Source organism: Alteromonas portus, assembly GCF_005117025.1.
GTDB classification, from domain to species: domain Bacteria; phylum Pseudomonadota; class Gammaproteobacteria; order Enterobacterales; family Alteromonadaceae; genus Alteromonas; species Alteromonas portus.
Genome location: NZ_SWCO01000009.1, coordinates 115,344 through 298,843 on the forward strand (window position 1 = coordinate 115,344; position 183,500 = coordinate 298,843).

Consider the following 183,500-nt stretch of genomic DNA (forward strand, 5'->3'; position numbering starts at 1 on the left):
GTTCGCCTCTATTCACTGGTGATGCTGGCTCAGGTGAATCTGAGATTAGAAGATGGTTACTTGAAAATGATTATGTTGAAGCAATCCTAGCACTACCAAATGATATGTTCTTCAACACTGGTATCGGTACGTATATCTGGATTCTTTCCAATAAAAAAGCTGAAGAACGCAAAGGTAAAGTACAGTTACTGAATCTTACTGATACTTGGACTCAGATGAGAAAATCAGAGGGTAGTAAACGTAAGTTCATCTCTCGTGAACAGATGGAAGAAATTGTTAGAGAATATGACTTGTTTGAAAATTCATCATCTAAGAACGTTAAAGTATTCAATACCACTGACTTTGCCTATAGAAAAGTAGCTATAAAACGTCCTTTAAGAGCAAAAATCGTTATAACGGAAGAAAAGATACAAACCCTTAAAGATGTTGCAGCGTTCAAAAAACTCAAAGAGCCACAACAAACTACATGGCTAGAGTTGCTTCCAACGCTCATGGGTACACATGACTATGAATATTTCTATGAGTTAGTTAAGCAAAAAAATGGTGAGGAAGGCTTTGGCAAAACAAGCAAAGCCAATGGCAACATGTTTACTGCTCACTTTATGGTACGTGATGAAGATGCAGATCCTGTATTGGACAACAAAGGCAATGTAGTACCAGATACTTCGCTTAACGATTCAGAATCCATTCCATTTGATAAAGACGTTGAAGAATACTTTCAAGAAGAAGTTTTACCTCATGTACATGATGCTTTTATTGACTACTCAGTACGTGATTCAAAGGATGGAGAGGTAGGTATTGTCGGTTATGAAATCAATTTTAACCGTTACTTCTACGAGTACACACCACCAAGACCATTAGCTGATATCGATAATGACCTGAAAGCGTGTGAAGCAAGAATTCAAGCGTTGCTTCAGGAGGTGGCTGAATGATGAAAGCTTATCCTGAATACAAGGATTCTGGTATTGAATGGTTAGGTCAAATTCCTAGAGGCTGGAAAACAAGAAGACTTAAGTATTTATGTAACCTAGAGACTGGAAATAGAGACACACAAGACGCAAACCCTGATGGTGAATACGACTTTTTTGTTCGTGCTCAGAAGGTGGAGAAAATAGATTCATATACACATGAATGCGAGGCAGTCTTGACCGCTGGTGATGGAGTCGGAGTTGGCAAGGTATTTCATTATACGACTGACAAGTTTAGCTTTCATCAACGTGTATATATGATGAACAAATTCAAGGAAGTTGAAGGTAGATACTTTTACTATTATCTATCAACTTTGTTTGCACGAGTGGCTTTAGATGGCGGTGCAAAATCTACAGTAGACTCACTGAGAATGCCTGTATTCAATAATTTTACATTTACCTATCCATCTATAGGAGAGCAACAGTCGATCCTTAAGTTCTTGGATTCAGAAATAAGGAAGATCAACTCACTAGTCCACGAAAAAGAATCCTTCATCAAGCTTCTCCAAGAAAAACGCCAAGCTCTGATATCTCATGCTGTAACCAAAGGTTTAGATGACAATGTGACGATGAAGCCTAGTGGGGTTGATTGGATTGGGGATATTCCTGAGCATTGGGATTGTTCATTTATCAAACGTTTTTGTATGAAAATTACTGATGGTGCTCATATATCTCCAGATACTGAAAATGGAATACATCACTTTATTTCCATTCGTGATATCAAGAATGACAGAATTGACTTTCAAAACTCATTGCTGACATCAGAAGAAAACTATAATTACCTAATAAAAACAGGGTGTAAACCAGAAGACGGAGATGTACTCTTCAGCAAAGATGGAACTATTGGAAAATCAGTAGTTGTGCCTGAAGGAAAAGATTTTGTAGTAGCTTCGTCTCTTATAATTATGAAGGTTGATAAGAAGAGATTGGTTCCTGAATTTCTCGATTTTCTGTGTAAATCAAATCCTGTTCAAGAGCAAGTTAATAACTTTGTCAGAGGCGCAGCGTTAAAAAGGTTGTCTATCACAAATATTCTCAAAATATTTGGCTGCTTTCCACCGTTCGATGAACAGAAAGAAATAGTAAGCACTTTAAAGAATAAGCTATCAAAATTGGATTCTTTGATTAAAGAAACTCGGTCTAGTATTAAACTACTCAAAGAACACCGCACAGCCCTAATCAGCGCAGCAGTAACAGGGAAAATCGATGTCAGGGAGGAAGTATAATGGCAGCACATAATGAAATTCACTTTGAAAGCTATATCGCTGAGAAGCTTGTAAAAGAATCAGGGTGGGTTGAAGGCCATCCTAGTAAGTATGACAAGGAACGTGCTCTATACACCGAAGATGTGATCTCTTGGGTAAAGAAATCCAACCCTGAAGCTTGGGAAAAGCTTAAAAGAAATAACGGTAAAGATACAGAAAGAGTAGTTCTAGACCGCTTAGTAAAAGATCTTGCCCACAAGAACAATGGCACTATGAAGGTGCTCAGAGAAGGGTTCAACGTGGCAGGTGCTGGCGGTAAAATTCTGATGAGTCAAAAAGCTCCTGAAGATGACCGTAATCCTAAAGAATCTGAAAAGTATAGAAATAATATCCTCAGAGTAGTCCGTCAGGTTCAATACAATCCAACCCGAAAGTGGTCAATCGATCTAGTCTTTTTCATAAACGGAATCCCTGTAGCTACCGTTGAAGTTAAGACAGTAAACACCCAAGGCATGGAAGATGCCATCGAGCAATACAAAAAAGATCGCTTACCTACATTCAACGGAAGGCCAGAACCATTACTGACCTTTAAACGTGGTGCAGTAGTTCATTTCGCCCTTACCGAAGACGAAATCCAAATGACCACGAGGTTAAATGAAGAAAATACTTTTTTCTTACCATTTAATAAAGGGAACAATGGTCGTGCTGGAAACGTACCAAGAACAGATGATTACGCCACAGCCTATTTCTGGGAAGAGGTTTGCCAGTTTGACAACTGGTTAAGAATCTTCCACAACTTTGTATATATCGAAAAATCCACCAAAGTCGATAAGTTCGGTATTCCTCAACCTAAAGAAGTTCAAATTTTTCCTAGATATCACCAGCTTGAAGCTGTAAACAAGATGATTGCTGATGCTAAGGAAAATGGTGCAGGTATGCAGTACCTTTGTGAACATTCAGCAGGTTCAGGTAAAACAAGTACCATAGCCTGGACAGCACATGATCTCACAAAACTAAGAGAAGAGAGCGGCAAAGCAATTTTCAACTCAGTGATTATTGTTACTGACAGAACGGTTCTCGATTCTCAGATTCAAGAAGCTGTTCAGCAAATTGACCATCAATTCGGCATGATCGCGGCAATTGATAAAGTTAAATCAAACAAACCAAAGAGTAAGCAACTGGCTGAAGCTCTTGTTAACGGTACACCAATCATCATAGTTACCATTCAAACCTTCCCGTTTGCTATCGAAGCAATAGTGAAAGAGAAGAGTCTTGCTGAACGTAACTTTGCAGTAATTATTGATGAGGCGCACAGTTCTCAAACGGGTAATACTGCCCAAGGACTAAGAGCAGCATTGTCTTTGAAGTCCAAAGAAGATCTTGCAAAAATGACAGTTGAAGAGCTTCTATTAGAGATGCAGAGTTCAAGAGTTCAGCCAAAGAACATAAGTCATTTTGCATTCACAGCTACACCAAAGCATTCAACAATGACGCTGTTTGGTCGTCCTGAAAAAGAAGATGAGCCTATCTCTAAAGACAATAAGCCAAAATCCTTTCACCGATACACACAGAGACAAGCAATTGAAGAGGGCTTCATTCTTGACGTTCTCCAAAATTATACGCCATACACAACAGCCTACCGTCTAGGGAGTATGATTGACCTTAGTGACAAACGTGTAGACAAGAAAATGGCTCGTAGAGCTTTAGGAAGATGGCAATCACTTCACCCAACTAATCCAGCACAGAAAATTGAATTCATAGTCAAACATTTTCAGTCAACGGTTATGGAACTGCTAAACGGTGAAGCAAAAGCAATGGTAGTTACCTCTGGTCGTCCACAGGCTGTTAAATACAAAATGGCGTTTGATGCATATATCAAAAAGCACAATCTTGAAGGTATCAAAGCGTTAGTTGCATTTTCAGGAAAAGTGAAAGGTACTGAATTAGGTGATGATGACGGTACGTATCTCATTGATTACGACAAAGAGTATACCGAATACAACATGAACCCTGATATCGGTAGTAAAGACATTAGAAGTGCTTTCGAAGAGTCCGATTATAAAGTCATGTTGGTCGCTAACAAGTTCCAGACAGGCTTTAATCAGCCTAAGCTAGTGGCGATGTACCTTGATAAGAAGATCAGCGGTGTGGAAGCCGTACAGACGCTCTCAAGGCTAAATAGAACATATCCAGGAAAGGATACTACTTACGTAATCGATTTTGCCAACGAGCCTGAAAACATTTTAGCTGCTTTTAAAATGTATGATGAAGGCGCTGAAATGCAGGATATTCAAGACATTCATGTTGTATACGATATGAAATCTGAGCTTGATGCTGAAAACATCTACCATTCTGAAGACCTAGAAAAATTCAAACAGGCTAATATCGCTTTGTTCCGCAAGGTTCAGAAAGGCGAGCACTTACATAAAAAATTGTATACTGCTACCCAAAGACCAACAGATGTATTCAATTCAAAACTTAAGCAAGTTAAAGAAGCCATAAAGCATTGGGAAGCAGCATACGATAAAGCTCTCAAAGCAGGTGACACTCAGAAACAAGAAGAGACTGATGCCATGCGCTCACAGTATGTGAAAGAGCGTGAAGGCATGATGATGTTCAAATCAAACCTTTCCAAGTTTGTAAGAACATACAACTACATAGCCCAACTTATTGAACTAAGTGATCCTGACTTAGAGAATTTTGCTAATTTTGCAAAGCTATTTGCCAAAAGGTTAGATGGAGTCTCACCTGAGCAAGTTGATCTGACTGGTTTAGTTCTTACTGGTTATAAAATCGACAGGGTTAGAGACCCCAAAGAACCTGAAGAGCCAGATACGCTGAAGCCTATAGACCCTTCAAGACCAAGTGGCCCACCAGATAGAGAAAAAGAATTTCTGGCAGATCTTCTCAAGAGAATGAACGAGCTATGCGGTGACATCTTTAGTGATCAAGATGAGCAGCTACATTATCTCAGGCATATAGCTATGCATGTACTTAAAGACCCAAATGTTAAAGAACAATTGCTTAAGAACAGCAAAGAACAGGCACTCAATGGCGATCTAAGACAAGCGATTACTGTTGCTATTGCTAAGTCCAGAAAAACCTATAATTCGATGTCTAGCCTTTTATTGAAAGACAATCACACAAAAGAAGGCTTTGATAACGTTATGTATGATTATATATGGGCTGCTCTTACAAACGAGGAATCTAGAATCTCTCAAGATCTTTCTCAACATAAATAGTTTTTGTTCCTGTTTTATTAGTGGTTATTACGTCAATAAAACGTGTAACTCTTATAATCTCCTGGGCAAGATAATCTGCGAGTTCTGAGAGTTGATTTTTCTCGCTATTGGCAATATGGAGAAGGTTATGAATCCTGACCATCTCTTCGTAGGTATAGAAGTTTATTTCTTGAGATTCAGAGCTTTCGATTTTCTCCAACAGTGAGTTGAACATTACTTCGTGAAAAGTTCCTTCTGCCTTGAATTTTGCACAAACTAAGCTCGAATAAACTGAGATATGAAAGGGGTCAGAGTTGTCGAAGCCTAGACTTAATTCCGTCTGCATAATATCAAGGTCGTAATCTGCATCTAGCAAGAAGGATAATAAAAAGTCTTGAACTGCCTCTTTGAGTGGAGGTTGGTTGTACCTTTCATCATATTTCTTAACTACATGAATATAATAGTAAATTTTGAATAAGTAAGGTGGCTCAACAACCTTATCAAATTTATTTGTATATTTACCGAGCATAAGCATGAGCGGGTAATTGTTGTTTACATACTCTTGGGCTTCTATTAAGTTATTTGCTGCTTCCTGTATGTTCTTTATGCATTTCTTCTTGCTCTTTACTTCGCTTAATATTGGAAAATCTTTAAACGGATTTAAAGAGAGTAGGGCGTAGTTCTTCTCAAAATATAAATCAACATCAACAGAATCGTTCATAATAGTTCCTTTATCCTCTCATTCAAAAAATAATTGTCTTCGTATTCCATATGCTCTATTGCCATGAGTTCGATTTTTTGAAGAGCTTTCTTAGCAATTTGGCGTTCTAAAAGGCTACAATCTCTCTGCTCAACAAAATCTAAAGTTCTTATCAAAACAATCAGCTTTTGGAGATCGAAGATTTCTTCATCATTACGCCTCAAGTAAAGCCAGAACCGCTCCACAGCATTGATTACCTCTTCATCTCTACAAGAGTCTATTGCTTCTTTTAATAGCTGTTGGAGCGGAACTAACTTTCCCTTCCCCCTCAAGTTGAATCGTAACTTGCACTCAAACGTGTCAATACAAAACGGGCGTTCACTGTACTTTTGAAGATCCATAAGCATCGAGTGCAAAGCAACAGCCAAACCCTCCCCAATTGCGTTATTTGTATAAATACCCTTCATGAATGAGTAAGACATGAGAATGCAGTTTTTTTCAAAAAATGAATGTTTTATTTTATTATTTTCAAACTCTGGAAAGACCAGAAATCTATCGGCTACGTGAGACATGTCGTATTGGTCACAAGCACACGAGACAAGTGAAATTAGTTCCCATGCGTTTTTTAAATCTCGACTCATCTGGTAGTCACTTAACCTGACAATTTCCTGTGCCATTTTGCTCTCCGCTGCAAAGCTTTTGGGGTATATTTATTCGTATTGGTATATGGTGCAACGGGTAATTTTTGAGTTGTTTATTATGATAAAGGCGGAGGGAAAGGGGGGGCAGAAAGTCCCTACTTTAGACTTTTTGGTTCTATTTATAATTATACGAAGGGTAAGAAAGAGTAAATTTTAGTTGTATAAACGGATGCTTTTTATTTTTAACAAATCTATAAGAGCTACTTATAGACAAAGAGCCTACCTAGCTAGTGTCTGCTATTCGCTATTGCGGATGTGGATTTGTAGGTAAAGCTGCCACACGCTACGTGTGTCGTCCTTTACCTCGATATCCCTTATATGTTGGCGCAATATACGAACCTCAAAATCAGTCCATAGCAGCAAGACTTTTGATAATAGCAATTATCATAAGTAACTTTTGTAATTCGAAAATCAACTGATTGTTCTCAGTCCTTTAATTTTGGGATTGGTTTTTCCAGTTGTTGCTTGGTCAACCCATGAGCGGTTGCGTTGTATTGCCACACTATGAACTGCTCTAGTAGTAACTGATTCTGCTTCTTAAGAACCTCATTCTCTTTCGCTAGTCGCTCTATTCTCTGATGAGCAATATTTATACTATTTGGCCTTGCCGTGACTTCGCCCTTTGTTTTCAACCTTTCCTTGGTTTCATTGAAGGTGTTTTGAATCATCGTTTTTCTAGACAGCGCTTGCCTTGTTGTTACTAGCCCAAGCTTTTGCTCACATTCTTTAACAAGCAAGTCCCAGGTCAATTCGTATTGCCAAGAGATTAAAAGGTTTAAGATATTCTCAACATCTTTGTGTTTGAGGTGTTTAGCCAAAAGTTATCTCCCTAGTAACGATTTTAATTTGTTAAGTGCTTCAGAGTTGGCGTTGTCATCGTTGGATTTATCCAGAGATTTTAACTCTGGTTTTTCATTTAAAACCCGCTTCAGGGGAGTAAATTCGTTATCATTCGAAAGCTTAATTATTGCTCCATCTTCTATCTCCTCACTCTCCATCAAACTCACCAACTGCTCCGCTCTCTCTAACCTCTCTGTATGATGTTTTACCCACTTGTCAGCGCCAAAAAATTCTTCTTTAGCAGCGTCCAAAGCTTTCGTTAACTGCTCCTTAGTCCTATCCCTCAAAAATTTTACTCTCTTGAGTTTTTCTTCATCACCTTTCACACATAGATGCTCTGTACAAGACAAACAATCTCGATGCTTTTGGCAAGGCTCCTGAGTGTAATCATGAGTACAAAAACCATACAGAGTTACATGAGCAATTCTCTCTCCAATTTCGTTTAAATCTTTCAGAGTCACAGGTTCGTTTTTAGACGAACGTACAACCAAGTCAGAACTAGAACCAATCCCGACATTCCTCATTTTTTCAACATATTCTGTTGGTGTTACATGGTTGTAAACAGCGTTCTGGGATATGTCTGCCCTGCCTGACCATCTTGCGATCTCAAGCTCTCCCAAAGTTCCCTTTTGAGCCATTGTGTTCAAGTAATGCCTGAACTGATGAGAAGTTACTCTGTACTCCGCACCGAAATATTTCCAGCGATTAAAAATGCTCCTACTGTTTGTTGGTGCAGCGAGGTTGGAGGTCAAAAAATTATTATTGATTACTTCCAATGAATGCATTTGAACACTCATAGTGTCTTGAGTGTTGAGTTGATTAACAAAAAAGCAAAAAAGAGCTTCACTATACTTAGTGATTCTCTTGGCAGAAATATAGGGAAATGTATCAGGCAAGATATGTTCACGAAGTAGCGTGTTGAGCTTTTTTAGAGTGAGGCTAGTAAAATTAGAGTCTGGATTTTCTTTTACACTCCTTTGATATTCGTCCAAAATATCAATAGACCTTTGACGATTGCTTTGACGAGAATAGTTATTAATAGATTGAAGTGTTCTTTTAACCCACGCATTTAGGGTGCTTTTAGCACTGCGGCCTCTTGAGAGACCAAGAGCTAATAATGCATCCGAGAATGTTAAATACTGGTCTTGTCTTTGTGACTTCAAACCATCAACTGGAGGGTATTGATTCGGATTTTCTTCCAAGAACTTCGCTAATTCTCTTGGCTTCTCAGAAATCTTTCTTACCCGATTTATTGCCTCTTCGCATAAATCTGCCATTGTTGCAGGTATTGGTTTGTCATGATGACCGAAACCTTTCTCACCATAGATGTTTAAAAATAGCTCGTCACCTCCAGAGACCTTTTCCTTTCGAACTAAGCAGTTGTGCCTAAGCTCCAGAAGCTCTCCTGTTCTTGATGGAGCCGACATTGCGATAACCACCATCGATGTAACTACAATATCTCTGGGATCTTGTGGATTTGATGAAAATATTTCTGCTAGGGCTTGTAAAGATTCCTCGCTTGGTAATTTGCTTGATGCTTTATTGGCGTTCTCACGATGACCAGTACTGAAATCTTTGTCTCTGGAAATGGGATTTTTCCAAGTTAATGCATGTTTTAACATGCCGTTGTCATTTAGAAACTGACTCAGTTTTTGAATGGCGTTACCGACTCGATATGCTCTACTTGGTGAATAGTTCCCTATCGTCTCACTAGCCGCTTGATCAAGAATATAGCCGTTAATTAACGTTATGCTTGGGGCAACTTTTAGACTCAAAAAGGCCTTATCAAGCATCCTCAGTGCAGCAATTTCAATTACATCTTTTCTGTCATTGATAGTGTGCTCGTATCTAATATACGCCTTAGCAAAGTCACGGATAGCAGATTCAATCCAGTATTCTTCCTTGGCATTCTTTGGATATGCCATCTTTGAGTTCAGACCAGCTTTTAAGAAAGTTACATTTTTCCATTTGCCCCAATCATTTGCCGCCCAATCAAGAGGTTCATTATCCAAGTCAAATGAAGTTAGACTCTTCGCAAACTGAATAAACTTTTCAACTTGCTGTTCTGCATTTAATTCCGCTTTAGGTTTGAAGAAAACGATACTACTCATCGTATTCCTCCGTTGCAGCGTCCTTTATCTCTGCACAACGATCAATCACATTTTGTACAGCAAGGATCGTCCTATCTATTTGACTAGCAATAGTTAAATCACCCGTTATTGCTATTATCTCTTCTCTTTCCCTTAACTTGTCTTCCAAAACCTCATGATGAGGTGCATCCAACCACGGCTCGAATCGGTTGCATGTATAACAAGCGACTGGAGCATAAGCGTTACAAAAGCCTTTCGAACCGCAGTTACCTAGATAATCCTGTCCAGTCTCAGTTCTAATGCGACTTGTCGAATCGTTGCGTCTTGTGGCTTCAGTCTCATCCTTGATGATATGACCAGCAAACGCTTGCGCCAAAGGAGCTAAATATTCGCAGAGTTTTTTGTCGAGTCTTTCTGCAATTTCAGGTGTAGATTCAATATATACACCAGCATTTTGATTATCTTCGTGATCTAATGCCCTAGCTATGGGAGCGACTCCATAGCCCTCCCTTGCCATGTCGCTTCCAACCGTTCTTCTAAACCTTGTCCCTGTAAGGATTAAAGTCCTGCCAGTTCTTTCTGAGATGATATTTAATTGAGCTTGAATGTATTTCAGGTCCTTGTTGAATTGAACATAGTTAGCATGATGAGTTTCACTTATCTCAATCTCAGACTTTGGGGGATTTTTCGAAAATTCGCTGTAATTTGGAAAAAGAGGAAGATCTTTAGCAATGTGGGCAAGACCTATTTCATTAACTACACTCTCATGGTATTTCTCTACCGCCAACATCAAATCATTACTAATCTCAAACTTAGTAAACTGCCCCCTAAATGCACAACCACGCTGTTTACCTCTTGGCATATTCACAAAAGTTCTGCCTTCGGTATAGAAATCACTAAACCGTAATTCAGATATTTGTATCGTGCGAAACCCTCTTTGAACCAGTAGTAATAGATACAAATATTGTCTTAAAGCAATGCGGTCTTCCGAAAGTGCATTATGAGCTTGGTCTAAGATAGCTTTTAATTCTATAGGTGTGAAAGGACCCTGGTCAGGGTCATTGCTCTTAACGGCTCCTCCTTTTTGATTACCTTTAAATTTAATCTTTCTGATAGATTTTATGAAGTCCTCAGTAATCCCGTATATTCCGCTTTGATACCAAAATATTAAAAAACTTCTTATGGTGGAAAGTTGATATTCTCGTTCTTTCCCAAGCACATGCTTGCGAGAATAAAACTGAGATTTATCTAAGATATCGATATCGGGGCTTTCTTTTGCCCACATTGAAATATAAGAGGCAACGTTTGAAACTGTTCGAGATGATCTAGTTCTAGCAAATCCAGCGAGAGCTAACCGAAAATAGGGTTTCAAATCATCACTGAAAGCGTTTACTACTTTTCTCAAGTATAGGTCTTTTCCTTCATAATGCGACAACCGCCAATTGTCCTGTATTGGTACATATGTAAAGCCGTCCACATTACGATATTCCTTATTTAATAACTCTAATAGTTCTGAATCACTGAGCCTTTTTGCGAGCACCGACACTAATCTTCCCCTTCATCTTTTTTCGACATTAACGCTAATTTAATGTCTCTATTTCGTAGTGCTTCATTCGCTTTTTCCCTTGCATATCGTTTATTGTAGTGCTCTTGCGAGTTACCCGTAGAACTCCATCCCATATGGTATGAGCGAATTTGAGCGTCAGTTGCAGCCTTGTCTTCCGCTCCTAAGTGAGAAAATTTTTCATCTATGAGTTTTGAAATTTTGTAGTTCATGTGGTGTCTAAACAGATGGGGGTGCAAACCTGATAAATCTTCTACTTTTCTGTTAAGAGTCCTAAATACAAGATTCAAAGATTGTAACGATAAAGGCTCTCCTTTGTTTCTTTTATGGCTAACGAAAAGAAGTTCATGTCTTTTAGCTCGTTTTGATACTCCCCTATGTTTGGATACATATTCATGCATCAAATCAATTAAGGAGTCGCTTAGAGGAATATTTCTTTCCCTAGTTTTCGTATTTGGTTGAGACAGTCTAGAGTCATCAAGAGCATCGTGCCTTCTTTTTACAGCTAGTTGATTTGATTGAAAATTGATGTCGCTTATTCGTATACCTAACAACTCCCCCCTTCTAATGCCTGTTTCATATAACAGACATACTATTAGTTGATTTCTGACTCTAATCCCTAAGTCAGAAGTCCAAGGATTGTCACTAGAGCTTGGTTCTATAGCGTTGAAAAGAAGCGACAATATTTTATCTGATATCGCTTTCTCTTCTTTTATCTTTTTATATGAATTATCTCTCGGTTGTCTAGTTTTAATGAATGCATCAAGGTCTATTTCGGCTTGTTTTCTCTCTTCTGAACTAGATAAAAAACGGTAGAGAAATTTAAGATAATTCTTAATACTTGCGGCTCTATTTCGGTAAGTTTTCACCGATACGAATTTGTAAGACCTTGGGTGAATGGCAACACCTGAACAAAGGTTAGAAATTGTTGGTTTGTCGTAATTTAGGAAGTCGAGTAACCTTTCTAGCTCCACTTGGTTTAGAAAGTTGCCTTCAGCCAACCTTTGCTCAATTTGAATATCTTGGTTCTTTAACCACTGTATAAAGAGACGGATACACTCTAAGACATTTTTTTTTGTATTGTGAGAAGTATTAAGAAATTCTCTAGATATGTGGAGAGTGGAATAGAAATGTGGAATACCATTCTCTAACAAAACAGGCACTCTTAACCCATTCTGCATTTTGATCATTGTTATTTTACTTAGCACATCATCACCCCACAAAACGTTACACATTTAAATATGTATCACATTATGAAGAGCGGTCAAGTAATCATTACAAGATTTTTTACTCTAGAAAAAACAAAACCCCTTTAAAAAGGGGCTTGCTAACATAAGAGTATTCTTAAACGTTACACTTTATATATTATGACCATTAGAACGGAATATCGTCGTCGAAGTCAAAATCTGGCTCAGCCATTGGCGGGTTCTTTGGCTGACCTTGGTTACCACCTTGAGGCGCTTGATTGTAGCCACCACCTTGGTTTGCGTTGTAGCCGCCCTGCTGACCACCGCCTTGCTGTGGCGCTTGGTTATAGCCGCCCTGCGCAGGAGCTTGATTGTAACCACCTTGGTTGTTTTGAGGACGTTGGTAACCACCGTTACCGCCGCCACCTTCACCACCACGACCGCCAAGCATTTGCATTTGGTCTACGATAATTTCAGTGGTGTATTTATCTTGGCCTTGTTGATCTTGCCACTTACGCGTTTGCAATTTACCTTCAACGTAAATTTGCGAGCCCTTTTTCAGGTACTCTCCGGCAATTTCTGCTAAGCGACGGTACATTGTAAGGCGGTGCCACTCAGTGCGCTCTTGAACCTGACCCTGTTGGTCTTTCCAGCTTTCGCTAGTTGCTAGGCTTAAGTTCGCAACGGCGTTTCCGTTAGGCATGTATCTAACTTCAGGATCATTGCCAAGGTTTCCAACAAGAATAACCTTATTAACGCCTTTCGTTGCCATTGATGTCTCCTGTAACGTTTTTAGTGGCTTGCTGTATAACTCTTATTAGTACGACATCAGCAAGCGCGAAAGTTCATCGAATATTAGCCGATTAGTATACCGTATTTTATGAGGAAAAATTGAAGTTTTTCGCCACATGTTTACGTTACTAACTGCAACACGCTCTAGAACTTAACAAAATTTATTGCCAGCGTCTTCTGAACTTTCGCGTTGTTTTTTGCAAATACAAACAAGGGCGTTGATATTAAAAACGCCCTTTATTATTTACTACCACCACGCAATATAAAACGCAGCGGTAAGGATCACCACAGCAATTGACGCAACGTTAAAACCAGATGTGGTTTTGAACTGGACTTCATTAAGGTCAACCGCATTTTTACTAATCCCCTTCTTCTCTAGCAGAGAAACAACTACAGCCAAAGCAATGCAAAGCAGGAAAACAAGTCCCACACGGTCGATAAACGGCAGTTCTGGCCAAAACAGCCAGAATATTAAGCTTAATAAAAATGAGCCTAGCGCTGCAAGCAGACCACCGTTTGCCGTAGTTTTCTTCCAGAACATTCCCAATACGAACAATGCGCAGATACCTGGCGTAAAGAAACCGGTAAACTCTTGAATGTATTGGAATGCTTGATCGAAATTGCCTAAAAGTGGTTTAGCCACCACCATTGCTATGATAAGCGCTATCAAGCTTACAATTCGTCCTACTTTAACGTAATGTTGCTGCGACTCGTTAGGGCGCTTATCTTTATAAAGATCCATGGTGAAGATAGTAGAAACGCTGTTTGTCATTGATGCAAGTGATGACACAATCGCCGCCACAAGCGCAGCGAAGATAATACCTTTAAGGCCAACCGGCATTAGCGTCATTAGGCTTGGGTATGCTTGGTCCGGCTTAGCTAAGTCAGGCACTATTAGTACTGCTGCAATACCAGGCAACACCACAATAAGCGGCATAAGCAGCTTTAGAAATGCTGCAAACGCGATCCCTTTCTGGGCTTCTTGAACATTTTTTGCCGCCAACGTACGCTGAATAATGTACTGATTAAAGCCCCAATACGACAGGTTCATTATCCACATACCGCCAATCAATACAGAAATGCCCGGCAAATCCATATAGTGCGGGTTGTCTTTTGACAAAATCATGTCAAATTTTTCAGGGAGCTTGTTAGTTAAATCAACAAAACCTTGGATGGCCCCATTACCGTCGCTGATTAAGTTTAACGCGGTATATGACAGGAATAATCCGCCGACGACTAACAGCACCACTTGAATAATATCGGTTAATGCTACTGCTTTCAGGCCGCCATAAAGTGAATAGGTTAACGAGAAAAGGCCTAAGAACATCATGCCGTAAAACATATCTACACCGGCAATAGTATTAATAGCCAAGGCTCCCAACCACAACACTGCAGTAAGGTTAACAAAAACATACACGCCTAACCAAAAGATAGCCATTACCTTACGGACGCGATGGTCGTATCGCTGTTCTAAAAATTGAGGCATGGTGTAGATTTTATGCTTTAGAAAGATAGGTAAGAAGAACTTGCCCACAATAAGCAGTGTAATGGCGGCCATCCATTCATACGACGCTATGGCAAGCCCCAATTGATAACCCGAGCCCGACATACCAATAATTTGTTCAGCTGAGATGTTCGCCGCGATAAGCGATGCGCCAATTGCCCACCATGGCAGGCTTGAACCTGCTAAAAAGTAATCGTTTGTGTCTTTTTGATGGCCCTTCTTTTCGCGCGAAACCCACCACGCAATTCCAATAAGCGCAAAGACGTATACCACGAATAACGTGATATCTATTGATGCTAATTTCATAGTTTTTCCCAAAGTTCTTATTTTGGGTGCGGCGATTATTATGCAGGGTACACAGGTGAAAAATTGTTTTTATTATTCTATTGGTTTTTGCCACACCAGTGTCACGTGATTAAGACGCGTTTTGCAAAACATAATCATTCACTGAGTGGTTTAAAAGCCCACTAATTAACCCATCATGTTTGTGCACGCAGTATTAGTATCACATTTCATTTACTTTTTTTAACTATAAATTTGCACTTTTTGTAAAAAAGCCGCATCAAATAGATGCGGCCCAAGGGACACCAACAATTCTAAAGAATAGGATTGTTTGAAAAAGGGAGAGAGTTGTTTTTAAACATGCTGTTTGTGTATTGCTAGGCGAATGCACCTTGAGTTGCAGTACATACATAGATATCTGCTTGATATCCGGTCTCGTCGAAATATTTGTCAGCCACAACGCGTTTCACAGCATCAACTTTGTCGGTAGGTGCAAGAGCTACTACGCAGCCGCCGAACCCGCCGCCAGTCATACGAACACCACCTGATTTACCTAGCACATCACCTATGATCTCGACCAAATAATCAATTGGGCGTACGGTAATTTCGAAGTCGTCACGCATAGAGATGTGAGACTGCGCCATGGCTTCACTAACCGTTTCAATGTCGCCTGATTTTAGCGCTTGGCTCGCAGTTAAGGTACGTGCGTTCTCAGTAATAATATGTTTCGCACGGCGATAAACCACTTCTGGCATATGCGCTTTAGCGGTTTCTAGCATCTCCATGGTTGCTTCGCGCAACGACGAAACACCCAGTAACGACGCGCCTTGTTCACATTGCTGGCGACGCAAGTTGTATTCACTATCCACCAAACCGCGTTTTACATTCGAGTTAATGATCACGATTTGGTGTGAGTCAGGAAGTGGTGAGTGCTCAATGGCTAACGATTGACAATCTAGCAGCATTGCCATACCTTCATTACCCATGGCAGAAATTAACTGATCCATGATTCCGCAAGAACAGCCTACGAAGGTATTTTCAGCTTTTTGGCCCAACAGCGCAGCCTGTACACCGTCTAATGGCAACTCATATAACGCGCTCAGTGCTTTTAATATAGCCACTTCAAATGATGCCGAACTGCTTAACCCCGCGCCTTGCGGTACATTACCCGTTACCAGTAAATTAGCACCACCAAAATCAGGCATTGCCTCTTTTAGCACTTTCACTACGCCGCGAACATAGTTTGCCCAACCTTGCTCCTCGTCATAGTTAATGTCTGATAATGAAAACTGGTTCTGCTGGTTCTCGTAGTCCATCGCAGTAACTACAATATCGTTATCTTCCCGTTTTGTAGCGGCAACCCAGGTCCCAAAATTGATTGCAGCAGGAAAAACGAACCCTTCATTATAATCGGTGTGTTCACCAATGATGTTCACTCGACCGGGCGCGTGTGCAATCAGAGTAGGCTCATTGCCGTAATGCGCTTCAAATGTAGAAGAAAGTACTTGGTTATCCATTAGCATTCTCACGTTTCTTATAGTGCACCGTAGACAGTGCTTTTAATCTGTCAGCCGCCTGCTCAGGGGTTAAATCTCGTTGTGCTTCTGCCATCATTTCATATCCAACCATAAACTTACGTACGCTTGCTGAGCGCAATAGTGGCGGGAAGAAATGTGCATGCAGTGTCCACTCAGGATGGTCTACATTATCAAATGGTGCACTGTGCCAGCCCATTGAATATGGGAAAGATGTCTCAAATAAATTGTCGTATTTTGCCGTTATCTCACCAATAATTTTGGCAAGTGAAAGCGATTGTGAATCTGACAGCTTATGCAAAGATTGAACGTCAAAACGCGGCAATAACAGCGTTTCAAATGGCCATGCTGCCCAATACGGAACTACCACAACCCAATCTTCGTTTTGGCAGACTACGCGCTCTTGCTTTATCACTTCTTGCTCAGCGTAGTCCAACAACATAGGTGTTTCGTTTTCAGCAAAGTACTGCTTCAGCTGCACTACTTTTCTTGCTGGGTCTGTAGGTATGTGCTGCTGTGCCCATACTTGACCATGCGGGTGCGGATTTGAACACCCCATCATTGAACCTTTGTTTTCAAAAACCTGTACCCAACGATAGCTTTCACCTAGTTCAGCGGTTTGGGCTTTCCACGTATTGACCACATCTAACCGTTCATCATCAGTCAGCTCAGGAAGTGTTTTGCTGTGATCAGGTGAGAAACAAATAACGCGACTGCAGCCTTGTTCGGTTTCAAATTGGAACAGCCCTTTCTTCTCACTGGCCTGCGCAGTGTCTTGTTTAAGCGCGGCGAAATCGTTCTGGAAAACGAACGTGCCTTTATAATCTGGATTAACCTCTCCGTTAACCCGTGTATTCGTTGGACAAAGATAGCAAGTCGGGTCGTAGGAAGGTTTTTGTTCATTGTTCGGCTCTTCAGAAGCCCCCTGCCAAGGACGCTTAGCACGGTGTGGTGATACTAGCACCCACTCTCCCAACAAAGGGTTAAAACGGCGATGTGGATCATTAGTTGGGTCGAACGGAGTTCCCATAATCACTCTCTCTGAATAGACCGGTTACGCTCTAGCATAACACGTTGGTTTAAAACCAAGGGTTAAACGTTTACCCTAGTAATAATATAGCAATAGATACTGTTTATCAATTAACTAACAAAGAAAAATAATTGTTAATTTAATAACAATTATTTTCCTTTTACCGGTTAAGTTCGATCACTCTGCACTGAATTTGTAGCGGATAGTTTCTTTGTACTTTTCGTGTGGTTTGACAAAACAGTTCGGAAATGAAGGTTTATTAGGTGCATCAGGGAAATGCTGAGGCTCTAAACACAAAGCCCCCAACTGGTCATCCTCTGTTAGGCTGCCTGTATAGAACTGCAGGCCTGGAAGACTGGTAAACAACTCCATTGTTACGCCAGTATCAAGGGCTTTTACCACGGCTTGTGGAGTGTTCTCAGATACAGTTTGAAGCACATAGTTGTGGTCAAAGCCTCCCACATTATCAAACAATGGGTGAGAACCCGTTTGCTCAGCTCTTTGCTTTATGGCAGTGAGCGTCGTGAAATCAAAGGGGGTATTGCCGACATCGAGCAAATCACCTGTTGGCAACAAGGTACTATCTGCATCAGTGACTTTTTTAGCATCAATCTGCAATAGTGTGTTACCAACCTTCTCTTCATTGCTTAACGTGAAGTAGGCGTGCTGTGTAAAGCTAAGCGGCGTTTCTTTATCTGTGGTTGCTGTAATAACTAAAGATAGTTCGTTATCTTGGTTTAGCGTATAACAGGCCTCAACAGTGATGTTACCTGGAAAACCACCTTCACCATCATAGCTGGCTAATGAAAAAGTTACGCTGGCGCTATCAGACGATTCTTGTGTTTTCGCTTCCCATACTTTTTTGTGAAAGCCAGCAAGCCCGCCATGTAGATTATGGTCACCACCGTTTTTATCTAGCCTGTACTGCTTATCGTTTAAAGTAAATGTGCCGTGCCCAATTCTGTTCGCGAAGCGCCCTACAATAGCGCCGCGATAACTAGGATCGTCGATGTATCCTTGCAACGTATCGAAGGTTTGCACGCAGCTTATTAACTCGCCTTTAGCATTTGGAAAGTGAATTTCCTTAATAATTCCACCGTAGTTAAGCAGCGTAACTGTCATAGCGTTGTTATTAGTTAACGTAAAAGCATTTACCGCGTTGCCGGCTACTTCACCAAATGTAGACACATTTATTTTCATAACAATTTTTTTACCTTCTCAGGTGCTAAATAATATGATTCAGGCTATCAATCGAGTACGTTCGCAAAGTTTCGGGATAGCGATAGCATTTATAACGCGTAAAAGGTTATACGTTTTCCGCTCTTTTTGACAGGGGTTTAGACTATAACTAGATTTGGTAATACCACTTCATCGTCTTATCTCGTTTATAAGAGTAATTGCATAGCAACAAAGCGTGAGATTTTTACCTTTTTTTGTAAATATAATGTACGCTATGGCAATCAGGCCATATGGCCCTCAATGCATTACAAAACAAAGTTTAAGAGAAAATGGCAACAATAAAAGATATAGCCCAAGCCGCCGGTGTTTCTTTAGCGACTGTATCAAGAGTTATTAATAATGGGCCGAAAGTAGGCAACGATACCCGACAACGCGTTAAAAAAATCATGGAAGAGATGGGATATCGTCCCAACGCGAATGCGCGGGCCCTTGTTACAAAACGCAGCGCCTCGTTGGGCGTAGTTATTGCCGAATTGCATGACCCCTTTTTCGCCATGCTAGCTCATGGCGTCGAGTCGATAACTCGAAAAAATAATGTACAAATTCTACTTAGTGCCGGCTCAATAGAAAAAGAGACCGAACTACGCGCCATTGAAACCCTGCTTGAACATCGTGTTGAAGCCATGGTTGTGCACAGTAAAGCACTTGATGACGAAACCCTAATTGGCTTTGCAAGACAAGTACCGGGCTTTGTTCTAATTAACCGCTACATTCCAGAAATAGCGAACCGCTGTGTATGGCTCGATAACGTGACCGGTGGGCGGCTTATGGCTGAATACGCCATTAATCAAGGCCATGAACATGTGGCGGTGATAAGCAGTCAATATCGCATTGACGATCCTAACCATCGCCTTGAAGGGATTAGAAACGCTATCGATAGCGCAAAGTTAAGCTTACCTGAAAGCATGATTGAATACGCCACACCTGATCAAGAAGGTGGAGAATTGGCGATGCAAAACTTGCTAGCCACCGGCGCTAAGTTCACCGCTGTATTGGCCTATAACGACGCTATGGCGTCTGGCGCGATGACCATGTTGCAGGACCACGGTATCTCTGTTCCTGAACAAGTTTCTGTAATGGGCTACGATGATGTGCTGCTAGCTAAATACTGTCGACCTAAATTAACTACTTTGCGTTATCCTGTTGAAATGATGGCCGCGAAAGCTGCCGAGCTGGCGTTAAAGTACGCGTCTGGGAGTAAACCAGAAGAAGGCTTAACCTTTAAGTATACGCCAACAGTAGTTAAACGAGATTCAGTAGTAAGGGTTTAGCTGTTCGCTTTTCTTTCAGAAATTAATAAACCAAAAAATACCCGCCTATGGCGGGTATTTTATTTAGTCATTACTAGACCGGATTGATGCGCGATTAATCGTAATTCGCTTTATAGTTGAGCAACTGTGTTCTAAAAATTTCATAACGCGAAACTATTGACAAAAATACACGCTTGATCGTTTTGCTTAAGACTTTTATCCCCAATAGAGAAAATTGCCTGATCCTGCACAGCGTTACGATCAAAAACTATCACGATCAACAATAATGGCTCTACAGCGCTTGATTTAACTGATATTTCGTGATCCGACCAGAAAGTCCCCGCAAGATCGTGATCTGTTGCTCTATATTGCTATTAACAGACTTACCAACAAGGTTTTCCACTACTTATCCACAGTGAGTAAGGTTGGCTTATTGAGTGAATCTTGCTAAAAATTGCTTGTACTGCGCTATAGCATAGTCGCTTTTTAGCGTCGCGTTATGAGTAGCGCCTGGAATAACCGAAATATATTTCTCGCTACTTGATGCATCTTCTAGTAACTGCTGACTAATAGGGTAAGGCGTTATCTTGTCTTCCTCACCGACCACAAGCCACAAAGGGCCTTCATAATGGCGAAGAATTGGTGCTATTTGCATACTGTGAACTTCGTCGTGAAGTTTCATGTTGGTGAAAGAATTAGAGAAACCCGGCACCATATTGGCAATTAAATCAGAAATGTTGTTGAAAGCCCCGTCCAGTACCAAAGCGTCTATTTTTCGATTGGCCGCAACATAGCTTGCGAAATAACTGCCTATTCCTCGACCGTGAACAATAGTCGGAATGGAAGCATCAAACGCACTTTCTACATAGTCAAATTGAGTTAACGCGTCTTGCTTAATAGCGTTAATACTTAAATTCTTTGCTTTATCGCTGGCTCCTACTCCCTGATAGTCAAGCCACAGTATATTTACGGGCAACTTACCCAACCTGTGAATTACGCTATTATTTTCGCTTACCGGCATACGGTTGTCTGCGAAGAAAACAATGTTAACAATAGGGTCAGGATATGAAACAGCGACACCTCTTAACGTTAATCCAGTTTCATTTTTCACTTCAACACGGGTGATGCCCGCTGAGGTTTTGTCTTTTTGAATAGCAGCGTGCAGCTTTGTGGTATCTAAGGGCTTCTGCTGAGTGTCTTGATAAAAAAAGGCTGAAGGTGAAACGTTAATTGCGCACCCTATTAATGTAACACTTGCAAATACACTGATTACTGCGTTTTTAAAGGTCATAATTTAAGAACTTTCCGTGTTGTATGGTAATTGCGAAATTTATTTATAGGTTATAAATGCCTGATGGTCGTATTACTGGCCAAATTTCACACGCTACTATGCTAAACAAGCTGTAACAGTTTGCAACAGTTGTTATGTTTCTTCGCGCTATAAACTTTCTTATACTCAAGTCTATATTACTTGCATAATTTACCTGCATAAAACAAACAATAATTTAATGAAAAGTAGAACATTTTCCATGTCTTACGCTACATCACCAGCTCGACTCATTTTTGCCTGCTGTGCCCTACCCTTGCTTATTGCCTGCGAGTCTACGCCACCCGAGCTTGATTCATCGTTAATTCCTGAGTCGCAGAGAAAAGATTATCAGCTAACCATGTCTAAAGCGAAAGCTTGCCCAATTAACTTGGCAGAATTAATCGATATGCGGTCGAGTAAAGACTTGCTCGTTGGAAGCAGTAATGTAACAGAAGACACGCTCTATTCACTGTTACAGCAAAGCTTAGAAGCGATGAATGTCAGCCCAGATATTGAAGCAGCCACAAGCGTTAAAGTAATACTAAACCGCGCGTTTGTAAAAAGCTTAGGAAGCAATATGGTTGCCACCGTGGTGCTTAATGTTTTATACAAACCTGATAATGCCGATGAGTATTCACCCGCCGCCACTTTCAGAGGGCAAAGCGTAAATGTAAATGTCAGTGTCAGTGAAAAAGAGAGCAGTCAGATTGCTATCGATGCCATGAAAACCGCCATTCATGATGCCACCAAACGTATAAAGTCTTCACTATTACCCAACTGCGGAAATACGCTAAGCGAACTAGAGGCGGTATAAGCATTAAAAACTATGATACTGGACGCGATTGAGTGAGCGTAAGCCCTAGGCTCGAACTTTCAATCAGGAGAAGATTCAGTAGATTAGACGCGTATTTTTAACCATAAAGCACGCCATGCCGCCGTCAACCGCCGCTTTTCTACCCATGTCGGTATCTTCAAACACCACACAATGCTGTGGTGCTACCCCCATTAGTTCTGCCGCACGCACAAAGGTTTCAGGGTGAGGTTTACCTTGAGTGACATCATCGGCTGTAACCAGCGCAGATAATTGGGCTAGCAGGCCGTGTTCATTTAACACCATTTGCGCATGCTGCCTATCTGAGCCCGTCCCCACTGCAATGGGCATGCTTCCTTTATAGTGATTAAACACGTTAAGGGTATCTTGAATAAGCCTTGGCACATGGTCTAGCCCTTCAAAGGCCTGTTTTTTATATGAAGCAACCTCTGCTGGATCGTGGCTTTTTCCATACTTTGCATTCATAAGATGTACGGTTTCAAAGGTAGGAACACCACCTAAACTGTATTGATAGTCTCGGTCAAAGGGATAACCAAACGCATCGCACGTAAGCTGCCACGCATCAATATGCGCCCCCATTGAATCGACCAAAGTGCCATCCATATCAAAAATAATGGCTTTGTAGCTGCTTAGGTCAATCATGGTTTTCGCTTCCTTTTCAAAAATGGTGTGGTGCAAACCTTTCATGGTTGCAATGAGATAAGCAACTATGCAGACAATACGTCTCGCGCTTTTACGGCGTCGAAATCACGATCAACTTTTAAGTATACCGCGCTATTTTGACTGTTTAATGTCACTTCCAGTACACCCGGCACCAGCAATAGGTCGGCCTCAATGCTAGAAGCATTTGAACTATCAAACTCTGCGTTCATCATCACGCGCTTTACCCGACTCACTTCTTTAACACCAAGAATAATGAACAGCCAAAGCAGAGTACTAGCAGCGCCGATGCCATAAGCGAGTTCTTGCGACCAAATATCGGTAACTAAGCCTGAAATTACACCACCTAAAAACGCGCCAAAGAACTGAAAGCTAGCGTAAAGACCCATAGCCGTTCCTTTTTGGCCCGCTGGTGCAATACTCGACACCAACGCGGGAAAATTCGCTTCTAAATAGTTAAAGCCAGTAAAGAAAAGAACCACGGCAGCACAAACCCACCACCAGCTATGGTCCTCTAAACTCAGCGCCAAAAACGCACCGCCCATTAATACAACGCCAGTTACAAGGAGCGATTTAGGCGTACGGCCTCTTGCTGCTCCCATCATTATGATTAGACCTACAATTGACGCGCCTAAAACGGGTAAGTAAACCGTCCAATGGCTATCTAACGTCATATCAAAGTTCAGTAGCGTTACGGGCAGTTGAACAAACAACAGCGTTATCATCATGTGTAGAATCATCACACTTATATTTAAACGCCATAACTGAGAAGAAAAGACCAAACGCTTTAGCTGGTCTTTTTGCGGGAGTGTATCACCACTGCTCAGCTGCACGCCGTTTGGCACTACCCATTTAACCAACGGCATGCAAAGAATGGCCAGAATACCAGTAATACCAAACACGCCGGCAAGCCCGTAGCTGTTCGCAATAAGTGGCCCTAAAATAACGGCTAAATAGAATGAAAAGCCAATGGCAATACCTATAATAGCTAACACTTTGGCTCGCTGACTTTCCCGGCTGACATCGGTAGCAAGGGCCATTATCGCACCTGCAATAGCTCCAGCGCCTTGAAGAATACGCCCAACAATCATCATAACCATGCTGTCGGCGTTTGCTGCTACAAAGCTTCCTAATGCAAAAACAGCAAGCCCTAGCAAAATAACGGGTTTACGCCCCCATTTGTCAGACATCATGCCCATAGGAATTTGCAGCGCAGCCTGAGTTAGGCCATATCCACCCACTGCAAGCCCTACCAATAGTGGAGAGTAGTCAGGGTAGTCCATTGCGGCTACAGCCAACACGGGCATAACCATGAACAACCCCATCATGCGTAATACGTAAACGGAGGCGAGTGCAAGCGCGGCGCGTAATTCCAAAGCGTTCAAAGCGTCTGTTTCCCTCAATAAATAAAATCAAAAAAACATAAAAGCGCGCAGAGAACACCTGTTTCTGCTGCATTAAGAATAAGGTCGCGAAGTGTAGCATAAATTGCATTTATGCCCACTTACCTTAAATTCGATTAATACAATTGGCATTTTCTTCCACTCGCGAGGTTGATTTAGCCCATTTACCTTAATAAGAGTTTAAAAATGGGGATAAAATCACCACTTTGCAATGACGTTAAGTGAGAACTAATCGTAAGCTTGAGCGTTAAGGTGATCTGCTTACTCCACTCACAGTATAACTTGAATGTCATATCACTTTACTTGACACCTATGGCATACTGATTCTTTTTCTCTCATTTAGGCTTCAATGGATAAAATCGAAATTCGCGGTGCTCGCACCCACAACTTGAAAAACATCGATTTAACACTGCCACGAGACAAGCTGGTGGTGATAACCGGCCTCTCTGGCTCGGGTAAATCGTCTCTCGCTTTTGACACGCTTTATGCAGAAGGTCAGCGTCGTTACGTTGAATCTTTGTCTGCGTATGCCCGTCAGTTTCTATCTATGATGGAAAAACCTGATGTTGACCATATTGAGGGTTTATCACCAGCAATATCCATTGAACAGAAATCAACATCGCACAACCCCCGTTCAACGGTGGGTACCATTACTGAAATATACGACTACCTGCGTTTGATGTTCGCGCGAGTGGGTACGCCACGCTGTCCAGATCACGATGTGCCGCTAGATGCACAAACGGTCAGTCAAATGGTAGACAAAGTGTTAGCCATGCCCGAGGGCAGTAAGTTAATGCTGCTAGCGCCTATTGTTAAAGAACGTAAAGGCGAGCACGTTAAGACACTGCAGAACCTGTCAGCTCAAGGTTTCATCCGTGCCCGTATTGACGGTGAAGTGTGTGACCTATCTGATCCGCCGCCTCTCGATTTACACAAAAAGCACACCATCGAAGTTGTGGTCGACCGCTTTAAAGTGCGCGACGACATGGCACTGCGTTTAGCTGAATCATTTGAGACGGCGCTGAGCCTAGCTGGCGGTAACGCGGTTGTGGCTGATATGGACGATAAAGACGCAGAAGAAATTGTATTTTCTGCTAACTTCGCATGTCCACACTGTGGTTACAGCATCAGTGAACTTGAACCTCGTCTGTTTTCATTTAATAACCCAGCGGGTGCATGCCCAACTTGTGACGGACTAGGTACAAGACAGTTTTTTGACCCAGCACGCGTGGTCGGCAATACCGAATTAAGTTTGTCTGGCGGCGCTATTCGAGGATGGGACAAGCGCAGCTATTACTACTTCCAAATGCTACAGGCAGTAGCAGACCATTATAAATTTAGCCTTACCGCACCATTTGAAGAGCTCGATAAAAAGCACCAAGACATTGTGCTTTACGGGTCTAAAGGCAAGTCGTTGTCGTTTAAGTACATAAACGAGCGTGGCGACGTAATGGAGCGCAAGCATCCATTTGAAGGCATTATCCCTAATATGGAGCGCCGCTATCGCGAGACCGAGTCGAACTCGGTGCGTGAAGAATTAGCAAAATATTTAAGCCAGCAGCACTGCAGTAGCTGTAACGGCACCCGTCTGCGCGTTGAAGCGCGTAATGTATTTATACAAGACACCAACCTGCCTGCCATTGCTCACATGTCAATTGCCGACGCGTATGGCTTTTTCGAGACACTCAACCTTGAAGGCCAGCGCGCTCAGATAGCTGAAAAGATTTTGAAAGAAATCATGGACCGCTTGCGCTTCTTGGTAAACGTAGGTCTTAACTATCTTTCTATGTCGCGCAGCGCCGATACACTGTCAGGCGGTGAAGCTCAGCGTATTCGACTGGCAAGTCAAATTGGCGCAGGCCTAGTGGGCGTTATGTACGTGCTGGATGAACCCTCTATCGGACTTCACCAACGGGATAACGAGCGCTTACTTGGTACGCTTACGCATTTGCGTGACCTGGGTAACACTGTTCTAGTTGTAGAGCACGACGAGGATGCCATTCGCGAAGCCGATTACATTGTAGATATTGGCCCAGGTGCAGGTGTGCATGGCGGTGAGATTATTGCCGAAGGCTCACTGGAAGACATTAAAAATAGTGAACACTCACTTACTGGAAAGTACTTATCTGGCAGAGAGAAAATAGATATCCCTGCAACACGTACACCGGTGAAAGACGACAAGTGGCTAGAGCTTTTAGGCGCAACCGGTAACAACTTGAAGTCTGTTGATTTACGTATACCTACCGGTGTAATGACCTGTGTAACCGGTGTATCGGGCTCGGGTAAATCAACGCTGATTAATGACACTTTCTACAAAATAGCGCAGCGCGAGCTAAACAAGGCGACTACTTCTGAACCGGCGCCGCATAAGTCGATGACAGGATTAGACCAGCTAGATAAAGTGGTCGACATTGACCAAAGCCCTATCGGCAGAACCCCGCGTTCTAACCCCGCGACTTACGCTGGCATTTTCACACCTATTCGTGAAATGTTCGCCGGCACACAAGAGTCGCGTTCACGGGGTTACAAGCCTGGTCGCTTTAGTTTTAACGTGAAAGGCGGTCGCTGTGAGGCGTGTCAGGGCGACGGTGTAATTAAAGTGGAAATGCACTTTTTACCAGACGTGTATGTGCCTTGTGACGTGTGTCAGGGCAAACGCTATAACCGTGAAACTCTAGAGATAAAGTACAAAGATAAGAACATTCACGAAGTATTAGAAATGACGGTGGAGGATGCCCGTCAGTTCTTCGATGCTATACCTGCAATTTCACGTAAATTGCAGACCCTCATGGACGTGGGCTTGTCTTACATTCGACTGGGTCAAGCAGCCACTACGTTATCGGGTGGTGAAGCACAGCGCGTGAAATTAGCAAAAGAGTTGTCAAAAAGAGACACTGGGCAGACGCTTTATATTTTGGATGAGCCAACCACCGGATTGCACTTCCACGATATTAAACAGCTATTAGCCGTTCTTCACAGACTACGCGATCACGGTAATACCGTTGTGGTTATTGAGCATAACCTAGATGTGATTAAAACCGCAGACTGGATTGTCGACCTTGGACCGGAAGGCGGATCCGGAGGTGGCCAGATTATTGCAGAAGGAACACCTGAGCATGTGGCCCAACAAGAAGTTTCACATACAGGTCGATTCCTGAAACCCATGCTCACACAAGCTTGAGCCAGTAACGAGGTAAATACGTTGGCGTAAAGCGCACTTATTTTCTATTTCGTTGCTGTGTAATTTACACAGCAACTTGTAAGAAGTGCGCGTTGACGTTTATTTACACGTTTTTCCTTGCTGGTCAGATCTTGTATTGGCAAATCATACGTTACGATGATTTTTGTGTATTTTTGCAGTAAGAATTGCTGGAGCGACAACTAATGAACCAAACGCCGCCATTAGCCTTAGTGAAAACATGGTATCACCTACTGTCATCATCAGAAGACAATGATGTGAAAGCACGCGCACAAGAAATGCTGTTAAAAGCCTTCGAGTCGCCTGAGGCCATCGCGATTTATCTAAAAGAACACAATATCCTTAAGCACTGATCAAAAAAGCCTTAGCGTAGTAAAGGCTACTACGCTAAGGCTTAGTGTTATTCATACCGGAAAAAGAATAGAAAAGGTTAAGCGTGCTTAGCCGCTTGAATAGCTAACCCTTCACATACCGAATTAAAAGCATCATTTTCTAAGCGTGGTAAACCAGTAAGCAGGTTTTCATACAGCGCATCCACGACGATTGGCGATAAACTCATACCACCTGTGATCATCACTACTTCTGGCTTTTCACTACTGCTTTCTAAGCATTCCACTACTAGTGTTTTTACTTTATCAAGCCAAGGTTTTAACGCCTTTTTGAGCGAGTCTTGCGAAATCTCTACGTCAAAATCATCTTCGATATAGTGCAGCGGCAAGGTGATATTCTGTTTGCTCGACAGAAGCTCTTTGGCTAGTCGGGCCGAGTTCACCACGCGGGCAGACAACTTGTTCTCTTGAACAATAAGCAAGCGTTCTAGCTGGGCAGGCTCTTTTATTACTGACATGGTTTGCGAAATATCTAACCCGTAATCGTCAGAGAAAAAGCGGGTAAGAGCAGGAATGTTATCAACCGCACACATGTCAGAGAAGTACGTAGGAGGAACAGGAAGCCCGTTAATCATCTTAAGGCCCATTCCCATTTCAGGAGCAATAGCCTTAAGCACCAGGCTTTTATCGCAATCCATGCCGCCTAAACGTCTGCCTGTTACCGACAGAACATCGTCTTTACGGTCAAGCTGATTAGAACGCTCCGGCGAAAGCTTAATACAGCAGATATCCGTGGTGCCTCCACCAATATCTACAATTAACGTGGTGGTATCTCTTGGTAGGGTTTGCTCAATTTTGTACGCCGCTGCGATAGGTTCATCTAGAAAATTAACCCCTGAGAACCCAGCTTTCGTCGCCGCTTCAGTCATAATTTGAATGGCTTGGGCATTCCCCTCTTCACCGCGGGTGCCGTGAAATTTAACAGGGCGGCCAATAACCGCATTATTAACAACCTTGCCTAGCTGCTGCTCTGCGCACTGTTTAAAGTACGCCAGTTGCTTAGCAATAATACCAATGAACGCTTGTTTTTGGTCGCCGTCTAGCGATGCGCCTAGGAAGTTTTTAGGTGAGTAGATAAGTCGGCCTTTATCAGGCATTTTAAGAAAGCGTCTAAACCCTTCTTCACCAAACGCAAACTTACCGTGCTCTACTAAGCGCAGCAAAGGAATTTCGTCTAGCGACATGGCATGCATCAATTGCGCTATAGCTTTGCGCTGTAGCGCAGGCTTGTTGTGCAAATCACCGCGCAGCGAGTCGATACGGTCGCTGTACATCGCCTGTTCTTTTGGATCTTTCGCAGAGTAATAGCCGTCCTTCGCCTTATCTATTTGCTCACTGATAACGCGCTGTAACTGCGCCACTTTCGCTTCAACCATGGCGTCAGGAGGCGGCGGCAGTTCATCTTCAAAATAGATGAACACCGAAGAACGGATTTTATTGCCCTTCTTATCTAGCGGGTCAAGTTTGATGTGCTGATGGGCCGTTCCATCAAAATACACAACCTCAGAATTTGATGTACCGTAGTCAATCCCAATCGCAGTCATAGTATGTTCGCTTAAAAAGTTAGAAGCGGATTGTAATGCAAAAGAACCTAACGGCACACCCCCTGTAAGCTAATCGAAACACAACGATTTGCCTTAAACACAACCGCTTACACAAGGGCTTACTGAAAACCACTGCTCATAATGCTAGAGTAGGAATTAAACTTATAACAATGCCCACAAATAATTATGAGTAACACAGCACCACTTATCACTTCTTTTGACGTACGTTTTTGTGAAACCGATGCTTTACAGCATGTCAGTAACACAGCATTAGTCGCGTGGTTTGAAGCAGCCAGAGAGCCTATTTTCAGAATGTTTACTCCTGAGCTAGACTTACAAAACTGGCCACTCATTTTGGCCAGTTATAAGGTCGACTTTTTAGCTCAAATTTTCTATGGAAAGCCAGTTACAGTTAAAACGTATATTAGTCGATTGGGAAACAGTGCGTTCGACGTGTTTCAAGAGTTATGGCAAGACGATAAGCTATGCTCAACTGGCGTTACCACCATGGTGCATTTCGACTATAAAACACAGCGCTCTGCGCCAATTCCAGATGATGTGAAGTCAGAGCTACAGTCACACTTTAAAGAATTACCAACTAAGTAATAAAGCGCAGTACGAGGTATCCATGAGCGATTTAATTGAAGTTATTGATGATGTGTTACCAACAGAGCTGTGCACGCAACTCATGGAACGCTTTGAAAGCAGCCCTAATTTAAGTCAAGGCCGCACTGGCGGTGGTGTAGATTTAGATAAAAAGCGTAGTATGGATGTGTCGATAAGCCGAAGCCCTGAATTTAAAGACTTATTTCAGCAAGTGATGCAGCACACCGGAAAGCAGCTGGTTGCCTATATTGAAAAATACTATTTTGCGCTTGTTGGGCCCATTGGCTTAACCGTACGCCATCCAAAAACCGGCGAACCGGTAAAAGTAACCGGTGAAAATTTTGATGAAGTGGGCAAGCCAAACTTGGCAAATTTGGTGAATTACCTTTTTCGCGTAGGTGATGTTAATGCACAGCGCTACACCGCGGGTAACGGCGGCTACCCATATTGGCACTCTGAAGTGTATCCGCAGCTTCAACATAACGATGCGCTGCACCGCGTGCTGCTGTTTATGTACTACTTAAACGATGTGGAAGAAGGCGGCGAGACCGAGTTTTATTATCAAAACCGTGCGGTTAAGCCCAAAGCAGGCAGAATGGTGATTGCGCCAGCCTATTTTACTCACACGCATCGCGGCCAAATTCCAAAAAGTAACGACAAGTACATTTTAACGTCGTGGCTTTTGTTTAACCGCGCTGAGCAGATTTATACGCAGGGCTAGCTTAACGATAACTCCGTGATGATGTGCTCTAGCTCGCTGTACTCTTTTTTGGCGATAGGTAAAAAGGGTGCAGGTAAGCTAGGCGTTTCACAATAGCCCAAAATTTCTGCCGCGGCTGCAACCACACGCAAACCGCCGCCATTGCGCGCAAACATGCTCCATATTCCGCTTAACGCTTGTGACTGAGCCTGTGCATCAACAACATTACCAGAGTGAGCGGCGTCGATAATACGCGTTACGGTTCGCGGGAATATTCCCCCTATAACAGAGAGCCAAAGGTCACAACCTTCACTCATTCCTGCTGCGCCGAAACTATCACCACTTACGCCGATAGCAATGTTTGCAGGCATTATCTCTCGCAATGATGATAATCGGCGAGCGCCTTCGCTATTGCTTGCTAAAGTGGGTGAGATACCTTTGCTAGCGCTATTATCCATTGAATTTTTGGCAAATGTGGCAAATGGCGAGCCGGGTATTTTAATCGCTCCGATATTCGGTAATTTTCCTATGCGACGGTATAAATCATCACTGAAGGTAAAATTAGTCACGCGAGGGTTTTCATAAACGCAGATAGGCACAGATACTTCGTGACTCACTGTCTCATAGAGGCCGTACACTTCGTCTTCGTTAAGTACTTGATAAGAAACCGGTGCCAACAACACAGCATTAACCCCTGCTTGCTGCACCGCTTCAACGTTTTTTAACACGTCATAGGTACGAAGGGCCCCGACGCCTGCCATAACAGGAATGCCTTGTGCGTGGTTAACGGCGAGCTTTACTACGTTGTACTTTTCTTCTCGCGTTAGGTAAGGATAAAGCCCGGTAGAGCCAATGGCGCAAATTGAATCTACGTTAGCTGAGGCTAAATTATCAACAAGCCCTTGAAACGCTTTGTAGTCTATCGTCTCTTGTTTAAATGGGGTAATGGGAAACGCTGATAGCCCTGTAAACACCTGATGCCCTTATTTTAAAACGTTTAATGCTTCCTAACGTTAACGCATCACCTATGCGTTGTCTCTATCTAGCTCGTCGTGACACTTGAGATAGTAGAGGTAACCTTCTTTAGCGTGGTTGTACATTCAAGGCTACCGCTAGAACCCCTCAACCGCTTCACCTTTTAAGCGGTAACCTACTGATGCGATATCGCCTTTCCAGCCGTCGGTCGATAGTTCGCCAGTCACCCATATCGCATCGTAAATATTATCAATGCGTACACCTTCTTCAAATTTTACGTAAACAATTTGATTGGACGGCGGCGGTGGTACGTGAATACAGGCTCCAAAATACGGAACAAGTAAGAACTCGGTGGTGAGTTCTGCGGTACCTTCAAGTGGCACAACAAAGCCCGGAATTTTCACTCGTTTACCGTCAAAGGTATCGACGACTGGTGCGTCTGGCTGAAGTTGACTCATTTCACCATTGTGCTGAACCGAGGGTGGTGCGAGTTCGTTAAAGCCTTCAGGTACAAGGTCTTCCCAATACACCTCTACAAGAGCTTTGACAGGCGCCTCATCTGCCAGAGCGTTGAAGGTTACAACCATCATTATTACAGCAAATAATGAAGGCATGGATAATTTATGGTGGATCATACTGCTCTCTATCGTTGAGTATTTTGTTCGCTTTTTTGTATCGGCTTTTGCTTTTCGTTTTCAATCTTCACTTTTTAGCCACATACAAAAAGGGCCGGTATTACACCAGCCCTTTGTATCATCAATTTAAAGCAGCGTGAATTATTCTGCTTCGAAACGCGCGATGCTTGCGGTAATTTCTTCTTTTGCAGCTGCAGCGTCTGCCCAACCGTCAATCTTAACCCACTTGCCTTCTTCAAGATCTTTATAGTGCTCGAAGAAGTGCTCGATTTGCTTAAGAAGAAGAGGAGGTACGTCAGCAATTTCTTTAACGTCACGATAGATAGTAGAAAGCTTGTCTACTGGTACCGCTAGTACTTTTGCATCTTTACCAGACTCGTCAGTCATGTTTAATACGCCAACTGGACGACACTTAATAACAGAACCCGCAAGTAGTGGGAACGGAGTCATTACTAGAACGTCAACTGGGTCGCCGTCTTCAGACAAGGTGTTGTTAACGTAACCGTAGTTAGTTGGGTAGTGCATGCAAGTTGCCATGAAACGGTCAACAAAAAGTGCACCTGTGTCTTTGTCTACTTCGTACTTCACCGGGTCAGCGTGTGCTGGAATTTCGATGATCACATTTACTTCGTCTGGTACATTTTTACCAGCAGAAATAGCACTTAAGCTCATTCTTTGGTCCTTTCAATGATGTATAAGAAATTTGGGGTTAAGTATACGGTGACAGCAGCAAAATAAAAACGCTTTACGACCCTTGTCGTACTAATCTCTTTATTTTTTCACGAAATTTTGCTGCTTTTTAATAAAAAAATGGCCCATCAGGGCCATTTTTTGCTATTCCGCGTTGTCGTTGTAGCTTAAGCACATATCAACTTCATCTTTAGAACCGATAATGCACGGTACACGTTGGTGAATTTCTTCAGGCATCACCTCTAGAATTCGGCCCGTGCCCGTTTCCGCTTTACCACCAGCTTGCTCCATCAAAAACGCCATTGGGTTGGCTTCGTAAAGCAAACGCAATTTACCTGGCTTTGACGGGTCTCTGTTATCGAATGGATACATAAAGATGCCACCGCGACAAAGCAAACGGTGAATATCACCTACCATTGCCGCCACCCATCGCATATTAAAGTCTTTACCACGTGGCCCCTCTTTACCCGCTAAAAGATCAGCCACATACGCCTGCATAGCAGGTTCCCAATGACGCTGGTTCGAAGCATTAATTGAAAACTCAGAAGTTTGCTCAGGCACTTGAATATTCGGGTGAGTTAGCAGGAAACCACCATGGGTTTTATCAAGGGTATAAATGTGCGTACCGCGACCTGTGGTCAGCGCTAACATTGTAGACGGGCCATACAGTACATAACCTGCAGCAACCATCTGCGTACCAGGCTGCAAGAAAGCAGAGGGATCGTCTGGCTTCATCCACTGCGGTGCATGAGTAATTGAAAAAATAGTACCGATTAGGCTGTTAATTTCAGTGTTTGAAGACCCGTCAAGCGGGTCGAAGCTTACTAAGTAGTTACCTTCTGGGTTGCACGGTACTACATCGTCTTCTTCTTCAGACGAGATGGCTTTAACGTAGCCAGATTCCCTTAGCGTGTCTTTTAAAATGTGGTTAGAGATAACGTCGAGCTTTTTCTGTGTTTCGCCCTGTACGTTTTCTGAAAGAGTTGAACCGAGCACGCCAGCAAGTGCGCCTTGACTCACGCGGAAAGAAATTTCTTTACAGCCCGCTAGCAGTGTACGAATGAGTAGTATTAACTCAAGCGGTGCACCGTCTTGTTGCAATTGGGAATTTAAACGTTTCATTGAATGTAAGCCTTTTTTTATGTGTAGGGTGTTGTACTTGCAGTCGCTCAGCTTTCCTTACCGGCGTTTATCTGAAGCACACACAGGTTTTAAGCCTGTGGTTAGATTGTAACCGTGTTCTTTGCTAAGTGGAACACACTTACCAAAAGTCATACACACACCATACCAGTTTGTATACTTTGAATACCTGAATGTTTACGGTGCACAAAGGCTGACAGCAGCACTGCTTTGATAAAAATTGAATTATCTATCGGCCTTATGGTTCTGATACAGTACCCCAATAACATGATAATTCATTGAGAATGCGCTATGCATGTACATATTTTAGGCATTTGTGGAAGTTTTATGGGTGGCATCGCCGCCATTGCTAAATCCCTAGGCCACAAAGTAACAGGGTCTGATAAAAACGTTTATCCCCCTATGAGTACCCAACTGGAGGCATTAGGCATCGAACTGACCGAAGGCTATTGCGAAAGCCAGTTCGATCCAGCACCAGATATGGTAGTTATCGGTAACGCTATGTCGCGCGGCAATCACGCCGTGGAATACGTGCTAAACCGCAATTTACCTTACACCAGCGGCCCGCAATGGCTGCTAGATAACTTACTAAAAGATCGTTGGGTTATTGGACTTTCAGGTACCCACGGTAAAACCACCACCAGCAGCATGGTAGCGTGGATTTTAGAGCACGCTGGGCTTAACCCTGGTTATTTGATTGGCGGCGTTCCAGAGAACTTTGGTGTATCGGCCCGCGTGGGTGAAAGCCCCTTTTTTGTTATTGAAGCTGACGAATACGACAGCGCATTCTTCGATAAACGCTCTAAGTTTGTACACTACCGTCCAAAAACCTTAGTTATAAACAACCTTGAATTCGACCATGCAGATATATTTGCTGATCTTGGTGCTATTCAGACCCAGTTCCACCATTTGGTTCGCATGGTGCCTGAAAACGGGCTTATTCTTACGCCAAACAGTACCCCGGCTATTGAGGATATGCTGAAAAAAGGTTGCTGGTCTTCTCGCCAATCGCTAGGCAAAGAATGGCACGCTGAACTGTTGAAGAAAGATGGCAGTGAATTCAATGTACTCTATAACGGTGTTAACGTGGGAACCGTAACATGGTCCCTTTTGGGTCAACACAATGTAGACAACGCCTTAATGGCTATAGCCGCCGCCCATCATGCAGGCGTTACCTTACCTGATGCCATAGAAGCGTTATCCTTTTTTAAGAATGTTAAGCGTCGCATGGAAGTGAAAGGTGAAGTAAACAACATCACCGTATACGACGACTTTGCACACCACCCTACCGCTATAGCGACTACAATTGATGGACTGCGCAAGAAAGTGGGTAATGCACGTATACTGGCTGTGCTAGAGCCCCGCTCAAACACTATGAAAATGGGCGTACATAAAGACTCGCTGGCAAATTCGTGGCAAAAAGCCGATGAAGTTTATTTGTATGAACCTGAAGGTATGGACTGGTCGTTAGCCGACTCCGTGGCCCATAGCAATGCGCCTACGCACTGCTTCAGAGATGTAGAGAAGATCGTTCAAGGCGTTTGCAACGTAGCACAACCGGGCGATCATATTCTTGTGATGAGTAATGGCGGCTTTGAAGGCATTCATGGCCGTTTACTTGATGCACTAAACACGAAGTCCAAACTATAACAAAACAAAATTTCACATAGTAATACCCGATAGACAAGCCCGCTTTGCTTGTTATCTACAGAGGCTAAACCATGAAACACGACAAGCAAGTCACGCTTGCTATCACAGGTGCATCAGGTGCACCTTACGCACTTACACTATTGAAATCGCTAGTTAACGCCGATTACCAAGTGTATGTATTGATCTCTTCCGCTGCCAAAGTGGTGTTTGCCACAGAAGAGAACGTTAAGATACCGGGGCGCCCCGAAGACGCCGCGGCGTTTTTTACTGAGCACTGCAATGCAAAACCTGACCAAATTAAAGTATTTGGAAAAGAAGAGTGGTTTTCACCGGTAGCTTCAGGCTCAGCCGCCCCCGCTAAAATGGTGGTTTGCCCATGCTCTACAGGTACGCTTTCTGCCATTAGTATTGGCGCAAGCGACAACCTTATTGAGCGCGCCGCCGATGTCGTGTTAAAGGAGCGGGGACAACTTATTTTAGTGCCCCGTGAAATGCCGCTTTCTTCTATACACTTAGAAAATATGCTCAAGCTTTCACAAATGGGTGCTACAATTATGCCCGCTGCGCCAGGTTTTTATCACAATCCAAAGACTATCGATGACTTGGTTGATTTTGTGGTGGCGCGCATACTAGACCACCTAGGTATTGAGCAGTCCCTTGTCGCAAGATGGGGCTATCAGTCTTCCAAACATTCTGAGGATTAACCATGTTCGCGTTTGCAAACAGGATTTGCGCTGTTGCGCTGAGCACACTATTTACATTGTGTATTGCATCACCCGCTTTCGGCTGGGGACAAACAGGCCACAGAGTAACTGGCGCTATTGCACAGCAGTACCTAAGCCCCCTATCGCAGGCTGCACTTATGGACCTGTTGCCTCATGGTTCGTTGGCTGAGGCCTCGACTCATGCTGATGAAATGCGTTCTGACCCTAGCGAATTTTGGCAAAAAACAGCTAGCCCTTGGCACTATGTGTCTGTACCTGAAGGAAAAACCTACGAAGAAGTGGGTGCACCAAAGCAAGGTGATGCAGTTACGGCGTTAAAGCACTTTACTGAAACCTTAAAAAGCGACACTGCCAGCATTGAAGAGAAGCGTCTAGCACTTCAATTTGTCGTGCATATTATTGGCGACCTGCACCAGCCACTGCACGCTGGCAACGGCACTGATCGTGGTGGTAACGATGTAAAGGTACGCTTCTTCTGGCAAGACTCTAACTTGCACCGCGTATGGGATTCGCAAATGCTAGATCAGCGGGACTTGTCATATTCTGAGTGGACTGAATGGCTTACACAAACTATTACTTCAGAAGACATTCGCAGCTGGGCAACCACTGACCCTATGGTGTGGATTGAGGAAAGCACTACTATTCGCGATACCATTTATCCGCAAGACGCTAATAACATGAGCTATGACTACTTATACAATCACCTGCCTACTGCTAAAAAGCGTTTACAGATGGCAGGTATTCGCATCGCCATGTATCTAAACCAAGTGTTTGATGACGCGAACAAGTAGCGTCACACTCGGTATGTAAGCGCTGAACGCACTTAAATAGTTATAAGCGCAAATAGAAATACAAACGGAGGCTCAAAGCCTCCGTTTTTTATTTCTTTGTTTTCAAAGCAGTTAGCGTCTGCTTGCCAATGATTTAATCTAGATCTAGTGGCTCAGGGGAAAGAATCACACCCGTGCTATCCGCATACAGGTGGTCTTCGGGTAAAAACGTAACGCCGCCAAAGTTAACGGGTACGTCTACCTCGCCAATACTTTCGCACTCTGCATTTACAGGAATTGCAGCAACAGCCAGAACGCCAATATCCAATTCAGCAAGACTATCAACTTCACGCACACTGCCGTAAATCACAACGCCTTCCCAGTCGTTATCAATGGCGACTTGCGCAGAGGATGCATCGAACAAAGCACGACGACTTGAACCGCCGCCATCGATTAGCAGCACCTTACCTGCACCAGGCTGTGCAAGGACACGGTCGATAAGACCTCTGTCTTCAAAGCACTTAATTGTGGTGATTTCACCACCGAAAGAATAACGGCCACCAAAGCTTGCGAAAATTGGATCTACTACGTCTACGCTATCAGCAAACAAGTCGCATAATTCAGATGTGTTGTATTCCATTCTATTGCCTTACTAAAATTGAGAAGCGTTGAAGCTCTATGCTCGTTAAACCTAGCATAGCATTAATTGTGGTGATGCAAACGGTTGATTTAGCGCGTTTCATCAAATTTTCACCTTTTGCAAAAAATGCAGAACTATCACCATGACATACCGAACATGAGCACGTATTTTGCTTACACTTTCATTAGTGTGAACACACGATTTACTAACGTGTCTTGAAAAAATTCTAACTGGATATGATTTGCTACAAACTGCGAATTTAAAGCCAGTTTCCCTGTTTGCCCAATAACGGTGCTACGAAAAGCAAAAAGCTAAGTGAGATGTCAAAAAAGTTTCTTTTTTCCGTCACCCACTGGTCACAGACAATCTTTAGCCTGTGCATTAATTAACCGATAGGGGACAAGGCGATGTTGATGAAATCCTTGACCAAATACGACACTGACTTATTTTATCGCCTCTACAAGCTGACGCAAAAAAGAGACTGTAGAAGTATTGTATGGCTTTCAAAAACAGGTGACGGCTACCTATATTTTGTTATCGGCATGCTGCTTTGGGCTTTTGAGCCTGAGCACGGTGAGCTTTTCCTCTATACAGCGCTGATGGCATATGCGCTGGAATTACCCATTTATGTGCTGCTTAAGAAAATGTTCAAGCGCCCTCGCCCTTGCGATTTTCTAATGAATTTAACAGCACATGTCACGCCCTCAGATAAATTCTCACTTCCCTCAGGTCATACTGCCGCTGCGACGTTAATGGCCTGTATAGTAGCGCACTATTATCCGCCGTTTGCACTACTTGCGTATAGTTGGGCTGCACTTATTGGGCTTTCACGCGTACTATTAGGCGTTCATTATCCTTCTGATGTGGTCGCAGGGTCTCTGCTTGGCGTAACAATAGCGACACTAAGTATTTCAATTCTGGGGTAGCATGAAATTATTGTATGGTGTGCAAGGCACCGGAAATGGGCATATTGCACGAGCGCGAATCATGGCTGCTGCGTTGGCCGAGCGAGACGACATAAGCGTAGACTTTGTGTTTACCGGTCGTGCCCCTGAGAAATATTTCGATATGGACGTATTTGGGCAATATCGAACGTACACTGGGTTGAGTTTCATTACAAAAAGCGGGCGCGTGGACAAATGGTCTACGGTAAAAGAAGCCAACATTCGACAGCTAAACAAAGACATCAAAGCATTCGATACCCGTGACTACGATTTGCTGGTTAACGACTTTGAACCTGTGACGGCATGGGCTGCGAAGAAACAAGGTTTACCTTCCATTTCTATTAGCCATCAAGCGGCGTTTACCTATAACGTACCAAAAAGCGGCAATACCATATTCGATAGCTTGCTAATGAAAATGTTTGCGCCTACCGATCTTCAGCTAGGTGTACACTGGTATCATTTCAATCAGCCAATTATTCCACCTTTCGTTGCAGAAAAACCAATTAGGTCTTCGGGTAATGGACACGTGTTGGTTTATTTACCTTTCGAGGATATTGAAGATATTCAACAAATGCTTGAACCGCTTAGTGATCAGGTATTTGAATGCTTTCACCCTAACATCGATGAAGCCAAAGAAGTGGGCCATATCCATTGGCACCCCACGTCAAAGAAGCACTTTCAAAAAGCTCTGCAGCATGCCAGTGGAGTCATTGCTAACGGAGGCTTTGAGTTATCTAGCGAAGCCCTCCAATTAGGAAAAAAGCTGCTCATTAAGCCCTTGCATGGCCAATTTGAGCAGTTATCCAATGTGCTTACTCTTAGTCAATTAGATTTGTGTCAGACGCTATTTCAACTCGACACCGACATTGTCGAAGAGTGGCTTGAAGCACCTGAAAATGAAGCTATCGCCTTCCCAGATAACCCCAATGTTTTAATCGATTGGCTCAAAAATAAAGACTTTTCTGATACGCAGAGCCTGTGTGATGCCCTTTGGAAAAACGTTCAATACGGCGATAAGACACAAGAACGATTATTGGCTCTTGCAATTTAACACCGCAATGCGATGATAGCGGCATTTGTCGTATTCTTTGCGGGATTTTTCGTGCTTAAAAAGTCTGTTGTTTTCTTGCTAACACTCACAGCATTATGTGGCTGTGGTTATAAAGGGGCGCTCTATATCCCCGATGCGCCTGCGCAAAACACGTCTGCTGAACCAGCGTCTTCTGATAGTTCAGAAACCGATGCTTCATCTAGCGCCAACAATACATCCCCCGTTACTACTTCTGGAGAGCTGAACTAGTGGATTATTTCGCCTACAGCCAAGGTCAGCTGCATGCTGAACAAGTGGCTGTTTCTGATATTGCGGCCCAGCACGGAACGCCGGTATATATTTATTCTCGCGCTACGTTAGAGCGCCATTGGCACGCTTTTAATGATGCCATTGGTGAACACCCTCACCTTGTTTGTTACGCCGTAAAAGCGAACTCAAATATTGGGGTTTTAAGTGTTTTGGCTAAGTTGGGCTCAGGTTTTGATATCGTTTCTGCAGGTGAATTGGCACGTGTAATCGAAGCCGGAGGCGACGCTAGCAAAGTGGTATTTTCAGGCGTTGGTAAAAAGCACGATGAAATTCGTTATGCACTAGAACAAGGTATCATGTGCTTTAACGTAGAGTCAGAGCCAGAGCTTCACCGCATTAACCAAGTTGCGGGCGAAATGGGCGTGAAAGCTCCTATTTCACTGCGCATAAACCCGGACGTGGATGCAAAAACGCACCCTTATATCTCCACAGGTTTGAAGGCAAACAAATTCGGTATTGCACGTGAGCGAGCGCTTGCTACCTATGAATTAGCTGCATCCCTGCCCCACTTAAACGTGGTTGGTATGGACTGCCATATCGGCTCTCAGCTAACTGAAATTGGACCCTTTGTAGATGCGCTAGAGCGTCTACTTCTGCTAATTGATGAATTAGCCGAACGCAATATTATCATTGAGCATCTAGATGTGGGCGGTGGTCTTGGCGTTACTTATAATAACGAGCAACCACCTCATCCTAAAGCCTACGCACAAGCCATGGCTGAAAAAATGGTAGGCCGTGAAAACCTGAAGCTTATTCTTGAGCCAGGACGTGCAATTGCAGCCAACGCCGGTATTTTGGTAACCGAGGTTGAATTCATAAAAGAGGGTGAAGAAAAGAGTTTCGCTATCGTTGATGCTGCAATGAACGATTTACTGCGCCCTGCGCTTTACTCAGCATGGCAAAAAATCATCCCTGTAAAAGAAGAAAGCACGGCAACACCACGTATTTACGATGTAGTAGGGCCTGTATGCGAAACCGGTGATTTCATCGGAAAAGATCGCGAATTAGCCATTGAACCTACCGACTTACTTGCAGTTCGCAGCGCCGGTGCCTATGGTTTTGTTATGGCGTCAAACTACAATAGCCGCTGTCGTCCAGCCGAGATTATGGTAGACGGTGATAAAGCAATTGTGGTTCGTGAAAGAGAAAAACAAAAAGATCTCTGGCAAGGTGAGTATAAACTTCCGTAAACTAGAGACAAACTAACAAGATAGATGCGCGTTTAATGCAGGTTCAATTTTCTAAAATGCACGGTTTGGGTAACGATTTCATGGTTATTGATAACGTTACTCAGAACGTCTTTTTCTCTAAAGAAAAAATTCAACAACTCGCTAACCGAAATTTCGGTATTGGCTTCGACCAGCTGTTGATGGTGGAACCGCCTTACGATCCTGAGCAAGATTTCCATTATCGTATTTTCAATGCTGATGGCTCAGAAGTAGAGCAATGCGGTAATGGTGCACGTTGTTTTGCGCGCTTTGTTAAACAAAAAGGTCTCATTAATCGCAACAAAATTGTCGTAAGCACTAAAGCCGGAAAAATGGTGCTGTATCTTGAGAAAGATGGTCAGGTTACTGTGAACATGGGCAAGCCTGAGTTTGAACCTGCGAACATACCGCTTACAGCCAACAAGCAAGAGAACACGTATATTTTGCGTGTGGGCGAACGCACCTTATTTATTGGGTCAGCGTCGATGGGCAACCCCCATTGTGTAATGGAAGTAGACGACGTTGATACCGCAAACGTTGCCGAAATTGGGCCGCTTGTTGAGAAACACGAACGCTTTCCTGAAGGCGTAAACGTTGGCTTTATGCAGATAATTAACGAGTCACACATTAAGCTTCGCGTATTTGAGCGTGGTTCAGGTGAAACCCTAGCCTGCGGTAGCGGTGCGTGTGCAGCGGTTGCAATTGGCCAAATTCAGGGTAAATTAGGAAAAGACGTACGGGTGGACCTACCCGGAGGCAGTTTACGTATACGCTGGCCTGGCCCAGATAACGTGTTAAAAATGACAGGGCCTGCCGAACACGTATATGACGGACATATAAATCTATGAGCGAATTATCAGGGCAGTCTAACGCCACGCAATTAATTGAGCCATTTAACGACACAACGGAATTGTCGAGTGCTGATGTGCGCGCGTTTTTGTTACGAAACCCTGAGTTTTTCGCCGAGCACCCCGACCTGCTTGAAAAGATTAAGCTGCCTCATGAACACAAAGGCAGTGTTTCACTTGTCGAAATTCAAAGTGATCAGCTAAGACAAAAAGTCAGGCAGCTAAATTTCAAGCTAAACCAACTGGTTACCATAGCTAAGCAAAACGAAAAAATATATCGCGTTTATACCGACTTAAACGTGCAGCTACTGCGTTGCGAAAGCGTTGCTGAAGTACAGTTTACGTTAGAAGACGTGCTGCAAGAACGTTTACAATTGTCATCAGCGGTCATTAAAAGCTTTAAGGGCCCCCACGCTATTCCTGAACTACAGCAACGTTTGTTCACAGAAAAGCGTTTTAAAAACACCAACTTTTTCTTTGGTCGCTTATCGCAGCACGAACGCCAACTTCTTTTCGGCGAAAACCCTGCGGAATCGGTCGCGTTAATGCTACTTGGTGACAACCGTGAATTAGGTATTTTGGGCATTAGCAGCAGCGACGCCAGCCACTTTACGCCTGATATGGATACCCTCTTGCTTCAACAGCTTCAGCAAGTGCTAAATATCATCCTGCCTGAAATGATGGGATATTAGGTGCTGTGTCTACGGACGCCTTAATCAGCGAATCCTGCCAACAATGGCTAGACAAGTTTCTCCTTCACTTACAGGTTGAGCGCGGGTTATCTCTTCACACCATTAAAAACTACCAGCGTCAGCTTACTGAAGTGGCAAAGCTACTCGGGCTTTACGAGTGGTCCGGACTTACACCAAGTGATATAAAGCGAGTTATGGCTGATGCGAAAATGTCTGGTCACAGTCCACGCAGCATTGCGCTGAGACTTTCAGCATTAAGAACCTTCTGCCAATACCTTATCGACCATCATCAGCTATTCAGCAACCCCGTAGAAGGCATTCAAGCCCCTAAACAAGGAAAACCATTACCTAAGCAGCTTAGCGTGGATGAGATGCAGCAGCTGCTTAATGCCTCACCTCGAAGCAGTGACGACGATGAAGGCATGCAGTTAAGAGATGTAGCCATGTTTGAGCTGCTTTATGGGTGCGGGCTGCGTTTGAGTGAGCTTACCGGGCTTAATTTAGCCGACTGTTTAAAAGACGGTACGGTAAAGGTCATGGGTAAAGGCAGTAAACAGCGAATACTGCCACTGGGTCGACATGCGCAAAAAGCCCTTAATGCCTGGTTAAAAGTTCGGCCAGCTTACGCTTCCCCGTATGAAAGTGCGGTTTTTGTAAGTAAACGCAAAACCCGAATATCGAACAGGCAAGTCGCGAATCGCTTAGATAAAATGGCGCAAGAGCAGTCTTTATCGCAAAAAGTAAGCCCTCACAAACTGCGCCATTCTTTCGCTACTCACGTATTAGAATCCAGTGGCGACTTACGTGCGGTTCAAGAATTGTTAGGGCACGCTAACTTGTCGACAACACAGGTTTATACCCATCTCGACTTCCAGCACCTCGCCAATGTATACGATGCGGCTCATCCGCGCGCGCGAAAAAAATAACGCTCACTTAAGGTTTTACCATGCAGTTTTTCCGGTCTATCAACAAAGTCGAGGCGATGACTTTCGACCTTGATGACACCCTTTATAATAACGAACCAATCATCCAAAGGGCTGAGCAGGCGCTACAAGCGCATATTGCTAGGCATCATAAAAATGCTGCGGCACTGTCGTCACAAGATTGGCAGGCATTAAAGCGAGCAGCTATTAAAAAGGATTTGCGTTTGGCGTCTGACATGGGGCAGCTTCGCCGTGTAGTGCTTACCGCAGCACTTGCTAACACCACACCTGAAAAATTAACAACAGAGTTGAAACACGATGGTGAACTTAGTGAAGCAGTAGAAGCTTGCTTTAATTGCTTTTACGACGCAAGAAGCGACTTTGAATTAGCTGACGATGTACACGCAGCCCTTAAGGCAGTAAGTAGCCAATTACCGCTTATCGGCATTACTAATGGTAATGTAAACGCAGAAAAAATAGGAATTGATGGTTACTTTGAAACCATTCTTCACGCCAGTACAACACGCCCCATGAAACCAGCCCGCGATATGTTCGATGAAGCGGCTGCACGTTTACAAATTGCGCCGAAGCACATTCTTCACGTAGGTGACAATATTATCAAGGATGTACAAGGCGCGGTTAACGCTGGCTATCAAGCCGCCTGGTTTGCCTGTAACAGACCCATGACACTAGCCAACGAACCTGTAAGCGTGCTTCCCCACGTCGCATTAGACAACCTCAATGAGTTAACCCACTTCCTATGAATAATGGGGTCAGAGTACTTTAATCGCTTAAAAGTGGGGGCAAAATGTGGGGTCAGAGTACTTTAAACTTTTACTAAGTATAAAACGGGAAATGTACTCTGACCCCATTATTAATGTACTCTGACCCCATAATTTAGTTGTCTTCTAGTACGTTTTGGCGCATGGATTCACAGGGGCTTTGACAAACCGGTCTCCCAACTACCTTGGCTGGAACACCCACCACGGTAACGTGGGCTGGTACGCTATTGAGTACAACGCTACCTGCGCCGACTTTCGAGCCCTCGCCGATTTCGATATTTCCTAGGATCTTGGCACCTGCGCCAATTAACACGCCTTGGCGAATTTTGGGGTGACGATCTCCCGACTCATTCCCTGTACCGCCAAGAGTAACGCTTTGTAAAATAGACACGTTGTCTTCGACTACCGCAGTCTCACCCACCACAATACCGGTAGCGTGGTCGAACATAACGCCTTTACCAATTCGCGCTGCTGGGTGGATGTCTACACCAAAGCTCGATGAATTACGGCTTTGCAAAAACAGGGCTAGCTGATGACGACCGTGAAGCCAAAGGTAGTGCGCCATTCGGTGCACCTGCACAGCATGGAAGCCTTTAAAGTGAAGTAAGGGAGTAAGGTAATCATTAACCGCCGCATCTCTTGCATTAATTGCCATAATATCGGCAATGGCTGCCTCACTGATTCCAGGCTCTAGCAGATAAGCTTCATCGAACACCTCGCGAATGGCGAGTGCAGGCATGACGTCGTCTGCCATTTTGTTTGACAAGATAAAGCTTAACGACGATTCGAAATTATGGTGCGCAAGGACACTGGCATGCACATAGCTAGAAAGCAAAGGTTCGTTGTCAGCAACAATTTGCGCTTCTTGTTTTAGCGTCGACCAGAAATCGATGGGCGTAGAAAGTGCGGTCATGAGCATGTCCCGTTTATGTGCTGTTGATGTGCCAATTGGTGTCGTTTAAAAATTAGGGCCGTGTACTTTTGCAGCTTGCTTAAATGGCCGAACTTATCTTTTGTAGTTCATTCTTCACGGAAGAATATAACGCTGGCCTTAATAGCTGTGCAGAAAGTTTACCTGAGTTTGGCGTGATGCAATACCGATGTGATACCAGCCAAGCGCATAATTCGATCAATTTATCGAAATAATTCGTTATAGCTAATAACTGTATCGTTCATTTGCGCTCGCTGTCTCGCTGTAAGCTCGCATTAAGCCCTGCCACATAGGAAAACGAACGGTAAAAGTGCCAGACACTTTCAGTAAAAGTCTCGTTTAGTGTTCACCTACTGAACCTAAACAACTGCCCTTTTGCTCACCAAAAAAGGCGCAAAAACTGGACTGTATAAATTAACAGGCAGATGGCATAATAGCGCGCTGCTGAACGTATAACTTTATAAACTAACAGGTACCACATTATGGATGTATCTCGACTGCTAGACGAGCTAAACGACAAACAGCGTGAAGCAGTAGCAGCCCCATTATCTAACGCCTTGGTATTGGCCGGCGCTGGTAGTGGTAAAACCCGCGTATTAGTGCATCGCATTGCGTGGTTGATGGAAGTCGAAAACATCGCCCCTTTTTCTATTTTGGCAGTGACCTTTACCAATAAAGCAGCCAAAGAAATGCGTGGCCGTATAGAGTCGTTGATGGGTCGCAGCCTGCACAACATGTGGATTGGTACCTTCCACGGGCTTGCGCATCGCTTACTACGCGCTCACCACGCAGAAGCCAACTTGCCTGAGAATTTTCAGATAATTGATTCGGATGATCAGTACCGCCTGATTCGACGCATTCTAAAAGCTATGAACTTGGACGAAAAGCATTGGGCTCCTCGCCAAATCCAATGGTATATAAACGGCAATAAAGACGAAGGCTTACGTCCTCAGCATATTGAAACCCACGGCGACCATATTCAAAAAACCATGCGTGAAGTCTATGCCGCATATCAAGACGCGTGTGACCGTTCAGGCTTGGTAGATTTTGCTGAGTTATTATTGCGCGCCCATGAATTGTGGGCTAAAAACCCGGACGTATTAGCGCACTATCAACGCCGTTTCCGCGCCGTTCTAGTTGATGAATTCCAAGATACCAACAATATCCAATATGCATGGCTTCGTATGCTGTGTAGTGGCGGCAATAACAACATTATGATTGTTGGCGACGATGACCAGTCTATTTATGGCTGGCGTGGTGCAAACGTAGATAATATTCAGCACTTCCTGAAAGACTTTAACGAGCCTACTACTATTCGCCTTGAGCAGAACTACCGTTCTACCGGAAATATTCTTAAAGCGGCGAACACGGTTATCGACAACAACACGGGTCGTCTAGGGAAAGAGCTTTGGACGGAAGACGCACAAGGCGAGCTTATTTCTGTTTATGCAGGCTTCAACGAGCTAGATGAAGCGCGCTTTATTGTTTCTAAAATTAAAGATTGGCTTAATCAAGGCAACGCCCTTAGCGATACCGCCATTCTTTACAGAAACAATGCCCAGTCTCGAGTACTGGAAGAAGCCTTGCTACACGAAGGGTTGGCCTATCGCATATACGGTGGTTTGCGATTCTTCGAACGCCAAGAAATTAAGGATGCGCTTGGCTATATGCGTATGGTGAGCCACCCCCACGACGATGCTGCTTTTGAGCGTGTGGTAAACACCCCCAGCCGAGGCATTGGAGAGAAAACCCTTTCGCAAGTACGTGATGCTGCACGTATGCATAACTGTTCTATGTGGCAGGCATGCCAGCTACTCATTAATGAAGGTGGCTTTAAAGGCCGCGCGCTAAACGCTATGCAAAGCTTTGTTTTGCTTATAACTGAGCTAGAACAAGCCACGCTAGACGAGCCTCTTGATCAACAGGCCGATAAAGCTATTCGCCAGTCTGGTCTGTACGCTATGTACCAGGCGGAGCGCGGAGAAAAAGCCCAAGCACGACTAGAAAACTTAGAAGAGCTAGTTAGTGCATGTAAAACCTTTATCGTGCCTGAAGAAGCCGAAGAAATGTCGCCTTTAGCAGCCTTTCTAGCCCATGCGTCGCTTGAAGCAGGTGAAACTCAGGCGGATAAAGATCAGGACGCAGTGCAAATGATGACTATTCACACCGCTAAAGGCCTTGAGTTTCCATTGGTATTCTTAGCTGGCGTAGAAGAAGGCATGTTCCCTAGCCAAATGACTAACGACGAGCCAGGTCGAATGGAAGAGGAGCGCAGACTTTGCTATGTTGGTATGACTCGCGCTATGCAAAAATTGTATATCACTTACGCAGAAAGTCGTCGATTATATGGCCAAGATAAGTATCATACTGCTTCTCGATTTATTCGCGAAATGCCTGCCGATTGTGTAGAAGAAGTCAGGCTTAAATCGACTATCTCGCGCCCCGTGCATAACCGTTTTAGCCAAGCGACCTCGCACGCCAGTTTTGAAGAAACAGGATTTAGTTTAGGTGAGCGAGTTGTACACCGTAAATTCGGGGAAGGTATTGTTCTGAATTACGAAGGTAGTGGTGAGCATGGTCGAGTTCAAGTAAACTTCGATGAATTCGGCAGTAAATGGCTTGTACTTGCTTACGCAAAGCTGGAGAAAGCGTAACATTATTAAGTGGCAAGGTAGCCCAAACCTAAGTTGGAATGTATGCAGCAACATGTGCTGATCATCGAAAATGGTGAAGGCAACCTTGAACTTATAGCGAAATTAGTACGCCGCTCGGGACTTACACCCGTTGGTGCAACGTCGCTTACAGAAGGTAAGGCACGCTTCGCACAAGAAATGCCTGAAAGCTTTTTGTGTGCCATTGTTGCCTATGCGCTACCTGATGCCCCGAAAGGTGAGGCTATCGACTTTGCTGTCGGCTCGTTTATTCCTACCATCGCAACAACCGAAAATCTGGACAACGATATTCGCGACAAAGTCCTTGAGCGCGATGTTGTCGACTATATTCCTAAAGAAAATTCGCAGAATTACGACTACCTAAACCGCCTTATCAGCCGCCTCGAAAAAAACAAATCAACAGGCGTCGTCGTGGTAAGCACTAATCGTGTTTTACGCTCTAAAACGGTTTCGTTACTTCAGCGCCATAACTTCATTGCATTTGAATGTTTAACCGCTACTGACGCTTTGCAGTGTTTGTCGGAACACAAAAATGTGCGTCTTGTCATTACCGATAACACCCTACCTGACATGACAGGTACCCATTTTGTCGCAAGCCTAAGAAAGGCATTTTCTAAAGAGCAGCTTGCCATAATGGGTATAGCCGGTGGCAAAGGCATGCTAATGTCTGCGCACTTCATAAAAAGTGGCGCAAATGACTTTTTGCGCGTGCCTTACTGTCATGAAGAGTTCTTATGCCGGGTAATGCAAAACGTTGAATATATTGAAAGCGTTGAAGAAATACGCCGCGTGGCCAACACCGACTATTTAACAGGTTTACCGAACAGGCGTCACTTCTTCTACATGGTTACGGTGCAGCATCAGAACCTGTCTGAAGATCATGCTCTTGCCCTTATTGACCTAGACTTTTTCAAGTCAATAAACGATACCCACGGCCATGACGCCGGTGACATTGTTCTAAAAGCCATGGCGGCTCTTATTGAGTTTTATTTCCCTGATGAAATTATTTCTCGCTTTGGTGGTGAAGAATTTTGCATTTATATGCCTTCAATACCGCTTGAAGAGGCCTGCGAACGCCTAGAAGATTTCCGGAAGGTAGTGGAAAATGAAGTTATCCAACTTCCTAAAACCGATATAAAAGTGACTTGTAGTATTGGGGTAAGTGGCGTCCACACTCAGCGCGTAGATAAGCTACTAAGCCTTGCCGACAAGCAGCTTTACGCTGCCAAAAATAGCGGCCGTAACCAAGTGAAGTGCGAACCACCAGGTGTTACTCAGCAAGAGCAAGCGTCACTGCTTTAGCGTCTCACCCAATCAACCGCGCCTTAGCAGTTAAACGCTTAAATCAAAACTTGCCCGCTACGCGTTACTATCACAAAAAGCGCGCAGCTTTCTTAAACTAGCGCTTTAGGCAAACGCTTTGTACACAGCTTGTATCACGTCGCCTCGTGCGCAACAGCCCTTACTCTACCGCAAGCTTTTGCGCTTTACGCTGACTACGGTAATTTACGAGCGAGTCGGCACTGAACAAGATAAGCGCAAACCACACAAAGCCGAAGGTCACCAAACGCGACTCTTCAAGCGGTTCGCCGTACAGGTAAACCGCCAGTATGAACATAAGCGTAGGGCCAATGTACTGAAAGAAGCCCAGCGTTGAATACATTATGCGCCTTGCTGCGGCGGTAAAACAAAGTAGTGGCGCGGTAGTTACAATGCCAGCCGCCAAAATAAGGGTATTTAGCGTGGCATCGTTATTAAATAAGTTGCTGTATTCAGAGCCAAAGAATACCCAATAGATAATAGCTAACGGCGAAAGCATTAAGGTTTCAATGAAAAGGCCGGGTAGCGAGTCTACTGCCACTTGCTTGCGCAATAAGCCGTACACGCTAAAACTTCCCGCAAGCACCAGGGCAATCCACGGCACGTGGCCGTAAGAGAAAATAAGAATAGCCACGCCAATAACCGCAAGACCCACAGCAACACGCTGTAAATTACGTAACCTTTCACCCAAAAACAGTCGCCCTAAGAACACGTTGATAAGAGGGTTGATGTAATAGCCAAGGCTTGCATCAAGAATATGGTCGTTATTAATTGCCCAAATAAACAAGAGCCAGTTCGCCCCGAGCAGCAAACCAGCAACGAATAAAATCTGCATAACTCGCTTGTTGCGAAGGGCGGCGCCCACTTTGGGCCACTGCTTTAGCGCGGCAATAAGCCCAACTAACAGCACCACTGACCATATCACCCTGTGCATAAGGATTTCAGCCGCAGGCAATACCATCAACTGTTTGAAATAAACAGGTGCAACACCCCACATACTGTATGCGGCAATAGCACAAATAACGCCGACTTGAGCGGCACTGGCTTGCTTAGACAAGACTGACTCCAACGAGATTCAGGGGAAGAAGGCGCGTATTGTTTATCAGGTTAAGTGAATACACAACCCTTAACGCTTTCCATTGCGGCAAAGGGCGGGTAACAAGCGGCGTAACCAACGAAAAAAGCCCCACCAAATGTATTTATTCAGTGGGGCCTTGAATGTGTAAAACACGGTTAGGCGGAGCGACGCCTACAGCCTAAACCATCTGTCAGAAGAAACCGTCTTACAGAAGAAAGAGTGTGCCCAACCCCAAGAACGCAACAAAGCCTACAATGTCAGTGACAGTTGTGAGAATTACAGAACCCGATAGTGCAGGGTCTATTTTCAGCTTGTCCAATATTACAGGCACGAATACCCCCGCAAGAGCGGCGGCTACTATGTTGAACAGTATGGCCAAACAGATAACCAACCCTAACATGGCATCGGTAAACCAGAAATAAGCAACTACGCCTATGACCAAGGCCCAAATCACGCCGTTTACACCACCAACTTTAAGCTCTTTCACCATCAGCGCCCGTAAGTTGGCAGGCGTGACCTGCCCCAACGCCAAGCCGCGTACAATCAGGGTTAGCGTTTGACTACCCGCAATGCCTCCCATACTTGCCACTACCGGCATCAGTACCGCAAGGGCAACAACCTGTTGAAGCGTGCCTTCGAACAATCCAATAAACCACGAGGCTAAAAAAGCGGTAAGCAAGTTAATGCCAAGCCAAAGGGCGCGATTTTTCGCACTTTTCGCCACAGGCGAGAACAAATCTTCGTCCTCATCCATACCAGCCGAGGCCATCACTTGGCGTTCGTAAAACTCGTTTACCAACTCGCTTGCCGAGGTCACATCTAATCGGCCGAGAAGCTTGTTGTTTTCGTCAACTACTGGCAACGATGCCAGTCCTGAGCGCTGAACGAGAAGCGACGCATTCATTGTGTCGTCAGCCCCTTGAATAGTCGTCACACTCTCTTCTGACAAATCGAATAGCGACACGTGATCTTGCGCATTGAAGAGGTGGCTAATTTTAACCAGCGCTGAAAATTGACCCGAGCGGTTCACCAAAAAAATGCTGTCGCAGTGCTGAGGTATATCACGTCTTAATAAGCGTAGCCCTTCGCGCACTTTCGCGTTCGACGGTAACACTAACTGCTCGTGGTTAACCCAGTGCCCTATTTGGTTATCGGGAAACTGTGTGGCTTCTCTGAAGTACTTTCGCTCTTTGGAATCAAGTGATTCATAGGCCATATCGACTAGGCGTTTTGGCAATGAATCGAGTAGCTCCAGTAAGTCTTCTGCATCAATATCGGCAAAAATAGACGCCCATTCGTCGTGCGGGGTATTGTCGATAAGAATTTCACGGGGGTCGCTACGCATCTCTACCAATACGTCGAGCTTGCGGTCGCGAGGAATGCCTTCCCACACCGCCAAACGTTTTTCTACGGGCAGCGATTCTAACAACGACGCAATGTACACCTCGTCTTGGCCCGCTAGGGTGGCCAACAAGGTCGCTGGATCATCACCCATACTATCGGTAACAATCTCTTCGATTAAATCTGGTAATGGCTCTGCCATGCTACACCTCCCGTTAATACCGCTTACTTCCCTTACACAAGATGGCAAAAGGTAGTATGGGACGAGCCTGACCTTTTTAAGAGGCCGCTATCCCAGCATATATGTACCTGTGCCAAAGGCAATATGATCGCCTTTTTCGTTGTGCAATTCCATTCTACAAACCACCAGTTTACTGCCCTTTCGAATAATCGTGGCTGTCGCAACAAAGCGTTCGCCTCTTCCCGGCCTTAAGTAGTCAATGCGCATATCGACCGTGCCCATGGTGGGCAACCTAACTTGAAGGTCCGCAAGGTGTTCTTGTGCGGTTTGTTTAATGGTTTCTATAATTGAAACTAAACCACCGATGGTGTCTAGCATAGTCGCTGTTACACCGCCATGTAGGATTTTTTGCATTGGATTGCCGGTTAGCGATGGTTGCCAATTAAGATGCAGGGAGATCTGTGTATCTAGCCCCTCTCCTTCAGTAACAAATTCTAAGCCCAGCAACTGGTTGAAAGGCATAGTATCACGAAAAAGTGCAATGACATGTTTAATCATTACTTGGTGATTTAGCGTTTCACTTCCCTTAGCTTCTCGTTTATTTGTCGTGTTGTTATCCACTCGCTTTCCTTGATGAATTGTCATTTACATTGAGGTTGCTAGCAACATTACTATTTAATCTACGTTTGAAGGAAATTCATCCAACCAATGATGTTGAATCAAATTGATTTATGAGAACGTTTGCCCATTTGGCTAGGGCTTTCGCTGGATTTTAGTCTAGTTTTTTAAATTGCCCCGTGAAGACATCGCCAAAAACGCGTAAAATCCAGCGCCATGACAACTGCAATAGCTCCATCAGAATTAGCGCCAGAAACGCAACGTGTAAAAACACCAGAAACCGTCTTAAAAGATGTGTTTGGTTACGATGCTTTTCGCGACGGTCAAGGCGAAGTCATTCACCAAGTATGTGAAGGTAAAGACGCACTTGTTTTGCTTCCAACAGGTGGTGGCAAGTCGCTGTGCTATCAAATTCCTGCGTTAGTGCGCCAAGGCACCGCTATTGTTGTGTCACCGCTCATTTCCTTAATGCAGGACCAAGTAGAGCAGCTTAAGGCGCTAGGCGTAAAAGCTGCCTATCTTAATTCTACGCTGGAAGCAGACGAACAAGCGCGTATAAATGACGCACTGCAAGCTGGAAAACTCGACTTACTGTATGTGTCGCCAGAGCGTTTAATGCAGTATTATTTTCAGCAGTCTTTGGCCCACGCCGATATTGCCTTATTTGCTATTGATGAAGCGCACTGCGTTTCCCATTGGGGGCACGACTTCAGGCAGGATTATCGCGCTCTGGGGCAAATAAAGTCTCGCTTCCCTTCTATTCCTGTTATTGGATTAACAGCTACTGCAGATTCAGCCACCCAAGCAGACATACTGACGCAGCTAAACCTTAATAACCCACTGGTTTATAAAGGCAGCTTCGACAGACCCAATATTCGCTACCGCGTAATGAGCAAGTACAAAGCGTTTGACCAAGTTGTTGCTTACGTAAAGCAACAGGATGGTAGCGGCATTATTTACTGCAACAGCCGCGCGAAAGTCGACGACCTGCACGCTAAATTATTCAAACAAGGCTTTCGCTGTGCTGCCTATCACGCAGGTATGGATAACGACGAGCGAGAGCTGGTACAGCGCCAGTTCCTTAACGACAAAATTGATATTGTAGTGGCCACCGTCGCCTTTGGCATGGGTATCAACAAATCGAACGTGCGTTATGTGGTTCATCACGATGTTCCACGCAGTGTAGAAAGCTATTACCAGGAAACCGGCCGAGCGGGGCGAGACGGCTTGGAGTCTGAAGCCCTATTGCTGTTTGATGAAAAAGACGCGGCCCGCGTAAAACAGTGGATAGAGCAAGGTGAAATAGCCGAGCGTAATCAAATAGAGTTACAAAAATTCGCGGCTATGGAAGCTTTTTCAGAAGCACAAACCTGCCGTAGACAAGTGCTATTGAACTACTTCTCGCAGTTCAGCGACAGCGCCTGTGGTAACTGCGATATTTGCTTAGACCCACCTAAGATGATCGACGGTTTAGTGATTGCGCAAAAAGTACTGTCGTGTGTACTTAGGCTCTCACAGCAAGCTTCTAGCCAGTACGTCATTGATGTGTTGCGAGGCAAGCAGCTTAGGCGCCTTCAGGAGGCAGGTCACCACCAGCTTTCCACATACGGCATAGGCAAGGATAAATCAGACAGCTACTGGCACAACATTATCAACCAGCTTGTTCATAAAGGGCTTATTCGCGTTGATATTACCGCTCATGCCGCGTTGCGCTTAACCGAGGCCGCAAGACCAGTACTCAAGGGCGAGGTCGCCGTTCAGCTTGCCGTTCCGCGACTTGAATTTAAGCCCGTTAAGAAAAAAGCCAAACAAGCGCCTGCTAACTACGACAGAACCTTGTTCACCCGCCTTAAGCACTTACGCAAAGTGTTGGCCGAAGAAAATGAAGTGCCGCCGTATGTGGTATTTAGTGACGCCACTTTGGTGGATATGGCGTGTAAGCTCCCTACTACGCGCAACACTCTATTAGATGTAAGTGGAGTGGGCCAAACCAAACTCGAACGCTATGGCGATGCCTTTATTCAGCTTATTGATGATTATATAAATCGAGAGCACTAAGAGCTTAAGGGCCAACTAGGGTTTTGTTTCCCAGTCGGCCGCAGGGTTTGTACAAAGTAAAGGTGCACGCCTTGCAGACGGACACACTAGGCGTAAGCGTATTCTCCGCCTTTCTCAAGCGCAGCTTTGTAGGCTTCTCTAGCATGAACCCGCTTAACGTAACCCTGAATAGCTGTAAAGTCTTTCGCACGCCCGCTGGCCACCAGCGACTCTAATGGAAATATCATTTGAACATCTGCGCCACTCGGTGCATCGCCCGCAAACCAGGTATTTTTCGATAAGTAAGATTCCACATAGCGTAAGCTCTGCGCTAAATTAGGGCCATAATAGGCATTTAAAATACCGTCTATCAGTTTGTTGGTAATTGGCTTAATAAAGAAAGGCTTCGAACCTTTCTGACGTGCTTTTTCCAGCACCAAATTTGCCACCAATGGCGGCATTAGCGAGCCTTCAGCAAAATGCAGCCAGAACCAGTACTGTTGAAGCGCCTCTGGATCTTGGGGCACTGAAAATGCATCCGTAGCGTGGTGGCGAACAAGGTATTCCACAATAGCCCCAGACTCCGCAATGGCACCGTGTGGCGTAGTCAGTACCGGAGAACGTCCCAGCGGATGAACAGCACGCAACGAATCCGGCGCTAGGTTCGTCTTGCTGTCTCGTTGATAGAACTCTATTTTGTACTCAACGCCTAGCTCTTCAAGCAGCCACAAAATTCGCTGCGAGCGAGAATTATTTAAATGGTGAAGTGTTAGCATACCCCGTCCTTAATACGCTTAGATTAACGCTATTGTTATTGTGTTGTACTATATACACTTTATAAAGCATGCAGGTTTACAATAACCAGCGATTTGATACTTTCTATGCAGAATTTCACCAAAGAAGACATTCAACAGCACGCCGTGGTTAACGAACAAAGCTTAGAGATTCGCCTAACGTTGCCAACCACACCACTGAAAACGCAACAATGGGCAGATCGATTTTGTGCCATGTTTAATTTCAAACTTTCAGAGACAGATTGGGGCGCCGATCGGTTTCAGGCACTGCTCACTGCAAACAAAGGCGACGCAGATATGCAATGCATGCTATGTATTGAGTGGCTTTGCGAAGCGATATGGCTAGAACCTGTAGGTACACAGCAGTCGACTTCTGCTATTTTTCACTATCTCTTTCAAAAGTAGCGCTACCCTTACCCCTTACGTTGAGTTTGGCTTTTCGATACATCTAGTATTATTCTAAGGAAAACTTCTGAGGGCAGAAGAACTAGGCGAAAATGTTTTGCCTTTAAAATCAATCCCTCTTTTACTATGTGGCTCAAGGAATTAACGAGTGGTAACAGCCCGGCTAATAAAGTACGTATCAGCTCTACTCATCAGTTGGGTATTGCTAAGCGTAAACGTTTCGGCGAGTAGTCAGCTTACCGTTAACGAATCCTTTGAGCGGGAAATTATTAATCACTATGCGCGCTTAACTGTCGCGCCAAGTAGTGCCACCTATTTTGATATTTTAAACGGCAACCTGGCCGCCCAAACAACGCATGCCTCGCAATTAAATGAACGAGTATGGTATTCCACCGAACTTGTTCACACAGGTTATAGCCCTATACCAATGGTGCTTAATATTGACCGGTTGAACGTTGACGATTTACAAATATTTCTTCTTGATAGCAGTGAGCGGATCGTTAAGTCCTATCGCTACCAGGCAGGTAAAGGTGATTATTCGTTAAGGCAGCCCCTTCCCAATATTCGACTTGCTTTTACCCTTCAACCCTACCAAAACGCTCGCTTATTGATCGCTGTAAAAGACGAAGGGCTTAAATACTTCCCTATCACACTGTGGGAGAAAGACTTACTCACGCAGCACGACACCAACATGCTCACAATGCTAGGCGCGGTTACGGGTATCATGGCGTTAATTGCTTTCTATTTCCTATTTTCCTATCTCTATCAGCGTATACCCACGCGTTTTTGGCTTACGATGTCGTCGTTCGTTCTTATCGCATTATTGTTTATAACCGCAGGAGGGATAGCGATTTGGCCAAGCCTGACCAACGCAAGTGAACATTTTTATGCGGTATGTTTTGGCATGCTGCTACTGTGTATTGCAAAAGTCACGCACCATTTATTCGGGCGTATTCCGTTTATTTTGCGTGCTTTAAATTACCTTATTCCGTTTGTAACCATCCTCTATTGTTTTACTGTTAATGCCTATACTACGACTATTACGCTTCTGATATTAACAGCAGGAATGGGGCTATATCACGTATTGCTGGCGTTGGTTTTTAAGGATAAAGGCAGCCGTGCAGTAAGCATTACCTATATTCTTGCCTGGCTTTCTTTTTTCGCTTTTTACGCGCTAGTGACGCAAAACTTATTCAGTGATTTGGTTTACACCGTCGACGTTGCTATAGGTATGCTTTTCTTTCTCACTCTCGGTTTTCTATGTTTTGGTTTTGCCGTCATTACTAAAGAAGAAGTCTTAAATCAGCGCCAGCTTTCAAATCAGGCAGAGACAATTTCAAGCTTGAATCACTTTTATGATTTGTTTAGGCATTCCGCAGAGGGACACTACACATCCACATGGGATGGAAAGCTGATATCGGTGAATCCCGCCATGTGTAAAGTTTTCGGCTACGACAATGAAGAAGAAATGATTAGCGAAGCCGCAAGTACCAAGGTCTTCTACGCCAGTGTTGAAGATAGGCAAATTTTACTTGGCGAAATATCGCAGCAAGGCCACGTTACCGGCAAAGAAATACGAGGCAAGCGCCGCGACGGTAGCGAATTTTGGTTTTCTCTATCGTGTCAAATTCGGGAAAACGATGAAGGCAGCTTTTTGTACGGCTCGATTATAGATATTACCGAAAAAAAGCAATCAGATTTAAGCCTTCAGTATTTAGCGACTCATGATTCACTCACGGGTGTTTATAACCGCCGTCAGTTTGAATTGGTATTTAAAGAAAAAGTACTCGAAGCGAACGACACGCCTATATGTTTGCTGTTTTTAGATCTCGATAGATTTAAAGTGGTTAACGATACCTGCGGCCACAAAGCTGGCGATGTACTTATAAAAGATATTGCTCGTTTAATTGAAAATACATTGCTGCCAGAAGCGCAACTCGCTCGGCTTGGCGGCGATGAGTTTGGCGTCATATATTCAGATATCGATACCGACACGGTGTATTTAAACGCCGTCAAAATCCTCAATGCCGTTCAGGCTTACCGTTTCATGTGGGACAATCGCATATTTAACTTAGGCGTGAGTATTGGGATGGTTGTTTGTGACGACGCCGACGTTAGCTCAGGTCAGTATTTAAGTATGGCAGATGCGGCATGTTATTTTGCCAAAGAGCAAGGGAGAAACCAGGTTCATCGATACAACAAGAATGATGAAAGTATGCAGCGCTATCAGCGCGAGCTTGATTGGGTATCTTCAATAAATAATGCACTAGAAGAAGGACGCTTCGAGCTTTTCTATCAATCGCTGAGGCCTCTGAGTAAAACCGCCGATGGACATTACTACGAAGTGTTACTAAGGCTGCGAGAGAAAGACGGAAAGCTTGTGGAGCCGGCCAATTTCTTACCTACTGCTGAGCGTTTTGAAATGAACGTGAGCGTAGATAAATGGGTAGTAACGAATACCTTCAAATGGCTGTCTGAAAACCCTGAGCACCTTGCCGAATTAAAACGATGCAGCATTAACCTGAACTGCCACTCGCTAGCAGATAGGGATTTTACGTTGTTTATTCTCAATGCGTTTGAAACCTTTAACATTCCATACACCAAAATTTGCTTCGAGGTGATTGAATCGGTAGCCATTATCAAAATGGAAGACACCCTTGCGTTTATGCGAACGTTTAATCGCCTTGGATGTTCTTTTGCGCTTGACGATTTTGGCAGCGGCTTCTCTTCGTACAGCTACCTTAAAAGTTTACCGGTAAGTCAGGTAAAAATTGACGGCATGTTTATTAAAGACATGCTCAACGATAGTGTAGACACGGCAATGGTTGCTTCAATAAACGATGTAGCAAAAGCCATGGGTATGCAAACCGTCGGCGAATTTGTTGAAAATGAAGGTACCATGGCCCAGCTAGGCAAAATGGGCGTAGATTTCGCTCAGGGTTACGGTGTTGCCAAGCCCGCTCCTTTGCGAGAATTTCAGCCCCTATAATAACCATCCCTAATGTGCGTGTTACGAAAAAAGTGATAGCACTAGCGTCAACTCGCGTATAATAAAATGGTAGACTTGCAAAAATAGAAGTCATCCCCACTTATTGCCTACTGTCCAAAGTGTAGAAGTAACATGAGTAGCAAACAGCCTAAATACGAATATGTCAGTACTGCAAAATTACCCACTCGAATGGGTGATTTTAAAATACACGGCTTTGTAGAAGCCAGCGGCCAAGAGCACGTTGCCCTTTCTTATGGAGAATGGAAAGCTGATGATGTAGTGCCTATTCGTATTCATTCAGAATGCTTAACCGGCGATTCTTTATTCAGTACCCGATGCGACTGTGGTTTTCAGTTAGAAAAAGCCATGCAGAACATAGTAGATAATGGACACGGTGTACTGCTTTACTTACGTCAAGAAGGCCGAGGCATTGGTCTTTTAAATAAAATTCGCGCCTACAACCTGCAAGATAGCGGCATGGACACGGTTGAAGCTAACGAACACCTTGGCTTTGACGCGGATTTAAGAAGCTATGACATCTGTAAGCTAATGTTAGATACCCTTGATGTTAAACACGTTGAGCTTATGACAAACAACCCTAAAAAACTGGCGGCGTTAAAGGCGCTAGGCATAGATGTGGTAGCGAGAAAGCCTATTGATCACGGCATAACAAAAGACAATAAACACTACCTTAAAACGAAGACGGAAAAGCTAGGCCACGCTTTCGACCCGCACGTTTTCAAATAGTTAGACACTGCGGCACAGCCGCGTATGCTCTAACGTCTACCCTTTTACAAAAAATGCCCACATTAAACGTGGGCATTTTCTATTCAGCTTAGGTTAATCTTGACTTGACCATAATGTATACAGACTTACCACATTGCGCGCGAAAAGCAGCTGCTTGGCAGCACAGCAATGTAAGGAGAATGTATGAAAAACATAACCTTATCTGTAATTATTGCGTTAGCCAGTGCCTCTGCGCTGCCTGTACTTGCTCAATCGAACAACAGCTTTAGTCAAGTTTCGTCTTCAGCTCAGCAATACTCTGACGCAGACTTAGACAGTGTACTTGCGCCCATTGCACTTTATCCCGATACCCTTCTTACACACATTTTGATTGCTTCTACTTATCCGTTAGATGTGGTTGCGGCCGATCGTTGGCGTCAAAGTAATAAGCATTTAGCACCGCAGCAGGTCGAAAGTGTATTAGAGGGCGTAAGCTGGGACCCTAGCGTAAAAGCGCTTGCTCCTTTCACCGATCTACTTAACACCATGGCCAATGACCTTGAGTGGCTACAGCAGCTTGGCGACAACGTACTTGTTGACCAAAGCCGTGTACTAGAGCGTGTGCAAGTACTAAGGCAGCATGCGCATAACACGGGCAACCTGGTAACCAACGACTATATTGAAGTTGAAACAGAGCGTGAAAACAGTCGAGACATCATTTACATCGAGCCTCGCCAGAGAGAAGTCGTATATGTGCCGTATTACGACCCCCATGTGGTATATGGCAACTGGTGGCATGTGACTTCCCCTGTACGCTGGCGTCACCACGTAAGCTATCATCACTATGGCAACGTTTATTGGTCTCCCAGTGTACGCCTTTCGACTTTCTTCTTTTTCGGTAGCGTACATTGGCACAATCGTCACGTGGTCATTCACCGTGAGCCCGTTCGTCGGTACTACCACGGTAGCCCACGAAAACGGGTGATAAGCCGCGATTATCGCCGCTGGGAGCACAATACTGTGCATCGCCGAGCGCGTTATTCTGAACGCGTTGTTCACAGTGCCCCTTCACGCTATGAGCATGCAAGTGTTACGCGGGCCAAACATTTATCTAATAAGCAAGTTAGAACGGTAAATACGCCAGCGCGTCATAACGATAAACCTTTAACGAGGTCTATCGATAACAAACCGGTAAAACGGACTATCGAGCCTAAACGGGTAACACCACTTAGAGAAAACCGCTTTCAGAAGCAAGATTCTACAAATCGTAAACAGTCAATAGAGCACGCCCTGAAACGCAACCAAGCGGTGGCCAGAAGTGAGAAGCCAAACCGAGACAACACATTAAAAGCGTTAAAGCGAGACAAACCCACTCGCGTTACACCCGCTTCAGAGTCGAAGCGCTACGCGAATAGAGGCGAAACAACGCAACGTTCAATGAAGCAAAGCGTCAATCGCCAGCGTGTTGAAAGAACAAGTCCGCAGCAACGAACGATTGCACGCGAGAGCAGTCAGCCCAAACGTATTGAGCGAGCTAGTAGCAACAGGTCGGTGAAACACTCCAGCCGGGAGAAGTCACAAAGACAAGTATCCCGTGTTGAGCGAAGCGTTTCAAAGGGCAACAGCTATAGACACTAAGCTTTAAGTAAACTCAGAAGGATACTCAACATTCAACAGGCTTGCCGACACTAGGTCGCAAGCCTTTTTTAAATCAGCTATGGTTAGATGACACCCTTATTGTGCGTCTTCGTGAAAGCTCTCTAAAGCTTCTACAAAGCGGATGGGAGACTGGGCATCTAGATTGAAATACAGTGAAGGCTCAATAAGCTCAAGTTCCATTATCGCCCAACTATCGTTTTGCCTTATTAAATCAACTCGCGCATAAAGTGCTTCATATGGCATAGCGTATAATGCTTTTTGGGCGATATTTAATTGTTCTTTATCAACGTTAACGGGGTGTAAGCTGCCGCCGTGCTCTTCCTGAACGCGAAAGTCACCCTTTTGGGGTACCTTTTTGATAGCGTGACTGTACTTACCACCAAAATAAAACAGCGAGTATTCACCTTCTTCAACGACACTGGTTAAAAAAGGCTGCACCATGAAGTCACGTTGATTAAACGTATCACAAAGTGCCCGCCGTTGATTATGCCAATCAGCCACCGAAAGTTTGAAAGTATCATCAGCGTTTGCGCTAAGCGTGGGTTTAATCACGACAGTGTCGCAATTGAAGCGTGAAAAGGCCTCATCAATAACACTGTTATCAAATGCACTACCCCACAACGTAGTAACAATAGGCACACCGTTTCGCTGTAAATCTTTAAGATAATGCTTTACTAAATTCCACTGCATAAGCGGCAGTGGGTTGAGCAAAGTAGTACCCGACGCATCAATCTGTTCTAAGCAAGCCATGAAGGCTTTTGGGTGCTGCTGATAATCCCATGTACTGCGCACTATCACGTAGTCAAACCTATCCCAACTCTCTAATTGGTTATGCCAGGATATGGTCTCTACAGACCAGCCACGCTCATTTAAATAAGGGATCAAAAGCTCGTCATACACAAAAAAATCTTCAAGATTGTTCGTCGATAGGAAAGCAATGGCGGGCATGTGTTATTCCTTTGATTTACATAAGTTTTAATGGATTAAACTTTTTTAATAATAGGAACTTCTATACCAAAGTTAAATGGTGAGAAAACGGTAACTTACGTAGAATAATGAGAAATTAGCACACCCCTAAATTTTAACCTACACTTAAATCCAAACACTTGTCGGAGATTGGCATGCAGTACCCTTGGCTCCTTGAAGGTCATAAAATTTTTCGCGTTGTAATTGTTATCCAACTACTCATTGCGGTTGCTATTGGTCTGTATACAGGTGAGCTTCTTCCTGCATTTATTTTTGGTATTCCCATTGCAGCATTGCCACTGGTACTTAGTTTTCAAAACCCTTACTCGGTAATAAGCCGTCATGCCATGGCCATTGGCGTACAGCTGCTTACTGCACTACATATACATCAGTCATTTGGGTTAATTGAAGTACACTTTGAAATATTCGTACTTCTTGCATTTCTTTCTTATTTCAGAGATTGGAAAGTGGTTGCCACAGGCACTGCGGTTGTTGCCGTTCATCATATTTCGTTCTTCTTTCTACAAGCAGGTGGGGCACCATTAATAATTTTTGAAGAGGGTCATGTAGCCTTCACTATTCTACTTATGCACGCAGCATTTGCATTAACTGAGGGCGGTGTATTGATTTACATGGCCAAGCAGGCCCATCAAGAAGGTGCCGGCGCCGCCGAATTGCGCCTAGCGATCGAAACCATGCAGCGAACAGATGGCAAACTCGATTTGTCCGTTGAGCTAAATCGCGGAAATCAGGTAGTAAGGCCTTTTGCTGAACTTATTGACCAAGTGAAATCGCTCATTGAGCTTGCTTCTAATTTGACTGATGAAGTGGTTAAAGGGGCTTCAAATATGGAATTGGCGGCAAATAACATGTTTGAAATCAGTCGGAACACTGACCAAGAGCTTGCTATGGTATCGGCATCGTCAGAAGAAATCGCACAAACCATGCAGCTTTCAACCGAGCAGACTACTCTTGCTAGCGACAAGGCATCAGCAGCGCAAAGTTCTTCCCAGTCTACCCGCGACTCTATTTCAAATACCAGTCGTACAATAGACTCATTGCGTAATACGCTCAATGCGGCGGCGCAAACTAACTCAGCATTAAACGAGCAGTGCTCACATATATCTGACGCCATGCGCTCTATCACCGCAGTGGCTGAGCAAACTAATTTACTTGCATTAAATGCTGCTATTGAATCGGCACGTGCAGGGGAACACGGCCGTGGCTTCGCCGTGGTTGCCGATGAAGTACGCACGCTTGCCATCCGTTCAAAAGAAAGTGCAGATCAGATTACCAGCATTACTGAACAGCTAGTTGCGCAAACGGCCAGCTCAGTTGAACAAATGCAAACCTGTATCCAATTGGTCGATGAAGCGGTAATTTCAAGCGATAGTGCTACTTCAGCGATGACAGAAATCATGCAGCAAATTCGCGAAGCCAGCGAGAGCATGACCGAAATTGCGACCTCTGCGGTGGAACAAGAAACGGCGTCAGCCTCTATTGCACAAAGTACTGCACGCTTGAGTGAATTTACTTCCGAAGAACTGGCTACCGCTGAATCGCTTGCTGGTGAAGTTGAGGTATTAGCACAAATTTCTCAGCGTATGCGCAGCGCCATTGAACGCTTTAAACTTTAGTGCAGACAATAAAGCACAGTGAAAGGCGATACGCCTTATGCAAAAAAAGACGAGCTGGTTAATACTTATACTATGGGCGGTAGGTTTACTTACCGCCTTACTAGTATACGGCCAGCGTCAACTCACAGACTTTGACCCTAATGGTGAGTTGCTACACCGAAGCACAGCACCAAATTTTGATTCATCCCTTGTTGATGTATTGAAAAGTCAGAACATCAACCCAGGGTCAGTCATTCATGTGGGAACGCAGTCTCGCTGCTATTGCGATACGCTAACTACACCACACCAAACTCAACTGCTTGCGAAACTCGGCGACGACTTTCACCACGTTAAACTAAATGTGGAAGATGTGCCTGAAATTGCCGCTATGCTTGAAGCCGTGCCAGCACTTATCGTTTTAGATAAACAGGATCAGCTTCGCTATTTAGGCCCTTATGCAACTGGCTATGGTTGTTTTACTGGAAAGAACCTTGTGGAGCAGGTAGTAGGCTACACCACACAATCCCGCTATAACGGCGCTGTAATTAATGCCGATGCTTCAGGGTGCTTTTGCTGAATCATTGGTACAAATTATGTAACGCTCTTTGCATATCGCAATATCACTAAAAATAGAGCTTAAAACGCGTATATTTTGCGTACTCTGTGCTCTTTAGTGAAAGCTTTACAAGGAGTCACACAATGCCCAAGCGCGCAATACTTTATCGCATGGTTACCCCAGAGCATATTTGCCCTTTTGGACTCAAGTCAAAAGACTTGCTAGAAAGAAAAGGCTATAAGGTCGACGATCATCATTTATCAAACCGCAGTGAAACCGATGCCTTTAAAGAAAAGCATAATGTTGAGACTACGCCGCAAACGTTTATCGATAATAAACGCATTGGTGGCTATGACGACCTGAGGGATTACTTTAATTTAAAGCAAGAAAGCGAGTTTGGGTCACGCTACACACCTATCATCGTAATTTTTTCTCTAGCCGCCCTCATGGTGTTTGCGCTTATGTTCAAAGGCGGGCTACCAACGGGTATTGAACCTTTTGCAATGAATTTCATTGGTGTCACCATGGTGATCCTCGCCCTACAAAAGCTACAAGACATCGTGGCCTTTTCAAATCAGTTTGTTACCTATGATTTATTGGCAATGAAGCAGGTTAGGTACGCCTATGTGTACCCTTTTGCAGAAGCCTTTGCTGGGCTAGGCATGCTTGCGGGGCTTCCTGCACTGTTGGTTTCGCCCGTTTCCATTTTTATCGGTGCTATAGGTGCAGTTTCCGTTATTAAGGCCGTATATATCGATAAGCGCGAACTTAAATGTGCCTGTGTTGGTGGTAATTCAGATTTACCCCTTGGTTTTATTTCACTTACTGAAAACCTTGCCATGTTAGGTGCGGGCCTTTACATGCTTACAAGATGGCTAGCCTAAATTAAAGGTGACAGAGCCGTGAGGTTGTGCGTTACCCACTCTTAAATTAGATGCATACAGCGTTAATTTAAGTGACTTAGCGCGGAGCCCTATTGAGGGTCTTCAATAGGGTGGCTCATCCCCTTTATATGCGCCACTACACTTCGACCCAATGCACTTAAGTCGTAGCCGCCTTCTAACATACTGACTATACGACCATTGCAGCATGCGTCGGCAACAGCGCGAAGTTGTTGGCTTATCCAAAAATAATCATCTTCTACTAAACGGAGGTGAGCCATAGGGTCTTCTGCATGGGCGTCGAAGCCCGCAGAAATAAAAATAAGCTCAGGTTGAAAGTTGCGTAGTGCAGCAAACCAGTGCTGTATTTTTTCTCGAAATACTTCTCCTGTAGCCCCTGCATCCAGAGGAACAGATAGCACGTTACTTGCCAACACTGGCGAACCGCTATGGGGATAGAAAGGATGCTGAAAACTGCTGCACAACATAATGCGTTGATCACCAGCAACAATTTGCTCGGTCCCATTTCCGTGGTGTACATCAAAATCGATAATGGCAACCCGTTTTAATTCATAGTTTTGCAGCGCGTAGCGGGCAGCTATAACAATGTTATTAAAAATACAGAAGCCCATTGCACTGTCGTAGGTAGCATGATGACCAGGCGGCCTTGTCGCGCAGAACGCTTGCCTGTCGCTACCTTCCATAACCCAATCCACGGCGTTACATCCCGAACCAGCGGACTCCAGTGCTGCATTTAAGCTATGTCGCATTAAGCCAGTATCTTCGTCTAACCACGCCACATTATCTTTACCTTCAGAATAAAGCGTTTTTTCGTGATCACTGAATATTAATTGGGCCGCATGCTCAAACACACTTTTTACATAATATGGGTCGTGCGCTAGCTTGAGGTAGGCCTCGGCGATAGGCGCGGCGTCGGCATGCTCACACACCATATCTAGTCCGGAAGAAAGCAGTTGGTCATCTATAGCGAACAAACGGTCGGGCGATTCGGGGTGGTCTTTGCCTAAATCATGCTTAGTACCGTGCTTGCCGCGAAAAATTTTTATTGTCATGGAAGTGATGCCACGTCTAGAACTAACTCTATGTCACTGGGGTCGCCAGTAAATTTTCGTTTAAATTGGGCTTGTTCGAAAATCGCAATCATCGGGCTATTGTCGCCACGCACATAGGCCATCATCTTGGCAATACCCCGTACTTTTGCAACGTTGATAAGCTCGTTTAACAAGCGACTTGCCATCCCCTTACCTTGTTGAGTTTCTCGCGTGACAAATGCAGCTTCACAAGTGTTGTCATTTGGATTGAAGTAAAACCGCCCTACTGCGTGAATGGTAATGCGTGAGCCTTCTTGCCTCACAATACACAGCGCCGCATCAGAGCTTTGATCTACCGACACCAAGTTACACGATTTCTCACGAGACATTTGCTTCGGGTCGTAGTTGTAACGAAGTCTTAGTGTTTCTTTGGTGTGGGAATAGAAGAATTCCTGCAGTCGTCTTTCATCCGCTGGATTCAGCGGGCGCATGTAAAATGTCTCACCTTGGATATTGAGTTTCTTCAGCTGAATAGCCCCTAACTCAGGAATGTCAGTGGGGTATTTTTCCTGATAATGGGGCACCCAGTAATGCTGCCTTACTTCTTCTAAGAGTGCGGCACGAAACTTAGGGTGGGCCACGCGAATAAGCTCTAGAGCGCGCTCGCGAATACTTTTTCCTTTAAGCGACGCTATGCCATATTCGGTTACCACATACTGTACATTACCCCGCGACGTCACTACCCCTGCGCCTTCGCTTATACGCGGTGTAATGCGGGAGATAGTTTCATTTTTTGCAGTAGAAGGCAGTGCAATAATAGCTTTACCGCCTTTGCTGATAGACGCCCCCGTTACGAAATCAACTTGCCCGCCTATACCACTGTAAAAGTCATAGCCCAAAGAGTCTGCTACCACCTGCCCAGTTAAATCCACTTCAAGCGCACTGTTTATGGCAACCATATTATCGTTTTTGGCGATATTAGTAGGTTTGTTTACATAGCTGCTTGGGTAAAACTCAATGTGAGGATTGCTATCGATTAAATCGTATAGCTTGCGTGTACCAATGGCAAAGCTGGTAACAATTTTACCAGGGTGGAAAGTTTTCTTTTTATTCGTAATAGCGCCAGACTCTAACAGCTCAATAATGCTGTCAGTAAGCATTTCGCTATGAATACCTAAATCTTTGTGATTGCACAGGTATTTGAGGGTAGCACTGGGTATTTTTCCAATACCGAACTGCAACGTAGCGCCATCGTCCACCAGCATAGATACATACTGACCAATTCGCTCTGCCACCGAATCAATGGGCGGCGGCGTAACTTCAACAAGCGGCTCTTCCGCTTCTATGCAGGCCGTAATTTCACTGATATGAATATAGGAATGTCCGGCAGTTCTTGGCACCTGAGGGTTAATTTGAGCAATGACTTTCTTACTTTGCCTAATGGCAGACATGGCAATATCTACCGCAGGGCCAAGCGAACAATAGCCAAACTCATCAGGAGGACTTACGTTAACCAGCGCAGCATCTAGCGCTAGCGTACCATCGCTAAACAAGCTTGAAATTTCAGAGAGGAAGACGGGTGTATAATCTGCACGGCCCTCGTCAACCGCTTTTCGCATGGCTTCGCCACCAATGAAAAACGTGTTGGCCTTAAAGAGGTTCTTATATTCTTCTTTCACCCATCGGGTATCGCCCAAGGCCAGCATATGAACCAATTCAATATCGCTAAACCCTTCGCTATTATCAATAAGGTGCTGCACCAGTGCGTGTGGTACTGCCGCATTTCCTCCAACAAAGACACGACAACCCGACTTTATCAGCGACGACCATTGCGGCGCATGAGGTAAGTTAAATGTCATTTCCTTCTGCCCTGTTTTAAGCAATGCCCCATCATGCCATAAATACTGGCAATTTCATGCATTAACCCACGCGTGACTATAAGCGATTAGTCTTAGCCTTACAGACTAAAATGCAGATACAAAAAAGCCTACATAATCGATAGCGCGCCCATGCGGTTATCAATAAGTAGGCTTATAACAGTGTTTTTAGCTTTTAATGTTTAGACATTACTTTTTTAAAGATTGCCTAACATAGATTTTTAACGAAGCGCGATGGCATAACTTAAAAAGGCTGAAACCCAGCAGTCGTTGCGCTGGCATTTAATGGCCTAATAGCGGAATTTTTCCAACCAATTTCTGAAAAATGGTGAAATAACAGACTTACTGTTCGCAAGGCGATGCCCATCGTTTAGCAGTAACAATTGTGCTTTTTGATGGCGTGCGTACTTAAGGCTGTTTTCAATAGGCACGATGTCATCGTTCCAGCCATGCACTAAGCTAACGTAACCATCATAGGGGAAACGTTGAACTTTATAGTTGGGTAAGTAAAGCGCAGGCGCCATTAAAAACACGCCTCTGGCTGAGATTTGACTAGCGGCGGCCAGTGATACATAACCGCCCATACTAGAACCTACCAACACAACATCGTTGCACTTTTCAGCTATGGTTTCTTTTAATCGCTCTAAGCGAGCTTCGGGACAATCGAGATCTTGATAGTCAATGCTCTCAACACCAAAGCCCATATCGTTTGCTACATTAGAAAGCGTGGTTATTTTACTGCCCCATGGTCCGCTTTCTTTACCGTGAGAAAAAACAACGGTGGTCATTACAATATCCCTATTCAAAAAATTGAAAAGTTTTTACCCACTCTAGCGTACTTGCTTATTGCTTGTCTTCCTTATGAAATAGTTTTTCTACCATAACGTAGAACATAGGTACGAAGAATATTGCTAAGAAAGTCGCAGCAAACATGCCGCCCATTACCGCAATACCAATAGCATTTTGACTTGCTGCACCGGCACCACTGGCTAACGCTAATGGCGTTACACCCAGAATAAACGCCATAGACGTCATCAAGATAGGGCGGAATCGCTGAGAAGCAGCATTAGAAACCGCAGTCATTAGGTCTTCGCCGTTTTCATACTGCTCTTTGGCAAACTCAACAATAAGAATCGCATTTTTCGCCGCCAAACCCACTGTTGTTAGAAATGCGACCTGCAAATACACATCATTTGGCAGGTTAAATATAAAGGCTGCTGTTACCGAGCCTAAAATACCTAATGGCACAACAAGCATTACTGCAAAGGGTACCGACCAGCTTTCGTATAATGCAGCTAAGCACAGGAACACAACCAGTATAGAAATGGCGTACAGCATAGGCGCCTGAGAGCCGGCCTCTTGCTCTTCGTAAGATAAACCTGACCACTCAATGGCAAAGCCAGGGGGCAACTGTTCTACCAGCTTTTGCATTTCGGCCATTGCTTCACCTGACGATACGCCCTCTGCTGCACTACCCTGAATGTTGACCGACGACAGGCCATTAAAACGCTCTAGTTTGGGCGAACCATACACCCATTCTGTTGTTGAGAAGGTGCTGAAAGCTACCATCTCTCCATCGCTGTTGCGCACAAACCATTTATCTAAATCTTCAGGCGTCATACGATGAGGCAGGTCTGCCTGCATGTACACCCGCTTAATGCGCCCTTTATCGATAAAGTCGTTCACATAGCTTGAGCCCCATGCGATTTGCAATGCGCTGTTGATTTCACTTAAGTTCAAACCAAGTGCCGACGCTTTTTCGCTATCAATATTGATTTTAAACTGAGGAACATCGCTTAAACCGTTAGGGCGAACACCTGACAATTTAGGGTTCTGTGCAGCCATACCTAGCAGCTGATTACGCGCATTCATTAGCGCCTCGTGGCCATTACCGCCGCGGTCTACCAGCTGCATATCAAAGCCTGTGGCGTTACCTAACTCCATAATGGGAGGCGGTACTATGGGAAAGGCTGACGCATCTTGAATTTGGCTAAATGCGCCAAATGCTCTGCCCATTACTGCAAAGGCCGAGTTACTTTCATCGCGCACACTCCAATCGTTGAAGTTCAAAAATGCCATACCGGCATTTTGCGCTTGCCCCGCAAAACTGAAGCCCACAACAGCGAACATACCGTTTACTGCTTCTTGTTCTTGCTCAAGAATGTAGTCTTCAACTTGTTTAATGGATTCAAGGGTACGTCCAGCTGTTGCGCCTGGTGGCGTACTTACTAGTACCATCATTCGACCTTGATCTTCATCGGGAAGAAAGGCGCCCGGAAGCTGGCTGAAGATAAACACCATTCCGCCCACCAGTAAGCCGTATACAACAAAGTAACGCTTAAAACGCTTCGCCATGTGGTTGGTGGTTTTCTGATAACGGTCACGACCTTTGTTAAACGTGCGGTTAAACCACCCAAAGAAACCTTTATTTTTATCGTGATCCTCTGAGTGCTGCTTTAATAACGTGGCGCACAAAGAAGGCGAGAGCACGATAGCAACCAGCACAGAGAACGCCATCGCTGAAACAATAGTTACCGAAAACTGACGATAAATAGCGCCCGCGGAACCGCTGAAAAACGCCATAGGAATAAATACAGTTGAAAGCACCGCTGCAATGCCTACAAGGGCACCAGTGATCTGTGACATGGACTTTTTCGTCGCTTCAGCAGGCGGTAAGCCTTCTTCTTCCATAATACGCTCAACGTTTTCTACAACAACGATAGCGTCATCAACAAGAAGACCGATAGCCAGTACCATGGCAAACATGGTCAATACGTTGATACTGAAACCAAAGGCCAATAGCACCGAGAAAGTCCCAAGTAGTACAACAGGTACGGCAATGGTGGGAATAAGCGTTGCGCGCCAGTTTTGAAGAAACAGCAGCATCACTAAGAATACCAATACTACCGCTTCAATAAGCGTATGAACTACCGACTCAATAGAAAGCTCAATAAAGGGCGAACTATCAACGGGATATACTACTTTTACTGTATCAGGCAAATTTGCGCGAAGTTCTTCCACCCGAGCTTTTACTGCCTTGATGGTGTCTAACGCGTTTGCACCAGAAGCAAGACTTATTGCCATTCCCGATGCTGGCCTGCGGTCGTAACGAACAATAACGTCGTAGCTCTGTGCGCCAAGCTCTACCCTTGCAACATCGCGTACGCGAATTTGCGAGCCGTCGGTATTCACACGCAGTACAATATTTTCAAAGTCTTCTACAGTTTGAAGTCGACTTTGCGCCTGAATAGTAGCGTTAATTTGTTGGTTTTCGATAGCAGGCAAACCGCCTAACTGACCCGCTGACACGTCGGTGTTTTGAACCTGTACTGCACCCTGTACGTCGGTAGGCGTTAAGTTGTAGCTGTACAGTTTATCGGGGTCTAGCCAAATACGCATTGAACGCTGCGCACCGAACACCCGTACGTTACCTACGCCATTAACCCTAGAAATGGGGTCGCGAAACTGAGAGACGAGCAGATCACTTAAATCGTACTGCGTCATTGAGTCGTCTTCAGAGTAAAAGCCTACCGCCAATGCAAACGCGCTGTTTGCCTTAGTCACAGTTACCCCTTGTTGCTGCACTTGCGTAGGCAGCAGCGGCAGTGCACCCTGTACCTTATTTTGAGTTTGTACCTGTGCAATATCGGGGTCAGCGCCGGGCTCAAAAGTCAGCGTAATTGACATACTGCTGTTTGAACTACTTGCCGAGAAATAACGAAGATTGTCGATTCCTGTCAAGCTTTGCTCGATAACCTGTGTTACCGAGTTTTCAACGGTTTCTGCAGAGGCACCTGGATACGTTGCAGAGATAGTGACCGAAGGTGGCGCCACCTTGGGATATTGTTCAATGGGGAGTGAGGTAATAGCCAACACACCCGCCATCATTGTGATAATTGCCAGCACCCATGCAAACACGGGCCTGTCTATAAAAAAACGAGCCATATTACTTAAATCCCTTGTTTGCTATCGTGAGCCACGTGATGAAGGTTGCCACTCTGACGGATTCACTTTGGCACCCGGTTTCACCTTCTGATAACCCGTTACAATCACTTTTTCGCCTTCGCTAACACCGCTTTGTACAACGTAGCTGTCGCGGTAAATTTCACCTATTTCCAAGGTTCTACCTTCTACTTCGTTATTCTGATTGACCACATACACTGATAAAGAACCGTCTGGTTGACGTGTTGTGGCACGTTGGGGTACTAGCAGCGCGTTCTCACGCCCGGTTATAACATGGCCTTTTACAAACAAACCTGGGAGCAACACGCCATCGGGGTTTGGCATTTCGGCACGCAAGGTTACCGAGCCAGTAGATTCTGCTACCGTAACTTCTGAAAATTTAACGCTTCCCGTTTGGTCATAGCGTTGTCCAGTTACTTCATCCACGGTGAGTTCAACGTCTAGCGAGCCTTGGGTTTTCATTGACTGTCGCAACGTAAGAATTGATGCGCCAGACTCCTGCATATCGATATAAACAGGATCTAATTGAGTAATAGTTGCTAACTGCTGCGCTTGGTTTGTTGTTACAAGGGTACCTTCAGTAACATATGAACGGCTAATTCGACCGCTAATTGGCGCGTACACTTTGGTGTAGCCCATATTAACCTTAGCAACATCAACCGCCGCCTCAGCAACGCTTATCGCAGCCTGAGCTTGCTCCTTTTGTGCAATAACATCGTCGTATTCCTGTTTGCTCACCGCATTTTGTGCAACAAGGTCATCGTAACGTCGCGCTTTAGCTTCCAGCGTTTTCAAATTTGCTTGAACACTCTTTAGATCAGCTTTGGCACTGTTTAGCTGTGCCATATAGCGCGCTTCATCGATTTGATATAGCTGCTGCCCTTTTTCGACATGGGCGCCTTCTTCAAACAAACGTTCGGTAATCACACCATCTACCTGAGGGCGCACCTGAGATTGGCGCGACGGACTTACGCGCCCTGGCAACACCATTTCATGCACTACAGGTTGTTGTTTCAGTGTAACCACCGATACTGAAGGTGCAGGCATACCTTGCTGAGCACCCTGCTGTGCTTGCTCACCTTCATTCGAACACCCAATAACACCCAAAAGAGTTATTAATGCTGCAGTAACATAAAAAATGCGACTCATAAAATTTCTATTTCCCAATAACTTTCATACAGAACACTACCTTGCTCTATATCGACAAATTAAACGTAAGTTTTGCTTCCGATGCGCCGAGTTATCTCAATCCCTATATCCTGACATGGGGAGATAATCGGAAAAGACGTGGCATAGTTAAGCGATCATTGATACGAATCTACGCTCTTATAGGTCATATTGTGCGCATTTGGCGATAATAATAAAAGCTAATGAAGCTGAAGTTACCGATGTTGTCGGTCAGTTACCGCACCCTATATACATTATGCGAATAATACGAAGGTATAAGGTAAAGCATGTTCTATTTAAACGAATAGTAACGGCTAAGCACTTGGTAAGCATGAATGACCGACTGGGCTTCTTTCTGCGTTCCGCCTTTATCAGGGTGTGCAGATTGCAGAGTACGTTTGTAAACGCGTTTTAGCTGAGCAAGGGTGACCGGCTCATCAAGTGAAAGGCCAAGTATAGTGTGAGCTTTTTCTATATCGTCTAGATCATGACTGCTACTTCCGCCGCTAGACATACGCTGCCAAAATGCGTTTAACAACGTATCGACGGCTTCACGATCCGTTTTTTCAAAATTTGCCCAATCTAGGTAATACTCAGCCAGCGGCTCTGAGTTATTAAGTGCCGTCACATTTTTATTGTTGCTACCTTGCGTTAAACCTCGCTCACTAAAAGGTGTGAACTTTATGCACAGCGCATGAATCTCTAATTCCCCGTCGTTCTGCTTAATCCAATAGCGCTTCAATTGATACAGGGCGTGAAACAGGACAAAGTGCGTTTTAAATAGCATTAGCGAGTCTCGCAGTGCATCTTCATCGAAAAAAGAGTACGGCGCCTTTTTTAGCATTTCAATAAGCTCATACTCAGAAATACCATTGATAAACCGTGCTTTTTGCGTCGACAAAATATCAACAAGAAGTTCAACTTGCAGTGCGTATGTGTGGCTGGCGTCTGCTTGTGTATACAAACCTAGTACCTATAAATTAACGTCGGTAGAAGAAGATAATATACCAGCCCGCATAGATAATTACCCACTCAGCGAGAGTTAAAATGTTCGTAATCGCGGCGTGTTATCGCTGGTTCTGAGTGGGCACTTATCTATGCGGACTGGTATTATCCTTGTACAAATATGTTGCGCAGGGCCTAGTCGAATTTTCTTTGCCAAAAGTAAACCAAATCTTTGCGTTCACTGTTAAAGTAGATTGGACAAATTAAAAGAATAACTTTGGAGTTCCCTTGAAAGCACTCATTGCCCTTACCAGTATTGTTGGTTTTTTAATGGTGGTGTTACCTGGACCGCTATATCAGTACGCAGGTGTTAGTTTAGGCACCGCATTTACCTCACTTCGTTTCGGCGTGTACGTAGGCGGCGCGGCGTTGATACTGATTATTCTACAAGTATTGATTAATCGGAAGAACGTGAGTTGGGGTAGTACATTTATATGTGCTGTTCTCGCGTTAGTAGCCGTTGGCATGCCCGTTAGCATGATGAGTAAAGCGAGCGCCGTTCCTCCCATTCACGACATAACCACAGACGTAACTAATCCACCTGAGTTCGTTGCTATTGCGCCACTTAGAGAAGGCGCGCCAAATACCATTGCTTATGAAGGTGGTGATGTTACCAAGCAGCAGCTTGAGGCCTACCCAGAAATTAAAACTCAGCTACTTCCTCAACCTATAAATGAAGTGTACATGGCTGCTGAAAAAGCTATCGCGGCACTAGGTTGGGAGCGAGCAAGTGAAGGCGCATTGCCCAATACGCTAGAAGCAACCGAAACAACAACTTGGTTTGGCTTCAAAGACGACGTGGTCATTCGATTAACCGCAAAAAGCGATGATACGCTTGTCGATATTCGCAGTAAGTCGCGAGTAGGTAAAAGTGACTTGGGCAAAAATGCTGAACGAATTGAAATTTTCATGGCAGAGCTAAGAAACCAGCTTGGTTATCAATAAGTTCGCCAACAAATAGATTAAAAGCGAAAGCCCGCTAGTGATTAACTAGCGGGCTTTTTAATGCTTTGACTTCGTTAAGGTGTACAGCCGTAATAAAATTTAGCGCCCTCTAAATCAAAGCCTTTCCCTGTTACTAGTGAGCTAATTTAAGAACCACTACGCCTGCCACTATAAGCGCAACGCCAAAGTATCGGGCTAACGACGACGGGTCGCCATAAAACATTACGCCAACTAAAAATGTGCCCGCTGCACCTATACCCGTCCATACGGCATACGCTGTACCGATAGGTATTTGTTTTTGTGCCATCCACAGGCAAAAACCGCTGGCAGCCATAAACCCTATTGCAAGTAGAATTCCTATGACGCGAGTTTCCGCTTCTTGCGACAGTTTAAGTCCCACGGGCCAACCAATCTCTAGTAAGCCCGCAACGATTAAATAAATCCAGCTCACTTGTACATCCTTAAAATTACTTGTTTTGGCTTATCGGTAAAGTATACCTGCAAGGTTTTAAGATGATATTCAATGCGTCTTAGCATGTTGCGATTCAGCGTTTTCTCACTAAAGGCTTGCCAACTGAATACTCACCATTCCTAGTACCGCAGCGTTTAAACGGTTGAACCAGCGCCAAAACTTAGGGCGCTGCATATGATGTGCAAAACGCGCTGTCAGGGTACTTAAACCTATGAACCACACGACAGATGCGCCAATCGCACCACCAACGAACCACCATTTATTTTCCTGCCACTGGCTCGCCAAGTTCCCCATAAGTAACAAAGTATCTAGATAAAAATGAGGGTTTAACCAGGTTACCGCTAGCGCAATAAGCAAAGCCTTTTTGAAAGACAGTTGCTTTTTTGCCATCTCCAGAACAAGCGCGTCGTTAGCTAAAGAAGACTTTATTTTGTTAAACGCTATCCACAACAAAAAGGCTACGCCAGCCCACTTGGTAACGGTTACCAGCATTGGATACTCTTGCAACAACAAGCCGAATCCCATAGCGCCTAAGCTAATAGAAATGGCATCGCTTAAAATAAACAGCAAAACAAATAGAGAGGTCCATTGTCGTTTCATCGACTGCTCGATCAGAAAGCTGTTTTGCGCGCCTACCGCGATGATAAGGGTACCGCCCATCACGAAACCACTAGTTGCTGCCGCCAACATGATAAATGCCTCTTAGAATAAATAATTAAATAAATAGCGTGTGTGCTTTTTGCTTGGTCTTTATAGCTGCCCTTGCCACTTAACATCGGGTATGAGTACCCAAGCAAACATTTGAACTGGCGCTATTTTATACACCTTGCGTTACTTAATTAAATTAATGATACTTGTATTGAATAAGCAAAATTAATAATTTTAACGTTCATTTCACAGGCTTCAAAAATGTTAGATTACGACGCGCTTAGATGCTTTCATGAAGTATTACGCTATGGCGGTTTCGAAAAAGGTGCGCAGGCCTTAAACCTCACCCAATCTGCGGTTTCGCAAAAAATTAAACGCCTTGAACAAAGCGTGGGCGGGCCAGTTATGGTGCGAACAAAGCCACTTCGGGCAACGCCACTGGGAAAAGAGCTGCTGGCACATATACAGAAAGTGAGCGTACTAGAAGAAGCCCTTAACATTAAAAGTGGTTTAGAAGCTTCAGCTGCTCCTATCAGCGTGGCGGTAAACAACGATGTGCTTGCCACTTGGTTTTCGCGAGTTATGGCGGCGTTTAGCGATAAACGGGCTAACCCCGTGCACATCGTCAATGCAGACCAAACACAAACCAGAGACATTCTTCAGCAAGGCCGTGTTATGGCATGTATCAGTCAAACGGGCACACCCGTTACGGGTGGCCAGTCTGTAAGATTAGGCACCATGCGCTATCAGCTTTACGCGTCACCACGCTTTATCGAGCGATATCTTCACAAAGACGTATCGCCTGAAAATGTCATGAAAACACCAGGTCTTTTGTACGATGAGTACGATGTTACGTTACTTACTGACTATCAAAGAGAGTGCCTGCATATGGCCCCTACGTTTGCCACATGTCATTGGTACCCGTCGTCGCACGGCTTTGTGAAAATGGCGTTAGACGGTGTGGTGTGGGCGCTGCTTCCCACGCTACAGGTTGCACAAGAAGTGAAAGAAGGTGAGCTCATTGCGCTATTCCCCGACAAAGAACTAGGCGTCCCTCTTTTTTGGCACTGGACTACGCTAGAATCGGCCGCCCTAGCCGATCTGACCAAAGCCGTAAAACAGGTTGCCAAGGCGCAATTAAAATAACAGCCTATTAAGGGTTAGCAGTGCATTGGGCAGATTTATGTTTCTCTTTCACGCTGTACATCAACTCGTCGGCTTTAGTTAATAAGCTCGATAAGTCTTTACAGCGCTCTTTTGTGATGTAAGCACCTACACTTGCTGTTGCGTTTATAACAACATTCTCCGTTCTTATATCTCGCTCTGCCAAGCTCTCCTCAATACGGGCAGCCAACCGCTCGGCCTGACCTTCACTGTAACAGTGACTTAATACCACAAACTCATCCCCACCTAAGCGACCAACGGCATCTTGTTCTCTACATCGGCTCATTAAAATTTTAGCAATAACTTGCAAAACCTTGTCTCCCGCGTGATGTCCATACTGATCATTAATCTCTTTAAATTTATCAATATCAATGAAAAGTAATGTCAGATAGCCGCCCTCTTTGTTGAAGTTATTCAACAGCGATTGCGCTACCCCCTCCCAGCCACTGCGATTCAATACTTTACATAGCGAGTCAGTCGATGCCCGTTTAAATGCACTTAGCCTGTCATCATCCAGTTTTTTCACTTTTCTCGATGTGGCGATGGCGAAAATAAAGGCCTCGATAGTAATACCCACTATAAGCGCATATCGGTACATGAATGCCGATACGTCTACGAAAACCAAACGAAAAAGCATTGTAAAAACCATAACGGCTATGCCAAGCATGACCAAATTTGCGCAATGTACCTTGCGATACGCGGCATAGACACATGCAGATAAGGTGCACGTCATGGTTATAAGAGTGATCAAGCTCAGCATACTGTTTATTTTCATAGCATCTGAAACTGGAAGGATAAGCTGAACAACTGAAAACGCGAGTGCTGCGCAGGCCATTCCAAGCATAAATTGGCGCTGCCACCCTTTTAGTAGCGCTTTGAAATCAAGTAGCTGGTCTAAAAATTTCACCCCTGCAAAGACAGTTATCCCTGCAAATAATAAATGCAGTTGAAAGTTTGCAAGTAGTGCAACTTGCGGAAAGACTATGTTTAAAAGCCCTTCTTGCAGTAGAAAGAACACACCCGCGCTGAAAACGTAAAAACTGTAAGAATAAAAACCGTAGTTTTGCATGCTGGTTCCCAGCATGCCTACATATAAGGTTAGCGCTAAACAGAAACCAATAAATAAGCTCATAGTAAGCGTGTGAACCGATACATATTTTTGAAAGTCACTGAGCGGCGTTACTTTTAACGTCACGCTACGTTCCACCTGTGCATTAATATCAAGGTATAGTCGGTCATTTGAACTGTCGATCGCATACGCTTCAAACGCGCTAGGTAACCGTTGAACTTTGCGCATTTCACTGTCGTAGAGCTGGTTATAGTTTATATAGTTTCGCGGGAAATAAAGGATGTGTTGCGCATCTATATTGCATCTCAACCTGAGACGCTGATCGCCTGATTGCAGCATCATAGTAGAAGAGTGAGGATCTGCGCTATCTTCTAAGTAACATTTAGCAAGCGAGTGGGCACTTGCTGCACATAAAAAAAGGCCGATAAATAAGCGAATAAAATTACGTGACACACACCATGTCATAGATTTGCTTCCTACTGGTACCGCAGCCAAATCCGTGTAGCAAAAATATCCTTGTACGGCTATTACACTAAGATAAGTATGCTTGGTTATATTAAGGTATGAAAAACCAACACATATTAAGCTTAGTTTATAAATTTTAGTTCGCTAAAAAAAATACCCCTTGTGCACAAAAAATTAACATTAGAAGAATATAGAACGTTCTTTTACAGTCCTCCGAGAGATTTACCTTTAAGAAATTTTGAAGTGAAAACGCCTACTTCACAAATTAGGTTGATAGGTATACTTTTATTTAACGTCGTTCAATGGCAGGTATTGCGAAGTAAGCATCTAAGTCTGTTTCTTTTAATGCATCAAGTTTGCGCTTTCTCTCAGCTCTTTCGTTTATGGTTTCCCCGAACACTTCTATATGCAAATCAGCAATTAGGGCCCTACCTTCTTCTTTGCTGATCAAGCCCATTAATTCGCCGGCGTGCATAAATCCTTGAACCCGATACTTTTCTGCCTCTACCTTTTTGCCTTCCTTGCTCGCGTTATAAAGGCTCACAAGTTGAGTTCTACAAGCGTCAATAAATACATCTTTTTCATTCTTGTTTTGCATTCGCACACCCCTTTTATTAAGCCTTTATACCTTAACGATATTTGATCATTTTAGATACCGTCATCAAAGCTAGCTTAGTGTCGCGTTACCTTGGCCATAACGCACGTCAAAAATAGCTTCAACTAAAGTTCATTGGTGAGAACGCCATATACCACCTACGCTTTATCAAGTGCTGGAAGTTTAACTTTCAGGAAGTCACAGACAAACGTAAGCGAGCATTACTATGCGAGTAAAAATAGCCTTGGGAATGGTCACAGCCATGGCGTTTGCTCCCCTTGTTACAGCTAAGGGGGCGGCAAAAGGAAATGCTCATCATTGGGAAACGTCACCTCATCATTTATCGGCACTAGTAGGTACCACTTACACAAAAGAGTGTGGCAACGCATTCACTTTGGGCATCGATTATGAGTACCGGCTAAGCGATTTCTTAGGTGTGGGATTTGTTGCTGAATATGCCTTTGAAGATCTAGACGCTTACACTTATTTACTCGTCGCCGACCTTCACATTACCAACAATTTTATCGCACAAATTGGCCCTGGCGTTGAATTTCACGGCAGCCATAAAATGGAAGTAGCCCGGTTAGGCTTTTTATATGAGTTCGAAATATCAGGCTTTACCATCTCGCCACAGCTTCATTACGACTATCACCGAAACCACAAAAGTGCGGTTGTTGCTGGATTAGCAATTGGTATGTCGTTTTAAACCACCTGCCCTGCTGCCCAACCGCTGCTCCAAGCCCACTGAAAGTTAAAGCCGCCGAGCCAGCCGGTAACGTCAACCACTTCACCTATGAAGTAAAGGCCTTCGACGTTCTTGGCCATCATGGTTTTTGACGAAAGTTCGTTGGTGTCTACGCCGCCAATGGTGACTTCCGCTGTTCGATAGCCTTCAGTGCCGTTTGGCTTTATTTGCCAATTTTCTAGCGTGTCAGCAATAGCATCGCATTCGCCGTGGGTAAGCTGTTTTACCGGAACATTGCGCCAGTTATGATATTCAATAAAGCTTTGCACCATGCGCTTAGGGAATACTTTATTTAAACACGTAGCAAGTAAGGCATCGGGGGTTTCAGTGCGCGCTGTTTGCAAAAGCGCCGTGGCGTCGTCATTGGGTAGCGTGTTAATGCTTAAGCTGTCACCCGCCTCCCAATAACTTGAAATTTGCAGCATAGCAGGGCCGCTTAACCCACGGTGGGTAAACAACATTGCCTCTTTAAACGTAGTGTCGTTGCAGCTGGCATATACATCAACTGCGATACCGCTAAGCTCTGCCAGTATGTCTTTGTCTTTATCGTGTAAGGTAAAGGGCACGAGTGCGGCGCGTGTGGGTAACACGTTCAGGCCGAATTGCTCTGCAATTTTGTAACCGAATGGCGTCGCCCCCAGCTTTGGCATACTTAAACCACCGGTTGCAATTACTAAAGACTCACAGCTATATTCGCCGTTCGAAGTGGTTAGTAAGTACCCACCTTCAATCTTTTCTACGCTTGTAATTTCACAGCGAGTAGTAATGGTAACGGCTGCTTTTTTACATTCGTTAAGCAATAAATCGACGATATCTTTGGCGCTGTCATCACAAAACAATTGGCCCAAAGTTTTTTCGTGATAGGCAATACCATGCTCGGCAACCAAGCCAATAAAATCCCATTGGGTATAGCGACTTAGTGCCGACTTACAAAAGTGAGGGTTTTGCGATAAGAAATTGGCGGGTTCTGCGTACATATTGGTGAAGTTACAGCGGCCACCGCCTGACATAAGAATCTTGCGGCCTACTTTTTTGGCATGATCGAGCACTTCTACGCTGCGCCCGCGCGCGCCTGCCTGTGCCGCGCAGAACAGCCCTGCTGCACCTGCACCAATTACTAAAACGTCGCGCTTAATCACTTTGTATTCACCTTACATCAAGCCAAAAAACTCACGCTCATTTAAGCGCAGGTTAAGAACCTCGGGATTATACGTAATAAGCCATACCGCACAATGCAAAGCCCGGTATTACTACAAATTTAATCTAGTTCTTTAGTTTAAAATTATGAGTTTTAATACTTTTTAACAATACTAAACAAATTTTAATTCCTCTATAAATACGCCCCAGAATTGAGGTGCAACTCAATTTGAACGAACAAACAAACGAACAAAACATCGCAACTACTTCACAAATTACAGAGGATTGTATCCATGGAAGAGTTCCTAGCGTCACTTGATATTAACCAATATCTGCCAGCTGCCTTGGCGTGGGCCACGAACATATTACTTGCTTTGGCAATTTTAATAATTGGCCTGTGGGTAGCGAGCAAGGTGTATAACGCTATTGTCGCTATTGCTAATAGCCACCCTCAACTAGATGACACCCTTTTTAAATTCTTTGGTAGCGTAGCGCGCTATACCATTCTTGCTTTTGTTGGCATAGCAGTACTTAATCGCTTTGGCGTTCAAACCGCGTCTATTATTGCGCTGTTAGGTGCAGCCGGTCTTGCTATTGGTTTAGCACTTCAAGGCACACTTTCTAACCTGGCTGCGGGTGTAATGCTGCTTATCTTCCGCCCCTATAAAGTTAATGACTTTGTCGATGCCGCGGGCAAGTTCGGTAAAGTAACTGAAATAGACTTGTTCACCACTATTTTGCAAACCTTCGATAATAAGCAAATCATCATTCCAAATAGCCAAATTTGGGGTGAGCAAATTGTTAACCACTCTCACCATGAAATTCGCGGTGTAGATATGACCTTTGGTATTGCCTACAACGAAAACATTGATGCCGCTCGTGCTGTTATCGATAAAGTGTTGGCAGACCACCCGCACGTACTTAAAGATCCAGCGCCATTTGTTGAGGTATCTACCCTTAACGATAGCTCAGTAGACTTTATTGTGCGTCCATTTTGTCATGGTGAGCACTACTTCGACATTCTGTTCTCAGTGCCAGAACAGGTGAAGAAAGCGCTAGATGAAGCGAATATCGAGATTCCATTCCCGCACCGCAAAGTAATTGTGGTAAACGAGAACGCGTAGTCTTATAGCGCGCAGGTAAAAAAATAACGTCCTAGTAAGTAAAAGGGCAGCCGATTGGCTGCCCTTTTTATTTTATATTTTCAGTCAGTTATGAAACGATTTACGCTTTAGTTTTTTCTGGGAAACACGGCCAAGGGGTGCGTAGTAATTAACTGAACAAACGCACGAGTATGTGGCTTAATGGCGTTTTCATGACTTACACGCACTTTTAGTTCATCTCCGCTATCTAGCATAACGGCATAAAGGCGGCTTTCACCCTCATAACGCACCCACTCCACCGTACAGTTTGTTTCACTGTGGGCTGCATCTAAACTTAAATCGTCAGGGCGTACCAACAAATCTACATTACCATTGGCACCTTGAAGCGGCGTGCCTGGTACATTTCCAATTCCAGTAACCACTGTGTTGTCTGTGTTTGCTGCGCTGCTATCGAATGTGGCACTTAAGAAGCTCGCTTCGCCCATAAAACGCGCAACAAAACGGCTTGCTGGCGACGAGTAACAGGCTTCAGGGGTGTCTAATTGCTCAAGCACACCTTTATTTAATATACCCACTCTATCGCCAACGCTTAATGCTTCTTCCTGATCGTGAGTTACCCAAATTGCTGGAACACCTGCCTTTTTAAGCGCATCGCGAATTTCCCAGCGCAAGCTGTCTTTTAACGCTGCATCTAAGTTTGAAAGGGGTTCGTCTAGCAAAACGAAAGAAGGCTCGTGAGCTAGCGTTCGCGCTAGCGCAACGCGCTGCTTCTGACCGCCAGAAAGACGTGCAGGTTTAGCATCGCGGAAGTTATCTAAACCTAAAAGTTTCAGCCAATGATCGGCAAGCTTAGTGTCTTTTAACCGAAAGCATACGTTTTGCTGAACGGTAAGATGGGGAAATAGCGCAAAGTCTTGGAATACCATGCCAACGTTACGCTTTTCAGGCGGCACGTGTTTATTTGCTGTACTTTCCCAATTACCTAGGCTCATTGCGCCTTCTGAAATAGGGATAAGCCCTGCCAATGCTTGCAAAATGGTGGTTTTACCGCAACCGGTTGGCCCTACCAACATGAGAATTTCGTCTTGCCCCAGCTCAAGATTTAACTTGTCGACAACGCGGGTAGACCCATAATTCACTGACAAATTACTTACACTAAGCATTACGAACGATCATCCTCGGTAACAGTAAACTGGGCTTTTCTCTCGCCCGACAGCATGAGAACAAGCCCCACGCCAGACAATAAAACTAGCAGAAGCCCTGGTACGGCAGCGCGGCCAAAATAACCCGCTTCGTACACACGCCACATGTAAGTGGCTAAGGTTTCAAAACCTGTAGGCCCCAACATTAATGTTGCGGGCAGTTCACGCATGGCTTCCAAAAACACTAATGCAGCCCCTGCAATCATACCACGAAGGGTTAAGGGCAGCGTAACCCGTATAAAGGCTTCTCTTGGGCTAGCACCAAGTACACGGGCAGCTTTCACTAACCCTGAATCTATATTCTCAGCGGTACTTCTTACGCTGCCTACTGCAAGAGGAATAAAACGCAGTACATAGGCCATAACCAATAAACTTAAGGTTTGATACAGCGCAGGCAAATATTTAAGACCTACGTAAACCAGTGCCGTTCCCATAACTATGCCTGGTACACCAAAGCCGAAATAGGTAATGCGCTCCATAAATCGCCCAGCTTTGCCGGCAATAGCCGCGTGAGCAACCGGAATGGCAAGCAGCACGGCTACAATAGCAGCGATAAAAGAGGCATGGGCTGAATTCCACGCGTAGCTTAATTCAAAACCGCCAGTTCCTTCCCGTACTAACCACAGCGTGAAGATAGCAAGGGGAAGTACAATAGCCATGAATACAACGGGCAAAGTCGCAAGCAACATTAGGTTGCGCTGCCAGCGTGCAGGAAATAATGATAAATGCTTTCCTGGGCGCTCTTGTGCGCCACCTATACGGCTTTCTATAAACAGAATAAGACCAACAATTACCATAAGCTGCAGGCTTAGCATGGCCGCCTGGCTTAAACCAAAAGCGTTATATTCAACAAAGATAACGCGGGTAAAGGTATCGAAGCCCATTATTGCAGGCGTACCAAAATCAGATAACGCGTAAAGTGCAGCAAGGAGTGCCCCCGCAGCAACGCTATTTACTACGCGCGGTAGCACCACACGCCATAAGCTAGCGCCTAAAGACAGACCTAACGTACGCGCCGCGTTAACCAAGCTTGCATCTAAACTTAACAGGCTTGAACGGGTTGTCATCATTACAAAGGGGTAAGTGTATAGGCTCATAACCAGAGCCGAGCCCCACAAACCGCTAATTGGCGGCGTGCTAATACCTAAAACGTTCTCTATTTCTCCGCCTGTACCAAATGAAAAATACATGGCGAACGCACCAATGTAGCTGGGTAATGCCAGTGGCGCAGCAAGCAAAATAAGCCAGAACCGCTTAAACGGCATTTGCACATAGGCGGTTAAAAAGGCAAGCGGTACACCTATAAGCACCGAGCCAAAGATAGTCAGTACAACAAGGGAAATTGTGTTGCCTAAAACGCGGAGGTTATGGGTATCGAAAAGCTGTGCACTATCTTGAGCTAAAGAAAACAAAACGCCGACGGGCAATAAAGCCATCAGCGCAATAAGTAGTGCCAGTGGATACGACTTTGGCCAGTTTGTCACAGTACGCCAACTTCCCTCATCAGGTTAAGTGTTGGGCGTAAATCAGCCAGTTTACGAAGGTCCATTTCTGGTGGCGAAAGCGTACTTAAATCCGCTAAGCCTTGTGGTGGTTCAACTCCTTGAACCAAAGGTATTTCATATGCTTCGCGAGCAAGATAAGACTGTACTTCGTGCGACAGCAGATATCGAATAAAGTTAACCGGCAAATCACCGTCGCTCAACGCAACAATACCTGATGCGTTCACTAAACAGCCCGCATCGCCTTTGCTGTAAGCAAGGGCCACATTCGCGTTTGGTTTACCCGATTTAAGGCGAAGAGTGTAGTAGTGATTTGCAAAGCCAATATCTACTTCGCCACGTTCAACGCCCATCACTACACCGAGTTCGCCAGCGTACTTTTTCGAGTGCTTATTAATGCCTTTAAGCCACGCTTTGGTCGCTTTATCGCCTTCCAAAATACGCATAGCGGTAACAAAAGACTGGAACGACGAATAAGCCGGCGCCCAGCCAATTTTCAAATCGCTATCAGCTAACGCCATAACGCTTTCTGGAATTTGTTCGGGCTTAACGCGCTCGGTATTGTAAGGCAGTGTACGCACGCGACCTGTTACCGGAGACCAGCTAGGGTACTGAAAATCTTCGCGAAGCTGCGAGCGCAAATCGTCAGGCAACGGCTTTGCAGCACCTGCATCAGTAACCACACCAATAGAGCCCGTATCTACGGCCCAAAACAAATCAGCGCGTTTAACGCCCGCTTTTGTTTCAGCAACAATGGTGTTTGCCAGTGCTGCCGAACCGCCGCGTCGAACCTTCAGGTTCAGTTTGGGGTTGCGCTTTTCAATGGCTTTTAGAACATTCTCGTACAGACCGCCTTCGCCACGCCCTAAATAAAGTGTGAGATCACCTTCTAATTTAGGCAGTGACTCAACCGAAACACTGCCAGTTTGGGTCATAGCGTGAGCAAAACTAAACGGCAAGCCAGTCAATGCACCGGCTGCAGCTAAGCCTTGTAAGAATGTTCTACGTTGCATACCCCTTCCTTAAAATACGTCTTTGCGACTTTGTTCTACTTCAGCTAAAAGTGCGCGAGCGCGGTCAAGTTTAGCCTGCATAGACTCTACCACTTTACGCACAGCATCTACGCCAGTATCTTTCGAAATGGCTTGAGGAAGCGTTACGTTAAAGTCTTTTTCTAGGTCTTCAACCAAGGCTGCGTCTTTCGCAATCAAGTCACCTTCTACACCTTCAAAACGTTGAAGGTAGGTGTCGTGAACTAATGTTGTTGCCACTTCGTGCAGCTGTTCTGCGTACTTGGCAACAACACGATCAAGACGTGTTTTTATATCATCGATAACTTCAGGGCCTGTAGTTGGTTCTTTTTCAGTGGTTTGAACTTTGCCTACCAGACCTTTCTTCTGATATTGAGACGCAAGTTTAACTGCGCCTAGCGCCTGCCACAAGGCATGATTTAGCTTCTCTTGCTCTACGCGCACATCCGAAACTGGCTTACCTTCATCAATAGCTACCTTTACACCATAAATACCTTGCCAAATAGAAGCATAAATAGGCACGTACTGGGTTTCGATCGCTGAGTGGAAGTCTACTTCTTCCCAATACTCAATCAGCGCGTCGGTTTTAAGCGATTTATCTTTTGCTTCATACGCATCAACAACACTGCCAAACTTACTTTCTAACCAATGTACCTCTTCGGTGTATTCTCCAATATGCGCATGTAAGTTGTTTACGTGGTCACCAATTGCACCGTTAGCAAGCGCCTGAGTAGAGAACATTGAGAAAGTAACGGCCGAAGCCATTACTAAAGCACTTATTTTTTTCAGTGTTATTGTCATATTTTTTCCTAAAACGTTTGTCTTTTCGCGCAAATGATACTTATTATCATTAAGCAAGTAAAGGTAACTAAACGAGGCTAGATGCCAAGTACCGCAGTGTCTTTGCCTTTAATTTCTTATGTTTTCCGACACGAAATAATGTGTGTTAGTTCATTAATCCTCGCTGAACACTTTGATATTCAACGCAAATAGCCATCTGCCAGATCATAGTTTGGTTACATTTTAATGAAATTAACGACCAAGTATACGCATATGTAAAGTATACCAATCTGCGATTACCAACATTTTAACTTTCGCTGAGCAGATAACTATCTATGCGAACCGGTATTAATGAATACTCACAAAAAACTAAACGAAAAAAGCCCGCAACCTCTGTTGCGGGCTTTCAGTATTTACAGCGCCTTTCGTGAAATTAAAGGCTATCTAACATGGTTTGCGCATCGCTTACGTCAAAACGACCAGGGTCTTCAACGTTTAGCTTTTTAACTTCGCCATCTTCTACTAGCATAGAATAACGAAGTGAACGTAAACCGCCGAAATTGCCCGTGCTCATGTCTAGGCCAATTTGCTTGGTAAAGAAACCATTACCATCGGCCAGCATAGTGATTTCTTCGGCATTATTCGCTTTGCCCCACGCGTCCATTACAAATGCATCATTAACACTTAAACAAATAATGCTATCAATACCTTTGGCTTTAAGCTTATCAGCAAGCGCTACATAACCTGGCAAGTGCGCTTGAGAACAGGTCGGTGTGAATGCACCGGGTACTGCAAACAATACAACGCGCTTATCTGAAAACAACTCGTTAGTTCCTGGGTTGGTTATCTCGCCATTTACTAAAAGGCTAAAATCTACTTCAGGCAAAGTGCCCCCAACTTGTATCATGCTACTCTCCTAGATTTTTTTGACACAAATACACATCAAATCTGTGCTTTTTGCTTTCAATAGCCATTGATGCTTTTATTCCTGCCAGCACGTCTGCACTGTTTGGGCGTTTCACCACTACCCGGTGCGAGGCTAGCTCTAGTGCTGGCGGTAACAGCGCATCTGCGTCTGGGTCATGACCAAGCAGTTGCTGAAACAGCCGCATTTCCTTTTTCACCAAGGCTGACTTCTTTTTGTGTGGGAACATGGGGTCTAAGTAAATAGCGTTCACATTCTCACCAGTGAAGTATTGCATTACCTCAGCACTATTTCCATGTTGAAGCGACATTTTAGCTGCAAGTTCCGGAAAACTAAGCGCTAATCTGCGAATACCATCTTCAAGTAAGGCGGCAACCACGGGCGAGCGCTCAATCATAGTGACCTTGCAGCCAACGCTTACCAACACAAAGGCATCACGACCTAGCCCAGGCGTTGCATCCACTACGTGCCATGCTTCATTGCCTTTAAGACCAATAGCTTTAACAATGGGCTCTTTGCGCCCACCGCCGTGCTGCTTGCGATACAAACTCGCTGGCGAAGCAAAATCAACCTCTACCGGGTTTACTTTTTTCTCACCTGCGTCGGCAAGCCCTAGCACGCCGTTTTGTACCTGCAAATACAAGCCTTCTCTAGGCTTTTCACTGCTGCTAACAACAGGAAAACCCCACTTTTCGCTGATTGCACTAATTAATGCAGCGTCATCGCTATTGGCGTCATCACAAATGATTAAAGGCACACGATTAAGCATGGCCGTACTGCTCCTTATGCCCTATCCACCTATTAATGATGGCTTGAGCGTGAGAGGGATATTTGTCCCAAAGGGTATAGGCAATTTCCTGAACCTTAGGGATAAGAGCGGCGTCGCGTACTAGGTCTGCTATTTTAAGCTCGGCCATTCCCGTTTGTTTCGTCCCCATAAATTCACCAGGGCCGCGAATTTCCAAATCGCGCTGGGCAATATAAAACCCGTCGTTAGACTCACGCAATACGCCTAGGCGCTGAGTCGCCGTTTTCGATAGCGGGCTCTGGTACATAAGTACACACTGACTTTCTACCGCACCACGCCCTACTCGGCCCCTAAGCTGGTGAAGCTGTGCTAAACCCAGTCGTTCAGGGTTTTCTATGATCATGATACTGGCATTTGGCACATCTACGCCTACCTCAATAACGGTAGTCGCTACTAATAGATCCAATTTACCATCTTTGAAGTCAGCCATAACCTGCGCTTTTTCAGCAGGTTTTAAACGCCCGTGTACCAAGCCAACGTGTAAGTCTGGCAGCGCAGTCCGAAGGGTAACCGCAGCGTCTTCTGCAGCCTGGCACTCCAACACTTCCGACTCATCAATAAGCGTACATACCCAGTAGGCTTGGCGGCCGTTTTCTTTACAAGCCTGACGTACGCGCTCAATTACATCCGCGCGGCGCGTATCTGGTAGCACAACGGTTTGTACTGGCGTTCTGCCCGGTGGCAGTTCATCAATTATCGAGGTGTCTAAATCAGCATAGGCTGTCATGGCTAGCGTTCTTGGAATAGGCGTTGCCGTCATAATTAGCTGATGAGGGTAGCGACCTTGTTGTTCGCCTTTATCGCGTAGGGCCAAACGCTGATGTACACCAAAGCGGTGTTGTTCATCCACAATAACCAGTGCTAGCTGCTGGTAGTTTACGCTTTCCTGGAAGATGGCGTGAGTACCCACCAACATTTGAATATCGCCAGCTTCTAAGCGCGCTAATACTTCATTGCGGGCTTTACCTTTCAGCTTTCCAGCAAGCCAGCCTACCTCAATACCTAGTGGTTCTAACCAGCCACGAAAGTTATTGGCATGCTGTTCTGCCAACAGCTCAGTAGGTGCCATTAACGCTACCTGATGCCCTGCACCAATGGCTGATAGCGCGGCCAGTGCCGCAACTAAGGTTTTGCCCGACCCTACATCGCCTTGTACAAGGCGCATCATAGGTCGCGCGTGTTGCATATCTTTTTGAATATCTTCCACTACCCGAGCCTGCGCACCCGTTGGTGAGAATGGCAGTTGAGCGAGCATTTTATCGATAAGCGGCTGGTTCACCGCAATAGGAATACCGGGCTGGGCGTCAGATAGCTTGCGTACTTTCAACACACTTAGGTGGTGTGACAATAACTCTTCCAAAATTAACCGATACTGAGCAGGGTGCAGCCCCTCTTCCATTTCGTGTACGTCTACATCCGGTGGTGGCCGATGCACCAAATGAAGCGCCTCGTTAAGGCTAATTTGGTCATCGTAAATGCCGTCGGGCAGTAAGTCGGCCAGCGCGCCTTTATCTAGAAGTTTTAAGGCCTGGTCGGTTAAATTACGAAGGGTTAACTGCTTAACACCGTCTGTAGTGGGATAAACTGGCGTTAGTGATTCTTCTGATGGTGGCGCGTCTTCATCCACTAATTTAAATTCGGGGTGCATCATTTCAATGCCCCACTTGCCAGTACGCACTTCTCCAAAACAGCGCACCGTGTTTCCTGGCGTCATAATAGACCGCTGCACGGCACCAAAGTGGAAAAAGCGTAAGGTTATAGTACCCGTTCCATCACTTAGCTTTACCACCAACATGCGTTTTTTGCCGTACTGAATGTCGGCGCTCATAACCTCGCCCTGCACGCTTACATGGGTAAACGGGCGACACTCAGCCACGCTGTAAATACGGGTTCGGTCTTCGTAGCGATGAGGAAGATGAAACAGAATATCTTGAAGGGTAAACAAGCCTATTTTGTTAAGCTTTTCTGCCACCTTTGCGCCTACGCCTTTAAGCGCAGTAATGGGTGTAGTGGCCAGTGCTTGCATTAAGCGATATCCTTCTTTTGGAACATTAACTATTTAACCTTTGAATTGGCACAAGCTGGTGTTATTCAACGTGTTATAGGAAAAGAAGTGTAAAGGATTGTTGAGGGGTTGGCGAGTACGCTTTAGGCCAGTTTTTTACGCTGGCCTATACAAAAGTGACAGTAAAAGCAAAACTCGTACATTAGTTCTTAGTCGGCTTCTAGCGCGTTCGCTTCTGCTTTAGTGATCTGCATTTCTTTCCACCAGCTATCGTCGGCATCCACTTCACCAATGGCGTTAATAGCAGGCAAAGGCAAACCTTTGCGTTGGCAGAGTTTATACAATCGCGGGTAACCATTTTGAAAGGCCAATGCTTGGCACTCTTCTTCTGGTAACTGCTGAGTGTTATACATACCCGCAATAGTGCGTTGGCGCTGGGCTTCATAAAGAACCAGAGCTGCGGCTACCGATACGTTCAGCGACTGCACCATGCCCATCATAGGAATGACAATGTCGTGATCGGCAACGGCTTTCGCTTCATCAGAGGCACCGTATTTCTCTTGACCAAACAAAATAGCCGTAGGCTTGGTGTAGTCAATATCACGAAAATCGACAGCGGTATCAGATAAGTGGGTTACCAGCACCTGCATACCTTGGCCTTTTAATTCAGCCATCGCGTCGTTGATATTATCGTGATTGGTTTGGCGCACCCATTGTTGGCTGCCCATAGCGGTGCCGCGACGAAACTGGTATTTCTTTTCCCACACGGTGTGAACGCGATGAATACCCACTGCATCACAGGTTCTCACTACAGCCGATACGTTATGCGGCTTGTGTACATTTTCAAGGCAAACCGTAAGGTCGGTTTGCCTTCTTTCCAGCACTTGTCTTATGCGCTGGTAACGCTCAGGTGACATGGCTTACTCCGGCAGTTCCATTACACCATCAATTTCAATTTGTGCACCTTTAGGCAATGCAGACACCTGAACGGCTGCGCGTGCTGGGTAAGGCTTGGTGAAGTAACGGCTCATAATTTCATTAACCGTTGCAAAGTGACCTAGGTCGATAAGAAAGATATTCACCTTCACTAAGTCGTTTGTGGTGCCGCCAGCAGCGTCACACACCGCTTTAATGTTCTCAAAGACTTGTACTGCTTGCGCTTCAAAGTCGTCAGAAACCATTTCCATAGTTTCAGCAACAAGAGGAATTTGCCCTGAAAGATAAACGGTAGTGCCAGCTTTAACCGCTTGGCTATAAGTACCAATAGCAGCAGGTGCCTTATCGGTCTGAATAATAGACTTAGACATAGTAGTTCCTAAATAATGTAGTAATTAGTGTCGTGATTGACTATGACGAGACACTTTTTGAACTTCCGGCATGGTGCGTATTTTCTTCATTACGCGGGCCAAGTGCACACGGTTATGCGTGGTAAGTTCAAGGTCAATAAAGTAGATATTACTCTCTTTCTCTTCAGTTTGCAGACCAATGATATTGGAATCGCACCCTGAAATGGTGTTCGTTAATGTTGCCAGTGTGCCCTGATGGTTAAACAATTCTATACGCAGTGACGCTTTAAATTCACCTTGCGGATTGTCGTCCCACTGCATGGGCAGCACGCGCTGAGGTTCTTCTCGCGTAAGCTTGCGAATATTGTTACACCCAATTTGGTGAATAGTCATACCGCGACCAGGGCTCAATACCGCTACAATTTCATCATCTGGAATAGGATGGCAACAACGAGAATAGTGAACAAGCAGGCCTTCTGTGCCGCGAATAGCCACATTACCTTTCTTGTCTGATAAGTCTGTTGTGCTCTCACCCAATAAACGGCGCGCTACAATTGCGCTTAGCTCGTTACCAAGGCCGATATCTACTAGCAAATCGTCAAAATTAGCGTGCTTGGTCTCGGCTACCACACGTTCAATATCTTCGTTTGGAATATCGTCTAGTTTAACGCTGCCTAACGCATGACGAAGCAGACGGTTCCCCATGTTCACCGCTTCTTGAGAATGCTGTTTACGCAGATACTGACGAATACGCGTTCGCGCACGAGCGCTCACCACAAAGTTTAGCCAGTTCGCATTAGGCTTCGCTTTAGGCGAGGTAATAATCTCCACGGTTTGGCCGTTTTCAAGGGGCTTACTTAAGCTGAAGTTTCTGCGCTCAACGCGCACACCTACGCAGGTATTACCTACATCAGAGTGTACCGCATAAGCAAAGTCGACAGCGGTTGCGCCCATAGGCAATTCGATAATACGGCCGTCTGGCGTAAACACGTAAATTTCATCAGGGAAAAGGTCAGTCTTAACCGATTCGATAAATTCAAACGATGAGCTGGCCGACTGTTGCAGTTCCAACAGGCTTTGCATCCACTTGCGCGCACGCAATTGCGCAGTAGTGCCATTGTCACCGGGCTCTTTATAAAGCCAGTGAGCCGCTACCCCTTTATCTGCCATTTGGTCCATTTCCTGGGTACGAATTTGAATTTCAACAGGAATACCATGAGGGCCAATTAATGACGTGTGCAACGACTGATAGCCGTTGGTACGGGGAATAGCGATATAGTCTTTAAAGCGGTTTTCAATAGGCTTGTACAGGCCGTGCATTGCGCCGAGCGCGCGATAGCAGTTGTCCACTGATTTAACAACAATACGAAACGCGTAAATATCCATTACCTCATTGAACATAAGTTCTTTGTTTTTCATTTTGCGGTAAATGGAATACAGGTGCTTTTCGCGGCCTAATACATCAGACTCTATCTCATAGGCATCAAGGCGCGTATTAAGCTCTTCGCGAATGTTTTCAATAATTTCTTTACGATTTCCCCGCGCCTGACGCACGGCAGATTTTAATGCGCGATGACGCATGGGGTACATGGCTTGAAAACCTAAATCTTCAAGCTCATTTTTAATATCATGAATACCCAGACGGTGAGCGATTGGCGCGTAAATCTCTAGCGTTTCTAGCGCAATACGGCGGCGTTTGTCAGGCCTCAATGAACCAAGCGTGCGCATATTGTGAGTGCGGTCAGCAAGTTTTATCAGAATAACCCTGATATCTTGCACCATGGCCATCATCATTTTGCGGAAGTTTTCTGCCTGCGCTTCTTGTTTAGTGCTAAAGGCCAGTTTGTCTAGCTTACTAACACCTTCAACCAGTTCGGCTACGGTTTCACCAAACGCTTCGGCTAAGTCTTCTTTGCTGTAATGAGTATCTTCAATAACGTCGTGAAGAAGTGCAGCCATGATCGTTTCATGGTCAAGGTGCATGTCGGCCAAAATACCGGCTACGGCAACAGGGTGAGTGATGTATGGGTCACCACTTGAGCGCATTTGTCCATCGTGCGCTTCTTGCGCCAGCACAAAAGATTCCTGAACCAGCTGTACGCGATCGGCTGGCAAATACTCTAAAACTTTCTGCTTTAAACCTTCAAACAAATACACAGTGGAGCGTGACCTTTATCTAACGTTACAACCCTAAGAATACGTTTAATTGTGCAATAAGCCAATACACCAAAAGAAAAGCGCCAGTGCTTTTTTCAAAGCACTGGCGCTAAAATATCGATAAAACCGTTAAAAATAGGTCTTATTGGTCAGATAGGATATTGGCTACTGACGCAAATTCAGCGTGTTCTTGCTGTTCTTGAGCTTGAAGCTCTGCCTGTTCAAGCGTTGCAGCAGTTACAAAACCTTCTTCAATTTCACGAAGTGCAGTAACTGTTGGCTTGTCGTTTTGAACGTCAACCATAGGATCTTTGCCTTCAGTGGCAATTTGACGTGCGCGGCGTGCAGCAACAAGCACTAGGTCAAAGCGGTTACCAATTTTATCTACGGCATCTTCTACAGTTACGCGAGCCATGTATTTCTCCGAAAATTAGGTTGAGCAAGTTATACAAAAACGGCCGCGTAGTATACACAGATATGTAGCGCGATCCTAGTATTTTGTTTGAAATTGAAGCAGTCAGATCGTGCACCATTGGTAGTGATCGCACGTTCTTAAATATAAAACACCTATTATTTAGGTAAGCTTACGCGCTACCTAGCAATTCGTCCAATAGCGCTTGATGACGCATTTGCTGTTTTACTGTGCGAAGGCGCTGTGCTGTTACAATGGCTTCTAGGTCGTTCAACGCCGTTGCAAAGTCATCGTTAATTATCACGCTATCAAACTCATTGAAATGAGACATTTCAGCTACGGCTTGTGCCATACGTCCTGCAATGACTTCTTCACTGTCTTGACCACGATTATTAAGCCGCTGTTCAAGTACATCTAGCGACGGTGGAAGAATAAAAATACCGCATGTGTCTGGCATAAGCTTTTTGACTTGGCGCGCGCCTTGCCAATCGATATCTAAAAATACGTCAATACCACGGTGAAGTGTCTGTTCAATGGTGACTCTTGATGTGCCGTAATAATTGCCAAACACTTCCGCGTATTCAAAAAATACGCCCTGTTCGATAAGTGCTTCAAACTGCTCTCGGCTTACAAAATGGTAGTGTACACCGTCTACTTCACCCGGACGCGGTTGACGCGTGGTGTGAGACACAGACACCTGCATAGGCGTGGCTGTATTGCCTTCATACTTTTCCATAAGCGCCTTGATAAGGCTTGATTTTCCTGCCCCTGAAGGAGCAGCAAGTATAAATAAATTGCCGAGTAGTGAAGCCATAGGATATTAAAATTCTATCAAAATGTGGTTATTTCAAGTGGCAATGATAGCATATGAAGCCATTGCGCCGTAACTGCGATTATGAGGTTTATCCATTAATGATATGGCCGTTACCATTGCAGACTGGTGCTAGCAAAAATTAATAACAATAATAATTTTCTAAAAATGGTGGTGGCAGAAAATGTACTCTGACCCCATATTTCTTGGAAAAGACAGAGATTGCCCGTGAGAAAGGATAACCATTGGTAATAAAGCAACAACAAAACTAGGAAATAAAGAATGACTCAGCAACTTCTGCCGTGCGTAGAGATTAACCCATCCACTACGCCTGATGCCTGCGTTATCTGGCTACACGGTTTAGGCGATTCTGGCCACGGTTTTGCGCCTATCGTGCCTGAACTTAAACTTCCCGAATCAATGGCGGTTAAGTTTCTCTTTCCCCATGCGCCAGAGCGCCCCGTTACAATAAACGGTGGAATGCGAATGCGCGCCTGGTACGACATTAAATCACTCGATTTTGAAAGTCGCGCCGATTTACAAGGCGTAAAAGAGTCGGCTGAACAAGTAGAAGCACTTATTGAAGCGCAAATTGAAAGCGGTATACCTAGTGAACGTATAGTGCTTGCAGGTTTTTCTCAAGGTGGCGTTATTGCACTTCACTTAGCGCCTAGAACTACCCGTAAGTTTGCTGGGGTTATCGCTCTTTCAACTTATATGTGTGAGCCATCGTTACTTGCAAGTGAGGCAACAGACACCAACCGTGAAACCCCAATTATGATGGCCCACGGTGAGCAAGACGAGGTAGTACCGGTATTTATGGGTAACGCTGCTTTTAAAACGCTCAACGAAAATGGTTTTAAAGCCACATGGCAAACCTACACCATGCAACATAACGTCTGCATGCAAGAACTAAATGATATCAGTGCTTGGCTTCAAAAGGTTTTAAACTAAGATTTACGATGCATTATCCGGTGTGATAGCTAGCTGTAACAAAGCTAATTATCACACTATCTAATTACCACACTATGTCGAGCACCTTTGTGGTTATTACCGTTATATTCACGGGTTGCGTTCGTACTTGGCATTAAGATGCCAAACAGATCGTTTCAAACATCTCGCTATTCAGCAACGCGGTTTCTGCCCCCATTTTTTGCCTTATAAAGATTATCATCGGCTTGTTTTAAGCTAGCGTGAAGTTTGTCTTCGGTAAGCGCGGTAGCCACGCCAAAGCTGGCGGTTATATTGTGATTGATATCCCCTTCTATAAATGGGCTCTCTTCAACTACTTTTCTCATTTTTTCGGCAAGTTTTACGCCTTGGCTTAACGATGCAAGCGGAAAGAGTACAAGGAACTCCTCTCCTCCGGTGCGCGCAACAATATCAGACGCTCTGACAGCGCTTTTGATAACGCTAGTAAAGTGAATAAGTACCTCATCACCGATATCATGGCCAAAGGTGTCGTTAATTTTCTTGAAGTGGTCTATATCGACAACCACTGCGGTTAGGGGGAAAAAGGCACCTGGGTCTTTCATAGCCCGTTCAAAAAAGACGGTTTCTAAAAAGCGTCTATTTGGCAATTTAGTTAGCGGATCTGTATTCGCCTGCCTCATGCGCTCTAAGTTTTCACGCAGCATTTCTTTTCGGCTTTTGTGCCAAAAATTTTCGCCAATAAAGGCAACGCAAATGAAACAGAATGTGGCAATCAGAAAACGTGAAACATGCTCAGCAGGATATTTAGCCACAATGACGTCTTGGTTATAGAGCATATAAATAGACAGCCCTATGGTGACCGCAACATAGAGCATTGCGGGCTTAAATCGCACCACAATTATTTGAATAAAAAGTAATGGAAAGATGAAGTACAAGCCAGTGTTATTCAGCCCTCCGGTATAAACCAAGGCATTAATAGTAAATAGAACAATGAGGCCGGCGAAGTAATAAAATATATCACTTTTTGGGAAAATAAGTGATAGCGCTACGTTAAGGTAAATAACGCTTGCAGATGTAGTTAATACTCCCACCAACAATGGGTTATTAGTACCCCAGTTGAGCCATGCCATAAACGCGATAATTGTGCCACCAACGTAGGAAATAAAATACAACGTGAGTTTACGTCTTTTTATCTCAGCGTCGTCTTGCTGTGCGTTTCTTAGTAACTGTCCAATTGGTGTGTTGTCCATACTAACAACTCTACTCCCCGAATTCATAAGCAGACATTTTGCCCACTTACAGCATAGACGTATATTTCCCTAATCACCAAGTAAGAAAACTGCGCCTAATTTCAAACATTAATACAGAAAATGCGTATACTACGGGTTATCTCGTATGACGTTGTGTTACATCGTTTAAGTTTCTTTTTTACAGAGTTTGGAATAGCTATGAGTCAACTCAACACTACCCGCACCGTTCGAATTGCTACTAGAAAAAGTGCATTAGCGCTTTGGCAAGCTGAGTATGTGAAGGCAAAATTGTTGGAGCATTATCCGTCGATGACTGTTGAGCTTGTACCTATGAGTACACAGGGCGATAAAATTTTAGATACACCGTTGGCGAAAATAGGTGGAAAAGGGCTTTTTATCAAAGAGCTTGAAATTGCCATGCTAGAGGGTCGTGCTGACATCGCTGTGCACTCTATGAAAGACGTACCGGTAGAATTTCCTGAAGGATTTGGGCTGCACGCTATCTGTGAGCGCGAAAACCCTTTCGACGCATTCGTATCAAACAAACACGATAGTTTAGACGCCCTTCCACAAGGCGCGGTAGTCGGCACCTCTAGCCTTCGTAGACAGTGCCAAATTCGCAAATATCGTCCTGATCTAATTATTAAAGACCTGCGCGGTAACGTAAACACCCGTTTAGCTAAGCTTGATGCGGGTGAGTACGACGCGATTATTCTTGCGTCTGCTGGCCTAATTCGCCTTGAGATGGAATCTCGTATTCGCATGGCGCTACCAGCTGATATCTCGCTACCTGCTGTTGGTCAAGGTGCGGTAGGTATTGAATGCCGCAATGACGATGAAGAGCTAATTGGTTTGCTACAGGCGCTGAATCATACCGACACAAACACCCGTGTTACCGCGGAACGTGCCATGAACGAAAGATTGGAAGGCGGTTGCCAAGTACCTATTGGTAGTTTTGCTACCCTTAATGGCGACGTACTTACGCTAACCGGCATGGTTGGAAAGCCTGATGGTTCTGAACTGTTATTTGCGTCGGCAACAGCGTCACGTGAGAAAGCGACTGATATTGGTATTGAAGTAGCTGAAGCGCTTTTACAGCAAGGTGCAGGAGAAATACTTAAAGCACTTTATAACTAAGTTATATTTCATCATAGTGCGCATTTTTATTAGTCTTAAAATGCGCATAATGGTGCACGCCTAACCTGAAAGGATGAGAGTTAAATACAATGTTTCTGATTACGCGCCCACTGCCTAAATTGAAAACGAGTGCTTTAGCTTTTGAGAAGGCAGGTATTGATGCAGTAGGCGTTGCCACCTCTGACATTATTGACATTTCATCTGAACGAAAAGCAGCAGCAGAATATTTAGCTTCCAATGCGGTAAACGCAATTATTGTTACAAGCGTATACGCTGTTGAACCTGTTATTTCGGGGCTGCGCGAATTAGCAAGCCCCTTACCTTTGATTATTGCCGTTGGCGATGCCACTGCGCGTAAATTACAGGCCAGTCTTGAAGAACTTCCGACAGCGCACGTCATCACTCCAAAGGACCATACGTCCGAAGGTATACTGGCAATGCATCAACTCAATGAGGCAAACTGTCAGCATGTCGTTATTATTAAAGGTGAAGGTGGGCGAGACGCCATAGCAAAAGGATTAGACGAAAAAGGTATTTTAGTAAATAGCTTTTGCGTTTATAAAAGGGAGCAACTTACACGCCCAGTTTACACAAAACGGTGGAAAATGGGCGATGTTAGCGGCATTATCGCTACAAGCGAAGCAATGGCACTGCAATTGATAGAACAATTTGGTAACGCACTATTAGCCTTTAAGTGGTTAACAGTAAGTGACCGAGTCGCCCAAACCCTTAACAGCAAAGGTGTTAAAGAGGTAGCGGTTTGTCAGCGAGCCACAGATCAGGCAATCATCGCCTGGGTAAAGGATAACTGGGAGTATTGAATGGCCAACAATAATGAAAATAGCCCACAAAAAGAGGAACTCGTAAAAGTGGAAGCTGAAAAAGAAGTAATTGAGTCTTCTGCCACGCAGAGCGAGTCGACTGAATCTGGCGCTAAGCAAAAGAAATCATCGGGCAATGGCCTATTGTGGTTCGTTGTAATCATCTTATTCTTGGCCGTGTTAGGTTTGGCTGGCGCGGGTTACTGGTATTATATGCAACAGCAATCAGCTAGCGCAGACTCCGCCAACACACAACAAAGCAACGCCACAAAACTAAACCGTATCGAACAAGAACGTAGTGACATCTTAGCGTCGTTAGAAGAGGTGTCGCGAACGAACCAAGCATTACAAAGTACGGTTACTGATCTTAAAGCACAAAATGAAAAGCTTAGTCTTCAAGCAGAGTCTACGCTTCAACAGCTTAACAATATGGAAGGGCGCCGCCCGGCAGACTGGCTAATTGCTGAAGCTGATTACTTGGTTCGCATGGCGGGCAGAAAGCTTTGGTTAGAAAGCGATGTGCGCACAGCAATTTTGCTGCTAGTTAATGCAGATAAACGTTTAAAATCGTTGGCTGACCCGTCGGTGCTGCCAGTTCGCGCTAGTCTGGCTGAAGATATTCAAACCCTGCAACAGCTAAATCCTGTATCGCAGAGTTCAGTGGCGCTTGCCCTTACCGGCATGATTGCACAAATTGACAAGCTGCCATTAGATACATTTGAAAAGCCAGAAGACGCTAATGCAGAAGACACCACGCTGTCAGAATCAGCCGATGACTGGCAGGAAAACCTAGCGAAAGTATGGCGTTCGTTGGTGAACGACTTTCTTACGGTTAAGACCATTGAAGGCCCAGTTGAGCCAGTGCTTTCACTAGAAGCGCAGTACTTGGCGAAAGAGCAACTTCGTTTACAGCTTATGCATGCACAAACGGCCGCGCTTCAGGGCGATGCCGGTCTTTACAGCCAGTCGCTTCAATATGCACAAACCTTACTTATCGAAAAGTTCGACACGGAAAAGAGCCAAGTAACCGGGTTTGTTGATGCACTTCAAAACCTGATTGCTACCGATGTTTCGCGCCCAATTCCAACAGAACTAGCGTCGCAAAAACCGTTAGAACGTTTATTGGATAGTCGCGTTAAGCAGGTGTTCGGACAAGGAGCAAGTGCACTATGAAATGGTTAGCTATTGCCCTTGCGGTATTAGCCGCATTCGTTGTTGCGCTTATTGTTGGCCCAATGATACTTGGCGATAAAGGTTATGTGCTTATTTCTCTAGGCAGCACAGCCATTGAGATGACCGTGATCAGCTTTTGTATTTTGGTTATTGGTGCCGTTGTAGCCTGGTATGTACTATCTCGCCTTGTGATATGGGCGCTAAGTTTGATCACAGGTTCTCATAAGTGGTTTGGCACCTTAGGCGAACGCAAACGCAAGCGCGCGTTTTACGATGGCCTGCACGCTATGGCCGCAGGAGATTTTGACTCGGCACAAAAAGCATTAGGCAAAACCACCAACGGTGATTTCGAAGGTGTAAACTACTTAGCGTCAGCGCAAATTGCATTTGCCAACGGCGATTTAGCGAAAGCTCGTTATTTCTTGGTTCAGGCTACTGACTTTCCAAAAGCTAAAGTTGCCGCAACGGTTATGCATGCCCGTGTTGATATGGCCGAAGAAAAGTACGATGCAGCGTTAGAAAAGCTGAACGAACTTGATGAACAAGAACGTGAAAACAACCAGGTTGTTCAGTTAAAAGCGCAAATTCTTGCCAAGTTAGGTAAGTGGCAAGTGCTTGAAGAGAGCTTATCAAGCTGGCGTAAAGCCTTGCCAAAAGCGGATTACACCACATGGAGTAAGCGTATTGCTAAAGGTAAGTTTGCAGAAATTGCCAGTAAGCAAGGCGCCGTTGAGCTTAAATCGTATTGGGAAACGCTGCCCCGTAAGCTGCGCCACGAGGACGCTTACCGCGCTGCTTACATTCAACAGTTGCTTGATCAAGGCATGCATGCCGACGCGCAGAAGCTATTAGTTGAATGGCAAAAACGCGGCCCAAATAGCGCCCTGTTCCCGCTTTTTACACAGCTTAATATTCCTGATGCATCGCCTTCGTTACGTTTACTCGAAAGCTGGATAAAGCAGGACGAAGAGAACGTTTCACTATATTCTACATTAGGCCAAGTTGCATTTAACTCGGGCGATGATGTGTTGGCGGAAAAAGCCCTGCTTAAAGCCACTAAAATGCAGTCGCGCAAAGAAGACTTATTGCTGCTATCTGCCATTAGCGAACGCAAGCATGACACTGCTACCGCACTTCAGCTTTACAAAGAAGGTCAACAGCTAGCCAGCTAAATGAATATTCATTTAGCTTTCTGGTAGTACTTGTATTGCCAGTAAATTTGGAGATATAGTAAAAAGGAATTTTCAATTCGGGTTATTTCAACAACCCGAATTGACGTAAACAACTTGTCGGAGTGCTTCACTGTTAACCCAGTAAGCTGAGACCGCGAAAGTGGGATCCGTAGAACCTGATCAGGCTAGTACCTGCGAAGGGAACAAGAAAATACAATGTGTGCAATGCTGAGCGTTTTTTTGGCGTTGTTAAGCGAACTTATATTGCTGTTGATGATACGCCCTACGGCGCTACTCATCACTTAAGGTAAACTGTTCAAGTTTATCGAAGGGTGAATATCAACGCTGTAAAAGCCTGTAATCACCAAAGCTTTTATAAATAACCTCGCTAAAGTAATGGGCTAATCCCCTCCTACACTCGCACACTGTATTCTCCTTCACTCCTGACAAGCATTTTTAGAACCTAAATCTACAAGGTAAAATGCTATGTCGAACAGACGCGAACAGCGACAACAAGCCCAGCAATTCATTAATGAACTCGCTGGCGAAGCTTATCCAAACTCAACACGCCACTATGAGTGTGGTAGCCGTGACGATATCCGCGTGGCCATGCGCCTTATTCATCAGCACGACAGTTTAGTGGGTGGCACCGAAGAAAACCCTATCTTAGAGCCTAACCCGCCCATTCCTGTGTACGACACCTCAGGCCCTTATGGCGACCCGCTAGAGAACATAGATGTACACAAAGGTTTGAGCCCACTTCGCCAAAAGTGGATTGAAGAGCGCAGCGATACTTTTGAGTTAGAGGGCGTTTCATCAAGCTTTGCGAAAGAGCGTGAAAACGACATTTTTACCGAAGATTTCCGCTTTATTCGCAGCCGCAAACCACTGAAAGCAAAAGCAGGTAAAAACGTAACCCAGCTTCACTACGCAAGACAGGGCATTATTACTCCAGAAATGGAATATATTGCCATTCGCGAAAACATGGGCCGCCAAGCCATTAAAGACGCCGAACTGACGCAACAGCACAAAGGCGAGCACTTTGGCGCGAATTTGCCCGATACCATCACGCCAGAATTTGTACGCCAGGAAGTGGCCGCTGGCCGCGCCATTATTCCATGTAACATCAACCACCCCGAGTTAGAGCCAATGATTATAGGGCGTAACTTTCTAGTAAAGATTAACGCCAATATTGGTAATTCAGCAGTAACCTCGTCTATTGAGGAAGAGGTAGAAAAGCTTGTGTGGTCAACACGTTGGGGGGCCGATACCATTATGGACCTGTCTACCGGCAGAAACATTCACGAGACCCGCGAATGGCTGCTGCGCAATAGCCCGGTTCCTCTTGGTACCGTGCCCATTTATCAAGCGCTAGAAAAAGTAAATGGTGTGGCCGAAGACTTAACCTGGGAGATGTTTAAAGACACCCTAATTGAGCAAGCCGAGCAAGGGGTAGACTACTTCACCATTCACGCTGGCGTGCTGCTAGAGTACGTGCACCTTACCGCAAAGCGGGTTACTGGCATTGTATCGCGCGGCGGTTCAATCATGGCAAAGTGGTGCCTAAGCCACCATCAGCAAAGCTTTTTGTATGAACACTTCCACGATATCTGCGAAATTTGCGCTAAGTACGATGTAGCGTTGTCGCTAGGTGATGGCCTGCGCCCTGGCAGCGTAGCAGACGCTAATGACGATGCGCAGTTCTCTGAGTTACGCACCCTTGGTGAGCTAACAAAAATTGCTTGGGAATACGATGTTCAGGTAATGATTGAAGGCCCAGGTCATGTGCCAATGCACATGATTAAAGCGAACATGGAGGAGCAGCTTAAGCACTGCCACGAAGCGCCGTTTTATACCCTTGGCCCGCTCACCACAGACATTGCACCAGGCTACGATCACTTCACATCAGGTATAGGTGCCGCCATGATTGGTTGGTATGGCTGCGCAATGCTTTGCTATGTAACACCTAAAGAGCATTTGGGCCTACCTAATAAAGAAGACGTTAAACAGGGGCTTATCACCTACAAAATTGCCGCCCACGCTGCCGACTTGGCAAAAGGCCACCCAGGTGCACAAATTCGCGACAATGCCATGTCAAAGGCGCGCTTTGAATTCAGATGGGAAGACCAGTTTAACTTAGCACTCGACCCACACACTGCCCGAGCTTATCACGATGAAACCTTGCCGCAGGCATCTGGCAAAGTCGCGCATTTCTGCTCTATGTGTGGCCCGAAATTCTGCAGCATGAAAATTTCTCAAGAAGTGCGCGATGTGGCTAAGCATGCAGAGCAGCAAGCGTTTGAGAAAGAAAAAGGCATGAAAGACATGGCCCAGGCATTCAATCAGTCTGGCGCTCAGCTTTATCATACGGCTGATAGCAAGGTAGAGCTGCCATGACAAATAGCCACCTCACCACACCTGTTTTCGAGCCATCTAGCGTAAGGCTGCCGGTGGTATGGTGTATAGGCGGCGTTGATTCCAGTGGCGGCGCGGGGCTAACCCGCGACGCCATAACGCTTGCCGATTTGCATGTTCATGCCTGCGTGCTCACTACACAGCTTACTGTGCAATCGAACCTGCTTATGCTTAGCAAAGACAGTATGAGCGCGTCGGCACTGAATCAACAGTGGCAGGTACTTCATGAAGATACGCCTGCACAAGCTATTAAAATAGGCGCTATAGCAAACGATGAACAGGCGCTTTTACTTTGCGCTCGCATTCAATCGTTAATAGCGCCTCGGCCTTTTGTAATATGGGACCCAGTACTGTGTTCTTCATCAGGCGGTGTGCTGAGTGAATTAAGCGAAAGCGTGACCGACGAACTGTTAAGCACAGTAGATTTAGTAACGCCAAACATTGATGAACTCGCAAAACTCTCTCACCTTCCCGTTAATGATGAAAAAAGTCTGCAAACGGCAATAAATCGACTTAAAGGGAAAGGCGCAAAAAGCGTTTACGTAAAGGGCGGTCATGCACAATGGCAAGACTCCGTATGCGACACCTTCGTTTGCGCTTCACACACGCTTTACTTTAGACAGCCAAAAAACAGCAAAGGTAATCTTCGCGGCACGGGGTGCATGCTTGCAAGCGCGATTGCAGCATTCATCGTTCACGACTACTGCATTGAAGATGCGTTAACCTTGGCAAACGCCTACGTTAGTGAAGTAAGACGTAACACACTTGGCGAATCTGATAGCCATCACCCCATCACGCCTATTTCGAATCAATACGAAACTTCTTGTCTGCCTGCCTACTTCGCTAAAACCACCGGTTTTCCCTCACGGGCCGCTAGTTTTCCGTTAGTAACTTTTCGACAGGATGAAACCGCTTCATATGATAACGAGCGATTCCCGGCACTCACCCGCACCAACTTAGGTATTTATCCCGTTGTAGATAGTGTGCAATGGATAGCTCGCCTTTGGTCAACAGGTGTGAAAATTATGCAGCTTAGGGTAAAACAAGGCTCTGAAGATGACATTCGCCAGCAGATTAAAGAGGCAATAGCGCTGGTGGCACACACCGATTGCCAATTATTCATTAACGACTACTGGCAGTTAGCCATAGAACTTGGCGCTTATGGTGTACATTTAGGCCAAGAGGATATCGACACCGCTGATTTAAACGCTATTCGACGTGCGGGGCTAAGGCTGGGCATTTCAACCCACGGCTTCGCTGAAATTCAGCGTGTGCGCGCCTTAAACCCGTCTTACATTGCCCTTGGCCATATCTTCCCTACCAATACTAAAGACATGCCTTCGAAACCCCAAGGTGTAGCTCGCTTAACAAAGTATGTGAAGCTTTGTGAAGGCATACCCACCGTTGCTATTGGCGGTATTAACCTAACGCGAATAAGCGAGGTAGCTGAAACAGGGGTGAATGGAATTGCCGTGGTGAGCGCGATCACACAAGCAGAACAACCGCTAAAGGCCTACCAAGCGCTGGCTCGGGAGGCAGGTTTTGCCTAGTCATTCAGTCAGCGACTCAGCTAACAGCCCGGTTAATTCACAGCTTGAACATCAAGATATACGCCGCTACAGCAGGCAGCTATTGCTCGACTGTATCGATCACGACGGCCAGCTTAATTTAGCAAATGCACACGCTGTGGTTGTGGGCCTTGGTGGCTTAGGAAGCTTGACCGCCCGCTATTTAGCTGGCGCAGGTGTTGGCAATATTACTCTAGTGGATGGTGATACGGTTGATATCAGCAATTTACAGCGCCAGATAAGCTACAACGAAATGCACCTTGGCGAGCTTAAAGCTAAGTCGCTGCATAACGAGCTTCGTAAAGTTAATTCTCACTTAAACATACGATTCAGATGCTTATTTGCCGATAGTGACAACTTACCAACCTTAATTTCTTCTGCTACCTGCGTTCTGGATTGCACCGACAACATCTTTGTAAGACGGCAAGTTAATGTAGCAACGTTTCGTGCATCTATTCCGCTTTTTATAGCGGCGGCCAGCGGGCTTACCTGGCAAGCGCTGAACTTGCCTCAAAACTCAGCGACCTGCGGTTGTTATGAATGTTTAGTGAATAGCATTGCCGTGCGCGAAGACTGCTTAAGTAAAGGCATTCTTGGCCCTGTAGTTGGAATGGCAGCCTGCCATCAAGCCACCCAAGCTTTGCTCTTTATGGCCAAAGGATTCGACGCAGACATTAAATGGGGTCACTACGTGAACGCACACGCGGGCCTAGCTACACTACAAAGCTTCAAACTTCCTCCTTCTTCATCTTGTGAGGTATGCCAATGACCCAAATAAACATCAACGTGAATAACCAACCTATGAGCGTGATATCGCCCATATCGCTTAGCGAGTTAATCGCCCTTAAACAATTGAAAGACGACGGCACCGCCGTTGCCAAAAATGCCGCCATTATCAGCAAGAATGAATGGCCAACAACTTACTTAAGTGACAACGATACCGTTGATATCTTCACCTTAGTGGCAGGAGGATAAAATGCTAACGCTCGCAAACCACACCTTTCCTTCCCGTTTATTAACTGGCACGGGTAAATTTAGTAACCCAAGCATTATGAAAAACGCGGTTAAGGCAGCGCAAAGTAGCATTGTTACGCTAGCAATGAAGCGGGTAGCCAGTCATAGCGCGCAAGATGAAACCCTATCAGCACTCAAAGCATTGGGCGTTACCCTTTTACCAAATACGTCAGGAGCGAAGAACGCCAAAGAAGCGGTATTCGCTGCAGAACTTGCTTACGAAGCCTTGGGAAGCCCTTGGGTGAAACTGGAAATTCACCCCGACCAGCGCTATTTGCTGCCCGACCCCATAGAAACCTTGCTGGCCGCTGAAGCACTGGTAAAGAAAGGATTTCACGTTCTGCCCTACTGCGGAGCAGACCCGGTTTTATGTAAACGCTTAGAAGAAGTAGGCTGCGTAGCTGTTATGCCGTTAGGCGCGCCCATAGGCAGTAATCAGGGTTTACAAACTAAGCCCTTTTTACAAATTATTGTTGAGCAATCATCTATTCCGGTCATCGTCGATGCGGGTATTGGCAAGCCCAGTGAAGCCATGGCGGCCATGGAAATGGGCGTAGACGCGGTATTAGTTAATACGGCTATCGCCACCGCTCAAAACCCTGTTGCTATGGCAGAGGCCTTTGCAAGCGCTGTAGTTACTGGTCGAAAAGCGTTTGAAGCAGGGCTTGGTGCAACATCTGATTTGGCGCAGGCCTCAAGCCCACTTACTGCCTTTTTGGAGCCAACACTATGAAGGTAGCACAGGCATTAATGCAGCAAGATTTGTCGCATTTTGCTTTATCGATAAACAGCAAAACGGCAAGTGACGTAGAGCGAGCATTAGTTAAAGAGTCCCTTTCACTCGATGACTTTATGGCGCTGATCTCTCCAGCTGGAGCAAGCTACTTAGAAGCCATGGCTAACCGAGCAAAATCACTAACCCGTCATCGCTTTGGCAATACCATGCAGCTTTTTGTGCCTTTATATTTGTCGAACCTGTGTGCCAACGAGTGTACCTATTGCGGCTTTACCATGAGCAATAAGATAAAGCGCAAAACTTTATCTATAAGCGAAGTGCTCACCGAAATTGAAGCCATTAAAGATTTGGGCTTTTCCCAAGTGCTGCTGGTTACGGGCGAACATGAAACTAAGGTGGGCATGGACTATTTTGAGCAAACCCTCAGCGCCATTCGCAACAGGGTAAGCTACCTTATGATGGAAGTGCAGCCGCTAAAATGGGAACAATACCAAACGTTAAAACAACTGGGGTTAGATGCCGTACTGGTATATCAAGAAACCTATTCGCCCCAGCACTACGCCAGCTACCACACTAGAGGTAAAAAGCAGGATTTCTTATGGCGATTAGAAGCCAGCGACCGTATTGGGAAAGCGGGGATCGATAAAATAGGCATAGGTGCGTTACTTGGTTTAGGTGATTGGAGAGTTGATAGCGCTATGACCGCTCTTCACGGCAAGTTGATACAACAACACTATTGGCAAAGCCGTGTATCTATTGCTTTTCCGCGCCTTAGAAGCTGCGAAGGTAATAGCACTGGTGGCAACGCGCTTACCAATAACAAACTACCTAACGAACGAGACCTGCTGCAGCTGATATGTGCTCATCGCATCTTTAACCCGCAAGCAGAACTATCCCTGTCTACCCGAGAGTCGGCGGTATTTAGAGATGGCGTAATGCCGCTGGGTATCACATCAATGAGTGCTGCATCGCAAACTCAGCCTGGCGGCTATAGTGAACCCTCTCAGGCGTTAAACCAGTTTGATATTGATGACAGTCGTTCCGTACCGGAAGTCGTCGGCGCAATAAAATCGAGGGGATTAGACCCGGTTTGGAAAGACTGGATGGCTTTTTAATTTAACTAGATTCACTTAACGAAAACTAAGCGCACTATTCAAAATCTTTGTAAAGAAAGCGATCTTTTCGGCAGGCCTAACCTATTATTACTATCGTATATAAAATAAGGGAAGGTCTATGCTACGAAACGTTACATTATTAACCGCAGGCTTGCTGATATTAAGCGCATGTGGTGATCACGGGCCTGAAGGGCACTCGCACGACCAAGACGCCAATACTGGCTCACGTATAGGTACATTTTTTAGTGAAGACATTAAAGTTGCCGAAGAACTGGTGCCCTGCACGTTAACAGATAAAACTGAAACGCAGTGTTATTTAATTACGGTGCCGGGTAAACGTGAAATTGGGCACGATTTAGGCCCTTGGTGCCCAAGAAATATTGAAGACACTGCTGAAGACAGCGGTATTTGGCTAGACAACAACAAGGTATACGATGCAGATGGCGAATTTATTGCAAATCTAGCCACATTTTACAGCGACGACAAATGGCAGCTGTACAACCCAGAGACCGGCGAAGTAAAAGTTACCGATAGCAAAGATGCGTGCCTTGCAGCTGCTCGCCCTGATGTAGACCCAGAATACCAAAATTATTGCGTTGAGTGCGCCCCTGAGTATTTCGAAGACGACATACCTACGCAACAGTATGTTATTCCCGCCTTCCCCCAAAAATTAGATAAAGCTGCAAAGTTCGATGCGCATGGCGGAATGGGCTTAGCGTTTAATGGGGTGAAAATGGATGCACCCGCCCCAGTAGATGCCATTTTAGGCGCACACACGCTAGCGCCCTTTGACGACTGTGGCGGACACGTTAACCCGTTTGTAGGATATCACTACCATGCTATGACAGACTGCGCCGCGCATGAGGATAGTTCATCACCAAATGGTAAGCTGCTTGGTGTTGCGTTCGATGGTTTCACCGTATTCGGTCAGCTAAATAGTGACGGCAGCCAACCTGAAGGGTTAGATAGCTGTGGCGGGCATTCTGATGAAATCGATGGCTACCATTACCATGCAGCAGACCCAGGCAAGAATAAGATACTTGGCTGCTTTAGTGGCGCCCAAGGCTGTTCTGTAGAGGGCGACACGTACAACTGCTCTGTTAAACCAAAAGGGCCTCCACCAGGGGGCGAAGGGCACGGCAAAATGGGTCCGCCACCGAAAGGCTAAAACCTGTTTACTACGCTCAAGTGGATTAGTTTTTTTAAGGCAAAACAAATAAAAAATTTGTTTTGCTTTCATGTAAAACCCTCCGTAGAATCCGCCCAAATTTTAGCCAGACACTTTTCTTATGTGTCTGGCTTTTTTGTCTTATTTATTTCATATTAAAGTTATTAAAACTTAAGGGCAGTGCGTTGGATACCGTTGAATTTATTCAAATTCGAAGATTTATAGTGAAGCTAGGTAAAATGCTACACAAGTACGGTACCCCTGCGTTCCGTCTTGAGGCTTATCTAGGTGAAGTCGCCAAGTATTTAGGTGTGCACGCATCATTTATTTCTACCCCTACGTCACTCACTTTTGTAATCTGGAGCGACCGCCACGAAGATGAATACAATCATGCTGCGCGGTTACTTCCGGGCGAACTAGATATGAATGCGTTGTCGCTAACTGATGAGCTTGCCAGCGAACTGTTGTCGGGCAAATTAACATTGAGCGAAGCAGATAAGCGCTTAAATGAAATAGATGCCATGGGTAGCCCTTATGGTAAATGGGTTACCGGTGTTGCTTTTGCTATGGCCACCGGCGCATTTGCTATGCTTATGGGTGCAAGCTGGAGCGAAATTGGCTGGTCGGCCGCGCTCGGCATTGTGGCTTACTTATGGACCCTGTGGGCACTGCAATCTAAACGCGTAAACTTAATGCTAGAGCCGGTCACCGCGTTCGTGGGAGGCATTCTTGCCTGCGCCATTGGTCAGTACGTTGACCCAGGTATCAATATTCCGCTAGTTGTGCTTTCGTCGGTCATTGTATTTGTGCCGGGGCTTGCGCTGACTATGGGCCTTGCAGAGCTTTCATCTCGCAATATGGTGTCGGGTACGGCCCGTACAATGGACGCCATAATGCAGTTATTTAAACTGTATTTCGGTGCATTCTTAGGTGTTTCGGTAGGTTTTAGTGTGTTTGGTGAAAACGTGTATACCCCTGCTGAATCCCTGCCTTATTGGGCTACCTGGCTTGCGGTATTTTTACTATGTATTGCACTAGTTGCCATTTTCAGAACCCGAGTTAAACACATTCCGTGGGCACTGGCAGCTGCGTTTATTGCTTATAGCGCTACCGCATGGAGCTCTGATTACATGAGCCCTGGTCTTGGTGCGTTTGTGGGTGCATTTGCCTTAGGTATTTTTGCCAATGCATTTACGCGCATAGCCAACCAGCCGGCAACTATTGTGGCTATGCACGGACTTATTGTGCTGGTGCCGGGGTCTAAAACCTATATTGGTCTGAATTCGTTTATGACCGGCCAAGACTTTGTAAAAGCCGATCATTTAGGTCAAGAAGTGTTTCTTATATTCATGTCGCTAGTGGCGGGGTTAATCTTTGCTAACGTAGTCATGCCCACTAAAAAGGCACTGTAACAGCACGTCACGAGTAGCCTAAAAGAATTAAGCTTATGTTGCGCTATAACGCTGCCTTGTTAGTGCTAAGTTTCTTTAAACAAGGGCAGACAAAAGCAGCGCAACCAAAGACAGTGTAAACAAAATCAGTGTAGTGGGCAGCGTAGCTAAAAGCGCTATTTAAGAAGCTTGATCAACGCTCGCCCTAAACGAGCGTTTAGCGCACCGGCGGCAATGGCTTCAGCCGAATTCTCCATAAACTTAGCCGACAAGCTGCCGCCAATCTGATTAGCTACTTCATCGGTAGCCAAGTCGAACACGCCCTGTGCCGCTATGTTTTGCGCCAGTACTTTTAATAACTTCCAGTTTCCCGCAGTGCTTGGCCTTAACCCGTATACACGTGCCATGCGACGAATGGTGCGAAAGCTAATCCATACCACAGCAAAAGTTTGAATAAGATTATTAGGGCTTATAAATGCTAGGCTTCCGGCAGTCACCGACTCTTTATTCAACACTTTGTGCGCTTTTTCCTGAACAGGTTTTAGCACCGTATCTTCGTACAGGCCTAATCGTTCTGGGCCAGTCATGTCATCTTGAAGCTGCTGCTTATAGCGGTCGAAGCAATGGGCCGCGTAAGAACCACGGGAAAAACGCTTGCCGTGCTGGTTCAACACACTGTCTATTTTCTGTGGCGAGGATGGCATACCGGCTGATGAGCTTCCTCTGTCCGCTGAAGGCTTTGTACCACTATTAGCCAGCAAATCTCGGATAACACTGGCATCTTCCATCGCAGTATTGACCTGTTTGTAGCCGCGCCATTCTTTGAAGCTTAAAAAGCTAAAGCAGCTTACAAAACCCACCAATAGTGCCCCTAAAACGCTTGTTCCAATAGGGTGTTCAGAAACATTGGCAGCAAGCGTGGTATAGGCTTCAAATACAAAAAAGCCAATTAGCGAAATAACGCCAAAACCTAATGTCGCAGCACCTAACGATAAGCCACCCTTTTTCGCATCTACTTCCCATACATCTTCAGCTACTTGCTGTGGAAGCTTGGTTTCAGGCTGGGCAATATCTAAGGTTTGCGTTTTAACCTTGGTTTTATACTGCGGTTTGTTTACCGAATTCGTTTTTTGATCACCTTGAGACGCTGTTTGAGATTGCGTACCTGCATTACCTTTATGGTCGCTATGAGCGCCATAAAGCGCTTCGCTTCTTATATTAGATGAGCTGCTCATATTAGACGAACTGATGGCATCGGGCGCGCTAGACGGCTCTGGGCTTTCATCAAATGTATAAGGTTTATCGCTCATTATTGCTCTCCTTTGCCCAGTAAAAACTGAAGCAATCTGTCTACGCCCTTACCGGCTAAAATTCGTGCCTTAAAATCGCTGGGCACACTGACATTAGGTACGGGGAAGTGGCTACCCTCTTCCATATCTTTCAGCGTGCTGGGAATGGGCTCAAACGTAGATTCTACATAACGGCCATCGGTGTCTTTGTAACGAATAGCGTCTGGATTACTGCCATCGTCAGTGACCTGCATGCTAGACACCAAAAAATGTTCAAACTGAATAGGTTTACCATCGAACCTGGCTCTTGCCCCTTCGGTGATTTGGGTAAGCAGGTTAAGTAAATTATCGCGCTGACTTACCGGCACCAAGTCAGACTTAGTAGCCACAAATGCCACTTTGCCTATCTGTTCTTTTTTCAATACATTGCGGGAAAACCACGAACTTTGCCCGTACACAAAGGTATCAGCCAAGTGGCTCAGAGTTTCCTTTAACTGATATAAGTGCTGCCTGCTGTGGTTAAGCCCTTCAAACAAATCCACTAGAATAATTTGCTTATCGGTTTCTTTGAAGATGGACTGCTTTAGCGGTGTTAACCACCCGCTTTGAAACTTCGAAAAATGCTTATCAAATATTTTAAACCACGGGTGCGACACGTCGCTGGTAATGCTGGAGGGCAGCGGCGTAAAGCCGAAGGCCTGCCAGTTAAAATCGCTCGACTCCAATAAAAAACTGCCCGGCTGCAGCAAGGATATGCCGTTGGCTTTAGCTTCAACCAAATAATCGCGATAAGCATTAACCAATAGCTGAATACGCTTTTCTGTAGGCTCTTGTTCGAAGTCGAACTGATTAACAAAGGCTTTCCACTGACTGGCAAAACACTGCTGCGGCCCACTGCTAAGCTGTGCCCACGCAGAGTCTGACCAATGGGCATAGGTTTTACTTAACATAGGGATATCGGTAACCCATTCGCCGGGGTAATCGATAAACTCAAACACCACATCGCTATGAGGTAGCACGTGGCGCTTTAATGACGCGGTTTCTTTTAAACGCACCACTAGCTTAAATCCGAATGCCTCTTCGGTAGCTTTAGGCCATCGCCCGTTTTCAAGATCAGCAATATTCTGCAGGTGCGGAAAGGGTTTATAGCCTTCTATGGGCTCTATACGCATATCAAGCACTTGGGAGGGCGGTAAATATCGCAGCAAGGGTAAGCAGGCATAACCCTCTTCACTTCGGCTTTTCAGCATAGTGATTAAACTGGTGAACAGCATAGATTTACCACTTCGACTTAGCCCAGTAATAGTGAACCGGTGCGTTTCTTTGTTAAACGCACTGCTAAGTTTGTCGCCAGTTAGCGACGCCATAGCCCGAGTTTTGTCAAAAAGTGTAGCGATATTTTTCTGCATTATTGTTTTGTATTCTGCCTTTGCAGCTCCTATAGCCTTAAACCTCTACCTTCGAACTTATATTCGCAAAAACAACGTGCCGCAAGGAGCTGCTCTCATTTTATTTAAGAGTGACCGTTATAAGAGTAATGAGGTTAAATAAGACGAAAAGCAAGGGCAGTGCCATTTAATACCAGTGGGCATAGATAATTGCCCACTCAGAAGGCGCTGGCGAAGCTTCTAGCAAAGCGCGGGAATGCAGGAATAACTATTAATGCTCGCGAGTTCGATTAAAAAGCTTTTTCTTTATGCGGTTTTTACTGGAATGCCAGTGGTTCTTGGGTTTACGTGGAGCATTCGCGATAACATGCTCAAAATCGATATCTGACTTTTTAGTAGGCGGCACGTGCGCGCAAAAGAACGTATTAATGTTTGACTGCGCCAGCTTTTTTAAGCTTTCACGATATTGGTTTGGGTGACATAAAGGATATGGCGGTACTAGTTCGCCTTTCACTTGTACCAATACATCAGCGATGTAAGCCTGCTGCGTGGGAATGTGCTTTAGCGTTAAGTCATGATCGGTATGACCTGGCGTGTACATTACCTGCCAATCAGAAAAGCCCGGCAGCAGCTGATTGTCGGTAAAGGTAATATCTGGCGCTAGAATTGGGTTGTACCAAATAGGCATTCTTGGCTTACCAATGCGGTTTGCCACCCACCAGGTTAATAACAAATCGATACCATGGGCGGTACGCCCAGCAAAGCCCGCATACCAATTAATCGCTTTAGGATGAGAAGCCACCTGTGCGCCTGTACGCTGGCGCAATTTAATAGCACCACCGGCATGATCGGGGTGCATGTGAGTAACAACAATCAACTTTAGGTCTTGTAACGGGCGCCCTAACGTTTGTGTTATAAATCGGCAAACTTGGTCTACATCGGCTCGACTACAGCCATCTAGCAATAGTATGCCGTTGCTGTCTTCAACAAGATAAATATGCTGTATGTAGCCTGCTAATGTGTGAATTTTCATTACCGCTTCCTTTTCACCCGACCTGGCAACGCTTGCTAACATTATTTATTAACAGGCCTAAGCCTTTACGTCTGCACACCTTTACAAGCAACACCTTGGTTACTGCAATAAATGGCCTGGCACCGCATAAACACTCTGCGAATACCTGTATTCCAACAGCGCAGTTGAAATAAATCCTATCAGAACCTATCTGGTATGACCAGATTCAGCGAACAAGTGTAGCATTAAATCCCTTAGCCACATCAAACCCGGCTCGCCTTCTTGCTGGCTATGCCAGTAAAGGTGTGTTTCCAGTGCAGGTATTTGATAAGGCAGTTTAGCGGTAATTAGATTATCGTGAGTTACCGCATCAGCTACCGACCCCGGCAAAGTAAGTAATGCTTCAGTACTGGCCACTACATCAGCCGCGGCGCGATAGTTTTGACAGCGCCACAAAGAAGGCCGACTTATGCCTAGCTGTTGCAAAGCAATTTCTTCCACCGACGCGCCTTTAGCTCGGTTAGACACGGTAATATGGCGCGCTGCCACATACTTTTTCTTATCTAAATTTTGTGCCAAAGGGTTTTGCTTGTTCATCAGTACTTTGTAGGTGTCACGCCGCAACAGCGAGTGTGAAATAGGCGCACCAACCGCACGCCCAATATCAATCACTAGGTGAAGGTTTCTATTTGATAGCTCTGCCAGCATGGAATCACGGCGCAAGCGAGTACTTACTATTTCTATGTTGGGCGCTTGCTTTTCTAAAGTAGATAACAGTACAGGTAAAACCCCTAACTCTAACGACTCTTGCATGGCAATAACAAAGCGCTGATGGCTGTGTAGCGGGTCGAAATCGGCAAACTCGCCCAGTGCTTTTCGAATTTCACCCAAGGCTTTTAGAATAGCGGGCGCTAGTCTTTCGCAAGCAGCGGTAGGCAGCATGCTTTGTTTTTCTTTTACAAAAAGCGGGTCGCCTAAAATATCACGAAATCTTCGCATGGCATGGCTAACTGCAGACGGCGTAATATGAAGTGCCTCGGCCACTCGGGTCATGTTTCTGTGCTGCCACAGTGCCTCGAACACCTTAAGTAGGTTTAAATCTAGCTTTTCAAATTGCCTGTTTTCTAACACCAGCAACACCATGAATGAAATTCACACCAATTAAGGATTATATTTCATTTCATTCACCAAGCAAGTTTCTCTAGTATGACCCTAACGAATAGCTTTTGCATACCTTCAATGCTTGCCAATGAACGTGGTTTGCGTGCGTTGTATAAACAACCCAAATACGTGACGCCAAGCTCGAAGGCGCTGTTGCTAAGCATGACAAATTAAAGCCAACGATATAAAGATAAAGGTACCCTATGGATTTTTCACATAACGACAAAACAAAAGCCTTGTTAGAAAAGCTGGATAACTTTATTGCCGAGCATATTGCGCCAATCGAGAATGAAGTTTACGACTTTCATCATAAAGAGAATAACCATGGCGACTGGAAAAGCTGGAAGCTGCACCCTGGCACTGAAGCGCTTAAAGCCAAAGCACGTGAAGCAGGCTTAGCGAATTTATTTCTGCCCGATGCTGAATTAGGCCAGGGTCTTACTACGCTTGAATATGCGCCAATGGCAGAGCGCATGGGCAAATACCTGTTTGCACCAGAGATTTTTAACTGTAATGCACCTGACACTGGCAACATGGAAGTGCTGTATCACTTTGGCAGCGATGCACAAAAAGAAAAATGGCTAAAACCCTTACTGGCTGGCGAGATCCGTTCTGTGTTTGGCATGACCGAACCTGATGTTGCATCGTCTGATGCTACCAACATGGCCGCAACCATTATCGAAGATGGCGACGATGTAGTTATTAACGGTAAGAAGTGGTGGTCGACAGGCCTAGGCCACCCTAACGCTGCCTTCACTATATTCATGGGTTTATCGAACCCAGAAAATGACAAGCACAGCCGCCACAGCATGGTGATAGTGCCGCTAGACACACCTGGAATTACTATAAAACGCATGCTAGATGCTTACGGCGATTACGATGCCCCATACGGCCATGGCGAAATGCACTTCAATAATGTACGCGTAAGTAAAGAACACCTTGTAATGGGTTTAGGTAAAGGGTTTGCGATAGCACAAGGTCGTTTAGGCCCTGGCCGTATTCACCACTGCATGCGCGCTATCGGCATGGCAGAAAAAGCACTAGAGCTTGCGCTTAAACGCGGCCACGAGCGGGTTGCTTTTGGTAAGCCTATCATTCGCCTAGGTGGTAACCTAGAGCGTGTGGCTGATGCTCGCATGGCAATAGAGCAAGCGCGTTTGCTTACCCTTCACGCGGCCTGGAAGATTGATAATCTAGGCGTTAAGCACGCCATGACCGAAATATCAGCTATTAAAGTGGTAGTGCCAAACATGCTACAAAGCGTAGTAGATATGGCATTACAAATTCACGGTGGTGCAGGTATGTGTAGCGACTTCCCTCTAGCCCGCTTTGCCGCTGGTGCAAGAGCCCTTCGTTTAGCAGATGGCCCTGACGAAGTGCACAAAGGCATGGTGTCTCGATTAGAGCTTAAAAAATATCAGTAGTAAAATAAATACGAAAAATGCGGCTTCATTAAGCCGCATTTTTTATGAGTTTTAGAACACCTGTGGACGGTGCTAGTTATTCTCTTCATGCTGTTTAATGCGCTGATGTAGCGCATCTAGTTTTTCAAAGCTATCGAACAATTCTGGATGTGTGGCAATGAGCGCAGCTACATGCTCAAAGGCTTCTGGTCGGGTGTTGCTTGTGAGGAAGCGAACATGATCGTCGCTAGGTAAACGGTTAAAGTCGATACCCGGGCTCGTGGAAGATGATTGCACTTTCATAGCCCGAAAATCTTTTACATAGCGAGGTTCACAGCTTTTGCGGGCGATATTGCTACCAATAGGTTTTTGATATCTGCAGACAACATCGAACTTAGCGACGTCATTAATGCTGTTATACAGTTCTAAAAATTCGAAGCGCTGATCATCGAAGGCTTTCTTTAGTTGAGGCGTGGTTTTTTGACCGAGTATTTCAACTTGCTCTACATTTTCTTTGTCGTTTTTGGCTGTTACCTGAAAGCTCGCCGCAAGTGCCAGCAAAAGCGCCCAAAACGTTATAGCGTGAAATCCGTATTTACGTGCGTTTATCACAGTCAACATCCTCGTTGTTTTATTTTCACGCTATTGAAATTAGCACCTGAACAAATTTCAGTCAAAAAAATACCGCTTCTTGTTACAAGAAGCGGTATTCAATTTTGTTTATAAACTAACGAGTTAGCTTAATAGGTATAGCGTGCCTGCACGTACCACATACCACCGTTAAAGCCAAACGGGCTAGACTCAGAGTAAAGCTGACCTAGGCTTCCTGCGCTTGGGTTTTCTTCTGGGTATTCGTCGAACAGGTTGTTCACACCAACAACAAGATCGAGATTTTCGCTATAAGAGTATTTGGCTTCTACGTCTATCAAAATAGCCGCATCAATACCATCTACACCGTTACCCGTGTCGTCCCAACCACCGTAGTAATTTGCGCGAACTAGAGTGCGAAGTGCGCCTTGCGTATGTGTCCAAGAAATATTACCGCGAAGGTTTGGCAGTAAGTCTTCAATTGCAGCTACACGGCCTTCACCAATTGGGTTAAGTGTACCAACATCGTCCACTTCAGTTTCGTTGTAGTTTGCCGCTAGCGTAATACGTGAATTACCTTCCCATAAATCGAAGCTGTAGTTACCTACAATATCGATACCGCGTGTAGTGGTGTCGAAGCTGTTAGAGAAGAAACGGAACTGTGACAAGTCATCCAGACCGATAAAGTCTGAACGGTCGATAATGCCCGACGCATCAAGCTCGGTAAGCGCTTCAGATACGGTTGCGTAGTCTGTACCGCCACCTGCAAAATTAAGCGCGTCTAGGAAGTTAACGTTGGCACCTAGTGCAACACGGTTTTCCATTTCAATGTTGTAGAAATCGATGGTCCAGCTCATGTCTGCCACATCAATTGACGCACCAAACGAGAAGTTAACCGCTTCCTCTGGCCCTAAGTCTGGGCGACCGTTGCCTTGGCTTTCAATGAAGTCAGCTGCTAGCTGACCCGCCGCTGACGACAATGGCAATGTACCTTGGTCAATCAGCACGCCGTTCACGTTTTGCGTGGTAACGTTAGTAATGCTTGCCTGCCCCGCTGTTGGCGCGTGGAAACCAGTTGAATACGCACCACGTAAACGGAAGTCGTCAGTTACGTGGAAAATACCCGCTAATTTAAAGTCGGTAGTATCGCCAAACTCACTGAAGTCTTCGCGGCGTACCGCGGCTTGCAAGGTTAGTTGCTCGGTTACGTCAGCTTCTAGGTCAATATAAACCGCAGTACTGTCTTGCGACGCGCTGGTGTCGCGAGGAAAACCACCAAAACCGTTAGAGCTAGACGAGAACCCTTGGCTAGCTAGTGGGCCAAGGGCATAAGACGCTTCATCACCGGCAAATAAGTCAAACTCTTCTTTACGGTATTCTGCACCAAACGCTACGTTTAAGTCAGACGCTAAGCCTACATCTACACCGTACACAAAGTTAAGGTTAACTAGGGTTTCCGTTTGCTCCTGACCACCAGGTACAAAGTCACGTGGCGTATCTGGGCCTAACGAGGCGTTGATAGTGTTTCGAATAAAGAAGTCTGTACGGTTAGAGCCACGCTGCGCACTGAAGTCGTAACCCAAGCCGTTACCAATTTCTAAGTCACCACGTACACCTACGGTAAATGCCATGTCTTCGTTGTCGCCGCCAAAGCGAGGTACAAAGCCCGTTGGAATAGTTTCAATGAACGAGAAACAGTTATCGTCAGCCTGTACTTGCGCTAGGAATGTAGGATCTGGGAATACATTGCCTTCACCGCCAATTGGAATACCGTCAATACAGCTTCCACCTACGCCAACACCATCAAGGTCGCCTACAAGCACAGAGTGTACGCCGTCTGGGTCGGCTAAACCTGTTAGTGGGTCAACCAATGGACCTGCGTATACACCGCCGCGCTGGCTACCTTCCGTTACAGGGTTACGGTAGAAGAAGCCACCCGTAACCGTACGTTTACCGTAGTTACCAAATAGGTAAAGCTCGGCTTTGTCGTTTAGCTCGTACGCTGAGTTAATAAAAACTTTATAGTCGTCTTCTACGTCTGGCTGGCCCCAATACTGTGGCACTTCATTGGTATAGGTATTGATAGTAGAAAAGTCTGACTGGCTTAAGTAACCCGCATCAACCATACCTTGAACATCGTCGCGCACAACTGAGCGTACGGTACCTTCAACATCACGAATTTCACCTGTGATGTTCACAAAGCCGTCTGCACCTAACGAGAAACCAGCGTTAGCTGAAATAGTGTAGTTGTCGCCATCGCCTTCATAGGTAGAACCATAGTTTGCGCGGAACTCAAAACCTTCATCATCATCGCGAAGTAAGAAGTTAAGTACCCCTGCGATAGCGTCTGAACCATATTGCGACGATGCACCGTCACGAAGTACTTCTACTTGTTTTAGCGCTAACGAAGGAATTGCTGAAATATCCACACCCTGCGCGCCATCAGAAATACCACCACCTAGGAAAGAAATGATAGAGCCGCGGTGACGACGCTTACCGTTTACCAACACCAACACGTTATCAGGTGATAGACCGCGCATGTTAGCTGGGCGCACAATGGTAGCCGCATCACTAATTGGCTGTGTGTTTACATCGAACGACGGTACGTTAGTACGCAGCATGTCTTGCACGTCGCTAGACGAGTTTTGACGGAATTCATCACCGGTAATTACGTCTACCGGAACAGGTGAATCGGCTGCAGAGCGGTTGCTCATTCGCGTACCGGTTACAATGATATTTTCAAAATCTTCTGCTTTTTCTTCTGCTTCTTGTGCAAAAGTAGGCGCTGACATCGCCGCAAAAAACGGTAATGAACTAGCAATAATGGCAGAGGTTATTCGATTAAGTTTTTTCCCCTTGGGGACGTTACCTTGCTCCACTGTGTTTCTCCTTCAAGACTTGTTGTTTTATATATGGTTTTTAATATTTTTATTATTGGCGTGGGTAATACTTATAAATGACTATCAATACATGTGCATGACAGCAACACTAATAAACATTAAATAATTAGAATGGAATAACTAAAAAAGAACCATGAATGAGATAATTATCACTCATAGGGCGTAATTTATATTAGCCTTTAGGATAATACCCCTTTTCGATTTTGCTCAACGGTGGTTTATCGCTGCTTTCAACGGAAGACGGCGCTAGGCCTAAAAGGATTAACGATTCTTAAGGTTTTTAATGGCCGCACTTTTGTGCGTTAAACAAGCGCATAGCGTTGTTAGTAGATCATGCAAGGCAATTAAAACGCCAAAAACAAAAATGCCCACAGTATTTCGCTAGATATGCATTTACACTGTGAGCATGATATTAAGTTTAAAGCGACGCGGTAACAAACCACAACAAACGGCAGCTAACCATTAAAGATTAACTGCCCTTGTTGAGATATAGCGCTTTAATTAAAAGCTATATGAAGCACTTAGCTGCGCGTTAATGCCTGCGCCGTAGTAGCCCACAGTATGTAGGCTGTTAATGTACTTCTTATCGAAGATGTTATTAATGTTCATGCGAACGGTTAGGTTTTCAGAAAAGGCTTGCGACGCATACACATTACCCAAGAAATACGCACCTTGTTCAACGTTGTAATCAACATTGCTTATTTCAGACTGCCAACGGCCACCAAAGCCTACTTCTACCTCTGGTGCTTGCGGTACTGTGTACGCTAACTGGAAGGTTACTACGTCGCGCGGTGCCCATAGGTTTGCATCGTTACCTTGCTCGTCTTCTACGTCGATAGCGGTATAAGACGCGTTAACACGCAGAGCATCGGTTACTTGGCCGGCCACCTCAATTTCAAAACCATCAGACTCTACCGATACGCCTTCGTAGTAATACTGCAGGGTTTCTGGGTTAGTGCCAGCGTAAGCGGCTAGGTTGTCTTGCTCTGCAGTAAAGTAGGCGAACGTTGTTAATAAACGGTCGTCGAACCACTGGGCTTTCACGCCCGCTTCAAAGTTTTGACCTTTTGTTGGGTCTAGGTACTGGCCGTTAATGTCGTACTGTTCTTGCGGCTGGTACACATCTGAATAACTTACATATGCGTTCACGTCTTCTGTTACCGCGTAAGTAGCGCCAACGTAAGGGCTGGCTTCGCTTTCTGAGTTATCGATAACCGCGCCTGCGTTTTGCCCTGTACGCTCAAAATCAATAGCGTTGAAACCAGCAATAACATGCATTTCATCGGTAACGCTGAAACGCGCAGAACCGAAGTAACGCGTTAGGGTTTGTTCAATATTTGAATACTCAGCAGCCGCTAGCCATTCAGGCTCGGCAATAGCATCTAACGCATAAGGGAACGCAGGCGTTGGGCCAAATGCAGGCGTAGTAGCATAGTCAAATGAATGAGCATAAGACACATCGTCGCTGGTAGCGTGACTTACACCAAAGTTCACTTCATGATTGCGGCCAAACAGCTCGAAATCACCAAATACACGGCCTTCTACAAGATGAGAATCGCGCTCAGAGTCGTAACGTCCCGGCCAGCCAACAAGGCCTAAGCCTGTGTCTTTATCAATTGCGCCGTAGGCGTAAAACAGTTTGCTTTGATCTTCAAAGTCGCGGTAGTTATAGCTAAGCAGAAGCTGCCAATCGTTGTCGAATACATAGTCTAGCTCTACAAACGCATTGGTAGTTTCGGTATCCCATTTCGTCCACTCTTGGGCCGTGGTATCGCTAATGTCCCACTCGGCTTGGGTGCCATCGGTGTAGTTAAATACTAGGCCGCCCCAGGTGTTGCCGTCGGTATTAGCATCTTGGTAAGACAACCCAAAGGTTACGGTAGCGTTATCGGTTAACTGACCGTCGATAACACCGTATACGAAGCTGCGATCGTTCTCTAATCCATCCAGGTGCGATTCTTTATCTTCAACGCTTGCTACTACGCGTGCTGCCCAGCTGCCGTCTTCAGTAAGCAGCATTGAATAGTCGCCCTGAACACGCTTAAAGTTGTACGAGCCAATGCTTGCACCAATTTCACCGCCCTCTTCATTAGTTGGGCGCTTGCGCACATAGTTAATGGTACCCGACGCATTACCCACACCGGTTAAAAGACCGTTGGCACCACGAATAACTTCAATTTCTTCATAACCGTAAGCTTCAACAGAACCGGTAACAATGCCCCAGTCGTTCGGCAAGCCCACACCGTCTATTTGGGTGTTTTTAATTTCAAAACCACGGGCCGTATAGTTAGTACGGTTAGTTTCCCACTCTTCTACATTAATACCCGGCGCAAGCTTTAGCGCGTCATTAATATTAAACGCACCAAACGACTGCATTAGGTCTTCAGAAAGAATACTAATAGACTGCGGCGTTTCGCTAATTTCCATGGTTAAGCCCGTTGCACCGCGGCTAACACGGTTTTGACGAACGCCAACAATACGAATTTTTTCAACGTCTGCTTCTTTAACTTCTACCGTATCGCTTTGCGTAGTTTGCGCATTTACCGACAATGCAAACGCGATAGGCGTTAGTGCAAATAAACTGCTTAATTTCATGGTTTTCTCTGTTATTGGTTTTGAAGGGTTGGTTTTTCGGGCAGAAGTATAAAACAGCTTAAAGTTAATTTAAATGATAACTGTTATTATTTACGAAGCAATCATTGGAGAAATGCTGTAACGCTGGCTGCGCAAAGCCTAATGCGATAATCTGTACTTCAGATCAGGGAGGCATCGACGTTTTGACCAGCAGTACAAAAAACACCATTACGCATTACAGCGAAAAAGCGCAGCACTATTTCGATTTGTACAATTCAGTAGAAGCTGAGAATGTACATAGCGATTGGAAAGCATTCTTACAAAACGCCAATAAAGGTAATGCGCTAGACGTAGGCGCTGGCAGTGGCCGCGACGCCAACTGGTTAGCCGAACAAGGGTGGAAAGTAACAGCAGCAGAGCCTGCTGATGAGCTAAGAAATTTAGCACAAGCCAATTCCCATAACAGTGTTACATGGTGTAACGCCAGCTTACCCGCTCTGACTGCCCTACCCCAAGCACCAAAAACATACGACATAATACTGCTTTCAGCGGTATGGATGCACTTGCCTAAAGATGAAAGGCCACCCGCGTTAAAAAGGTTAGCAGAATTGCTTTCAGAAAATGGAACCATGTATATCAGCCTTCGGTTCGGCCCCAATGACGAAAAACGGCCCATGCACCCAGTTAGCTATGAGGAATTAGCGACGTTAGCACAGAGCACCGGCCTAACTACACGCAATTTAAATCCAGTTCCTAGTCAGGATGGGTTGAAGCGAGATGATGTGAAGTGGGTTACTGTTGAAGTGGTGAAGGGATAATGACTGCTACAAACTATCTGGTTACCGGTAGAAACAAGCAATACCTTCTACATGAGATTCGCGACGCCCTAAAAAACGCTACAAGTATAGAAATAGCAGTTTCGTTTATTCGTATGTCGGGCCTAAACCTTATCATTCAAGACATTGAAGATGCGATGAATTCGGAAGAGCGCAATGTGAAGTTATCATTGCTGACTTCTGACTATATGAACATAACTGAGCCACAAGCCTTAAAGCGTTTAATGCTGCTTAAAGAACGGGGCGCTGACATCCAAATCTTTGAAAGTAAGCAAGCCACCAGCTTTCATTTGAAGTCATATATATTTGTTAAAAATAGTGGCGAAGTACTAACCTCAGCTAGAGCGTTCGTTGGCTCTAGTAACATCAGTAAAACGGCACTTACCGACGGTATAGAGTGGAACTATCGAATTGATTACCCAAATCATAACGACAAAGAAGCCATAGCCAGAATTGAAGAAATCCGAGAGCAGTATCACTACCTCTTCACATTACCCCAAGTTAAGCCATTAACTTATGACCTAATAGCTGATTACGAAATTAGGTACAACACAGCAAGAGTTGTTACACCAATTCAATCTGCTGCATCATTGCCAGATGAAAAAGAGCATGAAATTCCGGAGCCAAGAGAACACCAAGCAAACGCTTTAACAGCGCTTAGTCAGGCCCGAAAAGAAGGCGTTCAAAAAGGTTTAGTAGTACTAGCAACAGGTATGGGTAAAACCTACCTAGCGGCTTTTGATGCTGCGCAGATAAATGCTAAAAAAGTACTTTTTGTAGCACATCGAGAAGAGATCTTACTTCAAGCAGAGGCTAGCTTTCTTAAGATACACCCAAATAAAAAGGTAGGTCGATACAGCGGAAGGAAAAAGGATGAAGAATATGACTTTCTGTTTGCCTCCATTCAAACAATAGGACAGTCGTCTCATCTAGCTAAATTTCATGCTGATGCTTTCGATTATATTGTTGTAGATGAGTTTCATCATGCCGCAGCGGGTGGTTACCAACGTTTACTGCAACATTTCACGCCGTCATTTTTGCTAGGTTTAACCGCAACACCGAACAGGACTGACGGTAGCGATATTCTCAAACTATGCGACAACAATCTTATTTACCAGCAAGACCTGTTCGATGGAGTCAAAGCTGATGCGTTGTGTCCTTTTTCTTATTTCGGCATTTTCGACAAAGAAGTAGACTACGAGCACCTGCCTTGGCGCAATGGTAAATTCGACCCTGAAAAGCTATCTAATAAATTAGCGACCAAAGGCCGTGCGAAACATGTTCTCACTGAGTGGAAAACTAAGTCGCAAGATGTATCACTGGCTTTTTGCGTATCGCGCAAACACGCAGATTACATGGCAGATTACTTTAATCAACAAGGTGTCGCAGCAGCCAGTGTTCATTCGGACTCATCACTTACGCGCAGCGAAGCCTTAGAAAAACTTAACAACGGCGAAATTAAAATATTATTTTCGGTAGACCTATTCAATGAAGGCGTCGATTTACCGAAGATAGATACCGTATTAATGCTTAGGCCTACTGAATCGAAGATACTTTTTCTACAGCAAATGGGCCGAGGCCTTCGTAAAAGCGAAGGTAAGGACAGGCTAATTATTTTAGATTTTGTGGGTAATCATCATAGCTTTTTAAACCGCCCCGAAATGTTATTAGCTAGCATTATAGATGGACCGCAAAACCGCAGAAAAATAATCGACCTTGCCAAAAATGCCAATAAACTACTTCCAGCCGGTTGTTACGTAAACTTTGACTTAGAGTTTATCGATTTCCTAACAAGCCTCTCTGAAGACGAGCTTGACATCCAATACGATAAGTTAAAAGAAACCTTAGGTAGAAGGCCTACTTATACAGAGTTCTATCAGTCAGGCGCGAGCTTAGAAAAGCTTAGACGAAATAGGGGATCATGGTGGGAGTTTGTTGATAGCAAGGGCGACCTCAAAGCTGACGAACTGGAAGTGCTTGAAGAGCACCTACAGTGGTTTAAAGACCTAGCTGTTACTCGTACTTCGAAGTGCTACAAACTGGTGTTACTTTCCACGATGATTGAGCATAAAGCTTTTCAATCGCAGGTAAGTGTTGATGATTTAGCAGAATGGGCACGACAGTGGTTTTTGGATAACCCAGAATGGATTTCAGATTTACCGGAAAGTAAACAACAATTAGCCTCGTTAAGTAAATCTGAGTGGCGAGTGCATTGGCGTAGCAACCCAATCAAATTTTGGTGTACTGAAGAACCTGAATCGAAGGTTTCGTGGTTTAGCATTAGTAATCAGCAATTTCATTTCAAGCAAAGTATCACAGCAATTCAACATGATTTGTTTTTAGCAATGACCGTTGAGGTTAATAACCAGCGCCTTGCCAAATACAGATATCAGAAGTTAGCTATAGCGTCCCCTTCTTCCAACAACATTGTTCAATTTCCCGAGAAAGTGCAGCTTCCCTTTTTCCCTGACATCAAAATAGCTTGCGGGCATTTCAAAACGGGCAATGCGGAGGCATCCGAACTTGTAAATGCACCATATGGCTATGGAAATATAGACAACTCTCGACATTTCATCGCTCGTGCATCTGGTAATTCTATGAACGGCGGTAAGAACCCTATTTATGATGGTGACTACCTGCTTTTAGAGCAAATCACACCAAATAATGCTGGTAGTATTAGCAATACAACAGTAGCCATCGAAAGGCAGGATGAAACTGGCGACAATCAATATTTGCTAAGGAAAGTACTCAAAAATCCTGATGGCTCTTATACTCTGAGAGCAGCTAATCCAGATTACGATGATCTCATAGCAAGTGAAGAAATGGTGACCTTCGCGCGCCTAAAAGGAAAAGTCGACCCGCTTGAGCTTTTTGTAGGGCAAGAACTAATGCGCGAAGAGATCCCTCCGCTTTTCAACGAAGAGTTCAATCCTGGTAATTGGCAATCGGGGCATGTCGTACTCAAAGAAAAGAATGTTCAAATTTTGCTGGTTACCCTAAACAAACAAGGGAAAGGCAGCGAACATCAGTACCATGATTATTTTATTGACGATAAACATTTTCATTGGCAGTCGCAAAATAGTACTTCACCAAGTAACAAGCGTGGAAGAGAAATAGTTGAACACCAGAAATTAGGTAGCCGCGTTTACCTTTTCGTTCGAGAGAGCAAATTGAGAGGGAAAACAGCTTCACCTTTTATGTTCTATGGCGAGGTGAAATATATTAGTCATGAGAGTGAAAAGCCGATGAATGTGACTTGGGAGTTACTAGGTTAAGTTTTGAATAATCTAAATAAATGCACAGGTTCGCGGACTCATCATTTCAACTTAAAATTTTAAAGTGCTTTAAAACAAGGACTGTACATGGAAATACTTTTCGTAATGGCGATATCTCTTTTCCCCTTTGCGTTAGTGATACTTTTCGCCGTTTGCTACAACAAAATTACAGATAAAAAATCACGTATACCTTTTGACTATGCACGTACGGCACGAATCCCAGCCTTTACATTAATACCCGTATTCGCTATCTCAGTTTTGAGGAAGAAGAAGCGCTTAAACGGGCAATGTCTGCCAGAGATTATCGTATCAAGAAGGATAGAGAAAATTGTAACAAGCACCGTTCAGAACGTTGTTACCCTCTTCTACCAGATTTGAGCAACCGCACCTACGCCGACCATATTGAGCCTTTAGTTATCGTGGCTATGAATACAGGCATACGTAAAGGTGAGCTATTGAATCTGACTTGGGCTGACGTAAATTTCGAACGGGATTTCGTAACGGTTAGAGCAGCTAATGCCAAAAGCGGTAAAGCGCGACATATCCCGCTTAATCCAAAAGCTAAATCAGCTTTGCTTAACTGGAAACTAGACTGTGAAACTGTGCGTTGGGTGTTTGAAGGTGAAAATGGACAACCGCTTACCGAATTCAAAAAGGCTTGGGTAGCGCTATTGAATGCGGCAAAGATTACTGATTTTCGTTTTCACGACTTACGTCACCACTTTGCCAGTAAGCTTGTAATGGCAGATGCAGATTTGAATACTACTCGTGAATTGCTAGGGCATGGCTCATTGGACATGACACTCAGGTACGCACATTTGGCACCTGAGCATAAAGCTGCGGCAGTGAACCTTATCTAATAATTAGTAGTTCTATTCAATTGAAAATCTAACCTTATACGCACAAGGTTCTATCTCGGCATTTTCGTATAACTTACTAGCCTTCTTTATATAAAGGTCTATAGGGTTAAGCTTGTTATCGAATTTCACCATGTAAAAATAGTAGCTATCCAAGAATTGTTCTGAAATTGACTTTTCATTTTCGGATAGAAAGAAGCGAAAAGTCTCTTCTCCATTAGCTTTCAGCTTTGCGATAGATTTAACCTCTATCAGCCTATCCTTACCATCAGATTCATACGACAAGAAATCATAGCCATATTTGGGATTCTTGGTTCTATTTATAATTCGGTTTGCTAGATCACTACAGTCAATACCTATAAGCCTATTTCTTTCCCACTCTAAAACATAATCTTCACTTCTTTTACCTAGTTCATCCCGTACCTTTTGAATTTCCGCAAAATCCACTTCCTTTTCAGATTTTTTGTTAGGCTTTCTAAAAGCCATCTTCTCGTCAGAATACAAAGTCTTTCTAATATACTTCTTGTACAAATACTTCATATACTTGGGATTACTCCACGAGCTACTTTCGGTATTCTCGTTCCTATCCTCGATAAGTAAGTTTTGGTAGTGGCTTGTGCACAGGCCATCGGGGAAGCCTTTAAGGTGAGCTAATTCTCTAAGATGTTCTTCACTACAAATATTTATGTAGAGTTCAGGATAATAAAGACTAATTATTTTAGCTTTGAACATTTGAGAAATAGGATTTTCATCTATTTGCTGGAAACTCTTACTTTTGGCATCATCAAGTAATTTCAACAAGCTTTTTCTGACGTTATGAAAAGCTTGTTTGTATTCGCTTCCGAACTTCCTCGCAAACCGGTACTTCTTAGTATTATCACTTTTTGTAACACCATAATAGACACCAAATTTGAAGGAAGTTGCGCCTTTTATTCTGGCCCAGCCATCAGTTCTAGACTCTACTGCGTTACAAAAGCTATATGTTCCCTTTCCAGCGACATAGCTATCTAACTTCATTCTATTGAGCGATGCTATTGGGAACTTTGATATGAATTCACCTCTTGCAGAGTATGCCTTGCTAGCGTGAGATTCGTCATACTGCTTCGAAAAGTGGAGCAAATCTTTTTTTGGCTCATTTCTCTGACTCATATAAAATACAAAACCCTTTAGTTTTTACTCAACCATTTCGAATTTACCTATACAAAAATCTAAATAATTTAATCTTAAAAAGAGTTTCTGTAATCACCTCATACTTTTTATCATATACAAATGAGAAGAGGGGAGTGAATAAACTAAACCCTCCTCACGATCTTTAACATATAAAACTCCGCCAAAGCTTAATATTACTACGACCTTTTTAGTGACACAGTAATTCTTATCATCAACGCATTCTTTCAATAATTCTGGAGGAACCGTAATTTTTGAATTTATTGAATAGTAATAATTGCGCTCCACGCCGCCACCTACATTTAAAATATTAAATGCTGAACTAGCTGTTTTATATGAAACATTAGGAATAAGTGAAACTAAAAATAGAATCAAATATATATATGACACTGGATATCTTAACAGTTCTTTGTAAAGAACCTTTTTCGTTCCCAACTCATTTATTCTTTCACTAATATCTTTTTCAACTGGTGGGATAAATATAAAGAAACTAAGAAAGTACACGATAGAAAAAGATATAATGGCTGCAGCATCACTCTCAAGATCAAAGGAAAATAGAATATACTTTATAGCTAAAAAACCTGAGATTAGCGAAAATAAATTTATATAGAAAAATGTAATAGATATCTTTGCAAATTTAATGAACGTAAAATTATCGATTTTCCACTCTCCCTTGAACAGCTGCCGCTTCGGTGACAATGAGTAATAAGAGAAAGCCAAGGGAATGAAAAAGCTATTGAATATCATTATAAAAGAGGTGAATTCAGATTTACTAAGTACTAAGAACAATAGCACTACGGGATTTAGAGCGTAAAAAACCGAGTAATTAATTAGTAACGCTTTATTACCCTGAATGTTTTTAAAGGATGATGCAGAAACAATCTTGCTATATCCTATATTCAGAGGATCAAGCAGAACATAGCTAGAAAGTGTGGCATATGATATTATCAAGGCAGATATCAATAAGCACAATAATCCAAGTGCTGTTAGCAAGGCTGGAAGATCGCTTAAATCGAGAGGAAACGGTATACCTTCTGTTAAACAGTAAACAATAAAGTAGTAAAGTCCTACTGGCGTAGAAATCAAAAATCCTTTTTTTAAAAAATCCATATTTCTCTCTAATAAACTTTAAAAAATCATCACAAATCAAAAAACCTTAGTTTTTAAACCATCTCTAGACTAGATAACTAAGTAATTTCTCCCTATTATTACATCACGATGCTATTGAATATAAAGTTATTATTTTCATAACCAGTGTATGCTCTTTCATACAAAAAGACAAACAGCCAAAACGTAATGCACTCTAAAAATTACTCATAAAATTTACTATCGATTCAAAGAGCTTCTCCAACACTTCAACGTCACCACCGACGAGCTCCTTTACCAAGTTGAAAACCATCAACTAAAGCTTTCCTTTATCGTAGAAAACCAGAAGCTAATGGTAGGGACATATGAGCAGGGCAAATATGGAACTTACGAAATGGGGCGGTATACAGGTCCTGTATCAGTTGATAGAGCGACTTCGATTAAGCTGTTTACCAGTGGTAAAGCAAAATGTACTGATGTCTTTGTTAGATTGAATCGGTTTAGCGATTATTCTAGTCAATACCCATTCGAAGCGAGCTTACCGGATAGTGTTGTAAGCGCTTGGCATCCAACTAATCCATAAGATTTTGGTGTTGTTACTGTTATCGGAAAATTAAACCCTCGTCAGGGGCCATCAGGCACAGCTGCAGCGCGAGAGGTTCTAAGCGCGTTAAGTCAGTTTGCGCAAGACAGCAGCACCAAAATTCCAAGCATAACCGAGCTAAACTAAACTTCATAAGCGATGCTACATATTTCAAAAAGGGAGTTTTTAAAAGAAAAGAGTCGGGCTACAGCCTTTTAAAATGGCGCACCCGAGAGGATTCGAACCTCTAACTTTTGCCTCCGGAGTGCATAGTCATCAATCAGCTTTTGATTGATGACCCTCAACCACCCCATAAAAAACCTCAACTAGCCTATCAAAGCTTTCGCCATTATCGAAACAGAGCTGGCTCAGCCGCCTTTTATTTATTTTGTACGTAGCGTTAGCAAAGGCCAGCGTTTCTCTAAAGCTATTTAACTCTCCATCGAACATTCTGAACACCTCGCGCTGTGTTTTTCCACCCGCTTTTCTTAATACGGTAACCATTGGCACTAATTGAGTTTATAATAGCGGCTAAACAGTTTTTGAATTACATCGACCAACCTGAGTAGAACATGGCCCATAAAGTACGTTATAAATTTAAAGGTGTGGCAAAAGAGATAAATTTTTCTTACAGCCTCCATCAAAATATGCATGAAGCTGTGGCCGATGCTGAGGGAATAGATCTTTCCCAGTTCCTGCAAACTGAACAGCAGCTTGCCGCTATCAGTAAAGACAAAAAAACCGTAAGAAACTTCAGAGATGCCGAATTTGCAAAAATGGGGTTTTCTGAATTGTACTTCTTAAAAAACGGTCAGGAATGATGATTGGGCCAGATAGGGTTCAAACCTCTGATACCGAAGCGCAATGCCATCAATCAGCTTTTGATTGATGATCTTCAACCAACCCATGAAAAACCTCAATCGCCTTATCAAAGCTTTCATCGTTGTCGAAATAAAGCTGGCTTAGCCGACTTTTCTTTATTTTGTAGGTAGCGCTGGCAAAGGCTAGTGCTTCTCTAAAGCTGCTAAATTCTTCATCGAATACTTTAAACGCTTCGCGCTGTGGTTTTGTCACCCGCGTAATACTCCCATTCACTTCATAATCGAACCCAGCAAATTGAAGGCGTGAAAGGGTTTCTTTACCCAATCGCATGCCGCCTTTTAGGCTTATTTGAAATGCGGCATCCATTTCTTCTATTTCTTCCATGCTCCAGTGGTTATATACCCTAATGGCCTTTTTGTACTTTTCTGCTAATAGCTTTTTTAACACGGTAACTCTAGGTTCTAGCGTGGCGTTGTTTTCGTTTTTTAGCAGGTCGAAGCATTCGTTGCATGAAGGTACGGAAATGAAATCGGCCTGTAGATGTCCGCTTTGCCAGTCGTGAATGAATTTTATAGGCGGAATAAAGTCTTGGCGGGCCGCCTCGCAGCCACAGTAAATACAGCGATTAAAGTCAGCCGAATGAACTGCGTTTAAGGGCTGATAGAATTTTTGATAATTCTTTACTGACATACTGCTACTTGTTTGAATGGTTAATGCTATTTGGGTGTTTTCAATCTTGGTTACGTTAACACAGCGCACTTTATGTGAAAGTGAAATGTGTGGCTTTAAAATGAAAAAAGCGCCACCAATCGGCAGCGCTTTACTGTACAGCTTAATCACTCTTTATAACTGAACCACTAAAAACTACAGCCGCGACGGCCTGCTGTGCGGATCGCCTTCAATGTGATCTTTTGGTTCACGAGGTTTAGGTTTGGCCGCTATAGGCACGTCTTCCTCGCTTTCTTCATCAATATCCCACGTGCCCTCTTCGCTCCAAGGGTCGTCGTCTGGGAACTCGCCAATGTTGATTTCTTTTACTGAATAGTCGGGCTGATAGCGCATGTCGTAATTAGCAGCCCGTACTATGGCAATACACAGCATTAAGGCTACGGCTAATAGCGGCACGCCCCCTATTATTGATGCGGTTTGTAGCGTTTCTAACCCACCCACAAACATAAGCACAATAGGCATGAAAGAAAGCGCGAAGGCCCAGAATAAGCGGTTCCAGCGTAGTGGCTCTTCGTCTACTTCTTTTTGTACTACCGCTGCCAGAATGTAAGAAATAGAGTCGAAGGTAGTGGCGGTGAATATTAGCGCCAGTAGAGTGAACACAAAGATAACCACGTAATCCATTGGCAGCGTATGCAGCATGGCAAAAATAGCCGCTGTTGGGCTTTCTTGGTTAAGTATGGTGACTACGTCTAGTTCGCCTGAAAGCTGTAAATACAGGCCGTAATTTCCCATTACCATGAAGAATAAAAAGCAGCCCATGGTGCCGAAGAACATAGAGCCCGCCACCATGGTTCGAATGGTGCGCCCTCTTGAAATACGCGCTATAAATAAGCCTACGCTTGGTGCAAATACCAGCCACCATGCCCAGTAGAATATGGTCCAGTCTTGCGGGAAGTGGGTGTTTTCAAAACCGTTAAATTCTGCGAAGGGTTCTAGCCATGTGGCCATTTTTATAATGTTGCTAAGTACTCGGCCCAGAGCATCTAAACCTGTGTTCGCCATAAACAACGTTGGGCCCACAATAAAGATGAACAGCAACAACCCAACTGCCAGCCAAAAGTTAATGTCTGACAGTAGCTTAATGCCTTTTTTAAGGCCAACATAGGCGCTGTAGCCAAATATTGCGGTGCAGGTGATTAATACAATCACTTGGGTAGTGAGTGATTTAGGCACACCAAAGAGTTCGTGCACCCCTTCGTTTATCATAGGTGCCGCCAAGCCAAGCGTTGTTGCCCCGCCGCCTAACATGCCGAAAATAAAGCTTACATCGATAATTTTACCTAGCCAGCCGTGGGCCATTTTCTCGCCTATTACCGGCATTAGGGCTTCGGATATTTTAAGTACGCTGTGGTTACGCACGTAGTAGAAGTAAGCAATGGGTACCGCAGGAATAAGGTAAATAGCCCAAGCAAGTGGGCCCCAGTGGAAAATGCCGTAAGCTGCGGCCCATTTGGCAGCTTCGGGGGTTTCGCCTTCTATGTGAAACGGCGGCGCTTGGTAGTAGTACACCCACTCGATCATTGACCAATACAAGATAGACGCCCCAATACCCGCGCAAAACAGCATGGCCGCCCATGATACGGGCGAGAACTCAGGCTTTTCTTCAGGCTCGCCCAGTTTTATTTGGCCAATGTCGCTAAACATGATGTAAACCATGAAGCCACCAGCACCTACGCCAAGTAAAAGATACAACACGCCGAGTTTACTGGTAACGAAGTCTTTGGCGGCTGCCACCCATTGTGCGCCCTGGTCAGGCCAAATGATAAGAGGAAGGGTGACGGCAAGAAGAAGAATAAGAGAGCCAAAGAAGGTTGGCTTATCAATAACGCTAAATGCGCTTTCCTGTTTAATGGTGGCCTTGGGTGAGGCCGCATCTCGGGTATTACTACTCATACACGATCCTTTGTTTTGTTTTTTATCGATGCCTTATGCGTTGAAGCTTTAAACGGGCAATCTTGTTAAACAGTTTATCAGAATTGAGGAATACATGTTTTGATGTGGCGTTGGAGCATGGTTTTACGTATAGCCTATTGCGTTATTGGTAGGTTAAGTTAAGCAAGTGGGTAGCGACGATTTAGCATATTTATAAGACTGAACTAACAGACATTTGTGTGACTTTAACTTACCATTATAAATATTAGATTTAATTTATATTAACCCGCAGAATTTGCACCCTCGCAAGTTTCAGGAGAAAGAATTAGTGAACTGGACAACAACACCATTTGAGCCGCTAGCCGGTTTGGCAGGTGGGCTGCTTATAGGCTCGTCAGTGGTACTTTTATTGTATACGCTTGGTCGCATTGCAGGTATTTCAGGTATTGCCGCTGGCGCAATGACTCAGCATGGCGCTGAGCGTTACTGGCGCTTAGCCTTTATTGCCGGCATTGTTTTGTCTGCCGTTCTGTACATGGTGTTTGTAGGCAATTTACAGGTTCAAACTCAAATGAGCTCTGCGTGGTTGGTAATTGCGGGCTTATTAGTGGGCTTTGGTACGCGCCTTGGTTCTGGGTGTACGTCGGGCCATGGCGTTGCTGGCCTATCTCGGTTATCGCCCCGCTCTATTGTGGCAACCGTTACCTTTATGGCAACTGCCATTGTGACCACGAATATCATCAGACACCTGTAAATTACCGAGGAGCATATTCTTATGAGAGCAATTATCGCCTCGCTTATTTGTGGGCTTTTATTTGGCTTTGGCCTTATTGTATCGGGTATGAGCAACCCTGCCCGCGTGCTGAACTTTTTAGATTTCAGTGCAAATTGGGATGCCACGCTAGCCTTTGTAATGGGCGGCGCTATTTTAGTGGCTGCACCTGGCATGTATTGGGTGCGCAAGCGCAGCAAACCCTTGTTTGCGAATAAGTTTGATATTCCTACTAGCAAAACCATTGATGCAAAGCTAATTCTGGGCTCTGCGGCTTTTGGCGTTGGCTGGGGGATAAGCGGCTTTTGCCCAGGGCCTGCCGTAGTGGCGATTGCTTCGCTTCAAACTGATGTGCTGTTGTTTGTAGGTGCCATGATTGTCGGCATGCTGGCGCAGCATTGGTTGAAGCCAAAAGCGGCTTAAAACACAACTACCCTTGCGGCTTTATCCTCTAGCGGGGATAAAGTCGTAATTATCCCTTAAAGGGTGGTAAACGTGGCAGCCACTTACATACGTGAAAATAGCTGACTTATCGTTTTGCGGTTTTCCCTTTCAATAAGCCTACTCCCAATGCGGCCATGATAACGGCAACCACACCATTTAAATAGTTGAAAAAGGCATAGGGTGCATAGTCGAGCACGTCTACGCCTAGGGTGGCAGAGTAGAACGCACCGGCGGTTGTCCACGGAATAAGGCCTGTAGTCATAGTTGACCCCTCTTCTACCGACCGTGACAACACGGCGGTATCGAGGTTCTGCTGTTCATATTTTGGTTTAAACAGTTGGCAGTTTAGAATAATAGAGATGTAGGCCTCGCCCATAGCTAGGTTACCTAAAAAACCTGATGCTATGGTCACTGCAATTAGACTTGCCGTACGTTTTACCCGCGCGATGATGCCCGCCAGTAGCGCCGCTAAAAAGCCCGCGCCGTGTAATATGCCGCCTAATGCAATTGCCATTAGGGCAAGAAGTAGCGTCCAGCTCATACTGCTGATACCGCCCCTACCTAAAAGCGCATCTAAATTCTCGATGCCCGTATTTTGCGGGGTGTTTTCCCACAGTGCGTTAAGCACGATAATGGTATTAGTATCTTGATAGAAAATGGCGATGATGACGGCCAGCAAAATACTGCACGACATGGTCACTTCAGCCGGCACTTTTTTAATGCTTAGTACTGTAAGCAATACTAGAGGTAACAGTGTTATATAGGGTGCAAGGTTATAGTGGCTGGCAAGCGCTGCTTTAATTTCAACTATCTGTTCAACATCTATATTTTGGTTTGCGTAGCTGAACCCTATTACCAAGAAAATAACGAAGCTGAGAAGAAAGCTAGGCAGCGTAGTCAGCAACATGGCGTACATATGCCGATAAAGGTTGGTGCCCGCACTCATGGCCGCAAGATTAGTGGTATCAGAAACCGGTGACATTTTATCGCCAAAGGTTGCCCCGCATACCACCATGGCCGCCACAATGGGCAGTGGTATGTTCATGGCTGCGCCAATACCCATTAGCACTACGCCCATAGTACCTACGGTTCCCCACGATGTGCCCGTAGCTACCGACATGACCGCACACAAAATTAACCCCACCGCTAGAAATATACTAGGGTTTAACCAGCTTAAACCGTAATAAATTAACGTTGAGATAGTGCCGCTTTGCATAAAGCTGGCGATAACCATACCTATAAGGATAAAGATATAAATTGCCGGCATGGCCCGGGTTAATGCGCTGGTCATTAATTCGCGGATTTGTAGGTATGTGTGCCCCAAACTAAACGCGTTAATACCCACCCACAGTAAACACATAAATATAAGTGCGTGTAGACTAATACCTAGGCCAAACAACCCACCCGCTATTAGCGCAACAATAACGCTAAAACAAACCAGTGACTGAGCAAAACTAGGGTTACGTAGAGTCTGAGGCGACATGAAAGACCTGTTGAACCGCTTGAAAAATGAAAGTAGTGAAAAACAGTATAACGACTTTGCTATGCGTTGGAATGACTTTGATAAGCTTTAAAAAGGAGTGAAACTGATTATTTAACAGACTTTCTGCTTTGTTCTTTTGCAGGCGCGTATAGGTGCTATAAACACACAGCACTCAAGCTTAACTTAAATCACACGCTGCAGGATTAAATATCATATGTTAGCTATGGTATAAAACACATATATACCATATTTAGTATAAAACTAGAATATACCAATTCAAGTATAAACTTGTTTTATACCATATTTGATATAAACTTTGTTTATTCATTATTTTGCACAAAAACCGTTATGAAAGTTAACACGCCGAAAGATTTAAGCGCTGTAATTAGAGACTGTCGGAAACTTAAAGGTTGGACTCAAGCCGAGTTAGCAGAGCGTATTGGCGTGTATCAAAAGGATGTTTCAAATTGTGAAACCAAGCCTGAAAAAATCTCGGTAGAGATGCTTATCAAACTGTGTGCTGCACTTAACCTTGAGTTTAGTGTTGGCAAATTACCTAGCGTTGACGTATCAGCACCAGCAACTGCAATTACGAAAAAGTCACTGAGATTTTAATGGGACGAAAATCACACACCCGCACACTTTATTGTTCAATGAACGGGTTTCCAGTAGGTGAGCTTTATTCAAAAAAAGGACGTTTGAGCTTTAAATACACCACAGAATGGCTTGAAGTTGAGGGTGGCCGTGCAATTTCTCTCAGTCTGCCGATGCAAAACGCAGAGATAACGGGCGATGCCGTACATGCTTATTTTGAAAACTTACTACCGGATACAGGCGCTATAAGAGAACACATAAAAGACCGTTTAGGTGCAGATAGTGCCAAACCTTTCGACTTGTTGGCTAAAATTGGCAAAGATTGTGTTGGAGCACTCACATTCACAACAGAGCCCACCACTCAAGAAGCTCCCTCGCTATCACTTACTCCTTTGTCTGACGCTGATGTAGCACAAACCATTAGAAATACTCGCCTTAATAAAATGTTGGGTATGAACTCAGAAAATGATTTCAGAATTTCTCTTGCTGGTGCACAAGAAAAGACAGCCCTAACCCTTTGGGAAAATAAATGGTGTCAACCACAGGCTTCAACGCCAACTACACACATAATAAAGCCTCCTATTCTTCACCACGAGAATTTAGGAATAAACTTATCTTCGAGTGTAGACAATGAATGGTTCTGCCAAACATTCATGAAAAACCTCGGTTTGAATGTGGCAAATTGTGAGATTGCACAGTTTGAAGATCAGAAAGTACTTGTGGTTGAACGATTTGATCGCAGAATTGATGAAGGTACTATTTTCCGACTTCCTCAAGAAGATATATGTCAAGCGCTAGGGAAAGTGAGCGGTTCAAAGTATGAGGAAAAGGGCGGCCCAGGCTCTCAGCAGATAATGAACCTGCTATCTGGTTCTAAAAACGCATACGAAGATAGACTCGAATTTCTGCGTGTCCAAATTGTATTTTGGCTACTTGCTGCAATTGATGGACATGGGAAAAACTTTAGCATCGCATTAGATCAGGATGGTTATCGACTAACACCCATTTATGATGTGTTAAGTGCTTACCCATACTTCGGACAAGGAAATATTCAAGCGAAGAAAATAAAGATGGCAATGAAAGTCCACAGTAAGAATACACATTACAAGTGGAACGAAATTTTGGCCAGACACTGGCCTGAGCACGCTAAAAAACAAGGGATACCTGAAGCACAAACCCTCGCTATCATGGCATATTTGAGTGAAAAGGTAGAGCCAGCATTACACGCCTCCTTCAAGCAAGCAAATACGATTTTTGACATGCATGTTGGTGAAATTATTGCCGAGCGTACACTCACCTGCTTACGCAAAATAGCGAGTTTTCTAGAAAATCCTCTGTCTAAGAAGCCGTACATGCTTCAATAAGCAAAGACCCACGGACTCATCAAGTCTTTCTCAATGGGCAGAATAGAAAGACACATCATTTGACACATAAAACACCATATTTGACCATTAAACCCATAACTCGCCATTTTTAATTAGTTAACTAACGCTTTTTATTAAGTGGCCAGACTTAAAGGGTTACGTTACTACTAGCTATATTTGGCGTTTTATTAACAAAGTCGAATACACGAAAAAACTGCTTGGCAACATAGCAAAACAAGCAAGAGCCGCCTCTATGGTTCAAGAAGAGTTAACGCTATCTTGGAAAAGGTAATGGCCCGCCCTAGAGGATTCGAACCTCTGACCTCGGCCTCCGGAGGGCCGCGCTCTATCCAGCTGAGCTAAGGGCGGTTTGTAGAACCAGTGAGATAATCACCGAACGTCTACAACAAGGAATACGCGATTACACGTATGCTGTAAACGGGGCGTAATAATACTGACGCCGTGAGTTCGCTTCAACTCATTTATTAAAATCTCTTTAGATGGCTTGGCATAACCGTTAAAAATCCTTACTTTTTATAGGTAATTGGCTTCAAATAGTTGTTCAACCCCAATTAACCGTTATAATCTGGCCAGTTATATTTTAAACAAATTCATCATTGCCTGGAGACAGATGTGAAATTAAAAACTTGGTTAACTGTTGCTGCTACTGCGCTAACTGTATTTGCAGCACAAGCACAAGAAATGAGTAACGATGAAATTGCCGATCGCATTAAGCCGGTAGGTCAGGTACACGTTGCAGGTGCAGCCGCAGAAGGTAGCGCTGGCGCAGCTGGCGGCGCAAAGTCTGGCGAAGACGTTTACAACTCTGCATGTGTAGCTTGCCACTCTGCAGGTGTTCTGGGCGCTCCTAAAGTTCACGTTGCTGCAGATTGGCAACCTCGCCTAGACGAGCGCGGCCTTGACGGCGTATGGCAGAATGCACTAAACGGCATTAATGCGATGCCTCCTCGCGGTACATGTGGCAACTGTTCTGACGACGAAATTAAAGCTGCTATTGAGTACATGATTGAAGGTATCTAATACCTGATAAATAGCACCAACTTGATGGAAAAAGTAGCGTTTTACCGACTAATCGGGTAATTTAACCTGTTGGGGAACGTTACTTTTTTTATTGGCGAGCGGAATGTCACAAGATTTGACGCAACATGAGTTGACGGAAGAAGAACTGCGCGAACTTATACCGCAGCTTCAACAACTCACTGACAAATACAAGCGCGCTGAACGTGTTCAGAAGGCGCTCTTTGATATTTCCGAACTTGCCAGCTCTGTAAGTCACTTAAACCGCCTTTATTCTGCTATTCACGAAATCATTGCCGATTTCATGAACGCCGACAATTTCTTTGTCGCCTTTTACGAACCTGAAAGCAACGTTGTCGATTTCGCCTATTTCATTGATGAATTCGACGAACAAACCGTTCCTCAGCTTCCGGCCGAATCTTTAATGGACGGCATGACCGGCTTCATTCTCAAAACCGGTAATTACCTTTTTTACAAACGCGACGAAGAAGAATCCTTTGCCTCTGAGCACGACATTAAGTTAGTAGGCTCTCAACCTTATGAGCTACTGGGCGTTCCTTTAAAACGCGGTAGCCAAGTGATTGGGGCAATGGTAGTGCAAACATACGATGAAGGCGTGCACTACACTCAAGAAGATTTAGAAGTTCTGCTTTTTGTTTCCCAGCATATTGTTACTACTGTAGATAGAGTAAAAAACCGAGAACTTACTGAACGCACTATTCGCGAACGTACCCGCCAGCTTCGAAAAATTAACGACGACCTTCAAGAAGAAATTCTAGAGCGCCAAAAAGTAGAGTCGCTACAGCAGGCGCTGTTTGAAATTTCTGAATTAGCGGCCAATCTTGAAGGCGATATGGATGCCTTTTACGCCAGTCTTCACGATATTCTTGCCCGGCTTATTAGTGCGCCGAACTGCTACATAGCGATTCTTGATAAAGAAAAAGAAATGCTGGAGTTTCCTTACTTCAGCGACACCAAAGATAAAGAGATTAGTTCTAGGCCGCTCGGTTTAGGGCTTACCGAATATGTTCTACGAACGGGCCAGGCAGAGCTGATAAACCCGCCGAAGGTGTTAGAACTGGCTGAGTCAGGAGACCTTGATGTTTCTGTTGCTCAGACCATGCTAAATAGCGCTAACTCTTGGCTTGGCTCACCGCTTGTTGTTGAAGGCGAAATAGCGGGGGTTATTGCGGTTCAAACCTACGGCAAGCTGGCAAAATATAATGCCCGCGACCAAGAGCTTCTTCGCTTCGTTTCGCACCATATAGCGGTGGCAATTGAACGCAAGCGCAACACAGAGTCGATGCAGCGATATAACGTTCAACTTGAAGAGCGTGTTAAAGAACGTACCGCAGAACTTAACCGCGCAAACAAGTTTTTGAAACAGCAAATTGAAGAGCGTAAAGAGATTGAGCTTAAGCTTATTCACGATGCCCACCACGACTCGCTCACAGATTTGCCTAACCGTGCCATGTTCACCAGCCGTCTAGAGCTGGCTATAGCCAGTAAACAGCGCTACAGTGAGAACTTGTTTGCGGTGTTATTTATTGATTTAGATCGCTTTAAAGTTATTAACGACACGCTAGGCCACCATGCTGGCGACGAGTTTTTAATTGAAGTAGCTAGACGCATTGCATTGTGTATTCGCGGTCACGACTTGTTAGCCCGGTTGGGGGGTGACGAGTTTGTTGTGCTGCTGGATAACTTTGAAGATGAAGCCGATGTAGAAGAAGTAGCTAGCCGCATTATTTCATCAATTTCAGAGCCGTTTTTACTTGATGGCCGTGAAATGTATTCAGGCGCCAGTGTGGGAATAGCCCATTTAGAAAACTATTATCGCAGCGCCGATGAAGTATTACGCGATGCTGATGCTGCTATGTATCAGGCTAAAACCCTTGGCCGCGGTCGTTTTGTAATGTTCGATAAGAGCATGCGCGACAGGCTTATTGAAGAGCTTGAACTTGAAAACGAGTTCCGACGGGCGCTGCGTGAAGAAGAATTTGATTATTTCTTGCAGCCTGTTATTGAATTAAGTGACAACAGTACGCTGTACAAAGAAATGTATATTCGTTGGTCACACCCTGCCTTTGGAAAAATAGCTCGCGAGCAGTTCAGGCAAGTGGCTGAGCACAGCGGCCTTACGCTCGATCTTGATTTATTTCAGCTAACCAAAGCGTGCGAGCTGCTTAATTATTACAAAAATACTGATGAGCCTATCAATAAGATAGCGGTTAATGTGTCGATCAATCATTTATTACAGGCCTCTATGGTTAATCAAATGATTGATGTGATTGCGTCATCTGGCATTACGCCTAGCCAGCTAGTGTTTGAGTTTGATGAAAATGACCTAAACCGCCGTTCGCAGTTTATTTTACCGGCAATTAAAAAGCTTAAACGGGCAGGGGTAACCCTTGTGCTTGATAACTTTGGTAGCGGCTTAGCGTCTCTTAGTTATTTATTTGCTTATCCCTTCGACTTTATAAAGATTGATCACAGGTTTGTGAAGTCACTTCCTCGCTCTCAGCGCAATTTAAAGCTAATTCAATCAGTAATGCTTATATCTGAGCATTTGAAGTTTCAGGTAATTGCAGAGGGTGTAGACTCTCAAGCCCAACTTGATGCCCTTAGTGAAATTGAATGTTCGTATGGACAGGGTAAAATTTTAAAGCACGCAAAAGTGCTAGATATGACATCGCTCGCCAGCTGAAAGTAAGTACTAACTCTCTTTCACTTACAAGTCCTTTTCACCTATAAATTACTGTACACCTAATACCCATTAACTATATAACTTCCTATTGTTTTTACCGGTGTGCTTGTGGTGAGTGTACTCTTACTTTTGGCAGCCTAGTGTCTGTGCATTTAATAGAAACGGGGCTGTCAGTTGCCGTAATAGCGACTTAGCTATAACGGCTGTGCCACTACTTCTTCCCTAAGATGCCTCTTAAATTAGCAATGCCTACCTGTGCTTTTTGCTGGCGCTCTTCTTTAGTGGCTTTCGGTTTTTGATTTTCCCACTGTACGTCGTCAGCCGGCAGCTCGAATAAAAAACGGCTTGGCTCTGGATTTATGACTTCACCAAACTGTCGGCGCTCTTTGGCAAGGCTGAATATCAGCTCGCGCTGGGCACGGGTAATACCTACGTAAGCAAGTCGACGCTCTTCTTCCACGTTGTCTTCGTCAATGCTGCTTTGGTGCGGTAATAAGCCTTCTTCCATACCCACTAAGAACACAATGGGAAACTCTAGACCTTTTGAGGCGTGCAGAGTCATTAACTGAACTTGGTCCCCTTCCCCATCGTCTTCGCCGCGCTCCATCATGTCGCGCAGAATTAAGCGGTTCACCACTTCAGTTAAGGTCATGGGTTGGTCTAGGTCGTTGCCTTCCAGCATATCGTTCACCCAACCGAATAGGGTACTTACGTTTGCCATGGCCATTTCAGCAGCTTTAGGGCTGGCGCTGGTTTCATATAGCCACTCTTCGTAGCCCATGGTGCGGATCATGGTGCGCACCGCATCAGCGGTGTTGCCACGCTCTGCATTGTCCGACAGCTCAACTACCCAGCGGGCAAAGGTGGAAACAGAGTGAAAGGCTTTGTCGGGCAGCACGCTGTTTAAGTTAGGATGGGTTGCCGCTTCAAACATAGACACGCCCAAGCTATTGGCGAAGTTACCCAATTTTTCTAGCGTAGCGCGGCCTATACCACGCCCTGGCGTATTGATAATACGCAGCAGAGCGTTATCGTCGTCCTGATTCACTAAAAGTCGTAAATAGGCCATGATGTCTTTCACTTCGGCGCGACCAAAGAAAGACATGCCGCCGCTTATTTTGTACGGAATGCGGTTACTCATTAACAGCTTTTCGAAAATACGACTTTGATGATTTCCGCGATACAAAATAGCGTAGTCTTTAAACTGCGTGCGGTTCATGAACTTGTGCGCCAGCAATTCAGCCACCACCCGTTCACCTTCATGTTCTTCGTTCTTCGCCTCTATTACTTTAAGCGGCTCGCCGTACTGCAACTCAGAGAAGAGGGTCTTATCGAACAAGTGTGGATTGTTCTGAATAAGAATATTCGCGCAATGCAAAATACGGCCTGACGAGCGGTAATTTTGCTGCAGTTTGATAACGTTTAAGCGCGGAAAGTCTTGCTGTAACAGGTGCAGGTTTTGCGGCTTAGCGCCACGCCATGAATAGATAGACTGGTCATCGTCGCCAACCACAGTAAAGCGCGCCCGCTCACCAACTAATAGCTTTACTAACTCGTACTGACTGGTGTTGGTATCTTGGTATTCATCCACCAGCAGGTAGCGAATTTTGCTCTGCCATTTGGCTCTAATTGCTTCGCTACTTTTTAAAAGTAATGTGGGCAATAGAATTAGGTCGTCGAAGTCTAACGCATTGTAAGCTTTTAAATTGTCTTGATAGCGCTTGTAGGCTTCTGCAAACTCTCGTTCGCCTGTGCTGGTAGCTGATTTTAATAACGCATCAGGCAAGATAAGGTCGTTTTTCCAGTTCGAAATGCAGCTTTGCAATAGCTGAAGCTGATCTTTATCGCCATCTAGGGTGTCGGACGTTAGGTCATTAAGCAGGGCAAAGGAGTCTTTATCGTCGAATAACGAGAAACCTGGCTTTAAGCCAAGATCTTTCACATGCGCCTTAATAATGGTTAAGCCCATGGTGTGGAAGGTCGATACTTTTAGCCCGCGCGCCTCTGGCTTGCCCAAGGTTTGCGCTACACGTTCTTTCATTTCACGTGCTGCTTTGTTGGTAAAAGTAACCGCTGCAATATAGCGTGCCGGCATATCACAGTTTCTAACTAAATGAGCAATCTTGTTGGTAATTACACGGGTTTTACCACTGCCCGCCCCTGCCAGCACCAAACACGGGCCAGACACATAGGTTACGGCAGATTCTTGAGCTTCATTTAGTTTCATTTAATACCTAAAACAACGTACATTTTGGGCGCGACACAGTTTTCATTGCATGTCGTGTCGATACCGATAGAATAGCTTTCACATTTTGAGCTGCGCATTATAAGGGAATTCCATGTTGGATCCGAAGAAACTCGAAGATTTAGCGAAACAAATTGCTGATGCCGTACCACCCGGCGTTAAAAACATGGCTGAAGAAGCCGAAGGTCGAGTAAAGGCGGTATTGCAGTCGCAGCTGTCTAAACTAGATTTAGTCACTCGCGAAGAGTTCGATATTCAAAGCCAAGTACTTATTCGTACTCGCGAAAAGCTAGACGCAATGGAAAGCCGCATTGCAGAACTTGAAGAAAAGCTAGCAGAAAAATAGCTATTCACAGCTTATAGAAACCTCAAAAAGCGCCTTTATGGCGTTTTTTTATTGAAACCGATAAATTAAAAAATGCTCTTCTGTCTTTGCAAAAGCGCAGAACAAAAGAAACGTTACATCAAGATCTCTAAACCTTTGCGCTCAACAAGGCTCAGAAGCTTTAAAGAAGTACCTCGAGGTTTTTTGTTCCCCTGCTCCCACTGCTTGATTGTAGATGGTGTGATATTTAAATAGGCAGCAAAAACAGCTTGGCTTACTCTTGCTTTTTCACGGATTGCTTTTATCCGCTGTGCGTCATATTGCTTGAGTTTGGGTAAACATAATGCATCAAACTTATGCATAGTCTGCTTATCCATTACTCCGGCTTCGCTCAAATCTTTTGCAGTACTATGTACTACATCTAAAATGCTTTCTTTCATGTTATCTCACCTCATCAATACTACCTGAATCAATGGCTTTCTTAAGCTTTTCCTCGCTGTAGTTTAGTAGCTCTTTAGCTAAGAGTTTTAAAGACTTCATCTCTTTACCACTAATGTTAGAGCGGGTGCTTTTGGAAAAACTTTCCTTACTCGCCCACCTCTTGAACCACTTCAATTTATATATGCGTATAGATTCCATTCGACACCTAAAGCATAACACTTAGTAGCATAGTTTGTGCACGAGTTTTAAATACATTTAGTGAGTAAAGCGCGTGCCTATAAAAGCGAGTAAATACTTTAGACTGGCTATAATTCAGTTATAAGGGGACATTGGTACAGTTTGAAGTCTGCTATTGGTAAGTTTTACCTTACCAAACAAAAATGCAGCGCCGTACCAAGCGTAATGGCTAAACCAATGTAGTGGTTTTCAATAAAAGCGGTGAAGCAGCCTTCACGCTGACGGCGTTTAATAAGTTGATATTGGCGCACGCATAGCAAAGCAGAAAACAGCACGGCTGTGTAGTAAGGCCATGTCGCATTGATGGTTAAGCCTATGCACCACAAAATAGTTAGCGCGCAGGCCAGCAACAACATCACAATTAATACGTCGTTTTTACCGAACAGTATAGCGGTAGATTTAACGCCTATTTGCAAATCGTCGTCGCGGTCTACCATGGCGTACATAGTGTCGTACGCTACGGTCCATAGTAAGTTAGCAATAAACAACCACCAAGCGTACGTTGGTACAGTTTCTAGTATGGCCATAAAAGCCATAGGTATGGCCCAGCCGAATGCTGCGCCTAATACCACCTGCGGCAAATGAGTATAGCGCTTCATGAAGGGGTAACTTGCTGCAAGCATAAGTGCCACAACTGATAACGCGATAGTTTGCCAGTTAAGAAACAGCACCAATATAAACGCGATGGCGATAAGCGCGCCAAATAACTGCAGCGCTTGTTTAGGTTTAACTTCTCCCGTTGCCAGCGGACGCTGCGTTGTGCGCTTTACGCGTCCGTCCACCTTCCTGTCTGCATAATCGTTGATTACACAACCCGCTGAACGCATTACGACTACGCCAGCCACAAAAATAAGCGTAATGCCTAAAGGCGGTAAACCTTTAGCCGCCATGAGCAGCGCCCACAATGTTGGCCACAGTAGAAGATAAATACCTACAGGTTTATCTAAGCGCATAAGTCGCGCGTACGCATTCCAATTATGCTTCATAAGTGCTGTTCGCTTTCCTTTTCACTTGTCGCTATATAGCCGTATGCCGGAGAATCGGGAAGAAATACTTCTGCCACTATCATGCTGTAGTTGTCTAACGTAAACAACGAACGTCTTCCCCACAAGACTTGGTTACTGTTAATACCAAACTGAGAAGCTTGGGCAGTACACAATTGGAATTCTGAACGGGTGAACCGCGTGTCGTTAAATAAGCGCTTTCCCAATGGCTCGCGACCTAAATCAGAAAGCTCACTGTCTACAAACGCTTGAGGGATAATAGAGCGCGCGAATACCCATGGTTGGTGATCGCCACATAATAGAATTTCACGGGCTTGATAGCTGGTGTTACCGTTACTGCGTAGCAGCGACAATTCGTTATCGTGAGGTATTTGCGTGTGTTGACCAATAAGCTCTAACGAGAAATGGTCGCATAATGATTGCACCCGCTCGGTTAATGACCCGGTATCTAACAGCCAGTTTTTTAGCTGCGCATTTGGAATTGTGATGCCAGAAGGTGCTTGCCAGTCAACCGCCAAACCCACTGGAAAAGTGGCATTAAAACTCACACGAAAAGCCCGAATAATGAATCTGTTGGTATGATAACACGTCATGTCCAAATATTTTCACTTGGTTAAACTTTTGCAGTAGTGTGTTTGATCAGAGATTTGCTACACTACCAAGTGAATTTATTATTTTGGTGTTTCAGGCTTCACTATGTTTAAGTCACTAATTTTACGTATATTAGCGGTTAGCTTTTTTGTTTTTGGTTGTAGCTCAGCATTGGCACAAGATAAAGCCAACTATGCTTATTTGGGCCTAGAACCAGAGATTGTTACCAACTATATTAGCGACAGCGCACAGAAGCTGGGTTATGTTCGCGTGTCGGTTGAATTAATGATTCACGATGTGAACCAGTTGGAAATTGCTGAACACCACATGCCGCTGCTACGCTCTACCGCCATTGAGATATTCGGGCAGCAGCCTGCAGAGAAAGTAAAGTCGCTCACCGGCCGTGAAGATATTCGTCGCGCTATTTTAAAAGCACTTCAAGAGCACATGCAGCAAGAAACAGGTGGTGAAGTCATTAAAAACGTGATCTTCACTAAGTATTTATACCAAGGCGCTTAAGCAGAATAAAAGCTGTTTAAGTCAACAGAAAAGCGAGCTTTTAACCAGCTCGCTTTTTTGTTTCTATAGCGATTTTACCGTTCTTTATTAGCGTGCAATACGCTAGCCCTTTAGGTAAGCGCGAGTTACAACTCCATACCTATACGCCGCAGTCCTAGACGCTTTAGTACCTTTTTAAGCTAAGGCCTGCGCTAGCTAACTGCTAACGCTTACCAGAGCCTAAACTAAGTGTGGCGGCAAGTAAGCAGCCTGAAATAAGCCCTGCTGTGTGCGCTGCGTTTGCCATACTCACCCACAGAATGTCGGCATAGCCAAGTACTAGCCACACCAGCATAAAACCAACAATAGAGTTTGGCAGTGATAAGCCCCAGCTAGGGCGCAACCACCCAAGCCACCATACAAAGCCCATCACGGCATAGACCACACCAGAAAGCCCACCAAACAAGAATAAATTACCTTGTACAGGGTCGCTAAATAGCGCTTGTGCAGCATTTGAAATCGTAGCGGATATTAAAAAAACAATAAGCAGCATGCTTATGCCCAACGTACGTTCAATTTTGGCTCCCAGCATACCCCACCACAGTAAGTTGAATACGATATGAAGCACTGAAAAATGAATAAACGCAGGGCCAAGAAGACGCCACCATTCGTGATTCTGCAACAAAACAGAAAACGGCTGCATCAGTAGGTGCTGTGCTATGGGGGCGAACAATCCGAATATTGAGAGTAAATAGACCGCGACACACAACGCAAACACCACCGACGTAAATGGGGCTTTAACGGCATCGCCAATTATTTTACTCAACGAAAAGCCGTGGCCGGATGGCGCAAGCTGCACATTTTTACCATTATCCCATGCCGCTTGCTGATATTTGGGGTTTGTTGGATTTGCTAAAAAGTCTTCTGCGATAAGTTTTGCACGATCAATATGCTCGTGGCTCTCTAACACAATCACAAACTCTTTGTCGTGCTGTACTACGTTGGCGCTTATATTCTGACTGGTTAGATAGTTTGCGAGAAGATGCGCTGGACTTTGCTGATTAAACGCGATTAAAGGATGACCCATAAGCTAATTATTACCCCAAAAGCAGTAGAGTGTGAATGCAGTTTACGTGTGTAAGGGCGTGATACCGCAGTGCTTTTTACTACTTCTTTATACTGAAATAGTTAAGTCCCTGCAAAACATAAAACAAAGGTGCACATTGTGCACCTTTATAAAATTGCTATTCGGTTACTACCGGGTTCGCCTGTCGCCATGCTTCAAAGCCCCCGTCCATACTGTAAACGGTTTCAAAGCCTTGCTGCGCTATCACTTGTGCAGCTTGCTGACTGCTTACGCCGTGGTAACACACAACAACCACGGGCACATCTTTAGGTGTTTGGTCGATAAACGCCCCAAAGTTGTCGTTGTTAAGCGGTGCCGCATTGGGCATGTGGCCATTAGCAAAGGATTGAGGATCGCGAATATCCACAATGGTGACGTCGCCTTGAAAGTTAGCCACGTCGTTTACGCTAATGTGTGAGAATGTTGTCATTATTGCCAGTCCAAAATAACTTTACCTGAGTGTCCTGACCCCATGGTATCAAACCCTTTCTGAAAGTCATCAACGGAAAAGGTATGAGTGATAATAGGCGAAAGGTCTAAACCACTTTGCAGCAAACTGGCCATTTTGTACCAGGTCTCGAACATTTCACGGCCGTAGATACCCTTTATCACCAAGCCTTTGAAAATAACTTGGTTCCAGTCGATGGCCACGTCTTGCGGTGGAATACCCAGCATGGCTATTTTGCCGCCATGGTTCATTTTGTTCAGCATGTCCCTAAAGGCTACAGGCACGCCAGACATTTCTAGACCCACATCAAAGCCCTCTGTCATGCCCAGCTCGTTCATGACATCTTTCAAATCTTCTTTGCTTACGTCAACAGCGCGGGTTGCACCCATTTTTTTAGCCAGTTCAAGACGGTAAGGGTTAATGTCGGTAACAACAACGTGTCGCGCACCTACATGCTTAGCCACTGCAGCAGCCATAATGCCGATTGGACCGGCGCCTGTTATCAAAATATCTTCACCAACCAGGTCGAAACTTAGCGCTGTGTGAACGGCATTGCCAAACGGGTCGAAGATAGACGCAAGGTCGTCGCTGATATTGTCTGGAATTTTAAATGCGTTGAAGGCGGGAATAACCAGATATTCAGCAAACGCACCAGGGCGGTTTACGCCCACACCTTCGGTGTTGCGGCATAAATGCACACGTCCAGCACGACAGTTACGGCAATGACCACAGGTAATATGACCTTCACCGGATACACGGTCACCAACGTTGAAGCCTTTTACTTCTTGGCCCATACCTACTACTTCGCCCACGTATTCATGGCCTACAACCATAGGAACCGGAATAGTGTTTTGCGACCACTCATCCCAGTTGTATATGTGCATGTCGGTACCGCAAATCGCCGTTTTGCGAATTTTAATTAGCAGGTCGTTGTGCCCAACTTCTGGTTTTGGCGTGTCTTGCAGCCAAATGCCTTTTTCCGCTTTCGCTTTAACTAGCGATTTCATGAAATCACTCCCATTTCACGGCCTACTTCGATAAATGCATCAATGGCTTTATCAACGTGTTCAAGGCTATGCCCTGCTGACATTTGCGTACGAATACGGGCTTGGCCTTTTGGCACCACCGGGTAAGAAAAGCCAATAACGTAAATGCCTTTTTCTAGTAACTTATCGGCCATTTCGCTGGCTAAGCGGGCATCGCCAAGCATTACAGGGATAATAGCGTGATCTTTACCGGCAAGGGTAAAGCCAGCGTCTTCCATACGTTTGCGGAAGTGATTGGCGTTTCGCCACAAGTTAGCGCGTAACTCATCGCCTTCTTTCATCATTTCAAACACTTTTAACGATGCTGAAACGATAGGTGGCGCAACAGAGTTTGAGAAGAGGTAAGGACGTGAGCGCTGACGTAGCCATTCTACAACTTCTTTTTTGCCCGACGTATAACCGCCAGACGCGCCGCCAAGGGCTTTACCTAATGTACCGGTAATAATATCAACGCGGCCCATTACACCACAGTATTCGTGGCTGCCCTTACCGTTTTCACCTAAGAAGCCCGTAGCATGGCAGTCGTCAACCATAACCATGGCATCGTATTTATCGGCCAGGTCACATATTGAGGCGAGGTCAGCAATAACACCGTCCATTGAGAATACACCGTCAGTCGCGATAATTTTAAAGCGCGCGCCATCGGCATCAGCTTGTTTTAACTGCTCTTCCAGTGCTGCCATGTCGTTATTGGCATAGCGATAGCGCTTAGCTTTACAAAGGCGCACGCCGTCAATGATACTGGCGTGGTTTAATGCATCAGAAATAATGGCGTCTTCCGGGCCAAGCAGGGTTTCAAACAAACCGCCGTTGGCGTCGAAGCAAGATGGGTAAAGAATGGTATCTTCTGTACCTAAAAAGTCACTGATAGAGGCCTCTAGCTGCTTGTGAATGTCTTGTGTACCACAAATGAATCGTACAGATGCTACACCAAAGCCATGACTGTCTAGGCCTTCTTTCGCCGCTTCAATCAAGCTTTCATTGTTTGCAAGACCAAGGTAGTTATTGGCACAAAAGTTTATAACGTGCTCACCACCAGCAACGCCAATATCAGCTTGTTGTTGCGACGTGATCACACGCTCTTTTTTGTACAAACCATCTTCTTTTGTGGCTTCAATTTGCGATTGCAAATGAGAAATAAATGCCGCAGACATGCCATTCTCCGAGTGTAGGTGTATAAAAACCGCTAGTGTAATGAAAGCGCGGGTAAGGGTACACACCCTTGCGCTGTATTTAATGGGTTTGTCGACTAAGTTTGTAAATTATTCAACACACTCACTGGAAAAACCTTCCAAATGACGCGCAAAATCTTTATGTGCTACGCAAAGTCTTTCCAGAAGCCGTTTTCAACTTTATCGCTTAATGTGTCCCAAAGGTTTACTTCAGGGATAGGACGGCTAATAAGATAACCTTGCCCTTGATGACAATCGAAATGGCAAAGTAATTCGTACTGCTCGTTGGTTTCAATCCCCTCGGCCACCACCTGCATTCCCATGTTACGTACCATAGATATGGTGGAGTGGACTATGTTTCTGTCGTCTGCACTGTTGGCAATGTTGGCAACAAAAGAACGATCAACCTTAATGTAATCGGCTGGTAGCGATTTTAAATAGCTAAGTGACGAATAACCGGTACCAAAGTCGTCAATGGCTAACATACAGCCCATATCGCGTATGGTTTGCATTATTTCCGTTGCGCGTTTGATATCTGATACCAAAACGGTTTCCGTAAGCTCTAAGCAAACCTGATCAGGCGCTATATCATTTTTGATAATTTGGTGCTGTAAAAACTCAGGTAAGCTTGGGTCTAGGAATTGCCCCGCCGATAAGTTAATTGCCACTTTGATGTCTGGATAGCCGCTATTTTTGAGTTCTCGCACTAAATGGGTGGAGCGCGTAATAACCCAATAATCTAGCTCGAGCATAAACGACGTGTTTTCAAGAAGTGGGATAAAATCACCTGGTGAAATATGCCCTTTTTTAGGGTGATACCAGCGCAGTAGCGCTTCAAAGCCCATGAGTTTGCCGCTATGCATGTCAATTTGCGGTTGCAATGCTAGGCTGAACTGATTGCCTCTAAGCGCTTCACGAGCTTCAGATTCTAGCTCAACTTTTTGCATCACTTTAAGGTTCATGGTGGCGTCATACACCCTGAACTCAGCGCCTTTCTTCGCTTTTGCCTCGTACATTGCAATATCCGCATGGCGCAATAACTCAACTGGCGTGGCGCGAGAATGATTGGTTATGGCAATACCGATACTAATTGATACATAAAAGGTAACGCCATCAACAATGATAGGCTCTTTAAACTCGTCGATAATTTTTTGCGCTACCGTATCGACGTGCTTTTTGCTTTCTATATTAGACAATAAAATTACAAACTCATCACCCCCGAAACGCGATGCTATATCAGATTCTCGAATAGGTCGGGAAATTCGCATTGCAGCGGCTTTAAGCAACTTGTCGCCTACGTCATGGCCATGACTATCGTTAACTTTCTTAAAATCATCTAAGTCCATGAACATCAGGGCAACTAGCCTTTCATCCCGCAGAGAGCTGGCTAACTGCTTCTCTATTTGAAACGTCAACATGTTGCGGTTAGGTAACCCTGTGAGCACGTCGAACATGGCCATTTTTTCGAGCTTAGCGGTGTTTATTGCCATTTGACCATCAAAGCTTTCTAACTGGCGCGCTAAATCGTTCGCCGCTTCCTCAACCACATCGAGTTCGTCAGTTAGCTTAAATACAGGCAGTTTTCGACGCTTAGCTGCGACCGCATAGAATTCGCTAAACTTATGTTCAGCCAACATCGGCAGACGCTCGCTTATGTCTAATAGCCTTGTGCGATATTGGTTTAAAAATAGATAAAGTAGCGATGAGAAGAGTAAAAACAAACCGATGGCGCTTGAGATAACAACGTATCGATATTGCTCGTTTTGTCGCATCATAGCCGATACGTCTTGCACAATAAGCAAATAAGGATGATCGCCTGAGGCATGGTCAAAAGGCAGAAGACTCGCTAAAAGCTGCTGGCTGTCTAACTTTACGTTCACCCCTTTAATCACTAAGTCATCAACGCGCCAGTTTGCCGGCAAGGCATCAATAAGTGAGTTTAAGTACTGGCGATTAGCCGCGGTCACTTGGCTGGCAACCTTTAGTGTTAGCTTTCCAGCCGTAGACTCATTCAACTGAACAATCGCCACCTTATGCATGTCGGTTGCCCGACTAAACAAGTACAGTAGTTCCCGCATAGAAGTAGATACAATGATAACCGGAACTTTATCGCTTGGCGTCAATATTGGGATTGAAATATAGTGAGTACATACATTTTCACACGCTAACAATGAACGGCTTTCAAACGTTGCACGAGTAGTATCTACAAGCCGTTCGATAGTGCTGTTAACGGGATAGGTTGGCTGCCCTACAACGCCGTTTTCATCGAACAAATAGAGTGTTTCCACCTGAAAATTTAGCGTTAGATATTCGCTTAGCTCACCTAATGTCTGGTTCAGTTCGTCCAGACTATTAGAATAGGCGCCATCTTTCCGACTGATAATATCTATAAGGGTGATCATGCGGCTGTGGAGAATATCTTCAAACAACTGCACGCGACGTTGATTGCTGATTTGACTTTCCCGCTGCTGCAACACAACCTGCGCTTCAGACTCTTGAATAAGCACTGTGGAGATAACAATAGTAACGGTTAAAACCATTGCCAGTAATATAGCGATGGTTTTAGTGGTAAACGATACCTGAACCTTCATTGGTTACCCTTAAAACCAATACATCAACTGTATTGACCACATTTCCCAATGTTTATCAGCATGGGAGGCCACATCACGGTTCAATAAGCTGACGACCCTTGTTGCGCCTTCAACCCAGTGGTATTCTCCCTGCAATCTCCATTTTGGCGCGATGTCCCAACGTAAACCAACCGTATAAGTATCTTGATATCCAAAATAAGCAGGGATAAGCCCTCCGGTACTTGCCTCGAGGATTTTACCATCACTGTCGGAGGTATCATTAATGTATGTATCGTAGCCCATCAATCCACTGATTCTATGATTAAAAAGATACCTAAATTGAACGAAACCGCCTTCTCCCGTGCGATTTTCGTTAAAATCTGGCGCGAACAGCCCCCTGCTGTCTTGCTTTTCACGAAGCAGTTCAGCAGATACTTCCCAATTTTCAGCAAAATATTGCGCAGACAACATAAAACGTTCTATTTTTGCCCCACCTGACAATAGATTGTCATCATGCGATGGCGTATAGCTGAAATCGGAATTAAGCCAGCTCGCTCCTATTTTCCATGTCATTGATGAGGGCTGTACAAACACGCTTGCTTGATGCACAAAGTCTTGTTTTATTTTACCTTTTGCATCACTTCCCAAAAGAAAATCACGCTGAGACTCGTTAATGTTTGAGCGCCCGTAACTCCAATTGAGTTCCCAAGTATACGCCTTTCCATAATGAGAAAAGCTGGTCAAAATTCCGTTGCTGCCCAATGCAACATCACGAAAGCCGTCAAAATATACCGATTGAGGTAATACAGAGGTATACCGTGTTTGAGGTACATCTCTGGTAGATGAATAAAGCCAATGGGTGTTCTTGAAGCGCCCTGCATGAACTTTTCCACGCCAACCGCCAGGTAAGTCAGGCAGTTTCCAGTCGACAAACAAATAGTCGAGACGAGCCCCCTGCTCGAAGCGGTTCCCCCCCTCTAAATAATTAATTTGCCCAGCAATGGAAATGTTCTCTGCAAGTTGATAATAACCATTTAGGCCAATCTCGGTGAGTTCACCAGTTACATTGTTGTCGTCAGTGATAAAGCTACTGTCTTTCGACTGGGTTATACCTTGTGAAATATAGCCGTGCCATGTGAAGTCTGTCTGCGCATTAGCAACACAGGAACTGACAAGACCAAGCGCAAAAGCAATGTATTTTTTCATTCTAAGTCTACCTCTACGCGTCTTAGCTTAACGATATCTGTTCTTTCAACGTAACCAATTGCACCTTCTGTATTTTCCAGCGCATCAACTAACGCTTGATAAGAGGTCACTCTGATAGGGGTAATGCCTTGGCCGGAATAAGTGATTTGGTCCCAAAGCCGAGATAATTGATAAGGAAACATTTGGAGAATATCGCGACAAAACTGACGATGTAATTCGTCGCTGTCTTGCAGTACAAAGACTGTTATTTTATTGCCATTGTCCCAGTACTGACGCTGCCCCGTGAATATCTGGCGAAGCTCAGAGCGATTTAGCTCTGCCACCATCACACTTTCATTCACCATGACGTTAAGTTCTGACGCATTCACTTTAGCAACACACATCATTAGCACTGCTAGCAGCACGACTTTAGATGTAGTAAAAGCGAAAATATCAGACAGCCATCGCAAAGCGGGCTTTTTCATTAAGTAACGACTCCCTGTTTTACAGAAGTACACTGCACAAGGCTAAGTGTAGATAAAAGTTGTTTGTTTTACCTTACGATAAAAAAATTAAGCGAGAAACGGCGCAACTTTTTGCTTTACCATGTCTACAGTAATTTTTTCCATTAGTTGGCTTCCTTTGGCTCGCGTCCCCCATGGCAACGCGTCCCAAGGTTTCCCCTTTTGCTCCTCTACACATTCATCATACACAGATACCACGTTATCGAGGTCGTTATACGGCCCTGTCCTGCGTGGATTAGAATGTGCATATAGCCCAACAACTGGTGTGCCCATGGTGGTTGCCATGTGGGCAGGTCCGGTGTCGGGTGCAATGACTAAATGGGCATGCTTTAGCAACATGAGTAGCTGATGCAATGTTGTTTGCCCAGTAAAATCTTGAAGCGGTTGTTTTACGCTCGCTTTAATTGCATCAGCGGTTTTGCGGTCTAAATCTCCTGGACCGCCACATAATATCACGGCGACACCGGCCTCTTGGATATAGTCAGCAATACTCGCGTATCGCTGTGGCAACCAATTCCTTTCAGCTTTACTTGCTGCTGGTGAGATAACTATATATTTACCCAATATTTTTGCCTGTTCTTCCCCCCACTGCTCATCTTCAGGGGCAACGGGGATACTCCACGACACTGGTTTTGACTCTGGTACGCCCAATGCATCGGCAAAGTCCATAAAACCTTTAAGTACGTGGGCGTGTTTTGTGGCAGCAACTCGTCGATTTGCAAACAACCAGTGCAGCTCTTTACTGCGCGCCCAGTCAAAACCTATGCGCTGTTTGGCTTTAATTACTCGCGAAGCCAAGTTTGCACGTAACGCCACCTGCATCATCAATAAAGCGTCAAAGGTTTCACCAGCGACTTCCGCTTTTAGCGACTCTACTGCTGCCTTACCTTTCGATTTATCGAAAATAATGAACCGTACATTTGGCATCAGCTTTACTAGCTGATATTCCACTTTACCGATAATCCACGTGATTTCAGCATCGCGCCACTGCGATTGAATTCGAGTAACCATAGCGACGGCATGACACACGTCTCCAATGGCCGATAAGCGCATTAAACAAATCTTTTTTCCCACAGAAGCTCTCTCGTTGCTGAAAAACCAAAATAAATCGTTAGAATATGAAATTTACCATAAGTTGTGGGCAACATGGCGACAATCCGACGAGACATAGGTGCGGGGCACCACTTTATTTTCGATAACACCTTGGTTAGTCAGCCCAATACTGAAATGTTCAGCCCTGAGTTTTGGCAACTACAAAACAAAATAACAGGTCAAGCCAAAGGACGTGGTACAACCATTTTTATTGAGCATGAAAATCAACACTGGGTTTTACGTCACTTCAAGCGTGGCGGGTTGGTGGGGAAAATATTGAGCGACCAGTATTTTTTCAATGGCGTAGAGCGCTCTAGGCCTTTTGAAGAATTTAGGTTGCTGGAATACATGCGAGGTGAAGGCCTTCTGGTGCCAGTACCTGTTGCAGCTCGTATTCATCGCAGAGGGCTAATCTACCGTGGTGATTTAATTACGCTAAGTATACCTAACAGCCAAGATCTTCACCATGTTTTGTGTCAGCAACCGTTAACAAAGAGCGAATGGCGTGACGTAGGGCGGGCGCTAGCGCGAATGCACAATTGTCAGGTTTATCATCACGACGCTAATATTCGAAATATTATGATAGATAGCAATAAGCAAATTTGGCTAATTGACTTTGATCGCTGTTCAAAGCGCCAGGGCAATAGCTGGAAGCAAAGCAATCTAGACCGCCTCTTGCGTTCATTACATAAAGAGCAAGCTAAAAACCCGGTATTCCATTGGGCAGAAGGCGACTGGGCTGCTTGCTTAGATGGCTATGAAGAGTTAGTGAAGCGTTAAACTTCAAGAATAATAGGCTGGCTTGCAACAACACTTAGTCTCGGTCATTAATGTGGTAAAGTAGCCGCGCTTAACTCATAAACCCTATACAACGAAAAGATTCAATTTTATGCATACTAGAGCACTCTACCCCGGTACTTTTGACCCAATTACGAACGGTCATGCTGATCTTATTGAACGCGCATCTCAGTTATTTTCTCACGTTATTGTGGCTATCGCTTCTAACCCAAGCAAGAAGCCGTTATTCACCTTAGAAGAACGGGTAGAGATGATAAAGAAAGTAACAGCTGACCTGCCTAATGTCGAAGTGGTTGGGTTTACAGGCTTGCTAGCGGACTTTGCTGATGAACAAAACGCGACAATTTTGATCCGAGGCTTGCGCGCGGTATCTGATTTCGAATACGAATTTCAGCTTGCCAATATGAATCGTCGCTTAAATCCAAAGCTTGAAAGTGTATTTTTAACCCCAGCAGAGGAAAACTCGTTTATTTCCTCGACCCTAGTGAAAGAAGTTGCGCTACATCGCGGGGCAGTAAGTGGTTTTTGCCACCCCGTAGTAGAACAAGCCTTAAAAGACAGATTAGGTAAAAAGAGCTAAGTAAACCAGCTTTTTACACTACAACCAGCTTACAGTGTAGGATTTAAATCTAGCTCGATTTATTCTAAATATAGTTAGCGTTGGCAGCGAGTACAGAAAAAGGTATTACGCTGCCCTATCACCTTGCTTTCAATGGCGTTACCGCACACTTCACAAGGCTCACCTTTTCTACCATAAACATTTAAGTGCTGTGCAAAATAACCCGGCTTACCATCGGTTTGTGCAAAGTCTTTTAGCGTGGTACCGCCCTGCTCGATGGCCTTAGCTAGTACTTGCTTTATTGTTGCAGTAAGTGCCTTATAGCGCGCTGCACTGATATTACCTGCCGCTCTTCGCGGATCGATACCAGCAAGAAACAAAGCCTCGTTCGCATAAATATTGCCCACGCCAACCACAATCGCGTTATCCATGATGAAGTTTTTTACCGGGCCTTTGCGGTTGCGCGACAGGCTGAACAAACGCTTATCATCAAAGTCGTCTGTAAGGGGCTCTGGACCTAGGTTGTTGAACATAGCTTGCTGCGTATTGGGCGCTTGAAATAAAACAGCCCCAAAGCGTCTGGGGTCATTTAAGCGTAAACACTTACCGGTATTTAAAACAATGTCCACATGGTCGTGTTTAACAACGGGTGTGACTGCGTCAATAACCCGTAGTTTACCAGACATACCTAGATGCAAAATCAGCGTGCCTGTGGCTGTTTCAATTAATAGGTATTTTGCCCGGCGTTTAACCGCGATTACCTTCTGGCCCTCTACCTTTGAGACTTCCTCAGGAATGGGCCAGCGCATTCTTCGCTCTCGTACCACCACTTGTGTAATGGTGTTACCGATTAAATGGGGTGATACGCCTAAACGGCTTACTTCAACTTCTGGTAATTCAGGCATTTACAATGTCCAGGGTAACAATTTATCAAGGTCGGTATTGGTTAATGTGTACCAGTTATTTTCGAATTTGATCACTACCGGTGATGTGTTGGGGTAAATTGCATAAACATTGCCGTTACTGTTGCCGGCAAGCCATACTACAACAACATATGGCTGAGTACTGATGATCGATTCAGGCACTTCAGTGACTGGGTTCAGCTTAGCGCGTTGCCAGTGAGAAAACTGCTCATCTGGTGTCACTGTTAAACTTGTATCAGGACCTTTCTGACGCCACTGTTGCCCTATGCGTTCTAAGCTGTTGTTATCATGCTCTATCTTCAGCACGTAAGCTTCTTCAGGTAACAAACTGCGTGTTTGTATCGTATTTTTCTTGGGTAGCAAACTGTCTAAGTTAAACAGTGCAATCATAATAAGCATTGCAATGATAACCACGTTGTTCATTGCTCGCTGAGAAATTCTTGCCACGCGTTGTTCCCGTCAACTGGTAGGCCACATATAGTGCATTATAGTAATACCTCACTCTCTTATAAGCTAATTCAATGTGCAGTTAGCTTGCTTGGGTTTTTGAAAGGTACTGTGTACTTAACACTTTGTGTTGTTGAGACTTTATTCTGCCAAATGCTTATCTTATTGAAACCGCAGATCGCTCAGAATTTGGAGTTAGATCTGAAATAGAAAAGGCATTTTTTCGTGTATTAACACGTAGGGATCATGTTATGCCTGTCACGATCAAGCGCGATCTATAGGACAAGTGAGCTATATTCACAGTTCCAAAAGCAAAAAACCCAGCAAAGGCTGGGTTTTCGTGGAGACAAAAGCAAGCTAATTACTTGATTTTGGCCTCTTTAAACATAACGTGCTTACGCACAACGGGATCATACTTTTTGATCTCCATTTTGCCAGGCATGTTACGCTTGTTTTTATCAGTAGTGTAGAAGAAACCTGTACCTGCTGAAGAAACTAGTTTAATTTTATCACGCATTGTCGGCTTCCTTAGATTTTCTCACCACGGGCACGGATGTCAGTTAGTACTGAATCAATACCTTTTTTATCGATGATACGCATGCCTTTAGCAGACAAACGTAGTTTTACAAAACGGCTTTCGCTCTCAACCCAAAAACGGTGTGTTTGAAGGTTTGGTAAAAAGCGACGACGAGTCGCATTTCGTGCGTGTGAACGGTTATTACCAACCGTTGGACGCTTACCTGTTACTTGGCATACTCTTGACATTGTATTTGTCTCCAGAACAACGATAACTGTCGCGTCAGTTAATCCCAAGCGCTCAAACAGTGGTTGGGTCAAATGACGTATTACTATAAATTAGAGGGCGCATTTTATACAGCAAAGGCAGGATCATTTCAATAAGAAAGTACAAAAAGGTTACTTTTACGTACTATTTTTGCACAAAATACCACCGGCACTCATTTTTGATGGGCTGTATTGTACTTTTCTCTTTGCTGTTAAGCTACGAATAAATGCACAAACTACACTTTAATTTCAGATTTAAATTTTTGTCTCTGCGAGCGAAAAAAACGCCACTTTAGTGTGGCGTTTTATCTATTTAATCATAAAAAGGTGACCTAACTTCCGTTAAATCGATTAGCCTTGATGGACGCCTTAATAACTGACCACCATCCCGAGAGATAGGTACCCAAGGGAACAACCCACGACCTTTAGACGGCTCTAGCAAGAACAAATCTGTAGGAATGGAAATATAAAAACCTTTGGTAAAACTTCCCTCTCCATATTCTTCTGATGAAACATCAGTAAAAGCGGCATATGCTCCCACTATAATACCGCTATCAAAGCGCTTGGCGTAATCAATGTTAACGCCTTTATCTTTCGCTAAGAATTGACCGGCACTAACGGTAATCTGCGTGTCATCTAAGAATTCGGGCTGCCAGTAGACACTTGCATGACCGGTTATTGCATCGTAATCCTCTAAGCCGGTTTGACTGTAAGGGTCACGCTGCTTAACGTAGTTGATATCTATACCGTAAGCGACGTTACTGTCGACTGGACGATAAAGAATTTCGCCACCTACACCTGCGAACATGGTTTCAAGATACCCCGCGTAGGCTTGGGCATAAAGGTCTTCAGCTATGTTGTCTTTGTAGTGTAGGTATGCGGTATCTAACCATACATCGTTTTCAGACACATATTCACGAACCCGAGTACGTACACGAGGTAACGACACGTCTTCACCATCAACGAGATAGTTGAACTTGTCGAAGTTATCAAGAAGCGTCACCCGTATACTGCTCATAGCCGCGAAGTTTTCGTTTAACGCATAACCGCCATTTAGCATTAATCCCGTTTGATAAAGATAAAAATCTTCCGGGTTACCAAATGACTGAGTGAAGAAGAAATCGGCACTATAGAAGACGCCTGATGTGTTTTCAGGGTCGTAGGCTTCCATTACTTCTTCAGAAGGTGACGTTCTTACGTAAGTTTCGGTTATGTCGGCATCAACTGATTCATACCGCGCGGCTGAGATAAAGGCTTCAGCATCTATTTGGGTATCCACCAACGGAAGGCCGCCGCGATTATCTACCATATGATAAGTTTTAACACTATCTGGAAGCTCATAAGCCGCTACGCGTCCTACGCGCTCGATAGCTTCATCTTGGTCGCGGTATTTAACCTGCGTTCCATAGAAAGTCGCACTGTCATCTTTAATTTCAGCATCGGATAAGACAAAACCACCTGAGCTATAAAGGTCATTATAAAGACGTGATTTATTCACGTCCTTAACATTGGACGGGGCATTTCTTCCCATTAAGTTTCGCGGCGCATCATCGAATTTAATCTGAGACGCGGTGTTCATATTGAATCTATATGTTACACCAAACCCAATGGTGTTCCCTCGTTGGTAATTCAGCGAGAAATCAAAATCTTTGTAGCGATAAACCGCGCCCACATTCCAGCGAGAATCTTGCTCTAGCTGTCCAGCTCTGTCACGAGAATAATCATTGCCTTCAAACTCAAGTTTTAGCGTTAACGGTTCCCATGGCGTTTGATACTCTACGCCACCAAAGAACGCCGTTGTGCCTTTAAAAAACTGGTCATAATCGACCTTACCACCGCGACCCGAGAATCCGCCGGGACGTTCACAGAAGCTATCTCTAACCTCGCAGAACGGATTGCTGATGTCATCGGCCGTACCCAAATACCCCCAGCCTAAGCCTAAATGGAAATCGAATGGGCCAACCGATTTACTGGCGTTAACGTATTCACTTTCGAAAAAGCCTGTACCACCAAAATCTCGAAAGCCCACGCTAATGTCAGGCAGGTAATAACTTTCTTTCCAAAGCCTGAATTTAACGTCTAGCCCTTTATCTTTTAAAGTTTGGTCGCCGCTGAACGACTCAACTTGGCTATATAAGCGCGTACGTACATCGGTATAGCGAGCGGTCGCTTCCATCCAATCATAAAGCTGAATATTGACTGACCAAAAACGATATTCGCCATTATCAGTATAGTTGATGGCCATTCCGCCTTCGTCTCGCATACGCGCGGTTGGTGTTTGGATAAGACCATTTCCACCTTGCACCATCTGCGAGGGCGTAACGCGAAGTTGAGTATCTGCGAAGGTGGTAGACGATAATGCGCTGCCAATTACCAGCGCGAGTGTTTTTTTCTTAGGTATTAATTGCGCACTCATTGAGGTAAAACCCTGTGTACTGCTAACGCGGCAACGCGCTCATTTAATTGCTTAAGTTTGTTGCTGAAAAGCTCTGAAGAGATAGGCACATAAACTTGGCTACCCGGCATAATTTGAGCGAAATCTAAATTCCAGTAAGCAATACCCTTCTCTTCAATATTCCCCATTGGGTCAATGACATAGACAACGCTTCTGTCGGCGTCTACCGCCTTTTTAACCGTATGAACCGCCGTATAAATTGAAGTATCGCTTTGATGTTGATAAGCACCTGGTTTTATCACCGCGCCCGAGAAATGCACCACGTTAGGACGTCCATTCAAACGGACCCAATATTTACCCGGCTGAAACATAGGGTTGTCTTCGAAAAACAACCGAGAGCGGTTATAAGAAATAGGCATATCGATACGCGTAGATACCGTCCAAGAAGATACTTGCTCAAACAAATTTTGCAGCGCTTTGTGCGTGTCTGAATCTTTATCAAAACTGACCAACAGCTGTCTTATTTGCGATAGCGCTATCTCTTTTTCCCTTTCAGCTTTAGGGTTGTTTAAATCAAACGCTGCCGCCGTAGGCCAATACCAATCAGCACTGTCGGCTACAATAGACAATACACTTGATAATCTGATTGGGCGGTCAAACTGATAAGTTTGCTTATTCACCATCACACTTACAAGACCTTCATTTGCATGTAAATTTGTTGATGTGATAAGACCTAATGCAATAAAAAGTGCATAAATAAACTTCATTATTGCGTTGCTCCTTGTTTGCTCATCTGACGCACTATACGGCTTAAATACACCATGTCGTAGGCGTCTCCCTCAGGGCTGAATTTTTGCTTCGAGGCTAATAATTCTTTCGTGTTCTTATGCAAGAAATAGGTATTTTCCCACGACAGCCCTATGTCGATAAAGGGTGTGTATTCTGAAACGTTTACAGTTTCAATAACTTTGATAACGGGCACGGAAAAGCCAAGATAGTTACGGGTTTCTTCACCCACGATTCTCCATGAAGAATCTACGGGAACCCCATAACCAATTGATGCTATATCAACTTTACGCTTCCAGTTGAAAGGTAAAACATCATTGGTAGCTAACGGATTATGCTGCAAATTGCTTGTATAAAAGAGGTCGTTATCTAAACCTTCCGTTTTCACAATAATCCCGTGATGCATGGTGAAAATAACTTTATCACCTGACACCCACTTATATTTATCGCCATCAATATAAGCTAATGCGAGAGACGCTGCATCGCGCTCCCCTGCTTTAATTTGCATCAGATCTGCTTTACTCGCCGCAATCTCATCGACGGTGTAAGTCACTGTGCGGTCTTTTAAAGCAAGTTTTAGTGTATTGTAATAGGCAAGGGTTGTTGTAGAACACCCCGATAGAGACAGGCAAAGAAAGCCAATAATGGCTGATAGAATGTGTAGTTTCATTAAGGTACGCCGACAAAAACTAAAAACAATTAAATTTTGCTGTAAAAATAAAAAAAGCCGCTAAAAAAAGCGGCTTTTTCGAATACTCTAAAATTTACTGTACGGTCGGCGCGTAAGTAAATGTAACAGGTACAGTAATTGTTTTAGTTACAGTGCCTGTACCAGAAGTAGTAACGGTAACAGTGTTAGTTGTACCAACACAAACGTCGTCTACTAATGGGTCGTCACCTTCGCAAGTAGGGTCAGTTGGAGTAGTGCCACCATTTCCTGGCGCATCTGCAGAGTTGTTGTTTGCAACACCAGCGATAATACCAGCAGCAACAACACCAGTAGCAATTAGGCCACCGCTTACTGCGCCCGCACCACCAGCTCCAGCACCACCTTCACCTTCTTGTGCGTTAACACCAGCCACCATAGTAGCAGCTGCAAATAATGCAATGATTGACTTCTTCATAACAGTCCTTTAATAAAATTACCCACTAAATCCTATGCTAAATCATTTTCAACCATTTGACTAGATTATAATCGACGAATGACTTAGATTTCTTATGGTAGCAAGCCTCGCTGCGCAAATGAAATAGTTTCTTTATCTCCAACCACAAAATGATCTAGCACGGGAACATCGATCGATGCCATGGCACTTTTGATCTCCGCTGTTAAGCGAATGTCAGCGTGGCTAGGTTCGGCAACGCCTGAGGGGTGATTATGAACTAAAATGATCGCCGCCGCATTATCGATCATTACTTGTTTGATTAATTCTCTTGGGTACACTGCAGCGCTGTTGATCGTTCCATTGAACATAGTGCGAAAAGCAATAAGCTGGTGCTGACTATCAAGCATCAAAAGTGCAAATATTTCTCTTTCACAGTCTCTTAATTTAGCCTGTAAATAACGCTTTGTGTCATCCACATTATTGAATACATCTTGGCGCGTAAGTTTTATTTCTAAGTTGCGCTTAAAGATTTCAAACCCCGCTTGAAACTGCGCGTACTTACATGGGCCGATACCAGACACGTTTGAATACCTTTCTTTTGTTGCCGTTACCACACCTCGCAAACACCCGAGTTCCTTTAGTAATTCGTGTGCAACAGACACGGCGCTTTTACCTTTCACGCCTTTGCCCAACAGCACCGCAATAAGCTCAGCATCGCTTAAGCTTTCTGCACCATGCTGCAATAATTTTTCCCTTGGCCTTTCGCTCATCGGCCATATCTTTATCGACATGCGTTTGATCCGTTAAATCAATGAAACAGTGGTTATAGTTGAATCAAAGAAAATTAACGACTGTATTAAAGACGGGTTTCTTTTGCTCTTGAACAGATAAGCGTCGAACAACATGATTGTAGTAAGATCGACTTTTGTTCAGCTATCCGATTTTTTGTCCTCATGGTAGGCTACTATCAATATTGAGATTTAGTGTTCTTTTATGTCTATTGCTAATAAAAACATTTTGCTGGGCGTTACAGGCGGTATTGCCGCATATAAAGCCCCTGATTTAGTGCGTAAGCTCACCGCACTAGGTGCCAATGTTCGTGTTGTCGTTACCGATTCTGCCGCCGAGTTTGTAAGTACTTTGTCACTTCAAGCGGTGTCTGGGCACCCAGTGCATCAGCACCTTTTAGACCCCGCCGCTGAAGCCGCAATGGGGCATATTGAATTAGCAAAATGGGCAGATATCTTACTTATCGCCCCTGCCACAGCGAACACGCTCGCTAAACTTGCTCACGGCATGGCAGACGATTTACTAACTACGCTCTATTTAGCAACAACGGCTAAGCTTTTTATTGCGCCAGCAATGAACCAGCAAATGTGGAAAGCAATAGCAACGCAGCGCAATATCGCTATATTAAAAGAACACGGTGTTACTTTTGTTGGCCCGGCAAGCGGTGAGCAAGCGTGTGGAGATGTAGGTTCAGGCCGTATGGTTGAACCTATTGATCTTGCAAATGTGTTAAATGAAAATGAAGCGAAGTCTTCCTCGCTTACTTTTGCGTTAAACAATTTAGCGGGTAAAAACCTTACCATTACTGCGGGTCCAACCAGAGAACCCTTAGATCCCGTGCGCTATATTTCGAATCACAGTTCTGGAAAGATGGGGTTTGCGATTGCACAAGCTGCTGCACAAGCGGGTGCGAACGTAACGTTAGTTGCAGGGCCTGTAACGCTTTCTACGCCTCCTCTTTGTAACCGTATTGATGTCACCACCGCGGATGAAATGCTTAAGGCTTGTGAAGAGCTTGTGCCTTCAACAGATATTTTTATCAGCACTGCAGCGGTTGCTGACTATAAGGCGTGCTCAGTGGCCGATAATAAAATAAAGAAAACTGGTGATGAGTTAACACTTACTTTTGTTAAAAACCCTGATATTCTAGCAACTGTATCCAACAGACAAGATCGACCATTTTGCGTAGGCTTTGCGGCTGAAAGCCAAAATGTAGAAGATTATGCCCGCAGTAAGCTTGCTAAAAAGAAGCTTGATATGATTGCCGCAAACGACATCACAGCGGAAGGTCTGGGGTTTAATAGCGATAAAAACGCACTGCATGTGATATGGCAAGACGGTGATAAACGACTGCCCGCCACCAGCAAAAGTGAGTTAGCCGAGCAGTTGCTCGCACTCATTGCAGAACGTTTCGCTTTCAACAATAAAAATTAACAGATACTTTTTAAGTGTCGATAATAAAAACGATAAATACAAACGCTTTGGCGTAAGCCAACTTAACATGGAGCCCGGGTTGCTATAACTCGGTAGCGGAGGAAACACTTTCGTCATGCCTGCTGTCAAAAAAACAAATCGCAGAGCTCAAATTCTGCAAGCACTTGCTGGAATGTTAGAAACCAGCCCAGGTCAACGTATCACTACTGCTAAGTTAGCGGAAAAAGTCGGGGTGTCTGAAGCGGCACTATATCGCCACTTTCCAAGTAAAGCGCGAATGTTTGAAGGGCTTATCGAGTTTATTGAAGAAACGCTTTTTACACGTATCAATAAAATCGTTAACGAAGAGAAAGACTCACTCACGCGCTGTCAGCTTATTCTTCACCTTATTTTAGGTTTTGCAGAAAAGAACCCTGGTATTACTCGTATTTTAAACGGCGATGCGTTAATGGGTGAGCAAGACCGACTGCGCGCGCGCATAGCCAAGCTTTTCGAGCGTTTAGAAACGCAACTTAAGCAAGTACTAAGAGAACGCAAACTGCGTGAAGGTAAAACCCTTTCCGCCGATGAAGCGATTATCGCAAATATGATGATCAGCTACACCGACGGTCGTATCAATGGTTTTATCCGCAGTGGTTTTACCCGAAAGCCAACAGAACAATTCAATGAGCAATGGGCTGCATTTAAACAAATGTTTGTGTGATGCCCTAAATCTAAATTAAGCATCAGTCTTTGTTTTCTTACAAATTGCTGGTGCTTTTCCCCACACCCACTAGTGATTAGTTGTTCTCAATATAATCGACTATGCGTAGCGAGCTTTTACCATCTGTAGGCCCTACGTGGTCTTCCGTATATTCCTCTCGTTCTTTTTTATACAAATCTTTATTTTTCAATTGCTTTTCTATCGCGTCTCGAAGTTCTTTGTAGCTGTTTATATGAAGCCCGATATTTTGATAGATCACGTTATCTTTACCAAAGCGCTTCTTGAAACGGTACTTGAAAATACCCCGATATGACCACTTCAACTTAAAGAAATTACATACGATCACAGGTTTAGATAACGCGACAAACTCAAAGAGTGTACTCGATGCTTCACTAACTAAAATATCCGCTTCTTTCATAAAGGGAAGTAAAGATATGTCTGTTTCGGTTGCTACATAGGTGTTGCTAAACTCTTCCCACTTTTTCAACTTTTTCCGCTGATTTTTGTAAGCTTCACGGGAGTAGGTAAAGGTATGTGGCTTGATAAGGATATTGAAATCAGGAAAGTGGCTTGGCCAATTATCAGGAAAACATTCAAGTGAACTTGGGTTAAAAGTGGGAGCAAACAATAAGGTAGGCTTATTCTCATCTAAACCTAGTTCAGTGTACTTTAAACCTGTTTCTGTATTGTTGAATAAGGGATCGAGCTTTGAAAAGCCAACCTGAACAAACTCGTCATTCGGATATAGCTCTCTAATCTTAGCTAAACGCAGTTTACCCTCTATAAACCTAACTGTCATAGGTGTAGCTGATTTGTGATAGTAGCTAGGTTTAGGCCCAATACCATGACCGAGTTGAGCGGTTTTACTGACTTTGTGAATATCATCCAAATAAGAAAAACCATTGCCGAAGAAAATCCAATCTGGGGCCTCTTTCAAATAAAAGTCTCTTGCAGCTTTATCGTCGTCTACCCAACAAAACTCATAGTCTAGCGATAACAAAACTTGCTCAAATTTTTGAACATTATTCTTACTGCTATAGCAGACAAGTTGTACTTCATGACCCCGTTTTGCTAATTCTTCACAAATGGGAATAAATTGAGGTAAGTAATACACATTGACGGTATCAAAAGCTATCTTCATAAATTTTCTTATAGTTATTTATTGTTGGTACCAAAAAATAAGTGACTGTGCGTAATACTTCATTTGTATTACAGTGTGTAGAAATATCACTTATAAGACGAAAACTATGCCTAACACTACATTATCTAAATTCGGTTATCCCGATAATCTTATAAAAACATATGATTACTGGCATGTTTTGCTAAGACCCGGACAGGTGACCCTTGGTTCATTGGTTCTTATTTGTAAAGAAGAGGTTTTTCATTATTCTGACATTTCAGAAGACGCTGCCAGAGAGCAAAAGCACGTTGTAGCTGATATAGAAAAGGTGCTTAAAAAACGATTCAATTTCTGCAAAATAAACTATTTGATGTTGATGATGGTTGATCCAGCAGTTCACTTCCATGTTATTCCTCGCTACGAACACTCGGTGAGCTTTTGCAAGAAGTCATTTGAAGATAAGCACTGGCCTAAGCCACCTGTCTTAAGCGAAAAGCTTGAATTGGACGATGATTACTTTGCTGAACTAAGGTCGACATTACGCGCTGACTTTGCATTGATTTCTTCTACAAACACTTCAGGTGCAAACAAGAAATATCAAAGAATGTATACATCGGGCTGCTTTGATATTTTTCATCAAGGGCACCTCAATATACTGAAAAAGACAAAAGCGCTTTGTGACTACTTAATTGTGGGTGTATCTACTGACGAACTCATTGAAAAGTCAAAAGGACGCCCACCGCTTATCCCGTTTGAAGAACGAATTTCCATCCTTGAGTCAAACCGATATGTGGATGAAGTTATCCCTCAGGTGGATAAAAATAAACAACGAGTGGTAGATGAATACAATATTGATGCGATTTCAGTGGGTTCTGATTGGAAAGGGAAATACCCTAGCGTAACTTGCGACATGGTCTATTTCGACTATACCCCTAACGTTAGCTCTACCGTTCTTAAAAGAAAGCTATAACAAGCGTATGAGCTAGCAGTGACCTGCTAGCTCAAGCATAGTATTTTACTTACTAAACGTGTTACCGAAGAAGTCGCCCTCGTTCCACTTAGGCTTATTCTTTTGGTTTGCTAGTGTCCAACCAATTTGCGCGTTAACTTTGGTGAACGTCTCCGCTGCATTCCAGTTAAATGGCTGATTAATATCGTCGCTAGGCTTATGGTAGTGCGTAGATAAGAACTGGCCAAACACCTTGCTGCCGTCTACGTTAGGATCTTTAGATTTAAGACCCGGCACCATAAACACTGAAGGTACACCTTGTTTTACAAACGCGTAATGATCTGAGCGAGTAAACAGCGCCTGCTCTGGCCATGGGTCTGGGCTTAGCTCGATATCAGCGTTAGCAGCAGCTTTTTCCACTGATTCTTGCAAATCACTGTGGTTCGCGCCAAACGCAATAACGTCTGCAAACTCGTAGGTCAAAATCGGCATATCTAGGTTTACGTTCGCCACCATTGAAGTAACCGGTACGGTTGGGTTACGAGCAAAATAGTCAGCACCTAAAAGGCCTTTTTCTTCACCGGTTACCGACACAAACAGAATTGAACGCTTTGGCTTTTCTTTCATTTCGCTAAACAGGCGTGCAGTTTCTAACATCACTGACGTACCAGACGCATTGTCCATGGCGCCATTGTTGATGTTGTCTTTCTTCACTGTTTTAGCAAAACCAATGTGATCTGAGTGAGCAGAGAAAACCACATACTCGTTTTTAAGCTCAGGGTCTGAGCCTTCAAGTACACCCACAACATTCGGGCTTGTAATGGTGTCGTGTACGCTCTTCTTGCTGATATCTACCACACCGTTTAACGCAAAACCTTGCGGTACTTTGTCTGCTTCAAGATGTGCATAAACATCATCAAGGCTTTTTTCTGCGCCTTCAAATAACTTACGCGCAGCACCCTCACTCATGTAAGCGCCGCCTTTAAGCTGAGAAAAGCTATTAGCTGGCTCACCGCTGTCATCTAACCAGGCCATACGCGGTGTATGAATGTAGTTCAAACGGCTTTGATAAGGTCGTACCTTTTCATTTTTAGGCGTAGTAATAGTGATCATGCCAATTGCGCCATGATCTACCGCGTACTTTTGCTTTTGATAGCCAGACGCAAAGTGAGCGCCCTCTTCTGATGGAAAGTCGCTTGGCTTACCCGCTAGCGCCACAACAATTTTACCTTCTACGTCGAGGTCTTTGTAATCGTTGTGAGATAGCTCATCAGCCACAATACCGTAACCTACGAATACCATTTCACCTTTTACATTAGCTTCAGTGCTAAGCAAACTCGGGCTAGCTAAATACTCTTTCGGATAGTCAAACTCGACGGTTTCACCATTTTGCGTAAAGGAAAACTGCGGCGACTCTTGTACTAAGTTGGCTTTACGAAACGATACATTTTGAATGTAACCGTCTGTACCTGCTGGCTTTAAGCCATATTTGGCAAATTCGGTAGCAATGTAAAGCGCCGCAATTTCATGGCCGCGAGAGCCCGTATCACGACCTTCAAGTAAGTCGTCGGCTAAGAAAAACAGGTGTGATTTAATTCGCTGTGTATCAGGATTAAAAGCATTGTCTGTCGATGCGTGGTTATGCGCAGTGGCAGCAAAGGTCATTGCCGTCATCGCACTACCTATAAGGAGTTTTTTTATCATTCTAATTTCACCATATAACTAAGTGTGCATCATGGTAACGCAGTTAATAGGGGGAATACCATTAAACTGCTTACGTTTACCATGGGTTTCCTACCGTTGCTCGCATTTTAGTAGCAAGGTAAAATTGTTAGCCACATTCCGGCTCAGTTTCCGGAGATTCTTATGTTTTTTAGTGAAGAGCAGCATCCATGTCGAAAGACGATATTCTTTACCGCGTTCAGTTCATCAGCAATGGAGAACGTTACGAACTTTACGTTAGAGCCCTTACTCAGGGCGCTTTGTTTGGCTTTATCGAGATAGGCGACTTTGTGTGGGATACCCACACGAGCGTTGTTGTAGATCCTAGCCATGAAAGGTTAAAAGCTGAATTTTCAGAAGTAACAAAAACTTATATTCCTATGCACAACGTTTTACGCATTGACGCCGTAAATAAAAAAGGAACAGCCAAAATTACTAAATTAGAAAATAAATCTGATAAAGTAACTGCTTTCCCTAGTCCAATATATACACCAACGAAAGAGTAGCCGCCGGCATCTATCCGGTAAAGGTTACCGGAGACCCTTATGTATCGCTATCTGTTAGCAGCATTACTATTTATTTGCAGCATTAGTGCATCTGCAAAGAGCCTTGACGATGAAAGCTTGTATCAGCTACTTGATGACATTTGGCAGTACGAGCTTTCGGTTTCCCCACTTTTAGCGTCTCGCGAAGGCGATAGCTCCCTCGCTCATGTGCTACCCGATATTTCGCCCGAAGCACTTAAAGCTCAAAATGAACAATGGCGCGCTTTTCAAAAAGCCTTAAGCCAATATAAAAAAGAAAATATCTCTAGTGACGCTTATATTGCCTTGCTGATGCAGCAATATCGTTTAGCTAACTATGTGGATGAATATACGTATCGCGCGCACTTGGTGCCTATTAACTCAGAATATGGCTTTCATGGTGCGATGGCTTCACTCCCAAATTTATCAACCTTTAAACGCGTAGAAGATTATCAAGCCTATATTAGCCGCCTAAACGCGCTGAAATCTTATTTTGACCAACAAATTGCGTATATGAAACAAGCGCTAAAAGAAGGCTACACACAGCCTAAAGTCGTGCTTAAAGGGTTTGAAGATTCTGTGGCGTCATACATTGTTGAAAATGCAGTGGACAGTGGTTTTTATTCTCCATTTACCCGCTTTCCTGAGTACTTTACTGCCGAGCAAAAGGCAGCGCTAGCAGAGCAAGGCAAAGCAGCAATAAACAGCAGCGTACTGCCTGCATATCAAATGTTTTACGACTTCATGGTAGACGAATACATTCCTAATGCCCGTGAAGATATTGCCGCAAATAACTGGCCTGATGGCGTGGCGTATTACGCCAATAGAGCAAAGCATTACACCACCACAGATATGACGCCTCAGGAAATCCATGATTTAGGTTTGTCTGAAGTAAAACGCATTCGCGCGCAAATGCAGCAAATTGTGGATGAGCTTAGCTTTGATGGCGACATTAATGACTTCATTGCGTTTTTACGCGAAGACCCGCAATTCTATGCCACCAGCGCTGAAGATTTACTAAAAGAAGCGTCGTTTATTGCAAAGAAAATGGACGCAAAGCTTCCTTCGCTTTTTGAGTATCTGCCAAGAACACCTTATGGCGTAGCGCCTGTACCAGACGCTATCGCGCCCAAATACACAACGGGCCGTTACATTCACCCTAGCCGCGATGACCAGCCAGGATATTACTGGGTAAACACGTATGCCCTTGATAAGCGCCCTTTGTATGCATTGCCTGCACTGACCTTGCACGAAGCAGTACCTGGCCACCACCTACAAATTTCATTGGCCGCAGAGCTTGAAGATTTGCCCATGGTACGCCGTAACACCTATATTTCAGCGTTTGGTGAAGGCTGGGGACTGTACTCTGAGTTTTTAGGTATTGAAGCAGGTATTTATGAAACGCCGTACGACAACTTCGGTCGCTTAAGCTACGAAATGTGGCGTGCGTGTCGTTTGGTTGTTGATACCGGTATGCACACCATGGGCTGGAGCCGTCAACAAGCGGTGGATTACATGATGGAAAACACCGCGCTTTCAGAACACAACGTCAATACTGAAATAGACCGCTATATTTCTTGGCCAGCGCAAGCCTTGTCTTACAAGATAGGGGAGATCAAAATTAAAGGCCTTCGCAAGAAAGCAGAAGAAGCGTTAGGAGAGCGTTTTGACGTGCGCAAATTCCACCGTGCCGTGTTAGAAAACGGCTCAGTTCCACTGTTTATCTTGGAGCAAAATATCAACACCTTTATAGAAGAACAAAAGGCACAATAAACATGATCGTTGCATTTGGTGTTATTGGATTACTTATCCTGTTTTTAATTTACTTCGTGCTGCGAGCGCAGAACTTACAGAAAGAGCTGGCGCTGTTGCGCCACTCAAATAAGCAAACCAGCAATAAGGTTACATATGCTTACCGTAACCTTGTTCTTGTTACAGATGCGCTGGAAAAAAACCTTACTGCACGTATTGAAAGTGCCTATAAAAGCCGTCTTATCGACCAAACTCAATACAATGCGCTACTCCCACTTATGCGCAACTTTTCGACTATTGTTATGACCTGTTGTGAAAAAGGAATGTCATTTGAGGAATCGCTGAATAAAGTGTTGCTTAATGAAGAAGTGACGCTTGAGGAAATTCGTGAAGTGGTAAAGGCTCTACCTAGCAACGTTCGCATGGTGTGGGCAAAAAATACCGCAGACGGATTTATTGCTTTTTGCCAAACCGTTACAGCAACAGTAAGCGGTACTACAGCAAAAGCTCAAAAAGACCCATCATCTGAAGAGTAACTTTCTACTCTACGCCACTCGTTAGCGCTGATGCAGCGCTAACTTTATGACAGGGTCGCCCGCTTTGCTATGCAGTAAGCTCAGCGCCCCTGGCCATGTTCCCACTCTTTTAAAAGTTTAATCTTTTTACCTTTCCAAACTAATCAGTAAGTTAGCGCTTAAAACAACAAGCCAAAAACCTTTTGTCTTGAAAAGGGTTATTGCTGCACTATAATACTGTATAAAAATACAGTTTATTTTGAGTGCCATGAACAAATCGTTATCCGTGCTTAACAACCACCCGCACATTTGGCGGGCCAGAGATCAGAAGCAAAGTGAAGCCAAGTTTTCGCTGGGCTTTCCGCGTCTGGATAAAGCGCTTAACGGTGGCGTTGCATCTACAGGCCTTGTCCGTATCTCCTCGTTAACCGGGGTGGGTGAGCTTTCACTCTTTAAACGAGTTATTTGCCAGCATCGTACGCACAAACTGGTGGTGTTTATTAACCCTCCCGGGCTACTACAATCGCCATGGTTAGAAAATCTAGGGCTTAAAGCGCAACAAGTGCTGGTAGTAAAAACACGTTCTGAACAAGAGTCATTGTGGGCTGCTGAGCAATGTTTAAAAAGTACGGCTTGCCACTGCGTAGTGCTGTGGAGTAATGCTGTAAATCAAAAAGAAGCGCGACGCCTACAGGTAGCAGCAACGCATAACGATGCGCTGTGCTTGCTGTATACTCCACCGCAACAGCAGGCCTTACAGTTAAGCTCCCAAAAAGCCGACTTGGGGAGCGATTCACAAGCCAACCTGTCGAATCAAAGCGACAGTGCATTACCCATTACTTTGGATATCGCGCTAAAAGGTAACCCCCATGTTTTGGCGGTGAACATACGCAAGCAGCGTCATGGGTGGCCTAAAGATAACATTGTTATTTCCCACCGGTGGACACCCGACAATCAGGCTATTAAATGGGCCATGTCACACAACACGCTTTCCGATCAGGCATTACACTCTGTGAGCTAATGATGCTGTGGGCCTATATTTACTGCTATCAACTAACTTTAGACAGCCACATCAAAGCGGCTAGAAATAAACGTGCACATAGCCAATTGCCGAAGCACGAAACCAACAACCAGTATTCATCGTTAGCGTCGAATACCCCCGTTGCGGTGTACTGCAGTAAAACAAACAAAATTACGCAGTGTAATGATATTGCGAAAAAAGAAGGCATTGAAATTGGGCATGGGCTAGCTCAAGCGGCGGCGCTATGCCCTTACGTACATATTCTGCCTTTCAGTGAAGAAGCTGAAAAGCATATGCTGACGCAGTTAGCCCATCGGCTTTATCCACTGGCTTCTGACATCGTATTAGACAACCACATTCAATCAGATAGTGTAAACGGTCTAGCAGTAAGGCTAGATAACCTAACTCATTACTATGGCGGTCATACGCCACTGTGGAAAACTTTAACCCAAGCACTTGCTGAAGCAGATATTCGCTATCATTTTGCTAGCGCATGGACAATTGAGGCCGCAAAAGTATTAGCGCTTCATAAATTTAACACCTACTTACATACACCCGATGACATAAAAAAAGCGCTAAGTTCGTGCCCGCTTTCTATTACGGCTCTATCACCCAAAGTCATTGACTCGTTGGCAAGGGTGGGCGTTTCCTGCGTACAACAGTTGCTTGCCATGCCGGTACAAGAGCTGGGGCAGCGCTTTGACAATAACACCATTATGTATCTTACTGCGTTAAGGGGAGAAACCTTTCCACGGGTTACATTATTTAGGCCTTTGGAGCACTTCGATAACTTTACTTTATTACCTTTTGATATTGAAAACACGCAGCATCTAACCCCTTTTGTCACCCAGCAGTTTGAGCATTTGTCTCACTATTTACGGGCAAGAAACTTATATACATCCAGCATCAACGTGCGTATTCATTTCAGAGAAGCACCTATAATGGATATCAATATACGCTCGGCACTTCCTCAGTCTTCAGTACAAAGTTGGCTGCCCTTGTTTAATCTTAAAACTGAGAATCTAGAGCTACCTGAACCAGCCACAGCCATTGCGCTTACCTGTCAGCAATTTGAAGAAATGGATACACAGAATGGCGACTTTTTTAGCGACAGGTTTAATGATATTGCACAAAAGCAATTAATTGGGCGCTTAAACGCGAAGCTAGGCGATAACAGTACCTTTCAACCTCTCGCTGCCGACAGCCATCAGTTTGAATATATGACGGTGACAGAGTCGAGCGCTGGTGACGGCACCGGTAATTATGCTTATAGCAGTGACATTACTCCTACCTTCACTTTTGATGTACCTAAACCGCTTATTCAGGCTACCCAAATTTGCTTTGGCCCCGTGCGATTACACAGTGAGTGGTGGCATGACAGCCCAACAAAGCGTGATTATTTCATCGCCCAAACTGAGCAATGCGTAAGGCTTTTAGTGTTTAAAGACGAAGAGAGCCGCTGGTGGGTACAGGGCCTTTTTTGCTAGCGGTATGCGGTTAAAGAAAAAGGTAAAGGCAATATCATGAAATACAGTGAGCTCTTTTGCCAAAGCAATTATAGCTTTCTTTGCGGCGCCTCTTCCCCCGCAGAGCTTGTTACCACGGCTTCTTTCCTTGGTTACGACGCACTTGCCATTACCGATGAGTGTTCAGTAGCAGGTGTGGTACGGGCTTTCGATGAAATTAAGCATCAGGGTCTACCGATTACGCTTATTGTGGGTAGTTACTTTGTATTTGATGACACTTTATCTTTTGTGCTGTTGTGCCCGAACAAAGCGGCCTATAGCGAACTATGCCGAATCATTACTAACGCGAGACGTCGTTCTGAGAAAGGTGAATATCAACTGGCTGAGTGGGACTTGCGTACCATTCGCCATTGCAAATTCATTTGGCTACCAAGTGGAAAAGTGCCGCAAGACAAGCATTGGGCTGAATGGCTGCAAAAACACCCGAGCATTGATGCTTATATTGGCGCTCAGCGCCTATTAGACGGACGGGATCACCACAGGTTTGCGCATTACAATCATCTGCAGTCTGCCTACCCTTTCCCAGTTATTGCCTGTACGGGGGTGCTCATGCATCACGCCGACAGACTGCCGCTTCAACATGTATTGCATGCTACTAACGTGCATACCAGTGTAGATAAAATAGGTCGGGATGCGTTGAGTAATGCAGAGCGTAGCCTTCGCACCATACAAAAAATTAAGAAACTTTACCCTGAGAAATGGGTAGCCAATACCAATGCCCTTGCCCATGTATTCACGTTTTCCTTAGAAGAGCTGCGCTACCACTATCCAGCGGAGCTTGTACCTGAAGGATATACGCCCACTTCGTATTTACGGGAACGTGTAGAGGCCGGTATAAAAGTGCGTTTCCCTGAAGGTATCACCCCTGATATTCGCCAAATCATAGAAAAAGAACTGACGCTTATTGCCGAACAAGAGTATGAGTATTTCTTTTTAACCATCTACGACATTGTTCAGTTTGCCAAGCGACAACGCATTTTGTATCAAGGGCGCGGCTCTGCGGCCAACTCGGTAGTGTGCTATGGCTTGGAAATAACTGCGGTAGACCCCAGGCAAATAAGTGTGCTGTTCGAACGCTTTATTTCTAAAGAACGTAACGAACCACCCGATATTGATGTGGATTTTGAGCATCAGCGTCGTGAAGAGATCATCCAATACATCTATAAAAAATACGGCAGAGAAAGAACCGCTATCGCAGCTACGGTTATTTGCTATCGCTTTAAGTCAGCGTTTAAAGATGTGGGCAAGGCACTGGGCTTTAGCGAGTCACAGCTTGATTTTGTGGTAAAGCAGATTAATCGACGGGACAGCGTTATTCCGTGGAAGTCTCAGCTGGCAGGGCTTGGACTAAATCCTGAAGAGCCTAGGGTACAGCAGTTAATTGCCCTTACCGAAGCTTTACTGGGCACGCCCCGACATTTGTCGCAACATGTAGGTGGTTTTGTTATTAGCGCAGGACCGCTCTACGACCTTGTACCTGTTGAAAATGCCGCAATGGAAGACCGCACTATTATTCAGTGGGATAAGGACGACATTGAAACCTTAGGTCTATTAAAAGTGGATGTACTGGCCCTTGGGATGTTAAGCGCTATTCGTCGTGCATTTTCTCTTATCAACAAGCAGTATTCTATTGAAACCAGCATCCCATTTATCACCAAGCTCGGGGATGACAAACAGGTTTTCGATATGATTTGTCGGGCCGATACGGTAGGCGTTTTTCAAATAGAATCACGGGCACAGATGTCTATGCTGCCAAGGCTTAAACCTCGTCGCTATTACGATTTGGTCGTACAAATAGCCATTGTACGGCCTGGCCCCATTCAAGGCGACATGGTTCACCCTTATCTGATACGTCGCCACGGCAACGAAACCATTAGCTACCCATCTAAAGATGTGGAAAAGGTGCTATCACGCACTATGGGCGTGCCTATCTTTCAAGAACAAGTGATCCAGCTTGCCATGGTTGCAGCAGGCTTTAGTGGCGGAGAAGCCGACCAACTGCGGCGCGCCATGGCAAGCTGGAAAAAGGACGGTAGAATTTTTGAATTCAGAGACAAACTCATTAAGGGTATGACAGATAAAGGCTATGACAGTACGTTTGCCCACAACTTATTTGAGCAAATAAAAGGCTTTGCAGGTTATGGCTTTCCTGAATCTCACTCAGCATCTTTTGCCGTATTAGCTTATGTGTCTTGCTGGTTGAAGTTTTACTTTCCCGTTGAGTTTTACGTAGCGCTGTTGAATAGTTGGCCTATGGGATTTTATTCGCCGTCTCAGTTAGTTCAGGATGCTAAGCGTCATAACATAAGGGTAGAGGCCCCCTGCGTTAACCAGTCTGAGGTTGAGCATTCTCTAATGGTACAAGGCCAAGAAAAATATATTCAGCTTGGTCTTACGCTTATTAAAGGCTTAAGTGAAGCTTCGTCTCAGCTTATTGTGGAAAACCGCTCAGATAAGGGCTACACCAATGTCGAGCAGTTGCAGCAGCTTTCGCTTAAAAGTAATGAACTAGAGGCACTGGCTAGCGCCGATGCTCTTCGCACTATTTCAGGCAACCGGTATGAAACCCGCTGGCGAATTATGGATACCCAAACCCGTCTACCACTTTTCGATACCGACGAATTTTATGCAGATAAACATACCACAGCGCTCGGCGCTACACCTTCTGAGGCAGAAAATTTACTAGAAGACTATGCTTCAACCGGCTTATCGGTAAATAACCACCCTATTTCTTTACTCAAAAAGCAACATAAGCTTAAAGACATAAGCTGGTCCAATTCCCTAAAAGATAAGACCAATAAATCTGTTGTAAAAGTACTCGGCGCAGTGACAGGGCGACAGGCCCCGGGTACAGCCGCAGGCGTTACCTTTCTAACTTTAGAAGATGATATAGGCAATATGAACGTTGTGGTATGGCAAGCCACCGCTCGTGCTCAGCAACAAACATTCTTAAAGGCTAAACTACTACAGGTAAATGGTATTATCGAACGCTCCAAAGAAGGAGTTATTCATATTATTGCAGGTAAGCTTATTGACCGGACGCCTTGGCTCGAGAAGCTCATGCTGAATTCTAGAGATTTTCACTAGATCTTTTACATGAGCAAGGCAATAAATTAGGGATACGGCACTGCTATTTTTTTGATTAAAAACGCCTTTCCTTATAAAGTAGTCACCAATATTTCCCCTGTATTTTAAAGAATACAGCAATCATTTTGGAGTATAGAATGATGCGATGGATTGCGCTTTTTGCAAGCAGCCTATTTTGTTTAAATGTCTATGCAGGTAAATACATAGTTGGCGCACAAAATCTATCGTATTTCCCCCACTACGACTTCTCTTCGCCAGTAGATAAAGGGGTTGCTTGGTCAATTTTAGAGGCTTTTTCTGAAGTTTCAGGTCACGAGTTTGTCTACTTAAGTTTACCGATAAGGCGGCTTCAACTTGAGCTAGTTAAAGGCAATGTAGATTTTGTATACCCTGATAATCGGGGCTGGTACAACAGTATTACCACGTCGAGTGATAAGTATTTTTCATCCCCATTAACAAATGCCGTTACAGGTACAATTGTAAAACAACAAAACGTTGGAAAAGGTATTGAAAAGATCAACCATCTTGCCATGCCTTTAGGTTTTACACCGGTTAACTGGCAAGAAAGGATAGACAATCAGAGTACAAAAATTACGTGGGTTACAGATATTCACCAAGGGTTAGCCTTGTTGTATCAAGAGCGCGTTAACGGGTTAGATTTAGAGTACTTTGTTAGTCAACATTTCGCACAACTACCCTATGAAAAAGATGCCTTTACTTTAGATTTAACGCTTCCACATAATGAAATTCCTTTTTCTTTGTCTACGCTTTATCACCAAGACATTATTAGTGAACTAAATACATTCATAGCTTCAAACCCCGAATTAATTGACAGCATAAGAGCCAAATATGGAATAGTCCCTTTCGAAAAGCTATCTCAAAAGCTTTTAAAAGAACAAGGATTGAAAGTTGAAGAGGTTTGGAAATAATGTCTATCGGTTTGACGGTTGTACGTACATAGAGAGTATCAAACTCCAGTAATACTAATAGTACCTAAAAGGTTACGTACCCCATATAGGTGGTAAGCCAGCTAGTTAAAACGTAATAGGTGTACCTCTGTAAAAACTTCAATAGTGTCAGTAATCTGCACTTTTTGAACTCAAAAAAACCTTTCTTAAATTATTCTATCTATCTGAAATATGGTCAAATTATTGGTTGGATAAATTTTTGCTTGTTGATTATCAAATCAAGGAGTAATTATGAAACGGGCATCACTACTTTTATTTTCTTTTTTCATTATTTTCACCGCTAATAGCGTTCAGGCAAAACAAACGGTAAGTGTAGATTACATGCACGGGTTTGATGATATCGACGGTATGCGCTTTGCGTACAGACCACTAGAACAAACACTAGCTACAGATTGGTTTGGCGATATAAAGCTGTACTGGGAAGTCAGTGCAGTCGTATGGGAATACGGTGAGAATGATACGCACAGCACAAGCTATGGAGCGTCTTTGACCCCTGTCTTTATGAAACAAATATCGACACTTTATGACAAATACCCTGTGTATCTGGAAGCAGGCATTGGCGCAAGCTACATTGGCGATCAAAAAGTCGCTGGCAAGGATATTGGCTCTAACTATCAATTTGAAGACAGATTGGGTGTATTTGTAGAAATAGATGAAAAGCAGCATGTGGCTCTGCGCTACATGCACTTTTCTAACGGCGGGTTTAATAACGACAACCCAGGGCTAGACTTCCTAAACCTATCCTACGCCTACCATTTCTAACGAAATGGGGTCAGAGTACATTTTTCCATTTTAATAAGGAAAATAATGTACTCTGCCCCCTTTTATTATTGTTCAAGTCTAGTGTGTTAGTCACACTGCGAAATGAGTCCTCACACTAAAAAGCTGGGAAAGAATACTACAGAGATCGTTGAAATCTTAATATTGGGGTCAGTGTACATTTTTTTGATTCAAGGGCGTATGAGAATACATATCATGTATGAGTGCGCTCTGATGGTTAGCGAAATAAAGTACTCTGACCCCATTATTTTTCTTTCTGCCAGAAAGCGAAAAACCCGCCGTTAGGCGGGTTCTTCTTATTGGGACCTGGCAGTGTCCTACTCTCACATGGGGAAACCCCACACTACCATCGGCGCTAATACGTTTCACTTCTAAGTTCGGAATGGAATTAGGTGGTACCGTATCGCTATGGCTGCCAGGAAAAACTGGTTTGCAGTAGCGCTTACTGCGTAAAGCTGAGAACTCTCAACCTTACTAAATTCTGTGAGCTCGCATATAAAATGCTGTAGCTTCTATATAAAGCAAAAAACCCGCCGTTAGGCGGGTTTTTCTTAATGGGACCTGGCAGTGTCCTACTCTCACATGGGGAAGCCCCACACTACCATCGGCGCTAATACGTTTCACTTCTGAGTTCGGAATGGAGT

The 183,500-nt window shown here is 44.5% G+C and carries 159 protein-coding genes, 1 tRNA gene, 2 rRNA genes and 1 riboswitch (1 of these 163 only partly in view); of the genes, 73 read left to right on the forward strand and 89 right to left on the reverse strand.

Features of this window, described 5'->3' with window-relative positions; all coding sequences use genetic code 11:
* The 3 genes in view from E5672_RS15970 to E5672_RS15980 are tightly spaced (each overlapping or abutting the next) and all read left to right on the forward strand, a layout consistent with a single transcriptional unit that may run on beyond the window.
* Positions 1–932: the 3' portion of a type I restriction-modification system subunit M gene (locus E5672_RS15970; RefSeq protein ID WP_136783117.1), read on the forward strand. Its footprint begins 1,057 nt before the window's first position; only the last 932 of its 1,989 coding nucleotides appear in the window; its start codon lies off the left edge, out of view; it ends in the stop codon at positions 930–932.
* Complete coding sequence (locus E5672_RS15975) at positions 929–2,194, forward strand: restriction endonuclease subunit S (protein ID WP_136783118.1); 1,266 nt, start codon at positions 929–931, stop codon at positions 2,192–2,194. Before E5672_RS15970 ends, E5672_RS15975 begins: the two co-directional genes overlap by 4 nt.
* Positions 2,194–5,415: a type I restriction endonuclease subunit R gene (locus E5672_RS15980; RefSeq protein ID WP_136783119.1), complete on the forward strand. Its 3,222-nt coding sequence runs from the start codon at positions 2,194–2,196 to the stop codon at positions 5,413–5,415. The genes E5672_RS15975 and E5672_RS15980 overlap by 1 nt, the downstream gene beginning before the upstream one ends.
* Here the strand turns inward: E5672_RS15980 and E5672_RS15985 are convergent.
* The 11 genes from E5672_RS15985 to E5672_RS16035 form a co-directional block, all read right to left on the reverse strand.
* Positions 5,381–6,115, reverse strand: coding sequence for a hypothetical protein (locus E5672_RS15985; RefSeq protein ID WP_136783120.1), 735 nt, complete (start codon positions 6,113–6,115; stop codon positions 5,381–5,383). The genes E5672_RS15980 and E5672_RS15985 overlap by 35 nt on opposite strands.
* Positions 6,112–6,771: a hypothetical protein gene (locus E5672_RS15990; protein ID WP_136783121.1), complete on the reverse strand. Its 660-nt coding sequence runs from the start codon at positions 6,769–6,771 to the stop codon at positions 6,112–6,114. Before E5672_RS15990 ends, E5672_RS15985 begins: the two co-directional genes overlap by 4 nt.
* 449 nt (positions 6,772–7,220) lie before the next feature.
* Positions 7,221–7,613, reverse strand: a complete 393-nt coding sequence (locus E5672_RS15995; RefSeq protein WP_136783122.1) for a hypothetical protein — start codon at positions 7,611–7,613, stop codon at positions 7,221–7,223.
* A 3-nt stretch (positions 7,614–7,616) separates the two neighbouring features.
* Entirely contained in the window at positions 7,617–9,746 is a 2,130-nt protein-coding gene (locus E5672_RS16000) for a hypothetical protein (RefSeq protein ID WP_136783123.1), read from the reverse strand.
* Positions 9,739–11,271 (reverse strand): site-specific integrase, encoded by a 1,533-nt coding sequence (locus E5672_RS16005; RefSeq protein WP_136783124.1) that lies wholly within the window; start codon positions 11,269–11,271, stop codon positions 9,739–9,741. The genes E5672_RS16000 and E5672_RS16005 overlap by 8 nt, the downstream gene beginning before the upstream one ends.
* A complete protein-coding gene (locus E5672_RS16010) occupies positions 11,271–12,479 on the reverse strand; it encodes a tyrosine-type recombinase/integrase (protein WP_161569407.1) in 1,209 nt (402 codons plus the stop codon). The genes E5672_RS16005 and E5672_RS16010 overlap by 1 nt, the downstream gene beginning before the upstream one ends.
* A 184-nt stretch (positions 12,480–12,663) precedes the next feature.
* Positions 12,664–13,248 carry a single-stranded DNA-binding protein gene (locus E5672_RS16015; RefSeq protein WP_136783126.1) on the reverse strand — a complete coding sequence of 195 codons (585 nt, stop codon included), beginning with the start codon at positions 13,246–13,248 and terminating at the stop codon, positions 12,664–12,666.
* A gap of 267 nt (positions 13,249–13,515) precedes the next feature.
* Positions 13,516–15,078: a sodium/sugar symporter gene (locus E5672_RS16020; RefSeq protein WP_136783127.1), complete on the reverse strand. Its 1,563-nt coding sequence runs from the start codon at positions 15,076–15,078 to the stop codon at positions 13,516–13,518.
* A gap of 353 nt (positions 15,079–15,431) precedes the next feature.
* Positions 15,432–16,571, reverse strand: a complete 1,140-nt coding sequence (gene galK, locus E5672_RS16025; RefSeq protein ID WP_136783128.1) for a galactokinase — start codon at positions 16,569–16,571, stop codon at positions 15,432–15,434.
* The gene (locus E5672_RS16030; protein WP_136783129.1) at positions 16,564–17,619 is read right to left on the reverse strand and encodes a UDP-glucose--hexose-1-phosphate uridylyltransferase; all 1,056 of its coding nucleotides are present in this window, start codon (positions 17,617–17,619) and stop codon (positions 16,564–16,566) included. The genes galK and E5672_RS16030 overlap by 8 nt, the downstream gene beginning before the upstream one ends.
* A gap of 177 nt (positions 17,620–17,796) precedes the next feature.
* The gene (locus E5672_RS16035) at positions 17,797–18,819 is read right to left on the reverse strand and encodes an aldose epimerase family protein (RefSeq protein ID WP_136783130.1); all 1,023 of its coding nucleotides are present in this window, start codon (positions 18,817–18,819) and stop codon (positions 17,797–17,799) included.
* Positions 18,820–19,127: 308 nt separating this feature from the next.
* On the opposite strand from E5672_RS16035, the gene E5672_RS16040 reads away from it, so the two are divergent.
* A complete protein-coding gene (locus E5672_RS16040) occupies positions 19,128–20,129 on the forward strand; it encodes a LacI family DNA-binding transcriptional regulator (protein ID WP_136783131.1) in 1,002 nt (333 codons plus the stop codon).
* 409 nt (positions 20,130–20,538) lie between these two features.
* Here E5672_RS16040 and E5672_RS16045 read toward each other — a convergent pair whose 3' ends face one another.
* Positions 20,539–21,399 (reverse strand): lysophospholipase, encoded by an 861-nt coding sequence (locus E5672_RS16045; RefSeq protein ID WP_240692258.1) that lies wholly within the window; start codon positions 21,397–21,399, stop codon positions 20,539–20,541.
* Between the two features lie 217 nt (positions 21,400–21,616).
* On the opposite strand from E5672_RS16045, the gene E5672_RS16050 reads away from it, so the two are divergent.
* Positions 21,617–22,231: a hypothetical protein gene (locus E5672_RS16050; RefSeq protein ID WP_240692259.1), complete on the forward strand. Its 615-nt coding sequence runs from the start codon at positions 21,617–21,619 to the stop codon at positions 22,229–22,231.
* 75 nt (positions 22,232–22,306) lie between these two features.
* On the opposite strand, the gene E5672_RS16055 is transcribed toward E5672_RS16050, so the two are convergent.
* The gene (locus E5672_RS16055) at positions 22,307–22,891 is read right to left on the reverse strand and encodes an HAD family hydrolase (RefSeq protein ID WP_136783133.1); all 585 of its coding nucleotides are present in this window, start codon (positions 22,889–22,891) and stop codon (positions 22,307–22,309) included.
* A gap of 65 nt (positions 22,892–22,956) precedes the next feature.
* A complete protein-coding gene (locus E5672_RS16060) occupies positions 22,957–24,294 on the reverse strand; it encodes an MFS transporter (RefSeq protein WP_136783134.1) in 1,338 nt (445 codons plus the stop codon).
* Between the two features lie 367 nt (positions 24,295–24,661).
* Between E5672_RS16060 and uvrA the strand changes: the two genes are divergently transcribed.
* Both uvrA and E5672_RS19900 read left to right on the forward strand, forming a co-directional pair.
* Positions 24,662–27,493, forward strand: coding sequence for an excinuclease ABC subunit UvrA (gene uvrA, locus E5672_RS16065; RefSeq protein ID WP_136783135.1), 2,832 nt, complete (start codon positions 24,662–24,664; stop codon positions 27,491–27,493).
* A gap of 203 nt (positions 27,494–27,696) precedes the next feature.
* The gene (locus tag E5672_RS19900; RefSeq protein ID WP_012516741.1) at positions 27,697–27,864 is read left to right on the forward strand and encodes a hypothetical protein; all 168 of its coding nucleotides are present in this window, start codon (positions 27,697–27,699) and stop codon (positions 27,862–27,864) included.
* A gap of 77 nt (positions 27,865–27,941) precedes the next feature.
* On the opposite strand, the gene E5672_RS16070 is transcribed toward E5672_RS19900, so the two are convergent.
* Complete coding sequence (locus tag E5672_RS16070; protein ID WP_136783136.1) at positions 27,942–29,444, reverse strand: Hsp70 family protein; 1,503 nt, start codon at positions 29,442–29,444, stop codon at positions 27,942–27,944.
* 186 nt (positions 29,445–29,630) lie between these two features.
* Between E5672_RS16070 and E5672_RS16075 the strand changes: the two genes are divergently transcribed.
* Entirely contained in the window at positions 29,631–30,050 is a 420-nt protein-coding gene (locus E5672_RS16075) for an acyl-CoA thioesterase (RefSeq protein ID WP_136783137.1), read from the forward strand.
* Between the two features lie 22 nt (positions 30,051–30,072).
* Positions 30,073–30,771 (forward strand): 2OG-Fe(II) oxygenase, encoded by a 699-nt coding sequence (locus tag E5672_RS16080; protein ID WP_136783138.1) that lies wholly within the window; start codon positions 30,073–30,075, stop codon positions 30,769–30,771.
* Here E5672_RS16080 and E5672_RS16085 read toward each other — a convergent pair.
* The 4 genes from E5672_RS16085 to E5672_RS16100 all read right to left on the reverse strand — a co-directional run bounded on the left by E5672_RS16085 (position 30,768) and on the right by E5672_RS16100 (position 34,172).
* Entirely contained in the window at positions 30,768–31,724 is a 957-nt protein-coding gene (locus E5672_RS16085) for a dihydrodipicolinate synthase family protein (protein ID WP_136783139.1), read from the reverse strand. The two genes, E5672_RS16080 and E5672_RS16085, sit on opposite strands and share 4 nt — an antisense overlap.
* Positions 31,725–31,862: 138 nt before the next feature.
* Positions 31,863–32,360 (reverse strand): DUF3299 domain-containing protein, encoded by a 498-nt coding sequence (locus tag E5672_RS16090; protein WP_136783140.1) that lies wholly within the window; start codon positions 32,358–32,360, stop codon positions 31,863–31,865.
* 141 nt (positions 32,361–32,501) lie between these two features.
* On the reverse strand, positions 32,502–33,032 hold the full coding sequence (gene ppa / locus E5672_RS16095) for an inorganic diphosphatase (RefSeq protein WP_014947861.1): 531 nt from the start codon (positions 33,030–33,032) through the stop codon (positions 32,502–32,504).
* 162 nt (positions 33,033–33,194) lie between these two features.
* Positions 33,195–34,172, reverse strand: coding sequence for a class 1 fructose-bisphosphatase (locus E5672_RS16100; RefSeq protein ID WP_136783141.1), 978 nt, complete (start codon positions 34,170–34,172; stop codon positions 33,195–33,197).
* Between the two features lie 309 nt (positions 34,173–34,481).
* Between E5672_RS16100 and mpl the strand changes: the two genes are divergently transcribed.
* The 3 genes from mpl (at position 34,482) to E5672_RS16115 (ending at position 37,356) form a co-directional block, all read left to right on the forward strand.
* Positions 34,482–35,840, forward strand: a complete 1,359-nt coding sequence (gene mpl / locus E5672_RS16105) for a UDP-N-acetylmuramate:L-alanyl-gamma-D-glutamyl-meso-diaminopimelate ligase (RefSeq protein ID WP_136783142.1) — start codon at positions 34,482–34,484, stop codon at positions 35,838–35,840.
* Positions 35,841–35,911: 71 nt separating this feature from the next.
* Entirely contained in the window at positions 35,912–36,544 is a 633-nt protein-coding gene (locus E5672_RS16110; RefSeq protein ID WP_014975357.1) for a flavin prenyltransferase UbiX, read from the forward strand.
* 2 nt (positions 36,545–36,546) lie between these two features.
* On the forward strand, positions 36,547–37,356 hold the full coding sequence (locus E5672_RS16115; protein ID WP_136783143.1) for a S1/P1 nuclease: 810 nt from the start codon (positions 36,547–36,549) through the stop codon (positions 37,354–37,356).
* Between the two features lie 133 nt (positions 37,357–37,489).
* Here the strand turns inward: E5672_RS16115 and rraA are convergent, their stop codons facing one another.
* Positions 37,490–37,975, reverse strand: a complete 486-nt coding sequence (gene rraA, locus E5672_RS16120) for a ribonuclease E activity regulator RraA (RefSeq protein WP_014947855.1) — start codon at positions 37,973–37,975, stop codon at positions 37,490–37,492.
* A 413-nt stretch (positions 37,976–38,388) separates the two neighbouring features.
* On the opposite strand from rraA, the gene E5672_RS16125 reads away from it, so the two are divergent.
* From E5672_RS16125 to E5672_RS16160, 8 genes are read left to right on the forward strand one after another with little or no spacing between them, the layout of a single operon-like run.
* Positions 38,389–38,901 carry a phosphatase PAP2 family protein gene (locus tag E5672_RS16125; protein ID WP_167483156.1) on the forward strand — a complete coding sequence of 171 codons (513 nt, stop codon included), beginning with the start codon at positions 38,389–38,391 and terminating at the stop codon, positions 38,899–38,901.
* A 1-nt stretch (position 38,902) separates the two neighbouring features.
* The gene (locus tag E5672_RS16130; protein WP_136783145.1) at positions 38,903–39,970 is read left to right on the forward strand and encodes an MJ1255/VC2487 family glycosyltransferase; all 1,068 of its coding nucleotides are present in this window, start codon (positions 38,903–38,905) and stop codon (positions 39,968–39,970) included.
* A 51-nt stretch (positions 39,971–40,021) separates the two neighbouring features.
* Positions 40,022–40,219 carry an LPS translocon maturation chaperone LptM gene (lptM, locus tag E5672_RS16135; protein ID WP_240692260.1) on the forward strand — a complete coding sequence of 66 codons (198 nt, stop codon included), beginning with the start codon at positions 40,022–40,024 and terminating at the stop codon, positions 40,217–40,219.
* Entirely contained in the window at positions 40,219–41,469 is a 1,251-nt protein-coding gene (gene lysA / locus E5672_RS16140; protein ID WP_136783147.1) for a diaminopimelate decarboxylase, read from the forward strand. Before lptM ends, lysA begins: the two co-directional genes overlap by 1 nt.
* 35 nt (positions 41,470–41,504) lie before the next feature.
* The gene (gene dapF / locus E5672_RS16145; protein WP_136783148.1) at positions 41,505–42,335 is read left to right on the forward strand and encodes a diaminopimelate epimerase; all 831 of its coding nucleotides are present in this window, start codon (positions 41,505–41,507) and stop codon (positions 42,333–42,335) included.
* Complete coding sequence (locus E5672_RS16150) at positions 42,332–43,027, forward strand: DUF484 family protein (protein WP_136783149.1); 696 nt, start codon at positions 42,332–42,334, stop codon at positions 43,025–43,027. The genes dapF and E5672_RS16150 overlap by 4 nt, the downstream gene beginning before the upstream one ends.
* Positions 43,028–43,032: 5 nt before the next feature.
* Positions 43,033–43,953, forward strand: a complete 921-nt coding sequence (gene xerC / locus E5672_RS16155; protein ID WP_136783150.1) for a tyrosine recombinase XerC — start codon at positions 43,033–43,035, stop codon at positions 43,951–43,953.
* A 20-nt stretch (positions 43,954–43,973) separates the two neighbouring features.
* Entirely contained in the window at positions 43,974–44,714 is a 741-nt protein-coding gene (locus E5672_RS16160; protein ID WP_136783151.1) for an HAD-IA family hydrolase, read from the forward strand.
* A 133-nt stretch (positions 44,715–44,847) separates the two neighbouring features.
* Here the strand turns inward: E5672_RS16160 and cysE are convergent, their stop codons facing one another.
* Positions 44,848–45,645, reverse strand: coding sequence for a serine O-acetyltransferase (gene cysE, locus E5672_RS16165; protein WP_136783152.1), 798 nt, complete (start codon positions 45,643–45,645; stop codon positions 44,848–44,850).
* 500 nt (positions 45,646–46,145) lie between these two features.
* On the opposite strand from cysE, the gene uvrD reads away from it, so the two are divergent.
* Together uvrD and E5672_RS16175 are read left to right on the forward strand one after the other, a co-directional pair.
* Positions 46,146–48,317, forward strand: coding sequence for a DNA helicase II (gene uvrD, locus E5672_RS16170; RefSeq protein WP_136783153.1), 2,172 nt, complete (start codon positions 46,146–46,148; stop codon positions 48,315–48,317).
* A gap of 42 nt (positions 48,318–48,359) precedes the next feature.
* Positions 48,360–49,637, forward strand: coding sequence for a GGDEF domain-containing response regulator (locus E5672_RS16175; RefSeq protein WP_136783154.1), 1,278 nt, complete (start codon positions 48,360–48,362; stop codon positions 49,635–49,637).
* A 160-nt stretch (positions 49,638–49,797) separates the two neighbouring features.
* Here E5672_RS16175 and rarD read toward each other — a convergent pair whose 3' ends face one another.
* The 3 genes from rarD to E5672_RS16190 form a co-directional block, all read right to left on the reverse strand.
* Positions 49,798–50,712, reverse strand: a complete 915-nt coding sequence (rarD, locus tag E5672_RS16180) for an EamA family transporter RarD (protein WP_136783155.1) — start codon at positions 50,710–50,712, stop codon at positions 49,798–49,800.
* 226 nt (positions 50,713–50,938) lie between these two features.
* Positions 50,939–52,276 carry a magnesium transporter gene (locus E5672_RS16185; protein ID WP_014975345.1) on the reverse strand — a complete coding sequence of 446 codons (1,338 nt, stop codon included), beginning with the start codon at positions 52,274–52,276 and terminating at the stop codon, positions 50,939–50,941.
* 87 nt (positions 52,277–52,363) lie between these two features.
* Entirely contained in the window at positions 52,364–52,876 is a 513-nt protein-coding gene (locus tag E5672_RS16190; RefSeq protein ID WP_136783156.1) for a thioesterase family protein, read from the reverse strand.
* A 213-nt stretch (positions 52,877–53,089) separates the two neighbouring features.
* Here E5672_RS16190 and recQ point away from each other — a divergent pair, with 213 nt between their 5' ends.
* Entirely contained in the window at positions 53,090–54,931 is a 1,842-nt protein-coding gene (gene recQ, locus E5672_RS16195) for a DNA helicase RecQ (RefSeq protein ID WP_136783157.1), read from the forward strand.
* An 86-nt stretch (positions 54,932–55,017) separates the two neighbouring features.
* Here the strand turns inward: recQ and E5672_RS16200 are convergent, their stop codons facing one another.
* Complete coding sequence (locus tag E5672_RS16200; RefSeq protein WP_014975342.1) at positions 55,018–55,686, reverse strand: glutathione S-transferase; 669 nt, start codon at positions 55,684–55,686, stop codon at positions 55,018–55,020.
* A 105-nt stretch (positions 55,687–55,791) separates the two neighbouring features.
* Between E5672_RS16200 and E5672_RS16205 the strand changes: the two genes are divergently transcribed.
* The 4 genes from E5672_RS16205 to E5672_RS16220 all read left to right on the forward strand — a co-directional run bounded on the left by E5672_RS16205 (position 55,792) and on the right by E5672_RS16220 (position 61,462).
* The gene (locus E5672_RS16205) at positions 55,792–56,109 is read left to right on the forward strand and encodes a DUF3630 family protein (protein WP_136783158.1); all 318 of its coding nucleotides are present in this window, start codon (positions 55,792–55,794) and stop codon (positions 56,107–56,109) included.
* 148 nt (positions 56,110–56,257) lie between these two features.
* Positions 56,258–59,098, forward strand: coding sequence for an EAL domain-containing protein (locus tag E5672_RS16210; RefSeq protein ID WP_136783159.1), 2,841 nt, complete (start codon positions 56,258–56,260; stop codon positions 59,096–59,098).
* Positions 59,099–59,230: 132 nt separating this feature from the next.
* A complete protein-coding gene (gene ribA / locus E5672_RS16215; RefSeq protein ID WP_136783160.1) occupies positions 59,231–59,845 on the forward strand; it encodes a GTP cyclohydrolase II in 615 nt (204 codons plus the stop codon).
* Positions 59,846–60,028: 183 nt separating this feature from the next.
* Positions 60,029–61,462, forward strand: a complete 1,434-nt coding sequence (locus E5672_RS16220) for a DUF3300 domain-containing protein (protein ID WP_136783161.1) — start codon at positions 60,029–60,031, stop codon at positions 61,460–61,462.
* A 96-nt stretch (positions 61,463–61,558) separates the two neighbouring features.
* Here E5672_RS16220 and E5672_RS16225 read toward each other — a convergent pair whose 3' ends face one another.
* A complete protein-coding gene (locus E5672_RS16225; protein ID WP_136783162.1) occupies positions 61,559–62,431 on the reverse strand; it encodes an ATP-grasp domain-containing protein in 873 nt (290 codons plus the stop codon).
* 173 nt (positions 62,432–62,604) lie between these two features.
* On the opposite strand from E5672_RS16225, the gene E5672_RS16230 reads away from it, so the two are divergent.
* The 3 genes from E5672_RS16230 (at position 62,605) to E5672_RS16240 (ending at position 65,505) form a co-directional block, all read left to right on the forward strand.
* The gene (locus tag E5672_RS16230; RefSeq protein ID WP_136783163.1) at positions 62,605–64,086 is read left to right on the forward strand and encodes a methyl-accepting chemotaxis protein; all 1,482 of its coding nucleotides are present in this window, start codon (positions 62,605–62,607) and stop codon (positions 64,084–64,086) included.
* A gap of 37 nt (positions 64,087–64,123) precedes the next feature.
* Positions 64,124–64,642, forward strand: a complete 519-nt coding sequence (locus E5672_RS16235; protein WP_136783164.1) for a DUF6436 domain-containing protein — start codon at positions 64,124–64,126, stop codon at positions 64,640–64,642.
* Between the two features lie 122 nt (positions 64,643–64,764).
* Complete coding sequence (locus E5672_RS16240) at positions 64,765–65,505, forward strand: MauE/DoxX family redox-associated membrane protein (RefSeq protein WP_136783165.1); 741 nt, start codon at positions 64,765–64,767, stop codon at positions 65,503–65,505.
* Between the two features lie 89 nt (positions 65,506–65,594).
* Here E5672_RS16240 and E5672_RS16245 read toward each other — a convergent pair whose 3' ends face one another.
* From E5672_RS16245 to E5672_RS16270, 6 genes are all read right to left on the reverse strand, one after another.
* Entirely contained in the window at positions 65,595–66,575 is a 981-nt protein-coding gene (locus tag E5672_RS16245; RefSeq protein ID WP_136783166.1) for a histone deacetylase family protein, read from the reverse strand.
* Positions 66,572–68,413, reverse strand: a complete 1,842-nt coding sequence (locus tag E5672_RS16250) for a bifunctional acetyl-CoA hydrolase/transferase family protein/GNAT family N-acetyltransferase (RefSeq protein ID WP_136783167.1) — start codon at positions 68,411–68,413, stop codon at positions 66,572–66,574. The genes E5672_RS16245 and E5672_RS16250 overlap by 4 nt, the downstream gene beginning before the upstream one ends.
* A 308-nt stretch (positions 68,414–68,721) precedes the next feature.
* The gene (locus tag E5672_RS16255) at positions 68,722–69,219 is read right to left on the reverse strand and encodes an alpha/beta hydrolase (RefSeq protein ID WP_118490741.1); all 498 of its coding nucleotides are present in this window, start codon (positions 69,217–69,219) and stop codon (positions 68,722–68,724) included.
* Between the two features lie 55 nt (positions 69,220–69,274).
* Positions 69,275–72,376, reverse strand: coding sequence for an efflux RND transporter permease subunit (locus E5672_RS16260; RefSeq protein ID WP_136783168.1), 3,102 nt, complete (start codon positions 72,374–72,376; stop codon positions 69,275–69,277).
* 21 nt (positions 72,377–72,397) lie between these two features.
* Positions 72,398–73,543 carry an efflux RND transporter periplasmic adaptor subunit gene (locus tag E5672_RS16265; RefSeq protein ID WP_136783169.1) on the reverse strand — a complete coding sequence of 382 codons (1,146 nt, stop codon included), beginning with the start codon at positions 73,541–73,543 and terminating at the stop codon, positions 72,398–72,400.
* A gap of 310 nt (positions 73,544–73,853) precedes the next feature.
* Positions 73,854–74,525 carry a DNA-J related domain-containing protein gene (locus tag E5672_RS16270; RefSeq protein WP_136783170.1) on the reverse strand — a complete coding sequence of 224 codons (672 nt, stop codon included), beginning with the start codon at positions 74,523–74,525 and terminating at the stop codon, positions 73,854–73,856.
* 269 nt (positions 74,526–74,794) lie between these two features.
* On the opposite strand from E5672_RS16270, the gene E5672_RS16275 reads away from it, so the two are divergent.
* Positions 74,795–75,511, forward strand: coding sequence for a DUF1499 domain-containing protein (locus E5672_RS16275; protein ID WP_136783171.1), 717 nt, complete (start codon positions 74,795–74,797; stop codon positions 75,509–75,511).
* Positions 75,512–75,644: 133 nt separating this feature from the next.
* Here E5672_RS16275 and E5672_RS16280 read toward each other — a convergent pair whose 3' ends face one another.
* The gene (locus E5672_RS16280) at positions 75,645–75,962 is read right to left on the reverse strand and encodes a DMT family transporter (RefSeq protein ID WP_131137869.1); all 318 of its coding nucleotides are present in this window, start codon (positions 75,960–75,962) and stop codon (positions 75,645–75,647) included.
* Positions 75,963–76,070: 108 nt separating this feature from the next.
* On the reverse strand, positions 76,071–76,673 hold the full coding sequence (locus tag E5672_RS16285; protein ID WP_071816653.1) for a LysE/ArgO family amino acid transporter: 603 nt from the start codon (positions 76,671–76,673) through the stop codon (positions 76,071–76,073).
* A gap of 219 nt (positions 76,674–76,892) precedes the next feature.
* Between E5672_RS16285 and E5672_RS16290 the strand changes: the two genes are divergently transcribed.
* The gene (locus tag E5672_RS16290; RefSeq protein ID WP_136783172.1) at positions 76,893–77,777 is read left to right on the forward strand and encodes an ArgP/LysG family DNA-binding transcriptional regulator; all 885 of its coding nucleotides are present in this window, start codon (positions 76,893–76,895) and stop codon (positions 77,775–77,777) included.
* Between the two features lie 7 nt (positions 77,778–77,784).
* Here the strand turns inward: E5672_RS16290 and E5672_RS16295 are convergent, their stop codons facing one another.
* A complete protein-coding gene (locus tag E5672_RS16295; RefSeq protein ID WP_240692261.1) occupies positions 77,785–79,317 on the reverse strand; it encodes a GGDEF domain-containing protein in 1,533 nt (510 codons plus the stop codon).
* A gap of 301 nt (positions 79,318–79,618) precedes the next feature.
* Positions 79,619–79,927: a hypothetical protein gene (locus E5672_RS16300; RefSeq protein ID WP_136783174.1), complete on the reverse strand. Its 309-nt coding sequence runs from the start codon at positions 79,925–79,927 to the stop codon at positions 79,619–79,621.
* Between the two features lie 223 nt (positions 79,928–80,150).
* On the opposite strand from E5672_RS16300, the gene E5672_RS16305 reads away from it, so the two are divergent.
* Complete coding sequence (locus E5672_RS16305) at positions 80,151–80,630, forward strand: hypothetical protein (RefSeq protein WP_136783175.1); 480 nt, start codon at positions 80,151–80,153, stop codon at positions 80,628–80,630.
* On the opposite strand, the gene E5672_RS16310 is transcribed toward E5672_RS16305, so the two are convergent.
* Positions 80,627–81,808: a BaiN/RdsA family NAD(P)/FAD-dependent oxidoreductase gene (locus tag E5672_RS16310; RefSeq protein ID WP_136783176.1), complete on the reverse strand. Its 1,182-nt coding sequence runs from the start codon at positions 81,806–81,808 to the stop codon at positions 80,627–80,629. The two genes, E5672_RS16305 and E5672_RS16310, sit on opposite strands and share 4 nt — an antisense overlap.
* A 291-nt stretch (positions 81,809–82,099) precedes the next feature.
* On the opposite strand from E5672_RS16310, the gene E5672_RS16315 reads away from it, so the two are divergent.
* Positions 82,100–82,930, forward strand: a complete 831-nt coding sequence (locus E5672_RS16315; protein ID WP_136783177.1) for a mechanosensitive ion channel family protein — start codon at positions 82,100–82,102, stop codon at positions 82,928–82,930.
* A 107-nt stretch (positions 82,931–83,037) separates the two neighbouring features.
* Here E5672_RS16315 and E5672_RS16320 read toward each other — a convergent pair whose 3' ends face one another.
* The 12 genes from E5672_RS16320 to gmk form a co-directional block, all read right to left on the reverse strand.
* Positions 83,038–84,072 carry an ABC transporter ATP-binding protein gene (locus E5672_RS16320; protein ID WP_136783178.1) on the reverse strand — a complete coding sequence of 345 codons (1,035 nt, stop codon included), beginning with the start codon at positions 84,070–84,072 and terminating at the stop codon, positions 83,038–83,040.
* Entirely contained in the window at positions 84,072–85,595 is a 1,524-nt protein-coding gene (locus E5672_RS16325; RefSeq protein WP_136783179.1) for an ABC transporter permease, read from the reverse strand. Before E5672_RS16325 ends, E5672_RS16320 begins: the two co-directional genes overlap by 1 nt.
* Positions 85,592–86,626, reverse strand: coding sequence for an extracellular solute-binding protein (locus tag E5672_RS16330; RefSeq protein ID WP_136783180.1), 1,035 nt, complete (start codon positions 86,624–86,626; stop codon positions 85,592–85,594). The genes E5672_RS16325 and E5672_RS16330 overlap by 4 nt, the downstream gene beginning before the upstream one ends.
* 9 nt (positions 86,627–86,635) lie before the next feature.
* Positions 86,636–87,445 (reverse strand): hypothetical protein, encoded by an 810-nt coding sequence (locus E5672_RS16335; RefSeq protein WP_136783181.1) that lies wholly within the window; start codon positions 87,443–87,445, stop codon positions 86,636–86,638.
* A gap of 412 nt (positions 87,446–87,857) precedes the next feature.
* On the reverse strand, positions 87,858–88,331 hold the full coding sequence (locus E5672_RS16340) for a peroxiredoxin (protein ID WP_136783182.1): 474 nt from the start codon (positions 88,329–88,331) through the stop codon (positions 87,858–87,860).
* Between the two features lies 1 nt (position 88,332).
* Positions 88,333–89,118 carry a class I SAM-dependent methyltransferase gene (locus tag E5672_RS16345; RefSeq protein ID WP_136783183.1) on the reverse strand — a complete coding sequence of 262 codons (786 nt, stop codon included), beginning with the start codon at positions 89,116–89,118 and terminating at the stop codon, positions 88,333–88,335.
* Positions 89,111–91,183 (reverse strand): ATP-dependent DNA helicase RecG, encoded by a 2,073-nt coding sequence (recG, locus tag E5672_RS16350; RefSeq protein ID WP_136783184.1) that lies wholly within the window; start codon positions 91,181–91,183, stop codon positions 89,111–89,113. Before recG ends, E5672_RS16345 begins: the two co-directional genes overlap by 8 nt.
* A gap of 188 nt (positions 91,184–91,371) precedes the next feature.
* Complete coding sequence (gene trmH, locus E5672_RS16355) at positions 91,372–92,079, reverse strand: tRNA (guanosine(18)-2'-O)-methyltransferase TrmH (protein ID WP_014975317.1); 708 nt, start codon at positions 92,077–92,079, stop codon at positions 91,372–91,374.
* Positions 92,080–92,082: 3 nt separating this feature from the next.
* Entirely contained in the window at positions 92,083–92,469 is a 387-nt protein-coding gene (locus E5672_RS16360; RefSeq protein ID WP_014975316.1) for a RidA family protein, read from the reverse strand.
* Between the two features lie 24 nt (positions 92,470–92,493).
* Positions 92,494–94,605 carry a bifunctional GTP diphosphokinase/guanosine-3',5'-bis pyrophosphate 3'-pyrophosphohydrolase gene (spoT, locus tag E5672_RS16365; RefSeq protein ID WP_136783185.1) on the reverse strand — a complete coding sequence of 704 codons (2,112 nt, stop codon included), beginning with the start codon at positions 94,603–94,605 and terminating at the stop codon, positions 92,494–92,496.
* 142 nt (positions 94,606–94,747) lie between these two features.
* Positions 94,748–95,020 carry a DNA-directed RNA polymerase subunit omega gene (gene rpoZ, locus E5672_RS16370; RefSeq protein ID WP_015065914.1) on the reverse strand — a complete coding sequence of 91 codons (273 nt, stop codon included), beginning with the start codon at positions 95,018–95,020 and terminating at the stop codon, positions 94,748–94,750.
* 169 nt (positions 95,021–95,189) lie between these two features.
* On the reverse strand, positions 95,190–95,831 hold the full coding sequence (gene gmk / locus E5672_RS16375; protein ID WP_136783186.1) for a guanylate kinase: 642 nt from the start codon (positions 95,829–95,831) through the stop codon (positions 95,190–95,192).
* 279 nt (positions 95,832–96,110) lie between these two features.
* On the opposite strand from gmk, the gene E5672_RS16380 reads away from it, so the two are divergent.
* Positions 96,111–96,782: an alpha/beta hydrolase gene (locus E5672_RS16380; protein ID WP_136783187.1), complete on the forward strand. Its 672-nt coding sequence runs from the start codon at positions 96,111–96,113 to the stop codon at positions 96,780–96,782.
* Between the two features lie 167 nt (positions 96,783–96,949).
* Here E5672_RS16380 and E5672_RS16385 read toward each other — a convergent pair whose 3' ends face one another.
* On the reverse strand, positions 96,950–98,011 hold the full coding sequence (locus E5672_RS16385; protein WP_136783188.1) for a GGDEF domain-containing protein: 1,062 nt from the start codon (positions 98,009–98,011) through the stop codon (positions 96,950–96,952).
* 198 nt (positions 98,012–98,209) lie between these two features.
* Here E5672_RS16385 and hemC point away from each other — a divergent pair, with 198 nt between their 5' ends.
* The 12 genes from hemC to E5672_RS16445 all read left to right on the forward strand — a co-directional run bounded on the left by hemC (position 98,210) and on the right by E5672_RS16445 (position 111,742).
* Positions 98,210–99,148 carry a hydroxymethylbilane synthase gene (gene hemC, locus E5672_RS16390; protein WP_136783189.1) on the forward strand — a complete coding sequence of 313 codons (939 nt, stop codon included), beginning with the start codon at positions 98,210–98,212 and terminating at the stop codon, positions 99,146–99,148.
* Between the two features lie 89 nt (positions 99,149–99,237).
* The gene (locus tag E5672_RS16395; RefSeq protein ID WP_136783190.1) at positions 99,238–99,969 is read left to right on the forward strand and encodes a uroporphyrinogen-III synthase; all 732 of its coding nucleotides are present in this window, start codon (positions 99,238–99,240) and stop codon (positions 99,967–99,969) included.
* Positions 99,970–101,142: a uroporphyrinogen-III C-methyltransferase gene (locus E5672_RS16400; RefSeq protein ID WP_136783191.1), complete on the forward strand. Its 1,173-nt coding sequence runs from the start codon at positions 99,970–99,972 to the stop codon at positions 101,140–101,142. It abuts the gene before it with no gap.
* Entirely contained in the window at positions 101,139–102,314 is a 1,176-nt protein-coding gene (locus E5672_RS16405; protein ID WP_136783192.1) for a heme biosynthesis HemY N-terminal domain-containing protein, read from the forward strand. Before E5672_RS16400 ends, E5672_RS16405 begins: the two co-directional genes overlap by 4 nt.
* A 108-nt stretch (positions 102,315–102,422) precedes the next feature.
* Positions 102,423–102,534, forward strand: a riboswitch (TPP riboswitch).
* A 266-nt stretch (positions 102,535–102,800) separates the two neighbouring features.
* Positions 102,801–104,711 (forward strand): phosphomethylpyrimidine synthase ThiC, encoded by a 1,911-nt coding sequence (thiC, locus tag E5672_RS16410; protein WP_136783193.1) that lies wholly within the window; start codon positions 102,801–102,803, stop codon positions 104,709–104,711.
* On the forward strand, positions 104,708–106,279 hold the full coding sequence (gene thiE / locus E5672_RS16415) for a thiamine phosphate synthase (RefSeq protein ID WP_136783194.1): 1,572 nt from the start codon (positions 104,708–104,710) through the stop codon (positions 106,277–106,279). Before thiC ends, thiE begins: the two co-directional genes overlap by 4 nt.
* Positions 106,272–107,066 (forward strand): HesA/MoeB/ThiF family protein, encoded by a 795-nt coding sequence (locus E5672_RS16420; protein ID WP_136783195.1) that lies wholly within the window; start codon positions 106,272–106,274, stop codon positions 107,064–107,066. The genes thiE and E5672_RS16420 overlap by 8 nt, the downstream gene beginning before the upstream one ends.
* The gene (gene thiS / locus E5672_RS16425) at positions 107,063–107,272 is read left to right on the forward strand and encodes a sulfur carrier protein ThiS (RefSeq protein WP_136783196.1); all 210 of its coding nucleotides are present in this window, start codon (positions 107,063–107,065) and stop codon (positions 107,270–107,272) included. Before E5672_RS16420 ends, thiS begins: the two co-directional genes overlap by 4 nt.
* A gap of 1 nt (position 107,273) precedes the next feature.
* Positions 107,274–108,044 (forward strand): thiazole synthase, encoded by a 771-nt coding sequence (locus E5672_RS16430; protein WP_136783197.1) that lies wholly within the window; start codon positions 107,274–107,276, stop codon positions 108,042–108,044.
* Positions 108,041–109,162 carry a 2-iminoacetate synthase ThiH gene (thiH, locus tag E5672_RS16435; protein WP_136783198.1) on the forward strand — a complete coding sequence of 374 codons (1,122 nt, stop codon included), beginning with the start codon at positions 108,041–108,043 and terminating at the stop codon, positions 109,160–109,162. The genes E5672_RS16430 and thiH overlap by 4 nt, the downstream gene beginning before the upstream one ends.
* Before the next feature lie 118 nt (positions 109,163–109,280).
* Positions 109,281–110,330: a YHYH protein gene (locus tag E5672_RS16440; protein WP_136783199.1), complete on the forward strand. Its 1,050-nt coding sequence runs from the start codon at positions 109,281–109,283 to the stop codon at positions 110,328–110,330.
* 185 nt (positions 110,331–110,515) lie between these two features.
* Positions 110,516–111,742, forward strand: coding sequence for a threonine/serine exporter family protein (locus E5672_RS16445; RefSeq protein WP_136783200.1), 1,227 nt, complete (start codon positions 110,516–110,518; stop codon positions 111,740–111,742).
* 155 nt (positions 111,743–111,897) lie between these two features.
* Here E5672_RS16445 and E5672_RS16450 read toward each other — a convergent pair whose 3' ends face one another.
* The 4 genes from E5672_RS16450 to E5672_RS16465 form a co-directional block, all read right to left on the reverse strand.
* Positions 111,898–113,031, reverse strand: a complete 1,134-nt coding sequence (locus E5672_RS16450; RefSeq protein WP_136783201.1) for a YcjF family protein — start codon at positions 113,029–113,031, stop codon at positions 111,898–111,900.
* On the reverse strand, positions 113,031–114,419 hold the full coding sequence (locus E5672_RS16455; protein ID WP_136783202.1) for a YcjX family protein: 1,389 nt from the start codon (positions 114,417–114,419) through the stop codon (positions 113,031–113,033). Before E5672_RS16455 ends, E5672_RS16450 begins: the two co-directional genes overlap by 1 nt.
* A 250-nt stretch (positions 114,420–114,669) precedes the next feature.
* The gene (locus tag E5672_RS16460) at positions 114,670–115,431 is read right to left on the reverse strand and encodes an MBL fold metallo-hydrolase (RefSeq protein ID WP_136783203.1); all 762 of its coding nucleotides are present in this window, start codon (positions 115,429–115,431) and stop codon (positions 114,670–114,672) included.
* Positions 115,432–115,617: 186 nt separating this feature from the next.
* The gene (locus tag E5672_RS16465; protein WP_205676502.1) at positions 115,618–116,553 is read right to left on the reverse strand and encodes a LysR family transcriptional regulator; all 936 of its coding nucleotides are present in this window, start codon (positions 116,551–116,553) and stop codon (positions 115,618–115,620) included.
* Between the two features lie 221 nt (positions 116,554–116,774).
* On the opposite strand from E5672_RS16465, the gene E5672_RS16470 reads away from it, so the two are divergent.
* Entirely contained in the window at positions 116,775–117,995 is a 1,221-nt protein-coding gene (locus E5672_RS16470) for an acyl-CoA dehydrogenase family protein (RefSeq protein WP_136783205.1), read from the forward strand.
* Between the two features lie 72 nt (positions 117,996–118,067).
* Here the strand turns inward: E5672_RS16470 and E5672_RS16475 are convergent, their stop codons facing one another.
* The 3 genes from E5672_RS16475 to E5672_RS16485 all read right to left on the reverse strand — a co-directional run bounded on the left by E5672_RS16475 (position 118,068) and on the right by E5672_RS16485 (position 124,057).
* Entirely contained in the window at positions 118,068–118,586 is a 519-nt protein-coding gene (locus E5672_RS16475; protein ID WP_240692262.1) for a hypothetical protein, read from the reverse strand.
* A gap of 128 nt (positions 118,587–118,714) precedes the next feature.
* Entirely contained in the window at positions 118,715–121,441 is a 2,727-nt protein-coding gene (locus tag E5672_RS16480; RefSeq protein ID WP_240692263.1) for a TonB-dependent receptor plug domain-containing protein, read from the reverse strand.
* A 522-nt stretch (positions 121,442–121,963) separates the two neighbouring features.
* Complete coding sequence (locus E5672_RS16485) at positions 121,964–124,057, reverse strand: TonB-dependent siderophore receptor (protein WP_136783207.1); 2,094 nt, start codon at positions 124,055–124,057, stop codon at positions 121,964–121,966.
* A 182-nt stretch (positions 124,058–124,239) separates the two neighbouring features.
* On the opposite strand from E5672_RS16485, the gene E5672_RS16490 reads away from it, so the two are divergent.
* The 3 genes from E5672_RS16490 (at position 124,240) to E5672_RS16500 (ending at position 129,007) form a co-directional block, all read left to right on the forward strand.
* Positions 124,240–124,854 carry a class I SAM-dependent methyltransferase gene (locus E5672_RS16490; protein WP_136783208.1) on the forward strand — a complete coding sequence of 205 codons (615 nt, stop codon included), beginning with the start codon at positions 124,240–124,242 and terminating at the stop codon, positions 124,852–124,854.
* The gene (locus E5672_RS16495; protein WP_136783209.1) at positions 124,854–128,147 is read left to right on the forward strand and encodes a DUF3427 domain-containing protein; all 3,294 of its coding nucleotides are present in this window, start codon (positions 124,854–124,856) and stop codon (positions 128,145–128,147) included. Before E5672_RS16490 ends, E5672_RS16495 begins: the two co-directional genes overlap by 1 nt.
* Positions 128,148–128,434: 287 nt before the next feature.
* Positions 128,435–129,007, forward strand: coding sequence for a tyrosine-type recombinase/integrase (locus E5672_RS16500; RefSeq protein ID WP_240692264.1), 573 nt, complete (start codon positions 128,435–128,437; stop codon positions 129,005–129,007).
* A 12-nt stretch (positions 129,008–129,019) separates the two neighbouring features.
* On the opposite strand, the gene E5672_RS16505 is transcribed toward E5672_RS16500, so the two are convergent.
* Positions 129,020–130,153, reverse strand: a complete 1,134-nt coding sequence (locus tag E5672_RS16505; RefSeq protein WP_136783210.1) for a protein NO VEIN domain-containing protein — start codon at positions 130,151–130,153, stop codon at positions 129,020–129,022.
* Between the two features lie 93 nt (positions 130,154–130,246).
* Complete coding sequence (locus tag E5672_RS16510) at positions 130,247–131,281, reverse strand: hypothetical protein (RefSeq protein WP_136783211.1); 1,035 nt, start codon at positions 131,279–131,281, stop codon at positions 130,247–130,249.
* 1,131 nt (positions 131,282–132,412) lie between these two features.
* On the opposite strand from E5672_RS16510, the gene E5672_RS16520 reads away from it, so the two are divergent.
* Positions 132,413–132,661 carry a DUF2960 family protein gene (locus E5672_RS16520; RefSeq protein ID WP_136783212.1) on the forward strand — a complete coding sequence of 83 codons (249 nt, stop codon included), beginning with the start codon at positions 132,413–132,415 and terminating at the stop codon, positions 132,659–132,661.
* A gap of 49 nt (positions 132,662–132,710) precedes the next feature.
* Here E5672_RS16520 and E5672_RS16525 read toward each other — a convergent pair whose 3' ends face one another.
* Both E5672_RS16525 and E5672_RS16530 read right to left on the reverse strand, forming a co-directional pair.
* Positions 132,711–133,352: a hypothetical protein gene (locus tag E5672_RS16525; protein WP_136783213.1), complete on the reverse strand. Its 642-nt coding sequence runs from the start codon at positions 133,350–133,352 to the stop codon at positions 132,711–132,713.
* A gap of 174 nt (positions 133,353–133,526) precedes the next feature.
* Positions 133,527–135,287, reverse strand: coding sequence for a BCCT family transporter (locus tag E5672_RS16530; RefSeq protein WP_136783214.1), 1,761 nt, complete (start codon positions 135,285–135,287; stop codon positions 133,527–133,529).
* A 307-nt stretch (positions 135,288–135,594) separates the two neighbouring features.
* Here E5672_RS16530 and E5672_RS16535 point away from each other — a divergent pair, with 307 nt between their 5' ends.
* Entirely contained in the window at positions 135,595–136,020 is a 426-nt protein-coding gene (locus E5672_RS16535) for a YeeE/YedE family protein (protein WP_136783215.1), read from the forward strand.
* Between the two features lie 21 nt (positions 136,021–136,041).
* Positions 136,042–136,461 carry a YeeE/YedE family protein gene (locus E5672_RS16540; protein WP_136783216.1) on the forward strand — a complete coding sequence of 140 codons (420 nt, stop codon included), beginning with the start codon at positions 136,042–136,044 and terminating at the stop codon, positions 136,459–136,461.
* Positions 136,462–136,567: 106 nt separating this feature from the next.
* Here E5672_RS16540 and nhaC read toward each other — a convergent pair whose 3' ends face one another.
* Entirely contained in the window at positions 136,568–137,965 is a 1,398-nt protein-coding gene (gene nhaC, locus E5672_RS16545; RefSeq protein WP_136783217.1) for a Na+/H+ antiporter NhaC, read from the reverse strand.
* A gap of 348 nt (positions 137,966–138,313) precedes the next feature.
* Here nhaC and E5672_RS16550 point away from each other — a divergent pair, with 348 nt between their 5' ends.
* Together E5672_RS16550 and E5672_RS16555 are read left to right on the forward strand one after the other, a co-directional pair.
* On the forward strand, positions 138,314–138,580 hold the full coding sequence (locus E5672_RS16550; protein WP_136783218.1) for a helix-turn-helix domain-containing protein: 267 nt from the start codon (positions 138,314–138,316) through the stop codon (positions 138,578–138,580).
* Complete coding sequence (locus E5672_RS16555; protein WP_136783219.1) at positions 138,580–139,923, forward strand: type II toxin-antitoxin system HipA family toxin; 1,344 nt, start codon at positions 138,580–138,582, stop codon at positions 139,921–139,923. The genes E5672_RS16550 and E5672_RS16555 overlap by 1 nt, the downstream gene beginning before the upstream one ends.
* Positions 139,924–140,215: 292 nt before the next feature.
* Here the strand turns inward: E5672_RS16555 and E5672_RS16565 are convergent.
* Positions 140,216–140,292 (reverse strand) — tRNA-Arg (locus tag E5672_RS16565).
* Positions 140,293–140,556: 264 nt separating this feature from the next.
* On the opposite strand from E5672_RS16565, the gene E5672_RS16570 reads away from it, so the two are divergent.
* Both E5672_RS16570 and E5672_RS16575 read left to right on the forward strand, forming a co-directional pair.
* Positions 140,557–140,964 carry a c-type cytochrome gene (locus E5672_RS16570; protein ID WP_014947775.1) on the forward strand — a complete coding sequence of 136 codons (408 nt, stop codon included), beginning with the start codon at positions 140,557–140,559 and terminating at the stop codon, positions 140,962–140,964.
* Between the two features lie 103 nt (positions 140,965–141,067).
* Complete coding sequence (locus E5672_RS16575) at positions 141,068–143,668, forward strand: bifunctional diguanylate cyclase/phosphodiesterase (RefSeq protein WP_136783220.1); 2,601 nt, start codon at positions 141,068–141,070, stop codon at positions 143,666–143,668.
* A 211-nt stretch (positions 143,669–143,879) separates the two neighbouring features.
* On the opposite strand, the gene rep is transcribed toward E5672_RS16575, so the two are convergent.
* Positions 143,880–145,895, reverse strand: a complete 2,016-nt coding sequence (gene rep / locus E5672_RS16580; RefSeq protein ID WP_136783221.1) for a DNA helicase Rep — start codon at positions 145,893–145,895, stop codon at positions 143,880–143,882.
* Between the two features lie 112 nt (positions 145,896–146,007).
* Here rep and ubiK point away from each other — a divergent pair, with 112 nt between their 5' ends.
* Positions 146,008–146,259: a ubiquinone biosynthesis accessory factor UbiK gene (gene ubiK / locus E5672_RS16585; RefSeq protein ID WP_136783222.1), complete on the forward strand. Its 252-nt coding sequence runs from the start codon at positions 146,008–146,010 to the stop codon at positions 146,257–146,259.
* A gap of 113 nt (positions 146,260–146,372) precedes the next feature.
* On the opposite strand, the gene E5672_RS16590 is transcribed toward ubiK, so the two are convergent.
* The 4 genes from E5672_RS16590 to E5672_RS16605 form a co-directional block, all read right to left on the reverse strand.
* Complete coding sequence (locus tag E5672_RS16590; RefSeq protein WP_136783223.1) at positions 146,373–146,678, reverse strand: helix-turn-helix domain-containing protein; 306 nt, start codon at positions 146,676–146,678, stop codon at positions 146,373–146,375.
* 1 nt (position 146,679) lies between these two features.
* Positions 146,680–146,877 carry a type II toxin-antitoxin system RelE/ParE family toxin gene (locus E5672_RS20095; protein WP_136783224.1) on the reverse strand — a complete coding sequence of 66 codons (198 nt, stop codon included), beginning with the start codon at positions 146,875–146,877 and terminating at the stop codon, positions 146,680–146,682.
* Between the two features lie 164 nt (positions 146,878–147,041).
* Positions 147,042–147,902 carry a 4-hydroxybenzoate octaprenyltransferase gene (ubiA, locus tag E5672_RS16600; protein ID WP_136783225.1) on the reverse strand — a complete coding sequence of 287 codons (861 nt, stop codon included), beginning with the start codon at positions 147,900–147,902 and terminating at the stop codon, positions 147,042–147,044.
* Positions 147,899–148,468, reverse strand: coding sequence for a chorismate--pyruvate lyase family protein (locus E5672_RS16605; protein WP_136783226.1), 570 nt, complete (start codon positions 148,466–148,468; stop codon positions 147,899–147,901). The genes ubiA and E5672_RS16605 overlap by 4 nt, the downstream gene beginning before the upstream one ends.
* Before the next feature lie 148 nt (positions 148,469–148,616).
* Between E5672_RS16605 and E5672_RS16610 the strand changes: the two genes are divergently transcribed.
* Complete coding sequence (locus E5672_RS16610; protein ID WP_136783227.1) at positions 148,617–149,030, forward strand: flagellar basal body-associated protein FliL; 414 nt, start codon at positions 148,617–148,619, stop codon at positions 149,028–149,030.
* Positions 149,031–149,232: 202 nt separating this feature from the next.
* Here the strand turns inward: E5672_RS16610 and glpG are convergent, their stop codons facing one another.
* The 8 genes from glpG to E5672_RS16650 form a co-directional block, all read right to left on the reverse strand.
* Positions 149,233–150,096, reverse strand: a complete 864-nt coding sequence (gene glpG / locus E5672_RS16615; RefSeq protein ID WP_136783228.1) for a rhomboid family intramembrane serine protease GlpG — start codon at positions 150,094–150,096, stop codon at positions 149,233–149,235.
* Between the two features lie 157 nt (positions 150,097–150,253).
* Entirely contained in the window at positions 150,254–150,565 is a 312-nt protein-coding gene (glpE, locus tag E5672_RS16620; RefSeq protein ID WP_136783229.1) for a thiosulfate sulfurtransferase GlpE, read from the reverse strand.
* Positions 150,565–151,590 carry an L-threonine 3-dehydrogenase gene (gene tdh / locus E5672_RS16625; RefSeq protein WP_136783230.1) on the reverse strand — a complete coding sequence of 342 codons (1,026 nt, stop codon included), beginning with the start codon at positions 151,588–151,590 and terminating at the stop codon, positions 150,565–150,567. The genes glpE and tdh overlap by 1 nt, the downstream gene beginning before the upstream one ends.
* Positions 151,587–152,783, reverse strand: coding sequence for a glycine C-acetyltransferase (locus E5672_RS16630; RefSeq protein ID WP_136783231.1), 1,197 nt, complete (start codon positions 152,781–152,783; stop codon positions 151,587–151,589). The genes tdh and E5672_RS16630 overlap by 4 nt, the downstream gene beginning before the upstream one ends.
* A 164-nt stretch (positions 152,784–152,947) precedes the next feature.
* Positions 152,948–155,392 (reverse strand): putative bifunctional diguanylate cyclase/phosphodiesterase, encoded by a 2,445-nt coding sequence (locus E5672_RS16635; protein ID WP_136783232.1) that lies wholly within the window; start codon positions 155,390–155,392, stop codon positions 152,948–152,950.
* Between the two features lie 9 nt (positions 155,393–155,401).
* The gene (locus E5672_RS16640) at positions 155,402–156,577 is read right to left on the reverse strand and encodes a hypothetical protein (protein WP_136783233.1); all 1,176 of its coding nucleotides are present in this window, start codon (positions 156,575–156,577) and stop codon (positions 155,402–155,404) included.
* Positions 156,574–157,041: a hypothetical protein gene (locus tag E5672_RS16645; protein WP_136783234.1), complete on the reverse strand. Its 468-nt coding sequence runs from the start codon at positions 157,039–157,041 to the stop codon at positions 156,574–156,576. Before E5672_RS16645 ends, E5672_RS16640 begins: the two co-directional genes overlap by 4 nt.
* Before the next feature lie 87 nt (positions 157,042–157,128).
* A complete protein-coding gene (locus E5672_RS16650; RefSeq protein ID WP_338081743.1) occupies positions 157,129–158,154 on the reverse strand; it encodes a glycosyltransferase family 9 protein in 1,026 nt (341 codons plus the stop codon).
* A gap of 63 nt (positions 158,155–158,217) precedes the next feature.
* Between E5672_RS16650 and E5672_RS16655 the strand changes: the two genes are divergently transcribed.
* Together E5672_RS16655 and coaD are read left to right on the forward strand one after the other, a co-directional pair.
* Positions 158,218–158,952, forward strand: coding sequence for a 3-deoxy-D-manno-octulosonic acid kinase (locus E5672_RS16655; RefSeq protein WP_136783235.1), 735 nt, complete (start codon positions 158,218–158,220; stop codon positions 158,950–158,952).
* Positions 158,953–159,061: 109 nt separating this feature from the next.
* Complete coding sequence (gene coaD / locus E5672_RS16660) at positions 159,062–159,550, forward strand: pantetheine-phosphate adenylyltransferase (RefSeq protein ID WP_136783236.1); 489 nt, start codon at positions 159,062–159,064, stop codon at positions 159,548–159,550.
* Between the two features lie 74 nt (positions 159,551–159,624).
* On the opposite strand, the gene mutM is transcribed toward coaD, so the two are convergent.
* The 9 genes from mutM to radC all read right to left on the reverse strand — a co-directional run bounded on the left by mutM (position 159,625) and on the right by radC (position 166,757).
* The gene (gene mutM / locus E5672_RS16665; RefSeq protein WP_136783237.1) at positions 159,625–160,434 is read right to left on the reverse strand and encodes a bifunctional DNA-formamidopyrimidine glycosylase/DNA-(apurinic or apyrimidinic site) lyase; all 810 of its coding nucleotides are present in this window, start codon (positions 160,432–160,434) and stop codon (positions 159,625–159,627) included.
* A complete protein-coding gene (locus E5672_RS16670) occupies positions 160,435–160,899 on the reverse strand; it encodes a hypothetical protein (RefSeq protein ID WP_136783238.1) in 465 nt (154 codons plus the stop codon).
* 361 nt (positions 160,900–161,260) lie between these two features.
* Positions 161,261–161,416, reverse strand: a complete 156-nt coding sequence (gene rpmG / locus E5672_RS16675; protein ID WP_012516577.1) for a 50S ribosomal protein L33 — start codon at positions 161,414–161,416, stop codon at positions 161,261–161,263.
* Between the two features lie 11 nt (positions 161,417–161,427).
* Positions 161,428–161,664 (reverse strand): 50S ribosomal protein L28, encoded by a 237-nt coding sequence (gene rpmB, locus E5672_RS16680; protein WP_012516576.1) that lies wholly within the window; start codon positions 161,662–161,664, stop codon positions 161,428–161,430.
* A gap of 331 nt (positions 161,665–161,995) precedes the next feature.
* Positions 161,996–164,098 (reverse strand): YjbH domain-containing protein, encoded by a 2,103-nt coding sequence (locus E5672_RS16685; RefSeq protein WP_136783239.1) that lies wholly within the window; start codon positions 164,096–164,098, stop codon positions 161,996–161,998.
* Positions 164,095–164,844 (reverse strand): capsule biosynthesis GfcC family protein, encoded by a 750-nt coding sequence (locus E5672_RS16690; RefSeq protein ID WP_136783240.1) that lies wholly within the window; start codon positions 164,842–164,844, stop codon positions 164,095–164,097. Before E5672_RS16690 ends, E5672_RS16685 begins: the two co-directional genes overlap by 4 nt.
* The gene (locus tag E5672_RS16695; protein WP_136783242.1) at positions 164,844–165,533 is read right to left on the reverse strand and encodes a YjbF family lipoprotein; all 690 of its coding nucleotides are present in this window, start codon (positions 165,531–165,533) and stop codon (positions 164,844–164,846) included. Before E5672_RS16695 ends, E5672_RS16690 begins: the two co-directional genes overlap by 1 nt.
* Positions 165,534–165,627: 94 nt before the next feature.
* Complete coding sequence (locus E5672_RS16700; RefSeq protein WP_136783243.1) at positions 165,628–165,987, reverse strand: hypothetical protein; 360 nt, start codon at positions 165,985–165,987, stop codon at positions 165,628–165,630.
* Positions 165,988–166,079: 92 nt separating this feature from the next.
* A complete protein-coding gene (gene radC, locus E5672_RS16705; RefSeq protein WP_136783245.1) occupies positions 166,080–166,757 on the reverse strand; it encodes a RadC family protein in 678 nt (225 codons plus the stop codon).
* Between the two features lie 202 nt (positions 166,758–166,959).
* Here radC and coaBC point away from each other — a divergent pair, with 202 nt between their 5' ends.
* Both coaBC and slmA read left to right on the forward strand, forming a co-directional pair.
* A complete protein-coding gene (coaBC, locus tag E5672_RS16710; RefSeq protein WP_136783246.1) occupies positions 166,960–168,189 on the forward strand; it encodes a bifunctional phosphopantothenoylcysteine decarboxylase/phosphopantothenate--cysteine ligase CoaBC in 1,230 nt (409 codons plus the stop codon).
* 115 nt (positions 168,190–168,304) lie between these two features.
* Positions 168,305–168,892 carry a nucleoid occlusion factor SlmA gene (slmA, locus tag E5672_RS16715; protein ID WP_014996795.1) on the forward strand — a complete coding sequence of 196 codons (588 nt, stop codon included), beginning with the start codon at positions 168,305–168,307 and terminating at the stop codon, positions 168,890–168,892.
* Between the two features lie 76 nt (positions 168,893–168,968).
* Here the strand turns inward: slmA and E5672_RS16720 are convergent, their stop codons facing one another.
* Positions 168,969–170,033 carry a CDP-glycerol glycerophosphotransferase family protein gene (locus E5672_RS16720; RefSeq protein WP_136783247.1) on the reverse strand — a complete coding sequence of 355 codons (1,065 nt, stop codon included), beginning with the start codon at positions 170,031–170,033 and terminating at the stop codon, positions 168,969–168,971.
* A gap of 106 nt (positions 170,034–170,139) precedes the next feature.
* Here E5672_RS16720 and E5672_RS20050 point away from each other — a divergent pair, with 106 nt between their 5' ends.
* The gene (locus E5672_RS20050) at positions 170,140–170,982 is read left to right on the forward strand and encodes an adenylyltransferase/cytidyltransferase family protein (RefSeq protein ID WP_240692267.1); all 843 of its coding nucleotides are present in this window, start codon (positions 170,140–170,142) and stop codon (positions 170,980–170,982) included.
* A 45-nt stretch (positions 170,983–171,027) separates the two neighbouring features.
* On the opposite strand, the gene E5672_RS16735 is transcribed toward E5672_RS20050, so the two are convergent.
* Positions 171,028–172,665: a M28 family metallopeptidase gene (locus E5672_RS16735; protein ID WP_136783249.1), complete on the reverse strand. Its 1,638-nt coding sequence runs from the start codon at positions 172,663–172,665 to the stop codon at positions 171,028–171,030.
* A 188-nt stretch (positions 172,666–172,853) separates the two neighbouring features.
* Here E5672_RS16735 and E5672_RS16740 point away from each other — a divergent pair, with 188 nt between their 5' ends.
* From E5672_RS16740 to E5672_RS16775, 8 genes are all read left to right on the forward strand, one after another.
* Complete coding sequence (locus E5672_RS16740) at positions 172,854–173,189, forward strand: DUF1820 family protein (RefSeq protein WP_136783251.1); 336 nt, start codon at positions 172,854–172,856, stop codon at positions 173,187–173,189.
* 39 nt (positions 173,190–173,228) lie between these two features.
* Entirely contained in the window at positions 173,229–174,980 is a 1,752-nt protein-coding gene (locus E5672_RS16745) for a DUF885 domain-containing protein (RefSeq protein ID WP_136783252.1), read from the forward strand.
* 2 nt (positions 174,981–174,982) lie between these two features.
* Positions 174,983–175,495 carry a hypothetical protein gene (locus tag E5672_RS16750; protein WP_136783253.1) on the forward strand — a complete coding sequence of 171 codons (513 nt, stop codon included), beginning with the start codon at positions 174,983–174,985 and terminating at the stop codon, positions 175,493–175,495.
* A 247-nt stretch (positions 175,496–175,742) separates the two neighbouring features.
* On the forward strand, positions 175,743–176,495 hold the full coding sequence (locus E5672_RS16755) for a recombinase RecA (RefSeq protein ID WP_136783255.1): 753 nt from the start codon (positions 175,743–175,745) through the stop codon (positions 176,493–176,495).
* The gene (locus E5672_RS16760; protein ID WP_136783256.1) at positions 176,495–177,982 is read left to right on the forward strand and encodes a Y-family DNA polymerase; all 1,488 of its coding nucleotides are present in this window, start codon (positions 176,495–176,497) and stop codon (positions 177,980–177,982) included. The genes E5672_RS16755 and E5672_RS16760 overlap by 1 nt, the downstream gene beginning before the upstream one ends.
* A 36-nt stretch (positions 177,983–178,018) precedes the next feature.
* The gene (locus E5672_RS16765; RefSeq protein WP_136783257.1) at positions 178,019–181,108 is read left to right on the forward strand and encodes an error-prone DNA polymerase; all 3,090 of its coding nucleotides are present in this window, start codon (positions 178,019–178,021) and stop codon (positions 181,106–181,108) included.
* A 137-nt stretch (positions 181,109–181,245) separates the two neighbouring features.
* Complete coding sequence (locus tag E5672_RS16770; protein ID WP_136783259.1) at positions 181,246–182,037, forward strand: hypothetical protein; 792 nt, start codon at positions 181,246–181,248, stop codon at positions 182,035–182,037.
* 270 nt (positions 182,038–182,307) lie between these two features.
* Positions 182,308–182,838, forward strand: a complete 531-nt coding sequence (locus E5672_RS16775; protein ID WP_136783261.1) for an acyloxyacyl hydrolase — start codon at positions 182,308–182,310, stop codon at positions 182,836–182,838.
* Positions 182,839–183,160: 322 nt separating this feature from the next.
* Here E5672_RS16775 and rrf (E5672_RS16780) read toward each other — a convergent pair.
* Both rrf (E5672_RS16780) and rrf (E5672_RS20170) read right to left on the reverse strand, forming a co-directional pair.
* Positions 183,161–183,276: ribosomal RNA gene (rrf, locus tag E5672_RS16780) — 5S ribosomal RNA — on the reverse strand.
* 139 nt (positions 183,277–183,415) lie between these two features.
* A 5S ribosomal RNA gene (gene rrf, locus E5672_RS20170) occupies positions 183,416–183,500 on the reverse strand; the annotation flags it as partial.

Coding starts and splice junctions, on each gene's coding strand:
- E5672_RS15975 (WP_136783118.1), top strand. CDS start 929: ATGATGAAAGCTTATCCTGAATACAAGGATTCTGGTATTGAATGGTTA.
- E5672_RS15980 (WP_136783119.1), top strand. CDS start 2,194: ATGGCAGCACATAATGAAATTCACTTTGAAAGCTATATCGCTGAGAAG.
- E5672_RS15985 (WP_136783120.1), bottom strand. CDS start 6,115: ATGAACGATTCTGTTGATGTTGATTTATATTTTGAGAAGAACTACGCC.
- E5672_RS15990 (WP_136783121.1), bottom strand. CDS start 6,771: ATGGCACAGGAAATTGTCAGGTTAAGTGACTACCAGATGAGTCGAGAT.
- E5672_RS16000 (WP_136783123.1), bottom strand. CDS start 9,746: ATGAGTAGTATCGTTTTCTTCAAACCTAAAGCGGAATTAAATGCAGAA.
- E5672_RS16010 (WP_161569407.1), bottom strand. CDS start 12,479: ATGATCAAAATGCAGAATGGGTTAAGAGTGCCTGTTTTGTTAGAGAAT.
- E5672_RS16015 (WP_136783126.1), bottom strand. CDS start 13,248: ATGGCAACGAAAGGCGTTAATAAGGTTATTCTTGTTGGAAACCTTGGC.
- E5672_RS16020 (WP_136783127.1), bottom strand. CDS start 15,078: ATGAAATTAGCATCAATAGATATCACGTTATTCGTGGTATACGTCTTT.
- galK (WP_136783128.1), bottom strand. CDS start 16,571: ATGGATAACCAAGTACTTTCTTCTACATTTGAAGCGCATTACGGCAAT.
- E5672_RS16030 (WP_136783129.1), bottom strand. CDS start 17,619: ATGGGAACTCCGTTCGACCCAACTAATGATCCACATCGCCGTTTTAAC.
- E5672_RS16035 (WP_136783130.1), bottom strand. CDS start 18,819: ATGAAAATAAATGTGTCTACATTTGGTGAAGTAGCCGGCAACGCGGTA.
- E5672_RS16040 (WP_136783131.1), top strand. CDS start 19,128: ATGGCAACAATAAAAGATATAGCCCAAGCCGCCGGTGTTTCTTTAGCG.
- E5672_RS16045 (WP_240692258.1), bottom strand. CDS start 21,399: ATGACCTTTAAAAACGCAGTAATCAGTGTATTTGCAAGTGTTACATTA.
- E5672_RS16050 (WP_240692259.1), top strand. CDS start 21,617: ATGAAAAGTAGAACATTTTCCATGTCTTACGCTACATCACCAGCTCGA.
- E5672_RS16055 (WP_136783133.1), bottom strand. CDS start 22,891: ATGATTGACCTAAGCAGCTACAAAGCCATTATTTTTGATATGGATGGC.
- uvrA (WP_136783135.1), top strand. CDS start 24,662: ATGGATAAAATCGAAATTCGCGGTGCTCGCACCCACAACTTGAAAAAC.
- E5672_RS19900 (WP_012516741.1), top strand. CDS start 27,697: ATGAACCAAACGCCGCCATTAGCCTTAGTGAAAACATGGTATCACCTA.
- E5672_RS16070 (WP_136783136.1), bottom strand. CDS start 29,444: ATGACTGCGATTGGGATTGACTACGGTACATCAAATTCTGAGGTTGTG.
- E5672_RS16075 (WP_136783137.1), top strand. CDS start 29,631: ATGAGTAACACAGCACCACTTATCACTTCTTTTGACGTACGTTTTTGT.
- E5672_RS16080 (WP_136783138.1), top strand. CDS start 30,073: ATGAGCGATTTAATTGAAGTTATTGATGATGTGTTACCAACAGAGCTG.
- E5672_RS16090 (WP_136783140.1), bottom strand. CDS start 32,360: ATGATCCACCATAAATTATCCATGCCTTCATTATTTGCTGTAATAATG.
- ppa (WP_014947861.1), bottom strand. CDS start 33,032: ATGAGCTTAAGTGCTATTTCTGCTGGTAAAAATGTACCAGACGAAGTA.
- E5672_RS16100 (WP_136783141.1), bottom strand. CDS start 34,172: ATGAAACGTTTAAATTCCCAATTGCAACAAGACGGTGCACCGCTTGAG.
- mpl (WP_136783142.1), top strand. CDS start 34,482: ATGCATGTACATATTTTAGGCATTTGTGGAAGTTTTATGGGTGGCATC.
- E5672_RS16110 (WP_014975357.1), top strand. CDS start 35,912: ATGAAACACGACAAGCAAGTCACGCTTGCTATCACAGGTGCATCAGGT.
- E5672_RS16115 (WP_136783143.1), top strand. CDS start 36,547: ATGTTCGCGTTTGCAAACAGGATTTGCGCTGTTGCGCTGAGCACACTA.
- rraA (WP_014947855.1), bottom strand. CDS start 37,975: ATGGAATACAACACATCTGAATTATGCGACTTGTTTGCTGATAGCGTA.
- E5672_RS16125 (WP_167483156.1), top strand. CDS start 38,389: ATGAAATCCTTGACCAAATACGACACTGACTTATTTTATCGCCTCTAC.
- E5672_RS16130 (WP_136783145.1), top strand. CDS start 38,903: ATGAAATTATTGTATGGTGTGCAAGGCACCGGAAATGGGCATATTGCA.
- dapF (WP_136783148.1), top strand. CDS start 41,505: ATGCAGGTTCAATTTTCTAAAATGCACGGTTTGGGTAACGATTTCATG.
- E5672_RS16150 (WP_136783149.1), top strand. CDS start 42,332: ATGAGCGAATTATCAGGGCAGTCTAACGCCACGCAATTAATTGAGCCA.
- E5672_RS16160 (WP_136783151.1), top strand. CDS start 43,974: ATGCAGTTTTTCCGGTCTATCAACAAAGTCGAGGCGATGACTTTCGAC.
- cysE (WP_136783152.1), bottom strand. CDS start 45,645: ATGACCGCACTTTCTACGCCCATCGATTTCTGGTCGACGCTAAAACAA.
- uvrD (WP_136783153.1), top strand. CDS start 46,146: ATGGATGTATCTCGACTGCTAGACGAGCTAAACGACAAACAGCGTGAA.
- E5672_RS16175 (WP_136783154.1), top strand. CDS start 48,360: ATGCAGCAACATGTGCTGATCATCGAAAATGGTGAAGGCAACCTTGAA.
- E5672_RS16185 (WP_014975345.1), bottom strand. CDS start 52,276: ATGGCAGAGCCATTACCAGATTTAATCGAAGAGATTGTTACCGATAGT.
- recQ (WP_136783157.1), top strand. CDS start 53,090: ATGACAACTGCAATAGCTCCATCAGAATTAGCGCCAGAAACGCAACGT.
- E5672_RS16200 (WP_014975342.1), bottom strand. CDS start 55,686: ATGCTAACACTTCACCATTTAAATAATTCTCGCTCGCAGCGAATTTTG.
- E5672_RS16205 (WP_136783158.1), top strand. CDS start 55,792: ATGCAGAATTTCACCAAAGAAGACATTCAACAGCACGCCGTGGTTAAC.
- ribA (WP_136783160.1), top strand. CDS start 59,231: ATGAGTAGCAAACAGCCTAAATACGAATATGTCAGTACTGCAAAATTA.
- E5672_RS16220 (WP_136783161.1), top strand. CDS start 60,029: ATGAAAAACATAACCTTATCTGTAATTATTGCGTTAGCCAGTGCCTCT.
- E5672_RS16225 (WP_136783162.1), bottom strand. CDS start 62,431: ATGCCCGCCATTGCTTTCCTATCGACGAACAATCTTGAAGATTTTTTT.
- E5672_RS16230 (WP_136783163.1), top strand. CDS start 62,605: ATGCAGTACCCTTGGCTCCTTGAAGGTCATAAAATTTTTCGCGTTGTA.
- E5672_RS16235 (WP_136783164.1), top strand. CDS start 64,124: ATGCAAAAAAAGACGAGCTGGTTAATACTTATACTATGGGCGGTAGGT.
- E5672_RS16240 (WP_136783165.1), top strand. CDS start 64,765: ATGCCCAAGCGCGCAATACTTTATCGCATGGTTACCCCAGAGCATATT.
- E5672_RS16245 (WP_136783166.1), bottom strand. CDS start 66,575: ATGACAATAAAAATTTTTCGCGGCAAGCACGGTACTAAGCATGATTTA.
- E5672_RS16250 (WP_136783167.1), bottom strand. CDS start 68,413: ATGACATTTAACTTACCTCATGCGCCGCAATGGTCGTCGCTGATAAAG.
- E5672_RS16255 (WP_118490741.1), bottom strand. CDS start 69,219: ATGACCACCGTTGTTTTTTCTCACGGTAAAGAAAGCGGACCATGGGGC.
- E5672_RS16260 (WP_136783168.1), bottom strand. CDS start 72,376: ATGGCTCGTTTTTTTATAGACAGGCCCGTGTTTGCATGGGTGCTGGCA.
- E5672_RS16265 (WP_136783169.1), bottom strand. CDS start 73,543: ATGAGTCGCATTTTTTATGTTACTGCAGCATTAATAACTCTTTTGGGT.
- E5672_RS16285 (WP_071816653.1), bottom strand. CDS start 76,673: ATGTTGGCGGCAGCAACTAGTGGTTTCGTGATGGGCGGTACCCTTATC.
- E5672_RS16290 (WP_136783172.1), top strand. CDS start 76,893: ATGTTAGATTACGACGCGCTTAGATGCTTTCATGAAGTATTACGCTAT.
- E5672_RS16300 (WP_136783174.1), bottom strand. CDS start 79,927: ATGCAAAACAAGAATGAAAAAGATGTATTTATTGACGCTTGTAGAACT.
- E5672_RS16305 (WP_136783175.1), top strand. CDS start 80,151: ATGCGAGTAAAAATAGCCTTGGGAATGGTCACAGCCATGGCGTTTGCT.
- E5672_RS16315 (WP_136783177.1), top strand. CDS start 82,100: ATGGAAGAGTTCCTAGCGTCACTTGATATTAACCAATATCTGCCAGCT.
- E5672_RS16320 (WP_136783178.1), bottom strand. CDS start 84,072: ATGCTTAGTGTAAGTAATTTGTCAGTGAATTATGGGTCTACCCGCGTT.
- E5672_RS16330 (WP_136783180.1), bottom strand. CDS start 86,626: ATGCAACGTAGAACATTCTTACAAGGCTTAGCTGCAGCCGGTGCATTG.
- E5672_RS16335 (WP_136783181.1), bottom strand. CDS start 87,445: ATGACAATAACACTGAAAAAAATAAGTGCTTTAGTAATGGCTTCGGCC.
- E5672_RS16340 (WP_136783182.1), bottom strand. CDS start 88,331: ATGATACAAGTTGGGGGCACTTTGCCTGAAGTAGATTTTAGCCTTTTA.
- E5672_RS16345 (WP_136783183.1), bottom strand. CDS start 89,118: ATGCTTAATCGTGTGCCTTTAATCATTTGTGATGACGCCAATAGCGAT.
- recG (WP_136783184.1), bottom strand. CDS start 91,183: ATGCAAGCACTGGCCACTACACCCATTACTGCGCTTAAAGGCGTAGGC.
- trmH (WP_014975317.1), bottom strand. CDS start 92,079: ATGTCACCTGAGCGTTACCAGCGCATAAGACAAGTGCTGGAAAGAAGG.
- E5672_RS16360 (WP_014975316.1), bottom strand. CDS start 92,469: ATGTCTAAGTCTATTATTCAGACCGATAAGGCACCTGCTGCTATTGGT.
- rpoZ (WP_015065914.1), bottom strand. CDS start 95,020: ATGGCTCGCGTAACTGTAGAAGATGCCGTAGATAAAATTGGTAACCGC.
- gmk (WP_136783186.1), bottom strand. CDS start 95,831: ATGGCTTCACTACTCGGCAATTTATTTATACTTGCTGCTCCTTCAGGG.
- E5672_RS16380 (WP_136783187.1), top strand. CDS start 96,111: ATGACTCAGCAACTTCTGCCGTGCGTAGAGATTAACCCATCCACTACG.
- E5672_RS16385 (WP_136783188.1), bottom strand. CDS start 98,011: ATGGACAACACACCAATTGGACAGTTACTAAGAAACGCACAGCAAGAC.
- hemC (WP_136783189.1), top strand. CDS start 98,210: ATGAGTCAACTCAACACTACCCGCACCGTTCGAATTGCTACTAGAAAA.
- E5672_RS16395 (WP_136783190.1), top strand. CDS start 99,238: ATGTTTCTGATTACGCGCCCACTGCCTAAATTGAAAACGAGTGCTTTA.
- E5672_RS16400 (WP_136783191.1), top strand. CDS start 99,970: ATGGCCAACAATAATGAAAATAGCCCACAAAAAGAGGAACTCGTAAAA.
- E5672_RS16405 (WP_136783192.1), top strand. CDS start 101,139: ATGAAATGGTTAGCTATTGCCCTTGCGGTATTAGCCGCATTCGTTGTT.
- thiC (WP_136783193.1), top strand. CDS start 102,801: ATGTCGAACAGACGCGAACAGCGACAACAAGCCCAGCAATTCATTAAT.
- thiE (WP_136783194.1), top strand. CDS start 104,708: ATGACAAATAGCCACCTCACCACACCTGTTTTCGAGCCATCTAGCGTA.
- thiS (WP_136783196.1), top strand. CDS start 107,063: ATGACCCAAATAAACATCAACGTGAATAACCAACCTATGAGCGTGATA.
- E5672_RS16430 (WP_136783197.1), top strand. CDS start 107,274: ATGCTAACGCTCGCAAACCACACCTTTCCTTCCCGTTTATTAACTGGC.
- thiH (WP_136783198.1), top strand. CDS start 108,041: ATGAAGGTAGCACAGGCATTAATGCAGCAAGATTTGTCGCATTTTGCT.
- E5672_RS16440 (WP_136783199.1), top strand. CDS start 109,281: ATGCTACGAAACGTTACATTATTAACCGCAGGCTTGCTGATATTAAGC.
- E5672_RS16450 (WP_136783201.1), bottom strand. CDS start 113,031: ATGAGCGATAAACCTTATACATTTGATGAAAGCCCAGAGCCGTCTAGC.
- E5672_RS16455 (WP_136783202.1), bottom strand. CDS start 114,419: ATGCAGAAAAATATCGCTACACTTTTTGACAAAACTCGGGCTATGGCG.
- E5672_RS16460 (WP_136783203.1), bottom strand. CDS start 115,431: ATGAAAATTCACACATTAGCAGGCTACATACAGCATATTTATCTTGTT.
- E5672_RS16465 (WP_205676502.1), bottom strand. CDS start 116,553: ATGGTGTTGCTGGTGTTAGAAAACAGGCAATTTGAAAAGCTAGATTTA.
- E5672_RS16470 (WP_136783205.1), top strand. CDS start 116,775: ATGGATTTTTCACATAACGACAAAACAAAAGCCTTGTTAGAAAAGCTG.
- E5672_RS16485 (WP_136783207.1), bottom strand. CDS start 124,057: ATGAAATTAAGCAGTTTATTTGCACTAACGCCTATCGCGTTTGCATTG.
- E5672_RS16495 (WP_136783209.1), top strand. CDS start 124,854: ATGACTGCTACAAACTATCTGGTTACCGGTAGAAACAAGCAATACCTT.
- E5672_RS16500 (WP_240692264.1), top strand. CDS start 128,435: ATGTCTGCCAGAGATTATCGTATCAAGAAGGATAGAGAAAATTGTAAC.
- E5672_RS16505 (WP_136783210.1), bottom strand. CDS start 130,153: ATGAGTCAGAGAAATGAGCCAAAAAAAGATTTGCTCCACTTTTCGAAG.
- E5672_RS16510 (WP_136783211.1), bottom strand. CDS start 131,281: ATGGATTTTTTAAAAAAAGGATTTTTGATTTCTACGCCAGTAGGACTT.
- E5672_RS16520 (WP_136783212.1), top strand. CDS start 132,413: ATGGCCCATAAAGTACGTTATAAATTTAAAGGTGTGGCAAAAGAGATA.
- E5672_RS16525 (WP_136783213.1), bottom strand. CDS start 133,352: ATGTCAGTAAAGAATTATCAAAAATTCTATCAGCCCTTAAACGCAGTT.
- E5672_RS16530 (WP_136783214.1), bottom strand. CDS start 135,287: ATGAGTAGTAATACCCGAGATGCGGCCTCACCCAAGGCCACCATTAAA.
- E5672_RS16540 (WP_136783216.1), top strand. CDS start 136,042: ATGAGAGCAATTATCGCCTCGCTTATTTGTGGGCTTTTATTTGGCTTT.
- nhaC (WP_136783217.1), bottom strand. CDS start 137,965: ATGTCGCCTCAGACTCTACGTAACCCTAGTTTTGCTCAGTCACTGGTT.
- E5672_RS16550 (WP_136783218.1), top strand. CDS start 138,314: ATGAAAGTTAACACGCCGAAAGATTTAAGCGCTGTAATTAGAGACTGT.
- E5672_RS16555 (WP_136783219.1), top strand. CDS start 138,580: ATGGGACGAAAATCACACACCCGCACACTTTATTGTTCAATGAACGGG.
- E5672_RS16575 (WP_136783220.1), top strand. CDS start 141,068: ATGTCACAAGATTTGACGCAACATGAGTTGACGGAAGAAGAACTGCGC.
- rep (WP_136783221.1), bottom strand. CDS start 145,895: ATGAAACTAAATGAAGCTCAAGAATCTGCCGTAACCTATGTGTCTGGC.
- ubiK (WP_136783222.1), top strand. CDS start 146,008: ATGTTGGATCCGAAGAAACTCGAAGATTTAGCGAAACAAATTGCTGAT.
- E5672_RS16590 (WP_136783223.1), bottom strand. CDS start 146,678: ATGAAAGAAAGCATTTTAGATGTAGTACATAGTACTGCAAAAGATTTG.
- E5672_RS20095 (WP_136783224.1), bottom strand. CDS start 146,877: ATGGAATCTATACGCATATATAAATTGAAGTGGTTCAAGAGGTGGGCG.
- ubiA (WP_136783225.1), bottom strand. CDS start 147,902: ATGAAGCATAATTGGAATGCGTACGCGCGACTTATGCGCTTAGATAAA.
- E5672_RS16610 (WP_136783227.1), top strand. CDS start 148,617: ATGTTTAAGTCACTAATTTTACGTATATTAGCGGTTAGCTTTTTTGTT.
- glpG (WP_136783228.1), bottom strand. CDS start 150,096: ATGGGTCATCCTTTAATCGCGTTTAATCAGCAAAGTCCAGCGCATCTT.
- glpE (WP_136783229.1), bottom strand. CDS start 150,565: ATGACAACATTCTCACACATTAGCGTAAACGACGTGGCTAACTTTCAA.
- tdh (WP_136783230.1), bottom strand. CDS start 151,590: ATGAAATCGCTAGTTAAAGCGAAAGCGGAAAAAGGCATTTGGCTGCAA.
- E5672_RS16630 (WP_136783231.1), bottom strand. CDS start 152,783: ATGTCTGCGGCATTTATTTCTCATTTGCAATCGCAAATTGAAGCCACA.
- E5672_RS16635 (WP_136783232.1), bottom strand. CDS start 155,392: ATGAAGGTTCAGGTATCGTTTACCACTAAAACCATCGCTATATTACTG.
- E5672_RS16640 (WP_136783233.1), bottom strand. CDS start 156,577: ATGAAAAAATACATTGCTTTTGCGCTTGGTCTTGTCAGTTCCTGTGTT.
- E5672_RS16645 (WP_136783234.1), bottom strand. CDS start 157,041: ATGAAAAAGCCCGCTTTGCGATGGCTGTCTGATATTTTCGCTTTTACT.
- coaD (WP_136783236.1), top strand. CDS start 159,062: ATGCATACTAGAGCACTCTACCCCGGTACTTTTGACCCAATTACGAAC.
- mutM (WP_136783237.1), bottom strand. CDS start 160,434: ATGCCTGAATTACCAGAAGTTGAAGTAAGCCGTTTAGGCGTATCACCC.
- rpmG (WP_012516577.1), bottom strand. CDS start 161,416: ATGCGTGATAAAATTAAACTAGTTTCTTCAGCAGGTACAGGTTTCTTC.
- rpmB (WP_012516576.1), bottom strand. CDS start 161,664: ATGTCAAGAGTATGCCAAGTAACAGGTAAGCGTCCAACGGTTGGTAAT.
- E5672_RS16685 (WP_136783239.1), bottom strand. CDS start 164,098: ATGAGTGCGCAATTAATACCTAAGAAAAAAACACTCGCGCTGGTAATT.
- E5672_RS16690 (WP_136783240.1), bottom strand. CDS start 164,844: ATGAAGTTTATTTATGCACTTTTTATTGCATTAGGTCTTATCACATCA.
- E5672_RS16695 (WP_136783242.1), bottom strand. CDS start 165,533: ATGAAACTACACATTCTATCAGCCATTATTGGCTTTCTTTGCCTGTCT.
- E5672_RS16700 (WP_136783243.1), bottom strand. CDS start 165,987: ATGAAGAAGTCAATCATTGCATTATTTGCAGCTGCTACTATGGTGGCT.
- radC (WP_136783245.1), bottom strand. CDS start 166,757: ATGTCGATAAAGATATGGCCGATGAGCGAAAGGCCAAGGGAAAAATTA.
- coaBC (WP_136783246.1), top strand. CDS start 166,960: ATGTCTATTGCTAATAAAAACATTTTGCTGGGCGTTACAGGCGGTATT.
- slmA (WP_014996795.1), top strand. CDS start 168,305: ATGCCTGCTGTCAAAAAAACAAATCGCAGAGCTCAAATTCTGCAAGCA.
- E5672_RS16720 (WP_136783247.1), bottom strand. CDS start 170,033: ATGAAGATAGCTTTTGATACCGTCAATGTGTATTACTTACCTCAATTT.
- E5672_RS20050 (WP_240692267.1), top strand. CDS start 170,140: ATGCCTAACACTACATTATCTAAATTCGGTTATCCCGATAATCTTATA.
- E5672_RS16735 (WP_136783249.1), bottom strand. CDS start 172,665: ATGATAAAAAAACTCCTTATAGGTAGTGCGATGACGGCAATGACCTTT.
- E5672_RS16740 (WP_136783251.1), top strand. CDS start 172,854: ATGTCGAAAGACGATATTCTTTACCGCGTTCAGTTCATCAGCAATGGA.
- E5672_RS16745 (WP_136783252.1), top strand. CDS start 173,229: ATGTATCGCTATCTGTTAGCAGCATTACTATTTATTTGCAGCATTAGT.
- E5672_RS16750 (WP_136783253.1), top strand. CDS start 174,983: ATGATCGTTGCATTTGGTGTTATTGGATTACTTATCCTGTTTTTAATT.
- E5672_RS16755 (WP_136783255.1), top strand. CDS start 175,743: ATGAACAAATCGTTATCCGTGCTTAACAACCACCCGCACATTTGGCGG.
- E5672_RS16760 (WP_136783256.1), top strand. CDS start 176,495: ATGATGCTGTGGGCCTATATTTACTGCTATCAACTAACTTTAGACAGC.
- E5672_RS16765 (WP_136783257.1), top strand. CDS start 178,019: ATGAAATACAGTGAGCTCTTTTGCCAAAGCAATTATAGCTTTCTTTGC.
- E5672_RS16770 (WP_136783259.1), top strand. CDS start 181,246: ATGATGCGATGGATTGCGCTTTTTGCAAGCAGCCTATTTTGTTTAAAT.
- E5672_RS16775 (WP_136783261.1), top strand. CDS start 182,308: ATGAAACGGGCATCACTACTTTTATTTTCTTTTTTCATTATTTTCACC.